The organism is Brucella sp. MAB-22, from assembly GCF_025908475.1.
Lineage (GTDB): Bacteria > Pseudomonadota > Alphaproteobacteria > Rhizobiales > Rhizobiaceae > Brucella > Brucella anthropi.
The window spans coordinates 1,600,015-1,828,073 of record NZ_CP109782.1 but is presented as its reverse complement, the minus strand read 5'-3'; the positions used below and the strand labels follow the sequence as shown (position 1 = coordinate 1,828,073).

Below are 228,059 nucleotides of genomic sequence, written 5' to 3'. Positions count from 1 at the left end.
TGTTCCGCCTGCTGGTCGATATGGGGTTCCCGGAAATCGAAATCGGTTTTCCGTCCGCTTCGCAGACGGATTTCGATTTCTGCCGCTGGGCCATCGAACAGGGCAATGTTCCCGACGAAGTGGATTTGCAGGTTCTGGTCCAGTGCCGCCCAGAACTGATCACGCGCACTTTCGAAGCGCTTGAAGGCGCCAAGTCGCCGATCATCCATTTCTACAATTCCACCAGTGAATTGCAGCGCCGCGTGGTCTTCGCCAAGGATGTTGGCGGTATCAAGCAGATCGCGACCGACGCCGCCAAGATGATCATGGATATGGCAGCGAAAGCAGGGGGGGGCTACCGTTTCCAGTATTCGCCCGAAAGCTTTACCGGCACTGAGCTGGATGTGGCGCTGGAAATCTGCAATGCGGTCATCGAGATCGTGAAGCCGACCGCAGACAACAAGCTGATCGTCAACCTGCCTTCGACCGTCGAGATGAACACGCCGAACATCTATGCCGACCAGATCGAATGGATGTGCCGCAACCTCGACAATCGTGAGAACCTGATTGTCTCGCTGCACCCGCATAATGACCGTGGCACGGGCATTGCTGCAACCGAACTGGGCTTGATGGCTGGTGCCGACCGCGTTGAAGGCACGTTGTTCGGCAACGGCGAACGCACCGGCAATGTCGATGTGGTGACGCTGGCGCTCAACATGTACACGCAGGGCGTGGACCCTGAGCTGGACTGCACCGACATCAACCGGATGAAGGAAGTCTATGAATATTCGAACCAGTTGAAGATTGCCGAGCGTCATCCTTATGTCGGCGAGCTGGTCTATACGGCTTTCTCCGGCTCGCATCAGGATGCGATCAACAAGGGCATGAAGGCGCGCCGTTCGGCCAATTCGCCGATCTGGGAAGTGCCCTATCTGCCGATCGACCCGCAGGATGTGGGCCGTTCCTATGAAGCGATTATTCGCATCAATTCGCAGTCGGGCAAGGGCGGCATCGCCTATATCCTGCAGGCGGATTATGGCTTGAACCTGCCGCGCAACCTGCAGGTCGAGTTCCGCGAGATCATTCAGAACATCACCGATGAAGAAGGCAAGGAACTGCCGTCGAAGCGCATTCACGAGGCGTTCCAGCAGCTTTATGTGACACAGCCCAATGCCCGCATCAAGTTCGTCGATCATCACACCATGCCTGATCCGGAACAGAAGGGCCGTCGTATCCTGACCGCCGAAATCACCGATAACGGCGTGACCAAGAATATCGAGGGCAAGGGAACGGGACCGATTGACGGCTTTGTCGACGCGCTGTCGAAATATCTCGGCGTGAAGATGTCGGTCATTGACTATTCCGAACATTCGCTACAGCAAGGTTCGGATGCTTCGGCCATCTCCTATGTCGAAATGGCTCATCCGGGCGGCAAGCTGTTTGGCGCCGGTATCAACGACAATATCGTCAGCGCTTCGCTGGAAGCCATTGTCTCGGCTGCTAACCGGGTGATTGGTAAGTGAGTGAAACTAAATGAATGAAATGAAAACGGCGCTTCGGCGCCGTTTTTGTTTTGGAATTAATAAAGCACGCGCTCGTTGAGCTTGGTTATTTTCTCGCTGGCATCGGAAACGCCGTGCTCTTCCATGAGGCATGACCAGCTGCCGTCAGGCCGCTTATCGATATTGAATATATTATAGCGGGCAGCCGGTTTATGGCCGCCGAAATTCTGGCTTGCAGACGGCACGCTGATAACGGGAATCTTGCCGTTCGGCCCGTCGATCTCATAATGCGTGATAAGATGCGTATGGCCGTGAAGAACCAGCTCTGCACCGTGTTTGCGTATGATCTTCTGGAAACGGCGAATACCATAGAGGCGTTTATGGGCAGGCGTTGCACCATAGATCGGCGGGTGATGGATCATCACAATACGGAAGAGCCCACGAGCGCCAGCTTCGTCCAGCATTGCGGCCAGACGTTTTCCTTGTTCAGACCGGAAGTCGCCGCTCGCCATGAAAGGGGCCGTAGCACGCGCTGACGAAACGCCGATCAGCGCAACGGGTCCGCGCACGCGCATATAGGGAAATTGCGGGCGATTGTCTTTGTTGTCGATGCCGTCGCCGCGCATCCACGGTTCCCATTTCCGGCACGACTTGTCGAGCGCGCCCGGAACATAGGCATCATGATTACCGGGAACGACCGATACATCGTCCGGACTACCCAGTTTGGACAACCAGTCGTGGGCAATATCGATTTCGAGATTGAGCGCCAGATTGACGAGATCGCCCGTCACCGCGATATGATTCGGCGTTTGCGCCTGCATATCATCAATGAGAGTGTCCAGCACGGTTCCGTGCATCGCATTTTTGCGATTGCGCAGCCAGTTGATATAGCCGGTGATACGCTTCGATGCCAATTCGCGATATCGCACGCGCGGCAGAGGCGAAAGGTGTATATCGGAGATATGGGCGAGACGAAACATAAGGCCCATTTACTGGATAATGTGTGAAACCGAAACCTGTTTAGCGACTTTTTGTTGATGTCATTGCTGTTTTGGATAGAGGTATATTGCCTCGCGGAGAGACGGTATGCGCTTTCGTCATTTCATATTTCATACTTATTTTCTAATGCGACGCCCGATGACGCTGGGCGTCAGGGCTATTGTCTTCGATGAAAAGAAGAATTCCGTTTTTCTTGTGAAGCATACCTATGTGCCCGGATGGCAACTGCCGGGCGGAGGCGTCGAACGTGGCGAGACCTTTGGGCAGGCGCTGGAAAAGGAGTTGCGCGAGGAGGCCAATATTGTTCTGAAAGGCCCTCCGCAGCTTTTTGCGCTCTACAAGAATGCGCATGCATCGCCGCGCGACCACGTGGCGCTTTATATATGCAGGAAATTCGAACAGACGGCCCCGCGTTTGCCGGACCGGGAAATCGCAGAATGCGGTTTCTTTCCTCTGGACGATTTGCCGGAAGGGACGACGCCGTCAACCAAGCGGCGTCTGCAGGAAGCGCTTCACGATCTGGAACCGCTTCCGCTTTGGTGAAGGCACATTGGCTGCGCCTTCACTGTGACATGCGTAATTTTAGAAGCGGTAGGTAACACCCGTACCGATCAGCCATGGATTGAGCTTGGCCTTGCCGCTGACTTCCGTGCCGCCGATCAGGGTGGCGTCGAACTTGGGCTCCAGGAACAGCTTCTTGACGTCGAAGTTCACGCCCCAATGCTCGTTGAGCATGTAGTCGAAGCCGATCTGCAGCGCGCCGCCGAATGCATTCTTGACCTTGAGATATTCAACGCCAGTCGCATCCTGATTGTAGAACATGGTGTAGTTCACGCCCGCGCCGACATAAGGCTTGAAGGCGCCGAAATTGGTGAAGTGATATTGCAGGGTGAGGGTCGGAGGCAGAATCCATGCCTTGCCGATCTTGCCCAATCCGTCGATTGAACCGGCGCCATTGATATTGGCATAGGTCGTGCCGAGAATGAGTTCGGCAGCGAAATTATCGGTGAAGTAATAGGTGATGTCGAGTTCAGGTGTGATCGACTTCGAATAGTCGAGATCAGACCCCGAAATGCCGTTCACATAGCCGGAATTCTGGGGGATGACGCCGAGTGCGCGCACACGGATCTGCCATGGCGACAGGGCCTCCGGAATGGCCTGAATTTCAGATGCGGGCTGGGCTACAACGGCGTCCGCAGCAAATGCTGCCGGCGCGGCAAAGGTCAGCGCGGTTGCGGCCAGCAATCCCCTCGTGAAGCGGTTCATCTTCTCTCTCCTTAAGTCGTGTTCGGTCTTGTCAGTCTTGTTAGCCTTGGGGGGTAGTGATGTGTGCAATCTGGACCGCGCAACGAAACGCCCCATTGATCGAAATCAAAGGGGCGCAAGAGATTTGAGAGAGTGCTGATGTTCTAACAATAGTGTTGCAGGAAAAACGCAGTCCCGTCTGGTCAGGCTTTCGGAAACCGATCGCGGTCATGCGGCGCAGAGAAGTCGATCTCCGGTCCCGCAGGCACAATGCCCGTTGGATTGATGTTCTTGTGGCTGCGATAATAGTGGCCCTTGATGTGTTCCATGTTCACGGTCGCGGCCACGCCCGGCACCTGATAGAGTTCACGCGTGTAATTCCAAAGGTTCGGGTAATCGGCAAGACGGCGCAGATTGCACTTGAAATGGCCAACATAGACCGGATCGAAACGCAAGAGCGTCGTGAACAGCCGCCAGTCCGCTTCTGTCAGGCGGTCGCCGGTCAGATAACGCTGGCGCGAAAGCCGATCCTCAAGCGAATCGAGCGCCGCGAACAATTGCCCGAACGCTTCCTCATAGGCGTCCTGCGTGGTGGCGAAACCGGCGCGATAAACCCCGTTGTTGATATTGGGGTAGATGAAATCGTTGTGGGCATCGATTTCACCGCGCAATGCTTCCGGGTAAAAGTCGAGCGAGGCATCACCGAAATCGTTGAACGCGGCGTTGAGCATGCGGATGATTTCCGCTGACTCGTTGGACACGATTGTCTGGCGCTCTTTGTCCCAGAGCACCGGCACCGTGACGCGGCCGGAATAGTTTGGATCGGCGCGAGTGTAGATTTCATGCAAACGCTTTGCACCGTAAAGTGCATCGCCGGTGCTGCCAGTCGTGCCGTAGAAGGTCCAGCCTTCTTCCGCCATCAGGTAATCCACGACCGATACCGAGATGACATCTTCAAGCCCCTTCAGGGCACGGAAGATCAGCGTGCGATGCGCCCACGGACAGGCATATGAAACGTAGAGATGGTAGCGCCCTGGCTCGGCCTTGAAGCCGCCTTCGCCGGTCGGACCGGCGCTGCCGTCTGCCGTTACCCAGTTGCGGAATTGCGATTTAGAACGTTCAAAACGGCCTTTCGTGCTCTCGGTGTCGTACCAGACATCGTGCCACTTACCATCGACCAGAAGTCCCATGTGATTTCTCCTTTTGCAAAGAGAATAGGGCGAGAACCGCCGTTTTGCAGCATTGCAAGCCGTGAACAGTCCGTAACGGTTCCAAAAAGATCAGTCTAAACCGCCATTTTGAAAAAAATAGTTTTATCTCTGTCCATTTTGGTGTAATGCAAATTCCAAATTGCGGTCATCCAAACGCCGACCGCCAAGGAGAACGATTAATGGAAATGCTTTTCATCCGACGATGAAACTTGAACCGCGCCCAAGCGCGGAATGCATTCCATTGACCTGACGGTCCCCGACTTCTCCTATTGCGATCTAAGCCCATGCAGCAGCTTGAACTGACCTACGCGCAGGAATGCCCGGCGCACGACATTGAAATCGAAGCCATCAATGCTGAAGCCTTCGGGCCCGGACGGTTTACCCGGGCCGCGCATTTCATCCGTGAAGGTGGTCCGCACGCCCTTGACCTTTCCTTCGTTGCACTGATGGGCGGTATCGTCGTCGGCTCAGTACGGCAGACGCCGGTTGTCGTTGGCAAGACGCCTGCACTCCTGCTTGGACCACTTGCTGTACGGCCTGAATGGAAGAAGCGGGGCATTGGCGGCAAGCTGATGCGCATGTCGCTGGAAGCGGCGGAGAAGGCTGGTCATAAGCTGGTCATTCTCGTCGGCGACGAGCCCTACTACGGTCCGTTCGGTTTCAAGATGGTGCCTGCTGGCTCCATGGTCATGCCAGCATCGGTCGATCCGCGCCGGATGCTTGCCTGCGAACTCGCAACCGGTGCGCTGAACGGTGTCAGCGGCATCGTGCGCCACGCCAACCGGGCCTGATTGATTTCGTCTGGGAAGTTAGCGGAGACGCTTGTTTTCCCCTCATCCTGAGGAGCCGTCGCAGATGGCGTCTCGAAGGAGAGGGGAACTGAACCGGCGCTCGCCCTTGATCCTTCGACAAGCTCAGGATGAGGGCGTCGGACGAACGCGGTTTACCGCCCTTCGCGATACCACATGCTGCCAAAGACGAAGAGCAGCAGGCCGAGCGCCAGGAAGCCGGAGAACAACGGCAGGCGATTGACGCTTTTCAGCTGCGTATCCGAGGTTTCACGCAGGCCAATCCAGTCGTTGCCGCTGGCGCTACGGTTGCCACTGATTGCGGTAATCGTGGGAACCCGGACCGAACTATCGGCACTTGCATGCACGCGATGGACCGAGCCACCGGCCGCTTCAGCGAGCGGCTTCAAACGATCCGTTGTGGAGATACTGTCCGCAAATTCTGGCGCATCGATCGGCCCGACATGGGCCAGTGCTTCCAGATCGCCGTTTTTCACCCGGAAGATGCCGATCTCGTCCGTTTGCAGCGAACCTTCAAACAGGCCTGGCTTGCTGGGCGCAAGATTGACCTGCAATTCCTTGCCGGATGGGGTCGAGACGGTTGCAACACCCGGATTGTCGCCCATGGTCTGGCGGCGGATGGAAAGGGTGCGGCCATTGCCGGAGGCGGTCAGCGCCTCTTCCTCCAGTTCCGGCTCCTGCATCAGCCAATGGGCAATACGGCGATAGAGCGAAGCATAAGGACCGCCGCCTTCGAAGCCGCGCGCCCAAAGCCAGCCCTGATCGGAGAGGAACATGCCGACGCGGCCTTTTCCGACGCGGTTGAGAACCAGCAACGGCTTGTTGTCCGCGCCACTCATCACTGTTTCGCCCTGTGGCGCGGTGATGTCGATGGTGCGGAACCAGCGGCTCCAGTGCGGTGGCTCCTGTTCGCTGCCATCAAGCCCGCGCGTGACGGGGTGGCGTTTGCCGATGGTCGTAAGGCGCGGATAGAACGCCTTTTCCGTCACGGCACCAGTCGGCATGGCGGGCAGGGCGCTATAAAGCGGCGTGCGGGCAATCGACATTTCGCCTGCATATTCCGGGCCAGCTGCGACCAGCAAGGCACCGCCATTCTCCACATATTGCGCAATGTAATCGTAATAGAGGAGCGGCAGCACATCGCGGTGCTGGTAACGGTCGAGGATGATGAGGTCGAACTCGTTGACCTTGTCCACGAAGAGTTCACGTGTCGGGAATGCGATCAGCGACAATTCGTTGATTGGTGTACCATCCTGCTTTTCCGGTGGGCGCAAAATGGTGAAGTGAACGAGATCGACGGCGGCATCGGATTTCAGCAGGTTGCGCCATGTGCGCTCACCATTGTGCGGCTCGCCGGAGACGAGCAGCACGCGCAGGTTCTCGCGAACGCCGTCCACGGTTGCGACAGCGCGATTGTTGGTGTCTGTTACTTCACCGGGAAGCGCTGGCGTGGCAATTTCGACAATGTTCACACCGGCGCGCGGCAAGGTGATGGTGACGGGTGTTTCCTGCCCGACCTGCGCTTCTTCCTCACTGACGGTTTCGCCATTGACGCGGATTTCGACCGGCGCAGGGCTGCCGAGGTTTTTGCCTTCATCGATCACCGTAAACGACATTTCGAGCGGCTTGCCGCTGATGCCATAACGCGGTGCCTTGTTGAAGCGGATGCGGCGGTCGAATTCATCCGGCTTTCCGGTCACGAGACCATGCAGCGGCGCATCGAAGCCGAGCGCATTCTTGTTACCTGGGATGTCGTGCACCTGCCCGTCGGTAATCATGATCGCGCCCGCGACGCGGGACGGTGGCACATCGAGGAGCGAACGCGCCAGCGGCCCGAAAAGCCGGGTTGCATAACCGTCTTCGTTTTCGCCGGGCTTGCCTGCTTCCACCACGCGGGTTTCAAACTGCGGCATGGCTGCAAGCTGGTCCTGAACCGCCTTCAAGGCGGCATCGGTGTCGGCACGACGGCTGCCGAGTTCCTGGCTCTGGCTGCGATCCACCACCACCGAGACCACGCTTTTCAGCGGTTCGCGTTCTTCATTGATGATGACTGGATTGAAAAGCGCGAGCGCAAGCGCTGCCGCAGCCAGCAGACGGATCAGACCGCCGCGCATCCGCAACGCAATCGTGGCCAGCACCAACAGCGCCAGCGGCACGAGGATGACAATCATCCAGGGCGTGGAGAGGAACGGTTCGAATTCGATATTCATTCTCACCTCCTACCGCCGTTCGCGTTCACGATGAGGGGAAAAGAGAAGCGGGATCGGGCGATGACGTGGCTGCAAAACATCATGCTAGTTCCCCAGCCGTTCGATGAGGTCCTTGGCGTGGACCTGATCGGATTTGTAGTTGCCGGTCAGCATATACATCACGATGTTCACGCCGCCGCGAATGGCATAGATGCGCTGCATCGGATCGTTCGGCACAGTCGGGAGCAGCGGATTGCCTTGCTCATCCACAGCCCATGCGCCAGCGAAATCATTGGCTGTAATCATGATCGGCGTCACGCCGTCGCCGGTGCGCACGGGGCGTTCCCGTGGCGAAGCGTTCGGTGTCGAAGCCTCGACCCAGAGCGGGCTGCCTTCATAGCGACCCGGAAAATCGGGCATGATGAAGAAGGATTTGGTCAGCACATGATCGTCAGGCACGGGTTCCAGCGGCGGAACGTTCATGCCGTCGAGAATGGCGCGCAGGCGCTGGTTGGCGGGTGAGGCCGACGGATCGAGGCTGGCTCCGGCCTGCAACTGGTCGCGCGTGTCGAAAAGCACGGTGCCGCCCTGCTGCATATAGGCATCGACCTTGGCAATCGCTTCCGGGCTTGGCATCGGTGCCTGCGGGTCGATAGGCCAGTAGATCAACGGATAAAAGGCCAGTTCGTCCTTGGCGGGGTCGACGCCGATAGGGTCGCCCGGTTCGAGTGCGGTCTTGTCCATCAGCGCGAAGCTCAAGCCCCGCATGCCTGCCTTGCTGATGTCGTCGGTCTGGGCGCTGCCGGTGATGACATAGGCAAGATGCGTCTGCGAGACGGAGTTGATGATCGCCTCGTCTCCCGGCTTGCTGTCGTCATGCACCTGCTCTTGAGCCCCAGACTGGGATTGAGTCTGTGCTTGTGCTTTGCCCATTCCGGAAGGAAGCAGGTTGAAGGCGAGGGAACCGGCCAGCAGAACAGCTATTCCCGCCACCTTGGCACGCACTTTCATGCGGCGACGGAAGGCACCGCGCAGCCACAGCATCAAAAGCGTATCGAGTGCGAGAAGCATTGCGGCGACCGCAAAGAATGGTCCCGCCAGTGAAATCGACTGGTCCGATGTATAGGAAGCAGGCGTTATTCCGACGGAAAGTGTCGGCTGGGCAATGGGTTGCAGCTTGATGTTCGCACCTTCGAAGATGTTGAGCGCTTTCAAGCCGTCCTCATTGCCATAAAAGCCGGGCGGCGTGTTGATGCTGACGCTGGCCTGCTTGTTCTTTTCGATGATCAGTGGCTTGGCCTCGGATGTCGGTGGGGTCAGCGCGCCGGAAGCCGAAAGCAGCTGGTAGGGCGGCAGAGAGACCGAAACCTGATTTTCCTGCGCGCCGGTTCTCTGTGACAGCGACACGATGCGGCGCAGCATTTCCACGAAGGAACCCGAAATGGGCAGGCTTGACCAGCTGGCATCGGGAGAGATGTGGAACAACACGATATTGCCGCGTCCGCGCTGTTCGCCGGTCACAAGCGGCGTTCCGTCCTGAAGAACGGCGTAAGCCTTGTCGTTGAGATCGAACGACGGCTCGGCAAGAACCTGCCGGGTGACGGTCACATCATCGGGGACGGCCAGACCGGCAAAAGGCCCCTTGTCAGGAAAAATGCGGAGCTTCTGCGGTTCGGACCAGGACAGCGTGCCGCCCAAGGCGCGCTCGCCCTTGCGCAATTTCACCGGCAGAAGCGGATCATTGTCGCTGGCACCGGCAAGGCGCGGGCCTGCGAACCGCACCAGCGTGCCGCCGTCCTCAATCCATTTGGAAAGCTGTTCGGTGACAGGCTGCGGCAACGTGCCGATATCGGCCATGATGAGGATCGACGGCTTTGCATCCAGCACTTCCGGCACGGATTGCAGAAGATCGGCAGAACGTGGTTCGATCAGATTGACATAGGGCGACAGCGCCCGGGAAATATAATGCAGTGGCGAGAGCAAGGGCTGCGCCAGATCGCCGTCACCGCTGGCGATAAGGCCGACGGTGCGCCGTTCCGATCCTGCATCGATCAGCCGTGTTGCGCCTGCCTGTTCGATACCATCGACACGGATCAGGCGGAAATCATTGCGAAGCTCCACCGGAAGGTTGAACCGTGCCGTGCCTTCCGCGCTTCCAAGCGCGAAGGAAAGCGGCGCTTCGGCGATGCGGCGTCCCTTGTCGTCATAGGCAGCGGCAGTGAGCGTGCGCGGAGCCGACACGCCTTCCGGGCGGATGGCGACGGCTTCCAGACCGTCAGCCTTGTTGTCTATGCCGGTCAGCGCCAAAGTGCGGCTGAGGCTCGCGCCATACCAGAGAACGGAGGCGAGATGCCTCGACTTGTCCAGCTCTGCGAAGGTTTCCGCATCACCTGGCGATGCCAGCCCGTCGCTCATGAAGGCGAGGCGGACCTTTGTATCCGCGGGCAAGGTGGAAGCCAGTCGTTCCATTGCCGACTTGCGGTCAACTGGGATCGGGCGCGGCTCCAGTGCCTGAAGGCGCTCAGCAGCACTCTTGCCGTCATACGGGCCGATTTCGGCATTGGCCGGTTCCGCCGAACCCACGATGTAGATCGGAGCATCGCTGCCCTCTGCGTCGGAGATGAGTTTTTCGGCGGCATTGACCCGCTGTTGCCAGTCCTCGGCGGAAGCCCAGCCATTGTCGATGACGATGGCAAGCGGCTCATTGCCGGACAGCGCGACCGGACGCGGATTCCAGACCGGCGAGGCGAGTGCGAGAATGACGAGCGCGGCAATCAGCAGCCGCAGCAGCGTCATCCACCATGGACTCTTCGATGGCACTTCCTCGCGCTTGAAAACTTGCGCCAGAATGCGAAGCGGCGGAAAGGTTTCCTCCTGTGGACGCGGCGGCGTCATGCGCAGAAGCCACCAGATGACCGGCAGGGCGATCAGCCCCGCGAGAATGAGCGGCGAACCGAAGGCGAGCGGCAGAAAATTCATGTGCGCGCGCCTCCCGCTGCAGGCAGGGCGGCGCTCAAGTTTCCGCTGGTGCTCAGCGCATCGTGAAGCCGTGCCAGTGCTTCCGCCGTCGGCCTGTCTGTCCGGTGGACCGTATAGCTCCAGCCGAGCCGCTTGCAGAAATCCGACAGGGTTTCACGGCGCGCAGTGTAGAGGCGGCGATAATCGTCCGCATAGGTTTCGGCCCGACCGGCGACGAGCGTGGCGCCGGTTTCAGGATCGCGGAATTCGGTGCGGCCCGAATAGGGAAATGTTTCTTCGGCAGGATCGGCAACTTCCACCAGATGCGCGCGGACACCGCGTTGTGCCAGACGGTCGAGAAGATCGGTCAGTTCATCAAACGGATGCAGGAAATCCGATACGAGGACGACTTCCGAAAAGCGGCGGATCTGGGTGATGTCGGGCAGTGCTGCAACCGGCGCTTCGTGCATCAGCGCTGCCGCCAGACGTTCAGCGCCGTTGCGGGCAGAAAAAGGCTGGATCAGCGCCGGAAAGGCAATGCGTTCGCCCGAGCGCGATAAAAGTTCGGCAAGAGCGAGCGTCAGCACGAGCGAACGCGCTTCCTTGGAAACAGGCGCGAGCTGCGAGCGATAGAGCATTGAGGGCGAGAAATCGCACCAGAGCCAGACCGTATGGGCGGATTCCCATTCGCGGTCGCGGACATAGGTATGATCGTCGCGCGCGGAACGCCGCCAGTCGATACGGGCAAGGGATTCGCCGTCCACATAGGGGCGGAACTGCCAGAAATTTTCGCCGGGACCGCGTTTGCGCCGTCCGTGCCAGCCATTCATGACGGTGTTGACCACGCGCTGAGCTTCAACCAGCAGATCGGGGATAGCCGCTGCCCGCGCACGGGCGCGAGCAAGTGTCTCCTTGCGATCTGCGGTGGAAACTTCTGCGCCAATGACCATCAGACGGCAGCCTTTACCAGATTTGCGATGACGTCACGAATATGCATGCCGTCGGCGCGCGCCGCAAAGTTGAGCGCCATGCGGTGCTGAAGGACTGGCTCGGCCAGCGCTTTCACGTCGTCTACGGATGGGGCGAGGCGACCTTCATAGAGTGCGCGAGCGCGTGCGCAGAGCATCAACGCCTGGCTGGCACGTGGGCCGGGACCCCAGGCAATATGTTTCTTCGCGTGGTCGTTATCGGCATCGGGACGGGCGGAGCGCACCAGCTTGAGGATTGCTTCCACAACGCTTTCCGACACCGGCATGCGTCGCACCAAAGTCTGCATTTCGATCAGCCGTTCGGCGTTGATGATCTCATAGGCCTTGGCCTCGGAAACGCCGGTTGTTTCCAGAAGAATGCGGCGTTCCGCATCCAGTTCCGGATAGAGAATGTCGATCTGCATCAGGAAGCGGTCGAGCTGGGCTTCCGGCAGCGGATAGGTGCCTTCCTGTTCCAGCGGGTTCTGCGTCGCAAGCACATGAAACGGTGCGGGCAAGTCGTAGCGCTGGCCCGCGACCGTGACATGATATTCCTGCATGGCCTGCAAAAGCGCGGACTGCGTGCGCGGCGAAGCACGGTTGATTTCGTCAGCCATCAGGAGCTGCGCGAAGATCGGGCCCTTGAGATAGCGGAAGGAGCGGCGCCCGTCGGCATCCTGTTCCATGACTTCCGAACCGATGATGTCGGATGGCATCAGGTCGGGCGTGAACTGGATGCGCTGGCCGGAGAGGCCGAGCACGGTGCCCAGCGTTTCGACCAGCTTGGTCTTGGCGAGACCCGGTACGCCGACCAGCAAGGCGTGCCCGCCAGCCAGAACGGCGACGAGCGTGCGCTCGATCACGTTTTCCTGACCGAAGATCACAGTCCCGACGCTTTCCTTGATGCGTGCGATGTCCGCGAGCGCCCGTTCGGCCTCCGCGACGATCTGTTCGGGATTGGCGGTTTCAGGCGTAACGATAACGCTCATGTGGACCTCGCAATATGACCGCTCTGGCGGAAGTGCCTTATAAATCGCATATAGTGCTGACAAGCCGCGAAACGGTGACTATTTCATGACTTCGAGCATATTAAACACATTCGAGCAGGAATAACCGAGTCGGATGATAAAAAGCACCCCTGAAGGCAAAGACGCGCCGCAAAGTTCGATGCGCACCGCGGAAGGAACTGGCGGACTGGAAGCCCTGATTGCGCGCGCCCATGCGGATGCGCAAAGTGGTCCGGCGACGAAAGAGCGCGGAATCCCGCCTGTTGAGCGCTGGAACCCGGACTTTTGCGGCGATCTCGATATGGAAATCAAGGCGGATGGCACCTGGTTCTATATGGGTACGCCGATTGGGCGCAAACAGCTTGTGCGACTGTTTTCGACCGTTCTGCGCAAGGATGATGACGGCCAGACCTATCTTGTAACGCCGGTGGAAAAAGTCGGCATCCGCGTCGAGGATGCGCATTTTGTTGCCGTCGAGATGGAAGTGTCTGGCGAAGGCGAGACGCAGGCACTGACATTCCGTACCAATGTGGGTGACGTCGTGACCGCCGACGCGCAGCATCCCCTGCGCTTCGTGATAGAGCGGACAAGCGGTGGCTTGAAGCCCTATGTGCTGGTTCGTGGACGGCTGGAGGCGCTGATTGCGCGTGCTGTGATGTATGATCTGGTGGCGCTGGGCGAAGAAATCGAAGTCGACGGCGTGCCGACATTTGCGGTTCGCTCTGGCGGCGTGGTCTTTCCGATCATGGTGTCCGATGCACTGGAGGCTGCACTGCAATGAGTGAATTCCCAGCCTTTTCAGCCGGTGATTTTGCCGAGCGGGTTCGGCAGTGGCGCCCCAGCCAGGATGATCTGATTGGCGATCATTCGCTTAATCCCGATATTACACAATTAATGACGATGGCTAAGATGCGCGACGCCGCCGTTCTTGTGCCGGTGGTGGATCGCGGGTCGGAGGCAACACTTCTTCTGACACAGCGCACCGATACACTGCGCAAGCATTCCGGCCAGATCGCCTTTCCGGGTGGTGCAATCGACCCGGAGGATGGCACGGCGGAACGGGCTGCACTGCGCGAGGCGAATGAGGAAATCGGGCTTGCGGCGGATCGTGCCGAGATCATTGGCAATCTGCCGCGTTATCTCACCGGTAGCGGATTTTCGATCACGCCCATTCTGGCGGTGGTGAAAACGCCGTTCGACGTGCATCCCAACCCGGACGAGGTCGCCGATATTTTCGAGGTGCCGCTTTCCTTCCTGATGAACCCGGAGAACCATCGGCGTGAAAGCCGGGTATTCAACGGCAAGGAACGCTTTTATTACGCCATGCCTTATCACGAGCGATTCATCTGGGGGGCAACCGCCGGTATCATTCGCGGACTTTATGAAAGGCTCTACGTTTGAGCGAGAGTATGAATATTTCCGGCAAGGCGGACTGGCTGAAAGCAAAGCCGTTGCAAGCCCTGTTCAAGGCGCTGAACCGCGATGGCGGCGAGGCGCGTGTCGTGGGTGGCGCAGTGCGCAACACGCTGCTTGGCACCAAGGTCAGCGATGTCGATCTGGCAACGACGCATTTGCCGCAGGATACGGTGAGGCTGGCAAATGAAGCCGGTTTCAAGCCGGTGCCGACCGGTATCGAGCATGGCACGATCACTGTTGTCGTGCAGGGCCATCCGTTCGAGGTCACGACGCTGCGGCAGGATATTGAAACCAATGGCCGCCATGCCAAGGTCGCCTTCGGCACCGACTGGAAAGCCGATGCGGAACGGCGCGACTTCACCATCAATGCACTTTATGTGACGGCTGATGGCGGCGTGATCGATGATGTGGGCGGGCTTGGCGATATTGAGAGCCGGACGCTGCGCTTCATCGGCGATGCGGAACAGCGCATTCGAGAGGATTACCTGCGCATCCTGCGCTTTTTCCGCTTCTTCGCCTGGTATGGTTCGGGACGGCCCGAGGCTGAGGGCTTGCGCGCCAGCGCACGATTGAAGGATGGCCTCGCCCAGCTTTCCGCCGAACGGGTCTGGTCGGAACTGAAGAAACTCCTGTCCGCTCCCGATCCGTCGCGCGCGCTTTTGTGGATGCGACAGGCCGGTGTCTTGAATCTCATTCTGCCTGAAAGCGAGAAATGGGGTATCGACGCCATTCATGGGCTGGTGCGGACCGAGGCCGATCTTGGCTGGCAGCCTGATCCGCTGCTGCGGCTTGAAAGCATTATTCCGCCCGACAGCGTGCGGATGGAGGAGATGGGCAAGCGGCTGAAAATGTCCAATGCGGAAAGGGCGCGGCTTGAAGCCTGGGCACGGGCCGATGCGGTCAAGCCGGAGCTTTCCGAGCAAGCTTTGAAGAAGACCATCTATCGCGGCAGCAAGCAGGCTGTGCTTGACCGCATTCGTCTGGCCTATGCGGCGGCGCGAGCCGATGCCGCGGGCAGCGACGATGCGATGATCCGCGCCGGTGGTTTCGCGCGTCTTCTCGATGCCGCCGAACATTATGATGCCCCTGTTTTCCCCGTCACGGGCAGTGATCTTCTGGCTTTGGGCATTGAAAAAGGCCCCGGTCTTGGAGAAACATTGCGGTCTCTCGAAACTTTCTGGATTGACTCCGGTTTTAGTCTTGACCGTGCCACGCTTCTGGACAAACTTGATCGCGGTTAGAGCGGTTTCGCTCTAACCGTTTTTTCTCAGGCATTTCCGAACACAAAACCGTGTCTCACTTTTGTTGGAAATGCCCTGAAAATGAATAGCTAATGGCTTGCTTGCAAATTTCAGCCGTAGTTTCATCGCTTTATAGCTGGAGCATGTTTCCCAAAAGTGGGAACCGGTTTTGGGGCGAAACATACCCAAAACAGGCCCAATACTGGCAAAGAAAACTTTTCAGCGCGCGTTTTGAAAGAATATGAGATGTCCAACCCCGATACATCGATACAAGACAAAGCAGCGACCGATCCGAAGCAGAAGTTTGGCACCGAAGGCATCGCCGCCATGGACCGGCCAAGCCCGATCACCCGCTTTTTCATGGGGATCGTATCCTGGGCCGAAGGTCTCAATCTGAAATATGCCAAGCTCGGCAATCCGCCCGTCTACGACAATGCGACTTTCCCCTGGTCCGCCGAGATCGAGAAGGAATGGCCTGCCATCCGCAAGGAGCTGGATACGGTTCTGCTGCGTCAGAGTGAGCTGCCTTCCTTTCAGGATATTTCGACCGATGTGAAAACGATCTCGACCGATAATCGCTGGAAGACGTTCTTTCTGCTCGGTTTCGGCGTGAAGTCGGAACAGAACATCAAGGCCTGCCCGGAAACCTGGCGTATCGTGAACAAGATTCCCGGCCTGACGACGGCAATGTTCTCCATCTTCGAACCGGGCAAGCATCTGCCGCCGCATCGCGGACCTTATAATGGCGTGCTGCGCCTGCATCTTGGTCTCATCGTGCCGGAACCGAATGACCAGCTTGCCATCCGCGTGGACAATCAGGTCTGTCATTGGCAGGAAGGCAAGGTGTTGATTTTCGACGATGCCTATGAGCATGAGGCGTGGAACCATACCGACAAGACGCGCGTGGTCCTTTTCGTCGACTTTGTGAAGCCGCTCAAGTTCCCGGCTCGACTGGTCAACTGGTGCCTGATGAACCTTGCGATCTTCACGCCGTTCATCAAGGAGGGGCTCGATAACCACAATGAGTGGGAAAAGAAGTTTTATGCGGAAGCCGAAAAGCTGCGCAACCAGCCGAAGGCGTGAAGCCGTTTGACACTGGCGTTCAGCGCTTATAAATGAGCAGGAGGGCTTATCGCCCTCCTGTTTTTATGTGTTTCCAGCCGCATCGCCACTTTGGGCTTTGCCGGGAATACCATGACGAGGAATTGTTGATGCCGGAGATTGTAGGAAGCCTTTGATCGTTCCGAAAAGCTGCAAGATGGCAGGCGCTGAGAGCGTCTGACTGGCAGTGTTCAGGAGCGGAAACGGCATTGGCCGTGGATGGTTCACCATCCGCGAGAGCTGGTGCTTGTCATGGTTTCCATCCAGGCAAGAACAACAATGAATATCTCACGCATGGAACAGCGCGTCTTGCACGTGCTGGCGCAGGGCGGCTACATCCGCCATCTGCGCGAAGACGGACATATCTGCGAAATCGAATGCTTTACCCGTGAAGGCTATCTGCTTTCCGATTGCACGATGGCAGTTTTCCAGCAATTGCGCCGTAAGCGGCTGATCGAATCCCGAATGGGCAGTCCTTATCGCATCTCGTTCAAAGGGCGTGAAAATGTTCGCGCTCAGCTCAATAACCGGTGAAGGAGAGCGTCATGCATATTCGCAAGGAAACGTCTGAAGACGCCGCCGAAATCCGTCACCTCACGGATGAGGCATTCCGCACCGTGGCTTATAGCAACCAGAAGGAAGGAGAGATCGTTGATGCGCTTCGCGCTACAAAGGCGCTCACTCTGTCGCTGGTTGCCGAAGATAAGGGCGAAATTCTGGGTCATGTCGCATTCTCGCCCGTCCTGATCGGTGGCGAGGACAAGGGCTGGTACGGGCTTGGCCCTGTTTCGGTCCGTCCAGACCGGCAAGGCGAGGGGATCGGCGGCAAGCTGATCCGTGAGGGCCTTGCGCAATTGCGTGCGGCTGGAGCTAAAGGCTGCGTTCTTCTGGGTGATCCCGGCTATTATGGTCGTTTCGGCTTCAAGGCCGATGCGCGGCTGAAACTGCCGGGTGTGCCCGCGGAATATTTCCAGTGTCTGGCCTTCGGGGCCGATATGCCACAGGGCGATGTCGCCTATCATGCCGCATTCAATATATAAAAAAGGGCCGGGAAACCGGCCCTTTTCATTCAGTACTGTTAAGGCCACTTCACCACGGGCGGCATGGAAGACAGGATGGAATTCACATTGCCACCGGTCTTGAGGCCGAAGATCGTGCCGCGATCGTAAAGCAGGTTGAACTCGACATAGCGGCCACGACGGATGAGCTGTTCGTTGCGATCCGCGTCGGTCCAGTCCTTGTTGAAGTTCTGGCGCACGAGATGCGGATAGACGACCGAGAAACCGCGTCCCACGTCGCGCGTATAGGCAAAATCCGCATCCCAACCGCCTTTTTCGTCCGGCGAATGCAGCCAATCATAGAAGATGCCGCCGGTGCCGCGCGCTTCATTGCGGTGCGGCAGGAAGAAATATTCGTCGCACCAGTCCTTCACGCGCTGATAGTCGACGATGTCCTTGTGCTTCTCGCAGATGAAACGGAAAGCCTTGTGGAAGGCGAGTGTATCGGGATCGTCCTGCGTGCGGCGGTTGTCCAGAACCGGCGTCAGGTCGGCACCGCCGCCGAACCACTGGCGCGTGGTCACGACCATGCGCGTGTTCATGTGGACGGCAGGCACATTCGGGTTTTGCGGATGGGCGATGAGCGAAATGCCGCTCGCCCAATAACGCGGGTCTTCCTCTGCGCCGGGAATCTGTTTGCGGAATTCCGGCGAGAACTCGCCATAGACCGTCGAGACATGCACCCCGACCTTTTCGAAGACACGGCCATGCATGATCGACATGACGCCACCGCCGCCACGGCCTTCGTCCTTCTGCCAGGGCGTGCGGACGAAGCGTCCGGGTTCGCGATCCGAAAGTGGGCCCTGCAATTCATCTTCAAGTTGTTCGTAGCTTGCACAGATACGGTCGCGCAGTTCCTCGAACCAGCGCTGTGCCGCCTGTTTCTTCTCTTCGATGTCTGCGGGGATGATTGCTGGAATTTCGTCGCGTTGCATTGTCTGTTTCCTTCCGGCGCGGTTTGCCGGATCGCTCGGCGGTATCAGGCAGCCAAGGGTAAATGGATGAACTATTATTTCTTGGCTTATCAAAGTCCGCTGCAGGCGCAAAGCACGAAGCGCGCGATCACAGGGTAGTATAGACCCTCTCCCCAAGAAAAGACTCGTCTTTATAGACCCGCTCCCCTATCTTTCTCTACCTAGGGTTTGGAAGTCATTCATTTCCGGTTTTGCCGGGAGGGCATAGCATGACAGCAGCACCGCCCCGTCCACCGCTCGAAGGCTTGCGCAAGCAGCTGCAGAAGAGTCGCGCCCAGAAAGGCCTGAAGCAAAGCCGGATGCCGCGCGACGGTTTCGTTCGCGAGACATTCACCCTGCCGAGGCTGGCGGCACGTGAAAAAGCGCGTGAATGGTTCGAGACATTCCCGAAAGCGGCCTACTGGACGGAAATCGAGAGCTGGTGCGAGCGCCCGGATGACGTGATCGAGTTCACCATGCGCCGGCTGGCGACTGCGGATTAGCGAACTGGTTCAGCCCAGCGGCTTAATTCAATGAATCGAGATTCGAATTAGGACATTGTAAAAACGCCCCGCGGCAGAAGCCCGGGGTGCTTTCAATTTTGGGTTGTTATATCGTAACCCGTTTTGTCTCACGTTGAAAGTTGGGTTTCAACGTGAGCCTGTTCGAGACGATCTAAACGAAGTTCTAGAATTTTACTTTCAGGCCAGCTGATACAGTTGCTGCCTGAAGCGAAGCGCCAGCGCCATCTGACGCGAAGCTCATCGTGCTGTCGGCGTGATCGAAAATTTGGGTGTCGCCTCTCATTTTCATGTGCTTTTCAAACCCGGCAGTGACGTAAAGGCTTGTTTGTTCGTTAAACGAATAGGAAGCGTTGGCTTGAAGTTCAAAGAATGGCGCTCTGTTAAATGTGTCAATGAAATGCAGATCGCGTAGCCAGTGATCGTCGAGATCTTTGCCGGAAACAGTGAGGCCAGCACGTCCAAGGGCACTGAACGACCATCGATCCACATTGGTGGTCCATTCGGAGCCAATGAAGAGTGCAGGCAAGCGCTGCTCGTAACTTATTACCTTTCCATCGGGGAGTGTGCTTGTGGTGTCACGAAAACCTTTTGAACTGTAGACGTAATCACCGCCCGAGGCCGTCCATTTCACATTCGTATATTTAAATCCGCCATGAATATTCAATGTATTCTGCGGGTTGATAACGAAGTTATGCCCCAGGGCGACGTCAAAATTGATGTAACGGTCCAAATCGGTTTCGCTTTGAGAATGATCTGTCCAGTTGCTGAAGTCATATCCCTGGAAACCGCGGATATTGGAAAGCCAATCATAATCGTGCATATTTCCTTTCCCTTGCAAACCGACTTTCAAGTTGCCCGAGAATGTAACATCAGAGCCAATGTCTGCTGTTATCTTGCCGCTTAAAACTGGCATCTGAGACTTCCAGATAAGATGACTTATTCTGTTGTCTTGGTCATATACTATTTCGTCGGCCTTGATCCAGGAGTATCCTATGCCGCCAGAAAATGTATAATTTATATCTGTTGTTTTTTTATTTGAAATATCTGCCGAAATGGCATTGCTGCAGTTCAAAGAATATAAAAAAACAAAGAATATAAGTTTCTTCATTATTTAGCCCCATATCAATTAGAGTGTAATTTGAGATGGAGTAATTTTTATAATACTTTGAATCAACCGCTTGTTTGAGCTGGCAATTTTTATTCAAAAAACTGCCAGCTCAATGATTGGAGTTTTATTTCCCTGCAGTCTGCGGTGCTTTTTCCCACGCTTTCCAGTTCTGGATGATGCTGTCGGCATAGGCCTTCCCGACGCGATAGGCGTTGGTCGTGGCGAGCGGGAAGCCGCCGGAATTTGCGGCAAGCGATTCAGCAGCCGTCTGGTCCTTGCCCTGACGGTCGAAGTTCGACGCGGTGCGCAGCAATGCGATGCGGTTGAAATCGAGCTTGCCGGCATCGGCAGCCCGTTTCAGCGAGGTCAGCGTGGCATTGTCTTCCATCTGGGATGTGCAGTAGTCGGCCTTGCCGTCGGTCAGAAGCTTCGACCATTCGGTCATGGCTTCGCCGAGCTTCGCGCCGTGCCAGTAGGTATCGCCCGAAGCCGTATCGCAGATTGTGACCTTTGGTGCGCCAGTCGCCGCTTCCTGCGTGTAGTGCTTGCGGTATTCCTTCGCTGCGTCGCTATCGAGAAGTTCGATGCCCTTGGTTGTTGCCAGTGCGTAATCGGCCAGCTTGCCGTTCAATTCGAAGACTTCAGTGCCCGCAGCCCATTTCGGCTTTTCGCCGGGCTTTGCAGCCCCGAGGCCGAAAAAGTCCGTTGGCCAGCCTTCCGGTGCTTCCCGAATGTCGATGCGGTGGTTCAGATTGGCATCGACGGAATATTTTGCCCAATGCGCCGATCCGAGTGTGCCGTGCTTCGGGTCGACACCGGCAATGCCAGCGATCAGAAAATAGGTGTGCGAGAGGTCGAGCTTGTCGCTCAGCGCCATAGCCGCCGTCGCGCTTGCGGCATTGGCGAATCCCATGGCCGTCGTCATGTGGCAGAGGCCTTCGGCGGTGCAGTCGATCTCTGGATATTCGGGGCTCAGGCCGGGCAGCTTGATCTTCTGCGTGAATTTTTCGCCTTCAAGCCATGGCTTGGCTTCTTCGCCGAACATGGTGATGACCATCACCTTTGGCGCGATGGGCGAAGCCTCCTTGGCGAAAGCCGGAGCACTTGCCAGCAGTGAAGCGGCGGAAGCAGCAAGAGTGAGTGTACGAACAGACAGGTTCATGGACGAAGCGAGCCTTTCAGACCGGATGGGGCGGGGGTGCTTTGCGAAGCCGGTCCTTTCGCGAAGCGCAATTCTGGCGTTGTCATTCCTGTCGGAGGGAATCGACCTTGTCCCTCCGCTGGCGCAGAGCTTCGCCTGCCGTCATCGCAACCGAAACCGCAAGATTTAGCGATCTCGCGCCGGGCATCATCGGGATCAGAAGCCGTGCATCGGCGGAATTGTGGACATTGTCGGGAACGCCCGACGACTCACGCCCGAAGAGCAGAATGTCATTTTCCTGAAACCGATAATCCGTATAGGGGATCGCTGCCTTGGTAGACAGCAACACGATCCGGCGCTTGGCCTGCAGGCGCCAGTCTTCGAAGTGGTGCCAGTCCGCATGGCGAGTGAGGGTTGCCTGCTCCAGATAGTCCATGCCGGCGCGCTTCAGGGACCGGTCGGAAATGTCGAACCCGGCAGGTTCGATCAAGTCGACCGCGAAGCCGAGGCAAGCGGCCATACGCAGGATGGTTCCCGTGTTGCCGGGAATGTCGGGCTGGTAAAGTGCGACGCGCAGTTCCATATGATGCGGGTAACGCGAAATACAGATTGCCGCAAGCACCGAAGGCGGCAACAGCCGGAACATCAACAGCTCCGGTGTCGTGATTTCTACAGAAAACATCTGTAGAAATATTCCCGTTTTGTTCCTCTTCCGTCTTGGCAATTCTTCCGGGACCACCTAAAAGGTGCACCATGTTCAGATGGTTTGAAAAACGACTCGAAGCTTATCCCGAAGAACCGCCGCGCGAGCCCCCGCGCGGACTGGTAGCCTTTTGCCTTTATTATACCCGCGGCGCCTGGCCGTGGATCATCGGCATGGCGATCTTCACCACGCTCATCGCCGTGATCGAAGTGTCGCTCTTTGCCTTCATGGGCAATATTGTCGACTGGCTGTCACATCAGTCGCGCGAGACATTTCTGAGCAATGAAGGCTGGCGGCTTGCGCTGATTGCTGGTGTTGTTCTGGTCGTCCTTCCGGGCGTAGTATTGATCCATTCGCTGCTTATCCACCAGACATTGCTCGGCAATTATCCGATGCGCGTGCGCTGGCTGATGCACCGTTACCTGATCCGCCAGTCGATGGCTTTCTTTCAGGATGAGTTTGCCGGGCGCATTTCAACCAAGCTGATGCAGACTGCGCTCGCCGTTCGTGAAACGGTGATGAAGCTTCTGGACGTGCTCAACTATGTGATCGTCTATTTCGCGGGCACGCTGTTCATTGCAGCGTCTGCGGACCTTGTCCTGATGATCCCGTTTGCCGTCTGGCTCGTCGTCTACATCATATTGCTGCGTGTTTTCATCCCGCGTCTGCGCGTGATTTCGGAACAGCAGGCCGATGCGCGTTCATCGATGACGGGACGTATCGTTGACAGCTACACCAATATCGCAACCGTGAAGCTTTTCTCGCATTCAAGCCGGGAAGAATCATATGTGAAGGAAAGCCTCGATGGCTTCCTCGGTACCGTGCATCGGCAGATGCGACTCATCACGTTGTTTCATTTCACGCTCTATATGGCGAACTGCATTCTGCTGTTTGCGGTGGGTGCAATCGGCATCCAGCTCTGGATGAATGAAGCGATTTCCGTCGGCGCCGTTGCTGTGGGCATCGGTCTGGTTTTGCGCCTCAACGGCATGTCGCAGTGGATCATGTGGGAAATGTCGGCCTTGTTCGAAAACATCGGCACGGTTGAAGACGGGATCACGACGATTGCGCGTTCGCATGAGGTCGTGGACGTCCCCAGTGCACCGGCATTGCAGGTGACCAGAGGCGAACTCGACTTCGACAAGATCGGCTTCCATTACGGCAAGGGCAAAGGGGTTATCGAAAATCTCACGCTCACGATCCAGCCGGGCCAGAAAGTGGGCCTGGTTGGGCGGTCCGGTGCTGGCAAGTCCACGCTGGTCAATCTGCTGTTGCGCTTCTACGATCTGGAGAAGGGCCGCATTCTGATCGACGGGCAGGACATTTCCAAAGTCACGCAGGATTCGCTTCGCGCCAATATCGGCATGGTGACGCAGGATACCTCGCTTCTGCATCGTTCGGTTCGTGAGAACATCATGTATGGGCGGCCGGATGCCACCGAAGAAATGCTTCAGCAGGCCATTCGTCTGGCGCAGGCCGACCAGTTCATTCCGCTGCTAACCGACCCGAAGGGACGGCAGGGGCTGGATGCGCATGTTGGTGAACGTGGCGTCAAGCTTTCCGGCGGACAGCGCCAGCGCATTGCCATTGCGCGTGTGATGCTGAAGGATGCGCCGATCCTCATTCTGGACGAGGCGACCTCGGCGCTCGATTCGGAAGTCGAAGCAGCCATTCAGGATAGTCTCAACACCTTGATGGAAGGCAAGACCGTGATTGCCATCGCGCACCGCCTTTCCACCATTGCGGCGCTTGATCGTCTCGTGGTGATGGACAAGGGGCGCATCGTCGAAGATGGCACACATGAGGAACTTGTGGCGCTCGGCGGCATTTATGCAAGTCTATGGGCCCGCCAGTCTGGCGGTTTCCTCGGCTTCGATGAAAATCCCGAGGATGCGCTGGTACAATAAGGACAGAAGCCATTGATGAAAGCGGTTTACAGCCTGTTCGAACGTTGGGTCGATCCCTTTCGTGAACCGGACCGGCTGAGACCGCCTTCAACCACACTTGGCTTTCTCTGGCATTATGCGAGGCAAGCGAAATGGCCGCTCGCCGTTTCGCTTGCGGTTGGCGGATTGCTGCCGCTGGTCGAGGCAGGCCTGTTCTATTTCACAGGCAGGCTGGTCGATATTCTCGATCAGGCGGGGAAGGGTGGCGTCGAACGAAGCTGGTCGGCGCTTTTGCAGGCGGCAGGGCCAGAGCTTCTGTTCATGGGCATAACCGTCCTTGTAATCCGCCTCGTCGTGACGGCGATCAACACGCTGCTGGAAGACCAGACCTTGTCGCCGGGTTTCTACAATATGATCCGCTGGCAGGCGAACTCCTATGTTCTCCGCCAGTCCTATGCCTTCTTCCAGAATGATTTTGCCGGGCGCATTGCCACCAAGGTCTGGCAGGCGGGGCAGGCGGCAGGCGATCTCATTGAAAGTCTCATTCAGGTCGTCTGGTTCATGGCGATCTACAGCATCACCACGCTGTTTCTGGTCGGTCGGCTCGACTGGCGGCTGGCAGTGGCGGTAGTCCTTTGGATCATTGCCTTCGGCTTCATCGCCTGGCGCTATCTGCCACGCATCCGCAAGCACGCCGAGGCTTCTGCCGAGGCGGGATCGATGATTAACGGGCGTATTGTCGACAGCTATTCCAATATTCAGACGATCAAGCTCAATACCGCCGATGACGATGAGCGCTATCTGCGTGACGGTTTCGAGCGGTATCTCGGCGCAATTCTTCCGTTCATGCGTTCACTCACCGGCGTTCGTGTTTCGCTCACCGCACTTTCCGGCCTGATGATCGTGACGGTTGCGGCGATTGCCATCGATTTGTGGACGCGCAATGCCATCACGGTCGGGCAGGTGTCGTTCACACTTGGCCTCGTGCTGCGCCTCAATATGCTCCTTGGCCGTCTCATGATGCAGCTCAATGGCATGCTGCGCCAGCTCGGACTGATCGAGAATTCCATGCGGCTGGTTTCTGCTCCGCTTGGTCTTGAGGATAGGCCCGGTGCCAAACCCTTGCAGGTGACAAAGGCGCGTATCGATGTTCAGGACGTCACGTTCCACTACGGCAAGGCGGCGGGCGTTCTCGACAATATCAACCTCACTGTGCGCGGTGGTGAACGCGTCGGTCTCGTCGGGCATTCCGGGGCGGGCAAGTCTACCCTCGTAAATCTCATCCTGCGCCTCTACGATGTCGAGAAAGGCGCGATCCTCGTGGACGGGCAGGACATTCGCGACGTCACCCAAACCTCGCTGCGTCGGGCGGTCGCGGTCGTCAGTCAGGAAACTGCATTGCTGCACAGGTCGCTGCGCGACAACATCATGCTGGCGCGCGACGATGCGACCGACGATGAACTGCTGCAGGCAGCACGTCAGGCCGAAGCCGATGGGTTCATTGCCAGTCTGGAGGATTTCCAGGGGCGGCGGTCGTTCGATGCCTTTGTGGGCGAGCGCGGCGTCAAGCTTTCCGGCGGGCAGCGCCAGCGCATTGCTATCGCTCGCGCTATTTTGAAGGATGCGCCAATCCTCATCCTCGATGAGGCGACTTCCGCACTCGATTCGGAGGTCGAAGCTTCGATTCAGGAGAATTTGAAACGCCTTATGGATGGAAAGACGGTTATTGCGATTGCTCACCGCCTTTCCACCATCGCAGCGCTCGATCGTCTCGTTGTGATGGATCAAGGCCGCATCGTGGAGGAGGGAACGCATGACGAACTTATCGCCCGCGGTGGCATCTATGCGGGACTTTGGGCCCGCCAGTCGGGCGGTTTCATAGGGAGGAACGGAGAAAGTTGAAAGCTTTCCACTGTCTGTAATGCGTTATCGCTTTGCTGTGCATTCCCTGAATTGAGCAAGCAAATCCGCCTGCGACATCGTGCCGTCATAAGGGGTTGGTGTCTGGACAAGCGATTTTTACGCGCATAAACCGGATAGTGAAATGGAGGGAATTTCGTCCTGTGAGCACTTGCAGGACTACTTTTGCGCAAGTGCAAAAGAGGACGAGGGGAGAGTTCAATTGAACATGCAGGTTGAAAAGGAATTGGCACGTGAGCGCACACGACACGGCTGAGCCGACACGGCGTGATTTTTTGTATATTGCGACGGGAATGGCCGGTGTCGTCGGAGTTGGCGGACTGGCCTGGCCGTTTATCGACCAGATGCGTCCGGACGCTTCGACACTCGCGGCTGCGTCCATCGAGGTTGATGTTTCGTCCCTGACGGAAGGAGCATCACTAACTGTCAAATGGCGTGGTAAGCCGGTTTTCATTCGTAACCGCTCCGCCAAGGAAATCGAGGATGCCAAGACAACCGCTCTTGGTGATCTCAAGGATCAGAACGCACGTAACGCCAACCTCGCAGCGGATGCGCAGGCGACCGATGTCGCCCGCTCGGCAGGCGAGGGCAAGGAAAACTGGCTGGTGATGATCGGCGTGTGTACCCATCTGGGTTGCGTGCCGCTCGGTGAATCCGGTTCTTTCGGTGGCTGGTTCTGCCCATGCCATGGCTCGACCTATGACACTGCCGGACGTATCCGCAGTGGTCCGGCTCCGGAGAACATGCACATTCCGCAATATGCGTTCGCTTCCGATACGGTCATCAGGATCGGCTAACAGGTCTTGGGGAGAGAAGACATGAGTGGTGGACACTCCACATACACGCCGAAGACCGGCATCGAAAAATGGGTGGACGAACGGCTTCCCTTGCCGCGTCTCGTCTATGATTCCTTCGTGGCCTATCCGACGCCGCGTAACCTGAACTACATGTACACCTTTGGTGGCATTTTGAGCTTCATGCTCATTTCGCAGATCCTGACCGGCGTTGTGCTGGCCATGCATTATGCTGCCGATACGGGCATTGCGTTCAATTCCGTCGAGAAGATCATGCGTGACGTCAACTCCGGTTGGCTGCTGCGCTACATGCACTCCAACGGTGCATCCTTCTTCTTCATTGCCGTCTATCTCCATATCGCTCGCGGTCTCTATTACGGTTCCTACAAGGCGCCGCGCGAGCTTCTGTGGATTCTGGGCGTGGTGATCTTCCTTCTCATGATGGCTACCGCCTTCATGGGCTACGTGCTGCCATGGGGCCAGATGTCCTTCTGGGGTGCGACGGTTATCACCGGCTTCTTCACGGCTTTTCCGATCATCGGCGAACCGATCCAGCAGCTTCTGCTGGGCGGCTTTGCGGTCGACAATCCAACGCTCAACCGCTTTTTCTCGCTGCACTATCTGCTGCCGTTCATGATTGCCGGTGTCGTCATCCTGCACGTCTGGGCGCTGCATGTGACGGGTCAGACCAATCCGACCGGCATTGAAGTCAAGTCCAAGACCGACACGCTGCCGTTCACGCCTTATGCGACCATCAAGGACGCTTTCGGCGCGCTCGTCTTCTTCGTGTTCTTCGCCTACTTCGTCTTCTACATGCCGAACTTCCTCGGTCATCCGGATAACTATATCCCGGCCGATTCTCTGAAGACACCTGCTCACATTGTTCCGGAATGGTACTTCCTGCCGTTCTACGCGATGCTGCGCGCCATCACCTTCAACATCGGCCCGATCGACTCGAAGCTCGGCGGCGTTCTGACCATGTTCGGTTCGATCGCAATCCTCTTCGTGGTGCCGTGGCTCGATACGTCGAAGGTTCGTTCGGCTGTCTATCGTCCGTGGTTCAAGCTGTTCTTCTGGCTGTTCGTGATCAACGCCATCTTCCTCGGCTGGCTGGGTTCGCGTCCTGCGGAAGGTTCCTACGTCTTCATGGCGCAGCTGGGTACGCTCTACTACTTTGCATTCTTCATCATCATCATGCCGGTCATCGGCCTGATCGAAACGCCGAAGCGTTTGCCGAACTCGATCACCGAGGCGGTTCTGGAGAAGAGCGGCAAGGCCGGGGTTACCCCCATGGAAATCCCTGTTGAAACTCGGGGCTGAACCAGCGAGAGAGATGAAGGACGTAACAATGAAAAACATCCTCAAGAATTTCGCTGCCTTCGGTATTGCTCCGCTGGTCGCGCTTGGTATCGCCCTAGGTGGTGCCTCGGCTGAGGAAGGCGGCAATGCCGCGGAGCCGGAACATTTCCCGATCCACCATCCCAAGCAGGAAAAGTGGAGCTTTGCCGGTCCGTTCGGAACCTATGACAAGGGACAGCTTCAGCGTGGCCTGAAGGTCTACAAGGAAGTTTGTTCGGCCTGTCATTCGATGAACCTGGTGGCCTTCCGCACGCTGGAAGGTCTCGGCTACTCACCGGAGCAGGTCAAGGCATTTGCCGCTGAATATGAAGTACAGGACGGGCCGAATGCGGATGGCGAAATGTTCACCCGCAAGGCGATCCCGACTGATCACTTCCCGGCGCCATTTCCGAACGCGAACGCAGCTGCGGCCGCGAACAACGGTGCAGCTCCTCCGGACTTCTCGCTGATCGCGAAGGCTCGTGGTGTTGAACGCGGCTTCCCGACCTTCATCTTCGACATATTCACGCAATATGCCGAAGCAGGTCCGGACTACATCCATTCTCTGCTGACCGGCTATGATGAACAGCCACCAGCGGGAATGCATATTCCGGAAGGGACGCATTTCAACCCATACTTCATCGCCGGCAAGTCGCTGGCCATGGCAAAGCCGCTGAGCGACGACCAAGTCACCTATGACGATGGTTCGCCGCAAACGGTGGATCAGTATGCACGCGACGTTTCGGCATTCCTGATGTGGGCTGCAGAGCCGCATCTGGAAGATCGCAAGCGGACCGGTTTCCGGGTCATCATATTCCTGATCCTTTTTGCCGGTCTGGTTTATGTCGCCAAGCGTTCGATCTGGTCGGATGTTAAACACTGACAATAGATCAACCTGAATTAAAAGATGGGCGCCGCGAGCGCCCATTTTTTTGTGCTGTAGCTGGAAGGTCGGCTGCGCCACAAATAAGCCATGAAAAAGGCCGTGCGTCGCCGTAATGTTCTTGGCAGAAATGAGCGGTTTCTTTTGCAATTTGACCGTTCGAGGGTGTAAAGGTCCTTGGCCCCAACTTTGCCTTGATTAACTTGACCGGCCTGCAGGCCGCCTGAAAGGATGGAAAATGGAATCCGGATTTAAAGCCAGCTTGAAGGATGCGATCCGCACCATTCCGGACTATCCCAAGCCGGGCGTCCAATTCCGTGACGTGACGACGCTTATGGGCGATGCGCAGGCATTCCGCCGTTCCGTCGATGAGCTGGTCTATCCCTATGCAGGCAACAAGGTCGACAAGGTAGCGGGCATCGAAGCACGTGGCTTTATTCTCGGCGGCGCAATCGCGCATCAGCTGTCGGCTGGTTTCGTACCGATCCGCAAGAAGGGCAAGCTGCCGCGCGATACAGTGCGCATTGCCTACAGCCTTGAATATGGCATCGACGAAATGGAAATGCATCGCGACGCGATTGAAAAGGGCGAACGGATCATTCTGGTGGACGATCTGATCGCCACGGGCGGAACGGCGGAAGCGGCGGCGAAGCTTCTGCTTCAGATGGGTGCAGAGATCGTCGCAGCCTGTTTCATCATCGACCTGCCGGATCTCGGCGGACGCAAGAAGCTGGAAGCTCTCGGCGTGCCGGTCCGCACGCTCGTGGCCTTTGAAGGCGATTGAGAATACGAAAAAGCCCGGACATTGCTCCGGGCTTTGTTATTTCAGGCATCAGCCTTGGGCGGCAGTTTCACCATCGCCGCATTGTCGAAGGAAAGCACCTCTTCGCCATTCTGGTTATGGGCGCTCGTCGTCATAGTCAGCATCGACCAGCCGGGGCGGGAGGCGAGCGGCCTTATGGCGTGGACCAGGCGCTTGTAGGTGATCGTATCTCCGGCATAGACGGGCTTCGACCATTTCAGGTTTTCAAAGCCGGGTGAGGGGCCGAATGTCGGCGGCGTCTCGCCGCGTTTCAGAGCTTCCTGCGTTGCCTTGACGATGGACGCGACATTGAGCTTCATGAACACTGCAGTGGTGTGCCAGCCGGAAGCGCAAAGTCCGCCGAAGACACTCTTCTTTGCCGCTTCGCTGTCCAGATGGAACGGCTGCGGATCATATTTCCTGGCGAAATCGATGATTTCCTCGGCAGTAAACGTATAGCTGCCGATGACGAGGTTCTGCCCGAGATTTTCTTCCAGGAAACTCATGACGCCCCTCCTGCCGTCGCATCGTAGTCGCGGCGCAGCATCATGCATGGATGCTGCATTTCGCACACGCTCTCACCACGCTGATTGAACAGTTCATGGTGGAACGTCACCAACCCGATTGCCGGGCGCGATTTGGAAATGCGTTTGTCCTTGATGGTCGTCACACCATTCAGCGTATCGCCCGCGAGTACGGGGCGTTTCCAACGCGTGAATTCGACGCCGGGACCACCCTGTGACGTTGAGTTTGTAAGATAGGCATCGCAGACCATGCGCATGATGAGGGAGGTGGTCTGCCATCCCGATGCCGCCAGCCCGCCGAGCACGCTCGCCTTGCCTGCTTCCTCATCGAGATGGAACGGCTGCGGATCGAACTCGCTGGCAAACTCGATGATTTCTTGCTTGTTGATCGTACGAGGACCGAAGGGAAGGGTCATTCCCGGCTCCATATCCTCATAAGCATATTTAGGCAGAGGCTTGCTCACCCTCGATCTCCTCCGAGTAGGCATAAAGAAAAGGCCGCCAGTTTTCGGCGGCCTGAACGTATCAGGTATTGAAGCGGAACAGCATCACATCGCCGTCATGGACGATGTATTCCTTGCCTTCGTCCCTTGCCTTGCCGGCTTCCTTCGCTCCGACTTCGCCATTGTATTTGACGTAGTCTTCATAGGCGATGGTCTGGGCGCGGATGAAGCCGCGCTCGAAATCGGTATGAATGACACCGGCAGCACCGGGAGCTTTGGTGCCGCGCCGGATTGTCCAGGCGCGGGTTTCCTTCGGTCCTGCGGTGAAATAGGTGATGAGGTCGAGAAGCTTGTAACCGGCGCGGATCAGGCGGTCGAGGCCCGGTTCCTCAAGGTCCATGCTTTCCAGATATTCCTTGGCCTCCTCATCGGGAAGCTGCGCAACTTCCGCTTCGATTGCAGCCGAAATGATGACCGTCTGGGCACCCTGTTCCTCGGCCATCTTGTCGACGGCAGCGCTATACTCGTTGCCCTTGGCCGCATCGCCTTCAGCGACGTTGCAGACATAAAGAACCGGCTTGGAGGTGAGAAGGTTCAGGCCCTTCAGCGTCAGCAGGTCTTCTGCCGCAATATCCTTCAGCATCAGGCGGACTGGCTGGCCGTTCTGAAGCAGTTCGAGTGCTGCTTCCATCACCGGCAGAATGGTGAGAGCTTCCTTGTCCTTGCCGGTAGCGCGCTTGCGGATCTGCACGATGCGGCGCTCGATGCTTTCGAGGTCCGACAGCATCAGCTCCGTTTCAACCGTCTGGGCGTCCGATACCGGATCGATACGACCTTCGACATGCGTGATATCGTCATCCTCGAAGCAGCGCAGCACATGCACGATGGCATCCACTTCGCGGATATTGGCGAGGAACTGGTTGCCGAGACCTTCACCCTTCGATGCGCCGCGCACGAGACCGGCAATATCAACGAAGTTGATGCGGGTCGGGATGATTTCCTTCGAACCGGCAATCCGGGCGATATCGTTCTGGCGCGGATCGGGAACCGCCACTTCGCCCGTGTTCGGCTCAATGGTGCAGAACGGATAGTTTGCGGCCTGTGCGGCGGCCGTTTTGGTCAGCGCGTTGAAAAGCGTCGACTTGCCAACATTTGGCAGACCGACGATGCCGCATTTGAAACCCATGATCGTACCTATCAGACTAGAATTCTATTGTTGTGGCTATGCGTCATCGGACCGTGAAGCGTCAAGAGGCGGAGGCGTCGCGCCCTTGGTAACGGCTTACTTTTACGCATTCTCCCATGCAAAACCGCTTCGCATTTTTGCTGGAAATGCTTTAGTCCTTTTTGCCAAGCAGCTTTTTCAGCATTTCAGCCATCGGGCCGCTGGCAGGAATATTCGGCTTCTTCTGGTTCTGCCGCGCCTGCCGGATATGGCTCTGCGCCTTTGGTGGCGCCTTTTCCAGTTGTGCGGGATCGGCCTTGAAACCGCTGGGCCGTTGATTGCCGTCGCCCATGGCGAGCGCAATGCGGTTCATGAAGCTGTTGTCTTCGCCCTTGGCGGCAAGCAGGCCCACATTGTCGGCAATAGCGCCCAGAAGCGTATCCAGCCATTCATTGTCGGCCTTGGCGAAATCGCCGAGGACATAGTTATGCACGAGTTCCTTCGCGCCCGGATGGCCGATGCCCAGCCGCATGCGGCGATAATTCTGGCCGCCGGGGAAGGCCTGCATATGCGCGTCGATGGATTTGATGCCGTTATGGCCGCCGGAGCCGCCGCCGGTCTTGATGCGCAGCTTGCCGGGAATGAGGTCGAGTTCGTCATAGATCACGACAAGATCGGCAGGTGTCAGCTTGTAGAAGCGCATGGCTTCGCCGATGGACTGACCCGAAAGGTTCATAAAAGTCTGCGGCTTGACCAGCAGCACTTTTTCGCCGTCGATCACACCGTCGGCAATCTCGGCCTGAAACTTCTTCTGCCAGTTGGAAAAGCGATGGCGGCGGAATATTTCATCCGCCGCCATGAAACCGATATTGTGCCGGTTATGCGCATATTTGGGGCCCGGATTGCCAAGACCTGCAATGAGCAGCATGGTTCAGAGCCCCTTCTGTAGCGCTTCCCGAAAAGTGGGAACCGGTTTTCGGATAAGAAGCGCGTTAGCGCTCCTGTGCGGAAAGCGATTATTCGCCGTCCTTGGCTTCTTCTTCTGCAGCGCCTTCCGAAGCAGCTTCTTCCGACTTCAGGCCGGCAGGAGCAGCAATCGTGGCGATGGTGAAGTCGCGATCCTGGATGGCAGCGGTCACGCCCTTCGGCAGCTTGATCGCCGAAATGTGGACGGAGTCGCCGATTTCGAGGCCGGTCAGGTCGAACTCGAGTGCTTCCGGAATTGCATTGGCCGGAACGATCAGTTCAACGTCGTGACGAACGATGTTGAGAACGCCGCCGCGCTTGATGCCCGGAGCAGCTTCTTCGTTCTTGAAGTGAACAGGAACATTCACATGGACGACCGACTTCGCGGAAACGCGCAGGAAGTCGACATGCTGCGGGAAGTCACGGACCGGATCCAGCTGGTAGTCCTTCGGGAGGACCTGAATCTTCTTGCCGTCCACTTCGATCGTGGCAACAGTGGTCTTAAAACCACCGCCATGAATCTTGTAGAAGATTTCCTTGTAAGAGACGGCGATTGCGAGGGGTTCCTGCTTGTCGCCGTAGATGACTGCAGGAATCTGGCCGTTGCGACGCAGTTCGCGGGAGGACCCCTTACCAACCCGGGTACGCAGATCGGCCTTGAGCACGTAAGTCTCGCTCATGGCATTTCCTTTCAATGTTACTGGAGTGTCGCTCGCGGTATTATCCGAGCATGACCTTGTTCGAAAACCGTTTCCACTTTTCGGGGCCATGCTTCAACAAACGACATGAAACAGCCCGTAACGTCTGCCACAAGGTGAAAGACCGGACCGCTCCATTCCGCGTTGCCTCCAAGGGTGTCTACGCGGATGGCGCTGGCTATAGACCATAGCGTGCGGCGGCGCAAGTTTTTTGGGCTGCGAGCAGTTCCCGTGCCCGGCATCTGTGGGCATTTGTCTTAACGGGTGGCAATGGCACCGTCAAAGATGTTAAGCGAATGCCTGATCGACTGCCGGCTTTGCCGTGCGAGTCGTTTGTTCCTGCTATGTTGAAACAAGGAGGCGAGATGCAGGTCGGTATCGACATGGGTGCAGTTGCTGGAAGCGGTTCTGCCTCGGCAGCGGCGCTTGGCGGTGGCAAGCAAGCCATGCTTGATCTTGAGGAGCTTCTCGCCACGCGCCTGCTCGTGCAGGGCAATTCCGGCTCCGGCAAATCGCATCTTTTGCGACGCCTTTTGGAACAGAGCGCGCAATGGGTGCAGCAGTGCATTGTCGATCCGGAAGGCGATTTCGTTACGCTGGCCGATCTTTACGGCCATGTCGTCGTTGATGCCGCCCGTACCGAAGCCGAACTGACCCGCATTGCCGGACGTATCCGCCAGCACCGTGTTTCGGTGGTGCTCAATCTGGAAGGTCTCGATGTTGAGCAGCAGATGCGCTCGGCTGCGGCTTTTCTTGGCGGTTTGTTCGATGCCGAACGCGACTACTGGTATCCGATGCTGGTCGTGGTGGATGAGGCGCAGCTTTTTGCGCCTGCTGCCGCCGGTGAAGTGTCGGATGAAGCGCGCAAGCTTTCCCTCGGAGCGATGACCAATCTCATGTGTCGCGGACGAAAGCGTGGCCTTGCGGGTGTTATCGCCACGCAGCGACTGGCGAAGCTTGCCAAGAACGTTGCAGCTGAAGCTTCGAACTTCCTCATGGGGCGTACATTTCTCGATATCGATATGGCGCGCGCCGCTGATCTTCTGGGCATGGAGCGCAAGCAGGCTGAAATGTTCCGCGATCTGCAGCGCGGACATTTCGTGGCGCTTGGCCCCGCATTGTCGCGTCGTCCATTGCCGATCAAGATTGGCAAGGTGGAGACATCGGCGCGGTCTTCATCGCCGAAACTGATGCCACTTCCTGATGCGCCGGAAGATGCGCTTGATCTCATCTTCACGCCTGCGCCGCAGGAAATCCGTGCTGCCGTGCGCAGAGCGCCGCCGCCTCCACCGCCGCCATCGACGGCGGAGATTCTGGCGCAGGTAGCAAAGCCGAAGCCCGAAGCCGAACCGGCGCAGGAACCTTTGTTCCCCGGCATGGTGGAAGCCGAACGGGATGAGCTCCTCGAAAAGGTCATGCGCGAGATCGTGGACGATCCGGAAGCGTCGTTCCGGTCCGTGGCCGTGCTTTATCAGGACTTTCTGGTGCGCTGTCGCATTCACCGCGTTCCGGGCGAACCGCTGGCTCTCCCTGCCTTCCGCCGCAGGCTGGCGGTGGCGCAGGCCAGCATTGAAAGCGATGTGGCCAGTGGCGAAACATGGCAGCAGGCGCTTTCCCTGTCGGAAAGTCTCACTGATGATGTGCAGGGCGTATTCCTGATCGTGGCGCAGGCAGCCGTCACCGGCGCGCCTTGCCCTTCCGATGCGGCTTTGGCGCGCGCCTATGGCACACACTCGTTCAGTCGTGCCCGGCGTCTGCTGACCTATTTTGAAGAACGCGGACTTCTGGTTGTGCGCAATGATTTCAAGGGAATGCGTATCGTCAATTTCCCCGATCTCGCCTGCGAAACGGCACCGGGCGACCCGAATGCGCCGGATGAGCTGGCGGAAGAAGGCGCTGCGGCTGAGTAAGCTGTGAAAACTGTCATGAACCTGTAATGATCCTCGCCGACAGCTGCACTACAGTTGCATTCTTCGTGATGCCGGGCTGCAAAGAGCAATTTGCCTGCGTTCCGGTGCTCACGTACCTTTAAGTACGCTCTGCTCCGGTACTCGAAAATCACTCTTTTCGCCACGGCCTGACGAATTTGCAACTGTAGTGCCAGGGATCATTCAGGATGACAGCGTGACACAGCCAATTCAGCAACCGGGCTACAAAGAACTCTTCGCGACATTCGGCAAGATCGGGCTTCTGTCGTTCGGCGGGCCGGCCGCGCAGATCGCCATGCTGCAGCGCATTCTCGTGGATGAAAAGAAATGGATGGATCAGGAACGGCTGATCCATGCGCTCAATTTCTGCATGTTGCTGCCGGGGCCGGAAGCCATGCAGCTTGCGACCTATTCCGGTTGGGCGGTTAAGGGCTGGCGCGGCGGCCTTCTGGCCGGGCTTCTGTTCGTGCTGCCCGGCGCTGTCGTCATGCTTGCATTGTCGGCGCTGTATATCTCCTTCGGGCATGTCGACATCGTGGCCGGGCTGTTGTTCGGCCTCAAGGCTGCGGTTCTCGCCGTGGTTTTTGAAGCGCTTTATCGCATGGCCAAACGGACACTGGCCTCGGGGTTTTCCTATGCGGTGGCGATTGCGGCATTCGTTGCGATAGCCTTCCTGAAACTGCCGTTTCCGCTCGTCGTTCTGCTGGCGGCTCTTGCAGGTGGCCTGCGGCATATCGTGCAGGGAAATGGTGCTGCCACAATTCTGGGAGAGGCGACGCCTGGCGCCTTGCGCGAATTCACGCAGCAAACGCTCATCTGGGGCGGGCTGTGGCTTTTACCTTTGCTCGGGCTTTTCTTCGCTTTTGGTGGCGCGCATGTTTTTGTGCAGGAGGCGGCATTCTTCTCGAAGCTTGCTGCGGTGACTTTTGGGGGCGCTTATGCAGCTCTTTCCTATACGGCGCAGCAGGCGGTCGAGCATTTCGGCTGGATGAAGCCGGGGGAAATGCTGACCGGGCTCGGTCTGGCGGAAACCACGCCGGGACCGCTGATCCTGGTGCTGGTCTTTGTCGGCTTTGTGGGGGCTGCGAACCTGTCGGGCCTGCCGCCGCTTCTGGGCGGCTTTTTCGGCGGACTGATCGCGCTCTGGTTTACCTTCGTGCCCTGTTTTCTATGGATATTGGCGGGCGCGCCATTCGTGGAGCGGCTGCGTCAGGTGCGCTGGCTGTCGGCCATGCTGGGCGGGATTACGGCTGCGGTCGTCGGCGTGATTGCCAATCTGGCGCTGTGGTTCTCGCTGCATGTCCTGTTTTCGCAGGTCATTGAGAAGGCTGTCGGTCCCTTCACATTGCCGCTGCCGGTCTGGGGCACAATAGACAATGCCGCCGTCCTGATTGCAGGCGCGGCGGCATTCTTGCTTGTTGTTCTGAGGCTCAACATGCCGCTCGTGCTGTTGCTGGCGGCATGTCTCGGAATTGTAATCCGGCTGGTGTTTTAGTCGAACAGGCTCGAAACGGACTCTTCCGCTGCCGTGCGGGCGATGGCTTCGCCAATCAGGTCCGAGATCGAGAGGACGCGGATATTTGGCGCATCATTGATGGCGGTGGTCGGCTGGATGGAATCGGTGATGACCAGTTCCTTCAGCTTGGACGAGGCGATACGGGCAACGGCGCCGCCGGACAGAACACCATGCGTGATGTAAGCGGTGACGCTGTTCGCGCCCTTGGCCAGCAGGGCCTCGGCTGCGTTGCAGAGCGTGCCGCCGGAATCAACGATATCGTCGAACAGCAGACAATCTTTGCCAGCCACTTCACCGATGACGTTCATGACTTCCGATTCACCTGGACGTTCGCGACGCTTGTCGACGATGGCGAGCTGCGCATCGATGCGCTTTGCGAGCGAACGGGCGCGAACCACGCCGCCAACGTCAGGCGAAACGACCATGCAGTTGCCGGTTGCGTAATTGGCCTTCACATCGCGCGCGATGACCGGAACGGCATAGAGATTGTCGGTCGGGATATCGAAGAAACCCTGAATCTGACCGGCATGAAGATCAAGCGTCAGGACGCGGTTCGCACCGGCTTCGGTAATGAGATTGGCGACCAGCTTGGCAGAGATCGGCGTGCGCGGGCCGGGTTTGCGGTCCTGACGGGCATAGCCGAAATAGGGCAGGACGGCGGTGATGCGACGTGCCGACGAGCGGCGGAAGGCGTCGATCATGATGAGCAGTTCCATCAGGTGATCGTTTGCCGGGTAGGAAGTCGATTGCAGTACGAATACGTCTTCGCCGCGCACGTTTTCCTGAATCTCTACGAAGATTTCCTGATCGGCGAAGCGACGGACGCTGGCCTTACCGAGTGGAATGTTGAGATACTGAGCAACGGATTCGGCAAGAACCCGGTTGGAGTTGCCTGCGAAAAGTTTCATTCTTTTGCCTCTGACGCCGATGCGGTCGCGGTTTGCAGTTTGGTTCTGTCGCAACAGTCCGCCGGAACGGACTTAATCTCTTAAAAACTTTAAAGCTGCGTACGGTCTGACCGGCCAAGGACTGCAGCTAGAAAGGTTTTCTTTCGGATGTGGGGCCTATTGCAAAGAGTCATCGCCATTGCAAGGCCCTCGGGAACACAATTGCTGTAAAAAGCCCGGTTTTCCGGCTTTCCCACAGTAGGCAAAACAGATTCAGCAAAAGATTTCAGTCTTTTGCTGCCAAAGCAAGTTTCTATGCGCGATTTGCCGCAAGCCAGGTCGAATATTCCTGCATGGTGCGGTCGGCGATTGTCTGCATTGCGGAAGCCGGAACGACGCTCCATGAGTCTGCGGCAGCACCTGGAACTTTCTCCTGCCCCTGTATCCGGTGAAGGCGGTTGCCGGAAGCATCCAGAACATCCCAGACGTAAAGCACGGTGGTCTGATTATCTTCCGAAAGAACGGAGAAATATCCCTTCATCACATAGGCAGCACTTGGATCGTTATTGCCTGCAAGCTCAATGCCCTTCGTCTTGGCATCGTCATTCATGCGATGGGTCAGCGGCGTCACCACATTGACCGGTGCGCCGACAATCGGGGCGATATGCAACTTGCCCGGCTTGAGCGCTGCACTGCGCTGCGGTGCCACTGGCGTGGTCGTCGCAGGTGCTGTGCCGGTTGTGGCCGGAGTTGTTCCCGTGGGCTGCACGGGAGCGGTGCCCGTCGCCGGGGTGCCCGGTGTCGCGGCTGGCGTAGTAGTTTGCCCGGAATTTTGCCCGGAATTTTGATTGCTACCCTGTACGTTCAGAGCGGACTCTGTGCTGTTGCAGGCGGCCAGGACGCTTGTAAGCACTCCGGCCAGCAACAACATCGTTGAAAGACGTGCCTTGTTCATGTTCGGCTTCATGCTCCTGAAGGCGCAGGTTCTCTGCGGTCGGGCATTTTCAGTTCAAAATAATCTATCGATTTTATCGACGTGCATCTTGCCCGAAAGCCGCTTTGCAGTTTCCGGGTTGCGCTTGTGGCAGTTTTATCGCCGATTGCGCCTCATTTTACAATCATATCAAGAGAATGGCGGGATAATGGCTGAGCTGCGCCATTTGTTGTGAGATATGTCTGCCCCAGCGTCATGGCGGTTTGGGTGTCGGAATCCATGATGATCATATGTGCGAAAAGCGTCATGTCCGGCTGGATGCTTTCCGGGTTTCCGGCATAGAATATCTGCGGGTCCATCCATGATGGCGTGAAACGTGCTCCCACCGAATAGCCACAGGTATTGAGGCGATGGCGAGTAAGGCCGTGTGCCTCCATGGTCCGCGCATGGGCGTCAAAGACGTCGCCGAATGTCGAGGCGGGCGTCATGGCTGCTTCCACGGCCTCCAGCGCCTCGCGTGCAGCCGCATAGAGCTCCAGATGATGTGTGGTCGGCTTGCCGACGACGATCGTGCGCATCATCGGCGCGTGGTAATGCCGGAAGACGCCCGACCATTCGAGCGTGAGCTGATCGTTCTTGTTCAGCTTGCGCCGACCGGATTTGTAGCGGCAAAGCAGGGCATCGTCGCCCGAGCCGATGATATATTCGTTGGCGGGAAAATCGCCGTCGCCAGCAAAATTGGTGCTCATCATCGCAGCCAGAATATCGGCTTCGCTCGCCCCGCCTTTGGTGAGCTTTATCGCAGCGTCGAGTATGTCGTCGCTGAGTTCGGCGGCGCGTTTCGCATAGGCAATTTCCGCAGGGCTTTTGAGCAGCCGCAGGCGATCCACCATGCCGGAAGCATCGTAAAGCTTGGCAAAGCTCTGCAGCTGTTCGTCCAGCTTGCGCGCATTGGCGCCGGTAAGGCCATGTGTCTGGTACTCGATCCCGATCCGGGTGCCGAGAAGGTCGAGTTCGGTCAGAATATTGCGAAGGTCGGAAGCCGGATTGGCATTGTCGCGATCGGTCCAGACGACGACGTTCTCGATGTTCGACGTATGACGCGCCTGCCGCAAATCGGCGGAGCGTGTCATCAGCACCATCGACCCGTCGGCCTTCACGACGAGGCATTGGAAGAAGCAGAAGCCGAACGTGTCATAGCCGGTCAGCCAGTACATGCTCTCCTGCGCGAACAGCAGAAGCGCATCCAGCTTTTCCTCCTCCATCTTCAAGATCAGACGGTCGCGACGTGCTGCGAATTCTTCCGGCTCGAAGTGAAGGGCCATGCGGTTCTCCTAATCTTCTATGATGGCGATCGCTGCAATCTGACGCCCGTAGTCGGGTTCGTTGCGATGGGTGGTGCGCCGGTAGGAATAGAATTGTTCCTCATCGGCATAGGTGCACTGGCGAAGGGATTCTGCCCGCACACCAGCCTTCGTCAGCCGGTCGGTGATGAATGTCCACAGATCGAACAGCTTGTGTTCCGGCTTGTCGGAAGGCCGGAAATAGGTGGTGTAAGCAGCATCTCTGCCGATGAATTCTGCATAGAATTCCGGCCCGACTTCGTAATTTTCCGGCCCGATGGTCGGCCCGAGAACAGCAACGATGTTCTCGCGTTTCGCACCGAGGCCGATCATGGCTTCAATCGTGTTTTCAAGGACACCGCCGAAAGCGCCACGCCATCCGGCATGGGCGGAGCCGATGATTCCCGCTTCGTGATCTGCAAAAAGCACAGGCCCGCAATCGGCAGACAAAGCACCAATGGCGATGCCCGGCACATTTGTGACCATTGCGTCGGCCTTCGGGCGTGGAGCGCCGAACGGCTCGGTGACGTGGAGAACATCGGGCGAATGAACCTGATGCACGGTCATGAGGTGATCGGGTGCAACGCCAAGGTTCTCGGCGACGCGGCGGCGATTCTCGGCAACTTTTTCCGGCACATCGTTTGACCCGCTTCCAACGTTCAGGCCCGTATAGATGCCATCGGAAACACCGCCCCTGCGGGTGAAAAAGCCATGCGCGATCCGCTTCCCGTTCTGTCCGACGGGCTTTTCAAGGAGAGGCGAGCGGAGTGGTTGCGGCATGTCGGTCATCTTGCTTCACTTTCCAAAGTGTCTGGTCCAAAAGTCGCCATGCCTTGCTGCAAATGGCGTTTTTCTCCGCTTCCGGTGCTCATGTACCTTTAAGTACACTGCGCTCCGGTTCTCGAAAACCACCATTTTCGCTACGGCCTGACGCTTTTTGATCCAGACACTAAACGGCGGGATGGTGGGGGAGGAGAGTCTGCTTGTCAATCGAAGCTTTCGCCGTCATGGAGCTGCAAAAGGAATGAGTTTTGTGTCGGAATCGCTGATGGCCAGCACCTTGAACAAGGTTCCCATTTGATCGGGTGCGGCCAGTCTTTCGACGTCCTGCCGGATTTTTTCCTGAAACGCTGTATCCTTGTCCGCGCCAAGCCGTCCTGCGCGATCAAGCAGGCCCATTGCGAGCAGAAATTCGCCCTGCGTCATTGTTCCGGTCTTGCAGCCGCTGGCCCGCGCGGTCTTGTCCAGAATGTCGAAATCGACATGGCTGGTGAGGTCCGCAATGCCCGGATTGGCAAATACATCGTCAAACCCGTGTTTCAACATGGCTTGCAGCGTATCGCCGAAACCGGCTTTCAGATGGCCATAGTCGATGTTGAGCGCTGCGCCGCGTGTGGTCGCGATACGGCTGGCGATTTCCTGCATCAAGGCGGTGCGCGCCGGGGCCGCTTCAAAGATTGCACCTTCGGGTGCTTCCGCATGCCCTGCAGGTAACAGTGCCGGATCTATGCCGCCCAGACCGCTGACGAAATGGAATTCGCCCTTTTCGTCGAGCGCGATCATCCGTTCGACAAAGCGGCCATCGACCTTGACGAACTGCCGAAGCGGGATCGCATCGAACAGCTCATTGGTCACGAGGATCAGCGGCCCGTCAGCTATGTTGGAAAAACGCTCGAACCAGTCGATCTTCGCGCCTGCGTCGGACAGTTTTTCCTTTTGCTTTTCGGCAAGGCGCGGGCTCGTTTCGACCATGGCGACACGCACATGGCCCAGCATTTGCGGGGCGAGCCTGCCAATGGTGCGCAGCATATCGCTCATCAGCGTGCCGCGACCGGGGCCGATTTCACAAAGCACGATATTGTCCGGTCGTCCCAGCGCATCCCATTCGCTGACGCACCAGATGCCGATCAGTTCACCGAACATCTGGCTTACTTCCGGCGCAGTGATGAAGTCGCCGTCACGTCCGAAAGGTTCGCGTGTCGTATAATAGCCTGCCTCGCGGTCGCCGAGGCAGGCTGCCATGTAATCGGCGACGCTGATCGGCCCGGAAGTGGCGATCAGGCGTTTCAGCCGGTCTTTCAGCGAAAGATCAGGCATCCTTGGCTGCAGTCCGGTTTGCGCGCCACATGGCCCAAAGCCCGATCAGTACCATCGGCACCGAGAGGACCATGCCCATGGTAAGCCAGCCGCCAAACAGATAGCCGAGCTGCGCATCCGGCTCGCGGAAGAATTCGACCACGATACGGCTGAGGCCGTACCCTGTGACGAAAGCGCCAGCAATGAAGCCGGGCTTCTTCAGTTTGCGTCCGACCCAGACGAGGAGGAACAGTACGAAGAAGAGGACCACACCTTCAAGGAAAGCTTCGTAAAGCTGGCTTGGATGACGCGGCAGCGGGCCGCCATTGGGAAAATAGACTGCCCATGGCACATCACTGACACGACCCCAAAGTTCCGAATTGATGAAATTGGCGACACGCACCACGCCAAGCCCGACCGGAACGCCAGCGGCAATCGTGTCGAACATGCTCCAGACCCTGATGCCGCGCGAGCGGGCGAACAGGAACATGGCAAGCGTTGTGCCCAGAATGCCGCCGTGAAACGACATGCCGCCATCCCACACCGCCGGAATGGCGAGCGGGTTGGAGATATAATAGGAGAAATTATAGAAGAGCACGTAGCCGATACGACCGCCGAGCACGACGCCAAGCGCTGCCCAGATGACGAAATCATCGAGGGCTTCCGGCGCCATGGGCGGCTGGTTGTTGGCCCACAGGCGGTGGCTCCGTAGGAGCTTCTTGCCGTACCACCAGGCGAACATGATGCCGACGACATAGCCGAGGCCGTACCAGTGCACTGCCAGCGGTCCGACCCGGAAGATCACCGGATCGATATTTGGGAAGGCGAGCGCCGATGCGGGCAGCAACGTCTCAATCATGAAATCACTCCGTTTTGTGACGGAACATGCTGGACCGACCCGTTGTGGTCAAGCTGTTCCCGTCGGCTGCAAATCGCGTTTGCAAATAGCGTTTGCAAATAGCGTTTTCCGGGCTTCCGGTGCTAATCTACCCTTAAGGTAGCCTTAAGTACATTCGCTAGTGGCGCTTCCGGTTCCCGGTCGCTGTCATTTTCGCGTGGCCCGTGGTTTTGATTCAAGTGCGCCGAACCTGATCACTTTCTATAGCTGCGCTTGCATCGGAACTGAGACGGCCCTATTTCAAATTTATGTTTTCAACAGGTCTCACCTGGAAATAAGGAATGATTGCCATGACCAGCGGACAGAACCGGGTTCTCGATGAACTCGCCAAGCTTGTGACGGATGCGGCAGGCGCTGCCCAGGGCGTGCGCCGTGAAGTGGAAACGGCGTTGCGTTCGCAAGGAGAACGCGTGCTGAACACGCTCGATGTCGTGCAGCGCGAAGACTTCGAAGCCGTTCGTGAAATGGCAATCAAGGCGCGTGCGGAAAACAGCGCGTTGCTGGCAAGAATCGAAGCTCTCGAAGCACGTCTTGCGAAATTCGAAGTTGATTCTGATGCCAAATCGGCAAAATCGGCTTCATCTTCGGCAAAATCCAAAAATAATCCCTGAATATTTATTAACAGGCCGCAAGTGGCAAAAACCCTTGTCTTAGAGTCGGTTAAGGCAAGGGTCGCGGTCGGTCCCTCGTATATTTCCACATGCTTTCACGGCTCTTTGTTCAAAAGGGGCTGGCGTTCAGATTCAGCATCAATAGACTGAAAACACTACATGATTCGTAACGCGGTCATGTAGGCGGCGGCGAGGGGCTGAGTGTCAGGTTTCGCGTCTTTCAGGCTGCTTTCCAGTATCAGTTGCGTATGTGCGTGTGCCATTGAGGCGCTTGCATGCCGTTGTGCATGCCGGTTCCTCAACCGATCAATTCGTGCCTGTTTTCCTGCGCTTGTTCTTGCGCGGTGGCCGGCACGGGCGAGCAATGACTTGCGCGCCGGGAATTAGGAAGCATCTGGGGGCAGATGGTTCCCAGAACAGGAAACGGACATGAGCCTTCTTGAGCTTGAATTCGCACGTGAGGCACATCCGGTGGATGTGATCGAACAGGTCGCGCATTCAAACGACTGGACGTTCGAGCGGACTGGCGACGACGAAATCGCAATTTCGGTTGCGGGCAACTGGACTGACTATCACATCTCGTTTTCCTGGATGGAGGATTTCGAGGCACTGCATCTGGCCTGCGCATTCGACATCAAGGTGGCCGAGCCACGTGTGAACGAAGTGATGCGCCTGCTGTCGCTCATCAATGAAAAGCTTCTGATGGGCCATTTCGATCTCTGGCAGCAGGAGGGTGCGATCATGTATCGCCAGTCGCTGCTGCTGGCAGGTGGTGCGGAACCGACAAGCCGTCAGGTTGAAGTGCTGCTTTCGGCGGCGCTGGAAGCGTGTGAAGCCTATTTCCAGGCCTTCCAGTTTGTGGTCTGGTCGGGTGTTACGGCGCGTGAAGCGCTTGAATGCGTCGTCTTTGAGACCGTCGGTCGCGCCTGACTATAAATCAGTTGAATTTTGGCCCGGCGCTCGCGCCGGGTTTTCTGCGAGGCCGGGAGCGCGGGCCGGGGAGTGAAAAAATGAGCGAAGCAACCACTATCACCTGGGCAGATTTCGAGAAGGTCGATATCCGCAGCGGAACCATTGTGGAAGCTGTGCCATTTCCCGAAGCGCGCAAGCCCGCCTTCAAGCTGAAGATCGATTTCGGCGAAAAGATCGGCATCAAGAAGTCGTCAGCCCAGATCACCCGGCACTACACGCCGGAGCAACTCATCGGCAAACAGATCATGGCCGTGGTGAATTTCCCGCCACGACAGATCGGCCCGTTCATGTCGGAAGTCTTGACACTCGGCATGCCGGATGAAGATGGCGAAGTGGTTCTCGCTGCAATCGACAAACCCGTGCCGAATGGTGGCAAGCTTTATTGAGAGCGGATGATTTCGCGTTAAGCAAGCGCGTTTCTCCCTCATCCTGAGGAGGCTCCTGAGCTTGCGAAAGAGCCGTCTCGAAGGACGAGGGCTAGCATCGTGCGTTTTCCCTCGCCCTTCGAGATGCCGTTTTCAACGGCTCCTCAGGATGAGGGAAAAGAATAGCGTTGGAAGTATGGAACTCCGTTGTCGGATCGCTCTGTCTTGACGTGCAGCCGCGCATTTGACGGGGCCAGAACGCTTTAAGCCGGAATATGGATGGTCGCGCGCAGGCCGCCGGTCGGGGCGTCTTCCAGCGTAATGTCGCCACCGTGGCTGCGTGCAATATCGCGTGCAATAGCAAGACCCAGCCCGCCCGTGCCGCCGGAATCCTGCGTTCGCGCTTCATCCAGCCGGACGAAAGGCTTGAAAACGTCTTCGCGACGGTCTTCCGGAATGCCCGGCCCGTCATCGTCCACAACGACTTTCAGCCAGCCTTCGACATGCGAAATCGACAGCTCGACATTCTGCGCATGACGGAAGGCGTTTGATACGAGATTGCTGACCAGCCGCGAGAAGGCGTTCGGACGCACATGGATCTCGCTGTCGCCTTCAATATGATACTTGAAGCCGCGCTCGCGCAGGCGTGCTTCATGCTCCAGTTTTTCGCAAAGCCTCGTGACATCGTAGCTTGCGGTTTCCTCCGAACCTTCGCCACGCGCAAAGGCGAGATAGCCTTCGAGCATGGTCTGCATGTCGGCAATATCCTGATTGAGCGGCTCGGTGTCGATCGAGTGGCCAGCCAGCGCAAGCTGCAGCTTGAAGCGGGTCAGAATGGTGCGCAGATCGTGGCTGACGCCGGAAAGCATGGCAGTGCGCTGCTCGATCTGGCGTTCGATGCGCGAGCGCATCTGAATGAAGGCGATGCCTGCACGGCGCACTTCCTCGGCTCCGCGCGGATGGAACCCCTCCGGCATGGGACGCCCCTTGCCGAAACTCTCTGCGGCCTCGGCAAGCTGCTGGATCGGCTTGATCTGGTTGCGCAGGAATGCGATGGCGATGATCAGCAGAACGAGCGCGGTGCCCACCATCCACGTCAGGAAGATGCCTGTATTGGATGCATAAGCCTGGCTGCGCCGCGCAAAGACGCGCAACACCTTGTCCTCCAGCTTGATGCGGATTTCGATGAGATCGGAATCGCCCACCGTATCGACCCAGAAGGGCCGATTGATCTGGCGGGTGATCTCTTCACTCAAGAAGTAATCGAGAATGGCGAAAAAGGGCTTGGGGCCGGGAGGCGGCAGTGGATCGGGCGGCAGGATCGAAATGTTCAGCGCCAGCCGCTGCTGCGCGATACGGATGAGATTGTCGTAGCCCGGTTCCTGCGGATAGGTTTCGAGAATGTCGATGATGCCTGCAATATCGCGCACAACGGCGGTCGATAGTCGTTCGGTCACCATCTGCCAGTGACGCTCCATGAACACATAGGCGATCACGGACTGGAGCAGAACCATCGGGGCAATGATGATGATGAGCGAACGCGCATAAAGCCCCTTCGGCATGATGCGCGCCAACCAGCGGGAGAATTTTCTCAAGGGCGATTTCATCGTGTTAAAACGTCCCTCAGTACCCTGTGGTTGCGCTCAAAAGACTTATTTTGTCGCAAAGCCGCTTCACACTTTTTGGCTCGAAAAACGCTTCCGGAAATATTGCTGTCTGCAAATGGCGTTTTCCATGAACAACATTGCGGCTGCACCTTTGGTACATGCCGCCCTGCGTTTTGAGAAAACACCATTTTCTGATCGCGATATTCCTGATTGCCGATGGTTGCTATTCGATGCTGAGCTTGTAGCCGATACCGCGCACGGTCTGGAGCCAGACCGGATTGGCCGGGTCCTGCTCGATCTTGCGGCGAAGGCGATTGATCTGGACGTCGATCGTGCGTTCGCCGACATCGCCATCCTGACCGGTCAGCTCATGGCGGGGGATCGTCTCGCCGGCACGCTCGGCGAAAATCGCCATGATATCCTGCTCACGATCCGTCAGCTTGATTGTTTCCGTACCCTTTTTCAGCTCGCGGCGCGGGATGAAGAAAGTATAGGGGCCGAACACGATCTGCTCGATTTTCGGCTGTGCGGGTGGCGCGCCGCGGCGCAGGATATTGTTGATGCGAAGCGTCAGCTCGCGGGGATCGAACGGCTTGGGCAGATAATCGTCCGCACCGGCAGCCAGACCGTCGATGCGGCTGTCGGTTTCCGACAATGCCGTCAGCATCAGGATGGGGACGTTCTTCTGCTCGCGCAGCGATTTCGTCAGCGAAACGCCGGTTTCGCCCGGCATCATGACGTCGAGGATCAACAGATCGAAATCGATGCCTTCGAGCTTGCGGCGCGCTTCGGCAGCGCTTCCAGCCATGGTGACACGGAATCCGCTATTGGTCAGATATTGTGAGAGAAGGCTGCGGATACGCGTATCGTCGTCAACGACGAGGAGATGCGGCGCGTCGTCCGAGAGCGTCTTTTCTTCTTCTACAGCCATGGCGTCTTTCGATCCCATTCCGATAATTTTACTTCAGCATTCCAGCTTATGCCCGATGCTTTGGTGCACATATTATCGACTGGAATGCGGCACGTCCATTCACTGCCTGCGTGGACCTGTTTTTATACAAGCACTTATTGTCTGATCCAAAAGTCGCCATGCCTTGGCTCGCAAACAGCGTTTTTCTGCGCTTCCGGTGCTCATGTACTTGCTCAGACGCATAATCTTATCCGAAAAGTCTACAACTTTTCGGGATTATGCTTAGCAGTACACTGCGCTCCGGTTCTCGAAACCCACCATTTTCGCCACGGCCTGACGTTTTTTATTCAGACACTTTGTGCAACTAGACGTAACACTCAAGCCCAGTGTCACTCGGTTCAGAGATGTCTGGTCGAACTATCTTCGGCAGAAAACTCGTCGATCTGGGCGCGCCGCTCGGGGTTGACCATATTATAGAGGAAGCGCTCGATGACTTCCCGATCCTGCGGCGCACAGTCCTCCAGTGCACGTGCGATGCGTCGTGACTGTGGAAGGGCGAGGGCAAGCGTGAGCTGGCGGCCGCTCTTGGTCGGATAAAGCTTGCGGTGGCGGCGGTCGTGAAGGCCGGTGGCCTGAACCACATGCCCCGTATCGATCAACTGTTTAAGCACGCGCGACAGGCTCTGCTTGGTGATCCGCAGGACCTCCAGCAGCTCGGCAACCGTCATACCGGGCTTTCGGTTGATGAAGTAGAGAACACGGTGATGCGCCCGCCCGAATCCGATCTTTTCCAGAATAAGATCAGGGTCGGCGGTAAAGTCGCGATAGGAAAAAAACAGTAGTTCGATCACGTTGAGGTCGGCCGCCTCCTCAGCCGTCAACGGATTGCTTATATAATTCATATCGTTCGTCGAATTCACATCTGTGCTCCGTTCTGTTGCGTTAAATATGTCAGCATTATTGACATAATTCAATCGCCCAGATAATTTTCGATAAGTGTGAGCTGGCTTTTTTGGAATAATGTTTGCGCTGATGCGTGCAAGAAGGAGGAATAATTGCGCTAACGGGCTTCCCGCCACCGTCTCAATGGGTTGGTGATGGGATGGTTGCCGCAATATTCGAACCCTGTGGAGGATTTATTTTCTTTCCATGCATGCTCCGCCTGGGATTCGCGCAATATGTTTGCGTGACCTCAAAGCATTTTGAACAAAAAGGCCAGCAATTACGCAGGAAAAGGTGGCCGTCTCACCAGTTATATCGATTTAGCTGGGGAAGACGGGATGCGGAGAAGTTTATCTGGTCTGAAGTCGACCTGAAACCAGATCAAGACAGCGCTGCTGAGGCGCATCCCGAAAAGTATGAGGCGATTTTCGGGATGCGCGTCAAAATGCATAGACAGGGCATTTCCAAGGTTTCATCCTGAAAAAAGAAATGCTCGATGAAATATTTAGGAGCAAGAAAATGGCTGCGATTCCATTCGATCAACGGGACGGATTTATCTGGCTGGACGGAGAATTCGTCGACTGGAAAGATGCAAAAATCCACGTGCTGACCCATGGTCTGCATTATGCGAGCGCGGTGTTTGAAGGCGAACGCGCCTATGGCGGCGAGATCTTCAAGCTCAATGAGCATACCGAACGCCTGCATGAATCTGCACGCATTCTCGGTTTCGAGATTCCTTTCAGCGTTGCAGAAATCAACGATGCCTGCCGCGAGCTTCTGAAGAAGCAGGGTTTTGAAGACGCCTATGTTCGCCCGATTGCCTGGCGCGGTTCGGAGTCACTGGGGGTCTCGGCGCAGAACAACCGCATTCATCTTGCCATCGCCATCTGGCAATGGCCGAGCTATTTCTCGCCCGAAGAAAAGATGAAGGGCATCCGGCTCGATATCGCTGAATATTGCCGCCCGGACCCGCGCACTGCGCCCTCGCGCTCGAAGGCTGCCGGTCTCTATATGATCTGCACGATCTCCAAGCACGCCGCCGAAGCCAAGGGCTATGCCGATGCATTGATGCTCGACTGGCGCGGACAGGTTGCGGAAGCAACCGGTGCAAACGTCTTCTTCGTGAAGGACGGCGCACTGCATACGCCGAAGCCTGACTGCTTCCTTGACGGTATTACGCGTCGCACGGTCATTGATCTTGCCAAGCGCCGCGGCATTGAAGTCATCGAGCGGGCAATCATGCCGGAAGAACTTGCCGGTTTCTCCGAATGCTTCCTGTGCGGAACAGCAGCGGAAGTGACGCCGGTATCCGAGATCGGTCAATACCGTTTCAAACCTTCCGAAATTACAAATGTTCTAATGAATGACTATTCTGCGGAAGTTCAGCCAAAGCGGGCGGCAGCCGAATAGTAGGTGCCGAACCAAGTTTTAAACAGAAAAAGAGCGGTCTTGGGGCCGCTTTTTTGTTATTCCGTCGCTTATTGTTTGACATTGGAAAGTTTCGGCACAAGATTTTTTTACCGGAGTCGCGCTATTCCGGTTTAAAACTCAGATGGGGTGACGATTATGGAATCTCTACTACCTATCATTCTCCAGCTTGTGGCTGGCGCGGTTGGTGGCAACATCGCCGGAGCAGTGAAGAATATCAGTCTGGGCACCACGGGTAACACGGTGGCAGGCGGCATCGGTGGTGTCATCCTCGGGCAGCTGCTTCCGATGTTGTCTGGCGGTGGCCTCGATTCCGTTCTCAACGGTGTTGTTGGTCAGCTGGCAGGCGGCGGCATTGGCGGTATCGTGCTCACGGCCGTTGTCGGCCTGATCAAGAACGCGATGGCTGCCAAGGCCTGACGCACTAAGACATCCCGAAAAGTGTGAAGCGCCTACGCAGGGAAATCAGTCCACTGGACTGATTTCTGATCCCGCTTCGATCGGGTAACATGTGCGTGAAAGCAAACAGTTGGAGCGCCGGTCTGATTCAATCAGATCGAAATGCGCTCTGGAGACTGCATGGTTGTGGGGACAACCGGTAAGACGAACTGTCGGGGCCTATCCCGGAAACCGTGAAACGGTTTTCGGAGTAGGCACCTCGAACAATCCTGGAGAGGGAAAACGGGCGGCTATCAGCCGCCCGTATCTATTTAAAGCTTCACCTGGCGGGCACAGGACACTATCTCTGTGTCAGAAAGCACCTTCCGGACCGCTATTTATTCAAGTGGAGTAAGACTATGGGGCAATTGCAGGCCATCATCGTTCCCGTCACGCCTTTCCAGCAGAATTGCACCATTCTGTTCGATGGCGAGACCAAGAAGGGTGTTGTGATCGATCCGGGCGGTGACCTGGATCGCATCCGCGAGGCGATTGATTCCCAAGGGATCGATGTCGAGGCCATCTGGATCACGCATGGCCATATCGATCATGCTGCGGCAGCCCTTGATCTCAAGGAAGCCCTGAATGTGGACATTATCGGCCCGCACAGGGATGATAAGTTCCTGCTCGATAATCTGGAAGCGACCGGCCTAAAATATGGCATCACTGAAGGCGTGCGCAATGTTACGCCGGACCGCTGGCTGGACGAAGGTGACAAGGTTTCCGTCGCCGGGCACGAATTCGACGTGTTCCACACGCCGGGCCATGCGCCGGGACACGTCGTGTTCTTCAACCCCGAAGCGCGGTTTGCGATAGTCGGTGATGTGCTTTTCAACGGCTCGGTCGGGCGCACCGATCTGCCGGGCGGTGATCACGCGGCGCTGATTCGCTCCATCAAGGAAAAGCTGCTGCCGCTCGGGGACGATATCGGTTTCATTTGCGGGCATGGTCCCGGTGGTCGGTTCGGTGATGAACGGCGCTCCAATCCATTTTTGAACGACATCGGATATGCATAAAAAAAGCCGCCTTTAAAGGCGGCTTTTCCTCGGGATGGTTTGCTTTGGAGCACCGATCTGGTTGAAGCAGATCGGTGCTCTAATCACTTGTTTTGACGCGCATCTTATCCGAAAACCGTTTCACACTTTTCGGGATGTGCTTTAATTTGCGGAGCAGAAGTGATCACGTCCGTCATAACCGCGATAGGTGCCGGTATTCGGATTGAATGACCGGTAACGGTCGGCGCAATACTGGTACCAGCCACGGCTCCATGGCTCATAGCTTGAGCGATAATAAGTCGCCTGACGAGCCGGGGCTGCCGGGTAATAAGCTGGCGGCGGCGGAGGCGGTGCATAGACCGGGGCAGGCTGCACGTAGGTCGGTTGCGGCTGGCTCAGCGCGCTGCCGATGAGGGCACCTGCTGCAAGACCGATCACACCTGCGGCAACGGCGTCGCCATGGTTGCGATGCCGGTCGCGGTAGTAGGGACGATCCCATCCGCCACGATCCCAGCCATGGCGGCCCCAGGAATCTGCCGATGCTGTTGCAAGCGGTGCGGCAACAGCCGCAAGGGATGCCGCTGCCAGAATGGCTGTTTTCGCAAATCGGTTCATTGTTCGCTCCTTCAGAAGCTCGACTGTAATTTCTCCGATACGCTCGCCGAACGGGCACACACGTATCGTTTATGAATAACTAATTAACTGTTTCGACATGAATGGAGGCTGAACAATGGTGAAGGGCGATGGAAAGCTGTCAGTTTCCGGTCAATTACTTGCAGCATCTGTAATATTTCGCGCCTGAATGATCATCCGTTCAGGGTTGCATACTGGCAATAAAAAACCCCGGCAAAAGCCGGGGCAAGTGGTAGGTTCTTTTATGAACGATCAGCCGGTAACGGTGATGTTCACGGCCTTCGGGCCTTTGCCGCGACGATCCGGTTCCGTCTCGTAGGAAACCTTCTGATTGTCTGCGAGGCCAGTGAGGCCAGAAGCCTGTACAGCAGAAATATGTACGAAGATGTCAGCGCCACCGTCGTCCGGCTTGATGAAACCGAAACCTTTTTCGGTATTGAAGAATTTGACCAGTCCGGTCTGTGCCATGGGATCCGTTCCTTTTCCTTGGCGCCACTGCTCTTGTGGAGACAGTGGTATTACAAATTCTGCCAAGCGCACCACACACCCGGCAGAGGGTTATGCAGGCAGTTCTCGACATTGGGAAGGAACCGATCATTGCCGAAGGGGAGCCTTCGACCCGGAACTTATAGCGGCCCCGGCGCGCCGTTCTTCCAGTCTTCCATTTGTTCGCTAAATGCCCGAACAGGTGGAGACTGATCTATGAAGCGGTATTTGGCAAGCAAATTCTTTGGGGGGAACATGATTGGTTATCTTTGAACCGGTATCGTCAGAATTTTTTACGATTGTTTCAAGAAAATCATCGACTCAATCCCAAAATAGAACAGGCTAACCCTAATATATCGCGAATTTAAACGGATATGTCCTGGTATTTTCATCGATTGCGCGAAACTATGCATGCGCCACCGGCGGCGCGCAGCTTCGCACAAATGCTGTCGGCTTCTCCGCGGCTGTTGGCGCCGATGCGTACTGCATAGATGCCACGGCGTCCCATCGGCGTCCGTATCCGGCTGATAACGGGGTCGTGGCCTGCCAGCACGGCGCTGAACTGCTTGCGCAGGCGCACCCATTGATTGGCAGCGGCGCTGCGGCGGAAATTGCCAGCGACCTGAATGCCCCATGGCTTAGGTTTCACGCGCGACATCGGAATTGTGGCGCTGCGGATGATCGGCAGGCGCTTGCAGGCATCGACGAAGGCGAGCTTGGGATCGAGCGGGCGGTTCACGACCTCCTTGCCTGCCGCGAAATCGTCGGCAGGTGCGCCGGTAATGTCCAGCACGTAATTTTCAGTTTCGAGCGGCAGAAATCCGCCGGACCGCATCCAGCTGGAAACACGCCCGGCCCCTGCATTATAGGCGGCGGCTGCAAGGCCCCAATTGCCGAAAGCGCCTTTAAGGTCGCGCAGGAAACTCGCCGATGCGGGAATGGCCTGTTCTATGTCGAAAGGGTCGGCAAGCCCACGCTCCTTAGCAGTATAAGGCATGAACTGCGCAATGCCTTCAGCGCCGACAGGGCTGACCGCGTTGTGATCGAAACGGCTTTCTTTCCAGATGAGCCGGGCGAAGAAGTCGCGCGGGATGCCGTGGATGTCGGCATTGGCACCGATGAGCTGGCAGATGCGGCCGACGGTCGGGACTTTCTTCTCCGGCGGTAAAGGCGGCGCATAGACTGGCGGGTTTGGCTCGCTCGCTGCATAGGATGCAGCCACGCCGGAAGGCAGGCTGAAAAGCTGCGAAGCCAGGATAAATGCTATGCCGTGCCGATAACGATTCATGCTGCCTGTTCCGCCCCTCAACTTCGGCCAAAGTAACCTATATGGGCGGGTTGTCGATATGGTCTGCAAGGTTTTGCACTTTTGCGAAAAGACTTGCTCTTATCGTAGGTTGCGCCATTTTAGTGACCGGGACAGATCGGATTTATCCGGACAAGGGAGAGGAAAATGCAGTTTCATCGATTCAGACAATTGGCTGTGCTTGCGGGCGCTCTGCTTCTCGCCGGTTGTGTTGCCGAAGGCGGCCCGGATTATGGTCCGCCGATTCGCCCTGGACCGTCGCAGCCGCAGATGTGCCCGATGATCTATGCTCCCGTCTGCGCCACGCGCGGTTCTTCGCGCAAGACCTTCGGCAATTCCTGTCAGGCAAGAGCTGAGGGCTATCGCGTCATCGCAAATGGCCAGTGCTCATCAAGACCGGGTCCGGGATGGGGCGGCGAAGGCGGCATGCGTCCGCCGCATCAGGGCAACAGACCGGGCAGGCCGGGCGCGGGTGCTTGCACGCGGGAATATATGCCTGTTTGTGCACGCCGTGGGAACGACAGGCGCACTTTCCCCAATCGTTGCGAAGCAGATCGTGCAGGCTATCGCATTATGAATGGCGGGCAGTGCCGCTGAGTATAGAAAATCGAATGGCCGTTCGTGATGTGTTGGAAGATCGGTAAGTATTCCAACACATAATCAACGATCTCGGTCACCGTCCCGGTCGGCCTGTCTTGCCGGGGCGGCGTTTCTTGCGCGCTGTTTCGGCAGGGTCCTCGTAAGACCCGATGCCTGCGCGCTCACGGCGGATTGCGGCATCGTCGCCGCCACTTGGCACTTCGGTCCGCTTGACCGTCATTTCATCGAGTGTGTTCTTGCGGAAGAGCGGTTTTGCCATGTCGGTGCCCGGTCCCATATCGTCAAGCGACGGCTTCTGGAACAAAGACGGCTTACCAAGCGGGCGCGTCGTATCGGCGCCCATTTCATCCAGTGCCGGCTTGCGGAAACGTGAATTGCCGGTGGGCTTGCCCTTGTTGCGACCTGCGCCTGCATCGCCCGCCTCAAACTCGCGTGCCAGCGGGTCGTCGGCAATAGCCAGTTCCGTCTCACGCAGCCGCTTGATTTCGTCGCGCAGGCGCGCGGCCTTTTCGAAGTCGAGATCGGCAGCGGCGTCGCGCATCTGCTTTTCCAGATGCTCCAGATGGGCGGCAAGATTGTTGCCCATCATCGCGCCTTCTTCCGCAAAGCCCGAAATATCCGCGCGGACATGATCGCGCTCGTAAACCGAGCCAAGAATATCCGAGATATTCTTCTTCACCGAGGCAGGCGTGATGCCGTGCTCTTCATTATAGGCAACCTGCTTCTCACGGCGGCGGCTGGTTTCATCCATCGCGCGCTGCATCGAGCCGGTAATATTGTCGGCGTAGAGAATGACCTTGCCGTCAACGTTACGCGCTGCACGTCCAATGGTCTGAACCAGTGAGGTTTCCGAGCGCAGGAAGCCTTCCTTGTCGGCATCGAGAATGGCGACGAAGCCGCATTCCGGAATGTCGAGACCTTCGCGCAGGAGGTTGATACCAACCAGCACATCGAAGGCGCCGAGACGCAGATCGCGAATGATTTCGATACGCTCCAGCGTGTCGATATCGGAATGCATGTAGCGAACGCGCACGCCCTGTTCATGCAGATATTCCGTCAGGTCTTCGGCCATGCGCTTGGTCAGCACCGTGACCAATGTACGGTAACCCTTCTGTGCCGTTTCTCGAATTTCGCCGAGTACGTCATCGACCTGTGACTTGGCAGGGCGGATTTCGACGGGCGGATCGATCAGCCCGGTCGGGCGGATGACCTGTTCTGCGAACACGCCGCCAGCTTCTTCCATTTCCCAGCCGCCCGGCGTTGCCGAAACGGCAATGGTCTGCGGGCGCATGGCGTCCCATTCCTCGAAACGGAGCGGGCGATTGTCCATGCAGGATGGCAGACGGAAACCATATTCGGCAAGCGTTGCCTTGCGGCGGAAGTCGCCGCGATACATGCCGCCGATCTGCGGAACCGTGACGTGGCTTTCGTCGATGAAAACCAGCGCATTGTCCGGAATATATTCGAACAGCGTCGGCGGCGGCTCGCCGGGATTGCGGCCGGTCAGATAGCGCGAATAGTTTTCAATACCCGCACAGGAACCGGTTGCTTCCAGCATTTCGAGATCGAATGTCGTGCGCTGGTCGAGGCGCTGGGCTTCCAGCAGACGCCCGGCATTGTTCAGTTCGACAAGGCGATGCTTCAGCTCTTCCTTGATCGACTTGATCGCCTGATTGAGGGTCGGGCGTGGTGTCACATAGTGCGAATTCGCATAAATCTTGACCGATTTCAGATCGCCGGTCTTCTGGCCGGTGAGTGGGTCGAACTCGGTGATGGTCTCGATCTCATCGCCGAAAAGCGAAATGCGCCAGGCGCGATCTTCCAAGTGGGCCGGGAACAATTCGATCGTGTCGCCGCGCACGCGGAACGAGCCTCGCACGAAATTGATGTCCTGCCGCTTGTATTGCTGGGCCACGAGATCGGCGAGCAGCTGGCGCTGATCGAGCCGGTCCCCGATCTTCATTTCGAAGGTCATGGCCGTATAGGTTTCGACCGATCCGATACCGTAGATGCACGATACGGAAGCGACGATAATCACATCGTCGCGTTCGAGCAGCGCGCGGGTGGCCGAGTGGCGCATCCGGTCGATCTGTTCGTTGATGGACGATTCCTTCTCGATATAAGTGTCCGAGCGCGGCACATAGGCTTCCGGCTGGTAATAATCGTAGTAGGAAACGAAATATTCGACGGCGTTGTTCGGAAAGAAGCTCTTGAACTCGCCATAAAGCTGTGCGGCCAAGGTCTTGTTCGGCGCCAGGATCAGGGCAGGGCGTTGCGTCCGCTGGATGACCTGCGCCATGGTGAAGGTCTTGCCCGAACCGGTGACACCGAGCAGGACCTGCGTGCGGTCGTCGTTGTCCAGCCCTTCCAGCAAATCGCGAATAGCCGTCGGCTGGTCACCGGACGGTTCGAAACTGGTTTCCATCTCGATGGCGATGCCGCCTTCGGATTTATCCGGACGTGCCGGGCGGTGAGGCGTCCAGAGTTCGCCGTTCTTGAACAGCGGATTGCCGGAAGCAATCAGGTCCGACAGGGCCTGAACTGTTGCGGTTGCACCGGACGGGTTCAGTCCGGCAGCGTCTTCCAGACTGATGTCGAGACCGGCAACCGGATTGAGGCCAGCCGCCGCCCGCTCCTTGGCGGATGCAGCTCCGCCCATGGACGTACCGCGCCCGCTGCGCGACGCTTCCTTGCTGCGCTCGGGAATTTTCTTGGGTTGTTTTGGGTTTTTCGCGCGTGGTTTCGCAGCCTCGTCGCCGATTTCCTTCGCCCAATCAGCAATGGGGCCGGCGATGGAGCCGGAAAGGGGCGCACCGGAAAGTTCGGCTTGTGGTGCTTCACCGAAGCCGCCAGCCTTGTCGTGCGAATCCTGGGAGTGTTTGTCTTTTGAGGAAGCCATGCCCTCAATATGGATTTTCAGCGTCCAAATGAAAAGAGTGCGAAGGCGAAATCCTCCGCACCCTTACTCTATCTGGCGATGCTCCTGACAGAAGGTTGTCAGGAGGTGTGGTTCCAGAGGCGGCTTTACAGCCTGCCGCCGGGACGCATGCGAGGGCCGGGGCCAAAACCATGCCCGAAGCCGGGGCCAAAACCGGGATGATAGCCCGGATGATCGTTCCAGCCGGGACGGTCCGTCCAGTGTGGGCGTGCTGGTCCCCTGTTCGATTGGCAATTACGCCCGATGCAGCCATTATAGACATTGCCGCCACCGTTCCAGCCGCGATAAGGACCTGGACCCCAGCCGGGGCCCCAGTAGGGGCCGCTGTTGGCCGCCAGTGCCGAACCGATGGCGATGCCTGCGATGAGCGGTATGCCAACCGCTGCGGCGGTCGATCCGAAATTGTCGTTCGTCGTGTAGCCGTTGCCTGTCTGAATGGCGATGTAGCTCGATGCAGCCCAGCCGGTCATGCCGCCATAGGTCACCTGACACCAGCCATAGCCGCTGGTGCAGCCAGCCACCGTAATACCGACGCCATTCGGGATCGCCCCGATGGTTCCGTACTGGGTGCCCGGGCCGACGCGAAGATTAATTGTCGATGTTACAATTGCCGATGATGCATAAGCATTCGTTGAAACAAGAAGTGCTAATGTAACTATGGAGGACTTAACCGATAGTTTCATATATCATTCCTCTAATATACTTTCTTTAATTACTTATAACATGAAGATTATTATTTACGTGCATCACGATTTTTCGATTTCAATTCATGATTAATGAATATCGACCTCTTGAAATCGGCTTTCACACTAACGGTTTAAGCGCTTCATGCGGTACTTTTCTTCGTGGCGGGCTTGTCTCATATTAAAGGGCGACTCTCTCAAGCACTTAAGGACCGACTTCGATGAATACTGATAATGCGCCGAAGGGCATGCTGACATTGCGCGTTCCGGCCATGCCCAAGGATGCGAATGCGGCGTTCGATATTTTCGGCGGCTGGGTGATGGCGCAGATGGACTCCGCATCCGGCATTCGTGCTGCAGAACGCGCCAAGGGCCGCGTGGTGACGGCAGCGGTTCGTGAAATGTCCTTTGCCAAGCCGGTGAAGATCGGTGACGCGCTCTGCGTCTATACCGAGATTACGCGGGTTGGGCGCAGCTCGATCACGCTGCGGGTGGAAGCCTGGGCACAGCGTTACCTGACCCAGCAGATGGATCTCGTGACCCATGGCGAATTCGTCATGGTTTCTCTGGATGAAAATGGCAAGCCGACGCCGGTGCCGGCGGAGGAATAAAGCATCGTCAAGCCCGGCATTGTGCCGGGCTTATTTAGAGCGGTTCCGGTTAAAACCGGTGGTTGGAACCGCTCTATCTATTTGTTTTCACGCACTATCCTACGCAAAACCGCTTCGCACTTTTACTGGAAATGCTCTATTTGCAGGCGCGATAGCCGCTGCGGCGCTGCATCAGGTCGAAATGGAAGTGATCGGCATGTTCCGGGTTATAGCCGGGGCCGAGAACTGTCGAGAAATAGCCGCATGCATCGGAGCGAACGCTGTTGAGCAGGCCCTTTTCGCGGAAGGCGAAGAAGCCCGGCTTGCGCACCATGATGTTCTTGCCGTTGTTCAGCACGATCTTGGTGACATCGATGGCGTTGCCGCGTGAATGTTCCGACATTTTCGCGCCGCGACGGCTGTTCATGGTGCGGCAGGAATAGCCCCCGGCATTATAGATCGTGCTCACGCCGGACAGATAGCGCATCCGCGAGGCAGGTTGCAGGTCGCCCTTGATCCAGCGGGCAAAGGCCTCGGTCACCTGACAGTTCAGTGTTGCCGCCGGTTTGAACGCGATGGCGCCGCTGTTGAAGCCGGACACCTCGATGGGATTTGCGATCTGGCAGGAACTGCTGCGATAGATCGGCGGCTTTTCCTTGAAGACGACGCCGAGCCGTTTTAGGCGCGTGCGGCAGGCGGTTTCCGCATTGGACATCGTATAGATGTTTTCGGCAGCTGTTACCGGATTTTGAATCGGGGCTGAGAAGCCATAGTCGCCGGAATATTGCGGCTGGCTCTGCTGCGTGGATTGCGTGACGTGGTTCTCTTCCTCCTCGGCAAGCCCGACGATGCGTTCTTGCTGTGGCTCCTGCATGACGGGTGCGTCTACAACCGGGGCAGCATTTGCAATCGGTGCATCGGGAACCATCACGTCGGAATTGCCGACACTGGCCTGCGGGCGCGGGGCGCTTTCACCGGAACAACCGGCGATGATAGCCAGCAAGGCGAGGGACAAGGATGGGGCCAGACCTCGCAACCGGGAGCGCTGGCGGCTGACTGGAGCGGTGGCGGACAACGCAGAACTCATGTCCATACCTTTTCTTCAGGAGACCAGACCGATGGCGTTCCACGAATATTAGCTTGGAAGCGTAAAGGAAGAGTCAGCGCTCGCGTTAAGTGCTGTGGCGTAATCAGGGCAGCGGCCAGAGTATAAACCGGCCGGAGTGAAACGCGCTCCAGGGTGCAGGATTGGCAAAATGCCGCCTTTGTTCTATCACCATGCAGCGGTTTCGGGCCATGCCGCCGACAACATCCTCCCGGTCCCTGAAGTCATTTCCATGTCAGCACTGATTTCGCCAAGCGTCCTGCCGATCCTGCTTCTCATCGGCTCGAACGTTTTCATGACATTCGCCTGGTACGGGCATCTGAAATTCACCAGCACGCCACTCGTCACCGTCATTTTCATCAGCTGGGGCATCGCTCTGATCGAATATTGCCTCGCGGTTCCGGCCAACCGCATCGGGCACGAGGTCTATTCGGCGGCGCAGCTGAAGACCATTCAGGAAGTCATCACGCTGGTGATCTTCAGCCTGTTCTCGGTGTTCTATCTCAAGGAAGCCTTCACCTGGCACCATCTGCTGGGCTTTGCGTTCATAGCAGGTGGGGCAGCTCTTATTTTCAAGGGGTAGAGCCTGTTCCAAAAGTCGTCCTGTGTGGCTGCAAATGGCAATTATCTGCGTGCCGGTGCTCATGTAGCTTTCTCTGGTGCATAGTCTTATCCGTAAAGTCTGCAACTTTTCTGGACCATGCTCAAAAGTACACTACGCTCCGGTACTCGAAAATCACCATTTTGATTCAGGCTCTGACGCACTTTACTCGGCAGGTTCAGGAACAAGAGCCGACTTGCGTTTCCAGAACATGGGAATGAGTTCCACCGCCATCATGGCGGCGAAGATCAGTCCGCAGCCGATAAAGCCTATGAAGGTCACCCGCTCGCCGAGGAAGAGCGCGCCGAACAGGGCCGCAAAAAGCGCTTCCGACGACAGGAAGATCGCGGCCTGTGCGGAAGTCGTATAGCGCTGTCCTATGGCCTGCAAGGTGAAGGCAATGCCGGACGAGAAGACGCCGGTGAAAAGAATTTCCTTCCAGGTGAGTGCGATGGCCGTCCAGTTGAAGTCTTCGATCATGGAGGCGATCGCAAGGCCTGCGAAGGCGCTGGTTGCGAACTGGATGCAGCTCAGTGTTATCGGCCGTCCTGCACGGTTTGCCCTGCTGATCAGGACCACCTGCAAGGCCCAGAAGACCGCGCCGCAAATGACCAGCCAGTCACCTTGCTTGAGCGCAGTCAACGTTCCGCCGGAAAGCAGGAATATGCCTGCCAGACATGCCGCCGCACTCGGCCAGACGACAGGATGCGGCCAAGTGCGGAACAGGACGACGCCAAGCACTGGCACCATGACGACATAGAGCCCGGTCAGAAAACCGGCATTGGTGACGGATGTGGTGATGAGCCCGATCTGCTGGAGAACAAGCCCGGTGAACAGGCTCAGTCCGATGAACATGAAGAAGAGATAGTTCGAGCGGCTCAGGCTGGTCCTTGCCCGACGGCCCTCGGCTACGGCCCATGGCAGGACAGTAAGGGCGGCGATTGCCGAGCGGATACCGATGAACAGAAACGGGCCGATACTGGCCATTGCCGTCGATTGGGCGACGAAACCCATGCCCCAGATGACGCCTGCCAGAAGCAGCAGCATATTGGCCTGTACGCGCGTCATCATTACCTCGGTTCGGGATATGTCATTGCAGAAAGAGAAACCGGACGCTTTTCAGCCTTTCCCGGTCGTCATGCTATAGGCAATATTATGGGCAGGCGGCAAGGGAACTTCCGATTCTGCGACATTCATGCATAGTCTGATTATAATTAGAGCGATTTCTTACCGACGGAGTGTTTTATGCTCTCTTTAAATCGTCAATCCGCTGTTGTGGCATCGATTGCCACAACGATGCTGTTTCTGGCGGGTGGGGAATCGCAGGCTGCTTTCAAGAAGGTTCGCGACACGCTGGTTCTGTGCGATTTCGCGCAAAACTGCACTTTGACCCTTACGCCGGTCGCAAGCGATGGCGCGCCGGGGCTTGGCATCTTTCGCAGCAGCCAGTCAGGCTCGAAGCCGCTACTCCGGCTTTCCTATGTCGATCCATCACAGAAAACTGGCAAGTTGGAGATTTCCATCGACGGTCAAACACTGCTCGATGTCGATGTCTCGGCTTTGAAGGCGCAGGACGATCAGCTGGATTATACGGGCGATGTGGTCAAGGCGCTCGACGGGATGAAGAACGGTCAGAAACTGCAACTGAAATTTGCCGGAAAGACCTCGACCTATTCGCTTTCGGGCCTTGTCGGCGGGCTGATCTATGTGGACGAACAGCAATCGCGCGACGGAACTGTCGAGGCATTGCAGGTCAAGGGCAGCAAACCGGCGCCTGTTCCGCCACAGCTCAAGCTGATCGAAACGATCGAGCAGATACCGGCTGACATCCGCAAGGATTTTTCCGACGAGGCGGCGGTCTGTGGCGGGGCAAGCCCCGGCACGTTCCGCAATGCAGGCGGTTTCGAGACGAAGATTGCCGATGGCCTCGATCTTATCGGCCTGCCATGCGGATCGCCGGGCGCCTACAATCAGCCTTATGCCTTCTACAGCCGCTACGAAAACAAGACTGTGCCGATCTCGCTACCGACCATTTCCGACGATGGCCCGACTGTGACCGACACGGCATGGAACATCGACTGGACCCAGAAAACCTTGACGCTGGCGGCCTTCTTCAAGGGGAGAGGGCTTGGAGATTGCGGCATTTACGATGTCTGGAAAGCTACTGACAGCGGCGAGGGCCGGGTGCGTTTCGTTCTGGTGCAGGAACGTTCAAAAGGCGATTGCGATGGCAATTATGCCGGAGGCCCGGAGAAGTGGCCCGCGAGCTGGCCGGTTAACGCGCAATAGGTGCCGCTTAAGGGCACAGTTGACAGAGATATATTTTTCCGCGTGAAATGGTTGATGGAAATGCTATAGTTCTGTGAACGGCTATTCGAACGGTTCCGAGGCGGATGTTTCGGTGACCGTTTTCTTTTTGTGTGTCGGAGGCTGGTTGGCCTTCGAAAAGCGCCTCGCACTATCCAAGCATTGCGCGAGGTGAGGCGGGCAAATCAAGATGCCGGTGCGTGCAGGACCTCGGGGAGAGGTGAGTACCGGACGAAGGAAAGGACTGGGTATGGAAAAGTTCCCTATGACCCCTGGCGGTTTCGAAAAGCTCAAGGAAGAGCTGCGCTGGCGTCAGCAATCGGAGCGCCCTCGGATTATTGAGGCGATCGCCGAAGCACGTGCGCATGGCGATCTGTCGGAAAACGCCGAATATCATGCTGCGAAAGAAGCCCAGAGCCTGAATGAAGGTCGTATCAACGAACTGGAAGATCTGGTCGCGCGCGCCGAGATTATCGATGTCTCGAAGCTGTCGGGTGACCGCATCAAGTTCGGTGCCACCGTCACCATGATCGACGAGGATACGGAAGAAGAGAAGGTCTACCAGATCGTTGGCGATCAGGAAGCCGATGTGAAGGAAGGCCGCATCTCCATTTCATCGCCGATTGCGCGTGCGCTGATCGGCAAGGGCGAAGGCGATACGATTGAAGTCAACGCACCGGGCGGTTCGCGTTCCTACGAAATCGTCGGTTTGAAGTTCGTCTGATTTCCGTGTCCGTGCATAAGCCAGATTCCGGACCGGTTCGGGTTCAGGACGTCGAGGTAGTGGCGCCGAATTTCAAGCGCCGCCTCTCCGGTGTCACATCGACAATCGTTCAGCTGATCCCCTTGCAGCGCGCAAAGGGGTTGAACATTGCGACGATGGGGCCGGGCCTGCCGGATACGCTTCCGCATCTGGGATGGAGCGCTCTTTGGTCCTTCTGGTCAAAGCCAGCGACGAAACCGTTCCGCATCTGGCATGCGCGGCGCAATATTGAAATGCTCGCCGGTATTTTCATGCGCGATGTGCTGCGCATGAAACTGAGGCTGATCTTTACCTCGGCTGCACAGCGAGACCACAAGCCTTTTACCAAATGGCTCATCCGCCGCATGAATGCGGTGATTGCAACGAGTGGTCGCTCGGGAAGCTTTCTCGAAGTCCCGCATCAGGTCATCATGCATGGGGTGGATCTGCAGCGCTTCCATCCGCCTGTCGGCGATGAGGACAGTTTCGCGGCGTCGGGCCTGCCCGGAAAATATGCTGTCGGTTGCTTCGGTCGCGTGCGTTCCTCCAAGGGAACAGACCTTTTCGTCGATGCGATGATTGCGCTGTTGCCGCAATATCCGGACTGGACGGCCATTATCACCGGACGCACGACTGCAGAACACCAGTCTTTCGAGGATGCGCTGAAGGCGAAGATCGCCGCTGCCGGTTTGCAGGACCGTATCCTCATTCTGGGGGAAGTGCCGGATATCCGCGTCTGGTATCGCCGCCTGACGCTTTATGTTGCGCCTTCGCGCAATGAAGGTTTCGGGCTGACACCGCTTGAAGCCATGGCGTCGCAAACGGCAGTCGTTGCCAGCGATGCGGGTGCCTATGCGGAAATGATCGTGGAAGGCACCGGAACATCGGTTGCGGCCGGTGACGGAGATGCCCTGCGCAAGGCTATCGAACCTTATCTGGCAGATCCGGCTCTGGCGGAACGCGATGGCGAGAATGCTCTCAGGCATGTTCGCGCGACTTTTCCGCTCGAAAAGGAAGCAGCTGCCATCAGCGCTGTCTACGAGCGCGTATTCGCCGGGAAGTAACAAGTAATGACAGGGCGCTGCGATGCTGACGCATCACGCCCTGAAAATGCTCAATTGCCGCACGGGCTTAACTAGGTCTTGATAAGGCAAGCTCATCCAGACCTGGTATAATTCCCGGCGCAAACCGTCGAAATATCAGAGAATCATCAGCGGTTCGTCCTTGACCGGACGAATGGTCAGTGCGGTGCGCACGGAATCCACATTGGGAGCGGCGGTCAGTTCCTCGATCACGAAGGTCTGGAACGTGTTGAGATCGCGCGCGACGCAATGGAGCAGGAAATCGGACTCGCCCGAAACCATCCAGGCGCGGCGTACCAGAGGCCACTGCTTGGATTTCTCGGCAAAAGCCTTGAGGTCGGCATCGGCCTGGCGATGGAGGCCAACCGAACAGAAAGCAACCAAATCCTGTCCAAGGGAATTGCCATTCAGAATGGCCCGATAGCCCCGGATAACGCCGCTTTCTTCCAACTTGCGCACACGGCGCAGGCAGGGCGGAGCCGAAATACCGACGCGTTCGGCCAGCTCGACATTGGTGATGCGCCCGTTATTCTGGAGCTCCCGAAGGATTTTCCAATCGATTTCATCCAGATCGGCCTTGATCGGCATGCGTAACTCCGCGCGCAAGGAAATTTCATTCCGGGGTAATTATAGAACATTCGTCGCCATCGTGGCGCAATCTAATCCTGCTCATATCAAATGAAACGGGCGGATGTAAACTGCCTAACGTTCTGTCAACGCACCCAAAAAGTGCGAGTGAACAGGATATACACGGTAACGAGCTCCAGACGCCCTGCCAGCATCAGGAAGGAAAGGACCCACAATGCCGGGTCGTGAATGGTGGAAAAGTTGCCGACGGGGCCAATGGTGTCGCCAAAGCCGGGGCCGATATTGGAGAGCGCGGTCAACGCGCCGGTGAAGGCCGACACGAAGTCGAGGCCCAGTGAAGCAAGCAGCACCGCGCCTATAATCAGCGAGGCGCAGTAGAGGAACAGGTAGAGAAGCACGTTCTGTGCGATTTCGCCGGAAACTTCCGAGCTGCCGTAGCGGATCTTGATGACAGCATGCGGCATGATGAGCCGGGCAAGATTGGCGCGCGTCAGGCTCCAAAGGATGATGAGGCGGTTCATCTTGATGCCGCCCGACGTCGAACCGGCGCAGCCACCCAGAAATGAAGCGAGAAAGAAAATTCCAATCGCGGGTGGTCCCCACAGGAAATAGTCTTCCGTGGCATAGCCTGTTGTCGTCATGACCGAGACAAAATGAAAAGAGGCCGAGATCAGCGCGTCGCCGAAAGGCACATCGGACCCAAGTCGCAGAACCACCGCGAGTGCAAAGCTGAAGCTGATTGCGATCGTGAAGAACAGTTTCACCTGCGGGTCGACAAGCGATTCCATGCGGCGTGGCATGAAGGCCTTGATATAGAGCACGAAGGGCAGGGCCGAGAGGGCCATGAAGATCGTGGACACGACCAGGAGCGGGCGGTTTCCCTGATAGAAGCCGATGGAGCTGTCGTGAGTGGAAAAGCCTGCTGTCGCAATCGTCGTGAAGCCGTGGTTGATGGCGTCGAACATGCTCATGCCGACGGCAAAATAAGCAATGATGCAGGCGGCGGTCAGGCTGAGATAGGCCAGCACGATGCCGAGCGCGATCTGGTTCATGCGCGGGAGAATTTTTTCCGACTTGTCGGAATTCTCCATATGGAAGAGCGCCAACCCGCCCGCCCGCAGGGACGGCAGCATCAGCAGAGCCAAGCCGATAAAGCCGATACCCCCGATCCAGCAGAGAAGCGAGCGCCACAGGAGAATGCCACGCTGCATGTTGTCGAGCCCGGTCAGCGCGGTCGCGCCGGTTGACGTGACGCCCGACATGGCCTCGAAGAAGGCCGTCGCATAGCTGATCGGCAAATGCGAGAAATAAAGCGGTATCGAACCCAGAAAACTCGCTGTCAGCCAGAGGCACGCCGTCAGCAGAAAGCCAAGGCGCGGGGTGAAGCGCATCGTCTGGTTCTGGGTGGCCAGCAGAATCAAGGCAGAGAGCGCGCCGGTTGCCGCAGCTGAACGCACGAAGATCAGCCAGTCGTCACTTCCGTCGCGCAGGTCGATTGCCGCAGGCAGAAGCATGGCTACCGCCATGAGGAGGCCGAAACGCGCACAGATATTGGCGACTGTCTTATAAATGGCGGACGGCTCCGAGGTTAGGCAAATTTTCCCTTGTTTAGCGTGAGATCGATCCACCCGCAATGCGCTGGCTGTCAAAGGCTTTGCTTAAAGGTCACAAGCTGTGGCTAAAGCACAGCAAATCCCTGTGGAACCTTGCAAACATTGAGGGGCAGACCTACCTTGGCCATAATGTCGGGGCATTGGCCAAACAGGCGCGAAAGCGATTCTGGTGAGCCGGAACCCGTCGCTTTAAATCGATTTTAGAGTACCCCCCAAAGTGTGGAACATTTTGGACAAGGTACATGTGAAAACAAACATGTGGAGCGCTGATCTGGATCAATCAGATCAAGACGTTCCGGGACCGGAGAGAACTTCATGTCACAGCGTCACGCGCCAGTCATAGTCATCGGCTCAGGTCCTGCTGGTTATACCGCTGCGATTTATGCTGCTCGCGCCATGCTGAAACCACTCATCATTGCCGGTCTCCAGCAGGGTGGTCAGCTGATGATCACCACCGATGTGGAAAATTATCCGGGCTACGCCGATCCGGTGCAGGGGCCATGGATGATGGAACAGATGGCAAAGCAAGCGGAAAATGTCGGCTCCGAAATCGTCCATGACATTATTACCGAGGTTGAAACCGCGGTGCGCCCTTTCCGCCTGAAGGGTGATTCCGGCACGATCTATACCTGCGATGCTTTGATCATCGCGACGGGTGCGCAGGCCAAGTGGCTTGGCCTCGACAGCGAGCAGACCTTCATGGGCGGTGGCGTTTCTGCTTGCGCGACCTGTGACGGTTTCTTCTATCGCGGCAAGGATGTGGTCGTTGTCGGCGGCGGCAATACCGCTGTTGAGGAAGCGCTTTATCTTTCCCATATCGCCAAGAGCGTGACGGTCGTGCATCGCCGCGATGGCTTCCGTGCAGAGAAGATCATGCAGGATCGCCTGCTTTCGCGCCAGAACGTCTCGGTGGTCTGGAACAGTGTGATCGACGAAATCCTTGGCACCGAGGCAAAGCCGCCGATGGGCGCAACTGTGACCGGCGTACGCCTCAAGAACGTGGTGACGGGCGAGGCGCAGGAACTCGACACGCACGGTGTTTTTGTCGCTATCGGCCACGCACCTGCGGTTTCTTTGTTCGAGGGCAAGCTCAAGCAGAAGCCGAACGGCTATCTGTGGACTGCACCTGATTCGACGGCTACCGACGTTCCGGGCATTTTCGCTGCGGGCGACGTCACGGACGATATTTATAGGCAGGCTGTGACTGCCGCCGGTTTGGGTTGCATGGCTGCTCTGGAAGCCGAGCGCTGGCTTGCCGCACAGGAACCGCTGCACGAAGCTGCGGAGTAAAGCATTTCCAAGCCAGAAGTGTGAGGCGGTTTTGCGTAAGGTGAATGCGGTGAAAACAATGAGAGGGGATAATCGTGGTCGCTCCGCTCGACTGGGATAAACTGCGCATTTTTCATGCTGCGGCTGAGGCTGGGTCGTTCACCCACGCAGCCCAGACATTGCATCTGTCGCAATCGGCTATCTCGCGTCAGGTGAGCGCGCTGGAGCAGGATGTCGGCGTCCCGCTGTTTCATCGTCATGCACGCGGTTTGATCCTGACCGAGCAGGGCGAAACGCTTTATCGCACTGCACATGACGTGCTGATGAAGCTTGAGAATGTTCGCTCGAAGCTTGCCGAGAGCAAGGAAAAGCCGACGGGTCGTCTTCGCGTGACGACGACTGTTGGTCTTGGCTCCGGCTGGCTGATCGAGCGGATTCAGGAATTCGTCGAGCTTTATCCCGATATCCAGCTGCAGCTGATCCTCGACAATGAGGAACTGGACCTGACGATGCGTCATGCGGATTGTGCCATCCGGTTGCGGCAGCCGCAGCAGCCAGACCTGATCCAGCGCCGGCTGTTCACAGTGCATATGCATGTCTATGCGTCGGCTGGTTATGTTTCGAAATATGGCAAGTTGAATTCGATCGATGAGATTGATCAGCATCGTGTCGTGACTTTCGGTGAACCGGCGCCAAGCTATCTGACAGGCCTGAACTGGCTGGAGATTGCCGGGCGCGCCGATGGCAGTACACGCATTCCGGCGTTGCAGGTGAACAATCTGCTGTCGATCCGTCGCGCTGTGCAGCGTGGCGTTGGCATCGCCGTTCTGCCTGACTATATGGCCGACAAGGAATCCGGGCTGGTGCAGCTTCTACCGGAACTGGAAGAAATACCGTCCTTTGATACGTTCTTCTGTTATCCGGAAGCCTTGAAGAACTCCGCGAAACTGCACGCTTTCCGCGACTTCCTGTTCTCGAAGGCCCGCAACTGGACCTATTGATCGTATCTTACTGTTCATAGAAAAGGCCGCGCTGATCGCCAGCGCGGCCTTTTTGCTTATGGCGTGGCTGGTTACTTGCGTGGCAGCAGGCGCTGCACTTCCTTGGATGCATCGGCAAGGGCGTCTTCCGGCGTGGCGGATTGCTCGACGACGCGCGAAAGATTGTCCACGATGGTTTGCGTCACCTTCACGCCGTTCGAACCCGGGAAGGCATACCACGGGATCATCAGTGACATCTGGCTGAGACCGGCCTTGAACAGCGGATTTTCCGCGTAGAATTTGCCGAGATATTCGTCGGACTTTGCAGCCAATTCGTTGTTCGGCACATAGCCGGTGCCGGGAACGACGACGGAAGCGCCGTAAGGGCCGGCAGCGAACTTGGCGAATTTCCATGCCGCATCCTGCTTGGCCTGATCTTCGGTCAGGATGACGACTGCGTTGCCACCGGTTGGCAGGTGACCCTTTTCAGCATTGATAAGAGGAATTTTGGCAGTGCGCAGATCGAACTTGTCGCCGACATTCTTGATCGTGTTGCGCAGCGCGCCAGTCGTCTGGAACGAGAAGCCGACTTTGCCAGCCGCGAAAGCCTGCTCACCCGCTGCCTTGGTCAGAACCGGCATGCCGCCTTCCTTCACCATGCGGTCGACCAGCTTGAAGGCTTCGAGCCCTTCCGGTCCATCGAAGGCGACCTTCTTCTCGTCTTCGGTCAGCATGGTGCCGCCTGCGCCGAACAGAAGCGCCGAGAACATCCAGTCGTCACCCTGCCAGCGGAAATCAATGCCTTCATTGCCGTTGCCAAGCGCCTTGATCTTGCCGCCGAGCTCGATCACTTCGTCCCAGGTGGTTGGAGGCGTGTCGGGATTGCCGCCTGCTGCCTTCAGGAGATCAGCATTGTAATACATGATCGGGTTTGAGGTCGCGAAAGCAAGACCAACCTGACGGTCGCCAACGCGGGCGAGGCTCAGCAGGTGATCAGTGAAGCCCTGTGCTTCCATGTCGGTTTCTTTTTCGACCAGCGGCTTCATGTCGACGCCGATATTGCGCTCGGCCAATACGCGCAGGCGGTTCAACCCGGTGAAGGTGATATCCGGCATTTCCGACGTTCCGGCCTGACGCATGATCGTCTGGATGCCTTCTTCGTAGGTTGCCGAGGGGCTGACGAAGTTGATCTTGATGTCCGGATTTTCTGCCATGAACTTTCCAGAGATGTCAGCCATGACATCCTTGAAAAAGCCTGGCATCGGATAGTGCACATTCAGCGTCGTTTCGGCAAAGGCGGGCGAGCCGAGACCTGTTGCCATTGCCAGAGCGGCGAGTGCACTGGAAAAGCGTTTCATGTTTGAACTCCTGTGGAGGATGGGAGGGAAGAATTCAGCCCTTGAGGCCGGTGAGGGTGATGCCTTCGATGAAGCGGCGTTGGGCGGCAAGAAAAGCAAGCAGCAGCGGCAGCGTGATGATGAGGGTTGCCGCCATCAACGCCCCATAATCGTCGCCTGCTTCCGCAGCGCGGAAATAGAGGAGGCCCAATGGTGGTGTGGCGCGCTCCATGCCGTTGATAACGATCAGCGGCCAGAACAGATCGTTCCAGTGCGCAACCACCGAGAAGATCGAGAAGGCGGTGATGGCGGGCCAGGCATTGGGTACAATCACCCGCATGACGATGCCCGCCTCTGACATGCCGTCGAGACGCGCGGCGCTGATGAGATCATCCGGCATGGCGCGGAAGAACTGCAGAAACAGGAATATGCCGAAGACCGAGATGAAGAACGGAGCACTGAGAGCAAAATAGCTGTTGAGCACGCCGAGCTGATTGAAGCCGACATAGAAGGGCAATGCGGTGGCATGGATCGGCACGAGCAGGCCGAGCATGACCATCATCATCATAGTACGCTGGCCGCGGAAATTGAGCTTTGCCATGGCATAGGCGCAGGGAATGGCGACCACGACCTGAATGACCAGAATGAGCGCGCAGACGACTACGCCGTTAAACAGCAAAAGCCCCATCGGCACACGGCTGAATGCCTTGGCAAGATTATCCCAGAGCGCCCAGTTGTGCGGGATCAGCGACAGGGAGGACGAGAAAATATCCTGCTGCGACTTTGCCGCCGTCGACAGCATGAAGATGTAGGGCGCGACGAAAAGCAGGGCACCCAGTGAAAGAATGCCGAGGCGAAGCGAACGGGTGAAAGACATGCTGGTTTCCTCAGAGTGGTCTAGTTAAAACGGGATCTTGGTAGCCGCTCTAACTACTTGTTTTTACGCATGTCTTTATCCCAAAACCGGGCCTCGCTTTTGGGAGGCATGCTCTAGTAATGGGTGCGACGGTCCAGCACGCGGAACTGCAACATCATCAGGATCACGAGAACCGCGAGAAAGATCACCGTCATTGCCGAGGCATAGCCGACGCGCAGATAGACGAAGCCTTCCTGATAGATGGTCCAGAGCAGGACTTCCGATGCCTTGTTCGGGCCGCCTTCGGTCAGCGTCTTGACCGTCTCAAACACCTTCACGGCATTGATGATGCTGATCGTCGTGACGAAAAGCGTGGTGGGTCCGAGCAGGGGCCACGTGACCAGCCGGAAGCGTTCCCAGCTGTTTTTCACGCCGTCCACTTCGGCTGCGGAATAGAGTTCTCGCGGAATGGCGGTGAGTCCGGCCAGAAACAGCACCATGTTGAAGCCGACGCTCTGCCATACGCCGATCATCGCAAGGCTGGTCAGAACCGTGTCACTGGAACCAAGCCAATTGGGACCGGCAATACCGATCATGCCCAGCATGGCATTGACGGGGCCGAGTGTCGGATGCAGCAGATATTGCCAGACGGTTGCCATGGCGACGAGGAGCGAAGCGACCGGCAGGAAATAGACCGTGCGGAAGAAGGATTTGCCGCGAACTTCACCTTCGATGAGGAGGGCCACGCCGAGGCCTAGAAAGACGGAGGCCGGTGCCACGATCGCGGTATAGATGGCGGTGTTCTTCAGCGAGACCAGAAACGTCCGGTCGCTGAAGAGTTCGGCGTAGTTTTCCAGTCCGATGAATTCGAAACCGTCATAGCCAAGCTCGAAATTGGTCAGGCTCCAGAAAATGACGGCGGCTGTCGGCAGGAGGATCAGCAGCCCCGTCAGAATGATGGCCGGAGCTGCGAGTTTCCAGGCCAGCCGTTCTTCGCGGCGGCGGGCTTCATCAGCCGCCGTGCGCGCGCTGGTGGCCGCAGGGCCGGATAGCGTAAAATCAGACATGAGCGGCAGCCTTTGCCGGCGATGCAGGTTTGACGATGTTCCCGGCGGGCTGGCGCAGGCGCAAACCATCTTCTCCGAAGAGGTGGGCGTGGCTGGCATCGAAATGCAGGCCCACCGGCAGGCCGACGACAATGTCACGGGCTTGTTCGGGTGTGAGCTTCACAGTGAAATCTTGTGAGGCGCCGGGAGCCTTGAGATAGACCAGTACTTCCGAGCCGAGAAATTCGATCCGCGATACCGTGCCCGCAATGCCTGTCTTGTCATGAGGCTTGAGCTGAAAATGCTCAGGACGAATGCCGATGCGGATATTGGTACCGGAATGGGCGGCGACGTCCTGCAGGATGGGGCGACCGGCAAAATGCACCATGCCGTTGTCGCTGACCAATGCTTCCAGAATATTGATGCGCGGCGTGCCGATGAACTGTGCGACCTCGATATGGCGCGGATCGTTATAGATTGCGGTTGGCGTGTCGATCTGCAGCAGTTTTCCGCCCATCATCACTGCAACGCGGTCGGCCATGCTGAGCGCTTCGGCCTGGTCGTGGGTCACATAGATAGTCGGGACACCGGCGCGGCGATGCAATTCGACGATTTCCGCACGGGTGTGAACACGCAGATTGGCATCGAGGTTCGACAACGGTTCATCCATCAGGAATGCACCGGGCTGGCGGACGAGCGCGCGGGCAAGGGCCACGCGCTGGCGCTGGCCGCCGGACATCTGGCCCGGCTTGCGGTCGAGCAGATGGTCGATCTTGAGGCTTGTTGCGGTTGCCTTGACCTGCTTCTGGATGGCGGCGCGCTTCCTGCGCTGGCCGGGAATGAAAGCGCCGATCATTGGCAGGCGTTCCATGGCGGTCAGATCACGCATTGCAAGCGGCACCGCGATGTTCTGCGCTGTCGTCAGGTGGGGATAGAGCGCGTAGGACTGGAACACCATGGCGATGTTGCGGTCGGCAGGGTGGGCGCCGGTTATGTTACGTCCTGCCAACTCCACGCTTCCTTCATCCGCATGGTCGAGACCGGCCAGAATGCGCAGTAAGGTGCTCTTTCCGCAGCCCGACGGGCCGACGAGGGCGATGAATTCGCCTTCTGCTGCTTCGATGGAAATGCCATCGAGAATGCGATTGCCCCCGTAGGATTTGCCGATGTCGCGAAGGACGAGCGTGCTCACTGGCTTGCCTCCTCAGCGACTTTCTCGCCGTCGCCAGCGTGGTGTGGATAGACTTCATGCACCACGTCATCGATGACATAGGGCGTCAGCTCATCGATGCGGACGATGCTGCTTGTGGCGACTTCATCGAGATCGTGAATGGCGGCTCCGAGGATGCGTTCGCCGGGGAGATCGCGTTCCATCGACCCGACGATGAAGGCTGCGGCAGGCGCCCAGACATAATTCGTTCCGAAGGCGTCGCCCGACCAGGCCCGGTGCAGGTGGCCGCTGGCATGAAGCTGCACATTATACTGAGCGAAGAGATCATAAAGACGTTGGCGCGGGGCAGGGCGAATGCCCCAGTAGCCGCTGTCGCCTTCATCCGGATCGTCCACGAAGAGCGGCTTGTGGGCGAAGACGGCGACGGGCTTGCCATCGCTGTTCTTCAATTCGTCTTCGAGCCACTGGAACTGTTCTGCTTCTTCGGCTTCACCGGAGCCGATGACGAGACTGTTGAGGCCGATGATGCGCCAGTTGCCGAAATTTTCCGCCCAGCGGTCCGGACCGATATGACGACGCCAGCGCATCAGGCGCTGCGGATTGACCGGCTGGTGGCTCTCGGGAAGATGGCCGATATCGTGGTTGCCTGGAAGACTGAGAACACGCGCCGGAAGCTCGTTCAGGCAGGTGCGGCAGAACAGAAGGTCAGCCTCTACGTCTGCGCCATCGACGGTCAGGTCACCGGTGTGAATGACGAGATCGGGCTTTTGCTGATCGATCCAGGCAACGAGCGGTTCCCAGTTGCGATTGAAGTGCGGCTTAATGGGGCTGAGGTGGGTATCTGTAATTTGAACGATCCGCACGGCTACGATCCTTCTCGGGTCTGTCTATTGTCGCAGCACTTTTCGCGCGCTGCACATCCGCCAGGCGCGTCATGCGCGGCGTCTTGCCGGGGCTTTTAGGCGCGTTGTGTGACAGGCCCGCTGCATAGCCGTGACAGTTACATGACATCTGCTTTGAGCGACTCAGAAAGGGCGATTTGCCAAATTTGGAGGCATCGTTGTTTTGTCGATGCTCATGCTTTAGGCGGCTAATTTGCACATTATAATATTACGAAGTAATTCAATTTGCTGTAAGCTTTTGTTTTTAAACAAGTTTCTTGCTTAATCTAGTCATGCGTAAAATGCATAGCTGCATTGCGCTAAAGTCGCATTGCAAAAACAATGGGCAACAGGCATATAAAGATCATCTCAGCGCTGCGTTTCCTCCTCCCATTTGCGCAGGCTGAGTGTTCCCCTCTGGAGGTTTGCCTCAAAGGCACCTTCAAAACTCAAAGCCAGACATTTGTCTGGCTTTTTTTTTTTTTTTGGCTTTTTGCCAAGCCGCCTCTTTTTGTGAGAAATACAGAAACGAAAAAGGGGCCTTTCGGCCCCTTCGTCATTCCATTTTGTTTTGTTTAGCGCAGGCTGGCGCAGAAGCGCTGGATGCGCGTGCAGGCTTCTTCGAGAAGCGCGTCCGACGTTGCATAGGAAATACGGAAGTTTGGTCCAAGACCGAAAGCCGAACCGTGAACGACGGCGACGCCTTCTGCTTCCAGCAGTTCGGTGACGAAGTCTTCGTCGCTTTCGATGACCTTGCCAGCTTCCGTCTTCTTGCCGATGAGGTCAGCGCAGGACGGATAGACGTAGAACGCACCTTCCGGTGTCGGGCACTTGATGCCTTTGGCCTGATTGAGCATCGACACGACCAGATCGCGACGGGCCTGGAAGATTTTCTTGTTTTCCGGAATGAAATCCTGGGTGCCGTTGAGTGCTTCGACTGCGGCCCACTGTGCGATGGAGCAGGCGCCCGAGGTCTGCTGACCCTGCACCATATCCATGGCCTTGATGAGCTGCAGTGGTCCTGCCGCATAGCCGATACGCCAGCCGGTCATGGCATAGGCCTTCGACACGCCGTTCATGGTGAGCGTGCGGTCGTAAAGCGAAGGCTCGACCTGAGCAGGCGTCGTGAAGACGAAGTCTCCATAGACCAGATGCTCATACATGTCGTCGGTCAGGATCCAGACATGCGGGTGACGAACCAGAACGTCGGTCAGGGCCTTGAGTTCCGCTTCCGTGTAAGCCGCGCCGGTCGGGTTCGACGGCGAGTTGAAGATCAGCCACTTGGTCTTGGGCGTGATGGCCTTTTCCAGATCGGCGGCGGTCAGCTTGAAATTGTCTTCGATCTTCGTGTTGATGAAAACCGGGTTGCCGCCGTTGATCGCTACCATTTCAGGATAGCTGACCCAGTAAGGGGCAGGGACGATGACTTCATCGCCGGGGTTCAGCGTCGCCATAAAGGCGTTGAACAGAATCTGCTTGCCGCCAGTGCCGACGATGACCTGTTCCGGCTTGTAGTCGAGGCCGTTTTCACGCTTGAACTTGGCAACGATGGCCTGACGCAGTTCAGGAATACCGGCGACGGGCGTGTACTTCGTTTCACCGCGATTGATCGCGTCGATGGCAGCCTGCTTGATATTTGTGGGCGTGTCGAAGTCGGGCTCGCCCGCACCGAGACCAATCACGTCCTTGCCCTTGGCTTTCAGCTCACGTGCTTTCTGGCTGACCGCGATGGTCGCAGATGGCTTTACACGAGAAAGGGCGTCGGCGAGAAATGCCATGATAGATCTCCATAGATGGCAGGCTCTGTTAACCGGCACCGGGCGCGTCCGGTTTTGCGGATTTTCTATGTCCCATCGGCGCAGGAAGCGCAACAGAAGGATTGTGATTTCATCGGCAATTGCTGGATTTCGCAAAAATGTGTTGCCGAAACGAACAGATCCATCAGTAATGCTGACATATTAACGCAACGAAACTGATCGGACCGGGCGATATTGCGCGTCATCCTGCCAGGAGGTCTCGCAAGCTGCGCGTGGCCATTACTTTATAGGCCTCTATCAGCGTCATGCTTTCCTCTTCCGAAACGTCGACGGCGATGCGCATGGTGGATTCGCCAAAATGCATCAGGAGGAAAGCAGTCTCGTCCAGTTGTGCGGACACCTTGCCGGGGGCAATCCGGCGGATCGTATCAGCAAGCAACTGACCATTCTGCCTGCTTTCGGCAATTTCCAGTTTTGACAGGGACTTATCGGTCTGCGTGGCCGACCAGATGTCGCACATTGCCGGTTCCTGACGCATCAGTGCCAGATATTCATCGATCAATGCATTGAACGCGACAATCAGCTCATCGGCAGAATGGGCCGCTGCAAGACCTTCCTCGATGCACTGGCGCGATTGGGCATTGCAGCTTTCAAACAGGTAGCGGATCAGGGCGCTTTTATCGGGAAAATACTGATAGAGCGCGCCAATCGAGATGCCTGCCTGCTGGGCGATCTCACTCATCTTGAGACTGTCGCTGCCTTTGGCGGCGATCAGCGCCGTGGCGCATTCAGCAATGCGACGAATCTTTTCCTGCGCCCGGCTCTGGCTGGGGGTGCGGCGCAGGATCGGTGCACTGGTTGATTCTGTTTCCGTGGCGGAATTCTGCTTCATGGCGGACTCACATTTTTCGCTCTTGACAGAATATGAGAGTTGCTCACATATTGCAAATATGAGGGTTGCTCATATTTTGGGAGACGGAAGATGAATACACATCGTAATGATCGTTATCTGGTGATTGGCGCCAACGGCAAAACCGGCAGGCGTGTCGCTGAGAGGTTGTGGGAGAAGGGGGTGTCCGTGCGTTCTGTGTCGCGGAGTACCGAGGTTCCCTTCGACTGGGCCAACCAATCCACCTGGGCTGCCGCGCTTGACGACATCGACAGTGCCTATGTGTCATACCAGCCGGATCTGGCCTTGCCGGGTGCCGTCGATGCCATTCGCGCATTTCTTTTGGCGGCAAAGAAGGCGGATGTGAAGCATGTCGTGCTTCTGTCCGGGCGAGGTGAGGAGGAGGCGGAAATTGCGGAAAAGGTTCTGCAGGATTCCGGGCTGGACTGGACCGTGTTGCGCGCCAGCTGGTTCATGCAGAATTTCAGCGAAAACTACATGCGGGATGAGCTGCTTTCAGGCTCGCTGACCCTGCCGGTCGGGCCGACGAAGGAACCCTTCATCGATGTTGACGATATTGCCGATGTCGCCGTTGCTGCCCTCACCGAAACGGGACATCGCAACAAGCTCTATGAACTCACCGGCCCGGAACTGTTCAGCTTCAGCGATGCAGTAAGCGAGATTGCCAGGGCGACTGACAAAGACTTGTCGTTCAATTCGGTCTCATACGCCGATTATGAGGCGGCGCTGCGCGAGCAGGCATTGCCGGAAGATGTCATTACGCTTTTGCGCTATCTTTTCGTCGAGCTTTTCGATGGCCGCAATGCCAGTGTGGCACATGGTGTGGAGGAAGCTCTCGGGCGCAAACCGCGCCGGTTTGCAGATTTTGCGCGCAAGGCTGCCATTGAAGGCACATGGGAGGGACAATCATGACGATGAGTTTTCAACTACTTGTTCTGCTGACGGCATGGGGGAGCGCGATTACAGGCGGCATCTTCTATGCGTTCTCAAGTTTCGTGATGGCCGCGCTGGCACGCATTCCGGCCAATGCGGGCATAACGGCGATGCAGTCGATCAATATCACCGTTATCAACGGAACGTTCTTTGCCGCCTTTTTCGGCACGGCATTGCTGTGTCTGGTGATTATCGTACTGGGATTGATGGGCTTTGGAAGCTTGTCGAAATGGGCGGTGATCGGCGCTGCAGTCTATCTTGTCGGCACTATTGGCGTCACGATGGCTTTGAATGTGCCGCTGAACAATCAGCTCGCGGCGATGGATGCCAGTGCCGCCGCGTCGGCCGATGTTTGGCTTACTTATGTGCGCGACTGGACCCTATGGAATCACGTCCGCACCATTGCTGCGCTGATTGCGGCCCTGATTCTGGGCGCGAGCGCGCTGGCAAGGGTGTGAGCAGAAAAGCGGACAAACAAAAAAGGCGGGTCCGAGGACCCGCCTTTTCTCTGCCTTACGGCAAAACTTATGCTGCGACGAGGTTGTCGGCAGACGAACGGCCCGAACGACGGTCCTGTACGATTTCGTACGAAACCTTCTGACCTTCATCGAGCGTGGCCAGACCAGCGCGCTGAACGGCGGAAATGTGGACGAATACGTCCGTGCCGCCCTGATCAGGCTGAATGAAGCCGAAGCCCTTGGTCGTGTTGAACCACTTAACTGTTCCCGTAGCCATGGGAAATTCCTTTGTAACATTAGTAGTAGAGTAGTCCGTATGCTTCGCACACGTCCCTGTGAATCGAATTTATGGACAGGAGATCGTCAGGAAGCACGGCGGGCCGCACGGGTCGCAAAGTCACTTGACCGAAAAATCGATGTGCTAACTATATGCGACAAATTTGACCAATACAAGACAGCTAAAATTGTCAGCTAAAAACTGATTTTACTGAGGCTTTTTGCCATTCCGAGCCCGAGCCGGTTTTGCGCGCTCAATCGGTCGAGCCAGAACAGTCGGAACAGAATCGGGGCGCTTCCGTCGCAGGGCGACATTTCGTAGTGATCCCAGGTTTCAGGTACGGCGTTTCTCAATCGCAGATGAAAGCAGTGGCGGCGGTGAGGCTCTGTCTGCCCCTGTTCGGGATAGTCATAATCGACGGTTTCGAGATGGATCATGCCATCGTCATAGAGGAGGCCGGTTTCCTCGGCGAATTCGCGATAGGCGGCGGCGAGAATATCGTCTCCCGCATCGACCGTGCCGCCCGGCACCTGAAGCGGCGTTTCAGGAAAATCCGGTTCTTCAAAAACCAGAAGCCGGTCGTTCCATGTCGCGTAAATGAGTACTTTGTCGATGGGTTGGATTGTAACGGTCATGGACTTTTCCGGCAGGGTTAGCGTTCAGACCATAATTGCAACGAATGATTTGCGGTAAAACCCGCATATTGTTGTGGGTCATCGCAGCTGGCGCGCGCGAAAAGCGTGTGCTCTCCTATCTTTGACTTCCACGTGACGTAGATATTCAGCATGTTGCAAACATATCTGCAAAATTGAGCGGGCGGATGGGCAGCGAGGCAGGACATGACGTCTGAACCAGACAAGGACAAGACGAAGCGGAGTGCGCCCAAGAAAGAGCGCCGCCGCAAAAAGCCCAGGCGCAGTGTCTCGGAGCGTCTGCGCAAGAGTTCGGCCAAGCTGATTGGTGGTTCTCCGTCACGCGACGGAACCGATCTTTTCTCCCAAGTCTCGATGATGGTGGGAGCCTTTATGGTCTCGCCGGTACGCAATACGCTGATTGCGCTCGGGACCGGTATTTTCGTTCTCATCGTGCTGATCGCCATCGGACAGGTTGCCATCAATCGCTGGAACGAACCCTTCTACGATGCGCTTGCGCGCAAGGATTTGCAGGCTTTCTTCCACCAGCTGATGGTTTTCTTCGGGATTGCGGGCAGCCTGCTTGTGCTCAACGTATCGCAAACCTGGCTCAACCAGATGTTCAAGCTCAAGATGCGCGAAGGACTGGCGCGCGATCTCGTGGGGCAATGGCTGGTGCCGGGTCGGGCATTTCGTCTCGCCAATGCCGGCGAGATCGGCATCAATCCCGATCAGCGCCTGCATGAGGATGCACGTCACTTTGCAGAAATGTCGTGCGATCTTGGGATCAACCTCCTCCAGTCGACCGTCATTCTGGTGAGCTTCGTCGGTGTCCTGTGGTCGCTCTCAAGTGGCTTTGTCTTTCATGTCGCGGGCTACAGTTTCTCCATTCCCGGCTACATGGTCTGGGCTGTCATCATCTACGCGGCCTCTGCCTCATGGCTGACATGGATCGTCGGGCGCAGTCTGGTCAATATCAACGCCAATCGCTATGCGCGCGAGGCGGATTTCCGCGCATCGCTGATGCGGGTCAACGAACATCTGGATGCCATCACCCTGTCGCGCGGCGAAGGGGATGAAAGACGTCGTCTCGATCTGGATATAGATGCGGTTTTGGCCGCAATCCGCAAGATCGTCTATGCGACCACGCGATTGACCTGGGTAACGGCCGGTTACGGCTGGCTGACAATCGTGGCGCCGATCCTCGTGGCGGCTCCGGTCTATTTCGGCGGGGGTCTGACATTTGGCGGGCTGATGATGGCCGTCGGCGCATTCTCACAGGTGCATAATGCACTGCGCTGGTTCGTCGACAATTTCGGGGCGATTGCGGACTGGCGGGCGACGCTGCTGCGTGTCGCGAGTTTCCGTCAGGCGGTGCTGCGCATGGACGAGCTTGGTCATCTGGACCGGCAGATCGATCTTGAGACGAACGAAGATGACAGGCTGACACTGGACGGTGTTTCCATCGCCGCCCCCGATCAGTGCCTGAAGCTCTCCCGCAAGGCTTTTTCGGTAAAACCCGGCGAGCGGGTGCTTGTGACGGGCGGGACCGAAACGCAAAGAACGCTGCTGTTCCGCGCATTGGGCGGGCTTTGGCCATGGGGCGAGGGGCGGATCGGCATGCCGGTTGGCGATGGTGTCGCCTTCATGCCGCGCGCGCCTTATTTCCCGCCGGGCAACCTCAAGGGCGTGATCGTCTATCCGCTTGATATCAAGAAATTTTCTGAACAGGATCTGGAAAATGTCCTGCGGCGTGCCGGGCTTGAACGGCTTTCCACGAGCATGGATCGTGTTGCGCGCTGGGATCGCGTGCTGACGGACGATGAGCGCCAATGTATCGCCTTCGCCCGGCTCATATTGCAGAAACCGCAGTGGATCGTGATCGACGGTGCGCTCGATGGTCTCGATGCTGAAGCCTATGACAGGATTCGTGACATGCTGAACACCGAATTGAAGGATGCAGCCGTGATCCATCTCGGCAAGCCGCATTTGCATGACGGTCTTTTCACACAGCAGATCAATCTGGAAGACGATCCTTCAGGAAAGCCTCTGGAGCTGCCAGCCTTGAAAACAGCATGAAAAAAGCCGCCGGGATGACCGGCGGCTTTTTTGTTTCGGGATGTCTTCAGGCTATCAGCGGAAGTAGTCCTGCAGCGGGCGCACTTCCAGCGATCCGGCCTTGAGCGCAGCGATGGCCTCAGCAGCGGCTTCAGCTCCCGCCATGGTCGTGTAGTAAGGCAGCTTCTGCATCAGCGTTGCGCGGCGGATCGACTTGGAGTCGGAAACCGCACTGGCGCTGTCCGTCGTGTTGAAGACGAGATGAATCTGGCGATTGCGGATCGCATCTTCCACATGCGGACGGCCTTCGATGACCTTGTTGATCTTGGTCGATTCAACGCCGTTGGCTTCGAGGAACTTCTGCGTTCCGCCGGTTGCCATGACCTTGAAGCCGATGCTTGCAAGCTTGCGGACCGCACCAAGCACGCGTTCCTTGTCCTCGTCGCGAACAGATACGAAGACCGTGCCTTCACGCGGCAGTTCAACGCCTGCGCCAAGCTGTGCCTTTGCGAAGGCCAGAGCATAGTCGTAGTCGAGGCCCATGACTTCGCCGGTCGAGCGCATTTCCGGTCCGAGCAGCGTATCGACGCCCGGGAAGCGGGCGAACGGGAACACAGCTTCCTTGACCGCGATATGCGGGCGGGAAGGTGTCTTCGGCTTGCCGCCATAGGCGCCGAGTGCTGCTTCCAGGCTTTCACCGGCCATGACGCGGGCTGCGACCTTCGCAATCGGGGTGCCGACCGTCTTGGCGACGAACGGAACCGTACGTGATGCGCGCGGATTGACTTCCAGAATGAAGATTTCGCCGTCCTTGATGGCGAACTGCACATTCATAAGACCGCCGACATGAAGCGCCTTGGCAAGCGCCGCCGTCTGGCGTTCCAGTTCGGCAACGGTTTCAGGCGAAAGTGTATGCACCGGCAGCGAGCAGGCCGAGTCGCCCGAATGGATACCGGCTTCCTCGATATGTTCCATGATACCGGCGACAAAGCTGTCCTTGCCGTCACACAGGCAGTCGACGTCCACTTCAATGGCTTCCGTCAGATAGGTATCGAACAGAAGCGGGTTCTTGCCGAGCAGCGTGTTGATCTGGCCGGTCTTGTCGTTCGGATACTTGGCCTTAATGTCTTCCGGCACCAGTTCCGGCACGGTGTCGAGCAGATAGTTCTGTAACGAGCGTTCGTCATGGATGATCTGCATGGCGCGGCCACCGAGAACATAAGACGGGCGCACGACAAGCGGGAAGCCGAGGTCGGCTGCGACGAGGCGGGCCTGCTCGACCGAATAGGCAATGCCGTTCTTCGGCTGGTTGAGATCAAGCTTGATCAACAGCTTCTGGAAACGGTCACGATCTTCCGCAAGGTCGATGGCGTCTGGCGAGGTGCCGAGGATCGGGATACCGGCCTTTTCAAGCGCATTGGCGAGCTTGAGCGGGGTCTGGCCGCCAAACTGTACGATGACGCCGTGAAGTGTGCCCTTTTCCTGTTCAACGCGCAGGATTTCCAGCACGTCTTCTGCCGTCAGCGGTTCGAAATAGAGACGATCCGACGTGTCGTAGTCGGTCGAAACCGTTTCCGGGTTGCAGTTGATCATGATGGCTTCATAGTCAGCATCATTGAGCGCAAAAGCCGCATGGCAGCAGCAATAGTCGAACTCGATGCCCTGACCGATGCGGTTCGGACCACCGCCGAGAATGACGACCTTCTTGCGATCCGACACCTCGGCTTCCGAGCGCGGCTGGCCGACGAAAGGCGTTTCATAGGTCGAGTACATGTAGGCAGTCGGCGAAGCGAATTCGGCAGCGCAGGTGTCGATGCGCTTGTAGACCGGATGCACATCGAGTTCGCCGCGCAGCTTGGCCACGTCTTCCGCGTCCTGATCCGTCAGGCTTGCAAGGCGCGCATCGGAGAAGCCCATGGCTTTCAGCATACGCAGGTTTTCAGCGTCCTGCGGCAGGCCGTGTTCGCGGATACGCTCTTCGGTCTTTACGATGGCTTCGATCTGTTCGAGAAACCACGGATCGATCTTCGATGCGTCGTGCACCTGCTCGGTGGTCAGGCCGAGACGCATTGCCTGCGCGACCATGCGCAGACGATCCGGCGTCGGTGTGCCGATGGCAGCGCGGATCGCGTTCTTTTCGTCGCCTTCCTCGATGTTCGGAATGGCGATTTCGTCGAGGCCGGTCAGGCCGGTTTCAAGACCGCGCAGCGCCTTCTGCAAGCTTTCCTGGAAGGTGCGTCCGATGGCCATGACTTCACCGACCGACTTCATGGCGGTGGTCAGGATCGGCGAGGAGCCGGGGAATTTCTCGAAGGCGAAACGCGGGATCTTGGTGACGACATAGTCGATCGACGGTTCGAACGAGGCAGGCGTCGCACCGCCGGTAATGTCGTTATCCAACTCGTCGAGCGTGTAGCCGACGGCAAGCTTGGCCGCGACCTTGGCAATCGGGAAGCCGGTCGCCTTGGAAGCCAGAGCCGAAGAACGCGACACGCGCGGGTTCATTTCGATGACGATCATGCGGCCATTGACCGGGTTGATCGCGAACTGCACGTTGGAGCCGCCGGTTTCAACGCCGATCTCGCGCAGCACCGCAATCGAGGCGTTACGCATGATCTGGTATTCTTTGTCGGTCAGCGTCAGCGCCGGTGCAACGGTGATCGAGTCGCCGGTGTGCACGCCCATCGGATCGAGGTTTTCGATCGAGCAGATGATGATGCAGTTATCCGCCTTGTCGCGGACGACTTCCATTTCATATTCTTTCCAGCCCAGAACCGACTCTTCGATCAGAACTTCGGTCGTCGGCGACGCATCCAGACCGCGCTCGATGATTTCGAAGAACTCCTGACGGTTATAGGCAATGCCGCCGCCAGTGCCGCCGAGCGTGAAGCTTGGGCGGATGATGGCAGGCAGGCCAACAACGTCGAGCGCCTGCGCAGCCTTTGCAAGCGCGTGCGTCATGTAACGCTGCTTGCGTTCGACTTCGCCGAGCTGCCATTCGGTTTCAAGCTTGTCGAGCGCCTTGTCGAGATCGTCACCCGAAAACTGCGCCTTGACTTCGGCGCGCTTGGTTTCGTGGCGCTTGCGGTCTTCGTCCTTGATTTCGGTGGCGTTGGCGAGTCTGGATTCCGGTGTATCGAGGCCAATCTTTTCCATGGCTTCGCGGAAAAGCGCGCGATCTTCCGCCTTGTCGATGGCTTCCGCATTGGCGCCGATCATCTCGACATTGTAGCGCTCCAGCACGCCCATGCGGCGGAGCGACAATGCGGTGTTCAGTGCGGTCTGACCGCCCATGGTTGGCAGCAACGCGTCCGGGCGTTCCTTGGCGATGATCTTGGCGACCACTTCCGGCGTGATCGGTTCGATATAGGTTGCATCCGCCAGATCGGGATCGGTCATGATCGTGGCCGGATTGGAGTTGACGAGGATGATGCGGTAGCCTTCCTCTTTCAACGCCTTACAGGCCTGGGTGCCCGAATAGTCGAATTCACAAGCCTGGCCGATGACAATGGGGCCCGCGCCGATAATCAGGATCGATTTGATATCTGTACGTTTCGGCATGGGCGCTCGTCCTATCTTCTTCGCGCGCATGATCTTGTCCGAAAACCGGTTCCCATTTTCGGGATCATGCTCTTGTTTTACGCATGTCTTTGTCTCGAAACCGCTTCCCACTTTCGAGAGACATGCTGCTTAGCCTGCCAGAAAAGCCCGCACGGTTTTCCGGCGGGTTGGCAGCGTATGAATTCTGTGGGCTAAGCGGGCCTTATAGGCAATCGATTCCGAAAGCGGAACCCCACAAATCGTTTTATTTCAAAGAAAGTGCGGGCATTCACGAAAATTCTTGCCCGCCTCATACTTTCTCTATCAATGTTATGACCGAAACACAGTGCTCGCGGGTCGATCAGGCTTCTGCCTGAGCGACCTTCAGCGATGGTTTGTTGCGCTTTGTGAGCATATGGCCGAGCCTGTTCGACGGTAGTTCGATCAAGCGATAGGAAATCTTTGCTGCGATGATCGCACCAATCACGATGGCAGCCATGCCGGCGATCTCAAGTGTGGGGCCGAGGTTCAGCTTCCGCATCACCGCCCAGCCAAAACCGACCACGAACATATGTGTCAGGTAGAGCGAATAGGAAGTTGCCCCGAGATCGACAAAGAAATTGTCTCGCAGGTCGCCGAGCCAGCGCTCGATGCCCAATGCACCGGCAACCAGTAAAACAGCCGCACCGCACATGATGAGATAAGTGAAGAAGTTGTTGAACGCGACCAGTGGGGTGGAGAAGGTGCCGTAAAGCGCCGCTATGGCGAGGACACCAATTCCGGCCAGCGCCACCGGGGGCAATTTTTCCCACAGGCGGTGTTTTTCCGCTTCGGCCAGCCACATGCCGCACATGAATGTCAGCAGGTTCTTGTGAAGATAGAATGCAGCGATGCTCGCCGATGGTTCGACGAAGAAGCTTCCGATGACACATGCGCCGAAGATACCGGTCAGCAAGATCGTGCGCTGTAAGGCATTTTTGCACCACCAGAACAAGGCGAACACAAGATAGAAGAACAATTCGTAGTTCAGCGACCAGCCGAGTTTGAAGATCGGGCGCCAATCGCTTGGGTCACCCGGTGTGGCGGCGGGTATGAAGAACAGCGATTTGATGAAATAGCCCACATCCGGAACCGTCGTCTTGAACAGTGACGGCAGATAGAGAGCGCAGATGAAAACCGTGATCGTGCAGAGCCAGTAAAGCGGCACGATGCGGAAAACGCGGCGCAGCAGAAAGTCACCGGGCCTGAACGGGCCATCGGCATTGACATAGGCGATGATGAAACCGCTGATGACGAAGAACAGTTGAACGCCGAAAACACCCAGCATCGTGATGGCATTGTTTGTTTCTGCGCGCGGATGCTCGATCGTATGGGCGATCAGGACGGCCGTTGCCGCAAGACCGCGTAATATCTGGATCGAATAAAGCTGTTTTCGATTCTGCATCGTCTATGCCCCCATTGACAGAGCATGCTTTAGCGAATGCCGCGCATTTCCGCAATTACTAGCGTATAGATTGTGGAGGCTTCGCCTTCATGTTTGTGACATTGTGAAGGAAGCCGTCAATTTTTCTAGGATCCCTTCCATTGATGCTTGTTTTGACAGGTTTTGTCTATCGAAGCAGGAGGGGATTTCTATTGTCCAAACTATTGCGAAAGAGTCTTCGTTTGTGATTGACACTGCCATTTACTTTTTATGTTGCCGTGCCAACTCTTTATGCGACAATTACATGTATAGTTTGGTGCTGCTTCGTCGAGAGCGGCACGGTGTAGGGGAGTTGGTCAATGCGCTGGCAAGGCCGTAGGCAAAGTGACAATGTGGAAGATCAGCGCGGGGCGCAGGGCGGTGGCATAGGTGGCGGCTTCGGTCGCGGCGGGGGCCTTGGCGGTCCCGGCTTTCGAATCGTTCGCGGTGGCGGCATTTCCGGTATTCTCATTCTGGTGGTGATGTTCTTCGTGCTGCGTGCGGTTGGTATCGATCCGCTGCCGATCCTGTTCGGCGATGGCAGCATGGGGCCAAGCGTAACCCAGCAAGCCGGTCAATCCGGACGGACCGCTGCCGAGGGGGGCGCGGTTGCCAATGATGAGACAACGCAGTTCGCCCGCACCGTGCTGGCCGAGACGGAAGACGTCTGGAGCGGCATTTTCAAGTCACGCGGCCAGACCTACACGCCGCCGACCATGGTGCTCTTTTCCGGACAGGTTCGTTCGGCTTGCGGCTTTGCTTCCGCGGCGTCCGGGCCGTTTTATTGCCCCGGCGATCGCAAGCTCTACATCGATCTGAGTTTCTATAAGGAACTGGCAAACCGTTTTGGCGCTTCCGGCGATTTCGCACAGGCCTATGTCCTTGCGCATGAGGTCGGGCACCATATCCAGAACCTGCTTGGCATTCTGCCCAAGTTCAACCAGATGCGTCAGCAGATGAGCGAAGCGCAGGCCAACCAGATGTCGGTTCGTGTTGAGCTTCAGGCCGATTGCTTCGCCGGTGTATGGGGTTACTACACGGAGCAGAAGGGTATTCTGGAAGCAGGCGACCTTGAAGAAGCTCTGAATGCGGCACACCAGATCGGTGATGACACGCTGCAGCGCCGTAGTCAGGGTTATGTTGTTCCGGAAAGCTTCAATCATGGCACATCCGCCCAGCGCGCCAAGTGGTTCCAGCGCGGCTTCGATAGCGGCAAGCTGGAATCCTGCGATACATTCAGCGGTGATGTTTAAAGTCGTTCTGATACTGTAGAAAAAGGCGGTTTCGACCGCCTTTTTCTTTGTGGAGGAAAAACGCCCGTTCTTTTTGTCGAAAGCCTGCAATATTCGCCTTGTCGTGAAATAATTTTCCAGATAAATGCATTCGCACCGGCGCGGCCTTTTTCCGATTTGCAAGCGTGACGCTCAATTTTGAGCGGCGATGGCGCGCGAGTTCTCCAATCAACACAATTTATGAATGTTCCACCTTTTCAGTCGTGGAGCATATTTCAGGTGTCCCATGCATGATCCCCAGTTTGTACGGCGGGGCTTGTTACTCGTCTTTATGACACTGTTCCTCGACATTATCGGCATTGCGATCATCATGCCGGTTCTGCCGACTTTTCTCGAAGAGCTGACCGGCGCGGATATCAGCACTGCAGCCGTCGATGGTGGCTGGCTTTTGCTGGTCTATGCCGGAATGCAGTTCCTGTTCGCGCCGATGATCGGCAATCTGAGCGACCGTTTCGGGCGCCGGCCGGTGCTGCTCGCCTCGATTTTCACCTTCGCACTCGACAATCTGATCTGTGCGCTCGCAACCACCTATTGGATGCTGTTTGTCGGTCGTGTGCTGGCAGGCATCAGCGGAGCAAGCTTCGCGACGGCATCCGCCTACATTGCCGATGTCAGCGATGACAGCAATCGTGCGCGCAATTTCGGCCTGATCGGCATTGCTTTCGGTGTCGGCTTTGCGCTTGGTCCGGTGCTGGGCGGCTTGCTGGGGGAGTTCGGTCCGCGCGTTCCGTTCTACGGAGCGGCGTTCCTGTCGTTCATCAACTTCATCCTCGCCTATTTCCTGTTGCCGGAGACGTTGACGCGTGAAAACCGGCGCACCTTCCAGATCGCCCGCGCCAATCCGCTGGGCGCGCTCAAGCAGATGCGAAACTATCCCGGCATCGGCTGGGTGGTGCTGGTCTTCTTCCTGTTCTGGCTGGCCCATGCCGTCTATCCGTCCGTCTGGGCCTTCGTCGGTGCTTATCGCTATAACTGGAGCGAAGCCCAGATAGGTCTGTCGCTGGGGCTTTTCGGTATCGGCGCGGCGTTCGTGATGGCGCTGGTTCTGCCAAGGGTCTTGCCGGTGCTTGGCGAGCGGCGCACGGCGATCACAGGCGTGCTGTTCTCCTGTCTTGGCATGATTGGATACGCCATCGCATGGGAAGGCTGGATGGTTTATGCCGTCATCTTCCTGACGGCGCTGGAAGGTCTGGCCGATCCGCCGCTGCGCAGTATTGCGGCAGGCAAGGTTCCGCCTTCCGCGCAAGGCGAATTGCAGGGTGCACTGACAAGCGTGTCGAGTATTACGACCATCATCGGCCCGCTCATCTTCACGCAGCTTTTCGCCGTGTTCACCGGCATGAATGCGCCGTTCGTCTTCGCTGGAATGCCCTATGCTGTGGGAGCCGGACTGGTTTTTCTGGCACTGGTCATCGTGGTGGCGCGGGTGCGTCCAACGCCCTTGGCCAAGCCCTCAGAGGTTTGATCGATACGGAAAATGAAAAGGCCGGAGTTTTTACTCCGGCCTTTTACTTCGATAATTCTTTTGGATGGCTTAGAGCGCGTTTCGATCTGATTGAATCAGATCGGCGCTCTAACTGTTTGTTTTGACGCGCATCTCTTCCGAAAACCGTTTCACACTTTTCGGGATGCGCTCTAAGCCGCCTGTTCGCGTTCCGGAAGCGGCGTTTCGCCCTTCTTTTCGCGGATCAGGTTGATGAAGCGGCGGAACAGATAGTGCGAATCCTGCGGGCCGGGCGATGCTTCCGGATGGTGCTGCACCGAGAATACCGGCTTGCCGACGACGCGCAGGCCGCAATTGGTGCCGTCGAAGAGCGACACATGTGTTTCCTCGACATTTTCCGGCAGCGAGTCTGAATCGACCGCGAAGCCGTGGTTCATCGATACGATCTCGACCTTGCCGGTCGTGTAGTCCTTCACCGGATGGTTGGCGCCGTGATGGCCCTGATGCATTTTCTCGGTGCGTCCGCCAAGGGCCAGCGCAAGCATCTGGTGGCCGAGGCAGATGCCGAAGACCGGAAGATCGGTTTCGACAAGCTTCTTGATGGTTGGAACGGCATATGCGCCGGTCGCTGCCGGATCGCCAGGACCGTTGGACAGGAAGACACCATCCGGGTTGTGGGCCAGAACGTCCTCAGCCGTTGCCGTTGCCGGCAGCACGGTGACCTTTGCGCCGAGACCGGTGAGCAGGCGCAGAATGTTACGTTTCACGCCGAAATCGAGCGCCACCACGTGATATTCCGGGGCGTCCTGTTCGCCATAGCCGTCTGCGAGCGTCCATGGCGTTTCTTTCCATGTGAGGCTCTGGCCAACCGTGACGTCCTTGGCGAGATCGAGATTTTCAAGACCGCTCCATGCGGCGGCGCGTGCCTTGAGTGCTTCGAGGTCGAACTTGCCGCTCGGATCATGAGCAATGACTGCGTTCTGTGCGCCGCGCTCGCGGATGAGCGAGGTCAACGCGCGTGTATCGATACCGGCCAGTGCAATGACGCCGCGGTGCTTCAGCCACGCATCCAGATCTTCCGTTGCGCGGAAATTCGATGGTGACGTGATGTCAGCCTTGAAGATCGCGCCGACTGCGCCGTGGCGATTGGCCGGCGTCAGGTCTTCAACGTCTTCGGCATTGGTGCCGACATTGCCGATATGCGGGAAGGTGAAGGTTACGATCTGACCGGCATAAGACGGGTCGGTCAGGATTTCTTCGTAACCGGTCAGCGCCGTGTTGAACACGACCTCGGCTTCAATCGCACCGATTGCACCGAGGCCTTTGCCTTCGATCACGGTTCCGTCCGCAAGTACGAGGATGGCGGTTCGCTTCTCAACAGTCCAGGGTGCTGTTTTCGATGTGGTTTCTGTCATGGTCTGCACTCCTGATTGTTAGCCGCGCGCCAGCGTGTGCTGTTATTTCGTTGCCAGCTAGAGCGTCGAACTGATGGAATCAAATCGACGCTCTAACTGTTTGTTTCCATGCATGCCGTTGTCCCAAAACCGGTTCCCACTTTTGGGCGGCATGCTTTATGCGGCACGCGTTCGTGTTCCAACGACCACCGGAAGGGTGGCTTGAAAGATGAAGCGTCAAGGGTCATATATGCGCCAAAAGGCAGCGGGGATTTTAAACCTCCCGCCGCGAGCACGTGCCGATGTCCTGCTAAGCCTTGAGCAATAGAGAAACTTGGACGCCGGGTCAATCGTCCGAGGCCATGCTTTCCTGAAATAATGACGATAATCGTCGTATTATTATTTCTCGGGATGGTGGTTCGGACAGCTCGGCGATTCTATTCGCTTGTTGTATAGATGCAGGAAACGAACAACAAAGAACTTACACCGTCAGGAGAGACGTTATGCTTCGCCAGGAGATTTCCCAGGCCCTCACGACCGCGCTGAAAGCACAGGAGAAGCGTCGCATGTCGACGCTGCGTTTGATCCTGGCTGCGGTAAAGGACCGAGATATCGCCAACCGTACTGCTGGCAAGGACCCGGTCGGGGATGAAGAATTGCTGGGTATTCTCGGCAAGATGGTCAAGCAGCGCGAAGAATCCGCCCGCATCTATGAAGAAGGCAGCCGTCTTGAGCTCGCTGAAGCCGAGCGCGAGGAAATCACGATCATTTCCGAATTTCTGCCGCAGCAGATGAGCGAGGATGAGGTCAAGCAGGCCTGTGCGGATGTGATTGCCGAAATCGGCGCTCAAGGTCTGCGCGACATGGGCAAATGCATGGCCGTTCTTAAAGAGCGCTATGCAGGCAAGATGGATTTCACCAAGGCCAGCGCCATCGTGAAATCGCTTCTGCAGTGAAAGCGTGAGGCATAAGTGCCTTTCGCTTTTGTTTCAGCCCCCGCTCTGGCGGGGGCTTTCTATTGTTTGGCGCTATACTCAGCCCTGCTTGACGGCTTTCAGTCGCGTATCGCTGAGGAGGCCCTGTTCTTCAAGGACCGGATAGGCCATTGAGGCGAGAAGCGAGTTGATCTGCTTGAGATCGCGGATCGTGTCGAGATGGATGCTGCTGGTTTCGATGCTGCGGGTGGCGCCTTCGCGCAGTCGGCTGAAATGGCGCATGCTGGTCTGCTTTTCCAGTTCACGCAGCTGGTCCTTTTCCTGCACTAGCTGACGGGCCGTACGGCCATCGCGTGAGACGATCACATTGAACGCCATGTGCGCATTGGCCAGAACCATAGCGTGGAAATGGCTGAGCTCCTTCCAGCCTTCTTCGGTGAATTCCAGCTTGTGATCCATCTTCTTTTGAACGTGCGCCAGCATGTTGCGCACGATGATGTCGCCGACCTGCTCAAGCTTCACACATGCGCCCAGCAATTCCTGCATGCGCAGCGACTCGAAATCACTCAGCTCATGGGTTGCAAGTTTGGTCAGATAGAGCTTGATGGCAGCATGGCGCTTGTCCACGCGGTCATCGAGAGCTTCAAGTTCATCGATCCGCACCTGATCGGGCTTCTCATAAAGCTCGATGATCCGCCGCAGCATGACTTCGATCGTGTCGCAGACGCCGACCACTTCGCGGGTTGCATTGGCAAGCGCCTGCGAGGGCCGGTCGAGCACGGCAGTGTCGAGCGCGCTATATTGCTCGATCTCGATGGGCTGCTGCGAGGCGGGGCTGCCCTTGTCCGCATTGAGATTGACCAGAGCCTCGGTTGCGCGCAGCACGAGGCCAGAAAGCGGAATACCGGCAATCATCACGATGACATTGAACAGGATATGCGCATTGACCACCTGCGAAACCGGATCGGTGCCGAGAAAGGCGACCGATGGTTTGAAGGTCTGGTAAAGCACGAGCATGATGAGTGACCCGGCGCCGCGCATCAAAAGGTTGCCGAGTGGCACGACGCGGGTTTCAGGTGGCGCATGCCGGGTCAGGATCGGGGCGATGATCGAAGACCCCAGATTGACGCCGAGAACCATCACCACGGCGAGCTCTGGATGGATCAGCCCGCGCGAGGCAAAGGTGGTCAGCAGGATGACGGCGGCAACGCTGGAATGGAACAGCCAGGTCATAAGCGCTGCGAGCAGATAGGCAGTGATCGGGTCGCCCGACAGATAGTCGACGATGACCGGCAGCAATTCGCTTTGCCGCAGCGGCTCGGTGGCCTGTCCGGTCATTTCCAGTGACATGATGAGCAGGCCGATACCGACCAGAATGCGTCCGATCTGCCGCCAGTCGCGGCGCTCGGTGGTCATGAAGATGCCTGTGCCGATGACAAGGCAGAGCGGCACCAGAAGCGTGAGGTCGTAGCTCAGGATCTTGACGACGAGGGCGGAGCCAAGCTCGCCGCCGCGCACGGCCATGAGGCCTGCAACGCCGCTTACAAAACCTGAACCGACAAATGAACCGACGAGAAGCGTAACCGCTGTCGAGCTTTGCAGGGCGACAGCAAGGGCAAGGCCGAAGGCGACGGAAAGCAGCGGGTTCTGCATCTGGTTGCGCAAGCGTCTGCGCAGCCGGTCGCCATAGGCACGCTCCACCCCGGTCCGAACCATGCGTGTCGCCCAAAGCAGGAGCGCAACTGCACCGGCCAGATGCAAAAGGACCAAAGAACCATTCACGGCAAAATCCCTTCGGGTTGGAGGTTGACATCTGTGATTAAGCTAACGCAACAAATGAAGAAAAAATATGTTCCGGCTAATCAATTCTTCAAGAGATATGGGCTTGTTCGCAATTAAAAGCAATCCATCCCCGCAGCGTCATGACGGATATATGACAGTTTTGTGACGGCTGGCTTGTTTGGTAGCGACATGTGATTAGCGGGGAGGGACATGCCTGCACGATGGACTGTCAGAACGGGCACGCCTATATACTCTAAGGAATACACTCCCGCTGTCTGAACGAACTGAAAGTGAAATCTGTAATGCGTTTTCCGCCCTCCTTTCTCGATGAGATCAGAGACCGCGTCCCGATCTCGACGCTGATAGGAACGCGCGCTTCGTTCGACCGCAAGAAGAGCAATCCTCCGAAGGGTGATTTCTGGGCCTGCTGTCCGTTTCATGGCGAGAAGACACCAAGCTTTCACTGCGAAGATCGCAAGGGTCGTTATCATTGTTTCGGTTGCGGTGTGACCGGTGATCACTTCAAGTTTCTAACCGATCTTGAAGGCCTGAGTTTCCCGGAAGCAGTGGAGCGTGTGGCCGATATGGCAGGCGTTCCGATGCCTGCGCGCGATCCGGAAATGGAAAAGCGTGAGGCACAGCGCGCGACGCTTTATGATGTCATGGAGCTGGCTGCGCAGTTCTTCGAAAACCAGCTGCAAAGCGCCGTTGGAGCCAAGGCACGCGCCTATCTGCGGGATCGCGGACTTTCGACCGCAACGCAGCAGTCGTTCCGCATTGGCTATGCGCCAGAGTCGCGCAATGCCTTGAAGGAGTTTCTGGCTGGCAAAGGCGTGTCGCGCGAGCAGATCGAAGCGTGCGGCCTTGTTGTGCACGGCGAGGGGATTGCCGTTTCCTACGACCGTTTTCGTGATCGCGTCATGTTCCCGATCGAGGATTTGCGCGGGCGGATCATTGCTTTCGGCGGGCGTGCGCTTTCTGCGGACGCTCCGGCCAAATATCTGAACTCGCCGGAAACCGAACTCTTTCACAAGGGGCGGGTTCTCTATAACGGATTGCGGGCGCGCAAGGCCTGCCAGCCGCAAGCTGGAGAACCGGCCAAATCCATCATCGCTGTTGAAGGTTATATGGATGTGATCGCGCTTGCGCAGGCGGGTATCCATCAGGTGGTGGCTCCGCTCGGTACGGCGCTGACGGAAGAACAGCTCGAACTTCTCTGGCGCATCAGCCCTGAACCCGTTCTGTGCTTCGATGGCGATGGTGCGGGGCTTCGCGCTGCCTATCGCGCCGTCGATCTTGGATTGCCTGCCTTGCAGCCCGGCAAATCGCTGCGCTTTGCACTATTGCCGGAAGGGCAGGACCCGGACGATCTGGTCAAGGCGGAAGGCCCAGCCGCATTTCATGTGGTCCTGCGTGACGCCAGACCGCTGGTCGATATGGTGTGGACGCGGGAAACGACGGGCGGTGTGTTCGATACGCCGGAACGCCGCGCCGAACTGGAGGCGCGGCTGCGTGAAATTACCAGCCGCATCGCGAATGAGGATATCCGGCGCCACTACAGTCAGGATATGCGCGACCGGGCACAAGCCTTTTTTGGCCAGGGGCGTCAGGGGTATCAAGGCGGCGGACAGCGCAATTCGTCTTTCAACCGCAGGAATGATGGCGGACGGGGACGCGGCGGACCGGCGGGCGGCAATGGCCGCCTTGCGATTTCCGACAGTCTGGTGCGCTCCACGCTGGTAAAGGGCGGCAGGCCGGGCGCTGGATCACATGCCCCCTTGCGCGAAACTGCCATCGTGCTGACGCTTCTCAATCACCCACGGCTGATTGAAGAGGATTTCGAGACGCTGGCGGCACTCGATCTAGGACATGAGGCACTCAAGTCGCTGCATCTGGCCATGCTGGATGTGCTGGCTGCCGGCCATATGGAAGATGGTCACGCCATGCGGCACGCACTGGTCAATGCCGGTCATGGCGAGCAGATTGAAATGCTCGAGCTCGTGGTGAAGGGTGCGAAACTCTGGACTGCGACGGCTCTGGCCGCAGAAGACGACGCGCGCGAAGCCCTTCGTCAGGCGCTTCACTTGCATCAGCGTGCGCGCACACTACATAAGGAGCTGCGGGCCGTTGAGGCCGCACTTGAAACAGACGAGACGGGCGAATTGTTTGCACGTCTCAGAGATATACAAAATCAGATTTTGAAAGCTGATGCGACTGAAGCTCTGATCGACGGTTTTGGACTGTCTTCGGGGCGCCCACCCGGCGGTTTCTGATTCGGATTTCCGAATCAGTTCTGCGAGAACAGCCGGAAATGCGGGGTTGCGATCTGGAAAACGTGCTCTATCTGGCCAACGAAGAGGTCGCGACAACAAATGATTCGCTTTTTAAGCCCGAATCATGTGAGTCGCTCTTGACGTGTGGCGTAAATGACGGAATCACGACAGTTCGAATAAGGAAAAGAACAGAAACCGGTGATATCCGATGCTGCAAGGCAGCAAGCCGGATTTGGGCCGGAAAAGTGGCCCGGAAAGTGGCGTTGTCTGGTTGACCGCCTGATCTGCCCACAAGAAATCGGAGATGAAGAAGCCCGATACCGATGGCAAGGTTAATCCGCCATTAACAGGAAATCGGCTACTCGCAGAATCAACTGACGGATTGCGGCCTCGCAAAACTGTCCGAGAACTCTATATATCTTAGAAGCGACCGGGGTCGCCTGGAGAAGAACATATGGCAACGAAGGTTAAGGAAAACGAAGAAGCCGAAGTCGAGCGCGAAGGTGCTGCCGACGGTCCGCTTCTCGACCTTTCTGACGATGCTGTCAAGAAGATGATCAAACTCGCGAAGAAGCGCGGCTACGTCACCATGGACGAGCTAAACGCCGTGCTGCCTTCCGAGGAAGTGACATCCGAGCAGATCGAAGACACGATGTCGATGCTTTCCGATATGGGCATCAACGTCGTTGAAGATGACGAGCAGGACAACGACCGCGAAGAAAACAACGACGACGACTCGGAAGAGGGCGGCGATCTGGTTGAGTCCGGTGGCACGGCTGTTGCCACCACCACGACCAAGAAAGAGCCGACCGACCGTACCGACGATCCGGTGCGCATGTATCTGCGCGAAATGGGGTCCGTCGAGCTTCTGTCACGTGAAGGCGAAATCGCCATCGCCAAGCGCATCGAGGCTGGTCGCGAAACCATGATCGCCGGGCTTTGCGAAAGCCCGCTCACCTTTCAGGCGATCATCATCTGGCGCGACCAGTTGAACGATTCCAACATTCTGCTGCGTGAAATCATCGACCTCGAAACCACCTATGCAGGTCCGGAAGCCAAGCAGGCTCCGGTGATCGAGCGCGTGGAAGAGGAAAAGCCGCGTGACGACAAGCCTCAGCGCCGCCGTGACGACGACGACATTACCAATGTCGGCGGCGACATGCCCACGGAAGAAGAGGAAGAGGACGAAGACGAAGCCAACCTGTCGCTGGCGGCCATGGAAGCCGAACTGCGTCCGCAGGTCATGGAAACGCTCGACCTCATCGCCGATACCTACAAGAAGCTGCGCAAGCTGCAGGATCAGCAGGTCGAGGGCCGTCTGGCCGCGACGGGCGAACTGTCGTCGAGCCAGGAACGTCGCTACAAGGAACTGAAGGATCAGCTCATCAAGGCAGTGAAGTCGCTGTCGCTGAACCAGAACCGTATCGAACAGCTCGTCGAACAGCTTTACGATATCAACAAGCGTCTGGTTCAGAACGAAGGCAAGCTGCTGCGTCTGGCCGAATCCTTTGGTGTGCGTCGTGAGGAATTCCTGAAGGAATATCAGGGCCACGAGCTGGACCCGAAATGGGTAGAGCGCGTGAGCACGCTTTCAGCCCGTGGCTGGAAGGAATTCGCAGCCAAGGAAGAGCGCGCCATCGACCGTCTGCGTTCGGAAATCCAGATGCTGGCGACCGAAACCGCGATCTCCATCGGCGAATTCCGCCGTATCGTCAATCAGGTGCAGAAGGGCGAACGCGAAGCGACCATCGCCAAGAAGGAAATGGTGGAAGCCAACCTTCGTCTCGTCATCTCGATTGCCAAGAAGTACACGAACCGTGGTCTGCAGTTCCTCGATCTCATTCAGGAAGGCAATATCGGTCTGATGAAGGCGGTCGACAAGTTCGAATATCGCCGCGGTTACAAGTTCTCGACCTATGCGACATGGTGGATTCGTCAGGCAATCACCCGTTCGATTGCCGATCAGGCGCGCACCATCCGTATTCCGGTGCACATGATCGAAACGATCAACAAGATCGTCCGCACGTCGCGCCAGATGCTGCATGAAATCGGTCGTGAGCCGACGCCGGAAGAACTGGCTGAAAAGCTCGCCATGCCGCTCGAAAAAGTGCGCAAGGTGCTGAAGATCGCCAAGGAGCCGATCTCGCTCGAGACGCCGGTTGGCGACGAGGAAGATTCACATCTGGGCGATTTCATCGAGGACAAGAACGCGCTTCTGCCAATCGATGCAGCGATTCAGGCCAATCTGCGCGATACGACGACCCGTGTTCTGGCTTCGCTGACGCCGCGTGAAGAACGTGTTCTGCGTATGCGTTTCGGCATCGGTATGAACACCGACCACACGCTGGAAGAAGTCGGCCAGCAGTTCTCGGTTACCCGCGAACGTATCCGTCAGATCGAAGCCAAGGCGCTGCGCAAGCTGAAGCATCCGAGCCGTTCGCGCAAGCTGCGTTCGTTCCTCGATAGCTAGGGCCTGGATAGCTCAACTGAACAAAAACATACGGGAAGGGGAGGCGATATGTCTTTTTTGAAGCGTCTTTTCGGTGGAGGCTCTGCCTCCGAGACACCGGCAGAGCCGAAAGAGGCGGGTCGCCTTGAACACAAGGACTTTCTGATCATTGCCACGCCCTATAGCGAGGGCGGGCAGTATCAGGTCTGCGGCGTTATTTCCAAGACGATCGATGGCGAAGTGAAGGAATATCGCTTCGTTCGCGCCGACCGTTGCCCTGGCATCGAAGATGCCGCCAGCATTTCGCTGAATAAGGGACGGCAGATCGTGGATGAACAAGGCGAAGCTATTTTCTGCTGAGCCGCCTGCAAGAGAATTGAAAAAGCCGCGCATCAAGATGCGCGGCTTTTTCTTTTTTGGAGCATAATCCGACCGGAGTGAAACGAGGATCGATAAGATTATGCTTGAAACAGAAGATGTTAGAGCGCCGATCTGATCTTATCAGATCGAAACGCGCTCTAACTGTTAATGCGGGTCGCACACCATGGCGACCATTCTGCGCACGATGGGCAGAATGGCGAGGAGAACCGGAAAGGCGACCACCCATGAAAGGGCCCATGCCGTCATCCAGCTGGATGCGAGATTGGGATGGGCAACGCCAAGGCTCTTGGCGGTTGCAATCAACGACACGATGAATGTCATCATGATCGATAGGATGAACGGCATCACAATAGATGCATAGCGTGCAGGCAGCTTCCTGCGGCGTGCGCATTCAAACTGAGACATGTGTATTCCTGAATATTCTGCGGGGAAGGCGCAACGAAACATCAATGCGAATTGCCGTTCCCGGCGAGATTGATGCGTTGCCTAACGTAAGACGCTTACGGTCATGATGATGACGCGGGTCTAATAGCCCGATCCGGATCGAATATCAAGTGTTCTGAAATGGCGGCGATTTGTCCACGCCATTCCCGACATAATTCCATTATACGCTGCGTTATGAACGACAAACCATTCTGGCGCACCAAGACCTTGAACCAGCTCACCCGCAGCGAGTGGGAGAGTCTGTGTGACGGTTGCGGCCAATGTTGCCTGCATAAATTGCAGGATGACGACACAAACGAGATTTACTGGACCAGCGTTGCCTGCACGCTGCTCAACCCGGACAGCTGCCAGTGCCGTGATTATCCGAACCGCAAGAAGACGGTGCCGGACTGCGTTTTTCTGACGCCGGAGATCGTTGACGAGGTGGACTGGCTGCCTGTGACGTGCGCCTACCGTCTGGTTGCAGAAGGTTCGGATCTCTATTGGTGGCATCCGCTGGTTTCGGGTTCACCCGAAACGGTGCATGAGGCAGGTATTTCCGTTCGCGGCAAGGTGACGGCTTTCGATCACGATCTGGAAGATGACGACGATTATCTCGATCATATGGTGATGCCGAGCCACCGCTGATGGCTCGTTTGCGTTTTTCAAACATTGCGTAAATTTAATCTATGCTTCAAATATCGCAGCGCGGATTTTGTTCCCTTATAACGCATTGAATTTATTTAGTTTATAAGAGCAGTGCGCAGGCATTCCTTCTACTTCATATGAAGCTGAACGGCACATGAACGTTGGTTTTTCATTCTGTTCATCTATAGGGCGCTACTTCTCGGATGCCTCAGGCAAGACCTGAAAACAAATCGAAGAGGTTCAAAGATGTCTGCTATTTCGCTCAAGTCGTTCGTCGTAACCGCTGCTCTTGGTGTTGCCGCCATCTTCACGACGGCAGCTTCCGCCAGCGCCGCCTCGCCGGTTGTCGCTCCAGGCATCAGCACGTCGGCAAGCTCTGCCATCGTGAATATCGATTACCGAGGCTACCACCATGGCCGTCCAGCTTATCGTGGCCGTGCCTGCTCCATCGAGGGCGCCAAGATGAAGGCTAACCGCATGGGCATCCGCAATGCGCGTGTCGCCTATCGCGGCAAGTCGGTTCAGGTTCGTGGCTTCCGTCATGGTCGCCCTGCCGGTGTCGTGTTCGCAAATGTTCGTGGTTGCCCGATCATTCGCTAAGGCGCACGGTTTAAGTTTCAAAAGCCCCGGCCTGAGTAAATCAGGCCGGGGCTTTTCTTTGTGGCGGGTAAAAGAAAAGGGGCGCTGGAGCGCCCCTTCGCAATTGCCAATTGGATTGCCGTTATTCCTTGATTTCGAAAACGACATTGACCGAAACGTTATAGCTGTTCTCGCCAGCTGCAACGGGCACGGCATCTTCCGGCGCTGCTGCGGCCATGGTCTTATACTGAGCACGAGCAATTGGCATCGGCATGGGTGGGCGGCTCTGCTCGTTGATCTCGACAACGCGACCAATGCCTACACCGGCAGCATCGGCAAGCGTCTTTGCCTTGGCGATGGCGTCGGCAACGGCACGCTTGCGCGCTTCATTGATCGTGGCTGCCGGATTGTCGTTGACGAAACTCAGATCGCCACCCTGATTGACGCCGAGCGTGACGGATTCATCAAGCACATTGCCGACCTTGGCCAGATCGCGCACGCGTACAGTCAGGCTGTTCGAAACCGTATAGCCGGTGATGCTTGGTTCTTTCAGACCATTCTTGTCGTCCGGATAGACGTAGCGTGGCTGGATGTTGATGCCGCCGGTCTGAAGATCGCGATCTTCAATGCCGGCTTTCTTCATGGCTTCGAGTACTTTCGCCATGGCTTCGTTGTTAGCGGTCATAGCTTCGCGAGCGGTCTTCGCCTCGCGCAGTACGGAGAGATTGAGGATGGCCATATCGGGCGAGGCGGTCATGGTGCCTTCGCCAGTGACGGCGATACGCGCAGGCTGCTTCGTCATCTGATTCTCCTGTGCCAGAGCTGGTAGCGTCAGCGCGCCTGCGAGCATGATTGCAGAAAAGGAGGTTGCAAGAAGAGTGGTAGCGCGGTTGTTCATAAAATCTCCTGTAGAGAAAGTTGAGGCAGCTCTGGCAAAGCTGGTTACACCGGAGCGGCTAGCCACTTTGCCTTTGAAATCGCTTATTTCTTAAGTTCCCTCTTATGTATGAAGCTGACGATATCAGATTCGAATTGCGTGCCAATTACAACTGCTGGTTCAAATCAGAAAGACCGTGGTTCTAGAGCGGTTCCAGTTAAAGCGGAGTCGCTGGAACCGCTCTAACTATTTGTTTCGTCGCATTATCCTACGCAAAACCGCTTCACACTTTTGCTGGAAATGCTCTAGGTTGTATGCATCGCAACTGAATATGTGCGCATTAGGGCAACTGATGCATTTGACAGCTTGTATCCCGGCTTTCTTTAGGGTAGGTCAACGTTGCGTGGGGCCTGTAGCTCAATTGGTTAGAGCCGGCGGCTCATAACCGCTTGGTTGGGGGTTCGAGTCCCTCCGGGCCCACCATTTACTCCTTCAATTAATTCGTGCCGATGGTCGTGACCGAATTGCGTTTCTTGGTGATGTTGACAAGGAGTTTGGACGCGCTCAGCTGGGTGCCCAGCTGACGGTTACGGATGACATCGGTATGTTCAGTGAAATCAACGCCCGCTTCGCACATGATGACGGAAGCGAGGTTAGCTATTCACTGGGACTTCAGTTTCGGTTCTAGATTTCTCAACATATCTCATATTTGCAAAACACCGGTCTGTTCCAACAGATCGGTGTTTTTGGTTTCCATCGCAAACTTTCAACAAATTTTAGCAGTTCGTTAAGAAAATAGTAACGCAATGAAACAATTTTTTAAGTGACGTGAACTGGCGACAAAATGGAGGTTTTGGGCGATGAGAAAAAATGCAACCACCGTTGCGCTGGCATTGGCAGGGTTGGTGGCGAGCTCTCTCGCGGCTTCAGCGAAGACGAGTTATTTGGGTGAATTCCGCGATTGGGGCGTTTACCAGAACACCGAGCTTGCGGGTAACAAATGCTATGCTTTGACTGTACCGATCAATTTTCAGCCGACCGGCGTGCAGCACGGTGATAATTTCGTGATTATTTCCAAGGCGGATGGCCAGTATAGCCCTCAATTGGTGATGGGATATCAGCTGAAAGCCAACAGTTCGGTCAATGTGATGGTGGATGGCGCGCGCTTTCCGTTCTTCAGCGAGGGCAATCGCGCCTGGGCGGAAAATGTTGCCGATGAAGCGAAGCTGATGCGGGCAATGCGCGCGGGCAAAACGCTCAATGTGCAGGCAACATCGGCACGCGGTACGCAGACCCGCTATACCTTCTCCCTGATGGGGCTTTCCGCCTCTCTGCAGCGCGTGGATGGCTGCCGGTGATAATTGAAAAAGCCCTGCCAATGGGCAGGGCTTTCTCTTGAAGGATGCGGCTTTATGAAAGCCAGGTCTGGCGATTGTACCAATCATCCAGTTCAGAACGCACGCGGTCTTTTTCTATGCCGTAGCGTTCCTGGATTTTGCCTTCCAACTGCTCGCGCCGGCCATTGATCTGGTCGAGATCGTCATCGGTGAGTTTACCCCACTGTTCCTTGATCTTGCCCTTGGCCTGTTTCCAGTTTCCTTCAACGCGATTCCAGTCCATTGGTTGGTCCTCCGTTCTGGGTTGGTTATGGATAACTAACGCAACGGAGCGTGATTGGTTCAGCAAAAAACTGTAGAACCAGCTCAAAGACCGAGGAACTTGAAGGGCTCGCTTTCCTTGAAACTGTCGTTGACGACGCCATTGAACGTGTTGGTCTGATTGACGCCGAGGTCGAGTTTCTTGACCTTGCCGGTTTCTGGCGAAAAGTCGATTTCCTTGAGATCAACCCAGAAGACATTGGGTGTCAAAGCCGATTCGAAGAAATACAGCATGCGCTTCTGGTCGGCCACCGTCCGCCAGCGTGTCGAGGAAATGTTCGGCTGGTCAGGTGTTGTCAGGCCGAAAGGCACCGAGGTGTTCCGGATGACGCTGAAAACACTGGCAATCGACTCAACAGGGTCGTCGGTTTTCGGGACGGCGTTTACATAGAACGATGCGCGCGCAAAACGGTCGGCGGCGCGATTGGTGCCCGGCAGCATGACAGTGCCGCCGATCTGGGTCCAATAGGAGTTGAGCGCAAGCTGCTCGTCGAATGTCGGCGAATTGGTCATCACCTGATATTGCTTGCCGTGATGGATCACCTGCTTGCCGTTGATATATTCGATGACCGCGCTGTCGCCGCTGGAATCGGATATGGCCAGATGCAACGTGGCCAGTCTGTCTTCACCGGGGACCTTGTCCGTCACGATGGTGAAAGGCTCTGCGCGCAGAGTTTTGACCGCCTCGTCGACTGTGGCAAAGTTATCAAGCACATATTGCGCCCAAGCCGCGATGCTGAGGCCCGGTGTGGTGCCGTCATATTTCGGATATTCCGATTCAACGAGCCACAATGCGCCAACGGAAAGTCCTGCTTCGTTCAGTCCATCTGTCGTGGAAATGTCGTAACCGGAGGCGATCACACTGCCATATTTGGATGTCCACTGAAGCGAGTTCTTGCCGGCCTCGCCGGAACGTTTCATGCCGCGTGGAAAGACCCAGAGATTGGTTGCAACATCCACTTTCCAATCCATGGATCGGGCGGTCATCACCTGATCGTTGGCCCCGTGATACACGAAACGTGTGCAGGCTTCGGCAATCGGTGCGGCAAGCATGCTGCCTGCAACGAGCGCTGTAGTGCAGATGCTGGAAAAAGACCGCTTCAAAATCGGCATGGATCGTCCCCTCTGTGATGCCCGGTAATCTCTAGGGCAGGATGCCCGTTCGCTATTGAGTGAATGCCCTTCGCAGGGCGATATAAGGCAGTGATTGTAAGTGGAAAGACGGGCGGACGGGTTTTAACGCTCGCCCATATAACCGCGCTGCTTCCATTGCTGCAGCGGCATGATGTCTGGCGGTCCGCCGCCTGCCTCATACCAGGAATCGACGGCCCATTTCTGGCCCTGCTTGTCTTCGACAACTGCCGTCCAGTGCGGATATCGTCCATCGAAGAAAGCGCCGCGGGACGTGCGTCGCGCGACAGTGTGGTGCTTCAGCCAGCCGCGTGATTGCAGGTAGCGCAGGAAGTTATCGGTATTGGTCGATTCATCGATGCAATCCATCTGGCCCTTGATGCGGGCCTTGCCGAATTGCATTCTCGGCTTGTCCCGGACGCCAATCGCTGCGGTGCCGCGCTGTTCGAAGATAGCAACTGCCGTTCGCAGTGCTTTCCGTTCGCCATCTGCGCTGCGACTGCCATTTTGCAGAAGGTTCCGGATACGCTGTTGGTCCTTCGCGGTCAGCGTAACCTTGGTCCGGTAATGGCATTCATAACCGTGGCAGACGCTGAAGGTTTGTGCAGAAGCCATTCCGACCGGGAAGGCCAAGCCTATGAGGGCGCCAGCGCCCAGCAGTTTCATCAAATCGCTGCTCCGCGTTCGATTGAGAAGATTTCCCTGCAATTTCAGCAGGATAAAATAAATCGAATCTCCAGATATCTTAACCGTGCTTGTGGCTGGTGAAAAGCAGGGACGGTTCAAGGCGTTCCAGCCCCTGATAGGGATTGGCGTGGATTGCGAGAATCCAGAGGCAGAATGAGGCTGTCAGCGAATAAATGACGAGCGCCTTTACACCAGCTCGCACACGGTCCGCGTGGGTCGCTGCAATGGTTATCGCCGTGAGGAATGTAAGAGAAAGCACGAGATACCATTTGTAATAGTCGATTGAGGTCGATCCGACAGCCAGACGGGTATTGCGCGCGTCCTGCAGTTCATCGAAGTCGTTGATGAGCTGCGAGATAACGGGTGACGGCACGTCGGCGCGTGCCAGATTGATGATCTCGCGCCGGATACTCTGCAACGCCGTTTCAACGGAAGCTGCTGGCTCGACATTGATCTTTTCGCGCCATTCGTCATCGATTACGGCAAGGCGATAGCCGGTGAGGGCGGCAGTAAGTTCAGGCGCATTCAATATCTCGGCCCTGGACGTTCCGATCAGACGGGAAATGGCCGAGCGTTCTTCACTGATCGCCTGATCTGCCCGGGAATTGACGCTCCAAATATCAGCGGCAACAAAACCGAGCGACAAGGCCCAGGCCGTCGCAATGGTGCTGATGAAAGCACCGATCGGAATGGACAGAACGTCGCTGGCTGCATGTTTGGACAGCATGTCGAGCGCGAAACGTCCAACCGCATAGAACACAATTCCAAGTACGGCGAAGGCCGTAAAAGAAAGATAGATCGGCAGCTCGAAGATATAGGTCATTCATTCCCCCACATTATTCCCCGCTTATTATTACCGGAAGTCGTTGAATTTTACTTAGAGCTGATCAAGGGGAGAGAATAGCAAAAAACCCGCCGGTTTTGCCGGCGGGTCAAACAACAGAAACTAATTTGTTGTGAACTAGAACGAGACGGAGAAACCAACGACTGGCCCATGCTGGGTCACGTCATACTTGAAATTCTCAACCGTATCGTTGTCCTTGTAGTCCTGATAAAGCGCCCGGTAGCCGACACGGAATGTCGTGGGAATATCGAAAACCATTGTTCGATATCCAAGATAGATTTGGCCATTGGCGCTGAGTTTGGTTCCAGCTCCGAAACCACCAATGTCGGCTTCTGCAAAAATGTTCCACCGGTCGTTGATGTCGTAGAAGACACGCGCGCCTACGAAAGGATCAGTCCATTCTACCTTGCGCGATCCGCTGTACGGACCGACTTCAAGTCCGGCTTCGAGCCTTGTCCAGCGAACGCCGAGGGTTGGTTCAATCGCGAAGATACGCTGGTTTCCGAAGAGCGTCGTTCCCTCGAGCTGCTGTTCATATACGCGATAATAAGCGCCAGCTGCCAAGGTGGTTGTCTTGATATCGAGGGCGAGTTCGTTGTCGCGGAGGTTTTCATCCTGACTGGTCTTGACGTACTGACCGTCGATGAAAAAACCAACCGTGCCGTTGCTGATATCGACATTGCCCATGAAAGTCATATCGAGATTATCGAAAATCTCGCGGAATGGGACGTTAACATCCGTGCTGCGGCCCAGCAGACCTGCAGTGCCGTTCAACGATGCGCCCCAGACATATGGGCTGAAAATCACGCGCCAGCGCTGCTGGTCCTGAATTTCTGGTTGTGGTGTCACGGCATCTGCCGCGAACGATGTCGCTGACATACCTATTAAAACAGTTGATGCTAATATAATACTTCTGGAAAATTTTAACAGTAAATTCCCGTTCTGGTTACGCGATCTTCCGTCTTTCACCGAAAAAACCCCCTGGATTATGTATTAGCAATTCCGATAATACATCAGATTCAAATCTTTCTCCATATATATGTTAATCATTCGGGGAAATAAACTGAAAATTGATACTTATATTAAGGTTTGTTCTGTTGACTTTCATCAGGTGCAACCATTTATTCGGAATGGGAGCGGCGCCTCTTTTCTCATTGAGGTGAGGCGAGGAAGTTATTTTGGCAATTCTTAATATGACAAATCGTGGAGTAACGAGGTCATCATGAAAACGAAACAATCTATCTGGAAGTCGTCTCGCCGGATGTTTGCGCGGGGCGCTGCAACCGCTCTCATCGCTGCAGCTCTGGTCGTTCCTCAGGCAGCTTTCGCCTGCACCAGCTTCGTTCTCCCGACGAGCGACGGTGGTATGGTCTATGCGCGCACGATGGAATTCGGGTTCGAACTCAAGTCCGATATGATCGTCGTTCCGCGAAACTATGCTTTCACGGCGACCGCCGCCGATGCGAAACCCGGCAAGCAATGGAAGAGCAAATATGCCGTGATCGGCATGAATGCATTCGGCATTCCGGCTCTCACGGATGGCATGAATGAGAAGGGACTTGCGGGCGGCATCCTCTATTTCCCGGATTACGCCAAGTTCCAGGATCCTTCCACGGCCAAGGCGGAAGACAGCCTTGCTCCTTGGGATGTTCTGAGCTGGGCCCTGACCAATTTCTCCACCGTGGCGGAAGTGAAGGCAGCTCTTGGCAGCATTGCCGTCATTGATGTCAAGCAACCCAATATGGGTTTCGCACCACCGGTGCATTATACGCTGCACGATGCGACGGGTGCATCGATTGTCATTGAACCCATCGACGGCAAGCTGAAGGTTTATGACAATCCGCTCGGAGTGATGACGAATTCGCCGTCCTTTGACTGGCACATGACCAATCTGCGCAATTATGTTCACCTGTCGCCGGACAATACCAAGCCGCTCAAGGTCAATGGTGCTACTTTCACGCCATTGGGTGAAGGATCGGGTATGCTGGGCGTGCCTGGAGACACGACGCCTCCATCAAGGTTTGTGCGCGCAACGGCTTTCGTTCTGTCGGCGGCAAAGGTGCCGAGTGGGCCGCAAAGCGTTCGTCTGGCCGAGCATATCGCCAACAACTTTGATATTCCCAAGGGCTGGATCGTGGACCCGGCAACGCCGCTCGAATACACGCAGTGGACGACCATTGCCGACATGAAGAACATGACTTACTACGTCAAGACCTATGACGATCAGGTTCTTCGCGGTGCTGCTTTCAAAGATTATAATCTTGAAGCCAAGGATCTGGTGACGATCAAGATGCAGGAGCGTCTGGATCCGCCAGCCCTGACTGACAAGTAAGTCTTTTCAGGAATTGAGAGTCTGGAGCGCCGATCTGATTGAACCGGGTCGGCGCTCCAACTATTTACGCGGTCGTTTTCAGGACGCGCTATCGAAAAGCCTGCGCTTGCTACGGCACCTCGTCGGAGGCAGTCGGGCCGCCCTCGTTCTCCAGATTGGCAATGCGTTTGGTCTCGGAGCGATTGAATTTCAGGCGTACCCCGACACCGCCACCATTTTCGGGAATGAATTGCGCTCCGGCTTTTTCCAGCGCATTGGCCAATGCCTGTATCTGTTCGCCCGTTGGCGTACCGAGCTTGCGCTCAAACTGCTCGATGGTCGCTGCGTCGATCCCTGACAGTTGGGCCAGACGGTCGCGTGAGAATTCCACAAGCGCTCTGGCTGCACGGCATTGAGGTCCGGTTATCATCATCTGTGTCTCCCCTTGCAGTCATATATAGAAAGAAAAATACTGGAAATGCGCTCTAAATGTTTTTTCTAACGCACATCTAATGATGGTCGGAGTTGCCGACCTTTTTCCCAGCGCCATTGATAATCGTTTCGAGCAGCCAGGGCTTGTGGTCGATTATTTCGGAAAGCTCCTGCAGACCTATTTGCGAACCGGCTTCCTTCAGCAGTGCGTCGGCCACCGAGGCTGATCCGTTCTTGCCTTCCTGCGCCAAACGATGCGCCCGCCGGATCAGAAGTTCTGGTTGTGAAAAACTGCTCTCGGCAAGTCTTTTTTCTATTCGGCGCTGTAGCTCTTCCGGAGCAATCATCTGTTGAATTCCCTTATTCCTGAAAGGCCTGCAACCGGCAGCGGTGCGCAGCCCACATTATAAATCTATGTTGTGATGAAGTTTTTGCCACGTGACAATTCGTACAAATCTGACGTTCCGGCAGATTTTACTATGAGAGCGAGTAGGTGGAGCTGTGAGGCTGTTCTACTTTAGTATCACGGAATAGTAACGAAATATTTCAGCACATCAAATCCGCAAATTGGCCAAATTATTGCCACGCTTTCTCTTGTTTGCATCTGGCAAGCTACTTACATAGCCGGTACGCCTTGGCGGGAAGAGCAGTGGTCAGGTAGAGCGCGCGACGGGAAGCGGATTTCGCTTCACGGCAGTGTGCTGTAGCGGCCAGTGTCTGTTTCCGTTTGATAAACAATAAGAATTCAATGGTTTGAAATGGCCACTCTTCGTTACTTTATTTGGCCCATGGTTTTTACCGTACTGGGTCTCGCTGGTGCCGTTTGGCTCGGTTTCGAAATGACCGGCACTTTTGGGGGAATGGTCTCCGTCTTCATCATCTGTGCAGTTTTGAGCGTTCTCGAAATATCGCTTTCTTTCGATAACGCTATCGTCAATGCGCGCATCCTGCGCGACATGACGCCGGAATGGCAACATCGCTTCCTGACTTGGGGCATTATCATTGCCGTTTTCGGCATGCGCATCATCTTCCCGCTTGCCATTGTCGCCGTTGCCATGTGGACCGATCCGATCTCTGCATTGAAACTCGCGATCTGGCAGCCGGATGAATATGCTCGCGTGATCTCGGAATCCCATACAGGTATTGCTGCCTTTGGCGGTACATTTCTGCTGATGGTCGGCATGAAGTACTTCTTTGATGTCGAGAAGGACGTGCACTGGATCAAGGCCATCGAAAGCCGTATGTCGAAGTTTGCTTCGGTGCAGGGGGTCGAGATCGGTGTGGCAATCGCTCTGATCATCTTCTTCTCGTACCAGCTTGATGCCGAACATTCGCACACCTTCCTGATCGCAGCCCTGTTCGGTCTCCTGACCTTCCTCGCTGTCGAAGGACTGGGCGAGGTTCTGGATGCGACGCAGGAGCAGATGGATATGGTCCATCGCGGTGGTCTCGGCGCCTTCATCTATCTTGAAGTGCTGGATGCCAGCTTCTCGTTCGACGGTGTTATCGGTGCGTTCGCGCTGACCACGAACCTGTTCATCATCGCTATCGGTCTCGGTATTGGTGCATTCTATGTGCGTTCGCTCACTATCATGCTTGTCGAGCGCAAGACGCTGGGTCAGTACCGTTACCTCGAACATGGTGCTTTCTATGCGATCCTGGTTCTGGCGGTCATCATGTATGTCCAGACGCTGGTACATATTCCGGAAGTCATTACCGGCCTTATCGGCGCGGCTTTGATCGGTCTCTCGTTCATGTCTTCGCTGCGCTACAACCGGCTCAATCCGAACTGGCAGGAAGAAGCCGAAGAGGTGACAGGGCACTAGTTGGCCTTGTATCCCTGGATTAGAAGGGCAGCTTCGGCTGCCCTTTTTGTTGGCCTTGACCGAATCGCCGGAGTTGAGGACCATCACCGGACGCGACTGACATCGCGCTTTCATGCTGCAGATCGTTTTCAGGGGATCATGATCGGCGCGCTGCGGCTCATTCGGGGAAGGGGATTTCCATGATCGTAACACGTTTGAGCAAAACCGCCTTCGTGGCGGCGATAGCCTTTTTCGCAACGCTGGTTTCGTTCGGTAATATCACCGATTACGATACGAATTTCGGATTCGTGCAGCACGTCCTGATGATGGATACCATCTTTCCCGATGCCACGATCAAGTATCGCGCCATCACTAATCCGATGCTGCACAATGCCGCCTATATTCTCATCATCGCGGCAGAGACGCTGACGGCGATCCTGTGCTGGATCGGGGCGTTTGCGATGCTCGGTCGTCTGACTGACCGGGCGGTCAGCTTCAACCGTTCGAAGAAATGGGCCATTGCCGGTCTTGCACTCGGTTTTCTGGTCTGGCAGGTCGGCTTCATGTCGGTTGGCGGCGAATGGTTCGGCATGTGGATGTCGCAAACCTGGAACGGGATCGAATCCGCGTTCCGGTTCTTCATCACCATCATCGCTGTGTTGATCTTCGTCGTGCTGCCGGACGGCGAACTGGTGGATTGAATTTGACGTTTGAATCCCGACTTCATGAGATGCTGTTTCAAACGCCAAATTCGAAAAATCCACTAGATACATGAAGTTACCAGTGGTCTTTGCGATTCCGACATTTGCTCGGCGCCTGTATCAGAGGGACGCAAATGTCGGAATCAGACCACTAGAGTAAATGTGATGCTGAAACAGGCTCGTCAATCAACTCGACACCAGCCTGTTTCATCTTCTGCAGCATGATGTCCATTGAGCCATTAAGGTTGATCCCGCGGCACGCATCCAGACGGACGCGCACCTGAAAGCCTTCTGCAATGGCGTCGAGCGCCGAATAGGCGACGCAGAAGTCGGTGGCCAGTCCCGCCAGAGTGAGCGAACCAATGTTACGTTCGCGTAAATACCCGCCAAGACCGGTCGGCGTACTGCGGTCGTTTTCGAAGAATGCAGAATAGCTGTCTATGCCGATGCGAAAGCCTTTGCGAATGACGAGCTGTGCCCGCGTCCACTGCAAGTTGGCGTGAAAATCTGCGCCATGACGACCCTGAACGCAATGGTCGGGCCAGAGCGTCTGCAGGCCATAGGCCATCTCGATCGTATCGAAAGGCTGGGCGTGGGCATGAGTCGAGGCGAAGCTTGAATGATTGGCCGGGTGCCAGTCCTGCGTGAGGATCACGTGTTCGCTTTCATCGATCAGCCGGTTGACGGTGGGAATGATTTCGTCACCGCGATCGACGGCTAGCGCACCGCCGGGGCAGAAATCATTCTGGATGTCGACAACCACAAGTGCATGACCGATCATAGAATACTCGCTTTGCTTATTCCGTAACCGACTATAGCCAGACAGGGTTCACGAGACCAGCAATAAGCCGCGTTCTGGTATAACATCGGCAAGAGTGCTACGGACGGCTCAAATCAGACATCAGACAGGAAACCATCATGACAGATGTTATCGTCCGCGACAGCAATGGAACTCAGTTGAATGACGGTGATTCCGTCACCTTGATCAAGGACCTGAAGGTCAAGGGAACCTCCACGACATTGAAGCGGGGAACGCTGGTCAAGGGCATTCGCCTCACCGGGAACCCGGACGAAGTCGATTGCAGCACCAAGCAGGTCAAGGGACTGGTGCTGCGGACCGAGTTTCTGAAGAAAGCCTGATTTTCAGAGCGCGCATCTTATTCCAAAAACCGCTTCGCACTTTTCGGGATACGCTCTAAGCATCGATCTCCACGCGACCGCGTGGGCGGCTGCAGCAGGCGAGGATATAGCCCTCGGCAATTTCGTCGTCGCGAATGCCGCCATTGTGATTCATCTCGGTCTCTCCGCCGAGGCACTTCACCTTGCAGGTGCCACAGATTCCGAACTCGCAGGCGCTCGGAATCTTGAGGCCGCCACTACGGGCGGCAAGCAGGATTGTGTCGTTTTCCGTACATTCTACTTCCACGCCGGAAAGGCTGAAGACGACGCTGGCTGCTGCCACGGCCGGGGCGATGGGTGCTGTCGCTGTGCTCGCCGGTTCGGAGAGCGTGGACGGCACCGGAACCGACGAAATCTCGCTGGCCGGATTAAAGCTCTCCTGATGATAGTTGGCCATGTTGAACCCGGCGTCTTCCAGCAGGCCACGTACACCGTTCATGAACGGCTCCGGTCCACAGCAGAAAACCTTGCGATGCAGGAAATCAGGTGCCAGCAGTTCAAGCCGGGCACGGTCTATTCGCCCGTGCAAGCCCGGCCAGACATGGCGTGCCGATGATTGCTCGACAATGAAGGCCAGATGCATTGCTTCCATGCGACCGGCGAGCAGCTCCAGTTCACGGCGGAAAATGATGTCGTCCGGCGTGCGCGCGCAATTGATGAACGCGACGTCGGTCGCAGGGGCACAGTCGAAGAGCCAGCGCGTCATGGAAACCATCGGCGTGATGCCGGAACCCGCAGAGACGAAAAGATACTTTTCGCCCGGATGATTGGCGAGCGAGAAATCGCCGTTCGGTCCGTAAGCCTTGATCTTCATCGGCGGACGCAGATTGTCGAGCATCCAGCGCGTGCCGATGCTGTCCTTCTGCGCCTTGACGGTGACGGAGACGTGGTAGGGGCGGGAAGGGGTCGAGGAAAGCGTATAGGTCCGCAGCACCGGGCCGAGGCCATCTGCCCGTTCAATCGGCAGTTCCAGAGTAACGAACTGGCCCGGCGTATAGCGGAACCAGTTGTCCTCGGCGGTCTTGAAGGAGAAGGTCATGACGTCTGGCGCTTCTTCGATGGCCGAGATGCATTCCAGCATCTGCAACCTGTCGTTCCACGGCAGCATCTCGTCCAGATATTTCAGAGGCTGCATGGCCTTCTCACTTCTTCAACTGCATTTCAAAAATCAGGCGACGCGGCTGAGCTTTGCCGCTTCACCACGCAGGCGCGGCGTAATGGTGTTGGTGTACCATTCGAGGAACTGCATCACGCCGCCTTCATGTTCAACCGAGTAAGGGCCCGGCTGATAAGCGGGCGAGCGAATGCCCACCGCATTTTCTTCAACGATCTGCCGGTCCTGGTCATTGGTCTGGATCCACACATGGGTCAGTTCATCGAGATCATAATCCACGCCTTCGACGGCATCCTTGTGGACGAGCCATTTGGTGGTAACAAGCGTTTCCTCGGCGCTGATCGGCAGAACGCGGAAGGAAATCGCATGATCTGCCATCAGGTGGTTCCAAGTTGATGGATAGTTGAACATCAACATCGCACCGATATTCGTGTTGCCAGCCACCTGATCGCTCAAAGGCTTCTTGACTGCCGCCTTGCCAGACATGGTGTAGCTCACCGCGTCGCGCAGAAGTGGGATGCGGGTGATGCGATAGCGCCCATCTTCGGACATGTTGAATTCTGCAGGCAGACCGACGCTGGCGCAATTCTTCCAGAGCTGGTTGATCTCCGGGTCTTCCATCACGCCCTGCACGCCGGTTGCCGACGGAGCTTCCGGATAGGTGCGGCAGAGTTCGGGATGGTTCGCGGCGCAGTGATAGCACTCGCGGTTGTTTTCCCAGACGAGCTTCCAGTTGCCCTTCTCGATGATCGAGCTTTCAAAAGCGACCTTCGCGTCCTTGATATTGTGCGGCGCGAGATAGGGTTCGACCAGATTGCGGAAAGCCGCGAAGTCGGGCGCTTCCTCGGCGACGCAGACATAGATATAGCCGGCGACGGTTTCGCAATGGACCGGCTTCAGGCCGTATTCGGCAGGCTTGAAGTCAGGGCCGACCTGACGCGCGAAAAGCAGACGCCCGTCCAGTTCATAGGTCCACTGGTGATAAGGGCAGACGAGCTTTGCGGCGGTTCCCTTTTCAGCCGCGCAAATGCGCGAGCCGCGATGGCGGCAGGAATTGTGGAAAGCGCGAATGCCACCCTGCGCATCGCGAACGATGACGACCGGATACGCGCCGATTTGCACCGTCATATAGGAACCGGTCTTCGGCAGCTCGCAATCATGGCCGACAAACAGCCAGTCCTTGTAGAAAATATTCTCCAGATCCAGCTTGTGATATTCTGGATCGGTGTAGAATTTCTGCTCCAGGCTGAAATTGGGGTCGCGCCCGGTCAACAGCCCCAGCATTTCGTTGCGAACGTCCATAGCCTCGAACCCTTGCTTTCCATCTTGGATCTGCCTTCTGCTGTTCTCCCAGCGACTATGGCTCGATCCGGTGTTCCCTTTGTCTTCCGGAAGCACGGCTTGTCCCGTTATCTCAATGGCTTGCTCACATCTCCCGAGGTCTGTGAACTAGCTTCCGTTATCCCGATTCAATCACTGAACTATTCTAAACGCGCATTGGGATGCGACATGGTTTTCGCGTAAAGACGACACGCCAAAATGTCGCTTTTGCGGCGTGATCAGATCGTCGCAAATATGTGTTACATCCGCCTTCGGAGCGTTTCCGGGATTGCAAATTGGTTTAAAAGCCAGTTACCACGTCAACCACATCCCAATCTGTTTCATTCCATGGGAGGCTCGGTGGCCATGAAACGTTCTGAAATCAACGAAATCATCCGCGAAAGCGACGCTTTCATCCGCTCTTTCGGCTACGTCATGCCGCCTTTCGCATATTGGTCGCCAGAGGAATTGAAGACGCGGACCTCTTCGGATGCGCATGCCATTCGCGACGCGCGCCTTGGTTGGGATATTACGGACTACGGGCAGGGCAAATTTGCCGATCTTGGCCTGTTCCTCTTCACCACGCGTAACGGCAACGCAGAAGACCTCAAGCGCGGCGGTGGCATGCTTTATGCCGAAAAGATCATGATCTCGCGCAAGAACCAGCTTTCTCCGATGCACCGGCATGTGGTGAAGGCCGAAGACATCATCAATCGTGGTGGGGGCACGCTGGTGCTGGAACTGTTCAACTCGCTGCCGGATGGTAGTGTGGATGAGCAAACCGACGTGACTGTTGCCACCGACGGACGCCTTGTGACGCAGAAGGCTGGTGCTCATCTGAAGCTGCAGCCGGGCGAAAGTGTGACGCTGCTGCCGGGCAATTGGCATGCTTTCTGGGGGGAAGGCGGCGATGTGCTGATCGGCGAGGTTTCGACCGTCAACGACGACCTGACCGACAATATTTTCCGCGAGCCGATTGGCCGTTTTTCGAATATCGATGAAAACGAGAAGCCGCTGCATCTTCTGGTATCCGACTACGACAAATGGCTGTGAGCCTACCGATATTTCGGTTCTAGCCGCCTGCAAATGGCGTTGTTTGACGTTTCCGGTCTGCATGTAACTTTAAGTGAACGATGCTCCGGTTCTCTAACGCTGCCATTTCCGGCAAACCGGGGCCGGAATCTCACGCGAAGCCAAACTGAAGGACTGAACATATGAAGCTGGCGATGATCGGAACGGGCTATGTGGGTCTGGTTTCAGGTGTGTGTTTTGCCGAATTTGGTTTTCACGTTACCTGCGTCGACAAAAACCCGTCGATCATCGAGCGGCTGAAGGCCGGGAAAGTCACCATCTTCGAGCCGGGGCTTGATGAGTTGATGACCCGCAATATTCGCGATGGTCGGCTGGAGTTCAGCACCGATCTTCCGGCAAGTGTCGCCGATGCCGACGTCATCTTCATCGCTGTCGGCACGCCATCCCGTCGTGGTGATGGCGAGGCGGACCTACAATATATCGAAGCAGCTGCGGATGAAATCGCCGCCGCCATGAAGACGGGCGCCGTGGTCGTCATCAAGTCGACGGTCGTGGTTGGCACCAATGCGCGCATACGCGACCGTATCAAGGCTGCCAATCCGGCTGTGTCGTTCTCGATGGTGTCCAATCCGGAATTCTTGCGGGAAGGCTCGGCAATCGAGGATTTCATGCGACCCGACCGTGTTGTTGTTGGGGTGGAAGACGAGCGCGGCAGGGCCGCGATGCAGCGCCTCTATCGTCCGCTTTACCTGCGTGAAACGCCGATGGTCGTCACGTCGCTGGAAAATGCGGAAATCATCAAATATGCGGCCAATGCTTTTCTGGCCATGAAGGTGACGTTCATCAACGAGGTTGCGGACCTTTGTGAGAAGACCGGCGGCAATGTGCAGGAAGTCGCGCGCGCCATTGGTATGGACAATCGCATCGGCTCGAAATTCCTGCATGCCGGTCCGGGCTTCGGTGGGTCGTGCTTCCCGAAGGATACGCGGGCCTTTGCTGCGACGGGCAAGAAATATGATGCGCCGCAATCGCTGATCGAACAGGTCATTGCGGTCAATGAGACGCGCAAACAGTCGATGGCCGAACGGATCGTGACTGCCGCCAAGGAAAACGGTGCAGACACGGTTGCTGTCCTGGGCGTCGCCTTCAAGCCGAACACCGATGATATTCGCGAGTCTCCTGCGCTCGACATTATCGCGGCCATTCAGAAAGCCGGGATCAAGGTTCAGGCGCATGACCCTGAGGCCATGGACGCTGCCAGGGCGGTGCTTCCTGATGTTGTCTGGTGCAATTCAGCTTACGAAGCGGCGAAGGGCGCAGGCGTCGTTGCCCTGCTGACCGAATGGAACGCTTATCGTGCGCTGGATCTTAAGCGAGTGGCCAATGTCATGGCCGGAAATGTGCTGATTGATCTGCGCAATGTCTACAAGGCAGAAGATATTGCAGGCACCGGGCTAGATTATCGTTCGGTTGGGCGGACGCTTCGGGCCTGACTGGTGGTCTGATTCCGACATTTGCATCCCTCGGATATGAGCGCCGAGCAAATGTCGGAATCAAAAAAACCACTAGTAACTTTATGAATCTAGTGGATTTTTCGAATTTGACGTTTGAAACGGGATTTATATCGGACGGGTATCAAACGTCAAATTCAATCCACTAGAGCATTTCCAGCAAAAGTGGAAACCGGTTTTGCGTCCAGAAATGCTCTGGAAACGACCGGGGAGTTTACTCCCCGGCTGTCAGCCGCTTCTTCTCATTGGCGATGAGCCAGAGATTGCGAACATAGACGATGAGGCCAAGTCCTTGGCCAGCGATGAAGACCGGGTCTTTACGCTGGATCGCATAGATCAGCAGCAAAGTGCCGCCGAAGAGTGAGAAGAACCAGAAGGCAACCGGCATGACGCTGCGTTTTGCCTTTTCGGAAGCCAACCACTGCACAACGAAGCGCATGGTGAAACAGGCCTGAGCGACGAAGCCCAGCACGATCCAGCCATCCCACTGGGCCACGAAAACCTCGTGCAGCCACTGTGACAGGCTGTTGAAAATATCAGTCATGGGTGATCTCTCTCACACGCGGAACGACCTTGCGGCGCTTCCGCAGCCACCAGACGCCATAAAGGTCCAGAATGCCACGCACTCCACGGTCTAGAATGCCGTAATTGGATTTGCCGTGGCGGCGTTCGCGGTCGACAACATCGACATGCACGACGTCGAAACCTTCGCGGATTGCCAAAGCAGGCAGATAGCGATGCCATCCGTCAAAGAAAGGCAGTTGCCGGAACAGGTCAGTGTGCAGCGCTTTCAGGCCGCAGCCGGAATCGCGGGTCTTGTCCTTGAGGATCGCGCCGCGCAGATTGTTGGCAAAGCGAGACGAAAGCTGCTTGAGTTTCGTATCCGTGCGCTTGAGGCGCTGTCCGGCTGCAATGCCGTAATCAGGCCCGGCCTTTAACAGTGCATCTGCCAGAACCGGGAGATAGGCGGGGTTGTTCTGTCCGTCGCCATCCATAGTCACAACGATCTTGCCGCGTGCCGCGAAAACACCGGAGCGCACAGCAGCGCTCTGGCCTGACGACCGGTCATGGCGCAGATGGCGGAGTGGCTTGCCGGCATGAATGCGGCCCGCGAGTACATCGCTGGTCGAGTCCGTCGAACCGTCGTCGACGACGATGACTTCGTATGCGCGGCCCTGCATGGCGGCATCGACTTCATCCAGCAAAAAGGCAAGATTGTCGGCTTCGTTGCGGCAGGGGATAACCACAGAAATCGTCGGTGTGTCCAAGCGGAGTGTTCCTTTATTCCTCGCGCTATCTGCTTAAGCTCGGCTTTCCTGCCCGGAAACCCGATAACGCGCAAGGCGCGCTCCATAGCATTGATTGGATGGCAAAGCCAAGACGGTTCAAGTAAACGTGAGTTCTGGCCCGGATAATAGCTTGATTGATCGGTTGACTGCCGTTTTTTAGCCGGACATTGCCGAATACGGAAGAGCCTCCGCCAGCCAGTCCAGAAAATTCTGTGTCACCTCGTCCCGGTTGATTTCATTGAGGCTCTCGTGGCGGGTGCCGGGCAGGATCGTGCAATTGATACGCTCGAAACCCATTTTCCGCATTCTGTCTGCCAGTCTGCGCACGGCGGCACCGTTCACCGTTGCAGGGTCTTCGGTCCCACCAACAAGATTGAAGGGCATGTTTCGCGGAACCTTCGAGAAATTCCGGTCGTCGGCGCCACGGCGGATCAAGCGGAAAATGTCGATCCATAACGCCACGCTGGCATCGAAGCCGCAAAGCGGATCGGCGACATAGGCGTCGACCTCTGCCGGGTCGTGCGAGAGCCAGTCGAATAACGTGCGGTGGCCCTTTATGGATCGACCCCAGGCGCGGAAAGTCATCTTTGGCAGAATGGTACTCGGAACATCCGAGCCTTTCAGCATGCGCTCCATATAAAGAAGTGCGAGCGCTGCAGCGCTTTCCGCGCCACCATCGACATTGGCATTCCAGATCGCGGCGGCATCGACTGTGTCAGCGTAGTCCAGCACATAGTTCAGCGCGATCAGTCCGCCCATGGAATGTCCGAAAAGCACGACCGGAAGGCCCGGATGGTTCTCGTGAATATGCCGGTTAAGCGCCCGCACGTCCTCGATAGCCACAAGATGGCCCTGCTTTTGTGCAAACATTCCTCTTGGCGCATGAGCGCCGATATTGGCGCCGTGGCCGCGATGGTCGTGGATATAGACGTGGTAGCCTGCTGCGACCAAGACGGACGCGAAGCGTTCATAGCGTGCGGAATGTTCGGCAAGGCCGTGGCATATCTGGACAACGGCTCGCGGTGTCCCGGCGCGGACGGTGCGGAACGGGAGTTCTGATTTGTCTGAAACCGGCAGATGATGAATGGTTTTGAATGTCATTTCGCCATCTGATTTTATGCCGTGCAAATAGTCAATCTCCTCCGTTGCGGCGTCGCTTAAACAGGCACTGGAACGGAGTGTGAATGAATTTTAGGCAATTGCGTTTTTTGTGCAGATTCCGCTTGAAAAGCGCAAAAGCTTGGGCAAATCTAGCTTTGCAGACGGGGTTTTTGAAGGGCAATCAGGGGCGTTTTAAACGGGATTCCACGTCATAACTTGCAGGCCGTCCGATGAAAGGGAGGAAACTTTCGCGGACGGTGGCCAGAGGGGAAACCGGGTGACGGAAATATCCGCGCCCGGTTTCATTATTTATGGTTTTCATCAGAGTTTGATTTGCGGTTCCGGCTGCTTCCGTTTCGTGGGTTGCCGTTTGCGTCCGGGGCATATTTGGCCTACATACGCGTCAGCAATTTCCGCGCGGTTCGGCAATGTTAAGACCGATCGCGCTTCTCAACCTGCGGAGACGACGCGCTTTATGGCACGCCAGTTCATTTATCACATGTCCGGCCTCAATAAGGCCTACGGCAACAAGAAGATTCTGGAGAATATCCATCTCTCCTTCTATCCCGACGCGAAGATCGGCATTCTCGGCCCGAACGGCGCCGGCAAGTCGACCATTCTCAAGATCATGGCCGGTCTCGACAAGGAATATACCGGTGAAGCCTGGCTCGCTGAAGGTGCGACTTGCGGGTATCTTGCGCAGGAACCGGAACTCGATCCTTCTAAGGACGTGCTCGGTAATGTGATGGAAGGTGTGGCCGCCAAGAAGGCGATCATCGACCGTTACAACGAACTGATGATGAACTATTCCGACGAAACTGCGGATGAGGGCGCGAAGCTCCAGGACATCATCGACAGCCAGAATCTTTGGGATCTCGAAAGCCAGGTCGAAATGGCCATGGAAGCGCTGCGCTGCCCTCCGGGCGATGCCGATGTGACCAAGCTTTCGGGCGGTGAAAAGCGCCGCGTGGCACTTTGCAAGCTTCTGCTTTCGAAGCCCGACCTACTGCTTCTCGACGAACCGACCAACCATTTGGACGCCGAAACGACCGCATGGCTTGAAAAGCACCTGCGCGAATATCCGGGTTCAGTGCTGATTATCACCCACGATCGCTACTTCCTCGACAATGTGACGGGCTGGATTCTCGAGCTCGACCGGGGTCGCGGCATTCCTTATGAAGGCAATTATTCTGCCTATCTGGAAGCCAAGGCCAAGCGCATGCAGCAGGAGGGCCGCGAAGAGGCTGCTCGTGAGAAGGCGCTGTCGCGTGAACGCGAATGGATTTCCGCGAGCCCGAAGGCTCGTCAGGCCAAGTCCAAGGCGCGTATCAAGGCCTATGACGAACTGGTCAAGAGTGCGGAAGAGCGTCGCCCCGGCGATGCGCAGATCATTATTCCGGTCGGCGAGCGCCTCGGTCAGGTGGTCATCGAGGTTGAGGGCCTGTCGAAAGGTTATGGCGACCGTCTCCTGATCGACGATCTGAACTTCAAGCTGCCCGCGGGTGGCATTGTCGGTGTGATCGGCCCGAACGGCGCCGGTAAATCGACCCTGTTCAAGATGCTGACGGGACAGGAACAGCCGGATAACGGTTCGGTTCGCATCGGTGACACGGTTCATCTTTCCTATGTCGACCAGAGCCGCGACGCGCTGGACGCCAACAAGACCGTCTGGGAAGAGATTTCCGGCGGCAATGACGTCATCAAGCTTGGCAAGTTTGAAATGAACTCCAGAGCTTATTGCGGTGCGTTCAACTTCAAGGGCGGCGACCAGCAGCAGAAGGTCGGCAATCTTTCCGGCGGCCAGCGCAATCGCGTTCACCTTGCCAAGATGCTGAAGTCCGGCGGCAATGTCCTGCTGCTCGACGAACCGACCAACGATCTCGATACGGAAACGCTCGGCGCGCTTGAAGATGCGCTGGAAAACTTCGCTGGCTGCGCCGTTATCATCAGCCACGATCGTATGTTCCTCGACCGTCTGGCAACACATATCCTCGCATTCGAAGGCGACAGCCATGTCGAATGGTTCGAAGGCAACTTCGAGGACTATGAAGCTGACAAGATCCGTCGTCTTGGACCGGATAGCGTCAACCCGAAACGGGTGACCTACAAGCCGCTCACACGGTAAGGTTCGAGATGTTCAGGCTCTGGCGGTCTGCAAATGGCGTGGTTCTGCGCTTCCGGTGCTCACGTACGCAAAGTACGCTCCGCTCCGGTTCTCGAACCTCACCATTTTCGTCTCGCCATAGCCAGAACCTCAACGAACCTTTGGCGCTTTAAAGTTAAGGCCGGTGCATTGCACCGGCCTTTTTATTTGATGAAGGGAAACATGATGAAAGACTGGTCTGCAAAGCAATATCTGAAGTTTGAAGACGAACGCAGCCGCCCGGCACGCGATCTTCTGGCCCAGATACCGGTCGATAAGCCGCGCAAGGTTGTCGATATCGGCTGCGGACCGGGTAACTCGACGGAGCTTCTGGTCGAGCGTTGGCCGGAAGCTGATGTTTCCGGCTTCGATACTTCGCCAGACATGATCGAGAAGGCCAAGGCCCGCTTGCCGAAGGTGGATTTCGCCATCGGCGATGTGGCGAGCTACGAGCCGGATGCGGAAACCGATGTCCTCTTCTCCAATGCCGTTTTCCAGTGGCTGCCGGATCACATCGAGCAGATGAAACGCCTCTTGTCGCTGCTTCGTCCCGGCGCGGTGCTGGCCGTCCAGATGCCGGACAATATGGGCGAGCAGACCCATGTCGGTATGCGTGACGTCGCAAAAACAGAAGCCTTTGCTGCCAAGATCGGCACCAAGGGCAGGGGACCTCTGCCCCCGGTGATGGAATATTATAACGCGCTCGCCAGTCAGGCCGCTCGGCTGGATATATGGCACACGGTCTATAACCATCCGCTGGATGGCGTTGATGCGATTGTGGAATGGGTGAAGGGAACAGGATTGCGACCGTTTCTCGATCCGCTCGATGAACAGGAGCAGGCCGACTATCTGAAGGCTTACAAGGCGAGGATTGCGCCGCATTATCCGGTGGCAGTAGACGGGAAAGTCCTGCTGCGTTTTCCGCGTATTTTCTTGGTTGTTCAGAAGAGATAGTTGCCCGAAGATCGCTCTACACGGGGAATTGATCGATTGCCCGTGTAGAAGAAGCCAATTATTTTATAATTATTTCAATGCCTTATATTGGAAGTTCATCGCTCGGTAACGTCAATTATTCATTTAAGCAATTTCTAATATTGGAATAGATTGCATGCAAACGATTTTGTTCCTATGGTCTGGCCGCATCCTGAAACCGCTCTAAATATGAGCTGTCATGATCGTAACGCCGCGATGCGCGCCATCCCCGTTGCGATTTCGTTCAGGAGGCCGGTTTCGATGCTCTTGCTCCGTTTTTATTTTTCAATGGGAATGAACGCCGAGGCCGCCGGTTCAAGGACTGTTTCAGGCGTCTTTGCGTCTTCGCAATAGATCCAAGCAGCGTGATTTCGACCGGGAGGACATTTCAAATACGAGCCTGCTTTCGGGTTGAAATGCAGTTCGTAGTTTTATGTTTACGAAGTGAAACAATCGCCGATTTCGGTAATCCCTGCTTGGGGTCGGCGGCTTGCAGGCTGTTTGAGAACCGCCTGCTATCGGGAGTTTTCAGAATGAACAATGCAGAAATGCATGCTGACGCCAATGGCGAGGTCGAAGCGGCACATGATGCCCATGACACGCGCCGCCGCGTCTTTGCCATCGTGGCCAGCGCATCGGGTAATCTGGTGGAGTGGTACGATTTTTACGTCTATTCCTTCGGTGCGCTTTATTTCGCATCGCAGTTTTTCCCTGCGGAGGACCAGACCAGCCAGTTGCTGAATGCGGCTGCGATTTTTGCGGCTGGCTTCCTCATGCGCCCCATCGGTGGCTGGCTGTTTGGTCGCATTGCCGACAAGCTTGGTCGGCGCACATCCATGCTGATTTCGGTTACGATGATGTGCCTTGGCTCTTTCGCCATCGCCATTTTGCCGACCTATGAAACGATAGGTGTTCTGGCGCCATTCCTGCTGTTGATCGTGCGCCTCTTGCAGGGCCTTTCCGTGGGCGGCGAATACGGCACCACCGCTACCTATATGAGTGAGGTGGCGCTGGCCGGGCGCCGTGGCTTCTTCTCCTCGTTCCAGTATGTCACGCTGATTGGCGGGCAGTTGCTCGCTGTTCTTGTGATCGTGGTCCTGCAGTTCTTCCTGACATCGGACGAGCTTCATGCCTGGGGCTGGCGCATTCCATTCGCCATTGGCGGTGTTGCAGCCATCGTCGCGCTTTTTCTGCGGCGGACCCTTCACGAGACCTCGACGGAAGAAACCCGCAACAACAAGGCGGCGGGCAGCTTCGCCAATATCTGGAAGAACCATCGCAAGGCCTTCCTTGTCGTCGTCGGCTTCACGGCTGGCGGTTCGCTCGCTTTCTATACTTTCACCACGTATATGCAGAAATATCTGGTCAACACGGCTGGCATGAGCAAGGAAACGGCCAGCGAAACCATGACCTTCGTGCTGTTGGCCTATATGTTGATGCAGCCGCTTTTCGGCGCGTTGTCCGACAAGATCGGCCGCAAGACGATGATGATCGGCTTTGGCGGCATTTCAATCCTGACCACAATCCCGCTCATGACGTTGATCGGTTCGGTGCAGAGCTCGACCTGGGCATTCATCTATATCGTGATCGCTCTGGCGGTTGTCAGCATGTACACCTCCATCAGCGGCATCGTGAAAGCGGAATTGTTTCCGGCGGAAGTGCGGGCGCTGGGCGTCGGATTTTCCTACGCCATCGCCAATGCGATCTTTGGCGGCACGGCTGAATATGTGGCGCTCTGGTTCAAGCAGCAGGGCATGGAAAGCGGCTTCTTCTGGTATGTGACCGTGATGATGGTGATTGTCTTCGTCGTCAGCCTTGTGATGCCGAACCCGCGTGAACATGGATATCTGCAAGGCCACGGCACCGAGTAGCCGGTGTTTTATCGCGTATCAAACGCCGCCTGGGGGCGGCGTTTTCACATCTCCACGGCTTCGTCGTCTTCGGGCGACAGAAGGCGCGTGGCGCGCCATTCGGTCAGCTTGGTGTTGATCGCATCCAGCACGAAGAAACGCGCTGAATCCTTGTCATATCCATCATCCCGCAGTGCATCGTAATCAGTATGCGTGTGGCGCACATGCGCGACCGTCGCCAGCCACACGGCAGTAGACGGCGGCAGCGTCTTCATATGGGGGCTGAGCGCCGCAGCGCGGATCGGTTCTGAATCCGAATAGGGTACTGCCGGAAGCAGGAGCGTCAGCGATTTGGCGATTGCCTTCTGGCGCATTGTGCCTGCACGCATGGCTTATCCTTACAGTCAGTTATTGAGGCGAATCCTTCGTCTGCTTCATTGTGCCACGAAAATCGCTTGCGCAGGAATTACTTTCCATATAAACATATCTTTATATCTTTACGGATTGCCGCGATGGGCCGTAAATGAGGTGATGGATCAATCAAGAGCGGAAGGCATGACCGGTTTGCAACTGCAACTCGATCTGATGGTAGATGTGCTGAAGGCGGTGGCTGAGCCAAGCCGCTTGCGTATTTTGGCGCTTCTTTCGCGCGGTGATCTCACCGTCTCCGACCTGACGACGATATTGGGGCAATCCCAGCCGCGGGTTTCGCGCCATCTGAAGCTGCTTGGAGAAGCCGATCTTATCGATCGCTATCAGGAAGGCGCGTGGGCCTATTTCCGTCTCGCCGACAATGCGATCAGTGGCGATCTTGCACGTGGGCTTTTGGCTCGTCTCGACAAGGCGGATGCGCTGGTTGAGCGCGACATGGAACGCCTGTCGCAAGTGAAGTCCAGCCGTCAGGAAAAGGCGGCCGCCTATTTCAGCGCCAATGCCGGCAGCTGGGATCAGATTCGCAGGCTGCATGTTTCCGAGAATGCGGTTGAAGTCGCGCTTAAGAAAGTTATCGGTGACAAGCCGTTTCAGGCGATGCTGGATGTCGGCACCGGCACGGGTCGGTTGCTGGAGCTTTTTGCCCCGCTTTACCTTCGTGGTGTCGGCATCGACATTAATCGTGACATGCTGTCTGTAGCGCGAGCCAATCTCGATCTTGCAGCCATCGGCAATGCGCAGGTTCGCCAAGGCGATGTCTATGCGCTGCCTGTAGAACGTGAGAGCTTCGATCTGGTGACTATTCATCAGGTTCTGCACTTCCTTGATGATCCGCTTGCGGCCATTCGTGAAGCGGCGCGGGCTTTGCGCCCCGACGGACGGTTGCTGATCGTCGATTTTGCGCCGCACAAGCTCGAATTCCTGCGTGAGGAACACGCCCATTTGCGGCTTGGATTCAGCGACGAGCAGATGCTGGGCTGGATGAGAGATGCCGGTCTTGAGCCGGAAAAGACACTGGAACTGGAGCCGAAGGCGGCCAATGGAGAAGAGGGGCTGACAGTGAAGCTGTGGCTTGCTCGCGATCCACGCCTTCTTATCGCCGATCCGGCTTCGCATGTCTCCCAAAAGTGGGAACCGGTTTTGGGATAAAGACAATGCGACAAAAACAGATAATGAGCATGACGGAGACAGTTTGATGGGTTTTTACGGTCTTTCCCGCCGACCGGATGTTGGCCAGACCACCCGGGTATCGTTCGAATTCTTCCCGCCCAAGTCGGAGGAAATGGAACAGCGTCTCTGGGATACGGTGACGCGGCTCGCTCCGCTGCAGCCCGAATTCGTTTCCGTGACTTATGGTGCCGGTGGTTCCACACGTGAACGTACGGCGCGTACCGTGGCGCGCATCCTTAAGGAAACCGATGTCAAACCAGCGGCGCACCTGACCTGCGTGGATGCAACACGCGAGGAAGTCGATCGTGTCGTGCGTGAATTCGCGGCTCTCGGTGTCAACCGCTTCGTGGCGCTGCGCGGCGATCCGGCAGCGGGTATTGGTGAGAAATATGTGCCGACACCGGGTGGTTATCAGAATGGCGCCGAACTGGTTTCCGGTTTGCGCAATATTGCCGATTTCGACATTTCGGTTTCCGCCTATCCGGAAAAGCATCCGGAAAGCCCGGATTTTGCCACCGATATTGATATGCTGAAGCGCAAGGTCGATAATGGTGCAACGCGCGCCATCACCCAGTTCTTCTTCGAGAACGACCTTTACGAGCGTTATGTCGAGCGTGTTCGCCGTGCTGGTATCTATATCCCGATCGTTCCAGGTGTTCTGCCGGTGCACAATTTCAAACAGGTCAAGAATTTCTGCGCGCGGTCGGCGACGCATATTCCAAGCTGGCTGGCGGAGCGTTTCGAAGGACTGGACAACGATCCGCAGACGCATCAGCTGGTAGCGGCCGCAATCGCCGCCGAGCAGGTGATGGATCTGATCGAACGCGGCGTGCAGGATTTCCATTTCTACACGATGAATCGCGCCGATCTGCCCTTTGCGATCTGCCACATGATCGGCATAAGGCCGAAGACGGAAGCAGCTCTGGAAGTTGCCTAAGATAAAGAAAGCCCGGCGGTGACGCCGGGCTTTTCATTTTCGTGCGGGTCGGCCTATCCTCAAAACCGAAGCCGCCGTAATGGTTTAGGCTAATTCCCCTAAGGGATGACGCCTGCTATCAACGCTGCAACAAATGCAAATGCCGCACAGATCATGAGGACATTCAAAGATCGCGTAAGTCCCATTGGTCTGTCTCCTTCATATGCGCCCGGATGACCGGACGCGCGCTGGTAGGAAGCTGGAATCTAAGCGCAAAACGTCTCGAACAAAAGAAGATTTCGTGCTGCAATCTGGCGTGATGGAGAAATAAACCTATCGTTTACCACCTAAACTATTGAAATATTTGACTAGAAAAATTTGTTCACATTTCATGAAAAAGACACTGAACTGCCACGTTTGGTACTGTTTTCGCCGTAGTTGCCACCGGCTTTTGGCGATGTTTTTTGCGCTTTCTAGCGAATTAGCGCCAAATATGCCGACAAGGTGAGGATAGATATCACTGTCGAGTAGAGGATGACGTTGGAGGTTATCGCCGCCTCGCGACGATAGTGCTCAGCCAGCATGAAGGGACCTGTGCCAGTCGGAAGTGCTGCAAGAAGGGCAGCGCTTTGCGCGAGCAGGGGAGGCAGTCCGAATACATAGACCGCCAGCAGCCAGGTCGCGAGCGGCTGGACGATGAGCTTCACCGAAACGAGAAAAGCGATGGCATTGACGCTTTCGCGTTCGATCTTGCGCGGCTGGGCGAGGAACAGGCCAAGCGCCACCAGTGCGCAAGGGGATGCGGCACCACCGAGCATCTTCAGGAAGGTTTCCGCCGGGGCCGGGATGGCTAACCCCAGAAAGGACACCACGGCACCAAGTGCTGGAGCGACAAGCAGCGGATTGCGGATCAGGGACCGCATGACCTTCCAGATGAGACGAAGCGGCTTCTTCTCTGTCTGCAGGCCGATTTCGATCAGCACGATCGCAAAAGCAAACGTGACGCAGACGGTGATGATGATCGAAATGGTGGTCGCTGCCAAAACGCCTGACCCGAAGGCGATCATCGAAAGCGGAATGCCCATATAGCCGGTATTCGGGTAGGCGGCGTTCAGCCCGTCAAGCGCGGTATCCGCCAGAGGCAGCTTTCCACGCAGTCGCACCAGAAAGGGCAATGCGAAAGCAATGGCGCTTGAGAGCAGAAACACTGCGATGAACCCCGGCTGCCAGAGCTCGCTGCCATGCGTATTGGCCATGATGTCGAAGAGAAGAGCAGGCAGCGCCAGATAGACGACGAAACGGTTTAGCTCCGCTATCGCATGAGGCCCGAGTATTTTCAGCTTGAAGGCACCCCAGCCGGAGAAAATCAGCGCAAAAACGGGAAGGACGACAATCAGCGTTGTGAGCATGGGGCGCATTTCATTTCAGGAAAGGAAAAGGCGCGGTTTTTTGAACCGCGCCTTGTCGAGATCAGAGCCTATCGAGAAGCTCTTGTGTCGGCCATGAATCGGCAGGCATTCCAAGGCGCATCTGTTCGGCGCGCACGGCATCGCGGGTGAGGAGACCGAACACACCGTCGATCTTTCCGCCCATGTCGTAACCGCGGGCCTGGAGCTTGGTCTGAAGTTCCTTTAGCTGGTCCTGTGTCAGACCCGGAACTGGATTGCCCGGATCGAAGGCAGGTGCACCAGCCAGACGGGTTGCAAAATAAGCAGCCGTTGTGGCGTAGACGATGGACTTGTTCCATTCAACGAACACGTCGAAGTTGGGATAGGACAGGAAAGCCGGTCCTTTGCGGCCCAGCGGCAGTAGAAGCGACGCGTCGCCATCATCCGGGCCGAGCGGACCGTTGAGGCCCATCACACCCTGCTCAGCCCACCAGGAATGTGGCTTGCGGTTGGTGCGGATCGCTTCTTCCCAAGGCAGATCCTTGGTCAGGCGAACTTCCTCCAGCCACGGTTGGCCACGCTTCCAGCCGAGTTCCGAAATCATGCGGCCTGCGGTCATCATGGCATCGGGAACGCTGCTCTTCAGATCGACCTTGCCATCGCCGTCGCCATCGACGCCACGTTCAAGATAATCCTTCGGCAGAAGCTGCATCATGCCGATTTCGCCAGCCCATGCGCCGGTTGTCGCGGCATCGACGACGCCCTGGTCGAATAGCTTGAGAAGGGCTATCAACTGCGGGCGGAACAGGTCTGGACGGCGGCAGTCATAGGAGAGGGTGACAAGCGCATTCAGCGTGTCGAAATCACCCTGAATGGCGCCATAGTCGGTTTCAAGCCCCCAGAAAGCGGCAAGGACTGGCCCCGGAACGCCATAGGTATCTTCAACCTTCTTGAAGACGTCGGCATATTTGACCAGATTTTCACGGCCTTTTTTCAGGCGCGCTTCCGAGATGAGGCGCTTGGAAAATTCGGTGAAAGTCAGGTTGAAAACAGTCTGCTTGCGGTCGCGATCAAGCACCTTTTGCTCAAGCATGGCCTTGTGCAATTCGGCGATGCCCTTTTCGCCGACACCGGCTTCCCGGGCTTGCTTGGTCAGATTGTCCATCCACTGGCCGTAATCGATCTCGCATTCCGGCTTGGGAAGATTGACGGTGTTTTCAGTTGGCGTCGCAGCAGGCGCCGGAGACGCGGCGGCCTGTGCACCCGACATGGTTGTTGATGCAAGCAAGGCGGCTGCGATAACTGAAGCAAAAAACTTCATTGGTAACTCACACTAATAGATTGGGAGCAAAAGGCTCCCTTTCGGGGATTGTTTTAGCTATTGCCCCAACAAGCCCCGGAAATGAAGCAAAACTTGGTGTGAACTGCCAAACTGCGCCGTGTTAGCGGACCTTGTTGCTTTCCAGCCACTTTTTCCACGAGTTGGCATCGCCTGCGAAGACATTGATATCGGCGTCGCCCTTAATGCCGGGAATGGAGCCGGTGCCGGTATATTGCCAGAACGTCCACGGATGCGGGCCGTACTTCTCGTCCGGATGACCGGCAACGGAGCGCAGCCAGAACGGATAGTCTGCCATCTGCCGCAAGTCGTTGTCATCGAAGAAATCGACCGTCGTGTAAACAATCGGGCGTTTGCCGTAATGCTTTTCCAGCGCCTGCAGGAAGATGCGCATTTCCTTGCGCACAACGGCTGCGTTGGGGCGCAGCTTGCAGGTTGGCGATTGCGGGTTCCACTCCATATCGAGAACGGGTGGAAGCGCGCTCGGATCACGCGGCACGTTCTGGATATACCAGCGGGCCTGTTCAATGGCCGGGCGGCAGAAATAGTAGAAGTGATAGGCGCTCCGTGCGATGCCTGCCTGATGGGCGCCGTTCCAGTGTTCCTTGAAACGGTCGTCGACGCGGTCACCGCCCTCTGTCGCCTTGATGAAGGCGAAGGAAATGCCGCTGGCGCGCACGGCGCTCCAGTCAATGTTGGTCTGATATTTGGAAACGTCTGTGCCGTGGATCGGATAGTGCCAGGGCGTTTTGCCGGTCCAGTCGTGCGGGTCGCGATCACCGAAGCGCGGTGCCTTTACCGAGCCGGACGGCGGTGCGATCCGGGCCACCGAGCTGCCCGATTTCTTTACGTCGGAAAAGTCGTAATCCACCGTCGTGCAGGCGGAGAGAAGTAAAGCGCCGAGGGCGAGAATGCTGCAGCTGGCCAGACGGTTCATATAGTGGTTCCGTGTCGCGAATCAGTCCTCTAACGGTTACGCGATCCGGAGGCGGACGTCACCAGTCTGGCGGGCAAGTTTGGTGCTAATCTGTGGCAGAGGGTGGCATTGTCGAACGAACAACCGTTATCCAGGCAAAGCCGCGATAAAGAATGCGCTTCTCAACGACAGCACTGCGTTCCTGCGCAAGCTGGTCGCAAACCGCGAACAAGTCGCTGCGCGGTGTGACATGGAACCATTCCAGCCATTGGAAGAGTGCCTTTCCGAACCAGCGCGGCAGCCGGGCCTGATCGCCAAAATCGACGATATGCAATTCTCCGCCCGCATTGAGGTGCCGGATGCTTTCACGAATGACCGACTGCCATTGCGGTATCATCGATACGGCATAGGAAATGAAAATCCGGTCGAAGCCAGCTTGCCCGAACAGTCTTTCTGGATCGAACTGGGCCGCATCCGCACGATCAAGCCGGACGCGATCTTCGATGCCAGCGCGCTCCGCCGCCCGGCGTGCCGTATCCAGCATTTCTGCTGAAATATCGATGCCGAAGAGTTTTGCATCGGGGTAGTTTTCTGCAGCTTTTATCAGATTGCGGCCGGTGCCGCAGCCGATCTCCAGAACTGTGCCGTCCTTGGGTACGGACAGTCCTGCGATCATGGGGTCGCGACCCAGAAGATAGTATTTGCGGGTCGCGTCATAGAAGTGTCGCTGACGACGGTAGACCCGATCCATGAGGTTGGCATGGTCTATACCCTGAACGCTCCATGGGCTGCGCGACATGTCAGGCATCCTTCAGCGCATAAAGATGGAACCCGCCATAGATCGACGAGCGATCGCGGTCGTGCAGGGTGCGGGATTCGTCCGCTTGATATTCCCAGCGATCCAGAATCTGCGGTGCCACCCGTCCTGGAAGCAGGCTCGGTTCGGCTGCGGTACGAAAGATGACACGGGCATTTGGTGCTGCCGTACGGGTGATTTCACTCCAGAGGGCATTGAGCTGCTCGTCATTCATCCAGTCCTGCGCATCCAGCAGGATATAGCGGTCGACGGATGCCGCAGGCTTGGCAGCGAGAAAATCGGTATAGCTTGCGTTCTGTACGGTCATGCGATCAGCGCGTGTGCGTACTGTTTCAAAATTGGAGCGTGACAGATAGGGCGGGAGAGGCCCGTTTTCCTCATTGCCGCTATAGCCGCGCCCGAACGCCTGCCAGGCGAAATAATTGTCGGTAAGGGGGAAACCGCAAGCGAGTTTCTCAAGACGACTGCGCAGGACAAGCGCCATGTCGCCGTTTCCTGCAGTGGCAAGGGCATCATATTGCTGTGGCGGTATGCCCAGTCCGAAAAGGGATGATTTGCGGGCCGTGGCCCAGCGCACCATGCGTTTTTCAAAGAGCGGGGCAAGCGCCGTGTCGAAGAAGCTACGCTGCTCTTCCATTGTGCGCGCCTTCAAGATGTCGCGCGGATCGATCCCGTAGAGGCGCGCCACGCGATGGCCCATGCCGATGAAGACGCCAAGCAAGCCGTGGCGATAGAGGTCGCGCCAGAAAATGGAAATACGCTGGCGGCCATTCCATTTGCGTTTTTCCCAATAGTCGCGGCTTTCGCTGTCCAGATGCGGGCGGATGAAGCGCTTGTAGGCGGCAAGATTGGTCTTGTCGTCGGCTTTCCCGTAAAATCGGTAGAATGCATCGTAGTCGGGCAGGTTTTTGACAGCCGCAAGCTTCAGCCGGTTGAACGCGACGTGTGCCTGATTGAGATCGACCGCCTCCACACGTGCCGGATCGGCGGTCAGGTAGGACATGGCATTGCATCCGCCGGACGCGATGGTGACGATGCGATGGTCCGGCTCTATAGCCAGAGCTGCCATATCAACTTCCGGGTCTTCCCATATCTGCGGATAGACCAGCCCTTTGAACAGCCAGGCAAACAGCCTTTCAGAAAAGCCTGCCCGCGAGAGGGCGCTGTTCTGGGTCACGGCCTGCTTTAGAATTGTGTCGGCTGATGCTTGCTGTGTCATCAAAAATTCCCCTAATGCACGAATCCCGACTTTGATTTTGCCAAGTTAAACATCGTCCAATGACAGGGGCGTGACGAATTAATTGCGGGTTTTTAAACCAGATGAATGCGGCTATACGCCTGTAATACTGTCGCTTTATTACGGTCGGTAAGACTATTTGAGAGAACTTTTTCGCGCCGTTGCCGTTTTCTTGTGTGACGGTCCGAGTCGACGGGATTTCTGTGTCGATGAGTGACCGTAAAGGTGATTGGCCGGATCAACCGGTCACGCACGGAGAAAACAGAGAGAGGCGTTTGGCAATATTGCCATTTAATGCCTGAAACCAGGCCAACGAGCCTGATCTAGGAAGGAGAGCCAACGTGAAGAAGTTTCTGATTGCTTCTGTCGCCGCCGTATCGCTTCTCGGCCTTGCAGCGTGCAATGACAAGAAGGACGACACGAGCAACGCACCGGCACCATCCGCGCCGGCAGCGCCCTCGAACAATGACACGACGACGACGCCAGCCCCGGCAACTCCGGCACCGGCTACCCCGGCGCCAGGTACAGGGACAGCGCCTTCCAACTAAGGTTGGGAAGTCGTGATGCACTAGCATGCGGGTGGCGATCCGGTTTCCGGGTCGCCATTCGTGCCAATAGGCTTCGGTCAAAGGCTTTAGGCCAATGGCTTTAAGCCAATGGTTTTAGGATTGAGATGAACGTTAAAGCAACCATGTCGGGAAAAGACGGGCATTCTGCGTTTTCCGTGTTTCAACGCAGGCTCGGTTCGGTTATGGCTTTTGTCATGAACCGTAACTTCCTGTTTTTCATCTCTGCGATTGTTCTTGTTGTGCTTGCCGCTTGCGGCAAAGGAGACGACGAGATTGCTGCCACTACGAATGGCAGCGAGCAGGGCGCTGCTGCTGTATCGCAGCCTGCCAAACCGGCAGAAAGTGGAAGCACGGAGAAAGGCCCCGATCTGGTCAAGTCGCTCCGCGACAGTTCCGGTGTGGTGAGCCCGGAAGAGAAGGCAGCAGCCATTGAACGCGCACGGACCAATGCCGTTGCCGCGGCAAAATCTGTCGGTCAAACGGATCAGCAGGCACTGACGGCTGGACAAGCAGCAGCCACGGCCGCACAGCGTTCCTTCGACGAACGCGAACCCCAGCAATAAGCGTTCGTTGCGGAACTCGGCAACAATCTAAGCCAATGTCCTGACATTCTTTCTAAATGTTTGTTTTTTAGACTTTCGCTCGCCTGGGCGGTTTTCAGTTCATTCGGAATTCTATAGAAAAGTCCCATGTCGATTTGGGTTCGCATCGGTGAGTTTGTCACTTACGTGGCGTCGAATGCCATTACTGGCGTTATCGAAGCCGTGCGCACCGTTTTCGAAGGTGACGCCGATACACGGCGCCGGGTGGCCTTCTCCATTGCGATGATCGCGCTTTCAGCCAAGATGGCCAAGGCCGACGGGGTCGTCACACAGGACGAAATCCGCGCCTTTCAGGACATATTCGCCGTGCCGAAGGAAGAGACGGCGCATGTCGCGCGGCTCTATGATCTCGCCAAGCAGGATGTCGCTGGCTATGAATCCTATGCGCGTCAGCTCGCCGGATTGTGCAGTGAAGGACAACCCGATTGCCATCTGCTTGAGGATATCCTCGACGGTCTTTTTCATATAGCCACCGCTGACGGCTATGTGCATGAAAAAGAGATGGCCTTCCTTGCAGGCGTTGCGGATATTTTCGGCTATGATGAAGTCGCTTTCGATCGTATCGCGATCCGGCATGTCCAGCGCGGTGCTGATGATCCTTATGCCATTCTGGGGCTGGAGCGCGGCGTTTCCTTCGAGATGGCCCGCAAGCGCTATCGTTCGCTGGTCAAGGAACATCATCCGGATCGGCTGGTGGCAGAGGGCTTGCCGCTTGAATTCATAACCATTGCCAACAGGCGTCTGGCAGCGATAAACGCTGCCTGGGCAAGCATTGAGAAGAATCTGGAGGCTGCATGAGCAGCGTGCGCGAAATCGAGAGCGAGTTGTTGCGGGAGCTGGCGCTTGACCGGCCCGATTTTGCCGGTGCAACGCTTGATCCGTCACCCAATTTCGGTCCGCGTCGCGACGGCAAGGTGCCCGCCTTTCTCATTCTCCATTATACCGGTCTGGCGACTGCCGAAGAGGCCGTGCAGGTTCTTAAATCGCCAGATATGGAAGTTTCCGCGCATTACCTTGTCCATGAAGACGGGCGGATCGTGCAGATGGTTTCGGAAAAGGCCCGTGCCTGGCATGCGGGCAAGAGCTTCTGGAAGGGCGAAACGGACATCAATTCGGCCTCCATCGGCATTGAGATCGTCAATCCGGGTAATCTTGAAGACTATCCGCCGTTCAAGGATGCGCAGATTGATGCGGTCATCCGCCTTTGCCGCGATATATGCGAGCGTTATACCATCAAGCCGGAAAATATTCTGGCCCACTCCGATATTGCACCTTCGCGCAAGACAGACCCGGGCCATAACTTCCCCTGGAAGCGGCTCCACGAGGCGGGTATCGGCCACTATATCGAGCCGACGTCGATCCGCGGCGGGCGGTTTCTGGCACGTGGCGAAAACGGCCAGCCGGTCGAGGCGTTGCAATCCATGCTGGCACTATATGGCTACGAAATCGCCATCACTGGCGTCTTCGATGAAGGCACCGAGACTGTGATTAAGGCCTTTCAGCGACATTTTCGGACACAAAATGTGGACGGGGTGGCCGATGTATCTACTATAGATACCCTCTACAGGCTAATTTTTTCCCTGCAGAATGTTACCGCCTGACGAGATGCGGGCGGTTAATCTCTCTATCCAGCGTTGATTCGTATTTCTGTAATGATTTCATAAAAATAGATCGATTCAGCCCGGTTGCAGAAGGGTTGTGACGAAGGTTTACGCCGCGTTTGTGTGAATCACGAATGTTACAACCTGTAAGACTATTTTACTTTTACAACCAATCTTCGGCTGCATTTGCCCGGCACTTCATCGCTCAATCCCAGCGGACAAGGGCCTGACAACCCATATCGGGCGGGATCAAAAAACAGGACTGTTTTTACCCAAGACAGACAGTCTGAGAAAAGAAACGTTCCAAGACGGTAGGTTATGAAAATTAAATTTGTTGTTGTTTGCGCCCTTGTTGGCGCGATGAGTTCGTTTGGCCTGAATCCAGCACTGAGTGCCCCTTCAACTGAACCGACCAACCTCGCAGCTCTCCTCAAGGCACGCCAGCAGAACAAGACTGCCGAGGCGGAAAAGCCAACCAAAGCGCCGAAGAAGGCATCGGTCGTCAGCCGCCGTGCGGCTCCGACTGCCAAGAATTCTACGGGCAAGGGTTCTGCTGCTAAGCGTTCGCAGTCGAAGGACACGACTGCCCGTAACGCCAAGAGCGGCGGCGCTTATTCAAGCATCATCAATCGTTACGCATCGACCTATGGCGTGCCTTCCGCACTTGCCCATGCGGTTGTGCGTCACGAAAGCAATTTCCAGCCGAATGTGCGTGGCAAGGCCGGTGAAATCGGCCTGATGCAGATCAAGCTCTCGACCGCACGTGGCCTCGGCTACACGGGTTCAGCCAAGGGTCTCTATGAGCCTTCCACGAACATCCAGTTCGGCATGAAGTATCTGGCCCAGGCGCAGAAGCTCGGCGGCGGCAGCACTTGCGGCACGATCCTGAAGTACAATGCCGGTCACGGTGCAAAGCGTATGAACCCGACCTCGGCGAAATATTGCAGCTCGGTCAAGGCCTATATGCGCGCTCTCTGATGCATTTTCAGGATGCGAATGCAGATTTACGTCGGCGGTCGCGTAGAGTACAGGCCGCCTGATGTGAACGAAAAGCCGACAGTGGAGACACTGTCGGCTTTTCTGTTTCCGGTGACTGCAGATTTTTTCCGGAATCCGGTTCCACTGTTCCGCTATCGTTGCTATATGCGCGCTGTCAGTCGGTCGGGCAGCCGCGCTTGTCATATGCCGAAAGGCGGCAGGTGAGGAAAGTCCGGGCTCCATGGAAACACGATGCCGGGTAACGCCCGGCGGGGGTGACCCCAGGGAAAGTGCCACAGAAAGCAGACCGCCCCGTCTTCCGTACCGTTGCGCAATGAAACGGCAGGGATGACGGGGTAAGGGTGAAAGGGTGGGGTAAGAGCCCACCGCGTCTGCAGCAATGCAGACGGCACGGTAAACCCCATCGGGAGCAAAACCGAATAGGGACGGCGCGCTGGCTCGCAAGGGCCGGCAATCGGTTTCCGGATCAGCCGTCCGGGTGGGTTGCACGAGGCGGGTGGCGACATCCGTCCCAGATGAATGGCTGCCACGTCGGGCGAAAGCCCGGCCATACAGAACCCGGCTTACAGACCGACTGACAATTTTCTCTAGAGCGGCTTCTATTTTAAAAGAAGCGTTGGACCCGCTCTAACTGTTTGTGTTGTCGCATTGCCTACGCAAAACCGTTTCACGCTTTTTTTGGAAATGCTCTTAATTGACTGCTTCAGCATTCAAACGCAAGAAACGGATAGTTGCGTTACCGCCGGGACTTTAATTGGGACCTCCACGAAATCACGGAGGTTCAGTATGTCCAGTTTGAAAGACAAGGTCGCAATCATCACCGGCGCATCGTCCGGAATAGGGCGCGCCGCTGCATTGCTCTTTGCCAGAGAAGGCGCAACCCTTGTGCTGAATGCTCGCGGGCTTGCCGGTCTGGAACGTGTTGCGGAGGAGATCGCGGCGTTTGGCGGAAAGGCGCATTGTGTTGCGGGCGATGTCTCAGAAGCTGAAACGCATGAGGCACTTGCTACGGCAGCGAAGGATAAATTCGGCGGGCTTGATATAGCTGTCAACAATGCTGGCACTGTAGGCCCTATCGCGCCGCTTGCCGAAATCGTGCCCGATGATTGGGAAGGGGTGCTGGCGGGCAACCTGACCTCGGCATTTCTGGGAGCGAGATCGCAAATCCCGCTGATGCTCGAAAGGGGCGGGGGCTCGATTGTCTTCACCTCGACATTTGTCGGCACGAGCGTTGGCATTCCCGGCATGTCGGTTTACGGAACCTCGAAGGCAGCTCTCATGGGGATGGTCAAGGGCATAACCGCTGATTACGGCGCCCGTGGCATCCGGGCGAATGCGCTTCTGCCGGGCGGTGTTGATACGCCGATGGGCGGAGATGAAAAGCAGAAGGAATGGGCCGCAGGCCTGCATGCGATGAAGCGGATCGCCCAGCCTGAAGAAATCGCGCAGGCAGCGCTGTTTCTGGCAGGCCCGATGTCGAGTTTTGTCGCTGGTTCAGCGCTTTATGCCGACGGTGGCAACGCGGCGGTGAAGTAAAAGAAAGGGTGGCTCCGTGATACGGAACCGCCCATTCCAAGAGCCTCGGGAGGGGCTTAAATTGGCACGCCGGACATGAAATCGTAAATCAGCTTCATGTTCAGGACGACGATGATCGCAGCGGTAATGGCGGCAAGAATCGTCACCCAGCGTGGAGCGACCAGCGATCCCATCTTCTTTTTCTCCGCCGTGAACATGACGAGTGGAATGATGGCAAAGGGCAGCTGAAGACTCAACACGACCTGAGACAGGATCAGAAGCTCGGTCGTTCCTTGCGAACCATACATGATCGTCACGACGGCAGCCGGAACGATGGCCACGAAGCGGGTGATCGCGCGGCGCAGCCACGGCTTCAGACGTATGTCGATGAAGCCTTCCATCACGATCTGACCGGCCATCGTCGCGGTGATGGTCGAGTTCAGGCCGCAACAGAGAAGCGCAATCGCAAAAAGTGTTGGTGCGAGGGCCGATCCCAATAGCGGGTTCAGAAGAGCATGGGCCTTGTCGAGATCTTCGACACCGGTATTGCCGGTGGCGTTGAAGCTTGCCGCAGCGAGGATCAGGATCGATGCATTGACCAGGAGTGCGAATGTCAGCGCAATGGTGGAATCCAGCGTCGCATAGCGTATGGCTTCGCGCTTTTCAGCGGTCGTGTGGCCGTAATCGCGTGTCTGGATGATGCCCGAATGCAGATAGAGATTATGCGGCATGACCGTGGCGCCGATGATACCAAGGGCGATATAAAGCATGTCCGGATTGCGGATGATGTCGGTCGTTGGCGCAAAGCCCTTGATGACTGCGCCCCATTGCGGCTGCGCCATCAGAATCTGAATAAGGAAGCAGAGCGCAATCACGCCCAGAAGGGTGATGATGAGCGCCTCGACACGGCGAAATCCCTTGTTCTGGAGATAAAGAACCAGAAGCACATCGGCAGCAGTGATGATGACACCGATTTCCAGCGGAATGCCGAAGAGCAGGTTGAGGCCGATGGCGGTGCCGATGACTTCCGCCAGATCGGTGGCGCAGATTGCCAGTTCGGCCAGGAACCAGAGCGGCCATGCGAGAAAGCGCGGATAGGCATCGCGGCAAGCCTGTGCCAGATCGCGGCCGGTTGCGACGGCAAGACGTGCGCAAAGCGCCTGCAGGAGCACGGCCATAAGATTGGACAGCAGCACAACGGATAGCAACGTATAGCCGAAGCGAGAGCCACCAGCGAGCGAGGTGGCCCAATTGCCGGGGTCCATATAGCCAACGGCTACTAGATAGCCGGGACCGAAGAAGGAAAGTGCGCGACGGAACTTTGAACCTGAACGATTGACTCGGATCGAGCGGTGGACATCGGACATGGATGCTTCGCCGCGATCACGTCGCCAGCCTTCAAATGTTACTTCGCCAGCGCCGGAGGGGCCTGCTCCATGGGGTGCCATACTCAATGCCTTGGGTGTTTATGCAGTTGCAAACTATTTGCATTAAATATGCCAATGATGGGAGGGCGTCAACCGGGGGCGGGGCATCACAAATCATAAGCTTGTGATGCATAGTGTGTGGGTCCATCGCATTTGGATTGAAGCAAATGTCCGTTTTCGGGCAAGTGCTGAGCGCAAACCGCCTTCAAAAAATCCCTGTTGAAAATTATGGGGCTGGCACAGTTCTGTAGAAGTGCTGAGCCAAAGGATAACGCTTCATTAAGCTTAATATCCGATAACTGACGAACGAATCCGCCATGTCGCCACGTTGACGGCAAATGGGCGGAATCCGCAAGCAAAACACGAAAGCATGTTTCCTGAAGTTGGGAACCGATTTTGGAACAAAACATGCGTGAAAACAAAAGATTGAAGCGCGAGACGCTTTAAAAACGGGCCAAGTACCCGGGAAAGGATCGGAATGATGGCAAGCCTCGGCGGAGACAATTCTCAAGCCGAAGGGGCTGAAGTCCGTCACGTTCCGGTGCTGATCGCCGAAGTGATCGACGCCCTGAAGCCTGTATCTGGCGCAGTGATTGTCGATGGGACATTCGGTGCTGGCGGGTATACGCGTCGCATACTGGAAGCGGGAGCGGACGTGATCGCGATTGACCGCGATCCGACCGCAATCGAAGCCGGGCGGGCGATGGAAAAGCAGTTTCCGGGCCGGCTCGATCTGGTCGAGTCCCGGTTCTCTGCTCTTGATGAAGCAGTCTCGAAGGTTAAGGGAGCAGGCAGCAAGGTGGACGGCGTTGTGCTCGATATTGGCGTATCGTCGATGCAGATCGATGAGGCCGAGCGCGGCTTTTCCTTCCAGAAGGATGGTCCGCTCGACATGCGCATGTCGAAAAAAGGACCAAGCGCTGCCGATGTGGTGAACCGTCTCAAGACCGGTGATCTTGCCCGCATCTTCAATTTTCTGGGCGAAGAGCGCCATGCAGGCCGCATTGCACGCATGATCGACAAGCGCCGGACCGCACAGCCTTTCACGCGTACGCTCGATCTTGCCAATGCCATCGAAACGCTGGTGGGACGCAATCCGAAGGATCGCATCCATCCGGCGACGCGGGTTTTTCAGGCGCTGCGGGTCTATGTGAATGACGAGTTGGGCGAACTGGCGCGGGCGTTGCTTGCTGCCGAACGCATCCTGAAACCGGGCGGCCGGCTGGTTGTCGTGACCTTCCATTCGCTCGAAGACCGCATGGTGAAGCGCTATTTCGCTGACCGCGCCGGCGGTAGTGCCGGATCGCGTCATCTGCCGGAAACACATGTCCGTCTGCCGAGCTTTACGCCTGCGGTCAAGGGCGCTGTTGGCCCGACCGCAGAGGAAGAAGAACGAAATCCACGTGCGCGCTCGGCGAAGCTGCGCGCTGGAATAAGGACGGAAAATCCGCCACTGGAAGACGATTTATCGCTTTTCGGACTGCCCAAACTGCCCGAGACGAACGAACTGGCCCGGAGTTGAACGAGTGCTGCGTACTTTCGACATCATCATGATAGCGGCGATGCTGGTGGCGGCGACCGTCACCTACACGATCAAATATGACGCGGAAAAGCAGATCGCGGTCATCGCCAAGCTGAAGCGACAGATCGACTCCGAGAAGGACACGATCACGCTCCTGCGCGCCGACTGGGCATTGATGACCCAGCCTGGTCGTCTGCAAAGTCTCGTTGGTGTCTACGAAAAGGAACTCAACCTCCAGTCGATCGAAGCCGAACAGCTTGTGCTGGGTGTCCACGAAATTCCGGAACGTCCGGTTGACGATATCCAGAAGATCATCTCCGGCAGCGATGAACTGCTTGCAAGTGGCGTGCTTGAAAAGGATGCCATCACGACCGGTAGCGTCAAGAAAAGCGGGGCGAGGCACTGATCATGCGGCTGAGACTTTTCAGAAAAAAGAATATGCAGGCGGATGACGGTGTTGAGCCGGTTGGCGATGAAAAGCTGGCCGGCAACATGGCGTTTGTCGGCTCGCGCAAAAAGCATGGCAACCGCGCGCGCAATCGCCTCTGGATGGCCATCGCCTGTTTTGTCGGCATCTATGGTGTGATGGGTGGCAAGCTCATCTATTTTGGTGTCATCGGCGGCGAAAATGAGGATAATGCAGGCCCGGCGGTTCACCAGCTCGCGTCGCGCCCGGATATTCTCGACCGTAACGGCGAAATCCTCGCGACCGACATCAAGACTGCTTCGCTCTATGCAGAGCCGCGCAAGATCGTAGATCCCGACGAAACCATCGAAATGCTGTCGACGGTGCTGCCCGATCTTGATTGGGAAGCGACATATAAGCGTTTGAAAAGTGGTGCCGGTTTCGTCTGGATCAAGCGAGGACTGACGCCCCGCCAGCAGAGCCAGATCATGGCTCTCGGCGTGCCGGGCATCGGCTTCCGTACGGAAAAGCGCCGCTTCTATCCGGGTGGCCCGACCGCGTCGCATATTCTCGGTCTCGTCAATGTCGACAATCAGGGCATTGCGGGCATGGAGAAATATATCGACAGTCAGGGGCTGACTGACCTGCGCTCCGTGGGGCTCGCAACCGGACAGTCGCTGGAGCCGGTGCGCCTCTCGATCGATATTCGTGTGCAACACATCATGCGTGACGTACTCGTCAAGGCCATGGAACGCTACCGGGCAATTGCTGCCGGGGCTGTGGTGCTGAACGTCAAGACCGGCGAAGTGATTGCCATGGCATCGGTGCCGGATTTTGATCCGAACAACCCGGTCCATGCTCTGGACAAGGACCGCCTGAACCGCATGTCGGCAGGCACCTATGAAATGGGTTCGACCATCAAGAGCTTTACCACGGCGATGGCGCTCGATTCCGGTAAGTTCAACCTGCAGTCGAAACTCGATGCCAGCCGTCCGCTGGTGTTCGGTCGCCAAACGATCCGTGACTTCCACGGCAAGGGCCGCTGGCTGACGCTGCCGGAAGTCTTCATCTTCTCGTCCAATATCGGTTCGGGCCGCGAGGCGGATGCCGTCGGCATTGAAGGCCATCGCGCATTCCTCAAGAAGATCGGCCTTCTCGACCGCATGCAGACGGAGTTGCCGGAAGTGGCGCGTCCCGTCGAACCTCGTGTGTGGAAGAAGGTCCACTCGATGACCATTTCGTTCGGCCACGGCATGATGACGACGCCGTTGCAGACGGCGGTCGGTGCGGCTGCACTGATGAATGGCGGCAAGCTGATGGAGCCGACTTTCCTGATGCGTACGCAGGCTCAGGCTGATCAGGTGGCCAAGCAGGTCATTCATCCACAGGTTTCTGCGGATATGCGTTACCTCTATCGCCTCAACGCGACCGCTCAGGGCGGCTCCGGCAAGCGGGCCACTGTTCCGGGCTACCGCGTCGGCGGCAAGACCGGCACGGCGGAAAAGGTTGTGAATGGCCGCTACTCGAAGGACGTGCGCTTCAACGCATTTCTGGCGTCATTTCCGATGGATGATCCGACCTATGTCGTGCTGACCATCATCGACGAGCCGAAGCCGGAAGAAGGCAAGTTCAGCGCAACCGCAGGTCTCAACGCAGCACCCATGGTTTCGGAGATCATCCGCCGGTCTGCATCGTTCCTCGGTGTGAAGCCCGATTTCCAACTCGAAGCCCAGCCAGCAATGGTTAGCAATTTAAGCGGCAAGCCTGATTTTCAACAGGAAGTGTCGCCAGCAATGGTTTCCAACGAATACGACTGATTCGCATAAAGCAGCCCTTGCAGCGAAACGCGCACAACTGAATCTGGATTTGGTATGACCATGAAACTGAAGGAAATCGTTCTCTTTAAGGAACTGGCCTCCGGCGATGCCGGTGAGGTGGAGATCACCGGCGTCACGTCGGACTCCCGCAAGGTCGAACGCGGTTTTCTTTTCGCAGCGTTGAAAGGCGTGAAAGCAGACGGTGCGGCTTTTGTCGCCGATGCCGTCAAGCGCGGTGCCAGCGCCATCATCGCAGGCAAGGATACGGCTGTCGCTGACGCAGGTGTGCCGGTTCTTCATGTCGATGATCCCCGCCTTGCATTGGCAGTTGCTGCGGCGCAGTTCTATGGCAAGCAGCCACAAGTTATGGTTGCGGTTACAGGCACCAGCGGCAAGACTTCCGTCGCGTCCTTTGCACGACAGATTTGGGCCTATGCCGGTTTTCCGGCGGCGAATATCGGTACGACCGGCGTGTTCTCGCCGACGCGCAGCGACTATAATTCGCTGACAACACCCGATCCGGTGGAGTTGCATCGTGTTCTGGCAGAGCTTGCCGATGAAGGCGTGACCCATGCGGCCATGGAAGCTTCGTCGCATGGCCTTGATCAGCGTCGTCTCGATGGTGTCAAGCTCGCTGCCGGTGCGTTTACCAATCTCGGTCGCGACCATATGGATTATCACGCGACCATCGAGGAATATCTTGGCGCGAAGATGCGTCTCTTCAACACGCTTTTGCCGAAGGGGGCGCCAGCCATCATCTTCTCCGACGATCATTTCTCGGCGCAGGCCATCGAGGCGGCGACGCTTGCTGGATGCGACGTGAAGACGGTCGGACGAAAAGGCAATTTCATTGCTCTCAAGCGGGTCGAGCACGAGCGTTTCCGCCAGCATGTCGAAGTGCGCATCGGCGATGAGATTTTTGAGATCGAACTGCCGCTCGCCGGAGATTTTCAGGTCGCAAATGCGCTGGTTGCCGCAGGGCTTGCCATGGTTACGGGCGTTCCGGCTGCGGCTGCAATGCGTGCCTTGGCGCTCCTCAAAGGCGCACCGGGACGGCTCGATCTCGTCGGTGCGACGGAAGATGGCGCTCCAGCCTATGTCGATTACGCCCATAAGCCTGAGGCGTTGGAAAATGTTCTGACTTCGGTGCGTCCGTTCACGACGGGCCGGGTGATCGTGGTCTTCGGTTGTGGCGGCGACCGCGACAAGGGAAAGCGTCCGATCATGGGCGAAATCGCCTCGCGACTGGCGGATGTGGCAATCGTCACGGACGACAATCCGCGCTCGGAGGTTCCAGCCCAAATCCGCTCGGAAATCATGGCAGCAGCGCCGGGCGCGACCGAAATTGGTGATCGTCGAGAGGCTATCTTTACCGCTGTTTCCATGATGCAGGCGGGCGATACGCTGGTCGTTGCAGGCAAGGGGCATGAAGAGGGCCAGATTGTCGGCAGCATTACCTTGCCGTTCTCTGATCATGCGGAAGTTGCAGCAGCACTTGCTGCCCGCCTTGAGGAGCGCTCGGAATGAGTGACTGGCTCTGGACATCCAACGATATGGTTGAAGCCATGGAAGGCAGGCCCTTTGGCAACCTTCCCGGCGGCATAACCGGCATCTCAATCGACAGCCGTTCGCTGAAACCGGGCGAGGCTTTTTTCGCCATCAAGGGCGAACAGTTCGACGGGCATGATTTCGTAACCAGCGCCATGGCCGCTGGTGCGGGTCTTCTTGTGGTGGCCGAGCATCGTCTGCCCGCATTCGGCAATTCCAAAGTACCGATGATCGTGGTCGAGGATGTGCTTGAGGCCCTGACCAAGCTTGGCATTGCCTCGCGGGCACGCTCGAAGGCGCAGATCATCGCGGTGACGGGTTCCGTCGGCAAGACGACGACCAAGGAAGCCCTGCGTCACGTTCTTTCGGAAGTCGGCAAGGTCCATGCTTCTGTGGCGTCGTTCAACAATCATTGGGGTGTGCCGCTGACGCTTGCGCGCATGCCTGCCGATACGGATTACGGCGTTTTCGAAATCGGCATGAACCATCACGACGAAATTCGTCCGCTGGTGAAGATGGTGCGCCCGCATGTGGCGCTGATCACGCTGATTGCACCGGCACATCTTGGTCATTTCGCCAATCTGGAAGAAATCGCCGTTGCCAAGGCGGAGATTTTCGAAGGCATAGTTCCAGGCGGCTATGCGCTTCTCAATCGTGATGACAAGCGCTTCAAACAGCTGGAAGAACTGGCCGAAAAGGCTGGTGTCGAACACATTGCCACATTCGGCGAGAACGCCCGGTCCGACTATCGTCTGCGCGAAGTGAAGCTGCACCCAACCTGCTCTTGCATGACGGTCAAAATCGGAACGCATGAAGCAGCCGTGAAGGTTGGTATGCCGGGCCGTCATATTGTGCAGAACATGCTCGCCGTTCTTGGGGCCGCTGATCTGGTCGGAGCTGATATCGCCAAGGTGATGATGGCCATGGCGACGCTTTCTGCCGAAGGCGGTCGCGGCGCGCGCCATGTGCTTCAGCATCCTGAAGGAACCTTCACGCTGATTGATGAGAGCTACAACGCCAATCCGACCTCGATGCGCGCAGCCCTGTCGTTGTTGCATTCGACCACACCGGAAGGCTCGCGTGGTCGTCGCATCGCAGTTCTGGGGGACATGCTGGAGCTTGGCCGTCAATCGGGCAAACTTCATGCCGATCTCGCGCGCCCGATCGTGGATGCTGAAGTGAACACGCTTTTTATCGGTGGACCGGACATGTCGGCGCTGAAAAATGCCTTGCCGGTTGAAATTCAGACCGAGTACAGGCAAAGCACCGACGAATTGTTGCCGCTGGTGATCAAGGCGGTCCGTCCGGGCGATGTCATCATGGTGAAATCGTCGAAGGGGATCGGCTTTTCCAAAATCGTCAAGACGTTGATCAGCCAGTTTCCGCCGGTGGAACCCGCGGAGTAAGCGGTATTTGAGGGATTTTTCTCTACATGTTGATGCTTCTCACCTTCTTCGCCGAACATATGACACCGCTCAATGTGTTCCGCTACATTACCTTCCGCACCGGCGGCGCGATGATTACATCGGCGCTGATCGTGTTCCTGTTCGGCCCGTCGATCATCAACTCGCTCCGGGTGCGTCAGGGGAAAGGCCAGCCGATCCGCGCTGACGGTCCGCAGACCCATTTCAAGAAGGCCGGTACGCCCACCATGGGCGGTCTTATGATCATGACCGGCATTCTTGTGTCGTGCCTGCTCTGGGCCAATCTGGCCAGCGTCTATGTCTGGGTCGTTCTGCTGGTTACGGTGGGTTTCGGCGCCATCGGCTTCTATGATGATTATCTCAAGGTGACGAAGCAGTCTGACAAGGGCTTTTCCGGCAAGGCGCGTCTTGGCATCGAATTCCTGATCGCCGCTGTTGCCGCTTTTGTCATCATGCGGGCAGGGCAGGAGCCGTTCTCCTCTTCGCTGACATTTCCGTTTGCCAAGCAGTTCGTCGTCAATCTGAGTTGGTTCTTCATTCCGTTTGCAGCCTTCGTCATGGTTGGCGCAGGCAATGCCGTAAACCTGACAGATGGTCTCGACGGGCTTGCAATTGTACCGGTCATGGTGGCCGCGGCGTCTTTCGGCTTCATTGCCTATCTTTCCGGCAACGCGATCTTCGCTGACTATCTGCAAATTCATTTCGTGCCGGGCACAGGTGAACTTGCTGTGGTTCTTGGCGCTGTTATCGGCGCGGGCCTCGGCTTCCTGTGGTTCAATGCGCCTCCCGCCGCTATCTTCATGGGCGATACGGGTTCGCTGGCGCTGGGTGGTATGCTGGGCACCGTTGCGGTTGCAACGAAGCATGAAATCGTTCTCGCCATCATCGGTGGCCTGTTCGTCGTCGAAGCGCTTTCCGTCATCATTCAGGTTGGCTCCTTCAAGCTGACCGGCAAGCGTGTCTTCCTCATGGCGCCTATTCACCACCATTTCGAAAAGAAGGGCTGGACCGAGAGCCAGGTCGTGATCCGGTTCTGGATCGTTGCGATCATTCTCGCGATGATCGGTCTTTCCACCCTGAAGCTCAGATAACAGGCATATCGAATGATCCCGATCACCGCCCTCAAGGATAAGACAGTCGCCCTTTTCGGACTGGGCGGGTCGGGTATCGCGACCGCCAAGGCCATTCTTGCGGGCGGCGCAAAGATCATTGCCTGGGATGACAATCCCGACAGTGTTGCCCGTGCCCAGAGCGCGGGCATTGCCACAGGCGATCTGCGACAGGCTGACTGGTCGCAATTTGCGGCTTTCGTGCTTTCGCCGGGCGTTCCGCTGACCCATCCAAAGCCACACTGGACTGTCGATCTGGCTCATGCCGCAGGTGTCGAAATCATCGGCGACGTGGAGCTGTTTGTCCGCGAGCGCAATCACATTGCTCCCGATTGCCCGTTCATCGCCATCACCGGCACCAACGGCAAATCGACGACGACCGCTTTGATCGCCCATATCATCAAGGCTTCCGGTCGGGATATGCAGCTTGGCGGCAATATCGGCACCGCAATCCTGACGCTGGAGCCGCCGCAGGCAAATCGCTTCTATGTGGTCGAATGTTCATCCTATCAGATCGATTTGGCGCCATCGCTGAACCCGACGGCGGGCATTCTGCTCAATCTGACACCGGATCATCTCGACCGTCATGGTTCGATGGAAAACTATGCCGCGATCAAGGAACGTCTGGTGGCGGCGAGCGACACGGCAATTGTCGGCGTTGATGATGATTATTGCGAAGCCATTGCGGACCGGCTTTATCGCGATGGTGTACACGTCGTGCGAATTTCCAAGGAAAGGCACCTCGGCAAAGGCTATTTCGCTGACGGCGCAAAGCTGCTCTGGTCGCAGGACGGGGAAATTGACGAAATCGCTTCCCTGGAAGGTATCGGTTCGCTGCGCGGCGCGCATAATGCGCAGAACGCGCTTGCGGCTGTCGTCGCGTGCCTGTCAGTGGGCTTAAGCCTTGAAGAAATCGATGCGGGATTGAAGAGCTTTCCCGGCCTGGCCCATCGCATGGAACAGGTTGGGCATCGCGGAAAAGTACTGTTCGTCAACGATTCCAAAGCAACCAATGCGGAAGCAACGGCTCCGGCATTGTCGTCCTTTCCGCAGAACATCTACTGGATTGCAGGTGGTGTGCCGAAAGCTGGCGGAATTGCTTCGCTGGCCGGGTTCTTCCCGCGGATTGCCAAGGCCTATCTGATCGGCGAAGCCGCAGCACAGTTTGCTGCAACGCTTGGCGATGCGGCGCCGTTCGAGATTTCCGACACGCTTGCAGTCGCTGTCGAGCACGCTGCCCGCGATGCCGGTAACGATGCTGCTCCCGAACCGGTTGTGCTGCTGTCGCCCGCTTGCGCCAGCTTCGACCAGTTCCAGAATTTTGAAAAACGCGGCGATGCATTCCGTAGCGCTGTTCTGGCGCTTCCGGGTGTTGAACCGATAGGAGGAAAAAGCTGATGGTAAGCCGTGTCGATCGCGGTCCTGTCGCCAATTGGTGGTGGACAATAGACCGCTTCTTCCTCGCTGCATGTCTGGCCCTGATGGGGCTTGGCATTCTGCTGTCATTCGCCGCAAGTCCTGCCGTGGCCCAGCGTATCGGCCTCGACGGGTTCCACTTTGTCGAACGCCAGATTTTCTTCATGCTGCCGGCGGTGGCCGTCATGATCGGCGTGTCGTTTCTGTCGCCGCGCCAGATCAGGCGATTTGCTTTGATCCTGCTCGGCATTTCGCTTGTATTGATGGTTGCCGCACTGTTCTTCGGTATCGAAGTGAAAGGTGCGCGGCGCTGGGTCAATCTGGCGGGTATCTCTATCCAGCCGTCGGAATTCATGAAGCCTGCATTCGTGGTGGTTTGCGCCTGGCTGTTCTCGGAGCGTGAACGCGGTGGCGAAATGCCCGGCAATTTTCTTGCCATGCTGCTGTTCGGCACCGTTGCTGCTTTGCTCGTCCTTCAGCCTGACCTTGGCCAGACAATGCTGACCACAGGCACATGGGGTGCCATGTTCTTCCTCGCCGGTCTGCCGATGTTCTGGATTCTGGTTCTTGGCGGTCTTGCGGTTTGCGGCGGCATCTCAGCCTATTTCATGTTCGATCACGTGGCGGGTCGTATCAATCGGTTCATGACAGGCGAGGGCGATACGTTCCAGGTCGATGCCGGACGCGAAGCGATTCTGCGTGGCGGCTGGTTCGGACAAGGTCCGGGCGAAGGCACCATCAAGCGCATCATCCCGGACAGCCATACCGATTTCATTTTCTCGGTTGCAGCAGAAGAATACGGCATCATCCTGTGCATGATCATCATGCTGCTGTTCGCATTCATCGTCGTGCGCGGCCTTTCGATTGCGCTGCGCGAGCGTGATCCGTTCACCCGTCTGGCCGTCTCGGGGATTGTCATTCTGTTCGGCTTCCAGTCGATCATCAACATGGCTGTGAACCTGCATCTCATGCCTGCAAAGGGAATGACCCTGCCGTTCATCTCCTATGGCGGTTCCTCGCTCATTGCCATCGCCATCACGATGGGCATCCTTCTGGCTCTGACGCGCCGCCGTCCGGAAGCCCGCATGACCCATACGGTCGGTAGCGGTGTCGATATGGGCAAACGCATTCCTGCGCTGTGAGGGGCTGATGGTAAAAGGCGTAATCGTACTGGCCGCCGGAGGAACGGGCGGCCATCTCTTTCCGGCGGAAGCGCTGGCGCATGAATTGAAGGCACGTGGTTGGGACGTCCATCTGGCGACCGATGCGCGCGCGCAGCGTTTCGCGGGTGCCTTCGCGGAAGATCATGTTCATGTCATTCGTTCGGCAACAATTGCAGGCCGCAACCCGATAGCGCTCCTGAAGACGTTCTGGTCACTATGGCAGGGTAATCTCGATTCCCGTAAATTGTTCCGCAGGCTGAAGCCCAAACTCGTCGCGGGCTTTGGTGGCTATCCAACACTGCCGCCGCTCTATGCCGCGAGCAACATGAACATCCCGACGATGGTGCACGAGCAGAATGCCGTCATGGGCCGCGCCAACAAAGGGCTTGCAGGTCGCGTGAAAGCAATTGCTGGTGGTTTCCTGCCCGAGACCGGCGGGGTCTATGCCGAAAAGACGGTCACGACCGGCAATCCGGTGCGTCCTCCAGTTCTGGCCGCGGCTGAGACTTCTTACAAGCCGGTCAAGGCGGATGAACGGTTCCGCCTGCTGGTTTTTGGCGGTAGCCAGGGCGCACAGTTCTTTTCGACAGCCATTCCCGCTGCCGTGGCCTTGCTGCCGGATAGGGACCGGGCGCGGCTGCTGATCACCCAGCAGGCCCGCAAGGAAGACGAAGCCGCTGTGCGCGAAGCTTACAAGAAGCTTGGTGTTCCCGCTGATGTTGCGCCGTTTTTCAACGATATGCCAGCACGCATGGCGGATGCCCAGTTCGTGATTTCGCGGTCCGGTGCTTCGACCGTTTCGGAGATCACGGTGATTGGTCGCCCGGCCATGCTGGTGCCGTTTCCGCACGCGCTCGATCACGATCAGGCAGCGAACGCAGCAGCGCTCGCGGCTGTCGGCGGCGGTGAGGTCGTTCGCCAGTCGGAATTGTCGCCAGAACGCTTGGCCGCGATACTCCAGGCTGCGATGAATGAGCCACAGCGCCTCGAAGCACAAGCAAAAGCTGCAAAAAGCGTTGGTAAGCCGGATGCAGCGCAGTTGCTTGCTGATCTGGCAGAGGCTATTGCAGCAGGTAAATCTGTTCAGGAATTCAAAGAAGGAACTCGGCCATGAAAATGCCGCTGAATATCGGGCTTGTCCATTTCATCGGAATTGGCGGCATCGGCATGAGCGGTATTGCCGAAGTGCTGCACAATCTCGGCTATCATGTACAGGGCTCTGACCAGTCCGACAGCGCCAATGTGCAGCGCCTGCGTGAAAAAGGCATTGAGGTCTTTGTCGGCCACAAGGCTGAAAACATCGGCGATGCCGAAGTTGTTGTCGTTTCGACGGCGATCAAGAAGAACAATCCCGAGCTGGTTGCTGCACGCGAAAAGCTGCTGCCTATCGTGCGCCGCGCCGAAATGCTGGCTGAGTTGATGCGCTTCCGTCATGCGGTTGCGATTGGCGGTACGCATGGTAAGACCACCACGACCTCAATGGTCGCCGCATTGCTTGATGCCGGGCATCTTGATCCGACCGTCATCAATGGCGGTATCATCAATGCCTATGGAACCAATGCCCGTATGGGCGATGGTGACTGGATGGTGGTGGAAGCGGATGAAAGCGACGGTACGTTCCTCAAGCTTCCGGCTGATATTGCGGTCGTCACCAATATCGACCCGGAACATCTTGACCATTACGGCAATTTCGATGCTGTGCGCGCGGCTTTCGCGCAGTTTGTCGAGAATGTTCCGTTCTATGGTTTTGGCGTGATGTGCCTTGACCATCCGGAAGTGCAGGCTCTGGTGAGCCGCATCGAAGACCGGCGTATTGTGACTTACGGCCAGAACCCGCAGGCCGACGTGCGTTTTATCAATCACCGGATGGATGGCGCGGCGAGCCTGTTCGATGTCGTGATCCGCTCCCGCAAGGGCGAGGCGACCGAGATCAAGGATCTGCGTCTGCCGATGCCGGGCCAGCACAACGTATCCAATGCGACGGCAGCAATCGCGGTTGCGCATGAACTGGGTATCTCTGCCGACGATATTCGTCGCGGTCTTGGCTCGTTCGGCGGCGTGAAACGTCGCTTTACCCATACAGGCACGTGGAACGGCGTCGAGATATTCGATGATTATGGCCATCACCCGGTTGAAATCCGGGCCGTGCTGAAAGCTGCGCGTGAAGCCACGAAAGGTCGTGTGGTCGCCATTGTGCAGCCCCACCGCTATACGCGTCTGGCAAGCCTCTTTGATGAATTCGCGGCATGTTTCAACGATGCCGATACGGTTATCGTAGCGCCGGTCTATACGGCTGGCGAAGACCCTATCGAAGGCGTCAATTCCGAGGCGCTCGTATCGCGCATCAAGACCGCAGGTCATCGCGATGCGCGCTATGCCAGCGGGCCAGAAGCACTGGCACCGCTGGTTGCTTCGATAGCGGAGCCGGGCGACTTCGTGGTCTGCCTCGGCGCAGGCAATATTACGCAGTGGGCATATGCGCTGCCGAAAGAACTGGCTGAACAGGGTAAGAAGTAAGATGGAAAGCGGCGAGACGCTTCTGAAGAAGCTCGACGGCAAATTGTCGGGCTTGCGTGGTCGGCTGACGCCCGATGCCGGCATGGACAAAATCACCTGGTTCCGCGCTGGCGGACCGGCACAGGTTCTGTTTCAGCCTGCCGATGAAGAAGACCTCTCCTCATTTCTGAAGGCTGTGCCGGAAGAGGTACCGATTCTCGTGGTTGGCATCGGCTCCAACCTGCTCGTGCGCGATGGCGGTGTTCCAGGCTTTGTCGTGCGGCTTTCCGCAAAAGGCTTCGGTGAAGTCGATCAGGTTTCTGAGACGCAGCTGCGGGCAGGCGCGGCGACGCCTGACAAGCGCGTGGCCGCAGCGGCGCTGGAAGCGGGGCTGGCTGGCTTCCACTTCTACCATGGCATACCCGGCGGCATGGGCGGGGCTTTGCGCATGAATGCAGGCGCCAACGGCGTGGAAACGCGCGAGCGCGTCGTGGAGGTTCGCGCCCTTGATCGCAAGGGCGAGGTGCATGTGCTTTCCAATGCGGATATGGGCTACGCGTATCGGCATTCCTCAGCATCGCCGGATCTGATTTTTACCTCTGTCTTGTTCGAGGGAACTCCCGGCGAGCATGAAGCGATCAAACAAGCCATGGACGAGGTGCAGCATCATCGTGAGACGGTGCAGCCTGTACGCGAAAAGACAGGCGGCTCGACCTTCAAGAATCCGGAAGGCACATCGGCCTGGAAGGAAATCGACAAGGCAGGTTGCCGCGGTTTGCGCGTCGGAGGCGCGCAGATGTCCGAAATGCACTGCAATTTTATGATCAATACAGGCACCGCAACGGGGCACGATCTGGAGACTTTGGGCGAAACGGTTCGCGCCAGAGTTTTTGAAAATTCGGGTATTCGCCTTCATTGGGAAATCAAACGTCTCGGTTTGTTCCGCGAGGGCGAGCCGGTTGAAGAGTTTCTTGGAAAATTTTGATAAAAAAGTTGCCCGGATTTTCTACCTGATATTCCGGGCTTTTTTGCCTTCACAAGCGACGCGTAAGGTTCGTCCCTTTCTATAGGGTCTTGTCACGGAATCAATCCTCTGATTCTTTAGGGTTAACCACACAGTGATTTGATTCGGCAGGATTTTCCTGCCGCGGGTGCCTGCGGCCTTTGCTGCTGGGTTACTCGGATTCTGTTTAATTGATGCGCAGGGGATTGCGCAGAGGGGATGCTAACATGACGGGAAAGCACGTCGCCGTTTTGATGGGCGGTTTCTCTTCGGAGCGCCCGGTCAGCTTGTCCTCCGGAACGGCTTGCGCTGCGACCCTTGAAGAGCGCGGCTATTGCGTGACGCGTATTGATGTGGATCGCAATGTTGCCAGCGTTCTTGCCGAACTGAAGCCCGACGTTGCGTTCAATGCGCTGCATGGCCCTTTCGGTGAGGATGGCGCTATTCAGGGCGTTCTCGAATATCTCCAGATTCCCTACACGCATTCGGGTGTGCTCGCATCGGCGCTCGCCATGGACAAGGACCGCGCCAAGAAGGTTGCGGCTGCTGCCGGTGTTGCTGTTGCTTCCTCGCTTCTGCTCAACCGTTTTGAGATCGGCACTGGGCATCCGATGGAGCCGCCTTACGTGGTCAAGCCTGTTCGCGAAGGTTCGAGCTTTGGCGTCGTGATCGTCAAGGAGGATCAGACGCATCCGCCGCAAATCATCAGTTCGGCTGAGTGGAACTACGGTGCCGAGGTTCTGGTCGAAAAATACATTCCCGGCCGGGAATTGACCTGTGCCGTGATGGGTGGCCGCGTCATGGACGTGTGTGAGATCATTCCGGTCGGTCATCAGTTCTACGATTATGATTCAAAATATGTTGCAGGCGCGTCATCTCACGTGTGTCCGGCAAAAATTTTACCAAATATTTACCAAAAAATACAAACAATGGCCCTTACGGCGCATCGGGCAATCGGGTGTCGGGGCGTAAGCCGGTCAGACTTCCGTTTCGACGATCGTTTCTCTGATGATGGCGAAGTTATCTGGCTGGAAATCAATACCCAGCCGGGGATGACTCCTACCTCGCTCGTGCCTGATATCGCCAAAGCGGCTGGTATCTCTTTCGGTGAATTGTTGAGTTGGATGGTGGAGGACGCGTCTTGTTTGCGTTGAACGGAAAATCGGACGGATATGGGCGCTCGGGCTCGATGCGGGATGCATCGGGAGCGACGGGTGCTGCTTTTGTCCTGCCGCGTTTCCTGCGCAAGCCGTTTCGCTTTGCTGCTCGCCTTTTCCAAGGCAATGTAAATATTCCGCGCCATGCAGGCACTGTCGGCATGCTGGGTTTCCTTGGTGCTACCGGCCTTTATGGCATGGCGGTTGGCGGTCACACACCGGAGGTGGTCAAGGCGACTGCTTCCACACTCGGTTTCGCAATTGAGGATATAAAGGTCGTCGGCAACAACGAGACGTCCGATATCGATATTCTGGGTCAGCTCGATCTCGATGGCGAGACATCTCTCGTCGGTCTGAGCGCTGAAGAAGCGCGCCAATCCATCGACAAGCTGCCATGGGTTGAAAGCGCAGAAGTTCGCAAGGTTTATCCTGGTACGGTTCTTGTCTCGTTGCATGAACGCAAGGCGTTCGCCATCTGGCAAAACGACAAGGATCTGGCGCTGATCGACGCCGCCGGCGATACCATCGTTCCGTTCCGTCCGGGCCGTTACAATTCGTTGCCGCTCGTCGTGGGCGAGGGCGCGGAAAAGAAGGTCAAGGGCTTCGTTGATGAAATCGCGGCCTATCCGGGTCTGGCCGGAAAGGTTCGCGCCTACATCCGTGTCGGCGACCGTCGCTGGGACCTGCTTCTGGATAATGGCGTGCGCATCATGCTGCCGGAAACCGATCCGCTGAAGGCACTCGCACAGGTCGAGAAGCTCGATCAGGACCAGCATCTTCTGTCGCGCGATATCGCTGCGGTCGATCTTCGTCTCGATGATCGCGTGACTGTTCAATTGACTGCGAGTGGCATGGAGCAGCGCCAGAAGTTTCTGGCAGAGCGTAAAAAAGAACTATCCCGCACGGGGAAGCGCGTATGAGTATTCTGGGCGGCAAGGGATCATCACAAGGCGGAGCTGCAGGGCGCAAGGTGCGCCTGTTAACGGTTCTGGATGTTGGATCGAGCAAGGTTTCCTGCGTCATCGCACGGTTGCGTCCGCATGAAGGCGGCGCACTGCTGCCAGGTCGCACGCACCGTATGGAAGTGCTCGGCATCGGCCATCAGCGTTCACGCGGCGTCAAGTCGGGCGTCATCATTGATCTGGATGCGGCAGAGCAGTCGATCCGCCTTGCGGTCGATGCAGCTGAGCGCATGGCTGGTCTGACCGTCGATAGCCTGATCGTCAATATTTCAGCCGGTCGCCTCAAGAGCGAAACCTTCACGGCAAGCGTTAATCTGGGCGGCCATGAAGTCGAGCAGACCGATATTCGCCGCGTACTGGCTGCCGGTGCCAAGCAGGCGCTCGCAGCCGAGCGTCACCTCGTTCATTCGCTTCCGGTCGGCTATACGCTCGATGGCGAACGCGGTATTCGCGATCCGCTCGGCATGCTGGGCGACAGCCTTGGCGTCGATATGCATGTGCTGACTGCCGATGCAGCGCCACTGCGCAATCTGGAGCTTTGCATCAATCGCTGCCATTTGTCGGTGGAAGCCATCGTTGCAACGCCTTATGCCAGCGGTCTTGCCGCTCTGGTCGGCGACGAAGCTGAAATGGGCGCGGCCTGCATCGATATGGGCGGCGGCACGACGACGATCTCCGTCTTCTCCGAAGGCAAGTTCATTCACGCCGATGCAGTGGCCATCGGCGGCAATCACGTGACGATGGATGTGGCTCGCGGCTTTTCCACCCGGATGGAAGATGCCGAACGTCTGAAGGTCATGTATGGCTCCGCTCTGCCGAGCGCTGCCGATGACCGCGATCTCATCTCCGTTCCGCCCATCGGCGACGATGAGCGTGATGTACCCAATCAATATCCGCGCTCGGTGCTGACGCGGATTATCCGTGCAAGAGTGGAAGAGACGCTGGAACTGGTGCGCGACAGGCTTAACCAGTCAGGTCTTGGACATATTGTCGGCAAGCGTGTGGTTCTGACCGGCGGCGCAAGCCAGCTGCCAGGAATGCCAGAGGCAGCCAGGCGAATCCTTGCAAGAAATGTACGAATCGGGCGTCCTCTAGGAATAGCGGGATTGCCTGAGGCGGCTAAGGGGGCAGCTTTTGCCGCGACCGTTGGACTTCTGATTTACCCGCAGGTGGCCGGGATAGAAGAGCGGTCGGTGAAAGCGGCTTCCTCCGGTCTCATGACCGGTACGGGTGGGCGCATTCAACGTGTCAGCCAATGGCTGAAAGAGAGTTTCTGAGTAGTAAGTATTGTGTAAGCTGTTGAAATAGCGTGTTGAATTATTGGGGCGTGACCATCTGGGTAACAACCAATCCACACCGCGGCGGCGAAGCGGTGGTAAGGCTTAAGAGGAACAAGGACCTATGACTATCAATCTGCAAAAGCCGGATATCACCGAGCTGAAGCCCCGCATCACCGTATTCGGTGTCGGCGGTGGCGGCGGCAATGCGGTCAACAACATGATCAATGCCGGTCTGCGCGGCGTGGATTTTGTCGTGGCCAACACCGACGCTCAGGCTTTGACGATGTCGAAGTCCGAACGCATGATCCAGCTCGGCGCTGCCGTTACAGAGGGTCTTGGTGCTGGTTCCCAGCCAGAAGTTGGCCGTGCGGCTGCTGAAGAGTGCATCGACGAAATCGTCGATCACCTGAATGGCACGCATATGTGCTTCGTGACCGCCGGTATGGGCGGCGGCACCGGCACCGGCGCTGCTCCGGTCGTGGCGCGCGCTGCCCGTGAACGGGGCATCCTCACCGTTGGCGTCGTGACCAAGCCTTTCCATTTCGAAGGCGCCCGCCGCATGAAGACTGCCGATCTCGGCATCGAAGAACTGCAGAAGAACGTCGATACGCTTATCGTCATTCCGAACCAGAACCTCTTCCGCATTGCCAACGACAAGACCACCTTCGCCGATGCTTTCGCAATGGCTGACCAGGTGCTTTATTCGGGCGTTGCCTGCATCACCGACCTGATGGTCAAGGAAGGCCTCATCAATCTCGACTTCGCTGACGTTCGTTCGGTGATGCGCGAAATGGGCAAGGCCATGATGGGTACGGGCGAAGCTTCCGGCGAAGGCCGTGCAATGGCTGCTGCCGAAGCTGCAATCGCTAACCCGCTGCTCGACGAAACCTCGATGCGCGGCGCGAAGGGCCTCCTGATCTCGATCACCGGTGGTCGCGACATGACCCTGTTCGAAGTCGACGAAGCTGCTACGCGTATTCGCGAAGAAGTCGATCCGGATGCGAACATCATCCTTGGCGCAACCTTCGACGAAGGCCTCGAAGGCGTCATCCGCGTTTCTGTCGTCGCTACCGGTATCGATAAGCAGTTAGGAGACGCGGCGCCTGCGCCGCTGGAATTTCGCCAGCCGGTAAAGCAGACTGCACAGGCGAAGCCAATGGCTCCGCATGGCGCACTTCGTCCTCCAGTTGTTGAACAGCCGCGTCAGGTCGATCCGATTGCCCAGGCGATCCAGTCTGCCGAAGCTGAAATTCCAGCCGCACCGGCAGCTCCTGCGGCTTCTGCTGAGCCGGAATTCCGTCCGCAGAGCCGCATTTTCCAGGCTCCGGCACCGGAGTCCTTCGAACGCGCTCCGGTTGCCCGTGCACCGATGCCGCAGGCACCGGCAGGTCATCAGGCAGCACAGCCACAGGCCTACCAGCAGCCGCAGATGCATGAACAGCCGGTTCGTGAACCGCGTCCTGCTCCGCGCATGCCTGCCGTTTCGGATTTTCCGCCGGTTGCACAGGCTGAAATCAATGCCCGTCGTGCTCCGCAGCAGCCTGCACAGGAAGAGCCGCGCGGCCCGATGAGCCTTCTGAAGCGCCTGACTCATGGTCTGTCGCGTCGTGAGGAAGATCAGCCTGCAGCCCGTCTGGAACCGGCTCAGCACCGTGAACCTGGCATGCGTCCGGCTGAACGTCGCGCTCCGCAGCAGGACTCGTCCATCTACGCACCACGTCGCGGCCAGCTTGATGATCAGGGTCGTCCGCAGCCGCGCGCAGCTTCGGAAGAAGATCAGCTCGAAATCCCGGCCTTCCTGCGCCGTCAGTCGAACTGAGCCATTTCGGTGAGTGAATAGGAAAGCCGCGGGTAACCCCCGCGGCTTTTTCGTTTCAGTAAACAAAATCAAAACATTCGTAAGAAAGCGTGATTTTGTTCAAGTCACGCAAATTATTATTTTAGTTGTAACGGGGTATGGTTCGGGCAGCACGAGTTTGTGAACCCTCTGTATTTCCTGTCGCAATTTTAGCTATATCTATCCATATAGAAGCAAAGAATTGCGAAATGGGCTGTGTTGAAATTCCGTTTAAACGGCCTGTATTCATTTTATTCAGCAGATTGGAACTCTCTTGAGCGCTTATCAAAAGACAATTGGTCGTGCGGTTACGCTTTCGGGCGTCGGCGTTCATGGCGGAGCTCCAGCTTCGGCGACGTTTTTCCCGGCCGATGCCGATACGGGAATCGTATTCCAGCGTTCAGATCTGAAGGGCAAGGCGCCGGAAGTGCGCGCCCATGTCTCACAGATTGGCGCAACAGACCTCTGCACGTCGCTCGGACCGAAAGAATCCAAGATTGACACAGTCGAGCACCTGATGGCGGCGGTCGCTGCGCTGGGCATTGATAACCTTGTCGTTGAAATTGATGGTCCTGAAGTTCCCATTCTCGACGGCACTTCTGCTCGTTTCATCGAAGCTTTCGATGAGGCAGGTATCGTCACGCAGGAAGCGAAGCGCCGCTTTATCCGTATTCTGAAAACGGTTCGCGTCGAAGCTGGCGGTTCCTGGGGTGAATTCCGCCCCTTCGCCGGTACGCGGTTTGAAGTCGAGATCGACTTCGAATGCCCGCTGATCGGTCGGCAGAAATTTGCAGACGACGTGGACGAAGCGACTTTCCGCAAGGAGCTTTCCACCGCGCGGACGTTCGGTTTCATGAAGGATGTGGAACGTCTTTGGGCCTCCGGCCATGCGCTTGGCTCGTCGCTCGACAATTCGCTTGTCATTGGTGACGACAATTCTGTCATCAATCCGGGCGGGCTGCGTTTCAAGGACGAATTCGTTCGTCACAAGACGCTCGATGCCGTCGGCGATCTGGCACTTGCCGGTCTGCCGTTCATTGGCTGTTTCCGGTCCTACCGCAGTGGTCACAGGCTGAATGCGGAAACGGTGAAGGCGCTGCTGTCGGACAAGACGGCGTTCGATATCGTCGAGGCTTCGGGTGTTCGCCAGAACTCGAGAGCATCGGATTTCGTTGCTGTGAAGCCGAATATAGCGGCTCCATGGGCGCTCTAAATTTAGCCAAGAAATAGTATGTATCGGCGCATGGCCTTAATTGAGCCGTGTTCGCCGGTTCACCTCACAATTGAGTCGGTGCGCCGTTCTACGGTGGATTGATCGGGGAGCAACTACCCATACGGGTAGCCAATACCGGGGACAATTCACACTGGTTACGCGTTTCGATACGCCGTCCGGCGGATTCAGACCACTAGACGATTGCCGATTTCGCCTGCATGTGGTTTATGGACGGCCAAAACAGCGTCAGCTATGTTCGTACATTCGCTGAAGCTGAATGATTTGTATGGATGGAGCTGCCGTGCAGTGCTAGAAGCACGCAACTCCAAACAGGAATGACGCTGTCAGAAGGCCGGAGACCGCATGACGAGTTTCAAATTCAAGGGTGTGACGAAAACCGCGCTGCTGACTGGCGCTATCGCCGTTCTTATCCCGCTCGCCGGTTGTGCCAGCAAGGACGACGACATCGATCTCACCAAGTATGTCGAGACGATTGATCCTGCCGACAAAACCTACAATGAAGGTCTCGCCAATCTGGACGCAGGTCGCCTTGATGAAGCTGCGAAGAAGTTCGCCGCCGTCGATCGCCAGCATCCCTACACGGAATGGGCACGCAAGTCGCTCGTGATGGCTGCCTTCACCAACTACCGCAAGGGCAATTACGAAGAAGCGATCTCGATGGCGAAGCGTTACAACACGCTTTACCCGACTTCGCCTGAATCGGCCTATGCCTATTACATCATCGGTCTTTCCTACTTCCGCCAGATTCCGGACGTGACCCGCGATCAGGCTGCAAGCCGTCGCGCAATCGCTGCGATGCAGGAAGTGGTCGATCGTTTCCCGGATTCCGAATATACGGATGATGCCAAGGCCAAGATCCGCTTCGCCCGCGACCAGCTCGCTGGCAAGGAAATGCAGGTTGGCCGCTATTATCTGGAACGCAAGGAATACCTTGCCTCTATCAAGCGTTTCCGCGGCGTTGTGGAGGAATATTCCAATACCCGTCAGGTGGAAGAAGCACTGGCTCGCCTCGTCGAAGCCTACTATGCGCTTGGCTTGACGTCGGAAGCCCAGATGGCCGCTTCGGTTCTCGGCAAGAACTATCCGGACAGCCCGTGGTACAAGGACAGCTACAAGCTTCTGCAGAGCGGTGGTCTTGAGCCACGCGAAAACGGTAATTCGTGGCTGGCCAAGGCTTCGTCGCTCATCACCGGCGGCGGCTCATAAGCTGATTCTCACATGCTGTCGCACCTGTCGATCCGCGATATTGTTCTGATTGAAAGGCTCGACATCGAGTTCAAGACAGGCTTGTCCGTACTTACCGGTGAAACCGGGGCGGGCAAGTCTATTTTGCTTGATTCGCTTTCTCTGGCGCTTGGCGCGCGTGGCGACGCCTCGTTGGTGCGTCATGGTGCCGATCAGGGGCAGGTGACAGCGGTGTTCGATGTACCGGGCGCGCATCCTGCCCGGATTTTTCTGCGCGATAACGGTTTTGACGATGATGGCGACATCATTCTGCGTCGCCTGCAGATGGGCGATGGTCGCACGCGCGTCTTCATCAACGATCAGGCGGCGAGCGTCGCGCTCCTTCGTGATCTCGGACGCAGGCTGGTGGAAATCCACGGCCAGCATGACGACCGTGCGCTGATCGATACCGATCTTCACCGTACATTGCTGGATGCTTTCGGTGGTCTCGAGCCAGAGGCGGCAGTGGTTCGCGAGCGTCACAAGGCCTGGCGCGATGCGGAAACCGCACTTGCCAAGCATCGTGCCCGTGTCGAGCAGGCCGAGCGTGAAGGCGATTATCTGCGTTCTTCGGTTGAAGAACTGACCAAACTCGATCCGCAGCCCGGCGAAGAAGAAGAGCTCGCCGAGCATCGGGCGATCATGATGAAATCCGAAAAGATCGCCGGTGACGTGAACGAAGCTGGCGAGTTGCTGTCGGGGCAGGGATCACCTGTACCGACGCTGGCGAGCCTTGTGCGCCGTCTTGAGCGCAAGATCCCGGAAGCGCCGCATTTGCTGGAGCCGGTTTGCAAGGCAATCGATGAGGCGCTCAACAGTCTGGCTCTCGCGCAAGATGGCATAGATCATGCCATGCGCGAAATCGATTTCGATCCGCGCGTGCTGGAGCAGGTCGAGGAACGGCTTTTTGCTTTGCGCGCTGCCGCACGCAAATATTCTGTCGCAGTGGAGGGATTGCCTGCGCTGCGCGACAAGATGGATGCTGATCTCGCCGATCTGGACGCTGGAGCGGAAAAGCTTATCCAGCTTGAAGGTCAGGCGACTGAAATGCGGGCGGCCTATGACACGGCGGCAGCCAAGCTTTCCGGTTTGCGCAAGGAAACAGCGGAGCATCTGAAGGCTGCTGTGATGGCCGAATTGCCTGCACTGAAACTGGAGCGCGCAGAATTCATCGTTGAAATGACAACCGACGCGCAAGCGCGGGCGGCGGAAGGCATCGATACGGTTGAGTATTGGGTGCGCACCAATCCGGGCACGCGGGCCGGGCCGATGATGAAGGTCGCTTCGGGTGGTGAGCTTTCACGTTTCCTGTTGGCACTGAAGGTGGCGCTTGCGGATCGCGGTTCTGCTCCGACGCTCGTATTCGATGAAATTGATACCGGCGTGGGCGGTGCGGTGGCAGATGCCATCGGGCAGCGCCTTGCACGGCTTTCCGGGCGCGTGCAGGTGCTTTCGGTCACACATGCGCCGCAGGTGGCGGCGCGTGCTTCCACGCATTTCCTGATTGCCAAGTCTGCGACCAATGAAGACCGTATGTCTACCTCGATCCGTTCCATCGGGGTGGATGAGCGGCAGGAAGAGATTGCCCGCATGCTGGCCGGTGCCAGCATTACCGACGAAGCGCGCGCAGCAGCAGAACGCCTGCTGGCCGAGAATTGAGCATTTCCAGCAAAAGTGCGAAGCGTCTACGCGGGGAAATCAGTCCACTGGACTGATTTCTGATTCCGCTTCGATGCGTCGGATAATGCGTACAAACAAAGAGATAGTGCGCTCGTCTCCTGACATGACGCTGTCAGGGGATATGCATGTTCGTAATGTCGGGTCGGTGTAGGCGCGATGCCATTTCTTGGCTATGTTGAGCAAAATTGAATCAGCAGGTTTTGCTCCGCTTATGACCGATACTCCCGTCGAAAAACTGACTGAACCTGAAGCCGCTTCAGAACTGGAACGGCTGGCGCTTGAAATTGCGCATCACGATGAGCTTTATCATGCCAATGACCGGCCAGAGATTTCGGATGCCGAGTATGATGCGCTAAAGCGGCGTAACGATGCGATTGAAGCGCGCTTCCCGCATCTGGTGCGGACAGACAGCCCGTCCTTGCGTGTTGGTACAGCACCTGTTTCCAAATTTGCGCAGGTTGTTCATGCACGCCCGATGCTTTCGCTCGGCAATGCGTTTTCAGACGATGACGTCCGCGATTTCGTGGGCAGTGTCTATCGCTTCCTGGGGCCGCTGCCGGATAATTCCATTGCATTTACCGCTGAACCGAAGATCGATGGGCTTTCCATGTCGATCCGTTACGAGAATGGAATTCTGATTAGCGGCGCGACGCGCGGTGACGGCACAACCGGCGAGAATGTCACGACGAATATCCGCACCATTGCTGAAATTCCGAACCGGCTTCCGGCTGGAGCGCCTTCCGTCGTTGAAGTACGCGGTGAGGTCTATATGGCCAAAAGTGACTTCCTCGCGCTCAACGAACAGATGGCCGCTGAAGGCAAGCAGACTTATGTGAACCCGCGCAACACGGCAGCAGGTTCCCTGCGCCAGCTCGATGCCAAGGTGACGGCGAGCCGCAAACTGAAATTCTTTGCCTATGCCTGGGGTGAGATGTCGGACATGCCTGCCGATACGCAGATGGGTATGGTTGAGGTTTTTCGCGAATGGGGTTTCCCGGTCAATCCGCTGACGAAGCGGCTTCACGGTGCAGATGAATTGCTTGCGCATTACCGTGCTATTGGCCTTGAGCGCGCCGAACTCGATTATGACATTGATGGCGTCGTCTATAAGGTTGATCGGCTCGATCTGCAGACACGGCTCGGTTTCCGTTCCCGCAGCCCGCGATGGGCGATTGCGCACAAGTTTCCGGCAGAACAGGCGCTGACGATCTTGCGCGGCATCGACATTCAGGTCGGGCGCACCGGCGCGCTGACGCCAGTGGCGCGGCTGGAGCCAATCACCGTCGGTGGCGTGGTCGTGACCAATGCGACGCTGCACAACGAGGACTATATCAAGGGTATCGGCCTCAAGGGTGAGCGTATTCGTGCTGATGAGCATGATATTCGCGTCGGCGATACGGTAATCGTGCAGCGCGCAGGTGATGTGATCCCGCAGATTGTCGATGTTGTACTGGAAAAGCGCCCGGCCGATGCCTCGCCGTTCCATTTCCCGCATGAATGCCCGGTCTGTGGCAGCCATGCCGTGCGTGAAGAGGGCGAGGCGGTCTATCGCTGCACCGGCGGCCTGACCTGTGCTGCGCAGGCGGTCGAGCGCATTCGTCATTTCGTATCGCGCAATGCGTTCGATATTGAAGGCCTTGGCGAAAAGCAGGTCGAATTCTTCTTCCATGCCGAAGATGACAAACTGAAGATCAAATCGCCTGCGGATATCTTCACGCTGCAACAGCGACAGGCTGAATCGCCTCTCAAGAAACTGGAGAACATTGAAGGTTTCGGCGCGACTTCCGTGAAGAAGCTTTACGATGCGATCAATGATCGGCGCGAGATTGCCCTGCATCGCTTTCTGTTCGGCCTTGGTATCCGTCATGTTGGTGAGGTGAATGCCAAGCGCTTTGCGCGCGCCTATCTGTCTTATGCGGCCTTTGAAAAAACGGCTCAGGAGGCTGTGCCGCCAAAAGAAGGCGACCGTACCGACAAGGGTAATGAAGCCTGGCAGGAACTGATTGCGGTTGAGGGCATCGGTTCCATCGTTGCTGAAGCTGTCGTGGATTTTTATGCGGAGCCGCATAACGCGCAAGTGCTGGCGGCTCTTCTCGCCGAAGTGACGCCGCTTGATGAAGAGGCGCGTGTTGCCACCGGTTCGCCGGTAGAGGGCAAGACGGTGGTGTTCACCGGCAGTCTGGAACGTATGTCGCGCGATGAGGCGAAGGCCATGGCTGAGCGCTACGGAGCAAAGACGGCCGGATCGGTATCGAAAAAGACCGATCTTGTGGTGGCCGGACCGGGGGCGGGTTCCAAACTCGCCAAGGCATCCGAGTTGGGCATCGAAGTCATTGATGAAGACGCCTGGTTTACACTGGTCGGAGAAGAATAATGGCCCCGTTCAGCGGTTTTGGTGAAAAAGCGATCCCGTTTCTGAAAGCTCTGGATTTTCACCAGAATCGCGAATGGTTCGTCGAGAACAAGGATCTTTTCGAGCAGCAGCTGAAGGAACCTCTTGTAGATCTTGTCGAGGAATTGACGGGTCGTTTTGAAAAAGCCGGTCTGCCGTTCAAGGGCGATCGGGTGAAATCGCAGTTCCGCATCAAACGGGATACGCGGTTTTCCAAGGACAAGGCCCCCTATAACCGTCACCTGTCTGCGCTGCTGTCGCAATCGGGTACAAAATGGGACGAGAGCGGCTGCTTCTATGTCTGCATCGGCCTGCCGGGTGTCCGCGACTGCTACGCCTGTGTGGCTTGGTGGGGGCCAAAGAAGGAACTGCTTCTGGCTATACGCACGGCCATTGCCGAGAAGCCGGAAGAATTCCGCGCCATGGTCGCGAAACTCAAGAAAAACGGTTTGAAAATCAGCGACTACGACCGGCTGAAGCGCACGCCGCGTGGTTTTGAGGCCGTGACCGATGATGATTTGCTGGAAGCAATTCGCAATCGGCATTTCTCGGTGCGGATGGAAATCGACCCTGAAACGATTACCCGCGCTGATCTGGCAGATCGTCTTGTCGACTTCACCGAACGGGCTCGCCCGCTTGTGGACTGGATGCACAAAATCGAAAAGACAGTTCCGCAACAATCATGATCGTTCATGAATGCATCAGCTGGATTTATGAGTGATGCGCAAATGCGGCATTCCTGTTTAATAGTATGATTTTTTGGGAAATCATATTCCAACAGGCCCCAGAATTTCCTAACTACTCTTCATTCGGAGGAGTGAATATTCGTGGATCAGACTTTTCGGCCCGTACGGGCTTCAGCGCGCGCCGATATTATTGACGGTGTCCGGCGCGGACTTCCGCTTGTCGTTGCCGGAGCGCCCTTTGGCTTGCTGTTCGGTGCGCTTGCTGTCGATAACGGATTGTCGCTCGCGGAAGCGGTGTTCATGAGCTCCATCATCTATGCCGGGGCCAGCCAGATGGTCGGGCTTGATCTTTTCGGCCAGAACATAGCGCCGTGGATGATCGTCATGTCGATTTTCGCGGTTAATTTTCGGCACGTGCTTTATTCGGCGAGTACTGGACGCCGTATTCGTCATTTCAAGCCATGGCAGAAGGCGCTGGCCTTTTTCGTACTGGTCGATATCCAGTATGCGGAGGTCGAGCAACGGGCGGAGGCTGGCAAACCGGTCACTTTCGTCTGGTATATGGCACTCGGGCTTACATTCTATGTCACCTGGGTGCTTGAAGCACTGATCGGCGGACTGTTCGGCAATCTGATTACAAACCCCTATGCCTTCGGCATCGACTTTCTGCTGCCGATCTATTTCCTCGGCATGGTGATGAGCTTTCGTCATCGGCAGAACTGGCTACCGGTCGTCATCGTCAGTGCGATTTCAGCCGTGGCGGCCTACAAGTTCGTGGGATCTCCGTGGCATGTTTCGCTGGGCGCACTTGGCGGCATTGTTCTTGCGGCGATTATTGCCAAGCCACGCGAAGGGGAGGCGTAAATGTCCACCACGATTTGGATCATTCTCGTAGGCGCGCTCTGCACCTATCTCACCCGTATTGGCGGGCATCTGGTCCTGTCGCGCTTCAGCCGTGTGCATTACCGGGTGGAAGCGGCGCTCAACGCCGTGCCTGCAGCCGTTCTGACGGCTATTGTGGCGGCACCTGCTTCGGATCACGGCTGGCGGGAACTGCTGGTACTTGCGGTCTGTATAGTGCTTTCGTTGCGGCTCAGCATGATGACCATGTTCTTTGCAGGCGTAACGCTTTTGATCGCGCTACGCCATTTCACGGTGTGAATGCATTATCAAAGCGGCGCGGTTGCCGCTTCAAGCCATTTGCGTTCAGCGTCCTTGAGGTGGCCTGACAGCTTCTCGCGCACGCTGGCATGGTAGCTGTTCAGCCAGTCGATTTCTTCCTGCGTGAAAAGCGACTTGTCGATCAGGCGCCGGTCGATAGGGCAGAATGTCAGTGTCTCGAAGCCCATCATCGGAATGTCGCCGCCTTCCGGCACTTCCGGTTCGGTGACGATGATGAGGTTTTCGATGCGGATGCCGAATGAACCGGGTTTGTAATAGCCCGGTTCATTGGAAAGGATCATGCCTGGCAGCAGTTCCTGCGCGCCCTTTTTCGAAATGCTCTGTGGGCCTTCGTGCACTGACAGGTAGGAGCCGACGCCGTGGCCGGTTCCGTGCGCATAGTCGAAACCATGCTTCCATAATGCGATGCGCGCCAGAACGTCGATATCCTGCCCGCGTGTGCCTTTCGGGAAGCGAGCCGTCGTGATCGCAATCACACCTTTCAACACGAGCGTGAATGCCTTGATCGTATCTGGCGTTACCTTGCCGATGGGGACGGTGCGGGTGATATCGGTAGTTCCGTCGCGATATTGTGCGCCGGAATCGACCAGATATAGCTCGCCATCTTCAAGCGTTCTGTTGGTGTCGGTATTGACGCGATAATGGATGATTGCGCCGTTCGGCCCCGCACCGGAGATCGTGTCGAAGGATATGTCTTCCAGCGGCATTTGGAAGTCGCGCCCGGCATCGGCACGCGATTCTTCCAGCTTCTGCGCTGCGCTGATTTCATCGATTGTGCCGGGCTTCTGGCCGTCGACCCATGAGAGGAAATTGACCATAGCCACACCGTCGCGCTCATGGGCGGCGCGTGAGCCATCGAGTTCAGCCTTGTTCTTGATTGCGCGTGGAATACGGGCAGGGTCTTTGCCGTCGATGACACTTCCGCCTGCACTGGTGACAATGAGGCGAAGTTTTTCAGCCGCGAGGATCGGGTCGAGAAGAATAGTTTCGCCCTTGGCCGCGAGAGCACTGAGATGCCCTTCCAGATCGCTCGGTGCCGAGAGCTTGGCGAGCTGGGTCAGATAGGCGCGCGGTTCAATGGCGAGCTTGCGTTCATCGATGAAAAGCTCTGGCTCACCCTTCGCAGGAATGATGGCAAAGCTTAGCGGAAGCGGCGTGTTGGATACGTCCTTGCCGCGGATATTAAACACCCATGCGACTGATGACGGGTCAGTCAGGACAGTTGCGCTGGCGCCGCTTGCGGTAACGGCTGCCTGTATTTCCTTGATCTTGTCTTCCGCTTCATGTCCTGCGAAACGGGCCGGCTGAATTGTGACCTCTGCCGTTGGCACTTCAGGCTGATCGTCCCATACGGCGTCGACAAGATTGGTTTCGACCGGGACCAGCTGACCGCCCTGAGCCTCCAGTGCTTCACGTAAATTGCGGGCTTCGGAAATGGTATGGAGCCAAGGATCGAAGCCGATATGCAGGCCCTTGCCGTTTTCTGCCAGCCAGGAAGCCGGCGGATTTGTAACGAGGCTTTCATAGGAGAAGACCTTGGGGTCCGTCTGGGCGCGGACCTGCAGTTCATAACGCCCATCGACGAAGATATAGGCGCTATTCTTGAGGACGAGCGCGGCACCGGCCGATCCGGTGAAGCCGGTCAGCCAGGCAAGGCGCTGCGCATGGGGCGGAACATATTCACCCTGATGCTCGTCTGCGCGAGGAACCAGAAATCCGTCAAGGCCAAGTTCGGCCATTTTCGCGCGCAGCTTCGCAACGCGTGGGCCGCCATTGGCCGGATTTGTGGTGACGTCGAAACTCTGAAAAGCCATAGGTTTAACTCGCTCAAAACAGGAATACGCCGTGGTTCAAACGGCCTGTTATTTCAGATGAATTGCTACCCAGCCTTCGCGATGCAGCGTCTTTTGGTGGGCGAGTCCCTGTGCCTGATAGGCAGCAAGCACTGCATCGTGTTGACTGTCAAGTATTCCGGAAAGAACGATGGAACCGCCGGATGCCAGATGCTCCTTGAGGGAAGGTGCCAGCTCGATAAGCGGATTGGCAAGAATGTTGGCGACGATCAGGTCGAATGGCGAATAGGAACGGAAGATCGGGTGGCCGAAGCCTTCCGCCGTTGCCGTAACGATATGTTCTGCCACACCGTTCTTGGCGGCATTTTCTGCGGCGACGGTGACAGCGACAGGATCGATATCGGTAGCCAGTACAGGAATGGGAGCGAGCTTGGCTATGGCGATGGCAAGAACAGCGCTGCCGGTGCCAAGGTCGAGCGCATTGGTCGGATGTTCGCCGTTGACAGTTTCCTCGATCAGTTCAAGGCATCCTGCCGTCGTTCCGTGATGGCCGGTGCCGAAGGCAAGACCAGCATCGATTTCAATGGGGATGTCGCCTGCTTCGATCTTGTCGCGATCGTGCGAGCCATGGACAAAGAAATGCCCGGCTCTGACAGGCTTCAGACCTTCCAGCGAATGCGTGACCCAGTCGATGTCGGGCAGTTCTTCAACGGAGAAAATGTCCGCACCCACCAACGCATCGATCCGCTTGGCGACATCTTCGGCATCGTCCTCGACATAAACCGACACCTCGAAAATCTGCCGGTCTTCATCGATTTCGGTGATAGCGATGGGGAAGCCGTCTTCCTCGAAAGCCTGTTCGAGAATGTTGTAGACGCGCTCGGCTTCTGCCTTATCCGCCGAAAAGAAAAGTCGTGACTGGGCCATGAAGTAATAAAGCTCTCTATCTTTGAGAGTCTGTACCAAAAGCCGACCTGTATGGCTGCAAATGGCAATTTTTCTGCGTTCCGGTGCTCATGTAGCTTTCTCTGGTGCATAGTCTTATCCGTAAAGTCTGCAACTTTTCGGGACCATGCTCAGAAGTACATTGCGCTCCGGTACTCGAAAATCACCATTTTCGCACACACATGCCGCTTTTTGATTCAGGCTCTGACGCATTTCCGATGGAAATGCTTCGTAGATTCTATTTAGCTCTTTGCAGCGCCTTTGGCCAGATTCTTCAACTTTTCCAGAGCCGTATCCGGGTTTTCCTGATAGGCGATTGTGCTGCGGAAGCGACCGCCTTTGTCGAGCAGAAATACCGATGCTGTATGATCCATCGTATATTCGCCGTCTTCGCCCGGAACCTTCTTGGCATAGACGTGGTAGGATTTGACCATATCAGCAATATTCTGTGGTGTACCGGTGATGCCAATGATGCGGTCGGAAACGTTACCGACATAGGTCTTCATGACTTCCTGCGTGTCGCGTTCCGGATCAACGGTGATGAAATAAGCCTTGATGTCACTGGCTTCCGGCCCAAGCTGCTTCAGCCAGCCATCAAGCTCATAGAGCGTGGTGGGGCAGACGTCCGGGCAATGGGTGAAGCCGAAAAAGATTGCTGCTGGCGCAGCGCGCAGGTCATTCTCGGTGAAAGGCGTGCCATCCATGGTCACAAGGTTAAGCGGACCGCCGAAGGGTTCTTTAGCCGCTTCCTTGTCTCGGAAAAGATTGAGACCCGCAGCGCCGACGATAACGACGATGAAGGCGATGATGAAGATGGGCAGGAATTTTTTCATGTCCAGTCAGCCTTGAATTTCCGTACGCGCCTTGATGCGCTGATCAACAATCTATCTTTTCTTTATGCGCTGCAGAACGGTCGATATAGCCGCATCCTGCATCATGAAGAGCATGGCGGTAATGTACGGCCATTTGCTCAATTTTCAATAATTTCTGAAACTTTTGACTATTTGTCGCGCGGTGGATAATGGCTCTTCGCACAGTTTGGCTCCTGTCTCATCCGCGTGACCAAAGTTGAACAGCTTCTTCGTTCTTTCTTTTTGCAAGAATGATTGAACTGATATATTTCGGTCATAAAATTGCAATTTCTTGTGAGAGCAATATTGGAAGTCGATTACGTAATCGCTTGGGTTGACGGGCAGGATCCCGCGCATATGGCTGCCAGAAAAAGGTTCGCGCCAAATTCTGATCGCACGCATTTCGAAGCCGTTACAAACGAACGTTATCTCGATAATGGCGAGATTTATTATAACATCGCTTCCGTCATCAAATTCGCCCCGTTCATCAAGCGCATTTTCATCATCACCGATCATCAGAAGCCCCGTTTCCTCGATGCATTCAAGCATGAGGGCAAATGTGATGCTTCTTTTATCCAGATCGTATCACATGATGATATTTTTGATGGTTTGCCGGCTGCTCGCCCTTCGTTCAACGCCCGCGCTATTGAAGGTGCGATGTGGCGGATACCCGGGCTGTCGGAGCATTTTATTTATTCCAACGACGATTTCTTCGTGAATGCTCCGCTGACAGTATCCGATCTTTATGAGAACGAGCGCCCTGTTCTTCATGGCGATTGGGTGCGACCTGAAAACACACGCTGGAAGTACAAGCTGCGCCATTTGCTTGGCAAGATATCGCGGTATGAATATACGTTTCCGAAATTCCGCATGGCGCAATGGAAAGGCGCTGTCACTGCTGGCATGAAGGATCGATTCATGTCGATCCATCATCACCCACATCCGTTGCGGCGCAGCACGCTGGCGGCTTTTTTCACCGAACGTCCCGATGTTCTGAATCGGCAGGTCGGTTTTCGATATCGCGATATCGAACAGTTCAATACGGTTGCTCTCGCCAATCATCTGGAGATTTTGCGGCACAAAGCTTCTGTTCGTCCGGCGAGAGAACTGGCTTATCTGGATTTTGTCCAGGAAAAACATTGGGCGGAAGAACTTGAGGCGATCGAGGCCGGTTCAGCGCCCTTCGGCTGCGTGCAGGGTTTTGAGCGTTTCGAGCCCGCTTTTCGAGCCCAAATTCACCAGGCCCTCATTGCGAAGTTTGACGATGTTCTGCCGAATGTTATCAAGGATTATCTTTCCGGCGAGCAAGATAGTTCGCAGGAAGCGGCTTAAGCAGTTCGTTCCAGAGCTGACTGCGCTGCAGGGAAGCTTGAGGTGAGTTTGCAATGATGTCGTCAGATGATCTCCGTTTCCAGAACAGCGAACCCCGCATTCATTCGACGGCTCAGCTGAAATCCGTCAAGCTGGGACGGTATGCCGATATTGGCGAGCGTGTGATTCTTCGTGAAGTCACGGTCGGCGACTTCACTTATTTCGAGCGGAACGGCGAGGGAATCTATGCCGAGATCGGCAAGTTTTGTTCAATTGCTGCGAATGTTCGCATCAATGCTCTCGAACACCCGATGGAGCGGCTCACGACTCATAAAGTCAGTTATCGACCGAATGAATATTTTCGTTATCTGGGCGTTGATGGCGAGTTCCGGGCAAGCCGTCAGGAGCAGCGCGTGATCATCGGTAACGATGTATGGATCGGCCACGGCGCGGTCATCACACCGGGCGTTCAGATTGGCCACGGTGCCGTGATTGGCGCGAATGCGGTCGTGACGAAGAATTTGCCACCCTATCATGTGGTCGGCGGTGTTCCCGCTCGTTTCATCCGCAAACGCTTCGATAATGCTGTCATAGACCGACTGCTCGAACTCGAATGGTGGAACTGGTCGGTGGAAAAGCTCTATGAAGCGGTTCCAGACATCCAGACGCTCGAAATCGAGGCGTTTCTGGAAAAGTGGAGCGGCTGAATTCCGGCTCTTGCAAAGCCGCAATTGTTTACCCACCTTGGCATCACAACAGTTCTGGAGGCTGGAAGATATGGTCGGACTGAAGCGTTTTGCCGGGTTGTTGCTTGCTCCCATGTTGGTCGTTGCGGCTTCGGCCGCTCCGGCTGAAGAAGTTGGCAAGGTTGGCGTCGACTGGCTTGGAAACGATATCGTCATCGATGCGGTACAGGACCCGAAAGTGCAGGGCGTAACCTGTCATCTGGCGTCGTTTTCGCGCGGCATGATCGACCGGCTGCAGAAAGGCAACTGGTTTGAGGACCCGTCCAATGCGTCCATCTCTTGCGAGCAGACAGGGCCGATCACTATCGCAGATATCGATCTCGGTAAGGGCGGGGAACGGGTGTTCTCCGAGCGTACAAGCTTGATCTGGAAGAAGCTTGTCATCACGCGCATATACGACAAGACAAACAATACTCTGCTCTATCTCGCCCATGCGACACAGGTTCAGGACGGTTCAGCGAAAACGTCGCTTTCAACCGTGCCGCTTTACAAGGGTGACGTCACATGGGCAAAGGGCAAGCCGGAATAATCCGGCTGCCCTGATCCTTCATCTGTGATGGAAACTAGATCGGCTGGACGAAACTATCGAGAACGCGCTTCTGTCCGGCCTTGTCGAAATCGATGGTCAGCTTGTTGCCGTCAATAAGCGAAATCGTTCCGTTGCCGAACTTGATATGGAACACGCGGTCGCCCGCCTTGAAGGCCGATGGCTTGTCGGCCACTGACTTAGCCACCAGTTCACCGTCAATCGTGCGTCCCTTGATGGAGCCACGACCAGCTCCAAAACCGGAATCGGTCTCGCCATAGCCGATGCGTTCCACTTTGCTGCCCGAACGAGAACCCCAGTTGTTACGGGTGGCATCGGAGCGATTCTGCTGCGCGCGCTGCCAGCCGGGTGTCGAATAGGAATTCTGGAATGGATCAGCCTTGTCGAAGCGGGACTGTCCATAGCCTCCGCCATAACCGCCGTAATTGCCTTCCAGTTCGGCCACTTCCACATGCGCTTCCGGTAGTTCTTCCAGAAAACGGGAAGGAATGGTCGATTGCCACATGCCGTGGATGCGTCGGTTGGAAACGAACCAGATATGCAGGTTTTTCTTGGCGCGGGTCACGCCGACATAGGCGAGGCGGCGCTCTTCCTCAAGGCCGGAACGCCCGCCTTCATCAAGCGCGCGCTGGTGCGGAAACAAGCCTTCTTCCCAGCCGGGAAGAAAGACGGTTTCAAATTCCAGACCTTTGGCCGAATGCAGCGTCATGATGTTGACGGCATCCAGATCCTCATTCTGCTCGGCGTCCATCACGAGTGCGACATGCTCAAGGAAACCGCGCAAGCTTTCATATTCCTCCATGGAACGGATCAGTTCCTTGAGGTTTTCAAGCCGGCCTGGTGCTTCTGCCGATTTGTCATTCTGCCACATGGCCGTATAGCCGGATTCATCAAGGATGGTTTCGGCCAGTTCGGTATGCGGCGTGTTGTCGATCAGGGACTGCCAGCGCAGGAAATTCTCGACCACTTCGCGCAGTGCGGAGCGTGGCTTCGGCTTCAATTCCTCGGTTTCAATGAGATCGCAGGCCGCGGAAAACATCGAAATATCGCGTGCACGTGCATAGTCATGGATCTGGCGGATCGCGGCTTCGCCCAGACCACGCTTAGGCGTGTTGATGATGCGTTCCAGCGCCAGATCGTCGGCCGGTTGTGCAACGACACGCAGATATGCCATCGCATCACGGATTTCGAGCCGCTCGTAGAAGCGTGGGCCGCCGATGACGCGGTAATTAAGGCCGAGCGTGACAAAACGGTCTTCGAATTCACGCATCTGGAAAGAAGCGCGGACGAGGATCGCCATGTTGTTGAGGAGATGCCCCTGACGCTGGGCCTGCTCAATGGCTTCGCCGACAGCACGGGCTTCCTCTTCCGAGTCCCAGGCCGCATGAACTTTGACCCGTGGATCGTCCGGATTGGGTGCTTCGGTAAACAGCGTTTTGCCTAGGCGACCCTCGTTATGTGCGATCAGGTGGGCGGCTGCACCGAGGATATGTGCTGTGGAGCGGTAATTGCGCTCAAGCTTGATGACGACTGCGCCCGGAAAATCCTTTTCGAAGCGAAGAATATTGTCCACTTCTGCTCCGCGCCAGCCGTAAATCGACTGATCGTCGTCGCCGACGCAACACAGATTGACTTTATCTCCGCTCACGCCGAATTCGCTGCGCTCATCGGTCCTGCGGGAGGCTTCGGATGCCTTGGCGGGCTGTACCGGCGAGCCTCCGTCCTGCGTTGGTGCTGTCGTTCGTGATTTTGGTCGCTGCGCCAACAGACGCAGCCACAAATATTGCGCCGTATTCGTATCCTGATATTCGTCCACCAGAATGTAGCGGAACTTCGCGTGATATTCGCGCAGGATATCCGGATGATTGCGGAAGATACGGATCGGATGCAGCAGAAGATCGCCGAAATCGCAGGCATTCAATGTGCGCAGGCGCTCCTGATAGGCCTGATAAAGCTCGCGTCCGCGACCATTGCCGAATGAGCGCGCATCGCCTTCCGGAATATCGGATGGCCCGAATCCCTTGTTCTTCCAGCCATCGATCATGTTGGCGAAGGTGCGGGCAGGCCAGCGCTTGTCATCAAGCCCTTCAGCCTGAATGAGCTGCTTGATAAGCCGGATCACGTCGTCGGTGTCGAGGATCGTGAAATCCGATGTCAGATTTGCAAGCTCCGCATGGCGACGCAAAAGCTTGACACCGATCGAGTGGAACGTGCCGAGCCACGGCATGCCTTCGACTGCGCCGCCGACCAGATGACCGATACGCTCCTTCATTTCGCGCGCGGCCTTGTTCGTGAAAGTCACGGCGAGAATCTGGCTTGGATAGGCAAGGCCGGTGGTCAGAATATGTGCAATACGCGTTGTCAGAACGCGCGTTTTTCCCGTGCCCGCACCGGCAAGCACCAGAACAGGACCTTCCGTCGTCAGGACTGCCTGACGTTGCTCGGGGTTCAACCCTTTCAGGTAATCAGGCTCGCCACGCTGCTGGTTGCGTGCTGCCATGGCACGTGCGGCAATGCCACCGGGAGCAGGCGTGCGGCCTGCCGGAGCGTCGTCATCGCCGAAAAACGGCATATCGTCGGGAAAGTCAGACATTTGACCCGAATGTAATGATTCGTGGCTGAAAGACCAGCGAAAGGGTTAAAATATTCGACTACTCTAATTGAGTGACGCGACGATCCGTAAAGTTCAGGCGATGCGAGGCCAGTGCTTCCACAAGTCCGCGCAGTTCCGGTTCGCGCTGCAACAGATCATCGAGTTCCGTCATCTGGTTCATCGCGATCAGCCGCAGAATGTCGTCCCGGATGGTCCCGTCAGCGCGCCGGGGCAGATGGGCAACCGGCTGGATCAGTTCAACCTTCTGGCCTTTCAAGCGCGCGCGCAGGCTTTTTTCGTCGGCGTTGAGAGTCTCCACGAAAGCATAGATGCCGACGCCCTTGGCTGGCAGCGAATAAAGCGCGAGAGCTACATCCGAGACACGCGGATCAGATTTGAGGGCCGCCTGAATTGCAGGACCTTCATTGTCGATCCGGTCACCGGTGCCTTCGCCGTCCGACCAGCTGAAAATGCCGCGCGTGATGAAGTTGTAGACTTTCTTGCCTGTCGCCAGCCAGATGCGCGACGGCAGCGAACGGCGCGCCAGAATGCGCTTTTCCGTTGGTGTCATCATGTCCTTTGCGAAAGCACGCTTCTGCTTGATGAGGTGGCGAAAATCCTCATAGGCCATCAGGCGATAGAGCGCGCCACGACGACGATGCACGCTTGCAAGCTGGAAATCGATGACTGCAGCTTCACCTTCAGGCGTCATCAGCCAGTTTTGCGGTTTGGCGAGGTCGTTGTGGGTAACGCCAAGACGGCGCATATCGCGCAGGATGCGGTGCGCGGTGCGATACCATTTCGGATCGGACGGGCGCGCAAGATGCAGCGGTGTGCCTTCCGTCCAGGATCGATACAGCCCGTCCTTATCGACGGCGAGGAGCTGCGGGACACCTTCAATGCCGCGTACCGTCTTGAGGCCACGGATTTCGCGCCGGGCCAATATCCATGCCAGCGGCTTCGACCACCAGGGAGCAGCGCTTACGACACGACGGATGATACGGGTATCGGGATCGCCTACGAAATAACCGGCATGGGTTTCCGAGAACACGTCGCGCTTGAACACGGCGGTTTCGACAAAATCCGGTATTTGATCGCCTTTCAGGGGCACATCTATATTGGGGTTCTGAACCATAAGGCTCCACTAGTGGATTGCATCCGATCAATCAAGTTTGATGGCGGACAACCCTTATTGCAATCACGTGATCGAAGGCGCACAAGGAACGCACAGATTTCGTGCGGCTCATCGGGGAAATGCAGAGAATGGCACAGGGCGACGACAGCAAGCAGGCGATTGCGCAGATCATCCGGCAGGAACAGGCGCTTATTTTTCCGTCATTTGACGAGAATGAAGCATTCGCGCTTGGTCATCGCATTCGCGATATCGCCGTGAAGGAAAAGCTCGGCATTGCCACCGAAATTTCCCTGTGGGACCGGCAATTGTTTTATGCGACGACCGCCGGAAGCACAGTGGACAATCAGGAATGGTTGCGCCGCAAGTTCAATGTCGTGCGCCGCTTTCATGCTTCGACCTATCGTCTTGTTCTGGAACAGAATCGCGACGATCGCATGTTTGCTCTCCATAAAGCATTGAATGTCGAAGATTACGCGCTGGCGGGCGGCGGATTTCCGATCCGCGTTGCAGGGGCAGGCGTAATCGGCGCAGTAATCGTATCGGGGCTGCCGCAGCGCGAGGACCATAATCTGGTGATCCGCGCCGTTGCCGAGCATCTTGGACAAGACCCGGTCGCATTGGCGTTGCCTGCCGTTTGACTATGAATTTCGGAGAATGAACGATGTCGCTTGAAAATGTTGTCGCGCTTGCACGCAATGAGAACGGTATTGCAGCAGCAGTGGGTATTCTCAAGCAGCGTTTCGGTGAGCGTGCGCAGACCGGTCAGGCTATCCGCGAGCAGCACGGTCACACGACGACCTATGTACCGACACAGGCGCCGGACATCGTCATCTTTGCGGAGACTGCGCAGGAGGTGCAGGATGTTGTGCGTATCTGCGCCGAACATCGCGTTCCGGTTATCGCCTTCGGCGCCGGTTCGTCGCTCGAAGGGCAGGTGAATGCGCCCGCTGGTGGTGTCTCTCTTGACCTCACGCGCATGAACAGGGTGATTGCGGTGCACGCGGAAGATCTGGATTGCGTGGTGGAACCGGGCATTACGCGCCGGGAACTGAATGAATATCTGCGCGATACGGGACTGTTCTTTCCGATTGATCCGGGTGCCAATGCCACGCTGGGCGGCATGGCTTCCACCCGTGCGTCCGGTACGAATGCAGTGCGTTATGGGACCATGCGCGAGAATGTGCTGGCGCTGAAAGCCGTGATGCCCGATGGGCGGTTGATCGAGACTTCCAAGCGCGTGAAGAAGACGGCTGCGGGTTACGATCTCACGAGGCTGCTTGTCGGAGCCGAGGGAACACTTGGCATCATCACCGAACTGACATTGAAACTACAGGGGATACCGCAGGCGATCTCCGGTGGTATCTGTCCTTTCCCGGATGTGGATTCGGCTTGCCGCACGGTGATTGAAACCATCCAGATGGGTATCCCCGTTGCACGTATCGAGCTTGTAAACACGCTTCAGATGCAGGCGCTGATCCTCCATTCCAAACTGCCTTATGAGGCACAGCCCTATCTGTTTGTCGAGTTCCACGGCACGGAAAGCGGCGTTGCCGAACAGGCGGAATTGTTTGGAGAAATTGCTGCAGGCAATGGTGGGGGCAATTTCCAGTGGACCCACGATGCCGAGGAACGCGACCGGCTCTGGCGGGCGCGTCACGACGCCTATCTTGCATCTTTTTTGCTGAGGCCCGGTTGTAAGGGTGTTTCCACCGATGTCTGCGTACCGATTTCGCGTCTGGCCGATTGCATCGGCGAGACGGAAAAAGACCTTGCCGAAACAGGCCTGATAGCACCAATTGTCGGGCATGTGGGGGATGGTAATTTCCATCTTCTCCTGCTTCTGGACACGGATGATGTGAGCGAAATGGAGCGTGCCGAAGCATTCATGGACCGATTGGCAAAACGTGCCATTGCCATGGAAGGAACCTGCACCGGCGAACATGGCATCGGGCAGGGCAAGATGAAGTATCTGGCCATGGAGCTGGGTGAAGCCACGGACTACATGCGGGCCATCAAGAAAGCGCTCGATCCAGACAACATCATGAATCCGGGCAAAATACTGATTTCCTGATTCAAATCAGCCGTTTGGACGGGTTTGCCAAGAGTTTGATTCAGGCAGGCGTGCATATCGATATGGCTGTGATGCGATTTGCCTTGTTGTCGCCGGATCGATGCCGTTATGTTGCGCAGATAAAGACAGCGTGATTCACTCTTTGTTTCGCGCTAACTTGCAATCTGTTTGACCGGAGCTGGTTCTTGGGCCGCATATTCGTCATCGTCGGCGGGCTTCTCGTGCTGCTGTTGACGGCAGCACTTGTCGTGCCGCCTTTTGTTGACTGGAGCGGCTATCGTGCCGATTTCGAGCGCGAGGCCAGCCGTGTTTTGGGGCGCCCTGTTAAGGTCGCTGGTGACGTCAGCGCACGGCTTTTGCCGTTTCCTTCTCTCGCTTTCTCCGATGTGCGCGTCGGGGCCGATGCTGCTCATCCGGTGATGACCGTCGATACGTTTTCGATGGATGCCGAACTGATGCCGTTTCTGCGCGGCCAACTTCTGATTTTCGATATGCGCGTGGATCGCCTGCGAGCCACGATTTCCCTGGACAAAAGCGGTAAGGTCGATTGGGCAATCCGCCCGTCGACGCCGCTCGATCCGACGAAAATCAAGCTGGAACGGCTTTCCGTCAGTGACGGAACAATTACCCTTCGCGAAGAGGCAAGCGGTCGCAGTCACACAGCTACCGGACTCAATGCCGTGATCTCCGCAAACAGTCTTGCAGGTCCGTGGCAGGCAAACGGAAGTCTCGTTCTTCAGGGCGAAAAGCTGGCGATCGACCTTACAAGCGGCGAGGCGAAGCCGGACGGTTCGCTGCGCGTACGCGCTCGCATTTCGCCGGAGGCAATCCCAGCTACTTTCGAGACCGATGGTGATGTGACCGTGACCGAAGGTCGACTCGATTATGCCGGTGATTTTTCGCTCCGCTCTTCCGATATGGTTGCCAAGACGGCTAAGGATCAGAAAACGCCGACGGAAACGCCTTTTTTCAGTGGCGTGCGCGTAACCGGTAAATTCAAGGCGGATCGCAGTCACTTCGATGCCAGCGAATTCCGGATGGAGCAGGGGCCTGCCGACAATCCTTATGTGGTGAATGGCAAGGCATTCATCGATTATGGCGCCAAGCCGCGTTTCGAGGTCAGCGCCGACGGACAGCAACTTTTCTGGGGGCCGAATGAAGCCGCCAGCGAAGAACAATCCGGTTCTGCAATGCCGGTTGCGGATCGTATTGCGATAGCGCGTCGTGTTCTCGAACAACTGCCCATTCCGACTATACCCGGCAATGTGGATTTGCGTCTGCCTGCCGTCATTGCAGGTGGTACAACGATACGCTCAGTCACAGTGAGCGCGGAGCCTGACGGAAAGAACTGGAATATTCGTCAGTTCGCTGCTGATCTTCCGGGGCGAACCAAGGTGGAAGCCAAGGGCACGCTCTCGGTTGGCAAGGATTTTGGCTTTAAGGGTGATATGCTTGTTGCGTCGCGTCAGCCGTCCGGTCTCGCAAGCTGGCTGAACGAGACAGTTGACGATTCTGTGCGCAAACTCGAAGGCGCGGGTTTTTCAGGGCAGGTCGATCTTCGCGACGGAATGCAGCGGATCGATAATCTCGAAATTGCGTTGGGAAAAACCACACTCAAAGGCTCGTTTGTTCGCGAAGTGAAAGGGTTGGCACAGCCTTCAATTGTGCTGACCTTCAATGGCGGAGCGGTGGACAGCGAAGCGCTGCAAGCTTTTACAGCCTTTTTTTCCAGTGGTGACGGGCTGGATTTTCTCGATGGCCAATCGCTGAACCTGGCATTCAAAGCAGGGCCTGTCCGCTATCAGGACATGGAAGCGGCCAATGTCGACATGGCGCTCCGGCTGCATGACGGGCGCTTCGATTTCGACCGGCTGCTGGTTGGCGATGTAGCGGGCACGACGCTTACTGCAACAGGCACCTACGAACCCTTCTCCAATACGCCTTCCGGCTCGCTCGATGCGACGATACTGTCTGGAGATCTTTCGCGTTTCCTCTCGCTGATGGCCAACCGCTATCCCCAGCTACCGCTGTTTCATGCGCTTTCGTTGCGTGCGGCGAATTTCCCTGGGCTGTTCGAGGATAGCGAGATCAATGTCATCGCCAATGCGGTGGCGCCGTCCGTGCCTGTGGCGAACAAGACACCTGCTAAAGGCGCGGCATCCAAGGGTAAGAGTGCCCGGCCTGCTGAGGCAAACACCAAAAGTGCTCCCGGTGTCGGGGAGTTTTCGTTCAGTGTTACCGGGAAAACAGGCGGCATGAAGCTGGACCTGTCGGGCACGGCGAGCGGTGGCGAGGGTGAGGGCGAGCCGTTGCAGATGCAATTGAACGGCACGGCAACATCAGAGCAAGGCGAGGCGGTACTCGCATTGATCGGCTTGCCTGCCTTGCCGCTCGGGCTTGCTGGTGAACTTACCGCCGACCTGAGCATGCAGGGTGCGCCGAGTGCAGGCATGCGGACATTGCTCAAGCTCACGGCACCAGACGGCTTGGCGACTGCAGACGGTGTGATTTCGCTTGTCGGCGGGGATATCGCTGCCAGCGGCAAAGCCCAGTTGAAGTCTGCGGACCTGCAGCCTTTCATCGCAACGGCTGGTTTCGCGCTGCCCGGATTTGGTGAAGGTCTTTCAGCAGACCTTGCCAGCGATTTTCAGTTCGCAAAGGGTATCTTGCGGTTTCCCAATCTGACAGGAAAGCTGGATGGAGAAGATGTTTCCGCGCGGCTGGAGGCCAATTTTGCCGATAGCGGCCTGCCGCAGTTGAAGGGTGAGGCAAAGCTCGCGACGCTCGAGGTTGATAGTCTTGCTGCTATCATGCTTGGGCAGGATGCATTTGAGCCGGCAAAGCCCACCACGAAGACAATCTGGCCGCGTGGTGCATTCGCGGTCCGTCCGTCCCTGCCGTTATTGCTGGATATGAAGCTCAACGTGGCGCAAGCTCATATGGAAGGGTTCGGGACCGCTACGGAGTTTTCAACACGGCTTCTGAAGACCATGGATAGTCTTCAGTTGAACGAATTGACCGGCAACTGGGCAGGTGGATATCTGGTTGGAAACGTTTCTCTGAGCAATAGCGACAAGAATGCACTCCTCTTGACAGAGCTCAAATGGAGTGGCGCAAAGCTCAAGGATTTTTACCAGCTAGAGAACGGCTCTGCACCGCTGGGCGGTGTGGTGAAAGCTGCCGTCAATCTGAATGGTGGCGGCGAGAGCGTTGCGGCGCTGGTCGGATCGCTGGCGGGAGCGGCAAGTTTTGACGTGGAGAATTTCACCGTCGACGGTCTGGATGGCGCGGCATTGCCTGCAATGATAGCGGCGGCCGATGCAACGGGCGATCAGTTCTCCGGTTCCGACAAGCTTGCTTCCAAGCAATTTGTCGGCATTGCCGACAAGGCAACCGGGCAGGGCACATTTGCGCCAGGCAACGCGCGGTTTGACTTTACGATCAGCGGCGGTGTCGCACGTATGGCTGCGGCAAATCTGAGCGATGGAAATGCGGCTCTTCTCAGTGATCTGCAATTCGATCTGTCGACACTGGGAATTGGCGGAAACGGTACTTTGACGTTCCAGAACGGGGATGGCGCCGATACAGGTATTTCTCCGCAGGTGGCCTTTTCTCTCGGCGGTAGTTATAGCGCGCCGGAGGTGTCATTCGACAAGCAGCCGCTTGTTCAGTTCCTGACCCAGCGTGCGCTTGAACGCGAACAGGAACGTGTTGAATCCATGCAGGCGAGTTTGATGGAGAAGCAGCGCCTTCGTCGTCAGCTTGGGCTGTTCGAAGCAGATGAAGTGGAACGTGATCGTTCGCAGCGTGAGGACGAGGTGAGACGCCGTGCCGAAGCCAGTGCGCGCGAAGCGGCTCGGAAAACCGCCGCGGAAGCTCAACGGCTTGAGGCTGTGAAGCCGCAAGGCGGACCGGCGGGTGGATCGAAAGATCCTCTGGCATCGCCGGAAGGTGGTCAATCCCTCAACGAATTCCTGAAAAGTCTGGAAACGACGCCTGTGGTGCCTGTACCTCAGCCTTGAGTTATTCTGGATTTGAGCCAATCCAGAACATGAAGTCTAAGTGCGGAAGACAGATTGATTGATCGGTCACGCTTGCTGTCGACTTCTGCGATCAGAGCCGCCACGGAAAGCTCCCGTGTGGCCGCAATTTCCTCAACCAGTTCGAAAAACGGGTCTTCAAGCGTATAGCTGGTTGCGTGCCCGCGAATACTGACGGAATGTTTGCGTAAACGTCCTGACGGGGTCACTTTGTCTCGTCCGGCTTATCGTTTTTTTCCAGACGGTTCTGATCCAGAAAACGTTCCGCTTTTGTCGTCTCCGCGCGAGCGAAAGCTTTTTCGGTCTTCGTACGACCGAATTGAATGCGGTTTTGGTCAGCCTGCTTTTCTTTTTCAGCGCGGGCTTTCTGCTTTTTGAACTGTCTGAGATTGACGATATCGCTCATGGAACCACGCGGAAATATTGAAGGCTCCTGAAAAATTACCGCGTTTCGGCCCGGTCTCGCAAGCTCGTAATAGGCTGGTTCTACTTCTGTGGATCTTTGGGGTTGGTGAACCACCAGATGGCCAAGGACGCCAGAATCAGAAGTATAAGCCCAACTGTCATCTGCAGAAGCGGAAAGTTGGGTTCGTCTTTTGCCACGAAGAAAGCCGCGACAATGCCGCTTACCCACAATACTGCCTGAGCAATTGCACGAATCATCGAACTCAATCCTGAACTGGTTGCCGTCAGAACAGAGTATAAAGCGCCTGTTTGCTTTTCACCATTGATCACGATCAACAGTGAAACGAAACTGTCCAATCAAACAAACGGACGAAACCAATCGGAGTTCTGGCCCATTATTCACATGAGGATGGTGTGTGCGGAATTACTTTTTCCGGAAAGCATCCAGTGAAACAACATCGGCAGAAGGTTTGGCTTCCTTGTCGGTGCCATCATCTGCATTGTTGTCTTTGGCCGCAGCGGCTTCTTTTTCGGCTGCAGTCTTGCGCGACTTCGATTTAGGCTTTTCTGCCTTCTCGACCGGTGCTTCCGTGGGGAGGATTTCGATAGGCGCTACATTGCCGCCTTCGTCATTGTCGCTTTCTGGCTGTGCGATCGCGACATCGAATTCGAGTTCGAAATTGACCGAAGGGTCGTAGAAACCACGGACGGCAGAAAAAGGTACAGTCAGCTTTTCAGGAATATCACCGAAAGACAGGCCAACTTCGAATAGTTGATCCGTAACGAGCATGTCCCAGAACTGATGCTGTAAAACGATTGTCATCTGTTCGGGATATTTTTCCTTCAGGCGCGAGGAAATTCGCACACCGGGCGCTCCAGTCAGGAACGTGATGAAGAAATGATGGTTGCCTGGCAAGCCAGCCTTGGCCACTTCCGCAAGAACCTTGCGAATGACGCCGCGTAGGGCTTCCTGAGCGAGAATATCGTAACGGATTAGGTCCTGTACCATGGTTTGCTTATCCCACGGATTCGGAGGTCGATGTCAAGTTCGTTCTCGCCGGAACGGATGATATATGATCTGAAAAAGCAATAGGGCGACGCCTGTGGCGGAAAGATGTGCAATTTTTGAACGCAATAGGGTACGCTTGCCTCTATCGACTTCCGAAGGCCATCAGGAACGTGCGAACTCCGTTGACGGCGCTCTTTTCAATGATTGCATCGTCCACACCCTGACCGGTTAGCATATGGTAGTGCGTGTCGGCATTGATGAGCGCCATGAAATGGCGTGCGGCAAGGTCCGGATCGTCGACGCGCAGATGACCATCCATGGCGAGGCGCGCCAGACGGGCCGCTATGGCCGGGATGGCTTGTGCCGGGCCTTTGGTGCTGCAAATATTGGCTGCAAGTGGCAGGTTGGTCTCATTGGCCTGCATTACCTTGCGCAGAAACGCACCGGACGAATCGTATATGCAATTCCGGCTCATGCGGATCGAGAAAGCCACCAGATCGTGCTCCAGATTTTCGCCAGTCTGGGGGAAAGTGGCCAGAACTGCGAACAGGCTCGCGTTCATACGTGCAAGCGCATCCTCGACGACGGCAGCAAGCAAAGCTTCCTTATCGCGATAGTGATTGTAGATGGTTTGACGTGACACGCCCGCTTCGTTGGCAATGAGGTCTATGCTCGCGCCTTGAAATCCGTCGCGATTGAAAACACGCGCAGCAGAGCACAAAATGAAGTCGCGCTTCATGCACTGTCCGGGCTTTATCACCGCGGAATTCAGACCCTTTTCGGATACAGCACGCTTCTCGGGCAGGGCGGCCATGTCGATAATGTCAGTAGGCTTCATAACTCCAACATAAGATAGCTTGACGTTTTGGACAATGGTGTCTAATTTGACATCAGTGTCAAATCTGTTTTGACGATGCGTATAGAATGCCTTTCGCTACAGAGTTTTCAAGTGTCGGCCGTAATGGAAAACAGGTCGATATCGTCAAGATGGAACGAAAACCGGTAGCGAATACAAATATTTATCTGTCCTGTACCGATTTTGCGAGCCCGATGGCGCCATCCTCCCAAGCAAAACCGGAGATTCGAAATCGGTGCGGGAACCTCACGAAACATTGATGAAAGCGCGTCCCCCATGGCTTCCAGTCTTGTGCGCAATGCCATTGTTCTTGGCCTTCTTTCCGCCATTGGCCCATTTGCGATCGATATGTATCTGCCAGCTCTGCCCACCATTGCCGCCGATTTGCACGCGGAAACTGGTGCGGTGCAGATGAGCCTTCTGGCCTTTTTCATTGCTCTCGCGGTTGCGCAGCTTTTCTGCGGGCCGCTGTCCGATATGGTCGGGCGTAAACTTCCGCTCTATGGCGGTCTGGTCTTGTTCGGTATCGGCAGCATTGGCTCCGCCGTCGCGACCGATATAGATGTGCTCGTGCTTTTCCGCTTCGTTCAGGGGCTGGGTGCAGCAGCTGGTATGGTCATCCCGCGCGCTGTCGTGCGAGACCTTCACACAGGTATCGAGGCAGCGCGTCTGATGTCGCTTCTGATGCTGGTTTTCTCCATTTCGCCGATTCTGGCGCCGCTGACCGGTTCCGTCATCATCAGCTTCTTTGGCTGGCGTGGTGTTTTCTGGGCGGTTCTGGTCGCTGCCATTATTGGTATCATTCTGGTGGCCACTGCACAGAAAGAGACGCGGACGGCAGAGGCCCGGCTTGAAAGCAATCTGGGCAGCGCCTTGCGCGGCTACGGTCGTCTGCTTAAGGATCGCTATTTCCTCGGACTGGTCTTTGTTGGCGGCTTTGGCATCGCGTCCTTCTTCGTCTATCTCGCCAACTCGTCCTTCGTGCTTATCGACCATTATGGCTTGACGCCGACGCAATATGCCATCGCGTTTTCGGCCAATGCAGTATCGTTCTTCGGCGTTTCGCAGTTGAACGGCTGGTTGGGGGCACGCTTCGGGCTTCGCCGTGTCATGCGATTCGCCGTTTCCGGATTTGCAGCGGCAATGCTCGCCATGTTCGCCGCCGCACTCATGGGGCATCAGTCGCTCTGGTTGATCGCAGGCTTCCTGTTCGTAGGCTATGGTTTCCTTGGCCTTGTCATCCCAACAACGGCGGTGCTGGCTCTGGAAGACCACGGCGAGATTGCTGGAACTGCTTCCGCGCTGATGGGTACGCTGCATTTCGTGATTGGCGGCGTGGCCATTGGTGTGACAGGCTCGTTCTTTGACGGAACGGCTGTGCCGATGGTCGGCGGAATTGCCGGTTGTGCGCTCACTGCCTTCGTGCTGACGCAGATCGTTCTTTCGCGCAAGGCGAGTGAACTCGATACGGAAGCTGCTGCTGCATAAGTAATGTGAAAGGGAAAGTGGAGGCTTCTGTTGCCAGGTGCCTCCGAACCCCGCCTTAAGGGGCTAACCCTAAGGACTTTAGAGTGGGTTTCCCGCACCGCCATTAGGCAGCGAGAGCATAACCCTGAGCTTTGTTGTCATTTGCAACTACTCAATTGACCCGATAACGGTGGTATCATGCCGAGTAAAAGAGCGATCTTTACACCCTTGTCGATCCTGTTTCGCCCCCGCCACAATACAAACCGATAGGCTGATTTGTATTCTGGTGGAGGCGCCGGGTACCGCCCCCGGGTCCAATGGGTTTATTACACCGTCCGTTTATCACCATAGTCAGCTTGCGCCGACACGCTGTATATAGGCGCGGTTGATCATGATTGGAAGAGGGCGCGTAGTTTTAAACGGGTTTTCCAATAGGCTCCCGACAACCAGCCCTTGTGTTCATTTTTCATTGACAGCCTGCATTTGCTGGTCAATCCTCGCAACATATCGGGGTCGGCAAGTAAATTCTTATATAGCCGGATTCCGTGGCTGAAACGGGGTGCTGATACCCCATTCGAAGGAGAGTGGATATATGAGTGAATATCTCGCGGATGTCCGTCGCTACGATGCCGGTGCCGATGAAGCTGTAGTCGACAAGATCGTCAAGCATCTGGGTATTGCGCTGCGCAATCGCGATTCCTCGCTTGTTTCGGCAACGGACCCGGAAGAATTGAAGCGCGTCCGCACCAATTGGGTTGCCAAGAAACTCGGCGTTGATGACGAAGCCAAGGGTGACGAAGTCGTCGCGCATGTTGCGGAAGTCATGAAGGGTGATCGCAACAAGAATCGCGTTACCTTCTATTATCTGGTCGCCAAGCAGCTCGGAAAACTCGGCGGCCTTTGATCCACAGCGATCTGGTGAATCCGAAGCCCCGGTGCCTTACACCGGGGTTTTTCTTTATAGTGGCTTAAACGAATCGGATTCTGGATCATCCCCCATGCGCACCTATCTCGATCTTCTTCAACATGTGCTGGATAACGGCACCGACCGTGGTGACCGCACGGGTACAGGTACGCGATCGGTTTTCGGATATCAGATGCGTTTCAATCTGGAAGAGGGGTTTCCGGTTCTCACGACCAAGAAGCTGCATCTTCGCTCGATCATCCATGAGCTGCTCTGGTTTCTGAAAGGTGATACGAACATCGCCTATCTGAAGGAAAATGGTGTCTCGATCTGGGATGAATGGGCAGACGAGAATGGCGACTTGGGCCCGGTTTATGGTTATCAGTGGCGCTCATGGCCAGCGCCGGATGGCCGCCATATCGATCAAATTGCGAATCTTCTCAAGATGCTGCATGGAAATCCCAATTCGCGGCGCCTGATCGTATCGGCGTGGAACCCGGCGCTGGTCGATGAAATGGCTTTGCCGCCATGCCACTGTCTTTTCCAGTTCTATGTCGCCGATGGAAAACTCTCCTGCCAGCTTTATCAACGCTCTGCGGACATATTTCTGGGCGTGCCGTTCAATATCGCTTCCTATGCGTTGTTGACGATGATGATCGCGCAGGTTGCCGGTCTGAAACCGGGAGAGTTCATCCATACGCTCGGGGATGCGCATATTTACGCCAATCATTTCGATCAGGCGCGCCTGCAGCTTACCCGAATACCAAAGAAATTGCCGACAATGTGGATCAATCCGGATGTGAAGGACCTCTTTGCTTTCCGTTTTGAGGACTTCCAGCTTGAGGGCTATGAGGCCGATCCGACGATCAAAGCGCCGATTGCTGTCTGAGGCATTCCATGTCCGTACAAGAACCGATTGTTTCAATCATTGTTGCTGCCGCCGAAAACGGCGTCATTGGGCGCGAAAATGATATGCCGTGGCGGCTCTCAACCGATCTCAAACGCTTCAAGGCCCTGACGCTCGGCAAGCCGGTTATCATGGGGCGGCGGACTTGGGAATCTATTGGGCGCCCCTTGCCGGGACGGCCCAATATTGTCGTGACGAGGGACAACGGATTTCAGGCTGAAGGTGCAAGTGCTATCGGTTCTCTCGAAGAGGCAATTGCGCTCGGACAAAAACTGGCCGCTGACCTGGGTGTCGAAGAGGTTTGCGTCATAGGCGGCGGGAAAATTTATGCGCAGGCTTTGCCTCTCGCGGACCATATTCACCTGACCCGCGTGCTGGCCGAGATCGATGGAGATACGCATTTTCCAGAAATCGACCTCCAAATCTGGCGCGTCGTTTCGCAGGAGGATGTGCCCGCTGGTGACAAGGATAGTCACCCAACGCGCTATTTTGTGTACGAAAAACGTGTTGTGTAAAGCATAGTTCACGAATTTTGTCGTCTTCGCGTTGAAAGCGGACCTCCCGATGCCTATAAAACGGAAACATTAGTTGATGACGGGAGTGGGCAGCTCGCTTTCCCGTCGCCTGGACGAGAGGTGAGGATGCCCTGGAGTAATCAGAATGGTGGCGGCGGCCCATGGGGTGGCGGCGGCGATAATAACAATAACAACAATAATGGCGGTCCTTGGGGACAAGGGCCAAAGGCCCCACGTGGCGGCGGCCAGAACACACCACCTGATCTCGAAGATATTCTGCGCAAAGGACAAGATCGTCTGAAGCAGGTCTTCCCCGGTGGTGGTGGCAAGGGCGGCAGCAATCGCGGCGTTCTTTTCCTTATTGGCGCGGCAGTTGTCGGCTTCTGGCTCTTCCAGTCCGTCTATACCGTGCAGCCGGACGAACTTGCCGTCGAATTGCGCTTCGGCAAGCCGAAGGAAGAAGTGTCCGAACCGGGACTGCATTTCCATTGGTGGCCGATTGAAACCTATGAAAAGGCGCAGATCGTCGAAAAGCAGATCAATATCGGTGGGCAGGGCAACCGAAGTGCGACGCAGGGCCTGATGCTGACGGGCGACCAGAACATCGTCAACGTTCAGTTCTCGGTTTTGTATCGCGTTTCCGATCCGCAAGCCTATCTGTTTAACGTCGATAATCCGGATGCGATGGTGCAGCAGGTTTCTGAAAGCGCGATCCGTGAAATCGTTGGTCGTCGACCGGCTCAGGACGTTTTCCGCGACAACCGTTCGGCAATCGCATCCAGTGTTCGCGATATTGTTCAGCAGACGCTCGATACCTACAAAACGGGTATCCAGATCAACGCCGTTTCCATCGAAGATGCAGCACCGCCGCGTGAAGTGGCTGATGCCTTCGATGAAGTGCAGCGTGCCGAACAGGACGAAGACCGTTTCGTGGAAGAATCGAACCAGTATTCGAACCAGAAGCTCGGTCAGGCTCGTGGTGAAGCAGCCCAGCTTCGCGAAGAAGCAGCCGCTTACAAGAACCGTGTCGTTCAGGACGCGGAAGGTGAGGCTCAGCGTTTCAGCTCCGTTCTGGGTGAATACCAGAAGGCGCCGGAAGTGACGCGTAACCGTCTGTTCCTCGAAACCATGGAACAGGTGCTGAAGAGCACCAAGAAAGTTATTGTCGAACCTGGAAAGGATGTCGTGCCTTATCTGCCGCTGAACGAACTCATGCGCCAGCAGCCACGCCCAGGCGTGAATGCGACCACGACGACCCCGAGCGGAGGTAACCAGTAATGGCTCAGAACAGGCTCCCAATCATTGGCGGCATTATCGCCGTCATCGCTTTCCTGATCTACTCCGCCACGTTCATCGTATCCGAGCGTCAGCAGGCTATCGTGCTTCGCTTCGGTCAGATCGTTGATGTGAAGACGGAACCGGGCATCTACTTCAAACTACCTTTTGGCTTCCTTGATGCAGATACTGTGCAGTTGATCGATGATCGCCTGCTGCGCTTCGATCTGGACGATATCCGCGTTCAGGTTTCGGGCGGCAAGTTCTATGACGTCGATGCGTTCCTCGTTTATCGCATTACCGATGCGCGCAAGTTCCGTGAAACCGTTTCGGGCAGCACGCTGCTTGCCGAGCAGCGTCTTCGCACGCGTCTTGATGCTGCATTGCGTAGCGTTTACGGCCAGCGCGGATTCGAAGCGGCACTTTCGGAAGAGCGTGGCGACATGATGCGCGAAGTGCGTGACCAGCTTCGTCCCGATGCAACGTCGCTTGGCTTGACCATCGCCGATGTGCGTATCCGTCGTACCGATCTGACGGCTGAAGTTTCGCAGCAGACCTATGACCGCATGAAGGCAGAGCGTCTTGCCGAAGCAGAGCGCCTGCGTGCCCGTGGCCGTGAAGCTGCCCAGCGCATCCGCGCTGTCGCGGATCGTCAGGTCGTCGAAACGATTGCAGAAGCACGCAAGGAATCGGAAATCCTTCGTGGTGAAGGCGATGCGCAGCGCAGTGAGATCTTCGCAGGCTCTGCAGGCAAGGACCCTGGTTTCTTCGCCTTCTACCGCTCGATGTCTGCTTATCGTGAAGCCCTTGAGACCCCGGATACAACGCTGGTTCTCTCGCCGGACTCGGAGTTCTTCAAGTTCTTCCGTGATGCTGGCGGCAAGCTGGCAACGCCTGCCCAGTAACAACCGGGTCAAACGCTCATGAGCGATTTTTTAGCCGCCGTAGGTCTTCTCTTCGTTCTCGAAGGGCTGCTCTACGGCGGCTTTCCTTCCTTGGCGAAGAAGCTTGCTCGTGAAGCGAGTGAGACGCCGGAGAACATGTTGCGCATTGCCGGGATTGCAGCGCTCGCAATCGGCGTCGGCATTGTTTGGCTTGTCAGGGGATAAGCCGCTTTCCTTCCGTTATTTATTGTCTGTAGTCTATGCGGGGCCGTAAACAGGCCGTATTTTGCAGCGATCAAGCCTTAGTACATCTATCGCTAATCAAACGACTGCAAGCAAACAGGAACGGAGCAGGGCTTCATGGCAATTGCACCAAAGGCGGGATTTGCTCGCACCCTTTTCGCAACCGTGGCATTGGGGGCGATGACCGTCGCTGGCACTCTTTCGGTAGGGACACCTCCGGCAATCGCGGCTCAGGGACCGGCTTCCGTTGCCGATCTGGCCGAAGGGCTGCTGGATGCAGTGGTGAACATCTCGACCTCACAGACCGTCAAGGAAGATGGCGAAGGTGACGGTGCGGTTCCGATGCCGCAGGTGCCGGAAGGCTCTCCATTCCAGGAATATTTTAAGGACTTCTTCGGTGACAAGGGCGGCGCGCAAGGCGACGAGTCGCGCAAGGTCCAGTCGCTGGGTTCCGGCTTCGTCATCGATGCCGAAAAGGGCTTCATCGTAACGAATAATCACGTCATCGCCGATGCGGATGAGATCGAAGTCAATTTCAACGATGGGTCCAAGCTGAAAGCGGAACTGGTCGGAAAAGACATTAAGACCGATCTGGCGATCCTCAAGGTGGATCCGTCCAAGCACAAGCTGAAGGCCGTAGAATTCGGTAATTCGGAAAAGGCGCGTATCGGCGACTGGGTCCTTGCGATTGGCAATCCCTTCGGTCTTGGTGGAACGGTGACTGCGGGCATTATTTCGGCCCGCAAGCGAGATATCAATTCCGGTCCCTATGATGACTTCATCCAGACCGATGCGGCCATCAACCGTGGCAATTCCGGTGGGCCGCTGTTCGATATGGATGGCAAGGTGATCGGTATCAACACTGCAATCATCTCGCCCTCGGGCGGCTCTATCGGTATCGGCTTTGCCATCCCTGCGGAAATGGCTGTGGGTGTTATCGACCAGCTCAAGGAGTTCGGTGAAGTTCGCCGTGGCTGGCTTGGTGTACGTATCCAGCCTGTTACCGAGGATATCGCTCAGAGCCTTGGACTGAAGGAAGCCAAGGGCGCGCTGATTGCCGGGCTGATCGAAAATTCCGGCGTCGACAACAAGGCCATTGAAGCCGGAGATGTCGTGATCCGCTACGAAGGCAAGCCGGTCGACACCGCCCGCGATCTACCACGACTGGTAGCGGAAACCCCGGTCGGCAAGGACGTCGAGATCGTCGTGGTTCGTCAGGGTGAGGAAAAGACGGTGAAGGTCAAGCTCGGACGTCTGGTCGAGGATGACAAGAGCACCGAAGCTGCGACGGAAGATCAGGCTCCGCTACCCGAGGGCGAGGGCGGTGATGAAGGTGCGGAAACGCCGGATACGTCAAAAAAAGAACAGAAGAGTGACGTTGCCCCGAGCGTTCTTGGAATGAAGCTCAGCGAGCTGAATGACGATGTTCGCGGAGAATTTGGCATTGCCGAAGATGTAGAAGGCGTTGCTGTTCTTTACGTCTCTCCTGGTTCAGCTGCTGGCGAGAAGCGTATCGAAACCGGCGATGTTATCGTCGATATCGGGCAGGTGAACGTGAAGACGCCGGAAGACGTGAAGAAGCGCATTGATGCGCTGCGCCGCGAAGGACGCAAGAATGCACTTATGATGCTGGCTTCTCGTTCGGGGGAACTGCGTTTCGTGACTGTCCGGATCAATTGATCCTCAATTGAATGTACTGCTGAAGCGGCATTGCAGGGAAATCTGCAATGCCGTTTTGTTTTGCGGTTTGAATCACTTGGCGCCAGAACCGTACAAAGAGATTCGAGTACTTCCTTATTTGTCGTTCGAAATGGCAGAGCCTTCTGTTTCATTCGCCTCCGGTATGCTATGGACCGGCGCCATTCGGAGTAGGGTGAGTTGGAAACAGTCGATATTGTGGTCATAGGCGCTGGCGCGGCAGGCATGATGTGTGCCATCGAGGCGGCCAAACGCGGGCGTTCCGTGCTGGTCGTGGATCACGCAAAGGCAGCAGGTGAGAAAATCCGTATATCGGGCGGTGGTCGCTGCAATTTCACCAATCTTCATGCAAGTCCGAAAAATTATCTCTCACAGAACCCGCATTTTTGTATCTCTGCTATGAGCCGCTACACGCAGCGCGACTTCATTGCGCTCGTGGAACGTCATCGTATCGCCTATCACGAGAAGACACTCGGGCAGCTCTTCTGTGATGGCTCGGCGTTGCAGATAATTGAAATGTTGCTGGGGGAAATGAAGCGCCATGGCGCGCGACTAAAGCTTGGTTGCAGTGTCAGTTCGGTCGAAAAATCCGCACATGGTTTTACGCTTCAGCTAACGGATGGACCTGTTCGCTGTCGATCACTGGTCGTGGCCTGTGGCGGGAAATCTATCCCGAAGATGGGAGCTACAAGCTTCGGCTACGATATCGCGACACAATTTGGATTGCGGATTGTCGAAACACGACCGGCACTGGTGCCATTGACGTTTGAACCCAACACACTTGAGCGGCTGAAACCGCTGGCCGGTGTTGCCGTCGATGCCGTTGTCTCCTGCGGCAAAACGAAATTTGCCGAAGCGATGCTTTTTACGCATCGTGGCATTAGTGGCCCTTCGATCCTGCAGATTTCTTCCTACTGGCGTGAAGGAGATGAAATCCGCATTGCGATGCTACCGGAGACGGACATTTTCGAAGCCCTGCGTGAGCAGCGCAAACAGAACGGCAAGCAGGCATTGCAGACCGCACTGGCGCTTTATCTTCCGAGGAAACTTGCGCAAACCATAGCCGAGCAAATTGGTGCGACCGGTCATCTGGCGGATATGTCGGACAAGATGTTTCGCCGTGTTGAGGCCGCGATAAACGACTGGCGCATCAAGCCCGCCGGCTCGGAAGGCTATCGTACGGCGGAGGTTACGCTTGGAGGGGTCGATACGCGCGATCTCGACTCCAAGACCATGGAAGCCAAATCCGTTCCCGGCCTTTTTTTCATCGGCGAGGTTGTCGATGTTACCGGCTGGCTCGGCGGCTATAATTTCCAGTGGGCATGGTCTTCGGGCTGGGTGGCTGGTCAGGCTGCCTGAATGCGGTAGACGGAATGAAGCTTCAAATGCGGAGTTTTATCCGGCACGCGCGGATGGTCGAAATCGCTCGACGGATCGCGGGTCATGCCGATGCGACGCATGACGGCCGTAGACCGCTCATTATTATGGACGGCGAAGGAAACCACTTCGGTGAGGCCAAGGGTGCCGAAAGCATATTCGATCAGCGCTTTGCCCGCTTCGGTCACATAGCCTTTGCCCCAAAAGGGAGGGGCCAGCCGCCAGCCGATTTCAACGGTGCCATCCGGTAAATAAGGTTCAAGGTCAGTGCGGGCGAGACCGGCGAAACCGATGCACTGACCTTCTTCTTTTTCTTCCAGCGCATAGAAACCGAGACCCGTTTCAGAAATCATCTTCCGGAGGTGGTCGAACAGTTCATCCGATTGCGAGCGATTTCTACGAAAGGGAAAGAAACGCATGACTTCTTCATCTGAATTGATGACATGGAACAGGTCGCGGTCGTGATCTTCCCAGTTCCGGATGATGAAGCGTGGCGTTTCCAGAATGATCATTGAACGAAATCCGTCTTTCGATAGCCCTGAATATAGAGGAGGGCGGTCAGGTCGCCATGGTCAACCCGCATTCTGGCCTGCGCTGCCACAGTCGGCTTTGCGTGGAGTGCGACGCCAGTGCCTGCAAGCTGGATCATGCCGAGATCGTTCGCCCCGTCACCTACTGCGATTGCATCATCTGGTGTGAGACCAAGGCGCTCGGCGATTTCCTCGAGTTTCTCGACCTTGGCTTCCCGGCCGAGAATTGGTTCTGTGACCAGCCCGGTCAGATGCAAACCATCGTCGATCAGCCTGTTCGCACGTTCTTCGTTGAAGCCGATCATTTCGGCGATACGCTGGGTGAATGAGGTGAAACCGCCGGACACCAGCGCCGTGTAAGCGCCATGTTTACGCATGGTGCGCACGAGTTCCGGGCCGCCGGGCATCAGTGTAATGCGGGTTGAAATGACCTTGTCGATTACGTTGAGCGGCAGACCTTTCAACAAGGCGACCCGCTCGCGCAAGGCTGGTTCGAAAGCGATCTCGCCGTTCATGGCGCGCGCGGTGATTGCAGCCACATGCTCGCGCAGCCCGGCTTCCTCTGCCAGTTCATCGATGCACTCTTGCTGGATCATCGTGGAATCCATGTCGGCAATCAGAATTTTCTTGCGTCGGTGCTCCTGTTCCTGCACCACCACGTCGACCGGCGCGCCATCAAGCGAATGGCGCAGCAGGGTTTCGGCTTCGTCACTGCTGATCCCCGATGGAAGCGCAATGTCGCAGGCAATGTTGTCGGCCAGCCAGTAGAGTCCAGTTGCGTTCACTGCCGCTGAGGCTTTAATCCCAAGCGCTGATGCAAGCGAGGCCTTGGCCGGATTGGCAATCAAAGTGGCGACGAGAGAAACCTGTTGGGACATGGAGAGCAATTCCGACGATGAATGAGGGTGCGATCACGAATGCAATCCTGATAGCTGGCCCGACGGCCAGCGGCAAGTCGGCACTTGCCATTCGCATGGCTCATGAGACCGGCGGTTTCATTGTGAACACTGATTCCATGCAGGTTTACGATGTTCTTGACCTTCTGACTGCGCGGCCGAACAAAGCGGATCTGGCTGCGGCAGAACATCATCTCTATGGACACGTCGCGCCATCGATGTCCTATTCGACCGGACGATGGCTGGATGATGTAGCTGACCTGCTAACCCAACCTGCCATGAAGCACAGGACCCCGATCTTTGTTGGCGGGACGGGGCTTTATTTCAGAGCGCTTCTCGGTGGACTGTCGCAGATGCCAGAGGTGCCGGGTGATGTTCGCGCCTATTGGCGAGGACTTATGGAGACGGACGGTCCGGAACTTCTTCACCGGCTTCTCAGCGAACGTGACCCGGATATGGCCGCAACCCTTCAACCTTTCGACAGCCAGCGCATCGTTCGGGCGCTGGAAGTTTTTGAGGGCACCGGAAAGTCGCTTCTTGTGTGGCAACAGACGAAAGGGCAGGCACTGGTAAACGATGATAGCGCCCGCAAGATCGTCTTGCTGCCGGAACGGACATGGCTTTCAGAACGTATTGCCCGGCGGTTTGCCCTGATGTGGGACAATGGTGCGATTGATGAAGTCAAAGCGTTGCTGACGCTTGATCTCGACCCGGCATTGCCTGCAATGAAGGCCATCGGTGTGCGTGAAATCACGGCATTTTTGCAAGGCTCGATGTCGCGGGAAGAAGCCATTGAACGTTCGGTTATCGCCACCCGGCAATATGCAAAGCGTCAGTCGACCTGGTTTCGAAATCAGCTTGATGATAGCTGGTGCACGCACGCAAATTCCGATGATGCCTTCGCTCAATTAACGACAACGAAATAACTCGCTGGCACTCTCTGAAACAGGAGAGGTGGGCGCGGGCTATGCGGTTTCATAAATCGGAACGGGCATTTTTTATTCTGATTGTTCTGATGTTCGGTATCGGGCTGTTGCTTTATCAAGCTCGTGTCGACATCGGACAATTGCAGACATTGCCTCTTGATGCGGGCGCCTATGAACTGGTTTCGAGACTCGACCAGCTGAACCACGTCACAATCTGGGTGCTGATTGCGACAATCGCTTGCGGGTTGTTCCTGATCTATCCCCAAATTCGCACCGATGCGCTGGACCACGGCAAACTGCAGGTCATCACGCAGGATCTTTCCGAACGGTCGCAGACCCTCGAACATGCTGCGTTGACGGACAGCCTGACTGGTATGCAGAACCGGCGCTATTTCGACGAGGCGCTAAAGGAATATCTGGTCCAGTTTGACCGTATACAGCGGCCTGTCGGACTGATGATTATCGATCTCGATCACTTTAAGGCCGTGAACGATACCTACGGACATGACATTGGCGATGTCGTGCTGCAGGAGGTGGCGCGGTGTCTCAAGGACTATACACGGTATCATGATGTTGTCGCCCGGCTTGGTGGCGAGGAGTTCGCAGTCCTTGCGCCGAACATGGACGCGGAATTGATGATCAAGCTTGCTAATCGTATTCGCAAGGCCATATCGACGCTCGAAATCGATCTTGGCGATGAAAAGCTTGGCGTTACCGTCAGTATCGGTCTTGCGATATGGGATCGGCGCGAGACCTCGAAAGATCTCTATCGTCGCGCTGACAAGATGCTCTATGCCGCGAAGAATATGGGCCGTAACCGCGTCTGCGCCTAGCTTCAGGCTGATAGGATTTTCGGATTCGCTACACTATCTAGCGCTCGCGATCCTTGCGAAAGCTGCGCACCAGTTCGCCCATCTTCTCAATACTCTGTTTTGTGTCGAGACTGAGTGATGTTTGTGGCCTCGGCGAAGAAGATGAGCGATGGTAAGCTTCGTCGGTAGGCGCTTGGTCACGGCGACTGGTAGAGACTGGGCTGCCCCACAGATTATCCTCGTCTCCGAGTTGGTCCACCGGTTCCGTCTGTGAACTGTTCTCAAAAGCACGTAATTTTTCAACGATACGGTCGAGGGATATCTTTTCGTCGTTGCGCCAGCTGGAAAGAGCGCTCTCGCTTTTGCTGCGTCCGGGAAGCTGATGAGGTGGGATGGTTTCGAATGTGAGACGCATCGGTGTTGAGAACGCTTCGCCGAAGGCTATCGCTTCGCGGTTGGCGATGGATGACAGGAAGCCTGCCATGCTCTGTGCGCCGCCGCGAATGGCACCTTTGATGATTTCCTGATCACGTTCATTACCGAGCCGCATCGCAAAAATCGAATTGCACTGTGAGAGGATCGTTGGATCAAGCTCGCCGGGGCGCTGGCTTATCACTCCGAGATAGGAACCGTATTTTCGACCTTCTTTGGCAATTCGGGATATTGCCTGCCTTGTCGGCCAGAACCCGGCGTCGCGGTCGGTTGGAATATAGCGGTGGGCTTCCTCGCAGATTACCAGTGTCTGTAGGCTGCCCTCACTTGAAAGGGCGATATCGAATGCCAGTCTGCACAAGACGGAAGCAACAGCGTTGACAACCTCGGATGGTAAGCCTGCAAGCTGGAATGTGCAGATGGATTTTCCGTTCAGCGGGATGCGAAAAATCCGGCCAATGGCCTGTCGCATTGTTTCCGAGCCGCCAGTTACAGCGAACATGAAACGGAAGCGGGGATCGGCAGAGATCGATTCAAGCCGAGCTTTGAGGCTGCGCAGATAGGGACGTTCCGCCTTGCTGTCGAGGAGACCCATACGCTCATCGATGAGGGCTATCAGGTCAAGCAGACGGTAGGCGATGGGCGTGTCGGCGCTGACGCTCTGGCGGTCGGCAAGCTGCCGTCGCAATGTTTTCGCGGCTGACAGTTCTGTGCCCTGCATTTTTTCGCGGGCTAGCTGGACCAGATCACGCAATATATCGAGTTCCATCGGGTCCGGCGCGCGCCCGCGAAAGATCACATCTGCAAATTCATCCAGCCGCAGCATCCAGAATGGCAGTTCGATATTCGTCTGATCGACCGCCACGGCCAGATCGGGAAATGCGCTCGCGAACTCATTGTGTGGATCAAGAATGAGCACACGCAGATTGGGCTTTTCGGCGACGATCCGGCGTAGCAGCAGGATGACTGCGCTCGACTTGCCGACGCCCGTTGTGCCGACGATAGCGAAATGCCGGGAGATAAGATCATCGACCGATATGTAAGCCGGAACGGTTGCGTCCTGCGTGAGTGTACCGATTGAAACGCTGCTGTGACCTGTTTGCGCATAAATGGCGGCAAGGTCGGTGGCGCGGATACGGTGAGCAATAGCGCCGGGATGGGGAAACTGCGAAATACCGCCGTTGAAAGTGGTCTGCCCGGTCGGTTGCACGCGAACTTCACCCAGAAACTCGACATGGACATGGAGCGTGTTGTCACCGCCGTGTATCCAGACATCACCGGGAACAAGCGCGTTGCGGATGAGTCCCACGACGCGATTGTCGCCTGCCTGAATGGATATAAGCTGACCTACGGCCCAATAATCGTCAGATGCTGCCGAAGAGGGGCCTGATAGCGCTGAGACGATGGCACTCTCGCCATCGCATTGGATGACATAGCCTTCCGTGCGATTGCGCTGCACATATTCGCTCTGTTCTCGCGCGTTGGAACTGTCCCCAATTTCGCTCATGCTGCCCACTCCGCCCCAACTTTCAACAGGAGGTTTCGTGTCAGGATAAGAATCTTCCGTTGAAATAAAGTTATCGTTTGGGGCGGGTGAGCCTAAGAAAATATCGCGGGCGATGTATTTATGCGTTGACGACGCCAAATCCGGCTATTAGTGTCCGCCACCATGAACACGATTATTATTCTTGTGGTACGGGCGCGCATGGGCAGGATGGTGTAACCATCCGGCGAAAGCTCCCATGCGCGAAAGACAGGCTCCCTCGGGGGCCTTTTTTATTATCCAAATCAGAAATGAAATGCAGACGACGGGAAGAGAACAATGACTGCAGGTAAACGTGAGGCGGACGCAAACGCCGCAGAAACGCAGGAAGCAAGCAATCCACGCGAAATGACCGGCGCAGAAATGGTCATTCAGGCTTTGATCGATCAGGGTGTGGAGAGCATCTTCGGTTATCCCGGCGGCGCTGTGCTTCCGATCTATGACGAACTGTTCCAGCAGGACAAGGTTCAGCACGTTCTGGTCCGACACGAGCAGGGCGCAGGACACGCTGCGGAAGGCTATGCGCGTTCGACCGGCAAAGTCGGTGTGATGCTTGTTACCTCCGGTCCGGGTGCTACCAATGCAGTTACGCCGCTGCAGGATGCCCTGATGGATTCCATTCCGCTGGTTTGCATTTCTGGTCAGGTTCCGACAACGCTGATCGGCTCCGATGCGTTTCAGGAATGCGATACGATTGGTATCACGCGCCCCTGCACCAAGCACAACTGGCTGGTGAAGGACGTCAACGATCTGGCGCGCATCCTGCACGAAGCCTTTCATGTCGCTTCCACCGGTCGCCCCGGTCCCGTTGTGGTCGACATTCCGAAGGATATCCAGTTCGCCAAGGGTATTTACACGCCACCGGAAACCGCGCCGCGCACCAGCTACCGTCCGGTTCTCGACGGCAAGGCGCAGGCAATTTCGGACGCCGTTCGTCTGCTCGTCAATGCAAAGAAGCCCGTCATCTATTCTGGCGGCGGTGTGATTAATTCCGGCCCGGCAGCTTCCCGTCTGCTGCGCGAGCTGGTTGAGATCAGCAATTTCCCGATCACATCCACGCTGATGGGGCTGGGCGCCTATCCGGGCTCCGGCAAGAACTGGCTCGGCATGCTCGGTATGCATGGCACTTACGAAGCCAACATGACCATGCATGACTGCGATGTCATGCTGTGCGTCGGTGCCCGTTTCGATGACCGTATTACCGGACGTCTGAACGCATTTTCTCCGAACTCGAAGAAAATTCATATCGATATCGACCCATCCTCCATCAACAAAAGCGTTCGCGTTGATGTTCCGATCATCGGCGATGTTGCGCATGTTCTGGAAGATATTGTTCGGCAGTTCCGTGCCTCTGACAAGAAGCCGGAAAAGCAGGCAATCGGTGCCTGGTGGGAACAGATCGATCGCTGGCGTGCCCGCAATTCGCTCGCCTATGCGCCGAACAAGGACGTCATCATGCCGCAATATGCAATTCAGCGGCTTTATGAACTGACCAAGGATCGGAAGACTTACATCACCACGGAAGTTGGTCAGCACCAGATGTGGGCTGCGCAATTCTATGGCTTCGAGGAACCGAACCGCTGGCTGACCTCTGGTGGCCTCGGCACCATGGGTTACGGCCTGCCGGCAGCGCTCGGAGTACAGATCGCACACCCTGATGCACTGGTTATCGATATCGCGGGCGATGCCTCGATCCAGATGTGCATTCAGGAAATGTCGGCTGCCATCCAGCATAATGCGCCAATCAAGATATTCATCCTGAATAACCAGTATATGGGCATGGTGCGCCAGTGGCAGCAGCTCCTGCATGGCAATCGCCTGTCGCACTCATATACCGAGGCGATGCCGGATTTCGTGAAGCTGGCTGAAGCCTATGGCGCACATGGTATCCGTTGTGACAAGCCGGGCAACCTCGATGCCGCCATTCAGGAAATGATCGACATCGACAAGCCGGTTATTTTCGATTGCCGCGTGGCAAATCTCGCCAACTGCTTCCCAATGATCCCATCGGGTAAGGCGCATAACGAAATGTTGTTGCCGGATGAAGCAACGGATGAAGCTGTCGCCAACGCCATCGATGCCAAGGGCCGCGCGCTCGTCTGATCCGGAGGAAAGAAATCATGAATGCACAGAACCTAGCTTCCGGATCGGCCTATTTCATTGCAGCCGAAACGCAAACGCCGGAAACGCATACGCTTGCGGTACTCGTCGACAATGAGCCAGGTGTCCTTGCCCGTGTGATCGGTCTTTTCTCCGGACGTGGCTACAATATTGAAAGCCTGACGGTTTCGGAAACCGAGCATGAAAAGCACCTGTCGCGCATTACGATCGTGACGCGCGGCACGCCGCACGTGCTTGACCAGATCCGCCACCAGCTGGCCCGGATTGTTCCGGTTCACCGCGTCGTTGATCTCAGCCATCGCGCCTCTGAGCTTGGCCACGACCGTCCGGTTGAACGTGAACTGGCACTGGTGAAGGTTGCCGGCAAAGGTGAGGCGAGGGCGGAAACGCTTCGTCTTGCCGACGCGTTCAAGGCTAAGGTGGTTGATGCGACGACGGATCACTTCATCCTGGAGATCACCGGGAAGACTGCCAAGATTGATCAGTTCATCTCGATCATGAAGCCACTCGGACTGGTTGAGACCTGCCGTACGGGTGTTGCAGCCATGAACCGTGGCCCGGAAGGCATGTAAAAGCTTTCAACTGAAATCGATACAATATGTTTGAAAACCGGCACAATGTTTCGATTGTGCCGGTTTTTTATTGAGCTAATTTGTCCCCATAAATTGGGGCCGTCCTATGTCTGTTGAAATTTTTCTGGCGCTTCTTGTCTTCGCCTTCGTGTCGTCCGTTACGCCGGGGCCAAATAATCTCATGCTTCTGGTATCAGGCGTAAACTTTGGTTTCCGTCGAACGATCCCGCATATGCTGGGGATCGGTGTGGGCTTCTTCGTGTTGCTGCTTGCGATCGGCTTCGGGCTCGGCGCTTTGATCGAAACGGTGCCGTCATTCTATGCCGCGCTGAAATTCGCTGGTGGCGCCTATATGCTCTACCTTGCCTGGAAGATTGCTATGTCGCGTTCCATCGGAGAGGCAAAGCATCGAGATAAAGCTGAGCCAATGACTTTCTTGCAGGCAGCGGCATTCCAATGGGTCAATCCGAAAGCCTGGGTAATGGCGATCACGGGAATTGCCACCTATGCCAATCACGACAACTATTATGTCGCCGTGCTCCTGGTCAGCTCCGCCTTCGCGATTGTGAATTTGCCGAGCGTTTCGGTCTGGGCAGGGTTTGGCACATTGCTGCGCAACTGGCTTTCCGATCCTGTTCGATTGAAATGGTTCAACCTTATCATGGCCCTGCTGCTCGTTCTGAGCCTATGGCCGATGCTGAAATAGAGAATGAAGAGGCGAATGATGAACCAGCTTCCAACTTATGATGATGTTATTTCGGCCGCAAGGCAGATCGAAGGATATGCGCACCATACGCCGGTGTTCACGTCGTCAACTATCGACCGCGAAACCGGCGCTCAGTTCTTTTTCAAATGCGAGAACTTCCAGCGCATCGGTGCCTTCAAATTTCGTGGTGCTTTCAATGCTCTGTCGCGGTTTACGGATGAGCAAAAAGCGCGAGGTGTGCTGGCTTTTTCGTCCGGTAATCACGCGCAGGCGATCGCGCTTGCGGCAAAACTGCTCGGTATTGGCGCGACCATCATCATGCCTGAGGATGCGCCGCGCGCGAAACTTGATGCAACGCGAGGCTATGGCGCGAAGGTTGTTACCTATAACCGCTATGAAGAAGACCGCGATGTGCTTTCGAAGCGCCTGGCCGAAGAGGGTGGGCTGACCCTCATTCCGCCATTCAATCATCCTGATATAATTGCGGGGCAGGGAACTGCGGCAAAGGAATTGATTGAGGAAACCGGTCCCCTTGATGCCCTGTTTGTCTGTCTTGGCGGTGGTGGCCTGTTGGCCGGTTCAGCGCTAGCGGCAAAAGCCTTGTCGCCGGAATGCGACGTCTACGGTGTCGAGCCGATGGCCGGAAATGATGGCCAGCAGTCGCTCCGCTCCGGCAAGATTGTGCACATCGACGTGCCGAAGACCTTGGCGGACGGCGCCCAGACGCAAGCTCTTGGCGACATGACCTTTGCCATCATCCGCGAAACTGTTCGTGATATTCTGGCCGTTAGCGACGATGAACTGGTTGACGGCATGAAATTCTTCGCCAGCCGGATGAAAATGGTGGTCGAACCGACAGGCTGTCTCGCTTTTGCTGGCGCACGACAGATGGCGTCGAAGCTGCAAGGTAAGCGTGTAGGGGTGATCGTCAGTGGTGGCAATGTCGATCTCGACAGATTTGCAGCACTGGTGAGCAAAACCGTTTGATCACGGTTTGATCTTGTTTTCGGGCGGCGAATCCTGTCTGAAAGGATCATGCAGTTTTCACCGGAACAGGATCAGGCGCTGAAGGCCGTCGGGCAGTGGCTCAAAGACGGCCGCAGCCCTATTTTCAGATTGTTCGGCTATGCGGGTACGGGCAAGACGACGCTCGCCCGCTATTTTGCCGAGCATGTGGATGGCGATGTGCAGTTTGCGGCCTTTACCGGCAAGGCGGCACAGGTGCTGCGCTCGAAAGGCGCTAGCAACGCACGCACGCTTCATTCGCTGATCTATCGCCCACGTGGCGAAGAAGCGATTGAGGACGAAACGACTGGCAAGACTTCCATCGCGCCGACCTTCTCGCTTAACCGGCAGAGCCCTGTCGCCAAAGCCGCGATGATCGTCGTGGACGAATGTTCCATGGTCGATGAGGCGCTGGGGCGGGATTTGATGAGTTTCGGCACGCCCATCCTCGTTCTTGGCGATCCGGGGCAGTTGCCGCCGATTTCCGGCGGCGGCTTTTTCACGGAACACGAGCCGGATTATCTTCTGACCGAGATTCATCGTCAGGCGCAGGACAATCCGATCATCCGTATGGCGCTTGATGTGCGGGAAGGGCGTGAACTTCCTTATGGTGACCATGGCGCTGCAAAGGTTATCGGAAAAGGCGACGTCAATCAGGAGATGGTGTTAGCCGCCGATCAGGTGCTCGTCGGTACCAACCGGACGCGCCGCCGCTATAACCAGCGCCTTCGGGAGCTAAAAGGCTTTACTGCTGATTACCCGCAGGCTGGCGACAAACTGGTTTGCCTGCGCAACGATCCTGCCAAGGGACTTCTCAACGGATCGCTCTGGAAGGTGATGACATCGTCCAAGGAAACGGTGAAGCCCGGTATCAATTTGCTGGTTACACCTGAGGATGATGATCGCGGTGTGGCGAAGATCAAGCTGCTGAAGGCGCAGTTCGAAGACCCCGACAGTGAAATTCCGTGGCAGACCAAAAAACGCTACGACGATTTCGATTACGGTTATGCTTTAACTGTGCATAAGGCACAGGGCTCCCAATGGGATGAAGTCGTGCTCTTCGATGAAAGTTTTGCGTTTCGCGATACGCGTGAGCGGTGGCTTTATACGGCGATCACGCGGGCTGCCGAACGTTTGACCATTGTAAAGTAATTATTCGTCTGTCGGTCGGGCGCTCAGCCATTCCCAGGCCTCGTTTTCTTCGTCTGCTTCGAAAGCGCGAAGCTCTATGGACAGGAAAGGCTGCATGAGGGTTATGCTGGCTTGTATCCACAAGGGGCCACCGACGATTGCATAATGTCGGAGCTTTTTCAGGGACTTGGAGCGCATGGACAACATGCTTTCCGAGAAAGCGGCCGTCCAGTCGAAACCTTCATATCCGGTGAGACGGATCAGGAGGTCAATTTCTTCATGCGTTTCGTAAGCTGCGTCGAGAAGCCCGTAGAGGTTCTCCAATGACGCATCGTCGAGATGTCCTTCAATTGCAAAAGCAAAAACGTCTTCCCGGTTTGTTGGAATGCGGCGAATGACGGGTATGTCCTCATTTCGCATCATAGACCTCCATCATTGATCAGATTTAAACGTCGAAGCGGGGGCAAAGGTTGCGGACAGTCTCCAAATTGATGCGAACTGGAAAAACTATGCAAACCCAGTTTGTTGCAGGCAGATTTCATGGTTGGGGATTGCGGCCGCGGTGCGACGGCAAAGCACTCACATTTTTTCGTGGCAGGCGTTATAAAGCGGAATATCTATCCGGGAGTCGCCAATGCCTGCGAAATTATCGGTCAATCTCAACGCTGTTGCGATGCTGCGAAATCGGCGTGATTTGCCTTGGCCAAGCGTTACCGGTCTGGGCCGCGCTGCGCTTGCAGCAGGCGCTGCGGGATTGACAGTGCATCCGCGTCCCGATCAGCGTCACATCCGGTTTTCCGATCTGGGTGATATACGCGCTTTGATCGATGACGAGTTTCCGCAGGCGGAGTTCAATATCGAAGGTTTTCCAAGCGAAGCATTTCTCGATCTGGTGGAGAAACATCAGCCTGAGCAGGTGACGCTCGTTCCTGATGATCCAACACAGGCGACCTCGGATCATGGATGGGATTTCGTGTCGAAATCTGACTTTCTGGCTCCTATCGTGGCCCGTTTGAAAGCAGGCGGAATGCGGGTGTCATTGTTCGCCGACCCCGATCCGCTTGGATACGAACGCGCAGCTGCTATCGGTGTGGACCGTGTGGAGCTCTATACCGGCCCTTATGGTGCGACCTATGATGACCCGGCAGCCGCAATACGTGAACTGGATCGATTGGAAAAGGCTGCAAATGCCGCTACGGCGCTAGGCCTCGATATCAATGCGGGGCATGATCTTACAGTAGACAATCTGCCTGCGCTGATAAAACGTATCCCTCAGTTGAGTGAAGTTTCCATTGGACATGGATTGACCGCCGATGCACTCATGTATGGAATTCCGGTAACTGTAAGCCGCTATATTGCGGCATTGGCATAAGATGTTAGTTAATGCGCTTGGTGCATGGCTCGGGTTGAAGCTTTGCAAAAAGCGCATTTGCATTCGGGTGAGACAAGCTTTAGGCGTCCGCCACTATTCAGATGCGTTGGGGGACGCAGGATCGTATGAGGGAAGCATTGAAGCAGTTTTCCGACGTCTGCTTTCTGCGCCGAGGCAGTTCTATTGCGGTTGCATTCGGACGAATTGCTACGTTCAATCGATACCAAGCTTATGATTAAAGCTGATTTGGGAAACGGTGCGGCGACGATGCGGCAATTCGCAACTTTTTGCGAATACACTCATTATCTGAAATCGATCTCCAGTAACTCCAGCCAGAATCTTTTCAGGAAGTTGCGAGGTGCCTGCATATGAGCGGCGAGCTAAATGGCAATGACACGCCCACACAGGCCGCTATGCCTGCCGTTGGTGTTCCTGAAAGCGTCGCTTTTGCTGAAGATGCCGAACAGCACAATGAGAGCATGAAAACGCTGGTGCTTGGGGCGCTGGGCGTTGTCTACGGTGACATCGGCACCAGCCCCATCTATGCTTTTCGTGAAGCCCTTCATGCGGCGGCGAGCGATGGCATTCTCGCCCGCAGTGACATTCTGGGCGTTGTTTCTCTGATCTTCTGGGCACTGACGCTGGTTGTGACCATCAAGTATGTGCTGTTTGTTCTGCGCGCCGATAATAACGGCGAAGGCGGCATTCTTTCGTTGATGGCTCTTGTCAGAGGTGCGTTGAAAGGCCGGCCTGACCTTATCTTGGGGGTAGGCATCTGCGGTGCGGCGCTGTTCTTCGGTGACGCAGTCATTACGCCCGCAATCTCCGTTCTATCAGCGATGGAAGGTCTTGAGATTGTCGCTCCTGATCTTACTCCGTTCGTTGTTCCCATAACTGTCGTCATTCTTGTGACGCTGTTTTCGGTGCAGAAACTCGGCACTGGCAAGGTGGCCATCGTCTTCGGACCGATTATGGCATTGTGGTTTTTGGCGCTGGGTGCGTCGGGTCTCTGGCATATTTTCGATGATCCTACGGTGATGGTGGCGCTGAATCCCTATTATGCTGTACGCTTTCTGATGATCAGCCCAGGCATTGCCTTTATCACGGTTGGTGCCGTGTTCCTCGCAATGACCGGTGCCGAAGCTCTTTACGCCGACCTCGGCCATTTTGGACGCAAGCCAATCGTTCGTGCATGGCTATGGATCGTGTTCCCATGCCTGCTGCTCAACTATTTTGGACAGGCAGCCTTCATTCTTTCACATGGCGAAGCCGCTGCATTGCCATTCTTCCAGATGATGCCGAGCTTCGCGCTGTTGCCCATGGTCCTGCTGGCAACTGCGGCGACCGTTATCGCTAGCCAGGCAGTTATTACGGGCGCTTATTCGGTGGCACGTCAGGCTGTTCAGCTCAACATTCTGCCGCGCCTTGAAATCCAGCACACCTCGGAAAAGCTGCACGGCCAGATTTATATTCCGCGCGTCAACCTGCTTCTAGGGCTGGCGGTGGTTATTCTGGTGCTCGGGTTCGAGAAGTCCAGCAATCTGGCCGCTGCATATGGCATTGCAGTTACTGGCAACATGCTGGTCACGACAGTCCTTCTCTATATCGTGATGACACGCATCTGGAATTGGCGCGTGAGCCGCGCTCTGCCGATTATTGTTGGATTCCTGATCATCGATATAATGTTCTTCGGTGCAAATATAATCAAAGTCCATGAGGGTGGTTGGGCTTCGATTGGTATCGCCGCGATACTTGTTCTCATCATGTGGACCTGGGTGCGCGGAACGCGGCATCTCTTTAACAAGACCCGCAAGGCCGAAGTTCCACTGGATCTGATCGTCCAACAAATGACCAAACGTCCGCCGACCATCGTGCCGGGCACGGCTGTGTTTCTGACGGGCGATCCTAAAAGCGCTCCCACTGCGCTCATGCACAGCTTGAAGCACTATAAGGTTTTGCACGAGAATAACGTCATACTGACGGTTGTGACGGCATCGAAGCCGTGGGTTTCAAGTGCCGACCGCGCGCGTGTATCCCAATATAACGAGCGCTTCATGCAGGTGACGCTTACCTTCGGCTATATGCAGCAACCGAATATTCCACGAGCGCTCGGCATCTGTCGAAAGCTTGGCTGGAAATTCGATATCATGACGACGTCGTTCTTCCTGTCGCGCCGCTCGCTCAAGGCGTCGGCTCATTCAGGCTTGCCGCTCTGGCAGGACAAGCTGTTTATCCTGCTTGCCCGAACTGCGTCTGACGCGACAGAATATTTCCAGATTCCCACCGGTCGTGTGGTGGAAATTGGAACGCAGGTGAATCTGTAAATCCATCTGAATCGATAGTTTCAAAGGGCGCTTTCCCGGTTTCGGGAAGGCGCTTTTTTGCATTTGATGACGATGAAAATTATTCCCGTATCAGGCAGCTGCAATTTTAGAAAACATGCTTGACCGCTGACGAAACAATAATTATGAATTGGGAACCGTACCGTACGGTACAAGGTGGAGGAAGAGACCCGTGACTGATACCAGCGACGAATTGCAGGCTCAAAAGCAGCAGGCTCTTTCGCCGCGTCAGAACGATGTTCTGGAGCAGGCGTTGCGCCTTCTAGTGGAAGGCGGGGATCGCGCTTTGACGACGGCAAGTATTGCACGTGCCGCCAACTGCTCGAAAGAAAGCCTTTATAAATGGTTTGGCGACCGCGACGGTCTGTTGACGGCAATGGTTCGCTGGCAGGCATCGAAAGTTCGCGTCGTACCGCTGACCCGTGAAAAGCTGGATGCGGAATCTCTTTTCTCGAGTCTGGAACATTTCGCGCGCGACTGGCTGCTGGTGCTGTCGGGGAAGACCTCGATAGCCTTGAACCGGCTGGCGGTCAGCCATGCGGCGTCCGGCAAATCCACGTTGGGCGATATCGTTCTGGCCAACGGTCCTGTGGCCATGGCCAAACGCCTCAAGCCCATTCTCCATATGGGGCAGGAGGCACGTTTGCTGGCCTTCGACGATATCGATGAGGCATTTCGCACGTTTTTCGGGCTTGTCGTCCGGGACATGCAAATACGGTTGCTGCTTGGCGACCATCTGGAACTGACTGACGACGTGGTCATCCGGGACGCCCGGCGCGCCACCAAGCAGTTTTTTGCCCTCTATGGGGCCTAATCACATCGGTGGACGCAAGAAAGCCGAAGAACAATCTGAACGAAGGGAATAAGGAAATGCGCGTTTACTACGATCGGGATGCTGACGTTAACCTGATCAAGTCGAAGAAGGTGGTTATCGTCGGTTATGGCAGCCAGGGCCGCGCCCATGCGCTGAACCTCAAGGATTCCGGTGCCGCCAACGTGCGTGTTGCCCTTCGTGAAGGTTCTGCAACCGCGAAGAAGGCACAGGCTGACGGCTTTGAAGTGATGAACGTCGCCGATGCCGCCAAGTGGGCCGATCTCATGATGATGGCAACCCCTGACGAGCTGCAGGCTGACATCTACAAGGAACACATTCACGACAATCTTCGTGATGGCGCGGCAATCGCTTTCGCCCACGGCCTCAACGTGCATTTCGGCCTCATTGAGCCGAAGAAGTCGATTGACGTCGTCATGATCGCACCGAAGGGCCCAGGCCATACGGTTCGCGGCGAATACCAGAAGGGCGGCGGCGTTCCTTGCCTCATCGCCATTCATCACGACGCCTCGGGCAATGCTCATGATCTGGCTCTCTCCTACGCTTCGGGCGTTGGCGGCGGTCGTTCGGGCGTCATCGAAACCACCTTCAAGGAAGAGTGCGAAACAGACCTGTTCGGTGAACAGGCCGTTCTTTGCGGCGGCGTGGTCGAACTGATCCGTACCGGTTTTGAAGTTCTGGTTGAAGCTGGCTACGCGCCGGAAATGGCTTACTTCGAGTGCCTGCACGAAATGAAGCTCATCGTGGACCTGATCTACGAAGGCGGCATCGCCAACATGAACTACTCGATTTCGAACACTGCCGAGTGGGGCGAATACGTCACTGGTCCGCGCATCATCACTGCTGAAACCAAGGAAGAAATGAAGCGCGTTCTGAAGGACATTCAGACCGGCAAGTTCACTTCCGATTGGATGCAGGAATATCGTGCAGGTGCAGCGCGCTTCAAGGGCATTCGTCGCAACAACGACAGCCACCAGATCGAAGAAGTCGGCGAAAAGCTCCGCGGCATGATGCCGTGGATCGCCGCGAACAAGCTCGTCGACAAGGCACGTAACTAAAAACAGCGGGTTTCAGGTTCTGGTTGTCTGCAAATGATGCAAACGCCAGAGCCGGAATATCATCTGATTTTGAAATTCGATGAAACATGAAAAGAGGGGGCGTTTCTTGCGCCCCCTTCATACATGGTGCGTTGTAACGGGGGTGATCGTGAGCATATGGCGAACGAAAATAACCCAAATTCTGCGCCAGTTTTTTCGTTTCGTGCACTTTGAAGGCCAAAACAATTCCGAATATCTTTATTCCATAGAAGCATGGGAAAAGCTGTTCTCGTCTGCTGAAAAGTGCGCTAGAGCTTCACATCCAATAGCCAAGTTTTGAGGAGACTTAGCTATTACAAGTTCCGTAAAATGTACGGATAGTCTAATTGAGGAGATTTCCCGTGTTGGACTGGGAAAATGTATTTGCAACGCGCTCGAAACGTATGCGCGCATCGGAAATCCGCGAACTGCTGAAGCTTCTGGAACGCCCAGATATTATTTCGTTTGCGGGCGGAATTCCTGATCCGGCTCTTTTCCCGCACGAAGAATTCCAGGCAGCCTATAAGGACATTCTTACGGGTCCAGAAGCCAACGCAGCGCTGCAATATTCCGTTTCGGAAGGCTACAAGCCGCTGCGCACCTGGTTGGTCGGAGAACTTGCCAAGATTGGCATTCCCTGCACGGAAGACAATGTGTTCATCACATCGGGTTCGCAGCAGGCTCTCGATTATCTGGGCAAGCTGTTTTTGTCGCCCGCCGACACAGCACTGGTGACCGCACCGACCTATCTTGGCGCGCTGCAGGCTTTCAACGCTTACGAGCCCAATTACGATATGCTGGCGATCAACGGCAACCGCACGCCGGAATCCTATGCAGAGGCTGCCAAGAAAGCCGGCGGTCAGGTCAAGTTCGCTTATCTGTCTGCCGATTTCAGCAACCCGACAGGGGAAACCGTCGATCTTGCCGGTCGTGAGAAACTGCTCGCACAGGCTGATGAGCTCGATATTCCGGTTATCGAAGATGCGGCTTATCAGTATCTTCGCTACAATGGCGATGCGATTTCGCCAATTCTGGCGTTGGACATTGCCCGCAATGGCAGTGACATCGAGAAGACCCGCACCATCTATTGCGGTTCCTTCTCCAAGACGCTGGCTCCGGGTTTGCGTGTCGGCTATGTGGTTGCGTCGAAGCCAGTCATTCGTAAGCTTGTTCTCATGAAACAGGCTGCGGACCTTCATTCGTCCACGATCAACCAGATCGCTATTCAGCGTGTTGCGAGCGGCGGCTTTGGTACTCAGGTCGCGAAGCTGCACAAGGTGTATAAGCACCGTCGCGACAAGATGCTCGAAGCGCTGGCGAAATATATGCCTGAAACCACAAGCTGGACGAAGCCTGAAGGCGGTATGTTCATCTGGGTCACGCTGCCGGAAGGCATGGATGGCGCAGCGCTACTTGCTGCATCCATCGATAGCGAGAAAGTGGCGTTTGTTCCGGGGCGGGCATTTTTTGCCGATGGTAGCGGTGCCAACACGCTGCGCCTCAGCTATTCATGCGCCAACGACGAGATGATCGATGAAGGCATCAAGCGCCTTGGTCGTTTGATACGTGCTCATACGAAATCCGCTGCCGCCTAGGTTGGTGGAAATAAAAAAAGCCGGGTTCAGACCCGGCTTTTTTCTTACTGGAATGGCGAATTGCAGCCTGTTCTGGGACCAGCCAACGGCTGGAATGTATTGTCGGATGTTCGGTAGCTGCGATAGCGGTTTGAACACCACTGGATATGATTGCTGCTGGGGCGCGCGCCCGCAGTCGGTGGCTGCATCGTGCGTCGATATTGCAGAGCATCGCCGTTCTTGTAGTTCAATACGCCATGTTCGGTGATATAAGTTCCACTTTCCCGGCAAAGCGTTGAACCGTAGCAGTTGCGAGCGCTCGGATCTGTGCGATTGGCACCTGCCTGACCGCCGATAATCAACGGTCCGCTCGGTTTCAGCGAGGGAAGATATTGGCTGTTACGCAGTTCGACGGCTGAACCCACACTTGCAATGCCTGCAACGAATAGCCCTGTCAGTATCGTCAGGCGCACAATTTTTCGCATCGTTTCAGCTCGCTTTAATCAACGTTCTCCCGATATATGGGTATACTTTATATCCAAGTCACCGCTTCGGCAGAAATTTATTGGTTTCGGAAATCATCCTCTTGCCAATCGCCCAGCAAGCAGAGAGATTGCGAAGACATGTTTACCATAGCTACTTTCAATGTCGAAAATCTGATGCGCCGGTTTGATTTTTCCGGCTTTCGCAATGAATTGCATCAGGATCGCGCCCTGCAATTGTTCGAGATCAACGATGAGGCGCAGTATCGCCTTCTTGAGCAGGCGCGCGCTGTGGCGCACGCAGACGACACACGCCAGATGACGGCTCTGGCGATTGCCGAAACGCGGGCTGATATTCTCTGCCTGCAAGAGGTGGATAATCTGGCGGCGTTGAATGCGTTTGAATATGGCTATCTTTTCAAGATGATAGGCCACGGTTTCCGACATAAATATCTCATAGATGGCAATGACAGCCGCGGCATAGATGTTGCCGTTATGATGCGCGATACGACACGGGACGGGCAGCCCATCGAAGTCGACGAAGTCACCAGCTATGCTTATGTAACCTATAATGATTTTGGCCTCTACGAGCCCGTACTTGGGGAACTTGGCCTGGAACCCCATGACCGAATCTTCAAGCGAGATTGCCTGAATTTGGATATCCGCATTGCCGGGAAGCCCATATCGCTCTTCGTTACGCATCTGAAATCGATGACGGGCGCGCGCAACGGATTTGACGGACGGACAGCATCTCTGCCGGTGAGACGCGCAGAGGCGCGCGCCATGCGCCGTATCATCGAGGATAAGTTCGGACCATCCAATGTTGCAGATCGCCGCTGGCTGATTTGTGGTGATTTCAATGATTATCGTGAGCGGATCATTATCGGGGGCGATGAATGGAACGGCTATCAGTTCACGCCAATGGTTGAAGAAGAAAGTGCGTTGGACGTGCTCTTAGCCGATGGGTTTGCGGTCAATCTGGTCGAGCGCCGTCCCGTTATGGACCGCTGGACGCTTTACCATACGCGCGGGCCGCAGGAGCGTCATCTTTGCCAGCTTGATTACATCATGGCATCGCCTTCTTTTGCGAAGAAAAATGAGAAGGCGGTTCCGAATATCATTCGGCGTGGCCAGCCTTGGCGCACGATTTTTCCACCTGATCAGCAGATCGAGCGTTATCCTAGAACAGGTTGGGATCGCCCGAAAGCAAGCGATCATTGTCCGGTTGCAGTGACATTGAACATGGTTTGAGCGATGAAGCAGGTTCGGGAAAATACTGTCCACATTATTGACAGTGCCGATGTCCGGGTACTGCCCGGTCCTTTATCATATACCGTGGATAACCACGAAGCGATTGCTTCGAACTGGACACGTGAGCGGGCGGCCAACCCTACTTTGTTCGATGGCGAATTCTATCTGGCACCACACGCAGAACTGATTGGCGGCGTGTTTCAGGCTGGCTTCAAGCGCACCAGTTTTGCAACGCTGATGCACTGGCGGCATGACGTATCGCAGGAACGTCCGTGGCACATTTTCGGTGTCGGTGTGATTGTCTCGAGCGAAGGACATTTGATCGCCGGGCGTATGAGCACACAAAATGCCGGGGCGGGAAGGGTCTATTTTCCGGCGGGCTCAGTGGATGATAATGACATTGTCGATGGAGCTGTCGATTATGACGCCAATCGGCAACGGGAGGTTCGCGAGGAAACGGGTCTTGATCTTCTTGACGCGCGTGCGGAGCGACAGATCAATCTTGTGACAGGAAACCGTAGCATCGCGCTTTTCCGCCGTTATTATTTCGATGCGCCGTCAACCGATCTGGTATCACGGATTGAACGATATCTTTCTGCGGAGGAAGAACCGGAACTATCAGAGATCATACCAGTGAAGGCAGCTCGAACGATGGGAGACGCAACACCGTCCTATGTGCGAGCATTTGCCGACTGGCATTTCAACAATCTCTAAAGCTTGGCCAGACTTGCAGATGACAGCGGCGCGAAATTGGCTATGCTCGCAGACAATGCGAAGCATGAGACATTGGAGTGAAACCGACCTCGCAGTCGGTTTTGTGTGTAGGTCGAGGGGAGAATAAGGGATGAATGACGCCGCCGTTTCCGGCAGATTCTATGAGGTTTTCGACGTTTTCGCCGACAAGGCTCTGGCTGGAAATCCGCTGGCTGTCGTCCATGATAGCGAAGGTTTGACCGATGCGCGTATGCAGGCCATCGCACGCGAGTTCAATCTTTCCGAAACGGTTTTCATTTTTCCCCCGAACAATCCCGCACATGAAGCGGCGGTGCGTATCTTCACGCCTGATTATGAGCTTCCCTTTGCCGGGCACCCGACAGTGGGGGCTGCCGTGTCGCTGGCTCGCCGTCGTAAAACTGGTGATGAGACCGACAGGCTCGTGGCTTTGGAAGAGAAGGTCGGTATTGTTCGCTGCGGCGTGATATTGGGCGAAAATAGCGCCTTCGCCGAGTTCGATCTGCCCCGCCTGCCGGAGCGAGTTGATGTCAAGGTCGAGAAAGAAGAGGCCGCTGCTGCGATCGGTCTCGGTACACATGAGATCGGATTTGAGAACCATGTGCCTGGCGTCTGGAGCGCGGGCACACCTTATCTGCTCGTGCCGGTTCACAATCTGATTGCCGCAGCAAAAGTGTCCATTGACCCGGTCTATGTGAACGAAAGCCTCCCACACGTCGATGGCCGACCTTTGCCGATTTACGTCTATTGCCGCGAAACGATTTTGTTCGACAGCAATTTCCATGCGCGCATGTTTGTAACGGGGGCGAATGTCTATGAAGATCCGGCTACGGGCTCGGCTGCAGCCGCCTTTGCAGGCATGATTCAGAAGAACGACAAACCTGTTGACGGCAGTTCGCAGTGGTGGATCGAGCAGGGAATGGAGATGGGGCGACCTTCGCGGATTCGTCTCGAACTGGACGTTGCCAAGCAGCAGCTCACGGGAGCGAGGATTGGAGGCACGGCGGTCAAGATCGCGGAAGGGCGTTTGTTCGTCTGATAAATTAGCTCTACTTGTGTTTTGATTACAGTCAAAGCTGTAGGCCCGCCCTATGTTAGTTTGTTGGCAGATAAACAAACAGCGGAGGCGTGCCATGATGATCAGGGAAATGTCGGAATACGATATCCGGGACATGATACAGCACACCCATCTCGGGCGGCTGGCTTATGTTCTCGACAATCGTCCGTTTATCGTACCGCTTAGTTTCCGGTTCAGTGGCGGCTCGCTCTATTCTTTTACCACCGATGGGCAGAAGACCGAGGCCCTGCGCAAGAATGATGCAGTTTGTATTCTTTTCGATCATATCGAATCCCGGACAAACTGGCGCACCGTTGTGCTGAACGGTCATTATCGGGAAATCGATCGTGATGAGGAAAAAAATGCGATCGTCGCGCTTATGGCTTCGGAACCGACCTGGTGGGAACCGGCATACATAAAGACGGTCGCGAAGGACGGACACGAACGCAAACTTGAACCGATCTTCTTCCGTATCGATATCGAAAGCGCGACGGGTCACCAGACTGGCTGAAAAGGAAGAAGGCCCGATAATTTCGGGCCCTTTCGATGTGGCTTTATTTTACCACTAGAACCGGTGTGTTGCTGCGCGTCAGGACTTCGTAGGTTTGACTGCCAAGAAGCATACCTTTCAGTCCGCGACGACCATGAGAGGCCATGACGATAAGATCGTTGCGCAGTTCTTTAGAAGTTTCAATGATCGATGTCGCCGGATGTGGGGCAACCACATGCAGCGTATGAACTTCGACTTCCGTTTCAGCCGCCAGTTCGCGGGCACGAGCGAGGGATTTATCGGCATATTCATTCCATTCCTGCTCGAAGCGCTCGATGAAGGCAGGGCTATCAGTCCAGCCGCCAGGAAGCCCCGAAACGGAATAGGGAGCGGTCACAGTCAGTACCGTCGCCTTCGCGCGGACTGTTCGTGCCAGTTTAAATGCGTGGACGAGCCCGCGCTCTGCAAATTCTGACCCATCGGTGGTTACGAGAATATTCTTGTACATGCTGCCCTCGCTGTTGCTTTTCCATCTTTAAGCTACAGCATCGGGCCAAAAATCGGGATCGATTTTTTGGAAAGCACGATGCGTAATTTCAGTAAATTAGAGCGACCTTTGTGCGTCCAAATGGACGCACGGCGCTCTGATGCGTTAAAGAACCATTTCAAACCCTTGCCTGACGAGTTGTTTAGACGGAACGATTTCATGCCCCTCGACTGCGATGCATTTCATGCCAGCTGGATAGCGACAGTTCTCAATCTCGACTGGCCGTCACGCAGTTCGTCCCGTATCGAGGACGATGCTGAACGCATAAAGCGTCAGAAAGAAGAGCTGCTCAGACTTTTCGATGAAGCATCTGAGCATGGTATCAATGCTGTCATCTTTCAGGTTTCGCCGACTGCCGATGCATTTTATCAGTCATCCTATTTGCCGTGGTCGTCCTATCTGACTGGAACTCTCGGTAAAGATCCCGGCTTTGATCCGCTGAAATTTGCAATTCAGGAAGCGCATAAGCGCGGCATAGAACTGCATGCATGGCTTAATCCCTACCGTGTTTCGATGGATACGAAGCCGTCTACCCGCAAGGAATTGCGGAATTCGTCAAACGAGTCGCCAGTCAGTGTTTTCAAGTCCCACCCCGACTGGGTCGGTGTTTCAGCCGACCGTTACGTCCTTGATCCTGGCATTCCGGCTGTCCGTGAATGGGTGACGAATGTGACGGCAGAGGTCGTCCAGAAATACGATATCGATGGGATTCAGTTCGATGACTACTTCTACTACGAGACAGCATCGTCGAAACTTGACGACGACAAATCATATGCACGGTTTGGGACACGGTTCTCGAGCAAATACGAATGGCGTCGCTACAATACCCATACGTTGGTGCGAGAGATTTCAGACAAGATAAAAGCCATCAAACCAAATGTTCGCTTCGGCATCAGTCCGAGTGGCGTTTGGCGCAACGCTGCGGACGATCCGCGCGGTTCTGCAACTCGCGCCGGGAAAACGAACTATGACGGAGATTTTGCTGACACCCGGCGCTGGGTGAAAGAAGGCATGATCGACTATATCGCGCCGCAGATTTACTGGTCCTTTGGCCGCAAAGATGTGTCTTACGGGACGATTGCGAAATGGTGGGCCGATACCGTTCGCGGCACGAAGACCGATCTTTATATTGGTTTGGCACTCTATCGGGCCAGTTCTGGAACCACACTTGAACCCAGTTGGCAGGCGGGCGAGGGCGTGACCGAAATTAAGCGCCAGCTAGAATTCAATGAATCTTTGCCGGAGGTGAAAGGGAGCATTCTCTTTCGTCAGGGTTTCCTCTCCGACCCGAAGCTGAAAGGTGTGTCGAACTATCTGAAAAAGACGTGGGGCAAGTGCAGGCCACGGAAAAACTAACGGCAAAAAAACGACGACGATTTGCGGAATTGTTGTTTGTTTGATTGAAATCAAAGAGCTTCGTTTGAGCGGGTGCTAACCAACAATCGTTGCCGGTTTCCACCAGAGTCGGTGACCCGGGGTGCCGAGGCCCTACTCGAATGGCACCCCGGCTAAATCAATCTGTCGAGCGCATGAGCGCGATCTTTCTGTAACGTCGTCTGTCGACAGCCAGCGGGTGCTGTCGACGTTACTCCCCTCTGTTTCATAAAATCAGCACCCGCGTCTCTAGCAACATTGTTCTGTATTTTAGCGGTTCTTGATCCTAATCAAGGCGGGCAGCCTTTACTCCGATTAGAGCAGGTTTAACCGGGAGTTTACGATTCTGGATCGCTTCCCCCAATTCACCGGTTGCTAAATGAAAAGGTAGTTCCATATCCTCCCGAGAAGGTTCTGGCAGACGCCGGAGGCGGGGCGGTGGGGACAATCAAAACCCTTGCAGGCAGCGACCGCTTGCCGGTGCTTCATTTGAAGACGGTATTGTGACGACGATGGCAATGAGGGTGTTTCATTATGGCTTTCAACCGTAAGCAATGGATACTGGCTGGAGCGATTATCGTCCTTGCCGCAGGCGGGTACTATGCCTGGAAAGCGCTGAACGGCGATGGGTTGCCGGACGGTATCGCCAAGGGCAATGGACGCATCGAGGCGGTTGAGATCGATATTTCGACGAAGAGCCCGGGTCGCATTCGCGAAATCCTCGCAGATGAAGGGGATTTCGTTCAGGCAGATGATATTCTCGCACGTATGGATACGGATCAGCTGGAAAGCCAGCGCAAGCAGGCTGAGGCGCAATTGCGCCGTGCTGAGATCGGTATCGAGACAGCGCGCAGTCTTGTCACGCAGCGCGAAGCCGAACACACGGCTGCAGAAGCGACGGTGGCACAGCGCGAAGCGCAACTGGATGCCGCCCAGCGCCGTCTGGCCCGCTCCCAGCAATTGACGCAATCGCGCACGGTTTCCCAGCAAGTCCTGGACGATGACCGTGCAACTGCGCAGGGTGCGGAGGCGGCTGTCGGTGCAGCCAAGGCGCAACTTGCGGCCACTGAGGCCGCCATTGGGGCTGCCAAGGCACAGGTCGTGGATGCCGAAGCATCGGTTGAAGCCGCCAAGGCGGCAATCGCGAGCATTGAGGCCGATATCAACGACGCCACTTTGAGAGCGCCGAAGCCGGGACGTGTTCAATACCGCGTTGCCCAACCGGGTGAAGTGCTTTCCGCAGGTGGGAGGGTGCTCAATCTTGTAGACGTCAGCGACGTTTACATGACTTTCTTCCTGCCGACGGGGCAGGCCGGGCGGGTGGCCATGGGGGCCGACGCCCGGATTGTTCTCGATGCCGCGCCGCAATATGTCATTCCTGCAAAGATCAGCTTTGTGGCCGATGTGGCCCAATTTACGCCGAAGACCGTAGAAACGGAGGAAGAGCGCCAGAAGCTGATGTTCCGCGTGAAGGCAAAAATCCCGCAAGAACTGCTTCAAAAATATATCCAACAGGTGAAAACCGGATTGCCGGGCATGGCCTATGTCAAGCTTGACCCCAATGCCGAATGGCCGAAGAATCTCGCGGAAACCGTGAAATGAATGGTTCTACTGTCAAAGCTGGCGCCAATGACGACAGCTTTGTCGTCCGGGCGCAAGGCGTAGGGCTGTCCTATGGGAAGACGCGCGCTCTGCGCGACGTCAACGTTGATATTCCCGTCGGCTGCATGGTCGGTCTGATCGGACCTGACGGGGTCGGGAAATCAAGCCTGTTATCGTTGGTCGCCGGAGCGCGAACGATGCAACAGGGATGCATCGAGGTTCTCGGCGGTGATATTTCGGACAAGCGTCATCTCCAGTCTGCCTATCCCCGTATCGCCTATATGCCGCAGGGACTTGGGAAGAACCTCTATCCCACGCTTTCGGTGTTCGAGAATATCGACTTTTTCGGACGGCTGTTCGGGCATAATCGAAAAGAACGTGAGCGTCGTATCGCCGATCTTCTGGCGCGCACGGGTATGTCGGCTTTCGCCGATCGTCCGGCTGGCAAACTATCGGGCGGCATGAAGCAGAAGACCAGCCTCTGCTGTTCGCTCATCCATGATCCCGATCTACTCATACTCGATGAGCCGACGACCGGTGTCGACCCCCTATCCCGGCGCCAGTTCTGGGAGCTGATTGATGATATCCGCAAGGATCGCCCCGGAATGAGCGTCATTGTCGCGACCGCTTATATGGAAGAGGCCGAGCGTTTCGACTGGCTGGTCGCGATGAATGATGGACAGATTCTGGCGACGGGTACACCGCAGGAATTGCTGCAGCGCACCAACACTCCAAATCTCGATGCGGCCTTCATTGCGCTCCTGCCGGAGGAATTGCGGAAAGGCCATCAGGACATAGAAATTCCGCACCGGGATTTCGGTGCCGATGCTGAAATCGCCATTGAGGCAGAACACGTCACCGTTCGTTTTGGCAGCTTCACTGCGGTGAATAATGTAAGTTTTCGAATTCCGCGCGGTGAAATCTTCGGTTTTTTGGGTTCCAACGGTTGCGGCAAGACCACGACCATGAAGGTTCTGACCGGACTGTTGCCTGCCAGTGACGGAACGGCGCGACTGTTCGGGCGAGAGGTCGATCCCAAGGATATCGATATACGCCGCCATGTCGGATATATGTCGCAAGCATTTTCGCTTTATTCGGAGTTGACCGTTCGTCAGAATCTGGAACTCCACGCCAAATTGTTCGATATGGCGCCGGATCTGACCGAACGCCGTATCAAGGAATTGACCGAACGCTTTGATCTCATTGAGGTCATGGCTTCCTTACCCGATGCCTTGCCGCTCGGCATCCGCCAGCGCCTGTCACTGGCTGTGGCTTTGATCCATTCACCTGATATTCTCATTCTCGATGAGCCGACATCGGGTGTGGACCCGGTCGCTCGTGATGCTTTCTGGCAAATCCTCGCTGATTTGTCGCGCAAGGACAATGTGACGATTTTCGTCTCCACCCATTTCATGAACGAAGCGGAGCTTTGTGACCGGATTTCACTGATGCATGCGGGCAAGGTGCTGATCAGCGATACGCCGAAGGCGATTACCAAGAGTCGCAATGCTGAAACTCTGGAGGAAGCCTTCGTCGCATATCTGCAGGACGCTATTGGCGAGACAGAACAGTCAGCGCCATTGCCGGTAGCCAATTCAGATCAAATGGGAGAGGTAGGCGAAACACACCCAAAGAAGACTCCAGGCTGGTTGCCAGACCTGCGGCGAATGCTGGCTTACACACGACGTGAGGCTTTGGAACTGAAGCGTGATCCGATCCGCGCAACGCTGGCTATTCTGGGTAGCGTTATCCTGATGTTCGTTATTGGTTACGGTATTAACCTGGATGTCGAGGATCTGAAGTTCGCCGTGCTTGATCGTGACGATACGACGATCAGCCGCGATTACACGCAGCAGATTGCAGGCTCGCGATATTTTTCTGAACAGGCTCCCATAACCGATTATGATGATCTGGACCGGCGAATGCGCGATGGAGAGATCAGTCTGGCTATCGAGATACCGCCGAATTTCGGCGCAAATGTCATGCGCGGCCGCCCGGTGGAAGTTGCTGCCTGGATTGACGGTGCGATGCCCACTCGTGCCGAGACGATCAAAGGCTATGTTCAAGGCATGCACGCCAACTGGCTGACGCAAAAAGCCCGCGAGCTTTATGGCAATGCGGCGAATGTTGGCAGTTTCAACCTGGAGATACGCTACCGTTATAATCCAGATGTGCAAAGCCTCGTAGCGATGGTGCCGGCAGTGATTCCGCTACTGCTTCTCATGATCCCTTCGATGCTGGCAGTGTTGAGCGTGGTTCGGGAAAAGGAACTGGGGTCGATCATCAATTTTTACGTGACGCCGGTGACGAAATTCGAGTTTTTGTTCGGCAAGCAGTTGCCCTATATCGGGCTGGCATTTTTGAATTTCCTGATGCTGACAGCCTTTGCGGTGTTTATTTTCCGGGTGCCGTTCACAGGGAGTTTTCCGACTTATGCGCTGGCGGCGCTGCTCTATGTCACAATTGCGACCGGCATGGGGTTGGTGCTGTCCACCTTCATGAACAGCCAGATTGCAGCGATCTTCGGAACGGCACTTCTGACACTCATTCCGGCTGTGCAATATTCCGGTATCATTGACCCCGTATCGTCGCTGCAAGGTGCGGGCGCGTTCATCGGTAAAATCTATCCCGCGACTTATTTTGTGACCATTTCTCGCGGGGTTTTCTCCAAGGCACTGGGTTTTGTCGATCTGGCAGGTTCGTTTTTGCCGTTGTTAATCGCGGTGCCGGTTCTCATGGCGCTCGCTATCGTTCTTCTCAAGAAACAGGCGAGCTAAGATGCGGATATCTAACATATTCCAGCTTGGAGTGAAGGAACTGCGTGGTTTGGCGCGCGATCCGATGCTGCTGATCCTGATTGTCTATGCCTTTACGCTTGCGATCTATACGGCATCGAAAGCAATGCCCGAAACCCTCAACAATGCGGCGATAGCGATTGTCGACGAAGATCAGTCGCCGGTTTCGAGCCGGATCACGACGGCATTTTATCCGCCATATTTCGTGCCTCCGAAGCTGATTTCATCCTATGAAATGGATGCCCGGATGGATGAGGGGCTTGATACTTTCGCACTGAACATACCGCCGAATTTCCAGCGTGATCTTCTGGCGGGTCGTTCGCCGACAATTCAGCTCAATGTCGATGCAACCCGAATGAGCCAGGCCTTTACCGGTGGCGGCTATGTGCAGTCGATTGTGTCGAGCGAGGTAAGCGAATTCCTCAATCGCTATCGCGGTAGCGCACAAACGCCGGTTGAACTCAATCTCAGAGCGAGATTCAATCAGGATTTGAACAAGGGCTGGTTTGGTGCGATCAACAATGTGATTTCATCGGTTACGATGCTATCGATCATCCTGACGGGCGCGGCGCTCATTCGGGAACGCGAACACGGAACCATAGAGCATCTATTGGTAATGCCCGTGACGCCGGTTGAAATCATGGTCAGCAAGATTTGGTCCATGGGGCTTGTCGTGCTGGTTGCTTCTGCATTCGCATTGGTCTTCGTGGTACAGGGGCTGCTTGCCGTTCCTATCTATGGGTCGGTGTCGCTGTTTCTCGTTGGTGCTGCGCTCCAGCTCTTCGCAACGACCAGCCTTGGTATTTTTCTGGCTACGGCGGCCGGTTCGATGCCGCAGTTCGGAATGTTGCTCATGCTGGTGCTTTTGCCTTTGCAGGTGCTTTCGGGAGGGACAACACCTCGCGAAAGCATGCCTGAAATCATCCAGACAATCATGCTGGCAGCGCCGAATACGCATTTCGTCATATTGGCCCAATCGATCCTGTTTCGCGGAGCAGGGCTGGGTGTCGTCTGGCCGCAATTTCTGGCGCTGATCGTCATTGGCTCTGTGCTGTTCTACTTCGCGCTTCAGCGTTTCCGTGCGTTCCTGCGATAGGAAAATTCTTTAAAATCAGGAGGCTGAATCCATTCCCTGCGAATGTGATTCAGTTTTCTGTGCCGGATTGTGCTTTAGTGGAGTTGCGAATCCTTAACCATGTTGCTATCGCAATTCTCAGGAAACGGTTCCGCTGTTCAGGCGGATGAAAAGGGAACACGGTGAAGCCATCCTGGTTGATGCCGCGACTGCCCCCGCAACTGTAACCGGAGAGCTATCCTCCACAGCCGTGCAAGCGGTAAAAGCCACTGAGAGCAGTCGATGCACTCGGGAAGGCGGAGGGAAAGCGACGACCCGGAAGTCAGGAGACCTGCCGTATCCGGTCACCCATGCATGGATACGGGGTGTGTCCAGGCGCGGCTGTCCGTGGCGGTGACATTGTTGAAATGTTGCCGTCAGGGAGAAGGGCCTTCAGTGCCACTATCACTTCAACCTGCGGTGCGAGGAAAAGCCGGTATCGTTCTTCGGTTCGGCGGGTTGAGGGAAAATGCATCTTTTGAAATCATCTGTTTTATTGGTATCGGCCAGCGTTCTTGCGCTGCCGTCCACGACGCTTGCTCAAAGTCTGCCGAATAGTGCTGACAGTGTCGTCCTCGATACAATCGTGGTTACACCATTGCGCCGCGCGTCTTCGCTGCAGCGCTCGACCTCATCTGTAACGGTTATCGATTCAGCCGATATCGAACGGTCGGCTGCTCCCGATCTCCAATCGTTGCTGAAGTCCTATAGCGGTATCTCCATAAAGACGAACGGCGGGCAGGGCTCGTCGTCGGACATTTACATGCGTGGCATGTCTTCCAAGCAGACGGTTGTTCTCATCAATGGTGTGCGCACGGCGTCGGCGACAACCGGAGCAACTGCGCTTGCGAACATTCCTCTGAGTTCCATCGACCGTGTTGAAATTGCCAAGGGCTCTCATTCTGCGCAATACGGCGCCGATGCCATGGGCGGGGTGATCAATATCATCACCAAGCAAGGCGGAGCCTGCGGTGAGCGCTCGTGGTGCGGCAGTCTTTCTACCGGTGTCAGCCATCCATGGGGTGGATATGCTTCCGGGACCATACAGGGAAGAAGCAACGACGGTGTCGACTATGCCTTTAGTGCGGCCATAACCGGCACGCAAGGATATGACTTCACCACATCGGATGCCTATGGTCATGAACCAGATCGCGATGGATTCTTGCAGGGCTCGTTCAACTTTGCCCTATCGAAGGATTTCGACTGGGGTAAAATCTATGCAGACGGTCTCCTAAGCCGAGGGCGCAATCAGTATGATGCCAAGGCACCGTCACCGAACCAGGCCGATAGTACCGCATTTACGGGCAAGATCGGAACACGCATCGATCATACGGCGGATTGGTCATCCACGCTGGAATTCAGCACCGGTATCGACAACAGCCGTAACTTCCGGAAAGACGTGAGCGGTTCGGACCAGTTTGAAACCAAGCGTTATGGCGTTTTTGCCTCGACCGAGAAGAGTTTCGACACCGGCACGGTCAACCACACCGTGACCGCTGGTGTGGAAGCCTATCGCGAGGAGATCAACACCACCGTTGCTTATGATGAAACCAGCCGCGATCTGGCTGCAGTATTTGGTCAGTATTCGCTGGAGTATGAGGCGCTGTGCTTCGATGGCGGGCTGCGTTACGACCATAATGGGCAGTTCGGCGATGTCGTGACCTACAATCTCGGTACGAGTTATGAAGTTCTGCCGGACCTTGTTTTGCGGTCATCCTACGCCACGGGTTTTAGGGCGCCGACTTTCAACGAGCTTTATTATCCAGGCTTCGCCAATCCTGATTTGCAGCCGGAAAAGTCCCGATCATATGAAATCGGCTTGAACTGGCAGGCTACGGCTTCGACAAGTCTTGATATGGCTTTCTACCAGACATGGTTGCGTGATGCGATTATGAGCACTGCGCCAACCTATCTGCCTTACAATGTCGCAAGTGCAAGGGTTACAGGCTTTGAAGCTACGCTGGCGCATCGTTTTGATGATCGCTGGGGCGTCAAGGGTTCTATCGACCTGAAGCAGCCAATCGATGAGGATACGGAAAAGGATCTTCCTTATCGTGAACGTTTCAAGGCTGCGGCGGAGGTCAATTTCACGCCGATTGAACAGCTCGATCTGACTGCAAGAGTGATCTATGGCGGTTCGCGTTATGCTGATGCTGCGAACAGCAAGAAACTCGGAGACTATGTGACTGCTGATTTCGTGGCACTCTATTCCATCGACAAGCAATCGCAGTTGAAGTTCTCGGTGGAGAATATCTTTGGCAAGGACTATCAGACCAGCTCTGGCTATATTGCGCCGGGGCGCACCATCAATGTCGGATTGACCCGGAATTTCTGAGGCTGAACAGGGAATGAAAAGGGCGTCCGCAAATTGGATAACCAGCTTCTGCCTCGCGGCGGGGCTGGCCCTATTCGTTCGAAATTCAGCAAACGCGGGGGACATTCCCCATCACGTCGTTTCCATCAACGTATGCACCGATCAGCTGGCATTGTTGCTGGCCAATGAGGGCCAGTTGCGATCGGTTTCTTACTTGTCGCAGGACCCGGAACTATCCGTGATGGCTGCAAAAGCCCGCGAGGTGCCGGTCAACCATGCGCAGGCAGAAGAAGTCTTTCTGATGAAGCCTGACCTTGTGCTGGCGGGCACATTCTCGTCGAGGGCAACGGTTGGGCTATTGCGCAGGCTCGGTGTTCGTGTGGAAGAGTTCGCGCCTGCCCGCACGTTCGGCGATATAGAGGATCATCTGCGTCGCATGGGCGAGGTGCTCGGAAGACAGGCGGAAGCCAGCCGGGAAATCGACAAAATGAAAACTGCTCTGGCGGCAATCCAGCCTCCGATCCGTCGCAAGACGGTCGCGCTTTATTATGCCAACAGTTACACATCCGGTCGGGGGACGCTGGTTGATGAGGCCGTGCGTCTTGCCGGGCTTGATAATCTGGCCGACAAGGCAGGGATCAGCGGTTCTGCGCCGCTGCCGCTGGAAAAGCTGGTGCTCGAGAAGCCGGATATTCTGGTGCGTAGTTCAAGAGATCGCGCGCCTGCGCTGGCTTTCGAGAATTTCGAACATCTGGCACTGCGGGCGCTTGAAAAACAGGCGAGGGCGGTGACGATAGCGGATAATCTGACGGTTTGCGGTGGTCCATTCAGTGTGGAAGCTGTGGCAGAACTTGCGGAGGCGGCGCGTGACTGAACGGAACCGCTTCTATCTTCTGCTCGTCGGACTGGCCATGCTTGTGGTTTTGCTTTTCATCGTTTCACTGCTGACAGGGCCTGCTGCGATCAGTATGACTGACAGCCTCAGGGCGCTTTTCGGCGATGATAGCGAAATGATCGCACTCGTCATGCGTGAAATCCGCCTGCCGCGGGCACTGCTCGCGCTCCTCATCGGCGCTTCTCTTGGATTGTCTGGCGCTGCCTTGCAGGGCTACCTGCGCAACCCGCTCGCGGAACCCGGCCTGCTGGGTGTGAGCGCATCCGCGTCATTCGGCGCTGTTATTGCTATTTATAGCGGTCTCTCGCTTCTGTTCCCGCTGGCTTTGCCGCTCCTCGCGCTTGCAGGTGCCTTTGTGTCGGTGTTTCTCGTCAAGCTTCTGGCGGGGCGCAATGCCGGTACGCTTGCGGTCATATTGGCCGGTGTCGCGGTGACCAGTCTCGCCGGTGCATTGACGGCGCTGGCGCTGAACCTGTCGCCCAACCCATTTGCCGCAATGGAAATCGTCTTCTGGATGCTCGGATCGCTGGCGGATAGATCGATGACGCATGTGGCTCTCGCCGCACCGTTCATCCTCATTGGCTGGGTGATGCTTCTGGCACTCGGGCGGTCACTCGACAGTCTGACACTGGGGGCTGATGCTGCGGCAACGATGGGCGTCAATCTGGCTCGTGTGCAGCTTTTTGCCGTGCTGGGCACAGCGGCCTGCGTGGGTGCTTCCACCGCTGTCGCCGGTGCAATCGGTTTCGTAGGACTGGTGGTTCCTCATCTTCTGCGGCCGCTTGTCGGTGCGCGTCCATCACGATTGCTGATTGCAAGTGGCTTCGGCGGGGCTGCCCTATTGTTGGCGGCAGACGTATTGGTGCGCGTCGTCATGCCGGGACGGGAACTGAAACTGGGCGTCCTGACGGCAATCATTGGCGCACCGTTCTTTCTGTGGCTTGTGTTCAAGTATCGGAGGCAACTCGTATGACATCGCTTTCGATAAAGAATCTTTCAGTGACGCTTGGCGGGAAGGCAGCACTCAGCGACGCAAGTTTCGATATTCATGGCGGTGAATTCATCGGACTGATCGGACCTAATGGTGCTGGCAAGACGACATTGTTGCGCGCCATTTTGGGACTTGTGAGGTCCAGCGGGGAAATTTCGCTCGACACGGGCGATGTGCGCCACATGAGCGCTTCGACAAAAGCACAGAACCTCGCTTATCTGCCGCAGGAGCGTGATGTCGCGTGGCCGGTATCCGTGGAGATGCTTGTTTCTTTGGGACGCTCCGCCTTGAAGCCGGTTTTTGCGAGCATGAGCGCACAGGATAAAATGCTCATCGAGACCGCAATGCAGCGTATGGATGTTACCCGATTTCGGGAACGATCGGCGATCGAGCTTTCCGGCGGAGAACGGGCACGCGTGCTGATTGCGCGCGTTCTGGCGCAGGATACGCCCGTAATACTCGCCGATGAGCCGGTGGCTGGGCTCGACCCTTCTCATCAGCTTGGATTGATGGAAAGTTTTGCCGAACTTGCAAAAGAGGGGAGGACTGTTGTCGCCTCATTGCATGAGTTGAGCCTTGCGGCACAGCATTGCACGCGCCTTATTTTGCTCGACAAGGGACGTATCGTTGCAGATGGGGAGCCAACGAAAGTTCTCACGCCGCAACTGCTGCACGACGTCTATGGTATTCGAGCGAAAATCATGACGGTGGATGGCGAGTTCATCGTC

207 protein-coding genes, 1 tRNA gene, 2 other RNA genes, 1 pseudogene and 1 riboswitch (2 of these 212 only partly in view) are annotated in these 228,059 nt (G+C 56.3%); of the genes and pseudogenes, 125 read left to right on the top strand and 86 right to left on the bottom strand.

Annotated features, from left to right (window positions below):
* Positions 1–1,502 carry the 3' portion of a 2-isopropylmalate synthase gene (gene leuA / locus OHI65_RS18350; protein ID WP_125300051.1) on the top strand. 220 nt of this gene lie to the left of the window's left edge, so only the last 1,502 of its 1,722 coding nucleotides appear in the window; its start codon lies off the left edge, out of view; its stop codon occupies positions 1,500–1,502.
* Between the two features lie 56 nt (positions 1,503–1,558).
* On the opposite strand, the gene OHI65_RS18345 is transcribed toward leuA, so the two are convergent.
* Positions 1,559–2,461 carry a metallophosphoesterase family protein gene (locus OHI65_RS18345; RefSeq protein ID WP_125300052.1) on the bottom strand — a complete coding sequence of 301 codons (903 nt, stop codon included), beginning with the start codon at positions 2,459–2,461 and terminating at the stop codon, positions 1,559–1,561.
* Positions 2,462–2,567: 106 nt separating this feature from the next.
* Between OHI65_RS18345 and OHI65_RS18340 the strand changes: the two genes are divergently transcribed.
* Entirely contained in the window at positions 2,568–3,023 is a 456-nt protein-coding gene (locus OHI65_RS18340; protein WP_012091643.1) for an NUDIX domain-containing protein, read from the top strand.
* A 39-nt stretch (positions 3,024–3,062) separates the two neighbouring features.
* On the opposite strand, the gene OHI65_RS18335 is transcribed toward OHI65_RS18340, so the two are convergent.
* Together OHI65_RS18335 and OHI65_RS18330 are read right to left on the bottom strand one after the other, a co-directional pair.
* Positions 3,063–3,746: an OmpW/AlkL family protein gene (locus OHI65_RS18335; protein WP_012091644.1), complete on the bottom strand. Its 684-nt coding sequence runs from the start codon at positions 3,744–3,746 to the stop codon at positions 3,063–3,065.
* Between the two features lie 182 nt (positions 3,747–3,928).
* Entirely contained in the window at positions 3,929–4,915 is a 987-nt protein-coding gene (locus OHI65_RS18330) for a glutathione S-transferase family protein (protein ID WP_125300053.1), read from the bottom strand.
* A 305-nt stretch (positions 4,916–5,220) separates the two neighbouring features.
* Here OHI65_RS18330 and OHI65_RS18325 point away from each other — a divergent pair, with 305 nt between their 5' ends.
* Positions 5,221–5,727 carry a GNAT family N-acetyltransferase gene (locus OHI65_RS18325; RefSeq protein WP_071633912.1) on the top strand — a complete coding sequence of 169 codons (507 nt, stop codon included), beginning with the start codon at positions 5,221–5,223 and terminating at the stop codon, positions 5,725–5,727.
* Between the two features lie 152 nt (positions 5,728–5,879).
* Here the strand turns inward: OHI65_RS18325 and OHI65_RS18320 are convergent, their stop codons facing one another.
* The 4 genes from OHI65_RS18320 to OHI65_RS18305 all read right to left on the bottom strand — a co-directional run bounded on the left by OHI65_RS18320 (position 5,880) and on the right by OHI65_RS18305 (position 12,849).
* Positions 5,880–7,955, bottom strand: coding sequence for a glutamine amidotransferase (locus OHI65_RS18320; RefSeq protein ID WP_012091647.1), 2,076 nt, complete (start codon positions 7,953–7,955; stop codon positions 5,880–5,882).
* 84 nt (positions 7,956–8,039) lie between these two features.
* Positions 8,040–10,913: a DUF4159 domain-containing protein gene (locus OHI65_RS18315; RefSeq protein WP_094513993.1), complete on the bottom strand. Its 2,874-nt coding sequence runs from the start codon at positions 10,911–10,913 to the stop codon at positions 8,040–8,042.
* The gene (locus OHI65_RS18310; protein WP_094513992.1) at positions 10,910–11,842 is read right to left on the bottom strand and encodes a DUF58 domain-containing protein; all 933 of its coding nucleotides are present in this window, start codon (positions 11,840–11,842) and stop codon (positions 10,910–10,912) included. Before OHI65_RS18310 ends, OHI65_RS18315 begins: the two co-directional genes overlap by 4 nt.
* Positions 11,842–12,849 (bottom strand): AAA family ATPase, encoded by a 1,008-nt coding sequence (locus tag OHI65_RS18305; protein ID WP_010659594.1) that lies wholly within the window; start codon positions 12,847–12,849, stop codon positions 11,842–11,844. Before OHI65_RS18305 ends, OHI65_RS18310 begins: the two co-directional genes overlap by 1 nt.
* A 133-nt stretch (positions 12,850–12,982) precedes the next feature.
* Here OHI65_RS18305 and OHI65_RS18300 point away from each other — a divergent pair, with 133 nt between their 5' ends.
* From OHI65_RS18300 to OHI65_RS18275, 6 genes are all read left to right on the top strand, one after another.
* Positions 12,983–13,648, top strand: a complete 666-nt coding sequence (locus OHI65_RS18300) for a DUF1285 domain-containing protein (RefSeq protein ID WP_125300054.1) — start codon at positions 12,983–12,985, stop codon at positions 13,646–13,648.
* Entirely contained in the window at positions 13,645–14,268 is a 624-nt protein-coding gene (locus OHI65_RS18295) for a CoA pyrophosphatase (RefSeq protein WP_012091651.1), read from the top strand. The genes OHI65_RS18300 and OHI65_RS18295 overlap by 4 nt, the downstream gene beginning before the upstream one ends.
* Positions 14,265–15,524, top strand: coding sequence for a CCA tRNA nucleotidyltransferase (locus OHI65_RS18290; RefSeq protein WP_185757961.1), 1,260 nt, complete (start codon positions 14,265–14,267; stop codon positions 15,522–15,524). The genes OHI65_RS18295 and OHI65_RS18290 overlap by 4 nt, the downstream gene beginning before the upstream one ends.
* Positions 15,525–15,770: 246 nt before the next feature.
* Complete coding sequence (locus OHI65_RS18285) at positions 15,771–16,607, top strand: aspartyl/asparaginyl beta-hydroxylase domain-containing protein (RefSeq protein WP_125300055.1); 837 nt, start codon at positions 15,771–15,773, stop codon at positions 16,605–16,607.
* 297 nt (positions 16,608–16,904) lie between these two features.
* Positions 16,905–17,159 carry a YjhX family toxin gene (locus OHI65_RS18280; RefSeq protein ID WP_010659599.1) on the top strand — a complete coding sequence of 85 codons (255 nt, stop codon included), beginning with the start codon at positions 16,905–16,907 and terminating at the stop codon, positions 17,157–17,159.
* 11 nt (positions 17,160–17,170) lie between these two features.
* Positions 17,171–17,665 (top strand): GNAT family N-acetyltransferase, encoded by a 495-nt coding sequence (locus OHI65_RS18275; protein WP_012091654.1) that lies wholly within the window; start codon positions 17,171–17,173, stop codon positions 17,663–17,665.
* 38 nt (positions 17,666–17,703) lie between these two features.
* Here the strand turns inward: OHI65_RS18275 and hemF are convergent, their stop codons facing one another.
* The gene (gene hemF / locus OHI65_RS18270; protein WP_125300056.1) at positions 17,704–18,618 is read right to left on the bottom strand and encodes an oxygen-dependent coproporphyrinogen oxidase; all 915 of its coding nucleotides are present in this window, start codon (positions 18,616–18,618) and stop codon (positions 17,704–17,706) included.
* Positions 18,619–18,866: 248 nt separating this feature from the next.
* On the opposite strand from hemF, the gene OHI65_RS18265 reads away from it, so the two are divergent.
* The gene (locus tag OHI65_RS18265) at positions 18,867–19,139 is read left to right on the top strand and encodes a hypothetical protein (RefSeq protein ID WP_010659602.1); all 273 of its coding nucleotides are present in this window, start codon (positions 18,867–18,869) and stop codon (positions 19,137–19,139) included.
* A gap of 184 nt (positions 19,140–19,323) precedes the next feature.
* Here OHI65_RS18265 and OHI65_RS18260 read toward each other — a convergent pair whose 3' ends face one another.
* From OHI65_RS18260 to OHI65_RS18250, 3 genes are all read right to left on the bottom strand, one after another.
* The gene (locus OHI65_RS18260; protein ID WP_235824393.1) at positions 19,324–20,268 is read right to left on the bottom strand and encodes an omptin family outer membrane protease; all 945 of its coding nucleotides are present in this window, start codon (positions 20,266–20,268) and stop codon (positions 19,324–19,326) included.
* A 124-nt stretch (positions 20,269–20,392) separates the two neighbouring features.
* Entirely contained in the window at positions 20,393–21,430 is a 1,038-nt protein-coding gene (locus OHI65_RS18255; RefSeq protein WP_012091657.1) for a purine-nucleoside phosphorylase, read from the bottom strand.
* Between the two features lie 82 nt (positions 21,431–21,512).
* Positions 21,513–21,992 carry a tRNA (cytidine(34)-2'-O)-methyltransferase gene (locus tag OHI65_RS18250; protein ID WP_010659606.1) on the bottom strand — a complete coding sequence of 160 codons (480 nt, stop codon included), beginning with the start codon at positions 21,990–21,992 and terminating at the stop codon, positions 21,513–21,515.
* A 170-nt stretch (positions 21,993–22,162) separates the two neighbouring features.
* On the opposite strand from OHI65_RS18250, the gene OHI65_RS18245 reads away from it, so the two are divergent.
* From OHI65_RS18245 to OHI65_RS18220, 6 genes are all read left to right on the top strand, one after another.
* Entirely contained in the window at positions 22,163–24,019 is a 1,857-nt protein-coding gene (locus OHI65_RS18245; protein ID WP_010659607.1) for an ABC transporter ATP-binding protein, read from the top strand.
* 15 nt (positions 24,020–24,034) lie between these two features.
* Positions 24,035–25,900, top strand: a complete 1,866-nt coding sequence (locus tag OHI65_RS18240) for an ABC transporter ATP-binding protein (RefSeq protein WP_125300057.1) — start codon at positions 24,035–24,037, stop codon at positions 25,898–25,900.
* 251 nt (positions 25,901–26,151) lie between these two features.
* Positions 26,152–26,715 carry a ubiquinol-cytochrome c reductase iron-sulfur subunit gene (gene petA / locus OHI65_RS18235; protein WP_010659609.1) on the top strand — a complete coding sequence of 188 codons (564 nt, stop codon included), beginning with the start codon at positions 26,152–26,154 and terminating at the stop codon, positions 26,713–26,715.
* A gap of 21 nt (positions 26,716–26,736) precedes the next feature.
* Entirely contained in the window at positions 26,737–28,032 is a 1,296-nt protein-coding gene (locus OHI65_RS18230; RefSeq protein ID WP_125300058.1) for a cytochrome b, read from the top strand.
* Between the two features lie 28 nt (positions 28,033–28,060).
* Positions 28,061–28,933 carry a cytochrome c1 gene (locus OHI65_RS18225; RefSeq protein ID WP_012091661.1) on the top strand — a complete coding sequence of 291 codons (873 nt, stop codon included), beginning with the start codon at positions 28,061–28,063 and terminating at the stop codon, positions 28,931–28,933.
* Positions 28,934–29,171: 238 nt separating this feature from the next.
* Positions 29,172–29,717, top strand: coding sequence for an adenine phosphoribosyltransferase (locus OHI65_RS18220; protein ID WP_010659612.1), 546 nt, complete (start codon positions 29,172–29,174; stop codon positions 29,715–29,717).
* Positions 29,718–29,758: 41 nt separating this feature from the next.
* Here OHI65_RS18220 and OHI65_RS18215 read toward each other — a convergent pair whose 3' ends face one another.
* The 5 genes from OHI65_RS18215 to OHI65_RS18195 form a co-directional block, all read right to left on the bottom strand.
* The gene (locus OHI65_RS18215) at positions 29,759–30,241 is read right to left on the bottom strand and encodes a MaoC family dehydratase (RefSeq protein ID WP_125300059.1); all 483 of its coding nucleotides are present in this window, start codon (positions 30,239–30,241) and stop codon (positions 29,759–29,761) included.
* Complete coding sequence (locus tag OHI65_RS18210; RefSeq protein ID WP_010659614.1) at positions 30,238–30,723, bottom strand: MaoC family dehydratase; 486 nt, start codon at positions 30,721–30,723, stop codon at positions 30,238–30,240. The genes OHI65_RS18215 and OHI65_RS18210 overlap by 4 nt, the downstream gene beginning before the upstream one ends.
* A 61-nt stretch (positions 30,724–30,784) precedes the next feature.
* Positions 30,785–31,888, bottom strand: a complete 1,104-nt coding sequence (ychF, locus tag OHI65_RS18205; RefSeq protein WP_010659615.1) for a redox-regulated ATPase YchF — start codon at positions 31,886–31,888, stop codon at positions 30,785–30,787.
* Between the two features lie 151 nt (positions 31,889–32,039).
* On the bottom strand, positions 32,040–32,795 hold the full coding sequence (gene pth / locus OHI65_RS18200; protein ID WP_010659616.1) for an aminoacyl-tRNA hydrolase: 756 nt from the start codon (positions 32,793–32,795) through the stop codon (positions 32,040–32,042).
* 88 nt (positions 32,796–32,883) lie between these two features.
* Entirely contained in the window at positions 32,884–33,513 is a 630-nt protein-coding gene (locus tag OHI65_RS18195) for a 50S ribosomal protein L25/general stress protein Ctc (RefSeq protein WP_010659617.1), read from the bottom strand.
* Between the two features lie 383 nt (positions 33,514–33,896).
* Between OHI65_RS18195 and OHI65_RS18190 the strand changes: the two genes are divergently transcribed.
* On the top strand, positions 33,897–35,441 hold the full coding sequence (locus OHI65_RS18190; RefSeq protein ID WP_012091664.1) for an ATP-binding protein: 1,545 nt from the start codon (positions 33,897–33,899) through the stop codon (positions 35,439–35,441).
* A gap of 214 nt (positions 35,442–35,655) precedes the next feature.
* On the top strand, positions 35,656–36,954 hold the full coding sequence (gene chrA / locus OHI65_RS18185) for a chromate efflux transporter (RefSeq protein WP_125300060.1): 1,299 nt from the start codon (positions 35,656–35,658) through the stop codon (positions 36,952–36,954).
* Here the strand turns inward: chrA and OHI65_RS18180 are convergent.
* From OHI65_RS18180 to lgt, 6 genes are all read right to left on the bottom strand, one after another.
* The gene (locus tag OHI65_RS18180; protein ID WP_012091666.1) at positions 36,951–37,883 is read right to left on the bottom strand and encodes a ribose-phosphate pyrophosphokinase; all 933 of its coding nucleotides are present in this window, start codon (positions 37,881–37,883) and stop codon (positions 36,951–36,953) included. The genes chrA and OHI65_RS18180 overlap by 4 nt on opposite strands.
* 292 nt (positions 37,884–38,175) lie before the next feature.
* A complete protein-coding gene (locus tag OHI65_RS18175) occupies positions 38,176–38,829 on the bottom strand; it encodes a hypothetical protein (protein WP_094513982.1) in 654 nt (217 codons plus the stop codon).
* A gap of 140 nt (positions 38,830–38,969) precedes the next feature.
* Positions 38,970–40,121 carry a M24 family metallopeptidase gene (locus OHI65_RS18170; protein ID WP_125300061.1) on the bottom strand — a complete coding sequence of 384 codons (1,152 nt, stop codon included), beginning with the start codon at positions 40,119–40,121 and terminating at the stop codon, positions 38,970–38,972.
* A gap of 9 nt (positions 40,122–40,130) precedes the next feature.
* Complete coding sequence (gene pgeF, locus OHI65_RS18165; RefSeq protein WP_125300062.1) at positions 40,131–40,928, bottom strand: peptidoglycan editing factor PgeF; 798 nt, start codon at positions 40,926–40,928, stop codon at positions 40,131–40,133.
* Positions 40,929–41,144: 216 nt separating this feature from the next.
* Entirely contained in the window at positions 41,145–42,236 is a 1,092-nt protein-coding gene (locus OHI65_RS18160) for a class I SAM-dependent methyltransferase (protein ID WP_125300063.1), read from the bottom strand.
* A complete protein-coding gene (lgt, locus tag OHI65_RS18155; protein ID WP_125300064.1) occupies positions 42,229–43,074 on the bottom strand; it encodes a prolipoprotein diacylglyceryl transferase in 846 nt (281 codons plus the stop codon). Before lgt ends, OHI65_RS18160 begins: the two co-directional genes overlap by 8 nt.
* 329 nt (positions 43,075–43,403) lie before the next feature.
* On the opposite strand from lgt, the gene OHI65_RS18150 reads away from it, so the two are divergent.
* The 3 genes from OHI65_RS18150 to OHI65_RS18140 all read left to right on the top strand — a co-directional run bounded on the left by OHI65_RS18150 (position 43,404) and on the right by OHI65_RS18140 (position 45,082).
* The gene (locus tag OHI65_RS18150) at positions 43,404–43,724 is read left to right on the top strand and encodes an accessory factor UbiK family protein (RefSeq protein ID WP_071633505.1); all 321 of its coding nucleotides are present in this window, start codon (positions 43,404–43,406) and stop codon (positions 43,722–43,724) included.
* 429 nt (positions 43,725–44,153) lie between these two features.
* Positions 44,154–44,654, top strand: coding sequence for a YbjN domain-containing protein (locus tag OHI65_RS18145; RefSeq protein ID WP_010659627.1), 501 nt, complete (start codon positions 44,154–44,156; stop codon positions 44,652–44,654).
* Between the two features lie 80 nt (positions 44,655–44,734).
* Entirely contained in the window at positions 44,735–45,082 is a 348-nt protein-coding gene (locus tag OHI65_RS18140) for a tRNA-binding protein (protein WP_012091672.1), read from the top strand.
* Between the two features lie 242 nt (positions 45,083–45,324).
* Here OHI65_RS18140 and OHI65_RS18135 read toward each other — a convergent pair whose 3' ends face one another.
* The 3 genes from OHI65_RS18135 to OHI65_RS18125 form a co-directional block, all read right to left on the bottom strand.
* Positions 45,325–46,668, bottom strand: coding sequence for an ATP-binding protein (locus tag OHI65_RS18135; protein ID WP_094513974.1), 1,344 nt, complete (start codon positions 46,666–46,668; stop codon positions 45,325–45,327).
* Between the two features lie 223 nt (positions 46,669–46,891).
* On the bottom strand, positions 46,892–47,599 hold the full coding sequence (locus tag OHI65_RS18130; protein ID WP_061346454.1) for a response regulator: 708 nt from the start codon (positions 47,597–47,599) through the stop codon (positions 46,892–46,894).
* Between the two features lie 377 nt (positions 47,600–47,976).
* The gene (locus OHI65_RS18125; RefSeq protein ID WP_010659631.1) at positions 47,977–48,498 is read right to left on the bottom strand and encodes a MarR family winged helix-turn-helix transcriptional regulator; all 522 of its coding nucleotides are present in this window, start codon (positions 48,496–48,498) and stop codon (positions 47,977–47,979) included.
* Positions 48,499–48,680: 182 nt separating this feature from the next.
* On the opposite strand from OHI65_RS18125, the gene OHI65_RS18120 reads away from it, so the two are divergent.
* From OHI65_RS18120 to OHI65_RS18105, 4 genes are all read left to right on the top strand, one after another.
* Positions 48,681–49,001, top strand: coding sequence for a hypothetical protein (locus tag OHI65_RS18120; RefSeq protein WP_167375569.1), 321 nt, complete (start codon positions 48,681–48,683; stop codon positions 48,999–49,001).
* A gap of 38 nt (positions 49,002–49,039) precedes the next feature.
* Positions 49,040–49,930 (top strand): branched-chain amino acid aminotransferase, encoded by an 891-nt coding sequence (locus OHI65_RS18115; RefSeq protein ID WP_010659633.1) that lies wholly within the window; start codon positions 49,040–49,042, stop codon positions 49,928–49,930.
* A 156-nt stretch (positions 49,931–50,086) separates the two neighbouring features.
* Positions 50,087–50,368, top strand: coding sequence for a hypothetical protein (locus tag OHI65_RS18110; RefSeq protein ID WP_010659634.1), 282 nt, complete (start codon positions 50,087–50,089; stop codon positions 50,366–50,368).
* Between the two features lie 377 nt (positions 50,369–50,745).
* Positions 50,746–51,402 carry an MBL fold metallo-hydrolase gene (locus OHI65_RS18105; protein ID WP_029929127.1) on the top strand — a complete coding sequence of 219 codons (657 nt, stop codon included), beginning with the start codon at positions 50,746–50,748 and terminating at the stop codon, positions 51,400–51,402.
* 141 nt (positions 51,403–51,543) lie between these two features.
* Here OHI65_RS18105 and OHI65_RS18100 read toward each other — a convergent pair whose 3' ends face one another.
* The 3 genes from OHI65_RS18100 to OHI65_RS18090 form a co-directional block, all read right to left on the bottom strand.
* Positions 51,544–51,996 carry a BA14K family protein gene (locus OHI65_RS18100; protein WP_010659636.1) on the bottom strand — a complete coding sequence of 151 codons (453 nt, stop codon included), beginning with the start codon at positions 51,994–51,996 and terminating at the stop codon, positions 51,544–51,546.
* A gap of 270 nt (positions 51,997–52,266) precedes the next feature.
* Positions 52,267–52,482: a cold-shock protein gene (locus OHI65_RS18095; RefSeq protein WP_010659637.1), complete on the bottom strand. Its 216-nt coding sequence runs from the start codon at positions 52,480–52,482 to the stop codon at positions 52,267–52,269.
* A 406-nt stretch (positions 52,483–52,888) separates the two neighbouring features.
* Positions 52,889–53,788, bottom strand: coding sequence for an SPOR domain-containing protein (locus OHI65_RS18090; protein WP_010659638.1), 900 nt, complete (start codon positions 53,786–53,788; stop codon positions 52,889–52,891).
* Positions 53,789–53,953: 165 nt separating this feature from the next.
* Between OHI65_RS18090 and OHI65_RS18085 the strand changes: the two genes are divergently transcribed.
* On the top strand, positions 53,954–54,403 hold the full coding sequence (locus OHI65_RS18085; RefSeq protein ID WP_012091677.1) for a Kazal-type serine protease inhibitor family protein: 450 nt from the start codon (positions 53,954–53,956) through the stop codon (positions 54,401–54,403).
* A gap of 76 nt (positions 54,404–54,479) precedes the next feature.
* On the opposite strand, the gene uvrB is transcribed toward OHI65_RS18085, so the two are convergent.
* Both uvrB and OHI65_RS18075 read right to left on the bottom strand, forming a co-directional pair.
* Complete coding sequence (gene uvrB, locus OHI65_RS18080; protein WP_012091678.1) at positions 54,480–57,305, bottom strand: excinuclease ABC subunit UvrB; 2,826 nt, start codon at positions 57,303–57,305, stop codon at positions 54,480–54,482.
* A gap of 125 nt (positions 57,306–57,430) precedes the next feature.
* The gene (locus OHI65_RS18075) at positions 57,431–58,027 is read right to left on the bottom strand and encodes an SH3 domain-containing protein (protein WP_010659641.1); all 597 of its coding nucleotides are present in this window, start codon (positions 58,025–58,027) and stop codon (positions 57,431–57,433) included.
* A gap of 221 nt (positions 58,028–58,248) precedes the next feature.
* On the opposite strand from OHI65_RS18075, the gene OHI65_RS18070 reads away from it, so the two are divergent.
* Positions 58,249–58,638 (top strand): acyl-CoA thioesterase, encoded by a 390-nt coding sequence (locus OHI65_RS18070; RefSeq protein WP_125300066.1) that lies wholly within the window; start codon positions 58,249–58,251, stop codon positions 58,636–58,638.
* A gap of 136 nt (positions 58,639–58,774) precedes the next feature.
* Here OHI65_RS18070 and OHI65_RS18065 read toward each other — a convergent pair whose 3' ends face one another.
* A complete protein-coding gene (locus OHI65_RS18065) occupies positions 58,775–59,704 on the bottom strand; it encodes an extensin family protein (RefSeq protein ID WP_125300067.1) in 930 nt (309 codons plus the stop codon).
* A gap of 250 nt (positions 59,705–59,954) precedes the next feature.
* Between OHI65_RS18065 and OHI65_RS18060 the strand changes: the two genes are divergently transcribed.
* Positions 59,955–60,305 (top strand): DMT family protein, encoded by a 351-nt coding sequence (locus OHI65_RS18060; RefSeq protein WP_010659644.1) that lies wholly within the window; start codon positions 59,955–59,957, stop codon positions 60,303–60,305.
* A gap of 183 nt (positions 60,306–60,488) precedes the next feature.
* Here OHI65_RS18060 and OHI65_RS18055 read toward each other — a convergent pair whose 3' ends face one another.
* Positions 60,489–61,391 (bottom strand): DMT family transporter, encoded by a 903-nt coding sequence (locus OHI65_RS18055; protein ID WP_012091682.1) that lies wholly within the window; start codon positions 61,389–61,391, stop codon positions 60,489–60,491.
* A gap of 177 nt (positions 61,392–61,568) precedes the next feature.
* On the opposite strand from OHI65_RS18055, the gene OHI65_RS18050 reads away from it, so the two are divergent.
* The 3 genes from OHI65_RS18050 (at position 61,569) to OHI65_RS18040 (ending at position 64,436) form a co-directional block, all read left to right on the top strand.
* Positions 61,569–62,612, top strand: a complete 1,044-nt coding sequence (locus tag OHI65_RS18050) for a DUF1176 domain-containing protein (protein ID WP_125300068.1) — start codon at positions 61,569–61,571, stop codon at positions 62,610–62,612.
* 268 nt (positions 62,613–62,880) lie between these two features.
* Positions 62,881–63,354 carry a transcription elongation factor GreA gene (gene greA / locus OHI65_RS18045; protein WP_010659647.1) on the top strand — a complete coding sequence of 158 codons (474 nt, stop codon included), beginning with the start codon at positions 62,881–62,883 and terminating at the stop codon, positions 63,352–63,354.
* Between the two features lie 11 nt (positions 63,355–63,365).
* Complete coding sequence (locus OHI65_RS18040; RefSeq protein ID WP_029929114.1) at positions 63,366–64,436, top strand: glycosyltransferase family 4 protein; 1,071 nt, start codon at positions 63,366–63,368, stop codon at positions 64,434–64,436.
* Positions 64,437–64,571: 135 nt separating this feature from the next.
* On the opposite strand, the gene OHI65_RS18035 is transcribed toward OHI65_RS18040, so the two are convergent.
* Both OHI65_RS18035 and OHI65_RS18030 read right to left on the bottom strand, forming a co-directional pair.
* The gene (locus OHI65_RS18035) at positions 64,572–65,042 is read right to left on the bottom strand and encodes an Lrp/AsnC family transcriptional regulator (RefSeq protein WP_010659649.1); all 471 of its coding nucleotides are present in this window, start codon (positions 65,040–65,042) and stop codon (positions 64,572–64,574) included.
* Positions 65,043–65,167: 125 nt separating this feature from the next.
* Positions 65,168–66,568: a TrkH family potassium uptake protein gene (locus tag OHI65_RS18030; RefSeq protein ID WP_029376059.1), complete on the bottom strand. Its 1,401-nt coding sequence runs from the start codon at positions 66,566–66,568 to the stop codon at positions 65,168–65,170.
* Between the two features lie 402 nt (positions 66,569–66,970).
* Here OHI65_RS18030 and trxB point away from each other — a divergent pair, with 402 nt between their 5' ends.
* A complete protein-coding gene (gene trxB / locus OHI65_RS18025; RefSeq protein WP_125300069.1) occupies positions 66,971–67,945 on the top strand; it encodes a thioredoxin-disulfide reductase in 975 nt (324 codons plus the stop codon).
* 74 nt (positions 67,946–68,019) lie between these two features.
* The gene (locus OHI65_RS18020; RefSeq protein WP_010659652.1) at positions 68,020–68,925 is read left to right on the top strand and encodes a LysR family transcriptional regulator; all 906 of its coding nucleotides are present in this window, start codon (positions 68,020–68,022) and stop codon (positions 68,923–68,925) included.
* Between the two features lie 71 nt (positions 68,926–68,996).
* Here OHI65_RS18020 and OHI65_RS18015 read toward each other — a convergent pair whose 3' ends face one another.
* The 8 genes and pseudogenes from OHI65_RS18015 to OHI65_RS17980 all read right to left on the bottom strand — a co-directional run bounded on the left by OHI65_RS18015 (position 68,997) and on the right by OHI65_RS17980 (position 76,844).
* Positions 68,997–70,262, bottom strand: a complete 1,266-nt coding sequence (locus tag OHI65_RS18015; RefSeq protein WP_012091688.1) for an ABC transporter substrate-binding protein — start codon at positions 70,260–70,262, stop codon at positions 68,997–68,999.
* A gap of 34 nt (positions 70,263–70,296) precedes the next feature.
* Positions 70,297–71,118 (bottom strand): carbohydrate ABC transporter permease, encoded by an 822-nt coding sequence (locus OHI65_RS18010; RefSeq protein ID WP_094513970.1) that lies wholly within the window; start codon positions 71,116–71,118, stop codon positions 70,297–70,299.
* A 113-nt stretch (positions 71,119–71,231) separates the two neighbouring features.
* The gene (locus OHI65_RS18005; protein ID WP_125300070.1) at positions 71,232–72,164 is read right to left on the bottom strand and encodes a carbohydrate ABC transporter permease; all 933 of its coding nucleotides are present in this window, start codon (positions 72,162–72,164) and stop codon (positions 71,232–71,234) included.
* Positions 72,157–73,335: an ABC transporter ATP-binding protein gene (locus OHI65_RS18000; protein WP_125300071.1), complete on the bottom strand. Its 1,179-nt coding sequence runs from the start codon at positions 73,333–73,335 to the stop codon at positions 72,157–72,159. Before OHI65_RS18000 ends, OHI65_RS18005 begins: the two co-directional genes overlap by 8 nt.
* Entirely contained in the window at positions 73,332–74,177 is an 846-nt protein-coding gene (locus OHI65_RS17995; RefSeq protein ID WP_125300072.1) for a metallophosphoesterase family protein, read from the bottom strand. The genes OHI65_RS18000 and OHI65_RS17995 overlap by 4 nt, the downstream gene beginning before the upstream one ends.
* 382 nt (positions 74,178–74,559) lie before the next feature.
* A pseudogene (locus OHI65_RS17990) lies at positions 74,560–74,755 on the bottom strand (hypothetical protein).
* A 15-nt stretch (positions 74,756–74,770) separates the two neighbouring features.
* Positions 74,771–75,973 carry a pyridoxal phosphate-dependent aminotransferase gene (locus OHI65_RS17985; protein WP_010659659.1) on the bottom strand — a complete coding sequence of 401 codons (1,203 nt, stop codon included), beginning with the start codon at positions 75,971–75,973 and terminating at the stop codon, positions 74,771–74,773.
* Positions 75,974–76,193: 220 nt separating this feature from the next.
* Positions 76,194–76,844 carry a TetR/AcrR family transcriptional regulator gene (locus OHI65_RS17980; RefSeq protein WP_125300073.1) on the bottom strand — a complete coding sequence of 217 codons (651 nt, stop codon included), beginning with the start codon at positions 76,842–76,844 and terminating at the stop codon, positions 76,194–76,196.
* A gap of 90 nt (positions 76,845–76,934) precedes the next feature.
* Here OHI65_RS17980 and OHI65_RS17975 point away from each other — a divergent pair, with 90 nt between their 5' ends.
* Both OHI65_RS17975 and OHI65_RS17970 read left to right on the top strand, forming a co-directional pair.
* Positions 76,935–77,774: an NAD(P)H-binding protein gene (locus tag OHI65_RS17975; RefSeq protein WP_125300074.1), complete on the top strand. Its 840-nt coding sequence runs from the start codon at positions 76,935–76,937 to the stop codon at positions 77,772–77,774.
* Entirely contained in the window at positions 77,771–78,253 is a 483-nt protein-coding gene (locus OHI65_RS17970; protein WP_010659662.1) for a DUF1772 domain-containing protein, read from the top strand. The genes OHI65_RS17975 and OHI65_RS17970 overlap by 4 nt, the downstream gene beginning before the upstream one ends.
* A 67-nt stretch (positions 78,254–78,320) precedes the next feature.
* Here OHI65_RS17970 and OHI65_RS17965 read toward each other — a convergent pair whose 3' ends face one another.
* Both OHI65_RS17965 and OHI65_RS17960 read right to left on the bottom strand, forming a co-directional pair.
* Complete coding sequence (locus OHI65_RS17965) at positions 78,321–78,530, bottom strand: cold-shock protein (protein ID WP_006471898.1); 210 nt, start codon at positions 78,528–78,530, stop codon at positions 78,321–78,323.
* Positions 78,531–78,724: 194 nt separating this feature from the next.
* Entirely contained in the window at positions 78,725–79,165 is a 441-nt protein-coding gene (locus tag OHI65_RS17960) for an NUDIX hydrolase (protein WP_125300075.1), read from the bottom strand.
* 204 nt (positions 79,166–79,369) lie between these two features.
* On the opposite strand from OHI65_RS17960, the gene OHI65_RS17955 reads away from it, so the two are divergent.
* Complete coding sequence (locus OHI65_RS17955) at positions 79,370–81,241, top strand: ABC transporter ATP-binding protein/permease (RefSeq protein WP_094513962.1); 1,872 nt, start codon at positions 79,370–79,372, stop codon at positions 81,239–81,241.
* 54 nt (positions 81,242–81,295) lie between these two features.
* Here the strand turns inward: OHI65_RS17955 and carB are convergent, their stop codons facing one another.
* Entirely contained in the window at positions 81,296–84,781 is a 3,486-nt protein-coding gene (carB, locus tag OHI65_RS17950) for a carbamoyl-phosphate synthase large subunit (RefSeq protein WP_125300076.1), read from the bottom strand.
* 340 nt (positions 84,782–85,121) lie between these two features.
* Positions 85,122–86,204: an acyltransferase family protein gene (locus tag OHI65_RS17945; RefSeq protein ID WP_010659666.1), complete on the bottom strand. Its 1,083-nt coding sequence runs from the start codon at positions 86,202–86,204 to the stop codon at positions 85,122–85,124.
* Positions 86,205–86,542: 338 nt separating this feature from the next.
* On the opposite strand from OHI65_RS17945, the gene OHI65_RS17935 reads away from it, so the two are divergent.
* Complete coding sequence (locus tag OHI65_RS17935) at positions 86,543–87,475, top strand: neutral zinc metallopeptidase (protein WP_010659667.1); 933 nt, start codon at positions 86,543–86,545, stop codon at positions 87,473–87,475.
* Between the two features lie 265 nt (positions 87,476–87,740).
* Complete coding sequence (locus tag OHI65_RS17930) at positions 87,741–88,979, top strand: TCR/Tet family MFS transporter (RefSeq protein ID WP_094513961.1); 1,239 nt, start codon at positions 87,741–87,743, stop codon at positions 88,977–88,979.
* A gap of 170 nt (positions 88,980–89,149) precedes the next feature.
* Here OHI65_RS17930 and carA read toward each other — a convergent pair whose 3' ends face one another.
* Positions 89,150–90,373, bottom strand: a complete 1,224-nt coding sequence (gene carA / locus OHI65_RS17925; RefSeq protein WP_125300077.1) for a glutamine-hydrolyzing carbamoyl-phosphate synthase small subunit — start codon at positions 90,371–90,373, stop codon at positions 89,150–89,152.
* A gap of 482 nt (positions 90,374–90,855) precedes the next feature.
* Here carA and OHI65_RS17920 point away from each other — a divergent pair, with 482 nt between their 5' ends.
* Positions 90,856–91,308, top strand: a complete 453-nt coding sequence (locus tag OHI65_RS17920; protein ID WP_010659670.1) for a GatB/YqeY domain-containing protein — start codon at positions 90,856–90,858, stop codon at positions 91,306–91,308.
* 78 nt (positions 91,309–91,386) lie between these two features.
* Here the strand turns inward: OHI65_RS17920 and OHI65_RS17915 are convergent, their stop codons facing one another.
* On the bottom strand, positions 91,387–93,069 hold the full coding sequence (locus OHI65_RS17915; protein ID WP_125300078.1) for a Na/Pi cotransporter family protein: 1,683 nt from the start codon (positions 93,067–93,069) through the stop codon (positions 91,387–91,389).
* A gap of 302 nt (positions 93,070–93,371) precedes the next feature.
* On the opposite strand from OHI65_RS17915, the gene dnaG reads away from it, so the two are divergent.
* From dnaG to OHI65_RS17900, 3 genes are all read left to right on the top strand, one after another.
* Complete coding sequence (gene dnaG / locus OHI65_RS17910) at positions 93,372–95,342, top strand: DNA primase (protein WP_125300079.1); 1,971 nt, start codon at positions 93,372–93,374, stop codon at positions 95,340–95,342.
* A 454-nt stretch (positions 95,343–95,796) separates the two neighbouring features.
* On the top strand, positions 95,797–97,812 hold the full coding sequence (rpoD, locus tag OHI65_RS17905; protein ID WP_012091706.1) for an RNA polymerase sigma factor RpoD: 2,016 nt from the start codon (positions 95,797–95,799) through the stop codon (positions 97,810–97,812).
* A gap of 48 nt (positions 97,813–97,860) precedes the next feature.
* A complete protein-coding gene (locus OHI65_RS17900; RefSeq protein ID WP_125300080.1) occupies positions 97,861–98,151 on the top strand; it encodes an HlyU family transcriptional regulator in 291 nt (96 codons plus the stop codon).
* A 165-nt stretch (positions 98,152–98,316) separates the two neighbouring features.
* Here OHI65_RS17900 and OHI65_RS17895 read toward each other — a convergent pair whose 3' ends face one another.
* Entirely contained in the window at positions 98,317–98,577 is a 261-nt protein-coding gene (locus OHI65_RS17895; RefSeq protein WP_125300081.1) for a DUF2798 domain-containing protein, read from the bottom strand.
* 213 nt (positions 98,578–98,790) lie between these two features.
* Here OHI65_RS17895 and OHI65_RS17890 point away from each other — a divergent pair, with 213 nt between their 5' ends.
* Positions 98,791–99,243, top strand: coding sequence for a YcgN family cysteine cluster protein (locus tag OHI65_RS17890; protein ID WP_071634488.1), 453 nt, complete (start codon positions 98,791–98,793; stop codon positions 99,241–99,243).
* A 246-nt stretch (positions 99,244–99,489) separates the two neighbouring features.
* The gene (locus tag OHI65_RS17885; protein WP_125300082.1) at positions 99,490–99,843 is read left to right on the top strand and encodes an antifreeze protein; all 354 of its coding nucleotides are present in this window, start codon (positions 99,490–99,492) and stop codon (positions 99,841–99,843) included.
* A gap of 121 nt (positions 99,844–99,964) precedes the next feature.
* Here OHI65_RS17885 and OHI65_RS17880 read toward each other — a convergent pair whose 3' ends face one another.
* Complete coding sequence (locus OHI65_RS17880; protein WP_010659679.1) at positions 99,965–100,720, bottom strand: SIMPL domain-containing protein; 756 nt, start codon at positions 100,718–100,720, stop codon at positions 99,965–99,967.
* Between the two features lie 385 nt (positions 100,721–101,105).
* Here OHI65_RS17880 and OHI65_RS17875 point away from each other — a divergent pair.
* Positions 101,106–101,182 (top strand) — tRNA-Ile (locus tag OHI65_RS17875).
* Positions 101,183–101,559: 377 nt separating this feature from the next.
* Positions 101,560–102,057 (top strand): invasion associated locus B family protein, encoded by a 498-nt coding sequence (locus tag OHI65_RS17870; RefSeq protein ID WP_012091713.1) that lies wholly within the window; start codon positions 101,560–101,562, stop codon positions 102,055–102,057.
* Positions 102,058–102,109: 52 nt separating this feature from the next.
* Here the strand turns inward: OHI65_RS17870 and OHI65_RS17865 are convergent, their stop codons facing one another.
* The 5 genes from OHI65_RS17865 to OHI65_RS17845 form a co-directional block, all read right to left on the bottom strand.
* Positions 102,110–102,319, bottom strand: a complete 210-nt coding sequence (locus OHI65_RS17865; protein ID WP_006467262.1) for a CsbD family protein — start codon at positions 102,317–102,319, stop codon at positions 102,110–102,112.
* A gap of 83 nt (positions 102,320–102,402) precedes the next feature.
* Complete coding sequence (locus OHI65_RS17860; RefSeq protein WP_010659684.1) at positions 102,403–103,470, bottom strand: linear amide C-N hydrolase; 1,068 nt, start codon at positions 103,468–103,470, stop codon at positions 102,403–102,405.
* A 123-nt stretch (positions 103,471–103,593) separates the two neighbouring features.
* Positions 103,594–104,154, bottom strand: a complete 561-nt coding sequence (locus OHI65_RS17855) for a hypothetical protein (protein WP_010659685.1) — start codon at positions 104,152–104,154, stop codon at positions 103,594–103,596.
* Between the two features lie 79 nt (positions 104,155–104,233).
* Positions 104,234–104,998 (bottom strand): DUF4239 domain-containing protein, encoded by a 765-nt coding sequence (locus OHI65_RS17850; protein ID WP_012091715.1) that lies wholly within the window; start codon positions 104,996–104,998, stop codon positions 104,234–104,236.
* A gap of 138 nt (positions 104,999–105,136) precedes the next feature.
* Positions 105,137–105,898, bottom strand: a complete 762-nt coding sequence (locus OHI65_RS17845; protein ID WP_231771193.1) for a hypothetical protein — start codon at positions 105,896–105,898, stop codon at positions 105,137–105,139.
* Positions 105,899–106,241: 343 nt separating this feature from the next.
* Between OHI65_RS17845 and OHI65_RS17840 the strand changes: the two genes are divergently transcribed.
* Entirely contained in the window at positions 106,242–107,351 is a 1,110-nt protein-coding gene (locus OHI65_RS17840; RefSeq protein WP_125300084.1) for a linear amide C-N hydrolase, read from the top strand.
* A gap of 109 nt (positions 107,352–107,460) precedes the next feature.
* Here OHI65_RS17840 and OHI65_RS17835 read toward each other — a convergent pair whose 3' ends face one another.
* On the bottom strand, positions 107,461–107,763 hold the full coding sequence (locus tag OHI65_RS17835) for a helix-turn-helix domain-containing protein (protein WP_012091718.1): 303 nt from the start codon (positions 107,761–107,763) through the stop codon (positions 107,461–107,463).
* A gap of 76 nt (positions 107,764–107,839) precedes the next feature.
* The gene (locus OHI65_RS17830) at positions 107,840–108,109 is read right to left on the bottom strand and encodes a hypothetical protein (RefSeq protein ID WP_010659690.1); all 270 of its coding nucleotides are present in this window, start codon (positions 108,107–108,109) and stop codon (positions 107,840–107,842) included.
* A gap of 411 nt (positions 108,110–108,520) precedes the next feature.
* Between OHI65_RS17830 and OHI65_RS17825 the strand changes: the two genes are divergently transcribed.
* A complete protein-coding gene (locus tag OHI65_RS17825; RefSeq protein ID WP_012091719.1) occupies positions 108,521–109,588 on the top strand; it encodes a DUF475 domain-containing protein in 1,068 nt (355 codons plus the stop codon).
* Between the two features lie 179 nt (positions 109,589–109,767).
* Positions 109,768–110,268, top strand: a complete 501-nt coding sequence (locus OHI65_RS17820; protein WP_010659692.1) for a DUF2165 family protein — start codon at positions 109,768–109,770, stop codon at positions 110,266–110,268.
* Positions 110,269–110,419: 151 nt separating this feature from the next.
* Here the strand turns inward: OHI65_RS17820 and pncA are convergent, their stop codons facing one another.
* The gene (gene pncA / locus OHI65_RS17815) at positions 110,420–111,049 is read right to left on the bottom strand and encodes a bifunctional nicotinamidase/pyrazinamidase (protein WP_012091720.1); all 630 of its coding nucleotides are present in this window, start codon (positions 111,047–111,049) and stop codon (positions 110,420–110,422) included.
* 137 nt (positions 111,050–111,186) lie between these two features.
* On the opposite strand from pncA, the gene OHI65_RS17810 reads away from it, so the two are divergent.
* The gene (locus OHI65_RS17810; protein ID WP_010659694.1) at positions 111,187–111,408 is read left to right on the top strand and encodes an alkylphosphonate utilization protein; all 222 of its coding nucleotides are present in this window, start codon (positions 111,187–111,189) and stop codon (positions 111,406–111,408) included.
* A gap of 55 nt (positions 111,409–111,463) precedes the next feature.
* Here the strand turns inward: OHI65_RS17810 and OHI65_RS17805 are convergent, their stop codons facing one another.
* Both OHI65_RS17805 and OHI65_RS17800 read right to left on the bottom strand, forming a co-directional pair.
* Positions 111,464–112,582, bottom strand: coding sequence for a hybrid-cluster NAD(P)-dependent oxidoreductase (locus tag OHI65_RS17805; protein ID WP_012091721.1), 1,119 nt, complete (start codon positions 112,580–112,582; stop codon positions 111,464–111,466).
* A gap of 33 nt (positions 112,583–112,615) precedes the next feature.
* Positions 112,616–113,863, bottom strand: a complete 1,248-nt coding sequence (locus tag OHI65_RS17800; protein ID WP_125300085.1) for an aromatic ring-hydroxylating oxygenase subunit alpha — start codon at positions 113,861–113,863, stop codon at positions 112,616–112,618.
* A gap of 384 nt (positions 113,864–114,247) precedes the next feature.
* Between OHI65_RS17800 and OHI65_RS17795 the strand changes: the two genes are divergently transcribed.
* Together OHI65_RS17795 and OHI65_RS17790 are read left to right on the top strand one after the other, a co-directional pair.
* Positions 114,248–114,934 (top strand): D-lyxose/D-mannose family sugar isomerase, encoded by a 687-nt coding sequence (locus tag OHI65_RS17795; protein WP_125300086.1) that lies wholly within the window; start codon positions 114,248–114,250, stop codon positions 114,932–114,934.
* Between the two features lie 161 nt (positions 114,935–115,095).
* Entirely contained in the window at positions 115,096–116,406 is a 1,311-nt protein-coding gene (locus OHI65_RS17790) for a UDP-glucose dehydrogenase family protein (protein WP_125300087.1), read from the top strand.
* A gap of 232 nt (positions 116,407–116,638) precedes the next feature.
* Here OHI65_RS17790 and OHI65_RS17785 read toward each other — a convergent pair whose 3' ends face one another.
* The 3 genes from OHI65_RS17785 to OHI65_RS17775 all read right to left on the bottom strand — a co-directional run bounded on the left by OHI65_RS17785 (position 116,639) and on the right by OHI65_RS17775 (position 118,814).
* Positions 116,639–116,968: a lipid-A-disaccharide synthase N-terminal domain-containing protein gene (locus OHI65_RS17785; protein WP_012091725.1), complete on the bottom strand. Its 330-nt coding sequence runs from the start codon at positions 116,966–116,968 to the stop codon at positions 116,639–116,641.
* Positions 116,961–117,692: a glycosyltransferase family 2 protein gene (locus OHI65_RS17780; protein WP_010659700.1), complete on the bottom strand. Its 732-nt coding sequence runs from the start codon at positions 117,690–117,692 to the stop codon at positions 116,961–116,963. The genes OHI65_RS17785 and OHI65_RS17780 overlap by 8 nt, the downstream gene beginning before the upstream one ends.
* A gap of 177 nt (positions 117,693–117,869) precedes the next feature.
* Complete coding sequence (locus OHI65_RS17775; RefSeq protein WP_125300088.1) at positions 117,870–118,814, bottom strand: alpha/beta fold hydrolase; 945 nt, start codon at positions 118,812–118,814, stop codon at positions 117,870–117,872.
* A 475-nt stretch (positions 118,815–119,289) separates the two neighbouring features.
* Here OHI65_RS17775 and ettA point away from each other — a divergent pair, with 475 nt between their 5' ends.
* The 3 genes from ettA to OHI65_RS17760 all read left to right on the top strand — a co-directional run bounded on the left by ettA (position 119,290) and on the right by OHI65_RS17760 (position 123,800).
* Positions 119,290–120,939 (top strand): energy-dependent translational throttle protein EttA, encoded by a 1,650-nt coding sequence (gene ettA, locus OHI65_RS17770; protein ID WP_125300089.1) that lies wholly within the window; start codon positions 119,290–119,292, stop codon positions 120,937–120,939.
* Positions 120,940–121,143: 204 nt separating this feature from the next.
* Positions 121,144–121,911: a trans-aconitate 2-methyltransferase gene (gene tam, locus OHI65_RS17765; protein ID WP_125300380.1), complete on the top strand. Its 768-nt coding sequence runs from the start codon at positions 121,144–121,146 to the stop codon at positions 121,909–121,911.
* 551 nt (positions 121,912–122,462) lie between these two features.
* Complete coding sequence (locus OHI65_RS17760; RefSeq protein ID WP_125300090.1) at positions 122,463–123,800, top strand: MFS family transporter; 1,338 nt, start codon at positions 122,463–122,465, stop codon at positions 123,798–123,800.
* Positions 123,801–123,844: 44 nt separating this feature from the next.
* Here the strand turns inward: OHI65_RS17760 and OHI65_RS17755 are convergent, their stop codons facing one another.
* Positions 123,845–124,168, bottom strand: a complete 324-nt coding sequence (locus OHI65_RS17755) for a DUF2293 domain-containing protein (protein WP_010659706.1) — start codon at positions 124,166–124,168, stop codon at positions 123,845–123,847.
* Positions 124,169–124,334: 166 nt separating this feature from the next.
* On the opposite strand from OHI65_RS17755, the gene OHI65_RS17750 reads away from it, so the two are divergent.
* Together OHI65_RS17750 and metF are read left to right on the top strand one after the other, a co-directional pair.
* Positions 124,335–125,360, top strand: coding sequence for an ArsR/SmtB family transcription factor (locus OHI65_RS17750; RefSeq protein ID WP_125300091.1), 1,026 nt, complete (start codon positions 124,335–124,337; stop codon positions 125,358–125,360).
* 46 nt (positions 125,361–125,406) lie between these two features.
* Complete coding sequence (gene metF / locus OHI65_RS17745) at positions 125,407–126,318, top strand: methylenetetrahydrofolate reductase [NAD(P)H] (protein WP_012091731.1); 912 nt, start codon at positions 125,407–125,409, stop codon at positions 126,316–126,318.
* A gap of 452 nt (positions 126,319–126,770) precedes the next feature.
* Here the strand turns inward: metF and OHI65_RS17740 are convergent, their stop codons facing one another.
* The 5 genes from OHI65_RS17740 to OHI65_RS17720 all read right to left on the bottom strand — a co-directional run bounded on the left by OHI65_RS17740 (position 126,771) and on the right by OHI65_RS17720 (position 131,976).
* The gene (locus OHI65_RS17740) at positions 126,771–127,706 is read right to left on the bottom strand and encodes an AEC family transporter (protein ID WP_125300092.1); all 936 of its coding nucleotides are present in this window, start codon (positions 127,704–127,706) and stop codon (positions 126,771–126,773) included.
* Positions 127,707–127,767: 61 nt separating this feature from the next.
* The gene (locus tag OHI65_RS17735; protein ID WP_125300093.1) at positions 127,768–129,006 is read right to left on the bottom strand and encodes a lytic murein transglycosylase; all 1,239 of its coding nucleotides are present in this window, start codon (positions 129,004–129,006) and stop codon (positions 127,768–127,770) included.
* A 121-nt stretch (positions 129,007–129,127) separates the two neighbouring features.
* Complete coding sequence (locus OHI65_RS17730; RefSeq protein ID WP_094513929.1) at positions 129,128–129,961, bottom strand: GH25 family lysozyme; 834 nt, start codon at positions 129,959–129,961, stop codon at positions 129,128–129,130.
* Between the two features lie 85 nt (positions 129,962–130,046).
* Complete coding sequence (locus tag OHI65_RS17725; protein ID WP_010659711.1) at positions 130,047–130,739, bottom strand: class I SAM-dependent methyltransferase; 693 nt, start codon at positions 130,737–130,739, stop codon at positions 130,047–130,049.
* Position 130,740: 1 nt separating this feature from the next.
* The gene (locus OHI65_RS17720; protein WP_125300094.1) at positions 130,741–131,976 is read right to left on the bottom strand and encodes a DUF3419 family protein; all 1,236 of its coding nucleotides are present in this window, start codon (positions 131,974–131,976) and stop codon (positions 130,741–130,743) included.
* A 359-nt stretch (positions 131,977–132,335) separates the two neighbouring features.
* Here OHI65_RS17720 and OHI65_RS17715 point away from each other — a divergent pair, with 359 nt between their 5' ends.
* The 7 genes from OHI65_RS17715 to OHI65_RS17685 all read left to right on the top strand — a co-directional run bounded on the left by OHI65_RS17715 (position 132,336) and on the right by OHI65_RS17685 (position 137,301).
* Positions 132,336–132,542 (top strand): hypothetical protein, encoded by a 207-nt coding sequence (locus tag OHI65_RS17715; RefSeq protein ID WP_010659713.1) that lies wholly within the window; start codon positions 132,336–132,338, stop codon positions 132,540–132,542.
* Between the two features lie 125 nt (positions 132,543–132,667).
* Positions 132,668–133,126 (top strand): hypothetical protein, encoded by a 459-nt coding sequence (locus OHI65_RS17710; protein ID WP_125300095.1) that lies wholly within the window; start codon positions 132,668–132,670, stop codon positions 133,124–133,126.
* 126 nt (positions 133,127–133,252) lie between these two features.
* Positions 133,253–133,963, top strand: coding sequence for a J domain-containing protein (locus OHI65_RS17705; protein ID WP_010659715.1), 711 nt, complete (start codon positions 133,253–133,255; stop codon positions 133,961–133,963).
* Positions 133,960–134,766, top strand: coding sequence for an N-acetylmuramoyl-L-alanine amidase (locus OHI65_RS17700; protein WP_012091739.1), 807 nt, complete (start codon positions 133,960–133,962; stop codon positions 134,764–134,766). The genes OHI65_RS17705 and OHI65_RS17700 overlap by 4 nt, the downstream gene beginning before the upstream one ends.
* Before the next feature lie 318 nt (positions 134,767–135,084).
* Entirely contained in the window at positions 135,085–135,744 is a 660-nt protein-coding gene (locus tag OHI65_RS17695; protein ID WP_010659717.1) for a lytic transglycosylase domain-containing protein, read from the top strand.
* A gap of 175 nt (positions 135,745–135,919) precedes the next feature.
* Positions 135,920–136,347, top strand: an RNA gene (rnpB, locus tag OHI65_RS17690) — RNase P RNA component class A.
* A gap of 204 nt (positions 136,348–136,551) precedes the next feature.
* Positions 136,552–137,301, top strand: coding sequence for an SDR family oxidoreductase (locus OHI65_RS17685; protein ID WP_125300096.1), 750 nt, complete (start codon positions 136,552–136,554; stop codon positions 137,299–137,301).
* Positions 137,302–137,357: 56 nt separating this feature from the next.
* Here OHI65_RS17685 and OHI65_RS17680 read toward each other — a convergent pair whose 3' ends face one another.
* The gene (locus OHI65_RS17680; RefSeq protein ID WP_010659720.1) at positions 137,358–138,728 is read right to left on the bottom strand and encodes an Nramp family divalent metal transporter; all 1,371 of its coding nucleotides are present in this window, start codon (positions 138,726–138,728) and stop codon (positions 137,358–137,360) included.
* Positions 138,729–139,185: 457 nt separating this feature from the next.
* On the opposite strand from OHI65_RS17680, the gene rsmH reads away from it, so the two are divergent.
* The 22 genes from rsmH (at position 139,186) to OHI65_RS17570 (ending at position 166,224) form a co-directional block, all read left to right on the top strand.
* The gene (gene rsmH / locus OHI65_RS17675) at positions 139,186–140,229 is read left to right on the top strand and encodes a 16S rRNA (cytosine(1402)-N(4))-methyltransferase RsmH (RefSeq protein ID WP_012091742.1); all 1,044 of its coding nucleotides are present in this window, start codon (positions 139,186–139,188) and stop codon (positions 140,227–140,229) included.
* Between the two features lie 4 nt (positions 140,230–140,233).
* Entirely contained in the window at positions 140,234–140,635 is a 402-nt protein-coding gene (locus tag OHI65_RS17670) for a hypothetical protein (RefSeq protein WP_125300097.1), read from the top strand.
* A 2-nt stretch (positions 140,636–140,637) separates the two neighbouring features.
* On the top strand, positions 140,638–142,452 hold the full coding sequence (locus tag OHI65_RS17665; RefSeq protein ID WP_125300098.1) for a peptidoglycan D,D-transpeptidase FtsI family protein: 1,815 nt from the start codon (positions 140,638–140,640) through the stop codon (positions 142,450–142,452).
* 54 nt (positions 142,453–142,506) lie between these two features.
* A complete protein-coding gene (locus tag OHI65_RS17660; protein WP_125300099.1) occupies positions 142,507–143,979 on the top strand; it encodes a UDP-N-acetylmuramoyl-L-alanyl-D-glutamate--2,6-diaminopimelate ligase in 1,473 nt (490 codons plus the stop codon).
* Positions 143,976–145,406 (top strand): UDP-N-acetylmuramoylalanyl-D-glutamyl-2,6-diaminopimelate--D-alanyl-D-alanine ligase, encoded by a 1,431-nt coding sequence (locus OHI65_RS17655; protein ID WP_010659725.1) that lies wholly within the window; start codon positions 143,976–143,978, stop codon positions 145,404–145,406. The genes OHI65_RS17660 and OHI65_RS17655 overlap by 4 nt, the downstream gene beginning before the upstream one ends.
* Positions 145,407–145,432: 26 nt before the next feature.
* Positions 145,433–146,515, top strand: coding sequence for a phospho-N-acetylmuramoyl-pentapeptide-transferase (gene mraY, locus OHI65_RS17650; protein ID WP_012091745.1), 1,083 nt, complete (start codon positions 145,433–145,435; stop codon positions 146,513–146,515).
* A 12-nt stretch (positions 146,516–146,527) separates the two neighbouring features.
* On the top strand, positions 146,528–147,931 hold the full coding sequence (gene murD / locus OHI65_RS17645; RefSeq protein WP_125300100.1) for a UDP-N-acetylmuramoyl-L-alanine--D-glutamate ligase: 1,404 nt from the start codon (positions 146,528–146,530) through the stop codon (positions 147,929–147,931).
* Positions 147,931–149,091 (top strand): putative lipid II flippase FtsW, encoded by a 1,161-nt coding sequence (gene ftsW / locus OHI65_RS17640; RefSeq protein WP_125300101.1) that lies wholly within the window; start codon positions 147,931–147,933, stop codon positions 149,089–149,091. The genes murD and ftsW overlap by 1 nt, the downstream gene beginning before the upstream one ends.
* Positions 149,092–149,098: 7 nt before the next feature.
* Positions 149,099–150,226 (top strand): undecaprenyldiphospho-muramoylpentapeptide beta-N-acetylglucosaminyltransferase, encoded by a 1,128-nt coding sequence (murG, locus tag OHI65_RS17635; RefSeq protein WP_125300102.1) that lies wholly within the window; start codon positions 149,099–149,101, stop codon positions 150,224–150,226.
* Positions 150,223–151,629 carry a UDP-N-acetylmuramate--L-alanine ligase gene (murC, locus tag OHI65_RS17630; protein WP_125300103.1) on the top strand — a complete coding sequence of 469 codons (1,407 nt, stop codon included), beginning with the start codon at positions 150,223–150,225 and terminating at the stop codon, positions 151,627–151,629. The genes murG and murC overlap by 4 nt, the downstream gene beginning before the upstream one ends.
* 1 nt (position 151,630) lies before the next feature.
* Positions 151,631–152,593: a UDP-N-acetylmuramate dehydrogenase gene (murB, locus tag OHI65_RS17625; RefSeq protein ID WP_094513917.1), complete on the top strand. Its 963-nt coding sequence runs from the start codon at positions 151,631–151,633 to the stop codon at positions 152,591–152,593.
* A 245-nt stretch (positions 152,594–152,838) separates the two neighbouring features.
* Entirely contained in the window at positions 152,839–153,765 is a 927-nt protein-coding gene (locus OHI65_RS17620) for a D-alanine--D-alanine ligase (protein ID WP_264358756.1), read from the top strand.
* Complete coding sequence (locus OHI65_RS17615; RefSeq protein WP_040129183.1) at positions 153,753–154,688, top strand: cell division protein FtsQ/DivIB; 936 nt, start codon at positions 153,753–153,755, stop codon at positions 154,686–154,688. Before OHI65_RS17620 ends, OHI65_RS17615 begins: the two co-directional genes overlap by 13 nt.
* On the top strand, positions 154,685–156,007 hold the full coding sequence (gene ftsA / locus OHI65_RS17610; RefSeq protein ID WP_012091753.1) for a cell division protein FtsA: 1,323 nt from the start codon (positions 154,685–154,687) through the stop codon (positions 156,005–156,007). The genes OHI65_RS17615 and ftsA overlap by 4 nt, the downstream gene beginning before the upstream one ends.
* 124 nt (positions 156,008–156,131) lie before the next feature.
* The gene (gene ftsZ / locus OHI65_RS17605) at positions 156,132–157,829 is read left to right on the top strand and encodes a cell division protein FtsZ (RefSeq protein WP_012091754.1); all 1,698 of its coding nucleotides are present in this window, start codon (positions 156,132–156,134) and stop codon (positions 157,827–157,829) included.
* A gap of 292 nt (positions 157,830–158,121) precedes the next feature.
* Complete coding sequence (gene lpxC, locus OHI65_RS17600; protein WP_012091755.1) at positions 158,122–159,060, top strand: UDP-3-O-acyl-N-acetylglucosamine deacetylase; 939 nt, start codon at positions 158,122–158,124, stop codon at positions 159,058–159,060.
* 363 nt (positions 159,061–159,423) lie between these two features.
* Complete coding sequence (locus tag OHI65_RS17595; protein ID WP_010659737.1) at positions 159,424–160,287, top strand: outer membrane protein assembly factor BamD; 864 nt, start codon at positions 159,424–159,426, stop codon at positions 160,285–160,287.
* Positions 160,288–160,299: 12 nt separating this feature from the next.
* Positions 160,300–161,964, top strand: coding sequence for a DNA repair protein RecN (recN, locus tag OHI65_RS17590; protein ID WP_125300105.1), 1,665 nt, complete (start codon positions 160,300–160,302; stop codon positions 161,962–161,964).
* Between the two features lie 232 nt (positions 161,965–162,196).
* A complete protein-coding gene (gene ligA, locus OHI65_RS17585; protein WP_125300106.1) occupies positions 162,197–164,359 on the top strand; it encodes an NAD-dependent DNA ligase LigA in 2,163 nt (720 codons plus the stop codon).
* On the top strand, positions 164,359–165,063 hold the full coding sequence (locus OHI65_RS17580; protein ID WP_264358755.1) for a DUF2461 domain-containing protein: 705 nt from the start codon (positions 164,359–164,361) through the stop codon (positions 165,061–165,063). The genes ligA and OHI65_RS17580 overlap by 1 nt, the downstream gene beginning before the upstream one ends.
* A gap of 141 nt (positions 165,064–165,204) precedes the next feature.
* Entirely contained in the window at positions 165,205–165,927 is a 723-nt protein-coding gene (locus OHI65_RS17575; RefSeq protein ID WP_094513911.1) for an AzlC family ABC transporter permease, read from the top strand.
* Positions 165,928–166,224: an AzlD family protein gene (locus tag OHI65_RS17570; protein WP_125300108.1), complete on the top strand. Its 297-nt coding sequence runs from the start codon at positions 165,928–165,930 to the stop codon at positions 166,222–166,224.
* Between the two features lie 8 nt (positions 166,225–166,232).
* Here the strand turns inward: OHI65_RS17570 and OHI65_RS17565 are convergent, their stop codons facing one another.
* The 3 genes from OHI65_RS17565 to OHI65_RS17555 form a co-directional block, all read right to left on the bottom strand.
* Complete coding sequence (locus tag OHI65_RS17565; RefSeq protein ID WP_125300109.1) at positions 166,233–168,059, bottom strand: aminopeptidase P family protein; 1,827 nt, start codon at positions 168,057–168,059, stop codon at positions 166,233–166,235.
* 48 nt (positions 168,060–168,107) lie between these two features.
* Positions 168,108–168,965: a 50S ribosomal protein L11 methyltransferase gene (locus OHI65_RS17560; RefSeq protein WP_094513907.1), complete on the bottom strand. Its 858-nt coding sequence runs from the start codon at positions 168,963–168,965 to the stop codon at positions 168,108–168,110.
* A gap of 260 nt (positions 168,966–169,225) precedes the next feature.
* A complete protein-coding gene (locus OHI65_RS17555; protein WP_010659745.1) occupies positions 169,226–169,816 on the bottom strand; it encodes an SCO family protein in 591 nt (196 codons plus the stop codon).
* A 375-nt stretch (positions 169,817–170,191) separates the two neighbouring features.
* On the opposite strand from OHI65_RS17555, the gene OHI65_RS17550 reads away from it, so the two are divergent.
* The 3 genes from OHI65_RS17550 to OHI65_RS17540 all read left to right on the top strand — a co-directional run bounded on the left by OHI65_RS17550 (position 170,192) and on the right by OHI65_RS17540 (position 172,420).
* On the top strand, positions 170,192–171,166 hold the full coding sequence (locus OHI65_RS17550) for a hypothetical protein (protein ID WP_012091764.1): 975 nt from the start codon (positions 170,192–170,194) through the stop codon (positions 171,164–171,166).
* Between the two features lie 53 nt (positions 171,167–171,219).
* Positions 171,220–171,852 (top strand): DapH/DapD/GlmU-related protein, encoded by a 633-nt coding sequence (locus OHI65_RS17545; RefSeq protein WP_012091765.1) that lies wholly within the window; start codon positions 171,220–171,222, stop codon positions 171,850–171,852.
* 70 nt (positions 171,853–171,922) lie between these two features.
* Entirely contained in the window at positions 171,923–172,420 is a 498-nt protein-coding gene (locus tag OHI65_RS17540; protein WP_010659748.1) for a CreA family protein, read from the top strand.
* Between the two features lie 34 nt (positions 172,421–172,454).
* Here the strand turns inward: OHI65_RS17540 and OHI65_RS17535 are convergent, their stop codons facing one another.
* Together OHI65_RS17535 and OHI65_RS17530 are read right to left on the bottom strand one after the other, a co-directional pair.
* On the bottom strand, positions 172,455–175,031 hold the full coding sequence (locus OHI65_RS17535; RefSeq protein WP_094513904.1) for an ATP-dependent helicase: 2,577 nt from the start codon (positions 175,029–175,031) through the stop codon (positions 172,455–172,457).
* A gap of 58 nt (positions 175,032–175,089) precedes the next feature.
* Entirely contained in the window at positions 175,090–176,166 is a 1,077-nt protein-coding gene (locus OHI65_RS17530; RefSeq protein ID WP_012091767.1) for a serine/threonine protein kinase, read from the bottom strand.
* Positions 176,167–176,294: 128 nt separating this feature from the next.
* On the opposite strand from OHI65_RS17530, the gene OHI65_RS17525 reads away from it, so the two are divergent.
* The 3 genes from OHI65_RS17525 to OHI65_RS17515 all read left to right on the top strand — a co-directional run bounded on the left by OHI65_RS17525 (position 176,295) and on the right by OHI65_RS17515 (position 182,259).
* A complete protein-coding gene (locus OHI65_RS17525; protein WP_012091768.1) occupies positions 176,295–176,804 on the top strand; it encodes a heme-degrading domain-containing protein in 510 nt (169 codons plus the stop codon).
* Between the two features lie 23 nt (positions 176,805–176,827).
* Positions 176,828–178,237 carry an FAD-binding oxidoreductase gene (locus tag OHI65_RS17520; RefSeq protein ID WP_094513902.1) on the top strand — a complete coding sequence of 470 codons (1,410 nt, stop codon included), beginning with the start codon at positions 176,828–176,830 and terminating at the stop codon, positions 178,235–178,237.
* A 185-nt stretch (positions 178,238–178,422) separates the two neighbouring features.
* Positions 178,423–182,259: an AsmA family protein gene (locus tag OHI65_RS17515; protein ID WP_125300110.1), complete on the top strand. Its 3,837-nt coding sequence runs from the start codon at positions 178,423–178,425 to the stop codon at positions 182,257–182,259.
* Here the strand turns inward: OHI65_RS17515 and OHI65_RS17510 are convergent.
* From OHI65_RS17510 to OHI65_RS17495, 4 genes are all read right to left on the bottom strand, one after another.
* Positions 182,250–182,486 carry a ribbon-helix-helix domain-containing protein gene (locus OHI65_RS17510; protein WP_094513898.1) on the bottom strand — a complete coding sequence of 79 codons (237 nt, stop codon included), beginning with the start codon at positions 182,484–182,486 and terminating at the stop codon, positions 182,250–182,252. The two genes, OHI65_RS17515 and OHI65_RS17510, sit on opposite strands and share 10 nt — an antisense overlap.
* The gene (locus OHI65_RS17505; protein WP_094513896.1) at positions 182,483–182,683 is read right to left on the bottom strand and encodes a DUF4169 family protein; all 201 of its coding nucleotides are present in this window, start codon (positions 182,681–182,683) and stop codon (positions 182,483–182,485) included. The genes OHI65_RS17510 and OHI65_RS17505 overlap by 4 nt, the downstream gene beginning before the upstream one ends.
* Positions 182,684–183,106: 423 nt before the next feature.
* A complete protein-coding gene (locus OHI65_RS17500; protein ID WP_012091774.1) occupies positions 183,107–183,691 on the bottom strand; it encodes an SspB family protein in 585 nt (194 codons plus the stop codon).
* Between the two features lie 142 nt (positions 183,692–183,833).
* Positions 183,834–184,529: a TetR/AcrR family transcriptional regulator gene (locus OHI65_RS17495; protein WP_012091775.1), complete on the bottom strand. Its 696-nt coding sequence runs from the start codon at positions 184,527–184,529 to the stop codon at positions 183,834–183,836.
* A 294-nt stretch (positions 184,530–184,823) separates the two neighbouring features.
* On the opposite strand from OHI65_RS17495, the gene OHI65_RS17490 reads away from it, so the two are divergent.
* On the top strand, positions 184,824–186,035 hold the full coding sequence (locus OHI65_RS17490; protein ID WP_125300111.1) for a multidrug effflux MFS transporter: 1,212 nt from the start codon (positions 184,824–184,826) through the stop codon (positions 186,033–186,035).
* Between the two features lie 16 nt (positions 186,036–186,051).
* Here OHI65_RS17490 and ssrA read toward each other — a convergent pair.
* Positions 186,052–186,419, bottom strand: a transfer-messenger RNA (tmRNA) gene (ssrA, locus tag OHI65_RS17485).
* Positions 186,420–186,606: 187 nt separating this feature from the next.
* Here ssrA and OHI65_RS17480 point away from each other — a divergent pair.
* The 8 genes from OHI65_RS17480 to OHI65_RS17445 all read left to right on the top strand — a co-directional run bounded on the left by OHI65_RS17480 (position 186,607) and on the right by OHI65_RS17445 (position 193,799).
* Positions 186,607–186,918: a DUF2853 family protein gene (locus OHI65_RS17480; RefSeq protein WP_010659760.1), complete on the top strand. Its 312-nt coding sequence runs from the start codon at positions 186,607–186,609 to the stop codon at positions 186,916–186,918.
* Between the two features lie 94 nt (positions 186,919–187,012).
* The gene (locus OHI65_RS17475; protein WP_125300112.1) at positions 187,013–187,807 is read left to right on the top strand and encodes a thymidylate synthase; all 795 of its coding nucleotides are present in this window, start codon (positions 187,013–187,015) and stop codon (positions 187,805–187,807) included.
* An 8-nt stretch (positions 187,808–187,815) separates the two neighbouring features.
* The gene (locus tag OHI65_RS17470; RefSeq protein ID WP_125300113.1) at positions 187,816–188,340 is read left to right on the top strand and encodes a dihydrofolate reductase; all 525 of its coding nucleotides are present in this window, start codon (positions 187,816–187,818) and stop codon (positions 188,338–188,340) included.
* 126 nt (positions 188,341–188,466) lie between these two features.
* Complete coding sequence (hflK, locus tag OHI65_RS17465) at positions 188,467–189,618, top strand: FtsH protease activity modulator HflK (RefSeq protein WP_012091791.1); 1,152 nt, start codon at positions 188,467–188,469, stop codon at positions 189,616–189,618.
* Positions 189,618–190,520, top strand: coding sequence for a protease modulator HflC (gene hflC, locus OHI65_RS17460; RefSeq protein ID WP_010659764.1), 903 nt, complete (start codon positions 189,618–189,620; stop codon positions 190,518–190,520). The genes hflK and hflC overlap by 1 nt, the downstream gene beginning before the upstream one ends.
* An 18-nt stretch (positions 190,521–190,538) precedes the next feature.
* Positions 190,539–190,724: a DUF2065 domain-containing protein gene (locus tag OHI65_RS17455; RefSeq protein ID WP_006467185.1), complete on the top strand. Its 186-nt coding sequence runs from the start codon at positions 190,539–190,541 to the stop codon at positions 190,722–190,724.
* Between the two features lie 135 nt (positions 190,725–190,859).
* On the top strand, positions 190,860–192,422 hold the full coding sequence (locus tag OHI65_RS17450) for a Do family serine endopeptidase (protein WP_125300114.1): 1,563 nt from the start codon (positions 190,860–190,862) through the stop codon (positions 192,420–192,422).
* 198 nt (positions 192,423–192,620) lie between these two features.
* Positions 192,621–193,799, top strand: a complete 1,179-nt coding sequence (locus OHI65_RS17445; RefSeq protein WP_264358754.1) for an NAD(P)/FAD-dependent oxidoreductase — start codon at positions 192,621–192,623, stop codon at positions 193,797–193,799.
* Here the strand turns inward: OHI65_RS17445 and OHI65_RS17440 are convergent.
* Both OHI65_RS17440 and serB read right to left on the bottom strand, forming a co-directional pair.
* Positions 193,787–194,329: a GNAT family N-acetyltransferase gene (locus tag OHI65_RS17440; RefSeq protein WP_125300116.1), complete on the bottom strand. Its 543-nt coding sequence runs from the start codon at positions 194,327–194,329 to the stop codon at positions 193,787–193,789. The two genes, OHI65_RS17445 and OHI65_RS17440, sit on opposite strands and share 13 nt — an antisense overlap.
* Positions 194,326–195,225 carry a phosphoserine phosphatase SerB gene (gene serB / locus OHI65_RS17435; protein ID WP_094513884.1) on the bottom strand — a complete coding sequence of 300 codons (900 nt, stop codon included), beginning with the start codon at positions 195,223–195,225 and terminating at the stop codon, positions 194,326–194,328. Before serB ends, OHI65_RS17440 begins: the two co-directional genes overlap by 4 nt.
* Positions 195,226–195,242: 17 nt before the next feature.
* Between serB and miaA the strand changes: the two genes are divergently transcribed.
* Together miaA and OHI65_RS17425 are read left to right on the top strand one after the other, a co-directional pair.
* Positions 195,243–196,169: a tRNA (adenosine(37)-N6)-dimethylallyltransferase MiaA gene (gene miaA, locus OHI65_RS17430; RefSeq protein ID WP_125300117.1), complete on the top strand. Its 927-nt coding sequence runs from the start codon at positions 195,243–195,245 to the stop codon at positions 196,167–196,169.
* Between the two features lie 41 nt (positions 196,170–196,210).
* Positions 196,211–197,002, top strand: coding sequence for a GGDEF domain-containing protein (locus OHI65_RS17425; protein WP_012091797.1), 792 nt, complete (start codon positions 196,211–196,213; stop codon positions 197,000–197,002).
* Between the two features lie 37 nt (positions 197,003–197,039).
* Here the strand turns inward: OHI65_RS17425 and OHI65_RS17420 are convergent, their stop codons facing one another.
* Positions 197,040–198,920 (bottom strand): ATP-binding protein, encoded by a 1,881-nt coding sequence (locus OHI65_RS17420; protein WP_125300118.1) that lies wholly within the window; start codon positions 198,918–198,920, stop codon positions 197,040–197,042.
* 315 nt (positions 198,921–199,235) lie between these two features.
* On the opposite strand from OHI65_RS17420, the gene OHI65_RS17415 reads away from it, so the two are divergent.
* The 5 genes from OHI65_RS17415 to OHI65_RS17395 all read left to right on the top strand — a co-directional run bounded on the left by OHI65_RS17415 (position 199,236) and on the right by OHI65_RS17395 (position 204,512).
* A complete protein-coding gene (locus OHI65_RS17415; protein WP_125300119.1) occupies positions 199,236–201,059 on the top strand; it encodes an acetolactate synthase 3 large subunit in 1,824 nt (607 codons plus the stop codon).
* A 17-nt stretch (positions 201,060–201,076) separates the two neighbouring features.
* Positions 201,077–201,649 (top strand): acetolactate synthase small subunit, encoded by a 573-nt coding sequence (ilvN, locus tag OHI65_RS17410; RefSeq protein WP_010659773.1) that lies wholly within the window; start codon positions 201,077–201,079, stop codon positions 201,647–201,649.
* Between the two features lie 106 nt (positions 201,650–201,755).
* Positions 201,756–202,355 (top strand): LysE family translocator, encoded by a 600-nt coding sequence (locus OHI65_RS17405; protein ID WP_125300120.1) that lies wholly within the window; start codon positions 201,756–201,758, stop codon positions 202,353–202,355.
* Positions 202,356–202,373: 18 nt separating this feature from the next.
* Positions 202,374–203,342 carry a threo-3-hydroxy-L-aspartate ammonia-lyase gene (locus tag OHI65_RS17400; RefSeq protein WP_125300381.1) on the top strand — a complete coding sequence of 323 codons (969 nt, stop codon included), beginning with the start codon at positions 202,374–202,376 and terminating at the stop codon, positions 203,340–203,342.
* Positions 203,343–203,390: 48 nt separating this feature from the next.
* Positions 203,391–204,512, top strand: a complete 1,122-nt coding sequence (locus OHI65_RS17395; RefSeq protein ID WP_010659776.1) for an ATP-dependent DNA helicase — start codon at positions 203,391–203,393, stop codon at positions 204,510–204,512.
* Here the strand turns inward: OHI65_RS17395 and OHI65_RS17390 are convergent, their stop codons facing one another.
* Entirely contained in the window at positions 204,513–204,911 is a 399-nt protein-coding gene (locus OHI65_RS17390) for an STAS/SEC14 domain-containing protein (protein ID WP_012091800.1), read from the bottom strand. It lies immediately after the preceding gene.
* 214 nt (positions 204,912–205,125) lie between these two features.
* Between OHI65_RS17390 and OHI65_RS17385 the strand changes: the two genes are divergently transcribed.
* The 5 genes from OHI65_RS17385 to OHI65_RS17365 all read left to right on the top strand — a co-directional run bounded on the left by OHI65_RS17385 (position 205,126) and on the right by OHI65_RS17365 (position 211,708).
* On the top strand, positions 205,126–205,863 hold the full coding sequence (locus tag OHI65_RS17385) for a pyridoxine 5'-phosphate synthase (protein WP_094513877.1): 738 nt from the start codon (positions 205,126–205,128) through the stop codon (positions 205,861–205,863).
* Between the two features lie 368 nt (positions 205,864–206,231).
* Positions 206,232–208,187 carry a potassium transporter Kup gene (locus OHI65_RS17380; protein WP_010659779.1) on the top strand — a complete coding sequence of 652 codons (1,956 nt, stop codon included), beginning with the start codon at positions 206,232–206,234 and terminating at the stop codon, positions 208,185–208,187.
* Between the two features lie 190 nt (positions 208,188–208,377).
* Entirely contained in the window at positions 208,378–209,019 is a 642-nt protein-coding gene (locus tag OHI65_RS17375; protein ID WP_109989083.1) for a TetR/AcrR family transcriptional regulator, read from the top strand.
* Between the two features lie 56 nt (positions 209,020–209,075).
* Positions 209,076–210,095 (top strand): ketol-acid reductoisomerase, encoded by a 1,020-nt coding sequence (gene ilvC / locus OHI65_RS17370; RefSeq protein ID WP_061346051.1) that lies wholly within the window; start codon positions 209,076–209,078, stop codon positions 210,093–210,095.
* Between the two features lie 380 nt (positions 210,096–210,475).
* Positions 210,476–211,708 carry a PLP-dependent aminotransferase family protein gene (locus OHI65_RS17365; protein ID WP_012091803.1) on the top strand — a complete coding sequence of 411 codons (1,233 nt, stop codon included), beginning with the start codon at positions 210,476–210,478 and terminating at the stop codon, positions 211,706–211,708.
* Positions 211,709–211,752: 44 nt separating this feature from the next.
* Here the strand turns inward: OHI65_RS17365 and OHI65_RS17360 are convergent, their stop codons facing one another.
* Positions 211,753–212,172, bottom strand: a complete 420-nt coding sequence (locus OHI65_RS17360; RefSeq protein WP_029928991.1) for a BA14K family protein — start codon at positions 212,170–212,172, stop codon at positions 211,753–211,755.
* Positions 212,173–212,310: 138 nt separating this feature from the next.
* Between OHI65_RS17360 and OHI65_RS17355 the strand changes: the two genes are divergently transcribed.
* The 4 genes from OHI65_RS17355 to OHI65_RS17340 all read left to right on the top strand — a co-directional run bounded on the left by OHI65_RS17355 (position 212,311) and on the right by OHI65_RS17340 (position 215,720).
* A complete protein-coding gene (locus OHI65_RS17355) occupies positions 212,311–213,420 on the top strand; it encodes an endonuclease/exonuclease/phosphatase family protein (protein ID WP_125300122.1) in 1,110 nt (369 codons plus the stop codon).
* A 3-nt stretch (positions 213,421–213,423) separates the two neighbouring features.
* Positions 213,424–214,134, top strand: a complete 711-nt coding sequence (locus OHI65_RS17350; protein WP_125300123.1) for an NUDIX domain-containing protein — start codon at positions 213,424–213,426, stop codon at positions 214,132–214,134.
* A gap of 130 nt (positions 214,135–214,264) precedes the next feature.
* A complete protein-coding gene (locus OHI65_RS17345) occupies positions 214,265–215,191 on the top strand; it encodes a PhzF family phenazine biosynthesis protein (RefSeq protein ID WP_010659786.1) in 927 nt (308 codons plus the stop codon).
* 94 nt (positions 215,192–215,285) lie between these two features.
* Positions 215,286–215,720, top strand: coding sequence for a pyridoxamine 5'-phosphate oxidase family protein (locus OHI65_RS17340; protein ID WP_094513874.1), 435 nt, complete (start codon positions 215,286–215,288; stop codon positions 215,718–215,720).
* Between the two features lie 43 nt (positions 215,721–215,763).
* On the opposite strand, the gene OHI65_RS17335 is transcribed toward OHI65_RS17340, so the two are convergent.
* Positions 215,764–216,207 carry a universal stress protein gene (locus OHI65_RS17335; RefSeq protein WP_094513873.1) on the bottom strand — a complete coding sequence of 148 codons (444 nt, stop codon included), beginning with the start codon at positions 216,205–216,207 and terminating at the stop codon, positions 215,764–215,766.
* A 198-nt stretch (positions 216,208–216,405) separates the two neighbouring features.
* Here OHI65_RS17335 and OHI65_RS17330 point away from each other — a divergent pair, with 198 nt between their 5' ends.
* From OHI65_RS17330 to OHI65_RS17295, 8 genes are all read left to right on the top strand, one after another.
* Positions 216,406–217,602 carry a glycoside hydrolase family 10 protein gene (locus OHI65_RS17330; protein WP_125300124.1) on the top strand — a complete coding sequence of 399 codons (1,197 nt, stop codon included), beginning with the start codon at positions 216,406–216,408 and terminating at the stop codon, positions 217,600–217,602.
* Positions 217,603–218,154: 552 nt separating this feature from the next.
* On the top strand, positions 218,155–219,222 hold the full coding sequence (locus OHI65_RS17325; protein ID WP_012091809.1) for an HlyD family secretion protein: 1,068 nt from the start codon (positions 218,155–218,157) through the stop codon (positions 219,220–219,222).
* Positions 219,219–221,999, top strand: a complete 2,781-nt coding sequence (gene rbbA / locus OHI65_RS17320; protein ID WP_125300125.1) for a ribosome-associated ATPase/putative transporter RbbA — start codon at positions 219,219–219,221, stop codon at positions 221,997–221,999. The genes OHI65_RS17325 and rbbA overlap by 4 nt, the downstream gene beginning before the upstream one ends.
* A gap of 1 nt (position 222,000) precedes the next feature.
* Entirely contained in the window at positions 222,001–223,113 is a 1,113-nt protein-coding gene (locus tag OHI65_RS17315; protein WP_012091811.1) for an ABC transporter permease, read from the top strand.
* A 108-nt stretch (positions 223,114–223,221) separates the two neighbouring features.
* A riboswitch (cobalamin riboswitch) is annotated at positions 223,222–223,446 on the top strand.
* Between the two features lie 154 nt (positions 223,447–223,600).
* A complete protein-coding gene (locus tag OHI65_RS17310) occupies positions 223,601–225,466 on the top strand; it encodes a TonB-dependent receptor domain-containing protein (protein WP_125300126.1) in 1,866 nt (621 codons plus the stop codon).
* A gap of 13 nt (positions 225,467–225,479) precedes the next feature.
* Complete coding sequence (locus OHI65_RS17305; RefSeq protein WP_125300127.1) at positions 225,480–226,319, top strand: ABC transporter substrate-binding protein; 840 nt, start codon at positions 225,480–225,482, stop codon at positions 226,317–226,319.
* Positions 226,312–227,313, top strand: coding sequence for a FecCD family ABC transporter permease (locus tag OHI65_RS17300; RefSeq protein ID WP_094513868.1), 1,002 nt, complete (start codon positions 226,312–226,314; stop codon positions 227,311–227,313). Before OHI65_RS17305 ends, OHI65_RS17300 begins: the two co-directional genes overlap by 8 nt.
* A protein-coding gene (locus tag OHI65_RS17295; protein ID WP_125300128.1) for an ABC transporter ATP-binding protein crosses the window boundary here: on the top strand, positions 227,310–228,059 show its 5' portion. 24 nt of this gene lie beyond the right edge of the window; the window shows 750 of its 774 coding nt (coding positions 1–750); the start codon lies at positions 227,310–227,312; the stop codon falls past the right edge of the window. Before OHI65_RS17300 ends, OHI65_RS17295 begins: the two co-directional genes overlap by 4 nt.

What these genes read in the sequence shown, in the direction of transcription:
- OHI65_RS18345 (WP_125300052.1), bottom strand. Translation starts at nt 2,461, where the DNA reads ATGTTTCGTCTCGCCCATATCTCCGATATACACCTTTCGCCTCTGCCG.
- OHI65_RS18340 (WP_012091643.1), top strand. Translation starts at nt 2,568, where the DNA reads ATGCGCTTTCGTCATTTCATATTTCATACTTATTTTCTAATGCGACGC.
- OHI65_RS18335 (WP_012091644.1), bottom strand. Translation starts at nt 3,746, where the DNA reads ATGAACCGCTTCACGAGGGGATTGCTGGCCGCAACCGCGCTGACCTTT.
- OHI65_RS18330 (WP_125300053.1), bottom strand. Translation starts at nt 4,915, where the DNA reads ATGGGACTTCTGGTCGATGGTAAGTGGCACGATGTCTGGTACGACACC.
- OHI65_RS18325 (WP_071633912.1), top strand. Translation starts at nt 5,221, where the DNA reads ATGCAGCAGCTTGAACTGACCTACGCGCAGGAATGCCCGGCGCACGAC.
- OHI65_RS18320 (WP_012091647.1), bottom strand. Translation starts at nt 7,955, where the DNA reads ATGAATATCGAATTCGAACCGTTCCTCTCCACGCCCTGGATGATTGTC.
- OHI65_RS18315 (WP_094513993.1), bottom strand. Translation starts at nt 10,913, where the DNA reads ATGAATTTTCTGCCGCTCGCCTTCGGTTCGCCGCTCATTCTCGCGGGG.
- OHI65_RS18310 (WP_094513992.1), bottom strand. Translation starts at nt 11,842, where the DNA reads ATGGTCATTGGCGCAGAAGTTTCCACCGCAGATCGCAAGGAGACACTT.
- OHI65_RS18305 (WP_010659594.1), bottom strand. Translation starts at nt 12,849, where the DNA reads ATGAGCGTTATCGTTACGCCTGAAACCGCCAATCCCGAACAGATCGTC.
- OHI65_RS18300 (WP_125300054.1), top strand. Translation starts at nt 12,983, where the DNA reads ATGATAAAAAGCACCCCTGAAGGCAAAGACGCGCCGCAAAGTTCGATG.
- OHI65_RS18295 (WP_012091651.1), top strand. Translation starts at nt 13,645, where the DNA reads ATGAGTGAATTCCCAGCCTTTTCAGCCGGTGATTTTGCCGAGCGGGTT.
- OHI65_RS18285 (WP_125300055.1), top strand. Translation starts at nt 15,771, where the DNA reads ATGTCCAACCCCGATACATCGATACAAGACAAAGCAGCGACCGATCCG.
- OHI65_RS18280 (WP_010659599.1), top strand. Translation starts at nt 16,905, where the DNA reads ATGAATATCTCACGCATGGAACAGCGCGTCTTGCACGTGCTGGCGCAG.
- OHI65_RS18275 (WP_012091654.1), top strand. Translation starts at nt 17,171, where the DNA reads ATGCATATTCGCAAGGAAACGTCTGAAGACGCCGCCGAAATCCGTCAC.
- hemF (WP_125300056.1), bottom strand. Translation starts at nt 18,618, where the DNA reads ATGCAACGCGACGAAATTCCAGCAATCATCCCCGCAGACATCGAAGAG.
- OHI65_RS18265 (WP_010659602.1), top strand. Translation starts at nt 18,867, where the DNA reads ATGACAGCAGCACCGCCCCGTCCACCGCTCGAAGGCTTGCGCAAGCAG.
- OHI65_RS18260 (WP_235824393.1), bottom strand. Translation starts at nt 20,268, where the DNA reads ATGAAGAAACTTATATTCTTTGTTTTTTTATATTCTTTGAACTGCAGC.
- OHI65_RS18255 (WP_012091657.1), bottom strand. Translation starts at nt 21,430, where the DNA reads ATGAACCTGTCTGTTCGTACACTCACTCTTGCTGCTTCCGCCGCTTCA.
- OHI65_RS18250 (WP_010659606.1), bottom strand. Translation starts at nt 21,992, where the DNA reads ATGGAACTGCGCGTCGCACTTTACCAGCCCGACATTCCCGGCAACACG.
- OHI65_RS18245 (WP_010659607.1), top strand. Translation starts at nt 22,163, where the DNA reads ATGTTCAGATGGTTTGAAAAACGACTCGAAGCTTATCCCGAAGAACCG.
- OHI65_RS18240 (WP_125300057.1), top strand. Translation starts at nt 24,035, where the DNA reads ATGAAAGCGGTTTACAGCCTGTTCGAACGTTGGGTCGATCCCTTTCGT.
- OHI65_RS18230 (WP_125300058.1), top strand. Translation starts at nt 26,737, where the DNA reads ATGAGTGGTGGACACTCCACATACACGCCGAAGACCGGCATCGAAAAA.
- OHI65_RS18225 (WP_012091661.1), top strand. Translation starts at nt 28,061, where the DNA reads ATGAAAAACATCCTCAAGAATTTCGCTGCCTTCGGTATTGCTCCGCTG.
- OHI65_RS18220 (WP_010659612.1), top strand. Translation starts at nt 29,172, where the DNA reads ATGGAATCCGGATTTAAAGCCAGCTTGAAGGATGCGATCCGCACCATT.
- OHI65_RS18215 (WP_125300059.1), bottom strand. Translation starts at nt 30,241, where the DNA reads ATGAGTTTCCTGGAAGAAAATCTCGGGCAGAACCTCGTCATCGGCAGC.
- ychF (WP_010659615.1), bottom strand. Translation starts at nt 31,888, where the DNA reads ATGGGTTTCAAATGCGGCATCGTCGGTCTGCCAAATGTTGGCAAGTCG.
- pth (WP_010659616.1), bottom strand. Translation starts at nt 32,795, where the DNA reads ATGCTGCTCATTGCAGGTCTTGGCAATCCGGGCCCCAAATATGCGCAT.
- OHI65_RS18195 (WP_010659617.1), bottom strand. Translation starts at nt 33,513, where the DNA reads ATGAGCGAGACTTACGTGCTCAAGGCCGATCTGCGTACCCGGGTTGGT.
- OHI65_RS18190 (WP_012091664.1), top strand. Translation starts at nt 33,897, where the DNA reads ATGCAGGTCGGTATCGACATGGGTGCAGTTGCTGGAAGCGGTTCTGCC.
- OHI65_RS18180 (WP_012091666.1), bottom strand. Translation starts at nt 37,883, where the DNA reads ATGAAACTTTTCGCAGGCAACTCCAACCGGGTTCTTGCCGAATCCGTT.
- OHI65_RS18175 (WP_094513982.1), bottom strand. Translation starts at nt 38,829, where the DNA reads ATGAAGCCGAACATGAACAAGGCACGTCTTTCAACGATGTTGTTGCTG.
- OHI65_RS18170 (WP_125300061.1), bottom strand. Translation starts at nt 40,121, where the DNA reads ATGGCCCTTCACTTCGAGCCGGAAGAATTCGCAGCACGTCGCGACCGT.
- pgeF (WP_125300062.1), bottom strand. Translation starts at nt 40,928, where the DNA reads ATGACCGACATGCCGCAACCACTCCGCTCGCCTCTCCTTGAAAAGCCC.
- OHI65_RS18160 (WP_125300063.1), bottom strand. Translation starts at nt 42,236, where the DNA reads ATGCCTGATCTTTCGCTGAAAGACCGGCTGAAACGCCTGATCGCCACT.
- lgt (WP_125300064.1), bottom strand. Translation starts at nt 43,074, where the DNA reads ATGATTGAGACGTTGCTGCCCGCATCGGCGCTCGCCTTCCCAAATATC.
- OHI65_RS18150 (WP_071633505.1), top strand. Translation starts at nt 43,404, where the DNA reads ATGACCAGCGGACAGAACCGGGTTCTCGATGAACTCGCCAAGCTTGTG.
- OHI65_RS18145 (WP_010659627.1), top strand. Translation starts at nt 44,154, where the DNA reads ATGAGCCTTCTTGAGCTTGAATTCGCACGTGAGGCACATCCGGTGGAT.
- OHI65_RS18140 (WP_012091672.1), top strand. Translation starts at nt 44,735, where the DNA reads ATGAGCGAAGCAACCACTATCACCTGGGCAGATTTCGAGAAGGTCGAT.
- OHI65_RS18135 (WP_094513974.1), bottom strand. Translation starts at nt 46,668, where the DNA reads ATGAAATCGCCCTTGAGAAAATTCTCCCGCTGGTTGGCGCGCATCATG.
- OHI65_RS18130 (WP_061346454.1), bottom strand. Translation starts at nt 47,599, where the DNA reads ATGGCTGTAGAAGAAGAAAAGACGCTCTCGGACGACGCGCCGCATCTC.
- OHI65_RS18120 (WP_167375569.1), top strand. Translation starts at nt 48,681, where the DNA reads ATGGTTGCCGCAATATTCGAACCCTGTGGAGGATTTATTTTCTTTCCA.
- OHI65_RS18115 (WP_010659633.1), top strand. Translation starts at nt 49,040, where the DNA reads ATGGCTGCGATTCCATTCGATCAACGGGACGGATTTATCTGGCTGGAC.
- OHI65_RS18110 (WP_010659634.1), top strand. Translation starts at nt 50,087, where the DNA reads ATGGAATCTCTACTACCTATCATTCTCCAGCTTGTGGCTGGCGCGGTT.
- OHI65_RS18105 (WP_029929127.1), top strand. Translation starts at nt 50,746, where the DNA reads ATGGGGCAATTGCAGGCCATCATCGTTCCCGTCACGCCTTTCCAGCAG.
- OHI65_RS18100 (WP_010659636.1), bottom strand. Translation starts at nt 51,996, where the DNA reads ATGAACCGATTTGCGAAAACAGCCATTCTGGCAGCGGCATCCCTTGCG.
- OHI65_RS18095 (WP_010659637.1), bottom strand. Translation starts at nt 52,482, where the DNA reads ATGGCACAGACCGGACTGGTCAAATTCTTCAATACCGAAAAAGGTTTC.
- OHI65_RS18090 (WP_010659638.1), bottom strand. Translation starts at nt 53,788, where the DNA reads ATGAATCGTTATCGGCACGGCATAGCATTTATCCTGGCTTCGCAGCTT.
- OHI65_RS18085 (WP_012091677.1), top strand. Translation starts at nt 53,954, where the DNA reads ATGCAGTTTCATCGATTCAGACAATTGGCTGTGCTTGCGGGCGCTCTG.
- uvrB (WP_012091678.1), bottom strand. Translation starts at nt 57,305, where the DNA reads ATGGCTTCCTCAAAAGACAAACACTCCCAGGATTCGCACGACAAGGCT.
- OHI65_RS18075 (WP_010659641.1), bottom strand. Translation starts at nt 58,027, where the DNA reads ATGAAACTATCGGTTAAGTCCTCCATAGTTACATTAGCACTTCTTGTT.
- OHI65_RS18070 (WP_125300066.1), top strand. Translation starts at nt 58,249, where the DNA reads ATGAATACTGATAATGCGCCGAAGGGCATGCTGACATTGCGCGTTCCG.
- OHI65_RS18065 (WP_125300067.1), bottom strand. Translation starts at nt 59,704, where the DNA reads ATGAGTTCTGCGTTGTCCGCCACCGCTCCAGTCAGCCGCCAGCGCTCC.
- OHI65_RS18060 (WP_010659644.1), top strand. Translation starts at nt 59,955, where the DNA reads ATGTCAGCACTGATTTCGCCAAGCGTCCTGCCGATCCTGCTTCTCATC.
- OHI65_RS18055 (WP_012091682.1), bottom strand. Translation starts at nt 61,391, where the DNA reads ATGACGCGCGTACAGGCCAATATGCTGCTGCTTCTGGCAGGCGTCATC.
- OHI65_RS18050 (WP_125300068.1), top strand. Translation starts at nt 61,569, where the DNA reads ATGCTCTCTTTAAATCGTCAATCCGCTGTTGTGGCATCGATTGCCACA.
- greA (WP_010659647.1), top strand. Translation starts at nt 62,881, where the DNA reads ATGGAAAAGTTCCCTATGACCCCTGGCGGTTTCGAAAAGCTCAAGGAA.
- OHI65_RS18035 (WP_010659649.1), bottom strand. Translation starts at nt 65,042, where the DNA reads ATGCCGATCAAGGCCGATCTGGATGAAATCGATTGGAAAATCCTTCGG.
- OHI65_RS18030 (WP_029376059.1), bottom strand. Translation starts at nt 66,568, where the DNA reads ATGGCGGTAGCCATGCTTCTGCCTGCGGCAATCGACCTGCGCGACGGA.
- trxB (WP_125300069.1), top strand. Translation starts at nt 66,971, where the DNA reads ATGTCACAGCGTCACGCGCCAGTCATAGTCATCGGCTCAGGTCCTGCT.
- OHI65_RS18015 (WP_012091688.1), bottom strand. Translation starts at nt 70,262, where the DNA reads ATGAAACGCTTTTCCAGTGCACTCGCCGCTCTGGCAATGGCAACAGGT.
- OHI65_RS18010 (WP_094513970.1), bottom strand. Translation starts at nt 71,118, where the DNA reads ATGTCTTTCACCCGTTCGCTTCGCCTCGGCATTCTTTCACTGGGTGCC.
- OHI65_RS18005 (WP_125300070.1), bottom strand. Translation starts at nt 72,164, where the DNA reads ATGTCTGATTTTACGCTATCCGGCCCTGCGGCCACCAGCGCGCGCACG.
- OHI65_RS17985 (WP_010659659.1), bottom strand. Translation starts at nt 75,973, where the DNA reads ATGGCATTTCTCGCCGACGCCCTTTCTCGTGTAAAGCCATCTGCGACC.
- OHI65_RS17980 (WP_125300073.1), bottom strand. Translation starts at nt 76,844, where the DNA reads ATGAAGCAGAATTCCGCCACGGAAACAGAATCAACCAGTGCACCGATC.
- OHI65_RS17975 (WP_125300074.1), top strand. Translation starts at nt 76,935, where the DNA reads ATGAATACACATCGTAATGATCGTTATCTGGTGATTGGCGCCAACGGC.
- OHI65_RS17970 (WP_010659662.1), top strand. Translation starts at nt 77,771, where the DNA reads ATGACGATGAGTTTTCAACTACTTGTTCTGCTGACGGCATGGGGGAGC.
- OHI65_RS17965 (WP_006471898.1), bottom strand. Translation starts at nt 78,530, where the DNA reads ATGGCTACGGGAACAGTTAAGTGGTTCAACACGACCAAGGGCTTCGGC.
- OHI65_RS17960 (WP_125300075.1), bottom strand. Translation starts at nt 79,165, where the DNA reads ATGACCGTTACAATCCAACCCATCGACAAAGTACTCATTTACGCGACA.
- OHI65_RS17955 (WP_094513962.1), top strand. Translation starts at nt 79,370, where the DNA reads ATGACGTCTGAACCAGACAAGGACAAGACGAAGCGGAGTGCGCCCAAG.
- carB (WP_125300076.1), bottom strand. Translation starts at nt 84,781, where the DNA reads ATGCCGAAACGTACAGATATCAAATCGATCCTGATTATCGGCGCGGGC.
- OHI65_RS17945 (WP_010659666.1), bottom strand. Translation starts at nt 86,204, where the DNA reads ATGCAGAATCGAAAACAGCTTTATTCGATCCAGATATTACGCGGTCTT.
- OHI65_RS17935 (WP_010659667.1), top strand. Translation starts at nt 86,543, where the DNA reads ATGCGCTGGCAAGGCCGTAGGCAAAGTGACAATGTGGAAGATCAGCGC.
- OHI65_RS17930 (WP_094513961.1), top strand. Translation starts at nt 87,741, where the DNA reads ATGCATGATCCCCAGTTTGTACGGCGGGGCTTGTTACTCGTCTTTATG.
- carA (WP_125300077.1), bottom strand. Translation starts at nt 90,373, where the DNA reads ATGACAGAAACCACATCGAAAACAGCACCCTGGACTGTTGAGAAGCGA.
- OHI65_RS17920 (WP_010659670.1), top strand. Translation starts at nt 90,856, where the DNA reads ATGCTTCGCCAGGAGATTTCCCAGGCCCTCACGACCGCGCTGAAAGCA.
- dnaG (WP_125300079.1), top strand. Translation starts at nt 93,372, where the DNA reads ATGCGTTTTCCGCCCTCCTTTCTCGATGAGATCAGAGACCGCGTCCCG.
- rpoD (WP_012091706.1), top strand. Translation starts at nt 95,797, where the DNA reads ATGGCAACGAAGGTTAAGGAAAACGAAGAAGCCGAAGTCGAGCGCGAA.
- OHI65_RS17900 (WP_125300080.1), top strand. Translation starts at nt 97,861, where the DNA reads ATGTCTTTTTTGAAGCGTCTTTTCGGTGGAGGCTCTGCCTCCGAGACA.
- OHI65_RS17895 (WP_125300081.1), bottom strand. Translation starts at nt 98,577, where the DNA reads ATGTCTCAGTTTGAATGCGCACGCCGCAGGAAGCTGCCTGCACGCTAT.
- OHI65_RS17890 (WP_071634488.1), top strand. Translation starts at nt 98,791, where the DNA reads ATGAACGACAAACCATTCTGGCGCACCAAGACCTTGAACCAGCTCACC.
- OHI65_RS17885 (WP_125300082.1), top strand. Translation starts at nt 99,490, where the DNA reads ATGTCTGCTATTTCGCTCAAGTCGTTCGTCGTAACCGCTGCTCTTGGT.
- OHI65_RS17880 (WP_010659679.1), bottom strand. Translation starts at nt 100,720, where the DNA reads ATGAACAACCGCGCTACCACTCTTCTTGCAACCTCCTTTTCTGCAATC.
- OHI65_RS17870 (WP_012091713.1), top strand. Translation starts at nt 101,560, where the DNA reads ATGAGAAAAAATGCAACCACCGTTGCGCTGGCATTGGCAGGGTTGGTG.
- OHI65_RS17865 (WP_006467262.1), bottom strand. Translation starts at nt 102,319, where the DNA reads ATGGACTGGAATCGCGTTGAAGGAAACTGGAAACAGGCCAAGGGCAAG.
- OHI65_RS17860 (WP_010659684.1), bottom strand. Translation starts at nt 103,470, where the DNA reads ATGCCGATTTTGAAGCGGTCTTTTTCCAGCATCTGCACTACAGCGCTC.
- OHI65_RS17855 (WP_010659685.1), bottom strand. Translation starts at nt 104,154, where the DNA reads ATGAAACTGCTGGGCGCTGGCGCCCTCATAGGCTTGGCCTTCCCGGTC.
- OHI65_RS17850 (WP_012091715.1), bottom strand. Translation starts at nt 104,998, where the DNA reads ATGACCTATATCTTCGAGCTGCCGATCTATCTTTCTTTTACGGCCTTC.
- OHI65_RS17845 (WP_231771193.1), bottom strand. Translation starts at nt 105,898, where the DNA reads ATGTCAGCGACATCGTTCGCGGCAGATGCCGTGACACCACAACCAGAA.
- OHI65_RS17840 (WP_125300084.1), top strand. Translation starts at nt 106,242, where the DNA reads ATGAAAACGAAACAATCTATCTGGAAGTCGTCTCGCCGGATGTTTGCG.
- OHI65_RS17835 (WP_012091718.1), bottom strand. Translation starts at nt 107,763, where the DNA reads ATGATGATAACCGGACCTCAATGCCGTGCAGCCAGAGCGCTTGTGGAA.
- OHI65_RS17830 (WP_010659690.1), bottom strand. Translation starts at nt 108,109, where the DNA reads ATGATTGCTCCGGAAGAGCTACAGCGCCGAATAGAAAAAAGACTTGCC.
- OHI65_RS17825 (WP_012091719.1), top strand. Translation starts at nt 108,521, where the DNA reads ATGGCCACTCTTCGTTACTTTATTTGGCCCATGGTTTTTACCGTACTG.
- OHI65_RS17820 (WP_010659692.1), top strand. Translation starts at nt 109,768, where the DNA reads ATGATCGTAACACGTTTGAGCAAAACCGCCTTCGTGGCGGCGATAGCC.
- pncA (WP_012091720.1), bottom strand. Translation starts at nt 111,049, where the DNA reads ATGATCGGTCATGCACTTGTGGTTGTCGACATCCAGAATGATTTCTGC.
- OHI65_RS17810 (WP_010659694.1), top strand. Translation starts at nt 111,187, where the DNA reads ATGACAGATGTTATCGTCCGCGACAGCAATGGAACTCAGTTGAATGAC.
- OHI65_RS17805 (WP_012091721.1), bottom strand. Translation starts at nt 112,582, where the DNA reads ATGCAGCCTCTGAAATATCTGGACGAGATGCTGCCGTGGAACGACAGG.
- OHI65_RS17800 (WP_125300085.1), bottom strand. Translation starts at nt 113,863, where the DNA reads ATGGACGTTCGCAACGAAATGCTGGGGCTGTTGACCGGGCGCGACCCC.
- OHI65_RS17795 (WP_125300086.1), top strand. Translation starts at nt 114,248, where the DNA reads ATGAAACGTTCTGAAATCAACGAAATCATCCGCGAAAGCGACGCTTTC.
- OHI65_RS17790 (WP_125300087.1), top strand. Translation starts at nt 115,096, where the DNA reads ATGAAGCTGGCGATGATCGGAACGGGCTATGTGGGTCTGGTTTCAGGT.
- OHI65_RS17785 (WP_012091725.1), bottom strand. Translation starts at nt 116,968, where the DNA reads ATGACTGATATTTTCAACAGCCTGTCACAGTGGCTGCACGAGGTTTTC.
- OHI65_RS17775 (WP_125300088.1), bottom strand. Translation starts at nt 118,814, where the DNA reads ATGACATTCAAAACCATTCATCATCTGCCGGTTTCAGACAAATCAGAA.
- ettA (WP_125300089.1), top strand. Translation starts at nt 119,290, where the DNA reads ATGGCACGCCAGTTCATTTATCACATGTCCGGCCTCAATAAGGCCTAC.
- tam (WP_125300380.1), top strand. Translation starts at nt 121,144, where the DNA reads ATGAAAGACTGGTCTGCAAAGCAATATCTGAAGTTTGAAGACGAACGC.
- OHI65_RS17760 (WP_125300090.1), top strand. Translation starts at nt 122,463, where the DNA reads ATGAACAATGCAGAAATGCATGCTGACGCCAATGGCGAGGTCGAAGCG.
- OHI65_RS17755 (WP_010659706.1), bottom strand. Translation starts at nt 124,168, where the DNA reads ATGCGTGCAGGCACAATGCGCCAGAAGGCAATCGCCAAATCGCTGACG.
- OHI65_RS17750 (WP_125300091.1), top strand. Translation starts at nt 124,335, where the DNA reads ATGACCGGTTTGCAACTGCAACTCGATCTGATGGTAGATGTGCTGAAG.
- metF (WP_012091731.1), top strand. Translation starts at nt 125,407, where the DNA reads ATGGGTTTTTACGGTCTTTCCCGCCGACCGGATGTTGGCCAGACCACC.
- OHI65_RS17740 (WP_125300092.1), bottom strand. Translation starts at nt 127,706, where the DNA reads ATGCTCACAACGCTGATTGTCGTCCTTCCCGTTTTTGCGCTGATTTTC.
- OHI65_RS17735 (WP_125300093.1), bottom strand. Translation starts at nt 129,006, where the DNA reads ATGAAGTTTTTTGCTTCAGTTATCGCAGCCGCCTTGCTTGCATCAACA.
- OHI65_RS17730 (WP_094513929.1), bottom strand. Translation starts at nt 129,961, where the DNA reads ATGAACCGTCTGGCCAGCTGCAGCATTCTCGCCCTCGGCGCTTTACTT.
- OHI65_RS17725 (WP_010659711.1), bottom strand. Translation starts at nt 130,739, where the DNA reads ATGTCGCGCAGCCCATGGAGCGTTCAGGGTATAGACCATGCCAACCTC.
- OHI65_RS17720 (WP_125300094.1), bottom strand. Translation starts at nt 131,976, where the DNA reads ATGACACAGCAAGCATCAGCCGACACAATTCTAAAGCAGGCCGTGACC.
- OHI65_RS17710 (WP_125300095.1), top strand. Translation starts at nt 132,668, where the DNA reads ATGAACGTTAAAGCAACCATGTCGGGAAAAGACGGGCATTCTGCGTTT.
- OHI65_RS17705 (WP_010659715.1), top strand. Translation starts at nt 133,253, where the DNA reads ATGTCGATTTGGGTTCGCATCGGTGAGTTTGTCACTTACGTGGCGTCG.
- OHI65_RS17700 (WP_012091739.1), top strand. Translation starts at nt 133,960, where the DNA reads ATGAGCAGCGTGCGCGAAATCGAGAGCGAGTTGTTGCGGGAGCTGGCG.
- OHI65_RS17695 (WP_010659717.1), top strand. Translation starts at nt 135,085, where the DNA reads ATGAAAATTAAATTTGTTGTTGTTTGCGCCCTTGTTGGCGCGATGAGT.
- OHI65_RS17685 (WP_125300096.1), top strand. Translation starts at nt 136,552, where the DNA reads ATGTCCAGTTTGAAAGACAAGGTCGCAATCATCACCGGCGCATCGTCC.
- OHI65_RS17680 (WP_010659720.1), bottom strand. Translation starts at nt 138,728, where the DNA reads ATGGCACCCCATGGAGCAGGCCCCTCCGGCGCTGGCGAAGTAACATTT.
- rsmH (WP_012091742.1), top strand. Translation starts at nt 139,186, where the DNA reads ATGATGGCAAGCCTCGGCGGAGACAATTCTCAAGCCGAAGGGGCTGAA.
- OHI65_RS17665 (WP_125300098.1), top strand. Translation starts at nt 140,638, where the DNA reads ATGCGGCTGAGACTTTTCAGAAAAAAGAATATGCAGGCGGATGACGGT.
- OHI65_RS17660 (WP_125300099.1), top strand. Translation starts at nt 142,507, where the DNA reads ATGACCATGAAACTGAAGGAAATCGTTCTCTTTAAGGAACTGGCCTCC.
- OHI65_RS17655 (WP_010659725.1), top strand. Translation starts at nt 143,976, where the DNA reads ATGAGTGACTGGCTCTGGACATCCAACGATATGGTTGAAGCCATGGAA.
- mraY (WP_012091745.1), top strand. Translation starts at nt 145,433, where the DNA reads ATGTTGATGCTTCTCACCTTCTTCGCCGAACATATGACACCGCTCAAT.
- murD (WP_125300100.1), top strand. Translation starts at nt 146,528, where the DNA reads ATGATCCCGATCACCGCCCTCAAGGATAAGACAGTCGCCCTTTTCGGA.
- ftsW (WP_125300101.1), top strand. Translation starts at nt 147,931, where the DNA reads ATGGTAAGCCGTGTCGATCGCGGTCCTGTCGCCAATTGGTGGTGGACA.
- murG (WP_125300102.1), top strand. Translation starts at nt 149,099, where the DNA reads ATGGTAAAAGGCGTAATCGTACTGGCCGCCGGAGGAACGGGCGGCCAT.
- murC (WP_125300103.1), top strand. Translation starts at nt 150,223, where the DNA reads ATGAAAATGCCGCTGAATATCGGGCTTGTCCATTTCATCGGAATTGGC.
- murB (WP_094513917.1), top strand. Translation starts at nt 151,631, where the DNA reads ATGGAAAGCGGCGAGACGCTTCTGAAGAAGCTCGACGGCAAATTGTCG.
- OHI65_RS17620 (WP_264358756.1), top strand. Translation starts at nt 152,839, where the DNA reads ATGACGGGAAAGCACGTCGCCGTTTTGATGGGCGGTTTCTCTTCGGAG.
- ftsA (WP_012091753.1), top strand. Translation starts at nt 154,685, where the DNA reads ATGAGTATTCTGGGCGGCAAGGGATCATCACAAGGCGGAGCTGCAGGG.
- ftsZ (WP_012091754.1), top strand. Translation starts at nt 156,132, where the DNA reads ATGACTATCAATCTGCAAAAGCCGGATATCACCGAGCTGAAGCCCCGC.
- OHI65_RS17595 (WP_010659737.1), top strand. Translation starts at nt 159,424, where the DNA reads ATGACGAGTTTCAAATTCAAGGGTGTGACGAAAACCGCGCTGCTGACT.
- recN (WP_125300105.1), top strand. Translation starts at nt 160,300, where the DNA reads ATGCTGTCGCACCTGTCGATCCGCGATATTGTTCTGATTGAAAGGCTC.
- ligA (WP_125300106.1), top strand. Translation starts at nt 162,197, where the DNA reads ATGACCGATACTCCCGTCGAAAAACTGACTGAACCTGAAGCCGCTTCA.
- OHI65_RS17580 (WP_264358755.1), top strand. Translation starts at nt 164,359, where the DNA reads ATGGCCCCGTTCAGCGGTTTTGGTGAAAAAGCGATCCCGTTTCTGAAA.
- OHI65_RS17570 (WP_125300108.1), top strand. Translation starts at nt 165,928, where the DNA reads ATGTCCACCACGATTTGGATCATTCTCGTAGGCGCGCTCTGCACCTAT.
- OHI65_RS17565 (WP_125300109.1), bottom strand. Translation starts at nt 168,059, where the DNA reads ATGGCTTTTCAGAGTTTCGACGTCACCACAAATCCGGCCAATGGCGGC.
- OHI65_RS17560 (WP_094513907.1), bottom strand. Translation starts at nt 168,965, where the DNA reads ATGGCCCAGTCACGACTTTTCTTTTCGGCGGATAAGGCAGAAGCCGAG.
- OHI65_RS17555 (WP_010659745.1), bottom strand. Translation starts at nt 169,816, where the DNA reads ATGAAAAAATTCCTGCCCATCTTCATCATCGCCTTCATCGTCGTTATC.
- OHI65_RS17550 (WP_012091764.1), top strand. Translation starts at nt 170,192, where the DNA reads ATGGCTGCCAGAAAAAGGTTCGCGCCAAATTCTGATCGCACGCATTTC.
- OHI65_RS17545 (WP_012091765.1), top strand. Translation starts at nt 171,220, where the DNA reads ATGATGTCGTCAGATGATCTCCGTTTCCAGAACAGCGAACCCCGCATT.
- OHI65_RS17540 (WP_010659748.1), top strand. Translation starts at nt 171,923, where the DNA reads ATGGTCGGACTGAAGCGTTTTGCCGGGTTGTTGCTTGCTCCCATGTTG.
- OHI65_RS17535 (WP_094513904.1), bottom strand. Translation starts at nt 175,031, where the DNA reads ATGTCTGACTTTCCCGACGATATGCCGTTTTTCGGCGATGACGACGCT.
- OHI65_RS17530 (WP_012091767.1), bottom strand. Translation starts at nt 176,166, where the DNA reads ATGGTTCAGAACCCCAATATAGATGTGCCCCTGAAAGGCGATCAAATA.
- OHI65_RS17525 (WP_012091768.1), top strand. Translation starts at nt 176,295, where the DNA reads ATGGCACAGGGCGACGACAGCAAGCAGGCGATTGCGCAGATCATCCGG.
- OHI65_RS17520 (WP_094513902.1), top strand. Translation starts at nt 176,828, where the DNA reads ATGTCGCTTGAAAATGTTGTCGCGCTTGCACGCAATGAGAACGGTATT.
- OHI65_RS17505 (WP_094513896.1), bottom strand. Translation starts at nt 182,683, where the DNA reads ATGAGCGATATCGTCAATCTCAGACAGTTCAAAAAGCAGAAAGCCCGC.
- OHI65_RS17500 (WP_012091774.1), bottom strand. Translation starts at nt 183,691, where the DNA reads ATGGTACAGGACCTAATCCGTTACGATATTCTCGCTCAGGAAGCCCTA.
- OHI65_RS17495 (WP_012091775.1), bottom strand. Translation starts at nt 184,529, where the DNA reads ATGAAGCCTACTGACATTATCGACATGGCCGCCCTGCCCGAGAAGCGT.
- OHI65_RS17490 (WP_125300111.1), top strand. Translation starts at nt 184,824, where the DNA reads ATGGCTTCCAGTCTTGTGCGCAATGCCATTGTTCTTGGCCTTCTTTCC.
- OHI65_RS17480 (WP_010659760.1), top strand. Translation starts at nt 186,607, where the DNA reads ATGAGTGAATATCTCGCGGATGTCCGTCGCTACGATGCCGGTGCCGAT.
- OHI65_RS17475 (WP_125300112.1), top strand. Translation starts at nt 187,013, where the DNA reads ATGCGCACCTATCTCGATCTTCTTCAACATGTGCTGGATAACGGCACC.
- OHI65_RS17470 (WP_125300113.1), top strand. Translation starts at nt 187,816, where the DNA reads ATGTCCGTACAAGAACCGATTGTTTCAATCATTGTTGCTGCCGCCGAA.
- hflK (WP_012091791.1), top strand. Translation starts at nt 188,467, where the DNA reads ATGCCCTGGAGTAATCAGAATGGTGGCGGCGGCCCATGGGGTGGCGGC.
- hflC (WP_010659764.1), top strand. Translation starts at nt 189,618, where the DNA reads ATGGCTCAGAACAGGCTCCCAATCATTGGCGGCATTATCGCCGTCATC.
- OHI65_RS17455 (WP_006467185.1), top strand. Translation starts at nt 190,539, where the DNA reads ATGAGCGATTTTTTAGCCGCCGTAGGTCTTCTCTTCGTTCTCGAAGGG.
- OHI65_RS17450 (WP_125300114.1), top strand. Translation starts at nt 190,860, where the DNA reads ATGGCAATTGCACCAAAGGCGGGATTTGCTCGCACCCTTTTCGCAACC.
- OHI65_RS17440 (WP_125300116.1), bottom strand. Translation starts at nt 194,329, where the DNA reads ATGATCATTCTGGAAACGCCACGCTTCATCATCCGGAACTGGGAAGAT.
- serB (WP_094513884.1), bottom strand. Translation starts at nt 195,225, where the DNA reads ATGTCCCAACAGGTTTCTCTCGTCGCCACTTTGATTGCCAATCCGGCC.
- miaA (WP_125300117.1), top strand. Translation starts at nt 195,243, where the DNA reads ATGAATGAGGGTGCGATCACGAATGCAATCCTGATAGCTGGCCCGACG.
- OHI65_RS17425 (WP_012091797.1), top strand. Translation starts at nt 196,211, where the DNA reads ATGCGGTTTCATAAATCGGAACGGGCATTTTTTATTCTGATTGTTCTG.
- OHI65_RS17420 (WP_125300118.1), bottom strand. Translation starts at nt 198,920, where the DNA reads ATGAGCGAAATTGGGGACAGTTCCAACGCGCGAGAACAGAGCGAATAT.
- OHI65_RS17415 (WP_125300119.1), top strand. Translation starts at nt 199,236, where the DNA reads ATGACTGCAGGTAAACGTGAGGCGGACGCAAACGCCGCAGAAACGCAG.
- ilvN (WP_010659773.1), top strand. Translation starts at nt 201,077, where the DNA reads ATGAATGCACAGAACCTAGCTTCCGGATCGGCCTATTTCATTGCAGCC.
- OHI65_RS17405 (WP_125300120.1), top strand. Translation starts at nt 201,756, where the DNA reads ATGTCTGTTGAAATTTTTCTGGCGCTTCTTGTCTTCGCCTTCGTGTCG.
- OHI65_RS17400 (WP_125300381.1), top strand. Translation starts at nt 202,374, where the DNA reads ATGAACCAGCTTCCAACTTATGATGATGTTATTTCGGCCGCAAGGCAG.
- OHI65_RS17395 (WP_010659776.1), top strand. Translation starts at nt 203,391, where the DNA reads ATGCAGTTTTCACCGGAACAGGATCAGGCGCTGAAGGCCGTCGGGCAG.
- OHI65_RS17390 (WP_012091800.1), bottom strand. Translation starts at nt 204,911, where the DNA reads ATGCGAAATGAGGACATACCCGTCATTCGCCGCATTCCAACAAACCGG.
- OHI65_RS17385 (WP_094513877.1), top strand. Translation starts at nt 205,126, where the DNA reads ATGCCTGCGAAATTATCGGTCAATCTCAACGCTGTTGCGATGCTGCGA.
- OHI65_RS17380 (WP_010659779.1), top strand. Translation starts at nt 206,232, where the DNA reads ATGAGCGGCGAGCTAAATGGCAATGACACGCCCACACAGGCCGCTATG.
- ilvC (WP_061346051.1), top strand. Translation starts at nt 209,076, where the DNA reads ATGCGCGTTTACTACGATCGGGATGCTGACGTTAACCTGATCAAGTCG.
- OHI65_RS17360 (WP_029928991.1), bottom strand. Translation starts at nt 212,172, where the DNA reads ATGCGAAAAATTGTGCGCCTGACGATACTGACAGGGCTATTCGTTGCA.
- OHI65_RS17355 (WP_125300122.1), top strand. Translation starts at nt 212,311, where the DNA reads ATGTTTACCATAGCTACTTTCAATGTCGAAAATCTGATGCGCCGGTTT.
- OHI65_RS17350 (WP_125300123.1), top strand. Translation starts at nt 213,424, where the DNA reads ATGAAGCAGGTTCGGGAAAATACTGTCCACATTATTGACAGTGCCGAT.
- OHI65_RS17345 (WP_010659786.1), top strand. Translation starts at nt 214,265, where the DNA reads ATGAATGACGCCGCCGTTTCCGGCAGATTCTATGAGGTTTTCGACGTT.
- OHI65_RS17340 (WP_094513874.1), top strand. Translation starts at nt 215,286, where the DNA reads ATGATGATCAGGGAAATGTCGGAATACGATATCCGGGACATGATACAG.
- OHI65_RS17335 (WP_094513873.1), bottom strand. Translation starts at nt 216,207, where the DNA reads ATGTACAAGAATATTCTCGTAACCACCGATGGGTCAGAATTTGCAGAG.
- OHI65_RS17330 (WP_125300124.1), top strand. Translation starts at nt 216,406, where the DNA reads ATGCCCCTCGACTGCGATGCATTTCATGCCAGCTGGATAGCGACAGTT.
- OHI65_RS17325 (WP_012091809.1), top strand. Translation starts at nt 218,155, where the DNA reads ATGGCTTTCAACCGTAAGCAATGGATACTGGCTGGAGCGATTATCGTC.
- rbbA (WP_125300125.1), top strand. Translation starts at nt 219,219, where the DNA reads ATGAATGGTTCTACTGTCAAAGCTGGCGCCAATGACGACAGCTTTGTC.
- OHI65_RS17315 (WP_012091811.1), top strand. Translation starts at nt 222,001, where the DNA reads ATGCGGATATCTAACATATTCCAGCTTGGAGTGAAGGAACTGCGTGGT.
- OHI65_RS17310 (WP_125300126.1), top strand. Translation starts at nt 223,601, where the DNA reads ATGCATCTTTTGAAATCATCTGTTTTATTGGTATCGGCCAGCGTTCTT.
- OHI65_RS17305 (WP_125300127.1), top strand. Translation starts at nt 225,480, where the DNA reads ATGAAAAGGGCGTCCGCAAATTGGATAACCAGCTTCTGCCTCGCGGCG.